We start from the raw sequence: 225,998 nt of genomic DNA, 5'->3' as shown, positions 1-225,998 counted from the left end.
GCGGGACTGCAAAAGCGCCATTCCTCCCACGGCCGGGATGTTCACACGGACCTTGCGCCAACGAACCGTTCTTCCAGCCCGGTCGGCTTCTCGGCAATACCGAGGGCTCTATCGTCCAGACGACACGAGAGGTCCGGCGGAGGATCGCGACAGTAAGAGAAGGCGACTGTTCAAAATTTGCCCGAAAGCGTACAAGACTAAAATCGTCAGCCATGCAATGGGCGCTGATGCTTAGGAGAGACCACCGCACTCCTGCCCAAATGCGAGGCATTCGTGTGATGGCAGAAGTACCCAAGCCCGGCCTGACCGACGACCATGTACGCGCGCTTGCGCAAGAGTCAGGTGCTAGCGAGCAGCAAATACGTGACATCGCATCGCTGATCGGTTTCGATCGTGCTTCGATCCTTAGAGAAGCGCGTCTGTTGAGCCGTGATCTAAGACCGAAGCTTTAGGACTTAGTTCCTGCCTGATCTGCACACCGAGTCAGCCGTATCGATCTCGCGAATGGGCGTTCTGCCTTGGCACGCGGGGCGTTTTCCTCAGTCTTTGGGCCGCTTGGGCACGTCTTGTTTCGACATGGGCTTTTCTTGTCCGGTGTTCTCGCCAATACCGGACTTGGCGGCAAAACTGTAGAGAAGGCCTGCCACGACAAGCACCAATAGCGTGCCGAGCGCCGCCACTTGCCACAGACCGAGCCCGCACGCCACGCCAATTGCCCCAGACAGCCACATGCCAGCACCGGTCGTCAGCCCGTGGATCTCGCCTTTCGAAAACAAAATCGATCCGGCAGCAAGGAACGCGACGCCAGCGGTAACCGCTTCGACAACACGAATCGGATCGACCCTCACGGAATCCTGCAGAAACATCGGCGCGTGAATGATTTCAATCGTCAGAATACCGAAAGTAGCGGCTGCCACGCAGACCAGTATATGGGTGCGAAGCCCGGCAGGACGATTTCGCCATTCGCGTTCGAACCCGATCGCCGCACCGAAGATCGACGCCAGTAGAAGCCTCGCCGCAATAACGGGAAACGGGACGTATGTCGGATGGCCGAACTCTTGGAAAAGCTGTTGCATGCGTGACCCCGGGGCTGACCGGCCACAACGTGCTCGGGCCTGCCAGGTTCCCCAATGCCGCCGTGATCCATCGAGGACTCGATCGAGACTTGATTCAGTTGAGGAGATTACTTCTCTGAAACACCAGCCTCGGCAAAGCTTGCCATGCGGGCATGGCATTCGAGCGCGGAGCGGACGATGTTGACGGCAAGGCAGGCGCCGGAGCCTTCGCCGAGCCGCATGCCGAGGTCGAGCAGCGGCGGCAGGCCGAGCGCCTCGAGCAGGCGGCGATGGCCCGATTCGGCCGAGACATGGGCGGCAAGCGTGTGGGCGAGGCCGGCGGGGTGCAATCTTGCCAGGGGTGCGGCGGCGGCGGTGCAGACGAAGCCGTCGAGCAGCACCGGTACGCCGTGATGTCGTGCGGCTAGGGTCGCACCGAAAATGGCGGCGAGTTCGCGCCCGCCGAGGGCTGCCGCGACCAACAGCGGGTCGGCAGGGGCCTCGGCGTGGCGCTTGAGGCCGGTCTCGATGACGGTGATCTTGCGCACTAGACCGGCATCGTCGACGCCGGTGCCGCGCCCGGTCCATTTTTCCGCGCCGCCGCCGAACAGGGCGGCCGAAATGGCAGCCGCCGGCGTGGTGTTGCCGATGCCCATTTCACCGAAACAGACGAGATCGAGGTCTTTCGTCACCGCGCCGTAGCCGGCCGAGACGGCGGCGAGGAAGGCTTCGTCGTTCATCGCCGGCACTTGCGTGAAATCGCCGGTCGGGTGATCGAGGTCGAGCGGAATGACGTCGAGCTCGGCGCCGGCGATGCGGGCAAGCTGGTTGATGGCGGCACCGCCGCCGGCGAAATTCGCCACCATCTGCACGGTGACGTCCGACGGGTAGGCCGACACGCCCTGTGCGGTGACGCCGTGGTTGCCGGCAAAGACGAAGACTTTGACGCGGTCGAGCTTCGGCATGTCGCGGCCCTGCCAGCGCGCCAGCCACGCCGCGATGCCTTCTAGCCGGCCAAGGCTCCCTTGCGGCTTGGTCAACGTGTCCTGACGGCGGGCAACGGCACTGGCCGCGGCGTCGCTGCCCGCAGGCAGATCGAGGCAGGCCGCGCGCAGTTCATCAAGCGATTTGAATGGCATGGGGGCAAAGTCTCCGAAACAGAGTCAGGAAAGGCAAACGGAAGCGACGAGCAGGACTGCGATTTCGCCAAGCTGCTGCAGAGCGCCGACCGTATCGCCGGTCTGGCCGCCGATCTGGCTGAGGCACAGCACACGGAAGGCGGCAAACACCAGACCGAGCAGGATGAGTGCAGCGACCGCGCCACCGAGCCCGAGCGTCAGCAGTGCCACGGCACCGAGCAGGGCGCCAGCAATGGCGGTTTCGGCCGATACGATGCCTGCATCGGCCGAGAGACCGTCGCTGCGAGCCGGCGGCAACAGATGCATGAAAGCACCGAACAGGCCGCGCGAAGCGGCATGCGCGGCGATGAGAGCGACGAGAACTTGCACCGGGCCGGCGACTTCCGAAAGCGCGCTCCAGCGGATCAGCAGCGAGAGGCCAAGTGCGCAGGCGCCATAGGCGCCGATGCGGCTGTCGCGCATGATCTCCAGCTTTTTCTCGCGCGTCTTGCCGCCGCCAAAGCCGTCGGCGACATCCGAAAGCCCGTCTTCATGCAGGCAGCCGGTGACGAGCAAGGTTGCGGCAAGCGTCAGTGCCGCTGCCGGACCGGCGGCAAGGCCGAGCCTTGTCCCGATGGCGTAGACCACGGCGCCAATCAGCGCGACGGCGAGACCGGCGATGGGCGCTGCCCAGATCGCACTGGCCAGTCTGCGATCGCGAAAGTCGAAAACCGGCAGCGGCAGCCGGGTGAAGAAGACAAGGCAGAGCGCGATGTCGTCGACGGCTTGCCGGGGCGAGGGGACTGCGGTCATTCGCCTCTCGCAATGGCATGGAAGAACGTGCCGCTGACATGGCCGCGCCGGTAGCCGGAAGCGCCAAGCGGATTGCCTTGGCCGTCAGCAAGGTCGGCCAGTGGTTCGTCATTGCCGGTCGCAATCATCTGCGCATAGTGGAATTCGTGGCCGCGGATCAGCGTGGCCGGGGGTCCCAGTGGGCAAGCGGCCCGCAGCCGCGCCTCGCGGTAGCCGAGATTCATCTTGCGTTTGGCGAAGCTGGTCGAGTGGCCGAGCAGACCGAGCATCTTGTGTGTCTCGCCCTCGGCGTCTTCCAGTGCTTCACCCAGAACCATGAAGCCGCCGCACTCGCCATGCACCGGTTTCGTTGCCGAAAAGGCCACGATGCCTGCCCTGAAATTCGCGGCGCCGGCGAGGCGGCCAGCATGAAGCTCGGGATAGCCGCCGGGCAGCCAGCAGACGTCGCAATCGTCGCTGGGCGCTTGGTCAGCGAGCGGCGAGAAGGGAATGATTTCCGCCCCGGCCTTGCGCCAATGTGCGCCGACATGCGGATAGAGGAAAGTGAAGACGGCATCCTCGGCCAATGCGATGCGCTGGCCGGGCGGCGGCAGTGCGTCGCTGAAGCTGCCCGATGCAGGCGTCAATGGCGCCGCCAGCGCCATGATGGCGTCGAGGTCGAGCGACCTTTCGACCATGTCGGCCAGTCGGTCGAGATGCGCCATTAAATTCTCATATTCGCCGGCCTGAACGAGGCCGAGATGGCGCTCGGGGAGAGTGAGCGAGGGGTCACGCAATATGGCGCCGACGACAGGCAGGCCGATCGCCTCGATGGCATCGCTGCAAAGCCGCCGGTGACGCTCGCTGCCCAGCCGGTTGAGCACGACGCCGGCCATGCGCACGTCGGGGTCATAGGTAGCAAAACCCTTGGCAACGGCCGCCGCCGTGGTCGACTGCCCGGAAACGTCCAGCACCAGCAGCACCGGCAGGCCATAGAGCCGGGCAAGATCTGCGGCCGAGCCGGTGCGACCCGGAGCAGCGGGAATGCCGTCGAACAGGCCCATCGCGCTTTCCAGGAAAACGAAATCGGCATCTTCAGTAGCGGCACCGGCCAGCGCGTTGAGCAACGCAGGCGGCATCGCCCAGCTGTCGAGATTGACGCCGGAAAGTCCGGTCGCGGCGGTGTGGAAGCCGGGATCGATATAGTCGGGACCGGATTTGGCGCCGCGCACTTTCAGGCCGCGCCGGGCGAGCGCGCGCAGGATACCGATGGTGACGCTGGTCTTGCCCGAGCCCGAACGCGGCGCGCCGATGATAATCGCGCGGGTCATGGCTCGCCCGCCAATGCTGCACGCATCGCGACGATGCCGCCGACGACGATCAGCGCCGGTGAGGTCAAGCCGGCGGCGGCCGCCTCGTCGGCGATGGTGGCGAGCGTGGCGACGACGATGCGCTCCTGCGGCGTCGAAGCGGCGACGATCACCGCCGCCGGCGTCGACGGCGCCAGTCCACCCTCGAGCAGTGCGCCTGATATCAGCGGCAGATTGGCCATGCCCATATAGACGACGACCGGCTGGCCGGTGCGGGCGATTGCCGCCCAGTCGAGGTCGTCATCGGTGCCGGCGGCGTGGCCGGTTGCCAGGATTACCGCCTTGTTGATGCCGCGCATGGTGGCCGGGATGCCGGCGCCGGCAAGCGCGCTGAGGCCCGAAGTCAGGCCGGACAGAACGCGGAACGGAATGTTTTCACGGGCAAGTGCCAGCGCCTCTTCGCCGCCGCGCCCGAAAATATAGGGGTCGCCGCCTTTCAGCCTGACGACGCGCCGGCCTTCGTGCGCCAGCCTGACCAGCAAGGCGGTGATGTCGTCCTGCTTCATCGACGGCTGACCGCCGCGCTTGCCGGCATAGAACAGCTCGGCACTGGCCGCCACTGCCACAACATCGGGAGACACCAGCGCGTCGTAAACGAGGGCATCGCACTGCCCAAGTGCCGCCAGCACTTCCAGCGTCAAGCAGCCGGGATCACCGGGCCCGGCGCCGGCCAGCCAGACATGACCCGGCTCCAGCTGGCGCGGCTTGAAGTTCAGCCGGGCCAAAGCCTGTTCGACTGAAGCGTTTCCATTTCTGTTTCCGGTACCGTCGTTCACAATCCGTCCCGTCCGCGAAAACGCCGCTGGTAGTGGGCGTCGTAAAGTGAACTCTCGCTAAAGCCTTCCGCTGCCAGCGAACGGCCGACGAAGATGATCGCCGTGCGTTCCATCGGATCGGCGGCCAATTGCGCCTCGATCGTCGCCAGCGTGCCGGTCAGCACGCGCTCGTCCGGCCAGGAGGCGCGGAAGACGACCGCCACCGGGCAGTCGGCGCCATAGAATGGCGTCAGCTCGGCGACGACACGGTCGATGGCGTGGATGGCAAGGTGTATGGCCAGCGTCGCGCCGGTGCGGCCGAAGCCGGCCAGCGTCTCGCCGGGCGGCATTTTCGAGGCGCGGCCAGAGATGCGGGTCAGCACCAGGCTCTGCGCGACTTCGGGAATCGTCAGTTCGCGGCGCAGCGCTGCCGCGGCAGCGGCGAAGGAGGGCACGCCCGGTGTCAGTGTATAACGGATGCCGTGCTTCTCCAGCCGGCGGATCTGCTCGGCGACGGCGCTCCACACTGAGAGATCACCGGAATGCAGGCGGGCGACATCGTGGCCGGCCTGGTGAGCCGCCACATATTCCGCTTCGATCTCGTCGAGCGACATCGGCGCGGTATCGATCAATTTCGTGCCAGGTGCGCAGTGTTGCAATAGCTCGGGCGCGACGATCGAGCCGGCATAGAGGCAGATCGGGCAGCTTGCCAGCAGTCGGCTGCCGCGCAAGGTGATGAGGTCGGCTGCGCCCGGTCCGGCGCCGATGAAGTGGACGGTCATGCCGTGTCTCCGCTGATGGCGATGGCGCAGGTGACCGGGCCGAGCACGGTGCGCGGCCCAAGCAGTTTCGCGCCTTTTCCGGCAGCGGCAAGCGCGGAGGTTTCGGAAACCGACGGTGTGCCGGCACGCTCCTGTGACAGGCTCGAGCGGCTGATTGCGTGCGGCGCCGCGGCCTCGAGTGCATCGTCCTCGACAACGATCACTGGCAGGGCGAGTTCGCGGCCCGCAGAGAAGATTGCCTGCTCGCCCTGCTTCAGAGAAGCGGTGGCGAGCGCCGAAAGCGCCGTCATCGCCAGCCCACGCGCTTCCAGCGCGGTTTCTATCGCGGCAAGCACATCCCTTGCGCTGACGCCTTTGCGGCTGCCGATGCCTGCGACCATCATGGCTTGACCCAGCTCCATTGGGTGACCGGCATAGCTGGCCGCCAGGCTTGCATCGAACCAACCGGTGACACGCGCGATAGGGCGATGCGGGTGAGATCGCCACCGAGCGCAGCGTGACGAGCGAGAAGCAGCGCCTCCATTTCCAGCGTCACCGCATTGGCAACCAGGCGGCCGCCAACGCGCAGCGCCTTGATGGCCGCGGCCAGCACGCCGGTATCGCTACCGCCGCCACCGATGAAGATGGCGTCGGGCGTGCCTAGCTTGGCAAGCGCCTTTGGTGCCGAGCCTTCGATCACGACGAGGCCGGGCACGCCACAGTGTGAAGCGTTGCGGTGGATGCGGGCGGCGCGGGTCGGGTCGGCCTCGACGGCAATGGCGCGCATCGAGGGATGGGCCAGCATCCATTCGATTCCTATCGAACCCGAGCCGGCGCCGATATCCCACAGCAACTCGCCGCGCCTGGGGGCGAGGGCAGACAGGGTAATGGCGCGGATCTCGCGCTTGGTGATCTGGCCGTCATGCTCGAACAAATGGTCGGCAAGGCCTGAAGCCAGCGGCAGGATGCGTCCTTCGGAAGTTGAGTCAACCTCGATTGCCAGCACGTTGAGCGGGTTGATCTTTTCGAGATCGAAGGCGTCCGCTCGCGCCGACCGCAGCCTTTCGTTTGGGCCGCCCATTGCCTCCAGGGTTGTCAGCCGCGAGGCGCCGAAGTCGAGTTCGGTCAGCAGCCCCGCAATCGCCGCCGGTGCATCGCCGTCCGAGGTCAGCGCTAAGACGCGGCTGCCGGGGTGCAGCAGTGGCCGGATCAGGTCGAGCGAGCGGCCGTGCAGCGAAATGGTCTCGATATCCTGCAGCGCCCAGCCGAGGCGGGCGGCGGCCAGCGACAAGGCCGAAGGTGCGGGGATCACCTGCGTCTCTTGGGCAGGAACCTTGCGAGCAAGGGTGACGCCGACACCGTGGAAGAACGGATCGCCCGAGGCCAGTACGCAGACGCGTCTGCCGGAAAGCGCCAGCACGTCGCGCATCTCGGGATCGAAAGGGGCCGGCCACGCACGTGCTTCGCCTTTGGCGAGTGACGCGACAAGGGCAAGGTGACGCGTGCCGCCGAAGACGAATTCAGCCGCGGCTATCAACTGCTTGGCCTCGTCGCCGAGACCCGCTACACCGTCCTCGCCGATGCCGACGATTGTGAGCCATCTTGAGTTGAGCTTGGCGCCGTGCGGACCCTCAGCAGGCATGATGACCCACCGCATTCTGATCCTCGGCGGAACAACCGAAGCCCGGCAATTGGCGGGAAAGCTGGCCGCGCGCACCGATGTGTCGCTCACGCTGTCGCTGGCCGGCCGCACCGAAAACCCTGTCGCGCAGGACGTGCCTACCCGTACGGGTGGTTTCGGCGGCGCCGATGGGCTGGCGGCGTATCTCCGCGAGACCCAAATTGACCTGCTGATCGACGCCACGCACCCCTATGCGGCGCAAATCTCCGCCAACGCGGCGAAAGCGGCGGGCAACACCGGCGTGCCGATCGTTGCGCTGAGGCGCCCCGGCTGGGAGCCTGTCGAAGGCGACCGATGGACGCTGGTCGACAGTGTTGCCGGCGCGGTGACGGCGTTGGGATCGGCTCCACGCCGCGTTTTCCTGGCGCTCGGACGGCAGGAGGTGGCCGCTTTCGAGGCCGCACCCCAGCATCACTATCTCATCCGCAGTGTCGATGCGGTCGAGCCAAGGCTTGCTGTGTCCGATGCGACTTATCTCTTGGCGCGTGGGCCGTTCCGGGAGCCGGACGAACGCGCGCTTCTCGAAAGCAGTGGCATCGATGTCGTCGTGTCCAAAAACAGCGGAGGCGAGGCGACCTACGGCAAGATCGCCGCAGCGCGGGCGCTCGGCATCGAGGTGGTCATGATCCGCAGGCCGGCGCTGCCGGATGTCCCGTCGGCGGAAACGGTCGAAGCCCTTGCTGCGATGGTCAGTCATTTTCTTGGGCCCGCTGCCGAACGCGGCGTGTAGACCAGCGCCGGTTTTTCACCGCGCTTGATGATCCTGGTTTCCGGCGAGCCGATGATGATGCAGGTCGCCATATCGGCCTTTTCCGCATCGGCGTCCGCCAGCAGAAACACCTCGATGCGCTCGTCGGGACGGCCGGCAGCGCGGCCGAAGATAACAGGCGTGGTGCCGGGCAGGATCGCGGTGAGGCATTCGAAGGCGCGGCCAAGCTGCCAGGGGCGCGCCTTGCTGATCGGGTTGTAGAGCGCGATGACGAAACCGGCGCCCGCCGCCGCCAGCAGCCGTAGCTCGATCAGGTCCCATGGCTTTAGATTGTCGGACAGCGAAATGGCGCAGAAATCATGGCCGAGCGGTGCGCCGATGCGGGCAGCGACCGCGAGCATTGCGGTGATGCCGGGCAGCATCGCGACGTCGACGGCGCGCCATTCGGCCGGGCCGGCCTCGATCGCCTCGCAGACGGCCGCCGCCATCGCAAAGACGCCGGGATCACCGCCTGAGACGACGGCGACATCGTGGCCCTGCGCAGCCTTTGCCAGAGCGTCCTTGGCGCGCGATAGCTCTTCTCGATTGTCCGAGGCGACGCGGGTCTGGTCGGAGCGGAGATCGAGCCGGTCGAGATACGGTTTATAGCCGTAGAAGAATTTTGCCTCGGCGACGGCGCGGTTTGCCTCCGGCGTCACCTGGTCGGCATTGCCGGGTCCGAGGCCGATGACGGTCAGGCGGCCGCTCATGCTCCGGCCTCCATCAATGCTTCGGGACGGCCGGACCAGCCGGCGACCAGCACGATGGCGAAGTAGGGCGCCTTGTCGTCCTGCTTGTCGGCCAGCCGCATCGAGACGCCGCCCGGCATAGTGCCGCGCTCGACATAGACAGCACGCGCCAGCTTGCCGGTCGCTTCCAGCGCGCGCCTGATCTTGGTCAGGTTGCGGCCGACCTTCATGATGACGGCGGCATCGGTATCGGCGAGGCGGCGGGTCAGCTCGAATTCGCTCATCGTGCCCGGCAACACGGTCAGCACGTCGTCGCCCTGGACGATCGGCGATCCGGTCGCCGACCAGCAGCCGGACATGGCAGTGACGCCGGGAATGACTTCGGTCGGGAAGCGATGCGCCAGCCTGACATGCAGATGCATGTAGGAGCCGTAGAAAAGCGGGTCGCCTTCCGAAAGCACCGCGACCGTCCTACCGGCGCTGAGGTGCTCGGCAACCTTCTCGGCCGACTCCTCGTAGAAATCGGTTATCTGCGACCGGTAGTCGCTGTGATCCTTGTCGATTTCGGTGGTCACGGGATAGAGCAGCGGCAACTCTATCAAATCGGGACGAAAATGTGCGCCGACGATGGCGCGCGCATTGCTGTTGTTGCCGCGCTTGGCGAAATGCGCAACCACGTCGGCCTCGGCCAGCGCGCGCACCGCCTTGAGCGTCAGCAGTTCGGGGTCGCCGGGACCGGTGCCGACGCCGACAAGCCTGCCTTTTGCAATCGCGTTCACAGGCCCGGCCTCGCCAATGCGTTGAGTGCCGCGGCAGTCATGGCGCTGCCGCCCAGCCTGCCGCGCACGATGGCGTAGGGCACGCCATAGGAATTTTCGGCCAGTGCGTCCTTCGATTCGGCGGCGCCGACGAAACCGACCGGCATGCCGATGATGACAGCCGGCTTCGGCGCGCCGTCGCGCAACCTTTCCAGCAGGTAGAAAAGTGCTGTCGGCGCATTGCCGATGGCGACGACCGAACCGGCCATCCGCTCGCCCCACAGGTCGATGGCCGCGGCCGAGCGGGTGTTGCCGATCTTTTTGGCGATATCAGGGGTTTGCGGATCGCGCAGCGTGCAGATCACCTCGTTGCCGGCCGGCAGCCGGGCGCGGGTCACGCCGCGCGAGACCATCTCGGCGTCGCAGAAGATCGGCGCGCCACCCGCCAAAGCCGTGCGTGCTGCGGTGACAAAACCCTCGGAAAAAACAAAGTGCTGCGCGGCCTCGACCTGGCCGCAGGCATGGATCATGCGGATGGCGACATCGGCCTCGGCATCGGAAAACCGCGACAGGTCGGCCTCGGCGCGGATGATGGCGAAGGAGCGCTCATAGATCGCCGTGCCGTCATGGATATAGTCGTAGGCGGTCATGTTCATTCCTGTCGGTAGAGTTCGGTGACACCGGCCGCGCCAAGCCTTGCCAGGCAGGCGGCGGTGGTCTCGCCGCGAAGTCGTGCGCGGCTGACCGCTGCTGCAATACGGCCGATGCCGCGCGCGGCCTCATAGCCCGGCCTGTATCCGGCAGGAAGGGCCTTTGCCGTCCCGTCCACGACAAGTCCGGCTCCGTTTTCGCCGCCGACCAGTGTCAGCGCCGCCGGCCCGGGATGCGCGCAGCCCTTGGCGCAGCCGGAAATGTGAAGCTTGAAGGAGGAATCGAGGATGTCACCGTCTTCCGCTGCGATAGTCTCGGCGATATCGCGCGTCGCGATCCGGCCGGAGGCGCAGGCGGGAGCCCCGGGGCAAGCGGCGATCCTGGTGCGCGGATCGGTGGGGTTGGTGACGAAGCCGAGGGTGGCGGCGGCTTGCTGGAGTGAGTGGCAGGCGGTCGGGGAGAGGCCCATGAAAAGCAGGGCGCGGCTTGGCGCCAGCCGGATTTCGACGGCGCCAAGGGCCAGGGCGTTCTGCGCAAGATCGATGATCTTGTCTGCCGGCATGCTGCCGAAGGGCAAGCCGATGCCGAGGGCGGTGCCAGCAGAGGCCAGGGCGAAAGTTCCAATAGGTCGGCGTTCCTTCGCGCCCCCCTCTGTCCTGCCGGACATCTCCCCCACAGGGAGGGAGATTGGCAGCTTCACCGGCGGCTCTCCCTCAGCACCTTTGGCGATTGGCGAAAGCGGAGACGAGGGCGCAATCTCCCCCCTAGTGGGGGAGATGTCCGGCAGGACAGAGGGGGGCGCGAAGGAATGCCAACTTGCGAGAGATCTCAGTTGTCTCTCCGTCAAATCCCGTGCATGGGCTTCGCGGCCTTTTTCGGCGACCATCCTGAGCATCGCGACTGCAATATCGCGCGCCGCATCCTCCTCGACTATGACGAGGGATTTCGCATGTTGTCCGTCTCCGGCAACGGACATCTTCCACTGAATTGCCGCGTCCATCCGCACCGCAGCCAGCCTGACGTCCGCCGTCACGGCGTCCATAGCCAACTGCCCACCGCCATCGACAATCACCGAAACCTTCGGGCCAAGGCGTTGCGTAAGCCCGGCATCCTCGATGGCTTTGCGAATCCGCTCCGCCAGCGGGCGCGGGTCAGCAACTTCTTCCGCATCCAGCCCCGCCAGCGGGCCGGTCTCGACTGGTACGCCGGTGCGCACGGCGATGCCGAGTGCGTCGACCTCCCTTGCCAGCAGCCGTGCGCTTGCCGGCGTCAGGCCGCGGATCTGCAGGCTGCCGCGGGCGGTCACTTCCATGATGCCGTTGCCATGGCGCACGGCGGATTCACCTAGCCCGATCAAGGATTTCGGCAAGAGTCCTCCGGCGACCGGGTTGAGTCGCACCAAAAGGCCGTCGCCGGTCTGCATCGGCGCGGACAAAGCAGGGCAGGCGCCACGTCGGGAGAAGGCGTTCATGCCGCCACCCCCAGCGCCTGGGCCTCGGCGATCAGAGCGGCGAGATCGTCATCGATGGAATTGCGCAGCGGATGCCAGAGACCGCGCCGCCGTGCCGATAATAAGCGCTCGGCGATGACCTTCGCGGCGGAAGGGTTCTCGCGCAGGATGAAGGCGCGAACCACGGGGTCGCCTAGATAGGCATCGTGCACGGCCTCGATCAGCGCGCCCGGTATGGCGTGGGTGGTCTCGGCGAAACCGACGAGACGGTCGACCGTCTCGGCGAACTCCGAGGCACCGCGCGGTCCGTGCCGCATCTGGCCTGATATGAAGCGCGGGTTGACCGCGCGGGCGCGGACTACCCGCGACACTGCCTCGCCAACCGAGCGCGGCTTTGGCTTTTGCGGGTCCGTGGTGTCGAGCACGATGACGTCGGCGTTCTTGCCGAGTGCCGCAAGCGCCGCTGAAAAGCCGCCGATGAAGGCGACGTCGGCGGAGCCTTCGAGGATGTCGCGGCCGGGGTCGTCGCCGGTGTGGACGAGAAGGTCGGCCTCAGCGATACGATCCTCGAAGGCGCCGGGCACTGAGACACCTTCGCCCTCGGCGCCGCCATAGGCGTGCGAGGTGGCATCGAGATAGGCGCGGCCGATCTCCTCGCGCGCGCCCCAGTCGCCGCTCGACAATAAATCCTCGACGCCGGCGCCGTAGGTGCCAGGCGAGGTGCCGAAAATGCGCGGGCTGATCTTCCCGTCCGCGCGGGTCCTTGCCGCGAGCGGGTTTTCCGAAGCGTCCTCGTCACGGGCTGCGACGGCGTTGGCGGCGGCATCGATCAGGGCGATCTGGGTCGGGAACATGTCGCGGAACAGGCCTGATATGCGCCAGGTGACGTCGACCCGCGGGCGGCCAAGGGCGGCCGGCGGCAGCACTTCGATGCCGGTGACGCGGCCGGTGGCGGAATCCCATTGCGGCCGGCAACCCATCAGCGCCAGGCCTTGCGCGATCTCCTCGCCGCCGGTGCGCAGCGAGGCCGAGCCCCAGAGGTCGATGACCAGCGAGCGCGGCCAGTCGCCATGCGATTGCATGTAGCTGCGGACCACCTCTTCAGCCGCGGCCTTGCCGAGATCAAAGGCGGTCGGCGTCGGCATGGTGCGCGGATCTGATGTGAATAGATTGCGGCCGGTCGGCAGCACATCGCGCCGGCCCCGCGCCGGCGCACCGGCAGGTCCGGCGGCGACATGGCAGCCGTCGAGGGCCGCAAGGAGCGCTGCCTTCTCGGCTGCGGCACTTTGTTTGCGCAACGGATCGGCCTCGCCTTCCGGCGACCGGCCGTAGATGTGCAGGCCGTCCTTGATGGCGAAGTCCTTGAGGTCGCAGAGCCAGGCGTCGATGCGGCGCAGCGCTTCGTCGGGCGCGTCGGTTTTGGCAACGCCAGCTTCGGAAGCGAGACCGGTCTTCTGCGCGGTTTCGACGATCAGCTTCGCCAGGCGGTCGCGGCGGCGGCGGTCGAGCCCGTCGGCCTGGGCATATTCGTCGACCAGCCGTTCAAGCTGCTGCTGGTTCTCGTCAAGCCCGGCGCCGGTCAGCGGCGGCGGTAAATGGCCGAGGGTGATGGCGGCGATGCGCCGCTTGGCCTGTGCGGCCTCGCCGGGGTTGGAGACGATGAAGGGATAGATGACGGGCAACGGACCGGTGACGATCTCGGGAAAACAGGTTTCGCTGAGTGCAACGGTTTTTCCGGGCAGCCATTCCAGCGTGCCATGAGCGCCGACATGGATGAGGGCATGGACGCCGAGCGACTTTCGCAGCCAGAGACCGAAGGCGATCAGCGCATGCCGCGGCGGTAATGTCGGGTCATGGTAGTCGGCGCGGCGATCGGCCGAGCGCCCGCGGTCAGGGGCGAGGGCTACGGTGATGTTGCCGAAGGTGGCGGCGCGGAAGGGGAAATGCCTGTTGTTTGCTGGACTCGAAGGTTGGCGTTCTGTCGCGCCCCCCTCTGTCCTGCCGGACATCTCCCCCACTTGGGGGGAGATCGGCAGTTTTGCTGTCCCGTCTCTTTCTGCAACGTTCGTCGTGGGCGAGACTGTCGGCGAAGGGGCAATCTCCCCCCAAGTGGGGGAGATGTCCGGCAGGACAGAGGGGGGCAACGTAGAGGGTTGACGTTGAGATTCGGCCGTTACCGGATCGGTTGCCGGTTGACCCCAAGCTGCCTCTACGGTCTTTCGTGCTTCTGCAGGCAATCCCGCCAAGAAGTCGAGATAGTCCTCCAACCTCATCCCCTCGTCACCGCGCTCCAGCCTGCCCAGCAATGCACGCGGCGTTTGCGGAATCCCTTCAACGGCATAGCCCTGTTCGCTCAGATCGTGCAGCATCGCCAGCACGCTCGACGGCACGTCGAGGCCGACGGCATAGCCGGTGCGGCCGGGGGCGCTTGGATAGTCGGGGATCAGGATGGCGAGCTTGCGCTGTCCGCGCGGCGTCCGCTGCAGGCGGATGAAGACTTCGATACGGTTCGCCACTTGCGCGACGCGGTCCGGCTCCCGCCGGTTGGCGAAAGCGCGGAAGGCCAAAGCGGGATCGGTTTCGACCTCGCCCTTGAAGGAGATCGCGCCGGCAAGGATGCGGCCGTCGAGCTCGGGCAGGACGACGTGCATGGCAAGGTCGGCAGGCGCGAGGCCGCGCTGATTATTCTGCCAGATGTCACGACGGGTTGTCGCGACGATGACCTGGAACACCGGCACGCCGGCGCGGTCGAAGAGGGTTTCGACGCCGGGCTCGGCACCGGAGGCGAAGGCCGTGGCGGTGATGATCGCGGCAGGCTTCAGCGTTGACAGCGCGGTTTCGACAAAGGCGAGCGAGGCCGGGTCCTTCAAGCTGGAGACGAAGATGGGGACGGGGACCATGCCGCGCTGTCCGAGCGCCTCGAACAATGCATCGATGGGCGCGGCATCTGCGGCAAGAAGCATCGAACGGTAGAAGAGGATCGGGATGATGGGCGCGGCGTCTCCCTCCCCCTCGAGGGGAGGGTGGCCCGCAGGGCCGGGTGGGGTCGTTGCGGCAGTGCTCGACGTTTTTTTCTGTTGGCGCGCGTCAGAGGCGACCCCGCCCCCGGCCTGCGGCCGGACCCTCCCCTCGAGGGGGAGGGGGACGCCGCGCAGTCCCGGTTGATAGTAGCCGGCTTTTGGCACGCTGACAGGTTCAGCGACCGCTACACCCGATCCGGCAAGACTTGCCAGTCTTCGCATCAGCGCCGTCATATTCTCCGGGCCGCCCTCGCGAAAATAGCCGAGCAGGCCGTCCAACTCCTCGCGGGGCAGCGTCGAGCCTTCGATCAGCCGCAAATCCTCGTCGTGACTTTCGCCCGGTAGGAGCGCCAGCTTGATACCGCGATCTCGTGCGACAACGGCAAGCTGGTCGCAACCATAGCGCCACCAGTCGTAACCGCCGAGGATACGAACCAAAATAACCTTGGCGTGCCGGGCGACACTGTCGATCCAGAGGTCGACGGACATGGGATGGCGCAGGTCGCGTAGAGCCGCCAGCCGCATCGACGGCAGGCGTGCCGCATCCGCCTTCCATGCCGCCGCCAGGCCGGCCAGATCGCTGTCGGTGAAGGACAGCGCCACGACATCCGCAGGCGTCTGCCTGAGATCGACAGGCTCGGCGAGATCATCGAGCGAGGCGGATGTTGTGGTGAGGATGTGCATCGCGGCTCGTGCCTGGGGTCAGCCGGCGAGGATACGCTCGATTGCCGGGCGGTTCAGCCCTTTCAGGCCGATGACGACGAGGCGCGAGCGGCGGTCGTCTTCAGCGGTCCAGGCGCGGTCGTAATAATGATTGACGCGCGGACCGACGGCCTGCAGCAGGAGCCGCATCGGCTTGCCGCCGACCTCGACGAAACCTTTGACGCGCAGCACGTTTTGTTCCTCCGCCGCCGTGGCGACGCGCAAAGCCAGTTCATCGGGATTGGCGATCGACGGAATGTCGATGACGAAGGAATCGAAGTCGTCATGCTCATGGTCGAGCTCGTCGTCGTGGTGGGTCTTGCGGTTCTCGATGTCGTCCTCGACGGCAAGGCCTAGGCCGAGCAGCACAGACGGATCGACCTTCCCTTGCGAGGTCGGCACGATCTTGACGGCGCGCGCGGCGTGCTCGCCGATGATGGCCTTGGCACGGGCCGAGCCAGCGGCGTCCATCAGGTCGCTCTTCGACAATATGATCAGGTCGGCGCAGGCGAGCTGGTCCTCGAACACTTCCTCGACCGGATCGTCGTGGTCGAGCGTCTGGTCCTTCACGCGCTGTGCCTGCAGGGCATCCATGTCGTTGGCGACGCGGCCTTCGGCCAGCGCCGGTCCATCGACCACGGCGATGACGCCATCGACCGTCACCCGGCTCTTCACCGTCGGCCACTGGAAGGCCTGGACCAGCGGCTTGGGCAGAGCGAGCCCGGAGGTTTCGATCAGGATATGGTCGACCTTCGGCGTCAAAGACAGGATCTGGTCCAGCGCCGGGACAAAGTCGTCTGCGACGGTGCAGCAGATGCAGCCGTTTGCCAGCTCGACGATGTTTTCCTCGGGGCAGGTGTCGATGCCGCAGCCTTTCAGGATCTCGCCGTCGATGCCGATGTCGCCGAACTCGTTGACGATGATGGCCAGCCGCTTGCCGCCGGCGTTTTCGAGCAGATGGCGGATCAGCGTCGTCTTGCCGGCGCCGAGGAAGCCGGTGACGACGGTGCAGGGCACGCGGGAGACGGAAGTGGTCATATCGGATCCTTCAGAAGGTCGAGGGGAGGGATGCGGGCGACGAGGCCGCGCTTCAGGCAATCGGGGCGGCCGCGCCACGGAATGAGGCCATCGGTCGATGTGGCGAAGAGCTTTGCGCCGGCGACGAGATCGGCGCCGCTGGTCGCGGTCAGATCGCCGAAGACATAGCTCCAGCAGCCGTCGCGCAGGATCGCGGCGCTCAGCCGACGTTTGCAGTTGCCGAGGCATTCGACGGTGCGGATACGGATATTTTCGCCTGATGCAGCGCGGCGCGTGTCTTCGGCCAACAATTCGCCGGCGCGGGGATGGCCGTCGGAGCCGGTCTCGTCGCGGCAGGAGGCGCAGACGATCACGGTGACGCCGGCCAAGGCATCACTATCGCCGGACAAAACGTCCGCTGTCTCAGCCGGAAAACTGCTGTCGCGTTCCAAATCAGGCTCCTTGCCCGGAAAACCCGCCAGGCGATCGGATTCTTATGTCCTAGACGGCAGGTCTCCTGGCTCGCGGGTCATCGCCTTGGTGCCGCCTTCCCGGGACCGTCCCAGTGGTTTTCGGCCTTGGCTCGTCGCTTACAGTTGCGGGGACAGCCGCGGATTTGAAATCGAGATTTCGCACCGCATTCCCTCTTGGCTCCTCCCTTTGCCGAGAGGAGACCGTCTGAACCGGATTTAGGCTTGTGCAGGCAGTCGTGTCAACGCGTGTCTACGACGCGATGATGTCGGCCAACGCCGGACCCAGATCGCCTGCGGGCGTGACTTCAATCCGTTCCAGGCCGAGCCAGCCCTGCATCTGCTTCAATTCCTCGACCAGCGCGGCCGCTGTTTCGGCCGGCGCGGCAGGCTCGGCATAGGCGGCATGGATACGCAGCACGCCGGCGGGGCGGTCAGCCTTGAGGTCGACGCGCGCCACTATCCTGTCGCCAAGCAGGAACGGCAGGACATAATAGCCGTATTGGCGCTTTTCGGCGGGGGTGTAGATTTCGATGCGATAGCGGAAGTCGAACAGCCTTTCCGTTCGGGTGCGCTCGAAGACAACGGGATCAAACGGAGCGAGCAACGCGCGCGCCTGGATCTTGCGCGGAAAACGGGCGTCCTTGTGAAGATAGGCAGGCTTGTCCCAGCCTTCGACGCGCACCGGCAAAAGGTCGCCCACCTCGACCAGTTCCTCGATCCGGCCCTTGATGTCAGCGGGAGAGAGGCGGAAATAGTCGCGCAGGTCGCCCGCTGTCGCGACGCCGTGGGCGCGGGCGGAAATGCGCAGCAATTCGCGATGTGCATCCTCAGGAGAGGGCACCGGCAGGTCGAGCACGGCCGGCGGCAGCACCCGTTCGGGCAGATCGTAAAGCCGCTCGAAGCCACGACGCGACGCCGTGGTGATGCGACCGGCCCAGAACAGCCATTCGAAAGCGTGCTTGGCATCGCTCCAGCCCCACCAGCCGCCCGAGCCTTTCTGACCCTCGAGGGCGGATGCGGCGATCGGGCCGCGTTCGACGACCTCGCGATAAATGTCTTCAATATAGGCGGCGCGTTCGCGGCCCCACTTGGCCAGCCCATTGTACATTTCCTCGCCACGCTCGGCCCGCTGCATGCGCCAGCGCATCAGCGGATAGGTTTCGACCGGCAGAAAGGAGGCTTCATGCGCCCAATATTCGAAGACCGTGCGCTTGCGCGTCACGGCGGCGTTGTCGAGCAGCGCCAGCGGGTAGGGGCCAAGCCTGGAATAGAGCGGCATGTAGTGAGCGCGCACCACCGCGCTGACGGAATCGATCTGCAACAGGCCGGTGCGGGCAAGCACCCGGGTCAGATGGCGGCGATCCGGCGTGCCGTTCGGCCGGGGGTCGGTGAAACCCTGGGCGGCGAGCGCGATGCGCCGGGCTGCGGCGAGCGATATTTTTTCCTTCATGCAGGCGAGGCCCTGAGGGTGTTTCGAACGAGGAGCGATCAATGATTCCGCGCCATGCTAGCAGGGTTTTGGCGGGATATATGTCAGGAGAGAAAAGTGGAGTAAAAAGTGAAGGAAATCAAACCGGAGCGGATCGGACCAGTTTATCCGGATATGCCGTCCAGCACCGTGTTTTGAACAAGGTTTGACTTGCTTCGCCGAAAGCCCTGCGCTAACCCTCGCCGCGTTGCAGCATAGAGCCCCCTAAAACGGTTCAGTGGTTAAACTGTCACGCTTCCGCAAGTGGGTCCGGTGCTGTAATCAGAGTGGATTGGCCGCCAACGGAAAGCTGCAGCATGAACGCATTGTTGAGTTCGTACCTGCCCATCGTCCTGTTCATCGGCGTGGCGCTGGTTGTCGGCCTGGCGCTGCTTGCCGCACCCTTCCTGGTGGCCTACCGCAACCCAGATCCGGAAAAGCTTTCCGCCTATGAGTGCGGTTTCAACTCGTTCGACGACGCCCGCATGAAGTTCGACATTCGCTTCTACCTGGTGTCGATCCTGTTCATCATCTTCGATCTGGAAGTGGCCTTTCTGTTTCCGTGGGCCGTGTCTTTCAGCCAGATCGGCATGCTCGGTTTCTGGTCGATGATGGTGTTTCTGGCGGTGCTGACCATCGGCTTTGCCTATGAATGGAAGAAAGGAGCGCTGGAATGGGATTGAGCGACAATTCCGGCACGCTCGTCGCGCCGAAGCCAAAGGGCATTCTCGACCCCAGCACCGGAAAGCCGGTGGGGGCGAATGACCCTTTCTTTCTCGAGATCAACAACGAGTTGGCCGACAAGGGCTTTCTCGTCACCTCGACCGAGGCGCTGATCACCTGGGCGCGCAGCGGCTCGCTGATGTTCATGACGTTTGGCCTCGCCTGCTGCGCGGTCGAGATGATCCATACCTCGATGCCGCGCTATGACAGCGAGCGCTTCGGCGTCGCACCGCGCGCGTCGCCGCGCCAGTCCGACATCATGATCGTCGCCGGCACGCTGACCAACAAGATGGCGCCGGCGCTGCGCAAGGTCTACGACCAGATGCCGGAGCCGCGCTACGTCATCTCGATGGGCTCCTGCGCCAATGGCGGCGGCTACTACCACTATTCCTATTCGGTGGTGCGCGGCTGCGATCGCGTCGTGCCGGTCGACATCTATGTGCCCGGCTGTCCGCCGAGCGCCGAAGCGCTGCTTTACGGCATCCTTCTGTTACAAAAGAAGATCCGCCGCACCGGCACGATCGAGCGGTGAGCGGGATGATGAGCCTGTCGTTGAATGAACTCTCGACCTATCTCGGCGAGAAGCTGAGCGGCCGGATAAGCGATGCGGTGTTTGCCTATGGCGAACTCACCATCTCGCTCGAGCCGCACGATCTGATCGAGGTGGTAACCTTCCTGCGCGACGATAAAAACTGCCAGTTCATCTCGATCATCGACGTGTGCGGCGCCGATTACCCGTCGCGGGCCAAGCGCTTCGACGTCGTCTATCATTTGCTGTCGCCGAAGCAGAATATTCGCATCCGCATCAAGGTCCAGGCCGACGAGGAGACCGTGGTGCCGTCGATCACCGGCGTTTATCCCGGCGCCGACTGGTTCGAGCGCGAAACCTACGATCTCTATGGCGTGCTGTTCTCGGGCCATCCCGATCTCAGGCGGATTCTGACCGATTACGGCTTCGAGGGCCATCCGCTGCGCAAGGATTTCCCACTGACCGGCTTTGTCGAGGTGCGTTATGACGACGAAGCCAAGCGGGTCATCTACGAGCCGGTGGAATTGAAGCAGGAATTCCGCAATTTCGATTTTCTCTCGCCATGGGAAGGGACGGATTACGTCCTGCCAGGCGACGAGAAGGCAAAACAATGAGGGCGTGTTGATGGGCAGCTTCTCCGTTTTTCATTGGCTGATTATCATGATCATTTTTGCGTCTTTGATCGTGCCGTACTGGCGGATCTTTCCGAGAGCCGGTTGGCCCTCCGCATTGAGCATCTTGATGGTTGTCCCGCTTCTGAATCTCGTTCTTTTGTGGGTTGTGGCGTTCAAGAAATGGCCTGGAGACGCATAAGCCGTGGCTGAGACTTCCGTCCGCAATTTCAACATCAATTTCGGCCCGCAACATCCTGCGGCGCATGGCGTTTTGCGCCTCGTGCTGGAGCTCGATGGCGAAGTCGTCGATCGCGTCGATCCGCATATCGGACTGTTGCATCGCGGCACTGAGAAGCTGATCGAAGCCAAAACCTATCTGCAGGCGGTGCCTTATCTCGACCGGCTCGACTATTGCGCGCCGATGAACCAGGAGCATGCCTTTGCGCTTGCCGCAGAGCGGCTGCTCGGCATCGAGGTGCCGAAGCGCGGCCAGCTGATCCGCGTGCTCTATTGCGAGATCGGCCGCATCATGTCGCACATCCTCAATGTGACGACGCAGGCGATGGATGTCGGCGCGCTGACGCCGCCGCTGTGGGGCTTCGTTGAGCGCGAAAAACTCATGGTGTTCTATGAGCGGGCCAGCGGCTCGCGCATGCATGCGGCCTATTTCCGGCCCGGCGGCGTCCACCAGGACCTGCCCGAGAGGCTGGTCGAGGATATCGGCAACTGGATCGATCCGTTCCTGAAATCGCTCGACGATCTCGACGCACTGCTGACCGGCAACCGCATCTTCAAGCAGCGCAATGTCGACATCGGCATCGTCTCGCTGGCCGATGCCTGGGCCTGGGGTTTTTCGGGCGTCATGGTGCGCGGATCCGGCGTCGCCTGGGATCTGCGCAAGTCGCAGCCCTATGAATGCTATGCCGAGATGGATTTCGACATTCCGATCGGCAAGAACGGCGATTGCTACGACCGCTATCTCGTGCGCATGGAAGAGATGCGCCAGTCGGCGAAAATCATGCGCCAGTGCGTCGACCTGCTGCTCGGCAAGGAAGGCACGGGGCCAGTGTCGAATCTCGACGGCAAGGTGGTGCCGCCGAAGCGCGCGGCGATGAAGCGCTCGATGGAAGCGCTGATCCACCACTTCAAGCTCTACACCGAGGGCTACCGTGTGCCGGCGGGCGAGGTCTATGCGGCGGTCGAAGCGCCGAAAGGCGAGTTCGGCGTCTATCTCGTGTCCGACGGCACCAACAAGCCCTACCGCTGCAAGCTGCGCGCGCCAGGCTTCGCCCATCTCCAGGCCATGGATTTCCTCTGCCGCGGCCACATGCTGGCCGACGTCACCGCCGTGCTTGGCTCCCTCGACATCGTGTTTGGTGAGGTCGATCGCTAAATGTCAGTCCGCCGTCTCGCAGAAGCCCGCCTCCAGCCAGTCTCCTTCGCCTTCAACCGGGCGAATGCGGCGGCGGCGAAGCAATGGATCAAGAAGTATCCGAAGGGCCGCGAGCAATCCGCGATCATCCCGTTGCTGATGCTGGCGCAGGAGCAGGAGGGCTGGGTGACCAAGGCGGCGATCGAGACGATCTCCGATATGCTCGATATGCCTTATATCAGAGGGCTCGAAGTCGCGACCTTCTACACGCAATACCAGCTCAATCCGGTCGGCACCCGCGCGCATATCCAGGTCTGCGGCACCACGCCCTGCATGCTGCGCGGCTCGGAAGCGCTGATGGACGTGTGCCGGTCCAAGATCCACCACGACCAGTTCCACACCAACGACGAGGGCACGCTGTCCTGGGAAGAGGTCGAATGCCTTGGCGCTTGCGTCAACGCGCCGATGGTGATGATTTTCAAGGACACGTTCGAGGACCTGACGCCGGAGCGGCTTGCCGAGATCATCGACCTCTATGATGCCGGCAAGGGCGCCTCGGTGACGCCGGGGCCCCAGAACGGCCGCATCACCTCCGAGCCGCTTACTGGCCTGACGACGCTGAAGAGCGAAAAGGCAATCCTCAAGACGACCCGCGACAAGGAAGCCAAGGCGGCAGCCAAGGCCGCGCAAGGTGCAGCGTCGACTGTCGCCGCCGCGCCGGCAGCCCCGGTCGCGCCGGCATCGGCTGCCCCCGTTGCGCCGTCGAAAGCCAGCAAGCCGAAGACCGATGCGCCCGAAACCAGCCCGGCGCTGGAGTCGCCTTCGGCCACAAAGGTCGCACCAGAGACCGAAAAGGCGGCAAGCGTCGCCGCACCGCGGCATTCGGCTGCCAACGCCAACAAGGCCGCGCCGGAGGTCGAAAAGGTTTCGAAACAGCGTAGCGGCCCCAAGAGCAAGGCTGAGCCAGCGGCTGCTTTCAAGGCGCCGGAGTTGAAGGAGGCGCCGTTCGGCGCTGCCGGCAAAAAAAACGGCGCCAAGACGACCAATGCCAAACCTTCACTTGAGGACAAGAATCGCCCGGCCGGCATCGCAAGGCCGGCACTGGTCGACGATCTCAAGCTGATCTCAGGCGTCGGCCCGAAGATCGAAGGCATCCTGCATTCGCTTGGCATCTTCACTTATGCGCAAGTCGCGTCCTGGAAGAAGGCCGAGCGCGAGTGGGTCGACGGCTATCTCAGCTTCCACGGCCGCATCGACCGCGAAGACTGGGTCAAGCAGGCCAAGGCGCTCGCCAAGGGCGGGGTCGCCGAATATATCCGCGTCTTCGGCAAGAAGCCGGTCTGAGGAACGAACAATGCTTCAGGACAGAGACCGCATCTTCAACAACATCTACGGCCTTTTCGACAAGTCGCTGGCCGGCGCGATGGCGCGCGGCGCCTGGGACGGCACGCCCGGCATCATCGCCAAGGGGCGCGATTGGATCGTCAACGAGATGAAGGCCTCGGGCCTGCGCGGGCGCGGCGGCGCCGGCTTTCCGACCGGGCTGAAATGGTCGTTCATGCCCAAGCAGAGCGACGGCCGGCCGAGCTATCTCGTCGTCAATGCCGACGAATCCGAACCCGGCACCTGCAAGGACCGCGATATATTGCGCCACGACCCGCACACGCTGGTCGAGGGCTGCCTGATTGCCGGCTTCGCCATGGGCGCGGTTGCCGCCTACATCTACGTGCGCGGCGAGTTCATCCGCGAGCGCGAGGCGCTGCAGCGCGCCATCGACGAGGCCTATGAGGCCAAGCTGATCGGCAAGAACAACATTTCCGGCTACGATTTCGACATCTACATGCATCATGGCGCCGGCGCCTATATCTGCGGCGAGGAGACGGCGCTGCTCGAAAGCCTCGAAGGCAAGAAGGGCCAGCCACGGCTGAAACCGCCATTCCCGGCCAATGTCGGCCTCTACGGCTGCCCGACGACGGTCAACAATGTCGAATCCATCGCAGTGGCGCCGACCATCCTGCGTCGTGGCGCTGCCTGGTTCTCGTCCTTCGGGCGGCCCAACAATGTCGGCACCAAGCTGTTCTGCATCTCCGGCCACGTCAACAACCCGTGCACCGTCGAAGAGGCGATGTCGATTCCGTTCCGCGAGCTGATCGAGACGCATTGCGGCGGCATTCGCGGCGGCTGGGACAATCTGCTGGCGGTCATTCCAGGCGGCGCTTCGGTGCCGCTGGTGCCGGCCGAACAGATCATCGACGCGCCGATGGATTTCGATGCGCTGCGCGACCTGAAATCGGGTCTCGGCACGGCAGCTGTCATCGTCATGGACAAATCGACCGATATCGTGAAGGCGATCGCGCGGCTTTCCTACTTCTACAAGCACGAGAGCTGCGGCCAGTGCACACCGTGCCGCGAAGGCACCGGCTGGATGTGGCGGGTAATGGAACGGCTGGTGCGCGGCGAGGCGCAAAAGCGTGAGATCGACATGCTGCTCGACGTGACCAAGCAGGTCGAGGGCCACACGATCTGCGCGCTGGGCGATGCGGCGGCATGGCCGATCCAGGGCCTGATGCGGCATTTCCGCGGCGAGGTGGAGCGGCGTATCGACGAGTTTTCGCGCAATGCGCACCGGGCAGAGCCGGTGATGGTGGCGGCGGAATAGACAAGAATTCGAAGCGGGCAAACGCCCGATTTGGAATACGGGCAAAAGCCCGATTTGGAATACGGGCAAACGCCCGATTTGAGGAAGCAGGCTCGGGGCAACGGAAGAAACGACTAGGAGACCACCAATGTCGCTGCATTCGAGACCCGATCATTTGATGCCAGATTTGGACCCGTTCGAGAAGATGAACCAGGACCTGACCAGGATGATGCCGAAGGAGATGGCGAACGCCGTCAATCTCCTGGCGCACCCTGTCGCGGGTGCGGCAGCGATGTCGGCGCTCGGCATCGGGCTTGCCAATCATGCCTTCGGCGTTTGGATGGGCGCGCTCTCGGGCGCCGCCGAGGCCTCGCAGCGCCTCTTTCAGCCGATCGTCGACGATTTCGAGGCCAGGGTCGAACGCTTTTCCGAGACAGGAACGAGTTCCTCGACCAAGGCGCGCGCGGCGACGAAAACCTTGATTGCCGAGGCGCAGTCCTTCGCCAGGGACGTGAATGACATAGCGGCAAACAGCATGGATGATGCACGGAGCGTGGTGGATACGGCTGCCGAGCCGACCAGGTTGATGCCGGAGGATTTCAAGCAGCCCAAAGCCATGGAAAGGCCGGCAAATCCGGCCGATCTCAAGGCGATATCCGGCATCGGGCCGAAGCTGGAAAAGGTGCTGAACGGCTTGGGCATCTGGACGTATGGCCAGATCGCGGCATGGACGCCGGAAGAGATCGCCTGGGTCGACGATTATCTGTCGTTCAACGGCCGCATCAACCGCGACGACTGGCTTGGTCAGGCGGCGGCGTTGGCCGAGGCCAAACATTGAATTGAATACGTGGCGCGGCTTCGGCTGTGGCCCGGAAAGAAAGATTGCGGAACGTCCGCAGGGGTTTGAGACGACATGGCAAAGCTCAAGGTCGACGGGAAAGAGATTACTGTACCCGACCACTACACGCTGCTGCAGGCGGCCGAGGACGCCGGCGCGGAAGTGCCGCGCTTCTGCTTCCATGAGCGGCTGTCGATCGCCGGCAATTGCCGCATGTGCCTGATCGAGGTGAAGGGCGGGCCGCCCAAGCCGCAGGCGTCCTGTGCCATGGGCGTGCGCGATCTGCGTCCCGGCCCGAATGGCGAAACGCCGGAAATCTTCACCAACACGCCGATGGTCAAGAAGGCCAGGGAAGGCGTGATGGAATTCCTGCTGATCAACCATCCGCTCGATTGCCCGATCTGCGACCAGGGTGGCGAATGCGACCTGCAGGACCAGGCGATGGCGTTCGGCGTCGATTCCTCGCGCTATCACGAGAACAAGCGGGCGGTCGAAGACAAATATATTGGGCCGCTGGTCAAGACGATCATGAACCGCTGCATCCATTGCACGCGCTGCGTCCGCTTCACCACCGAAATTGCCGGCATTTCCGAGCTCGGCCTGATCGGCCGCGGCGAGGACGCCGAGATCACCACCTATCTCGAAAGCGCGATGACCTCGGAACTGCAAGGCAACGTCATCGACCTTTGCCCGGTCGGTGCGCTGACCTCCAAACCCTACGCCTTCCAGGCGCGGCCGTGGGAGCTGACCAAGACCGAATCCATCGACGTGATGGATGCCGTCGGTTCGGCGATCCGCGTCGATTCGAGAGGCCGCGAGGTGATGCGCATCCTGCCGCGCACCAACGAGGCGGTGAACGAGGAGTGGATTTCCGACAAGACCCGCTTCATCTGGGACGGCTTGCGCACCCAGCGCCTCGACCGGCCATACGTACGCAAGGACGGCAAGCTGGCCCCGGCAAGCTGGGCCGAGGCTTTCTCCGCGATCAAGAACGCGGTGTCGAACGCAGCGCCGGACAAGATCGGCGCCATTGCAGGCGATCTCGCCGCCGTCGAGGAAATCTATGCGCTGAAGCTGCTGATGGCCTCGCTCGGCTCGAAGAACACCGACTGCCGTCAGGATGGTGCCGCGCTCGATCCGTCGCTCGGCCGGGCAAGCTATATCTTCAACCCGACCATCGAGGGCATCGAGCAGGCCGATGCGGTGCTGATCATCGGCGCCAATCCGCGCTTCGAGGCGTCCTTGCTCAACGCCCGCATCCGCAAGCGCTGGCGGGTCGGCAACCTGCCGGTCGGTGTGATCGGCGATGTCGGCGACACGCGCTACGACTATGAGCAGCTCGGCGCCGGACCGGAATCGCTGAAGGATCTGGCCGACGGCAACGGCAAGTTCTTCGAGGTGCTGAAGAAAGCGACGCATCCGCTTATCATCGTCGGCCAGGGCGCACTGGCACGGGCCGATGGCGCGGCCGTGCTTGGCCAGGCGGCGAAGCTTAGCCTGGCCGTCAACGCCGAGAGGGCCGACTGGAACGGCTTTGCCGTGCTGCACACTGCGGCGGGGCGTGTCGGCGGTCTCGATGTCGGCTTCGTGCCGGGCGAGGGCGGCAAGGACGTCGCCGGCATGCTGGGCGATACGGACGTGCTGTTCCTGCTCGGCGCCGACGAGATCGACATGGCCAAGACCGGCGGCGCCTTCGTCGTCTATATCGGCACGCATGGTGATCAGGGCGCGCACCGCGCCAACGTCATCCTGCCGGCTGCCGCTTACACTGAAAAGTCGGGCACCTACGTCAACACCGAGGGCCGCGTGCAGCAGACCAACCGCGCCGGCTTTGCGCCGGGCGATGCGCGCGAGGACTGGGCGATCCTGCGGGCGCTGTCGGATGTGCTTGATAAGAAACTGCCGTTCGATTCGCTGCCGCAGCTTCGCGCAAAGCTCTACTCGGAATACCCGCATCTCGCCCGCATCGACCAGGTCGCGGCCGGCAATGCTGACGATATCGCCAACGTGGCGAAGCTCGGCGGGCGGCTGAACAAGGGCGCCTTCACCTCGCCGGTCAAGGATTTCTACCTGACCAACCCGATCGCGCGGGCTTCCGCCGTGATGGCGGAATGCTCGGCGCTGGCGAAAAACGGCTTCAGGCAGGCGGCGGAATAAGCATGGACACCTTCTTCTCCTTCTACGTGCTGCCGGCGCTGATCATCCTGTTGAAGTCGGTCGTGCTGATCGTCGTGTTGTTGATCTTCGTCGCCTACATCCTGTACGCGGACCGCAAGATCTGGGCGGCGGTGCAGTTGCGCCGTGGCCCGAACGTCGTCGGCCCATGGGGCACGCTGCAGGCTTTCGCCGACCTGCTGAAGTTCGTGTTCAAGGAACCGGTGATCCCGTCCGGCGCCAACAAGGGCGTTTTTCTGCTGGCGCCGCTGGTGTCGGCGGTGCTGGCGATCTCGGCCTGGGCGGTTATTCCGGTCAATGAGGGCTGGGCGATCGCCAACGTCAATGTCGGCATCCTCTATGTCTTCGCCATCTCCTCGCTCGAGGTCTATGGCGTGATCATGGGCGGCTGGGCGTCCAACTCGAAATATCCGTTCCTCGGCGCGCTGCGCTCGGCGGCGCAAATGGTATCCTACGAAGTCTCGATCGGTTTCGTCATCGTCACCGTGCTGCTTTGCGTCGGCTCGCTCAACCTGTCCGACATCGTGCTGTCGCAGCAGGATGGGCTGGGTACGCGGGTTGGCCTGCCCAACACCTTCCTCGACTGGCATTGGCTGTCGCTGTTCCCGATGTTCGTCATCTTCTTCATCTCGGCGCTGGCCGAGACGAACCGGCCGCCTTTCGACCTTGTGGAAGCAGAATCGGAACTCGTCGCCGGCCACATGGTCGAATATTCGTCGACGCCGTTCCTGCTGTTCTTCCTCGGCGAGTATGTCGCCATCGTCTTGATGTGCGCGCTGGCCACCATCCTGTTCCTCGGCGGCTGGCTGCCTCCTTTCGATTTCGCTCCCTTCACCTGGGTGCCGGGCCTGATCTGGTTCGTGCTCAAGGTCTGCCTGGTGTTCTTCATGATCTCCATGGTGAAGGCCTTCGTGCCGCGCTATCGCTACGACCAGCTGATGCGGCTCGGCTGGAAGGTCTTCCTGCCGATCTCGCTGGCGATGGTGGTGATCGTCGCCGCGTTCCTCAAGATCACGGGGTTTGCGTGATGTCCGCTCTATCCCAAGCCGCAAAGTCACTGCTCTTGCAGGACTTCGTCAGCGCCTTCTTCCTGTCGATGCGCCAGTTCTTCGCGCCGAAGGAGACGATCAACTATCCGCACGAGAAGGGGCCGGTGAGCCCGCGCTTCCGCGGCGAGCATGCGCTACGCCGCTATCCGAACGGCGAGGAACGCTGCATCGCCTGCAAATTGTGCGAGGCGATCTGCCCGGCGCAAGCTATCACCATCGAGGCCGGCCCGCGCCGCAACGACGGCACGCGCCGCACCGTGCGCTACGACATCGATATGGTGAAGTGCATCTATTGCGGCTTCTGCCAGGAGGCCTGCCCGGTCGACGCCATCGTCGAGGGGCCGAATTTCGAATTCGCGACCGAGACGCGCGAGGAACTTTATTACGACAAGGACAAGCTGCTGGCCAATGGCGACCGCTGGGAGCGCGAACTGGCGCGCAACCTCTCGCTGGATGCGCCGTACCGCTGACATTTGACGCATGGACGGGGCGAGGGCCTCGTTCAGAGGATGATCCCGAAAAGGTGCAGACTTTTCGGACAAGATCATCCTCCGGAATTGAAAAGTGTCGCATGTTTTTCTTTCGATCGGGTCTTCCAACCCGATCGAAACATGCGATAGGACAACGCAACTTGCCGGCCGGAGGCGGTGGCAAACATCGAACAGGACGAACGTCCTGTTTGGACAGGAACCGGGGGAACCCATGCTGAACGGACTAGAGGCGGCCTTTTTCTACCTCTTCGCCTTTATCGCGGTGGCGTCGGCGTTCATGGTCATTTCGGCGCGCAATCCGGTGCATTCGGTCCTGTTCCTGATCCTGACCTTCTTCAACGCCGCGGGCCTGTTCATGCTGACCGGCGCCGAGTTCCTGGCGATGATCCTGCTCGTCGTCTATGTCGGCGCGGTCATGGTGCTGTTCCTGTTCGTCGTCATGATGCTCGACGTCGACTTCGCCGAAATGAAGGAAGGCGCCCTGCAATACGCCCCGATCGGCGCGCTGGTCGGGCTGATCCTGGCGGCTGAGCTGATCGTCGTGCTCGGCGGCTATACGTTCGCGCCGCAACTGGCCGCGACGGTCTCAAAGCCCATTCCGGACCTTGCCGCGCGCTCGAACACGGCAGCGCTCGGCGACATCCTCTATACCGACTACCTCTACTACTTCCAGGTTGCGGGCCTCATACTGCTGGTCGCCATGATCGGCGCCATCGTGCTGACGCTGCGCCATAAGCCGGGCGTCAAGCGGCAGTCGATCGCTGCCCAGGTCGGCCGCACGCCGGCAACGGGAATGGAAATCCGCAAGGTCAAGACGGGCGAAGGAATCTGAGATGACCGTCGGCATCGCACATTATCTGACCGTATCGGCGATCCTGTTCACGCTCGGCGTGTTCGGCATTTTCCTCAATCGCAGGAACATCATCGTCATCCTGATGTCGATCGAGCTGATCCTGCTCGCGGTCAACATCAATTTCGTCGCCTTCTCGGCAGCACTCGGCGATCTCGTCGGACAGGTATTTGCGCTGTTCGTGCTGACGGTCGCGGCGGCTGAAGCGGCGATCGGCCTCGCCATTCTCGTCGTCTTCTTCCGCAACCGCGGTTCGATCGCGGTCGAAGACGTGAACATGATGAAGGGTTGACGGAAACCACCATGTATCAGGCCATCGTCTTCCTTCCGCTGCTCGGCTTCCTGATCGTCGGCCTGTTCGGCACGTCGCTCGGCGCCAAGGCGTCCGAATACATCACCTCCGGCTTCCTGGTGATATCAGCCGTGCTGTCGTGGGTCGCCTTCTTCTCGGTCGGCTTCGGCGAGGGCGAGGTATTCACCGTGCCGGTGATGCGCTGGATCCAGTCGGGCGGGTTAGAGGCCGCATGGGCGCTCAGGATCGACACCCTGACGGTGGTGATGCTGGTCGTGGTCAACACGGTGTCGGCGCTGGTCCACATCTACTCGATCGGCTACATGCATCACGACCCGAACCGGCCGCGCTTCTTCGCCTATCTGTCGCTGTTCACCTTCGCCATGCTGATGCTGGTGACATCGGACAACCTCGTGCAGATGTTCTTCGGCTGGGAAGGGGTCGGTCTCGCCTCCTATCTGCTGATCGGCTTCTGGTACAAGAAGCCGTCGGCCAATGCCGCCGCGATCAAGGCCTTCGTCGTCAACCGCGTCGGCGATTTCGGCTTTGCGCTCGGCATCTTCGGCGTGTTCGTGCTGTTCGGCTCAGTCAATCTCGGCACCATCTTCGCCAATGCGGCGACGTTCATCCCGGCCGAAGGCGCACCGCAGGGTGCTGCCGTGCTGACTTTCCTCGGCTATGCGCTCGACAAGCAGGCTGCGATGACCGTCGTTTGCCTGCTTTTGTTCATGGGCGCCATGGGCAAGTCGGCACAGGTGCCGCTGCACACCTGGCTGCCTGACGCCATGGAAGGCCCGACGCCGGTCTCGGCGCTTATCCATGCCGCCACCATGGTGACCGCCGGCGTATTCATGCTGGCGCGGCTGTCGCCGCTGTTCGAACTGTCGCATTCGGCGCTGATCGTGGTCACCTTTATTGGCGCCTTCACCGCCTTCTTCGCGGCGACCGTCGGCCTCGTCCAGAACGACATCAAGCGCGTCATCGCCTATTCGACCTGCTCGCAGCTCGGTTATATGTTCGTGGCGCTCGGCGTGGGCGCCTACGGCGCGGCGATCTTCCACCTGTTCACGCATGCCTTCTTCAAGGCGCTGCTGTTCCTCGGCTCAGGCTCGGTGATCCACGCCGTTTCCGACGAGCAGGACATGCGCAATATGGGCGGCCTCAGGACGCTTATCCCGAAGACCTACTGGATGATGGTGATCGGCACGCTGGCGCTGACCGGCGTCGGCATTCCGGTGACGGTCATCGGCACCGCCGGCTTCTTCTCCAAGGACGCGATCATCGAAAGTGCCTTTGCCGCGCACAATCCGGTCGCCGGCCTTGCCTTCGTGCTGCTGGTCGTCGCCGCCTGCTTCACCAGCTTCTATTCCTGGCGGCTGATCTTCATGACCTTCCACGGCCAGCCGCGGGCGAGCCACGAGGTGATGCACCATGTCCATGAATCGCCGCCGGTCATGCTGGTGCCGCTGTTCATCCTGGCGGTGGGCGCTCTGTTCGCCGGCGTGATCTTCCATGGCGCCTTCATCGGCGAGGGCTATGCCGAGTTCTGGAAGGCGTCGCTGTTCACGCTGCCGGAAAACCACATCCTGCACGACATGCATGAAGTGCCGTTGTGGGTGAAGCTGGCGCCGTTCGTCGCCATGCTGATCGGCTTTGCGATTGCCTGGCAATTCTACATCCGCGCGCCGGAGATGCCGAAGAACCTGGCGGCGCAGCATCGCGGGCTCTACGCCTTCCTGCTCAACAAATGGTATTTCGACGAGCTCTACGACTTCCTGTTCGTGCGGCCGGCAAAACGCCTGGGCCACTTCCTGTGGAAGACCGGCGACGGCACCGTCATCGACGGGCTCGGTCCGGACGGCATTTCGGCGCGCGTCGTTGACGTCACCAACCGGGTCGTCAAGCTGCAGACCGGCTATCTCTATCACTATGCCTTCGCCATGCTGATCGGCGTTGCCGCATTCGTCACCTGGATGATGCTCTGATGACCGCCTGGCCGATCCTCTCGCTGGTCACCTTCCTGCCGCTGGTTGGTGTGCTGCTCATCCTGTTCGTGCGTGACGACAGCGAAAATGCCCGCCGCAACATTCGCGCCATCGCTTTGTGGACGACCAGCATCACCTTCATCATCTCGCTGTTCATCTGGACCGGCTTTGATAATTCCGAGCCCGGCTTCCAGTTCGTCGAGAAGGTTGCCTGGCTGGATTCCGGCATCTCCTACCATATGGGCGTCGACGGCATCTCCATGCTGTTCGTCATCCTGACCACCTTCCTGATGCCGCTCTGCATCCTGGCTTCGTGGGAATCGATCGAGAAGCGCGTCAAGGCCTACATGATCGCCTTCCTGTTGCTGGAGACGCTGATGATCGGCGTGTTCTGCGCGCTTGATATCGTTTTGTTCTACGTCTTCTTCGAAGCCGGCCTGATCCCGATGTTCATCATCATCGGCGTGTGGGGCGGCAAGCGGCGCGTCTACGCCTCGTTCAAGTTCTTCCTCTACACGCTGGCCGGCTCGGTGCTGATGCTGCTCGCCATCATGGCGATGTTCTTCCAGTCCGGCACCACCGACATCCCGACGCTGCTGACGCACAACTTCCCGGCCACCATGCAGACCTGGCTATGGCTGGCCTTCTTCGCGTCGTTCGCCGTGAAGATGCCGATGTGGCCGGTGCACACCTGGCTGCCGGATGCCCATGTCGAGGCGCCGACGGCCGGTTCGGTGATCCTGGCCGCCATCCTGCTGAAGATGGGCGGATACGGCTTCCTGCGCTTCTCTCTGCCGATGTTTCCGATCGCCTCGGAGATGTTCGCGCCGCTGGTCTTCGCGCTGTCCGTCGTCGCTATCATCTACACCTCGCTGGTGGCGCTGATGCAGGAGGACATGAAGAAGCTGATTGCCTATTCGTCGGTCGCTCATATGGGCTTCGTCACCATGGGCATCTTCGCGATGAACCAGGAAGGCGTCCAGGGGGCGATCTTCCAGATGCTGTCGCACGGCCTCGTCTCCGGCGCACTGTTCCTCTGTGTCGGCGTCATCTACGACCGCATGCACACACGCGACATCGACGCCTATGGCGGGTTGGTCAACAACATGCCGAAATACGCCACCGTGTTCATGATCTTCACCATGGCCAATGTCGGCCTGCCTGGCACCAGCGGCTTCGTTGGCGAGTTCCTGACCATGCTCGGCGTGTTCCGGGTCAACACCTGGGTAGCGTTCTTCGCCGCCACCGGCGTTGTCCTGTCGGCGGCCTATGCGCTCTGGCTCTATCGCCGGGTGATCTTTGGCGCGCTGACCAAGGACAGCTTGAAAAACCTGCTCGACCTGTCGGCGCGCGAGAAGGTGATCATCTATCCGCTGGTCGTGCTGGTCATCTTTTTCGGCGTCTACCCGGCGCCGGTCTTCGACGCGACTGCCGAATCGGTCAAGGCGCTGGTCACCAATGTCACCGCATCCATCGACGCCGCGCAGACCGCGGCGGCGAACTGACTGGGAAGTTTGCGAACCATGACGCCGGACCTTCTCTCCAGCCTGTCGCTCTCGACACCAGAGCTGATCCTCGCCATCGGCGCCCTGGCGCTCCTGATGCTGGGCGCCTATTCGCGCGCCAATACGACAACCACGGTGAGCGGCCTTGCCGTCGCCGTCCTGATGGTTGCCGGCGTATGGACGATCTTTTCCACCGGGCAGGGCACCGCTTACGGCGAAGCCTTCGTCCAGGATCCCTTCGCCCGTTTCATGAAGGTGCTGGCGCTGATCGGGTCGGCGGTGACGTTGGTCATGTCGATGCGCTTCGCCAAGGCGGAGCATTTCGACAAATTCGAATATCCGGTGCTGATCTTGCTGTGCACGCTCGGCATGATGCTGATGATCTCGGCCAACGGCATGATCGGGCTCTATCTCGGCCTCGAATTGCAGTCGCTGGCGATCTATGTGCTGGCGGCGATCAACCGCGACAATCTGCGCTCGACCGAGGCGGGGCTGAAATATTTCGTCCTCGGCGCGCTGTCGTCGGGCATGCTGCTTTACGGCATCAGTCTGGTCTACGGCTATACCGGCAACACCGGGTTCCAGGAGATTGCCACGGCGCTGGGCGGCGGCGAGCGGCAGCTCGGCCTCGTCTTCGGCCTGGTCTTCGTGCTGGCCGGCCTTGCCTTCAAGATATCGGCGGTGCCGTTCCACATGTGGACGCCCGACGTGTATGAAGGCGCCCCGACACCGGTGACGGCCTTCCTGGCGGCGGCGCCGAAAATGGCGGCGATGGCGCTGATCGTGCGGGTCACCATGGGTGCGTTCAAACCGATCGCCGCCGACTGGCAGCAGATCGTCGTCTTCATCTCGATCGCCTCGATGGCTCTCGGCGCCTTCGCGGCCATCGGCCAGACCAACATCAAGCGACTGATGGCCTATTCCTCGATTGGCCATATGGGCTACGCGCTGGTCGGCCTCGCCGCCAACAGCCAGGCCGGCGTGCGTGGCGTCGCCATCTACATGCTGATCTATCTGGTGATGACGCTCGGCACCTTCGCCTTCATCCTCGCCATGCGGCGCAAGGAGGGCAATGTCGAGCAGATCGGCGATCTGGCCGGCCTGTCGTCGACCAATCCGATCATGGCGACGATCCTCACCATCCTGATGTTCTCGCTGGCCGGCATCCCGCCGCTCGCCGGCTTCTGGGGGAAGTGGTACGTGTTCCTCGCCGCCATCAATGCCAATCTCTACGCGCTGGCGATCATCGGCGTGCTGGCCTCGGTGGTGGGCGCCTATTATTATCTGCGCATCATCAAGATCATGTGGTTCGACGAACCGGTCGGCGGCTTCGTGCCGATGGCGACCGAGCTTCGCGTCGTGCTCGGCGTCTGCGGCGCCTTCGTGCTGTTCTACGTGCTGATCGGCGGGCCGATCGGCACCTATGCCGAAGCCGCCGCCAAGACATTTTTCTGACAGGATGGCATTTCGGCTGGCCCCAACAGCGGCGTCGGAAGGGTTCCGGCTCGAGGCACATGACACGGTCGGTTCCACCAATGCGCTGGCGCTGGAGCATGCGCGAGCGGGAGACCCGGGCAAGCTCTGGGTCGTTTCGAAAAAACAGGAAAGCGGGCGTGGCCGGCGCGGCCGGGTGTGGGCGACGCCCGAGGGCAATCTTGCGGCGACGCTGCTGGTGGTCACCAATGCCGATCTTCGCTTGGCCGCGACGCTCGGCTTCGTTGCCGGCCTGGCGCTTGCCGATGCGCTCGACGCCGTCGTGCCGAAGGGCAGGATAGCAATCGGCCTCGACGGCGGCAGCGATGGGAAGAACCGTTTCGAGCTGAAATGGCCGAACGACGTGCTCGCCTCCGGTGCCAAGCTTGCCGGCATCCTGCTGGAATCGGCAATGCTTGAAGGCGATCGCTTCGCAGTGGCGGTCGGCATCGGCGTCAATGTTGTGGCATACCCAGAGGATTTGCCTTATCCCGCGACATCGCTCAACGCGCTGGGCGCTGCCTGCGATGCCGAGACGTTGTTTCTGGCGCTGTCGGATGCCTGGAGCGAGAATGCGCGGCTATGGAATGAGGGGCGCGGGCTTTCTGCCGTCAGGCGGCGCTGGCTGGCGCGCGCGGCAGGGCTTGGCGGGCAGGTTGCTGTCAGAATTGACGGTAATGTGGTGCGCGGCACGTTCGAGACCATTGACGAGGACTGCCGTTTCGTGATCCGCGACGATGAGGGTTCGGTTCTGACGATCGCCGCCGGCGATGTGCATTTTGGCGCGGTCGCGTCGGCTCAGGTTTGACGGGCCCAGGTTTGACGGGCCCTAGATTTGATGGGCTTGGTTTGACCGGCCAGGAAAGGAAAGATCATGGCGAAAGCTGAAAACGCCGAACTCGTCTTCGTGCCGCTAGGCGGCGTCGGCGAGATCGGCATGAACTTCGCCCTCTATGGCTATGGGCCGGCCAATGCGCGCGAATGGATCGTCGTCGACGTCGGCGTCACCTTTCCCGATGCCAGCCTGCCCGGCGTCGACCTGGTGCTGCCCGACACGCGCTTTATCGAGGAGAACATCGCCAATCTGCGCGGCATCGTCATCACGCACGCGCATGAGGATCATTACGGCGCGCTGCTCGACACATGGCCGAAGCTCAAGGCGCCGGTCTGGATGACGCCGTTCGGCGCCGGACTGCTGGAAGCCAAGCGGCAGGGCGAGCAAGGCGCACCGAAAATCCCGTTGACGATCTACCGCGCCGGCGAAAAATTCACCATCGGCCCGTTCGAGATCGAGGCGATTCCCGTCGCGCATTCCATACCCGAGCCGATGTCGCTGGCGATCACCTCGCCGGCCGGCACCGTCATCCACACCGGCGACTGGAAGATCGATCCGGCGCCGACGATCGGGCCGATGACCGACGAGGCCCGCTTCCGCGCCTATGGCGACAAGGGCGTGCTGGCGCTGATCTGCGATTCCACCAATGCGCTGCGGGAAGGGGAGTCGCCATCGGAAGTGGCGGTGGGCGAAGGCCTCAAGGGCGTCATCCAGAGCGCCAAGGGGCGTGTCGCGGTCACCACTTTTTCCTCCAATGTCGGGCGCATCGTCTCCATTGCCAGGGCGGCAAGGGACGCCGGTCGCCAGTGCCTGGTGCTCGGCCGCTCGCTGAAGCGTGTCATCGATGTTGCCGGTGAGCTCGGCTATATGGACGGGCTGCCCGAATTCATCGCCGAGGAGGATTTTGGCTTCATTCCGCGCGAAAACCTCGTCATCATCTGCACCGGCAGCCAGGGCGAACCGCTTGCGGCACTGGCGAAACTGTCGCGCGAAGAGATGAAGTCGGTGTCGCTGACATCAGGCGATACGGTGGTGTTTTCCTCGCGCACCATTCCCGGCAACGAGAAGGGGATTCTCGAAATCAAGAACCGCCTCATCGATCTCGGCATCAAGATCATCGAGGACGGCGATGCGCTGGTGCATGTCTCCGGACATCCGCGCCGCAGCGAGTTGCGCAAAATGTATGAATGGGTGCGCCCACAGATCGGCGTTCCCGTGCATGGCGAGGCGGCGCATCTGGTGGCGCAGGGCTCGCTGATGTCGACGTCGGGCATCGGCCAGGTGGCGCAGGTGCGCGACGGCGACATGCTGAGGCTCTATCCAGGTGCTGCCACGATCATCGATCAGGTGCCGTTCGGCCGTATCTACAAGGACGGTAGGCTGATCGGCACCGACCAGGCGATGGGCATTCGCGACCGGCGCAAGCTGTCCTTTGCCGGTCATGTCGCGGTCAATGTCGTGCTCGACGACAAATATGAACTCGCCGGCGATCCCGATCTGGTCGCCATCGGCGTCGCCGAGGCCGACGCCCGCGGCGAGAGCCTGGAAGACCTAATGATCGATGCGGCAATCGGCGCCGTGGACTCCATCCCCCGTCAGCGCCGAAAAGACCTCGACCTCGTGCAGGAGGCCGTGCGCCGCGCCGTCCGCGGCGCGGCCAACGAAGCTTGGGGCAAGAAGCCGCTGGTGACAGTGTTCGTCACGCGGTGACGAACAAGGGAGTAGGGGAGTAAGGCAGTAAGGGATAGGCAAGTAGGAGGTAGGAGCGCAAACAGTCTGCACTTCTAGATACTGTTTCTCCCTATTCCCCACTGCCTTACTCCTTACTCCCCTAAACCGGGAGCACCTTATGCTCGGACGCCTGAACCATGTCGCGCTTGCCGTGCCGGATCTGGCCGCGGCGACAGCGGCCTATCGCGATATGCTTGGTGCTCGGGTGACCGCGCCGCAGGCGCTGCCTGAGCATGGCGTAACGGTGGTGTTCGTCGATGTCGGCAACACCAAGATCGAATTGCTGGAGCCGTTCGGGGAGGGTTCGCCGATCGCGGCATTCCTCGAGAAGAACCCCTCGGGCGGCATGCATCACGTCTGCTATGAGGTCGACGACATTCTTGCCGCGCGTGATCACCTCAAGGCCAGCGGTGCCCGCGTCCTCGGCGACGGCAACCCGAAGACCGGCGCGCATGGCAAGCCGGTGCTGTTCCTGCATCCCAAGGATTTCTTCGGCACACTGGTCGAACTGGAGCAAGCATGAGCTGGGTTTCGTTTATCGCCCTGTTCTTCATCACATGGTGGGTGGTGCTGTTCGCCGTCCTGCCGTTCAGCATGAGAACGCAGGACGAGGATCAGGACGTCACGCTGGGCACGGTGCACAGCGCGCCTCGCGGACCGCATATGCTGCGCGCCGCGCTGCGGACGACGATCGTCACGATGGTTCTTCTTGGCATCTTCTACGGCATCACAAGGGGGCTCGGCCTCGGCATCGACGACATCCCCCACATCGTGCCAGACTTTAGCCAGAGCCCCAAGACCTAGCTTAGCCGGCAATGCACAATTCGTTGCCCCTGACGCGAGCGCCGATGGGGTGGCAAAACAAAGCCGGCTTCCGGATTTGTCAGCTGTCGCGAGAGCGCCGCGCACCCCTGCGAATGTATATTTACGCGCGTCAATTTCTTGTTTTATGCATGTCACGCATCTTCGACCGACACGTCTGGATAAACTGATTTGGCAATCTGTCGTGCTAACCAAATGATTGCACAAAAAAAATGCAAGGCACGAGGCCTTGCAATTTAAACGCGTCCGATCTGTTTCCGGTGTCCGGCGGCAGCGAGTAACCGCGCCTAGATCGCATCCTCCCAAGACTTTGACCGCGTAGGAGGGCAGATTTTTTTCCGCCCTCTCGGTTATCGGGGCACATTAGACCAAGGCAGGTTAAAATGTCACGCAGAATTTTGCCTGGAAATAGGCAATCTCGTGCTGCACTGCACAATAGTATGGCAGGCGTTGCTTGCGAAACGACCAGCAAGTCGGATGCGGCACTGCGGCACCTTTGCGGCGCCTCAATGGGTGCCCCCAATGGGCGCCCTAGAGGCGGGTTTCCATTCGGTCATGAAATGGCTATGAAGCCGGGGCAAGCAAGCCAGCGCTGCGCCGATTCCGGTGCGGCAACTCTCTCTCACGGACCAGTCCATGCGTTTGTCGCGCTATTTCCTGCCTATCCTTAAAGAAAATCCGCGCGAGGCCGAAATCGTCTCGCACCGGCTGATGCTACGCGCCGGCATGATCCGCCAGCAGGGGCAAGGCAGTTTTTCCTGGCTGCCGCTCGGCAAACGGGTGCTGGACAAGGTCTGCCGGATCATTCGCGAAGAGCAGAACCGGGCCGGCGCGCTCGAGATCCTGATGCCGACCATCCAGTCGGCCGAGCTGTGGCGCGAAAGCGGCCGTTATGACGATTACGGCAAGGAGATGCTGCGCATCAAGGACCGGCAAGATCGGGACATGCTCTATGGGCCCACCAACGAGGAGATGGTCACCGAGATTTTCCGCGCCTATGTGAAGTCGTACAAGGATCTGCCGCTCAACCTCTATCACATCCAGTGGAAATTCCGCGACGAGGTGCGGCCGCGATTCGGCGTCATGCGTTCGCGCGAATTCCTGATGAAGGACGCCTATTCTTTCGATCTCGACTTCGAAGCCGCCAGGGCGGCTTATAACAGGATGTTCGTGTCCTATCTCAGGACGTTCACGCGCATGGGGCTGCAGGCAATCCCGATGCGTGCCGACACCGGGCCGATTGGCGGCGACCTCAGCCACGAATTCATCATCCTGGCCGACACCGGCGAGAGCCAGGTCTATTGCCATCGCGACTATCTCGCGCTTGACGTGCCGGGGGCGGACACGGACTTCTCCAACGATGCCGCCATCGGCGATATCGTCAAGATATGGACGACGCCCTATGCCGCGACCGACGAGATGCACGACGAGGCGGCGTGGGAGAAGGTTGCGACGAGCGACCGTGTCTCGGCGCGCGGCATAGAGGTCGGCCACATATTCCATTTCGGCGACAAATATTCGAAACCGATGGGCGCCAAGGTGACCGGCCCCGACGGCAAGGATCATTTTGCCTCCGGAGGTTCCTACGGCATCGGCCCGACGCGGCTGGTCGCGGCGATCATCGAGGCCAGCCATGACGACAACGGCATCATCTGGCCGGAGGCGGTGGCGCCTTTCGACATCGGCCTGATCAACATGAAGGCCGGCGACGCCGAGTGCGACCGCGTCTGCGATGAGCTTCATGCGGCGTTTGTCGCCGTCGGCAAGGACGTGCTCTATGACGACACCGACCAGCGGCCGGGCGGCAAGTTCGCCACCGCCGACCTGATCGGCCTGCCGTGGCAGGTGATCGTCGGGCCGCGCGGCGTGGCCGCCGGCGAGGTCGAGATCAAGAACCGCAGGACCGGCATGCGTGAGACGCTGCCGATCGCCGACGTGAAGAAGCGCTTCGGTCCTGCCGCATGAGCGAAGCGGCAGTAGCGAAACCCCTGGCCGCCGGACCTTTTTCCGTCTTCGAGCGCATGGTCGCATGGCGCTATCTGCGCTCGCGCCGCAAGGAGACGGTGATCTCGGTCATCGCCTCGATCTCCTTCCTCGGCATCATGCTGGGCGTCGCCACGCTGATCGTGGTGATGGCTGTCATGAACGGGTTTCGCGCCGAACTCCTGACGCGCATCCTCGGCGTCAACGGCCATCTGATCGTGCAGCCACTCGACATGCCGCTGGAGGATTATGCGCAGGTTGCCGACCGCATCAATGGCGTGCCCGGCGTCAAATACGCTATTCCGCTGATCGACGGGCAGGTGCTGGCGCAAGGCAATGTCGGCGGCGGTTCAGGGGCGCTGGTGCGCGGCATACGCGGCGAAGATCTGGGCAAGATTTCTATCGTCGCCAACAACATCAAGCAGGGCTCGATCGCCGGCTTCGACACAAGCGAGGGCGTCGCCATCGGCAGCCGCATGGCCGAGAATCTCGGTCTTGTGCTCGGCGACACGATCACGCTGATCGCGCCTGACGGCGACGTGACGCCGCTCGGCACGACACCGCGCATGAAGGGTTATCCGGTCACGGCGATCTTCGAGGTCGGCATGTCGGAATATGACAGCTCGATCGTCTACATGCCGTTTTCGGAAGCGCAGCTCTATTTCAACATGGACGGAAGGGCCCAGACCATCGAGCTCTATGTCGACAATCCCGACAATGTCGACGCGCTGAAGCCGAAGATCGAGGAAGCGTCGCAGCGGCCGATCACCATGGTCGACTGGCGAGAACGCAACAGGACATTCTTCGATGCGCTGCAAGTGGAGCGCAACGTCATGTTCATGATCCTGACGCTGATCGTGCTGGTGGCGGCGCTCAACATCATTTCGGGCCTGATCATGCTGGTGAAGGACAAGGGCCACGACATCGCCATCCTGCGCACCATGGGCGCCACGCGCGGCGCGATCCTGCGCATCTTCCTGATGACGGGCGCGGCGATCGGCGTGGTGGGCACCATCGCCGGCGTGCTGCTCGGCGTTGTCATCTGCCTGAACGTCGAGCGAATCCGCCAGTTCTTCTCCTGGCTGGCCGGTGAGAGGCTGTTCAATCCCGAGCTCTATTTCCTGAGCCAGCTGCCTGCCCGCATGGATGCCAGCGAGACGATCTCGGTGGTGCTCATGGCGCTGGTGCTGTCGTTCCTGGCGACGCTGTTTCCGGCATGGCGCGCGGCCAGGCTCGATCCGGTCGAAGCGCTGAGGTACGAATGATGGCCGAGGCCATTATCGAGCTGAAGGGCGTCGAGCGGCACTACGTCCAGGGGCCGCGCAAGCTGACCATCCTCAACGGCGCCGATTTTTCGCTGAAGCGCGGCGAGATCGTGGCGCTCGTGGCGCCTTCGGGCACCGGCAAATCGACGCTGCTGCACACCGCCGGACTGCTGGAACGGCCGGACGCTGGAGACGTGATTCTGGCCGGCCGCGCCTGCGGGCGGCTTTCCGACGACGAGCGCACGGCGATCCGCCGCAACGATGTCGGCTTCGTCTATCAGTTCCATCACCTGCTGCCGGAGTTCACGGCGCTGGAAAACATCATGATGCCGCAACTGATAAAGGGGCTGACGCGCAAGGAGGCTGCCGAGCGGTCGGCGCAACTGCTCGACTATATGCAGATCGGCAAGCGCGCGCAGCACCGCCCCTCCGAACTGTCCGGCGGCGAGCAGCAGCGCGTCGCCATCGCGCGCGCCGTCGCCAATGCGCCGCTGGTGCTGCTTGCCGACGAGCCGACCGGCAACCTCGATCCGGTTACCGCCTCCTATGTGTTCGAGGCACTGGGAGCGCTGGTCAGGCAGTCGGGGCTGGCGGCGCTGATCGCCACGCACAATCACGAGCTTGCCTCGCGCATGGACCGTCGCGTCACGCTGGCCGACGGCAAGGTTGTTCCGCTTTAGCTATATCGATATTCAGCCGGCCCTGCGAGCGGCAGGTTTCCTGCGCTTCCTGTACTCACGGCCCAAACGGTACGCTCCGTTCCGTTTCGGTTCTCGGAACCCACCCAGTCTGATCACTTCGCGCCCGTCTTCGACCCCGGCTGACCTGAATCTCGACACACCTAACGGGCTGATCACCGGCGTGCCGTCTGGCTGCATTTCCCCACACGCGGCCGTGCGAAAACGGCGGAAATCTGTCTCTCAACCTTTCCTTAACCCTGCCGAACTGAGTGCCCGGAATTTCGCAGCACGCTCGGATTGCGGTCGTTGACATTCGAACAAAATTAGAACAAAATACGAACATACTGAAAACAGGAGAGAGTTATGACCGGTCTTGTTCAGGATGTCGTGTCACTGGTGTGCATGAGCACGTTTCTCATTTCCATGGCGATCTGGATCGGAGCGATGTGAGGCAGCGCCTTCACGGGTGAGGGCAGCGTCGGAGCTCGGTGGTTCAGTGCTGCTTTGTCAGCCAGCCTTTCGGGTCGTCTCGACGAGCAGAGCTGTGGCGGGTCCAAAGACATCCTCGAAGGCGGATTTCAGCGCGAAATCGAGGTCGGCCATCCCCAGGGGAAGGCCGAGGTCGACGAGGCTGGTGACGCCGTAATCCTGCACGCCGCACGGCACGATGCCGCTGAAATGGCTGAGATCCGGCTCGACATTGATGGCGATGCCGTGAAAGCTCACCCAGCGCCTCAACCTGATGCCGATGGCGGCGATCTTGTCCTCGGCCGGCGATCCGTCGGCCAGGGCGGGGCGGTCCGGCCGCACCACCCAGACGCCGACGCGGTCCTCGCGCCGTTCGCCGCGCACGTTGAAGGCGGCGAGCGTGCCGATGATCCATTGCTCAAGCGCCGCGACGAAGGCGCGGACATCCTCGCGCCGCCGCTTCAGGTCGAGCATCACATAGGCGACCCGCTGGCCTGGCCCATGATAGGTATATTCGCCGCCGCGCCCGGCGGCGAACACCGGGAAACGGTCGGGCTCGATCAGGTCCTCGATACGGGCGCTGGTGCCGGCAGTGTAGAGCGGCGGATGCTCGACCAGCCAGACCATCTCGCCGGCGGCGCCCCTTCGGATCGCTTCGGCACGCGCCTCCATTACGGCAAGCGCATCCGGATAGGCGGTGAGGCCGGGTTCGATCCGCCATTCGACCGGCGCCGAACCGGGCAGAGGCAGGAACGACGTGGCGATCTGGCTGCGTTGTGGCATGGCGTATCTCGTCTAAAGCGGCCGCGTTTGAAGGAACCGTGGGCGCGCTTTAAATTTTGTTTTATGCATATCGTCGTCCCAAACCGCTGCGCACCTTCGGTTCAAGCCCGAGGGCATGTTTTTGGGCGACATGCATTGGCCTCACATATGGCGGCAATCGGCCGAAACGTCCAGTTCCGAACACGTTCCAACCCTTTGCAGGCTAATGCCGAATCCCGGGGCAATTAATGCACGACGCGCCCTTGTTTCGCCGGAGACGATTTGCTACACGCCGCGAGCCGGTTCGTTTCGGCTCCTACCACGTGCGGTCGTGGCGGAATTGGTAGACGCGCAGCGTTGAGGTCGCTGTGGGGCAACCCGTGGAAGTTCGAGTCTTCTCGACCGCACCAGCTTTACCCAATAAGCTGCTTTTTTTATTGCGTAATTTTCTGTTTCCCTGCAGCTCTTCCCAAGACTGTTTGTGCGAACTGAAACACTGCGCGAAGCTGCAGATGGTTGGGCGCGGAATGCCGCGCCATGACAGCCTGGTCTGACCCGCCATTAAACGCCAGATGCTTCAAAGACCGACCTGTGCCGCGAAGCGGACCATCGGGACTCCTGCCTTGCGCCAAGGAGCCTGAGGCCGTTGCTGGCGGCGATGCGTGCGGCGATTGACGTCGAAGACCGTCGATCCGGGGAATGGCTTTGCGAAAGTGAAAATCCAGTTTTAACGTCCTGCGACACATTTCCAGTTCGATAACCGGGTTTGATACTCTATCTGTCCGGGAACGCCGCACAGAACGGAGCCATCTTCATGAGTGACAGCCAGGTAAGGATTGCGGGAGGGAACACCATTCGAAGCCTGCATGCCGACCTGCCAGTCAACGCCACGTTCCATATCTGGCTTAAAGCGACCAAGCCGGACGTTGCGGGCTCACTGTCTTTTTCCAATGTCCGTGGCAAGTTCGGCGAGGTCAGCGTTACGAACGCCGAAGAGTATGAATTCAGAATTTTTCACGTCTTCGGCGGTGGCAGCGTCGAACTGGATTACGACACGGATCAAACATCCGTATCGGTCGCCTACTGGTTCGCACTGGCCGATGTGCTGGAGACAGGGATTACAGTTCTCCACACCAATCCGGGAAATGCCCCGCCGAACATCCCCGACAGCTATCATTTTCGTCCGCCGTTCGGCTGGATGAACGATCCAAACGGATTTGGCCGGTTCGAAGGCCGTCCACATCTCTTTTATCAGCATTATTCCCATGGGCTTCGGTGGAATACGATGCATTGGGGGCATGCCGTATCTTCGGATTATTTGCGATGGCGCCACATGCCTATCTTCCTGTTCCCATCGGAAGATCTTACCGCAAGGCCCGACAAACGGGGCGGCGCGTATTCCGGCTCGGCTATTCCGCTTGCCGACGGTCCGGGCATTCGCGTCTTTTTTACCGAGCAGGTACAGGACCGTATCCCAGAACAGCAAATCCAACTTACTGCCACTTCCAGCGACCTGATCACGGCGGGAAATGCGGATGTCGTCCTGCCCTACCGCCCGCTGGACCAGGGACTGACAGCGGATTTTCGCGATCCATACGTCTTCAAGGGACCGGATGGCCGCTGGAAAATGCTGCTGGGCAGCCAGAGCGATGAGGGTGGCGTCGTCCTGCTCTACGAAACGCATGATCATACGGCTGCCACCGGCTGGACCTATATCGGCAAGCTTCTGGTCGAGAAACACTATCGGACGACGGCGATTGAATGTCCCTGTCTGCTGCCGCTCGACGGGCTTGCGACCGATCCCGCGACGCGATGGGTTCTAATCCTCGGGCTGATGAACAGCGAGGACCAATCCACTCGGCGCAAGAACCTGACAATGGCCATCGTGGGCTGGTTTGATGGCCAGACCTTTGCCAAGGAATTCGAGCAGGAACTGGACTTCGGGACGGACAACTACGCCTTCCAGGCATTCGTCGACGGCGATGCTATCGTCGGCGTGGGCTGGCTTGCCAACTGGGCCGATACCGGCCCGGCGATCGATTTCCCCACAGCCATGACGCTGCCTCGCAATATCCGTCTGTCTGCCGGCGAGCTGTATACCCCGCCCATCGGGGCTGCCGAGAGCCTGCGGAGCCATATTCTGGACCGAACACGCCTTGCAGCCGGAGAGCAGGTGAGCTTTATCAACGGTGCCGTCGAAATCCTGTTCGAGTTGGAAAAGCCGGGTGCCCATTTCCACCTGAAGCTCGAACATCCAACCGTCCGCCTCGAAGTTGTCGTCGACGACGAGGGACTTGCCATTCGCCATGAAGACGACGGCGCAGCTCAATCTCCTCACTATATCGCCAAGGGCGCCCGCCCAAAACGGCTGCGGATATTCCTCGACTACGGATCGATCGAGGTCTTCGCGGATCGCGGTCGTTGGGCTGGCACGAAACGGATTAACGGTTTTGAGCCGGTACAATCCGCCCGTCTCATCGCCGAACCGGGCGCCGTTCTACACGCTACGGTATGGGCGCTCAAACCGTGACAACGAGATCGATACTTCCAGCTCAGGATTGGGCGTCCTCAAATACCGCCCAATGAACGAGGCCTTCGACCACGCCGAGGGCGAACTGCTCCTTCGCGCTGTAAATCAGCGGGTTGTCCCGAGCCATGTCGAGCAGTTCGGGAAGGGCGTTGGCGACGACAATCCCCCGCGCATCCGGCAGCTCGAACATACTGCGATCGTTGTTGGTATCGCCGGCGACGACCACCTCATCGAGGCCGATGCCGAGTTCATTGCAGAGCCAGGTCAGCGCCTGTCCCTTGTCGGCTGAGCGCGGCAGTATGTCGAGATCGCGTCCGCTCGAATAGACCATCGTCACCGACAGGCCGGCTTCGATCAGCGCACGCTCGATATCGGCTAGGGCGTCCGGACTTGCTTCATGCAGGTACCAGCTCGATTTGAAGGCGTGTTGATAACCGTCGGGTTGCCGGACGGTGTCTTTGAGCGATCCGAGCACCGCATCGACCTTTTCAAGGGACCAGCCTTCCGAAAACCTCTGGGTAAAGTGCGCCAAATCGGTAAGCTTTGCGGGGCGCGAGCTGTGCCGCGGGCCGGAGAGCATCGTGCCGACACCCCCGATCACATAGTCCGGCGTCGGCAGGCCGACTTCGTCGACGAAGTTCAAAATGTCGTCGGCCAGACGACCGCTGTTGTAGACGAGAACCGGCCGATGCGCGGGGTCGAGCGCTTCCCATTTGGAACGAAAGCGCGCCGTCGCCGGCGCATCGCCTGTGAGGGTGCCGTCGAGATCACTCGACAAAAGTGCGATCGGTCTCAATCGCCGTCGTTCCACGGCTCGTCCCAATCATGGTCGTCGACTGCCTTCAACACCGGACGGCCCTCGACGAGGCTGACCAGCTGTTGCGCGATACCTGTCCAGGTGAACAGGCTGCGCGCCTTGTGCGCACCCATGCGGCCCAGTCGGCCGTAGAGGCGCTGGTGCTTCATTGGCTTGACGATCGTGATGCCCAGATCTTCCTTGTCGAACGGATCGCCGAAGAGCGCGTGCCGGCCATAACTGATGCCGCGATAGAGGCCGCCATGGATCGTAACCACGGCGGGCGTCCCGCAGGCCATGGCCTCGATCGCGGTCATGCCGAAAGGCTCGTAGCGGCTCGACAGGACGAACATGTCCGCCGCCCGATAGGTGTCGGCCAGATCCTCGTCGGCAACATAGCCGGAGAACACGACACGATCCTGCAAGCCTAGCTGTTCAACCTGTTCCTTGAGCTGGTTCAGGATTTTTTGTTCCTGCTCGTCCATGTTCTCGCCGCCGACCGCGAGCCTCAGGACCGCATCCGGCACACGCGGCGCCACTACGGAAAACGCGTCGATCAGCAGGTCGTAGCCCTTGTTGGTGGCGAGCCGGCCGAGCGCCAGGATCGTTCGGCCCTCGAAGCCAAGCCGGTGGCGGATCATGCGGCGAGATGCCTCGCTGACGGGGAAGAACCGGTTGTCGTCGTAACCGGGTGGGATCATGTGCACGCGGTCACGGTCGACGCTGTAGTCCTCGACCAGCATATCGACCTGCGGCGGCGTTGTTGCAATCACCATGGCGCAGCTTCGATAGATGATCGTCTCGTGCTTTATGCGCTCGGTGAAATTGAATTCGGCCTCGAATGTATCGGCCTTATCAGGGTAATCCGTCTTCATCTGACGCTGCTTCCATATACCAAGGGAATGCGGCGTATGGATGTGCGGGATGGTGAGCGCTTCCGAGAGTCGCTGCCCCGCGACGCCCGCGTCCCAGTAGTGACTGTTGATGAAGTCGTAGGAGAGGTTTTCTCTGCGAATTAGGCGCAGCGCGCTTTCACACCATTCGAGAAGATGGCGATGGAGATATTCCTTCGGAATGAAATCGGGTCCGCCACAGGCGACACGCAGAACACGAACCCCGTCGGCCACTTCATCGACAGGAGGTTGGTCTTCAAATCGTCGTGTCCAGATATCGACGGCATAGCCCAATTGGGCCAGTTTTTTGGCCAGTTCCAGGACATAGACCACCTGTCCGCCGGTATCGGCCGCACCAAGTGGCGGGTTGGCTGCAACGTAGCCGTGGGTTGAAATCAGTGCAATTCTAGGTATCGCCGCATCCGAGTTGTCGTTCGGCATCTCTATCCTTCTCTACGATTGATCTCCGCACGCCCGCGGTCGAGCAAGCGCAGGTTCAACTATATAGGGAACCCAGCCTTCATCGGCAAATGTTGAGAGACCCGATTTGCCGCCCTGCTCCAACGCACCGTGTCCTCTCGGTGCGGGCCGTCTATGACGGCTGGACACTTGGTCCATTCGGCAGATCGACGGTAACGACGAGCCCGGTTGGCTGGTTGTCCTGCAATTCGATCTTGCCGCCGTGGCCCTGAATGATGTCCGCAACGATCGAGAGGCCCAGACCGAAGCCATGCTTCGAGGTGCCGCCGCGCGATGTGTCCTCTTTGAAGAACGGTTCGAAGACACGGGCGCGCGCGGGTGTTGGAATGCCCGGCCCATCGTCAACGACCTCGATGCGCGCCGCCGTATCGGTCTGCGTCAACGCGACGGTGACGTTGCCGGCGAACCTGACGCCGTTGTCGCACAGATTGGTGATCGCCCGCGCCAACGCATTGGGTTTGCACCAGCCCAGAAGCCGATCCGGCCCGGAATACGAGACCGGAAACCCGACATCCGAAAATTCGGCGCAGACGGTTTGCAACACGCTGGCGATGTCGACACGCTGCAGCTTCTCCGTCGAGACATCGTTGCGCAGATACGTCAAAGTCTCGTCGATCAGATCTTCAATATGCTGGATATCGGACAGCATCGCGGTTCGAATGAGCCCATCGTCCATGCGCTCGGCGCGAAGCCGTAATCGCGTCAAGGGCGTGCGCAGATCGTGGCTGACGCTGCGCAACATGCGCGTGCGGTTTTCGATCATCGTCCGGATGCGTGTTCGCATCCTATTCAGCGCGCGCGCCAGCCCGGCCATCTCGATAGAGCCGCGTTCGACGAAAAGCTCGTCGCCATTCTCGATCTCGGCCGAGCCGACGGCCGCCGAGATGCGTTTCAATGGCTCCGTCACGGCCCATACCGCAAAGAACCAGATCAAGGTCGGCAAGGCGATGAAGGCCATGAATTTGTAGAACAAGGAACGGATGAGGTCTGATGTCAGTAAGGCATCGGGTACTCCGAGGTGAGCCAGGATGGTCTGCTGATCCAGGCCAATGACAAACGCGGATCGACCATCGACAGTCACCCACCGTCCCTCAATCGGCCTCTTCCCGAACCCGAGAAACCGTTCGACGTTTCGCCACTGCGCATAAGAATATGGAATACCGTCGATCTGTTCTTTCGAAAATATCTTGAAATCCAGGCCCGCACGAGCCGCTGCTGCCAGAATCTCTTCACGAGCCTCCGCTGGTGCTTCGCGCAACAGGCCTGCAATCACGGTGGCTCGCAGGAGACTGTCGTCAATAACGGGCAGGTCGATAATCCTGGTAAAGCTTTCGACGACCGATCCGGTAGACAGGATCACAAACACCGCGACGAGAATGATCGCCGCGAGTTGCCCACGCACTGACTGCGGCAGGCTGCGGCGGATGAAATTCCTCATGCTTCCTCCACCGTCGCGGTGAAGATATAGCCGCCCAGCCGAACAGTCTTGAGGAGCACCGGATCGCGTGCATCCTTTTCGATCTTCTGGCGGATCCGGCTGATATGGACATCGACGCTTCGCTCGATCGGGCCGGCAAGCCCGGCATGGGTTACGCCGAGCAGTTCCTCGCGTGAGAGAACCCGGCCGGCATTGCGGCAGAACGCAAGCAACAGGTCGAATTCATGCATCGTGGTTGAAACCCGCGCATTGCTTGGATCATGCAATTGCCGGCGTACCGGATCGAGCCGCCAGCCGTTGAAGCGAAGCACCCTCGAGCGATCCCGCTCTTCGGGAGCGCTGGCGGTGCGGCGCAGCAACGCTCGTATCCTGGCCGTCAGCTCGCGCGCGCTGAATGGTTTCGTCATGTAGTCGTCAGCGCCGATCTCCAGCCCGAAGATACGGTCGATTTCTTCGCCAAGCGCGGTCAGCATCAGGATCGGAACGTTCGTGTGCGCGCGAAGACGGCGGCAGATGCTGAGGCCGTTTTCGCCGGGGAGCATGACATCGAGCACGATGAGATCGAATTTCTGCTTGCGAAGCGCGGCGTCCATCCGGATGCCACTCTCGGCTATTTCCACGATCATGCTGTTTTCAGTGAGCGTCTCGCCCAGCATGCGCGCGATTTCGACATCGTCTTCGACAATGAGGACACGCCAAACTTGGCTTGTCGATTTGGACTCGGCGTTCAAATCGCCTTGGTGTCGTGCGACGTTTGCCATTGCCTGGACTGGTACCTGTGTGGGCGGTCAGAACCGATATCCGACGAGAAGCATGCCTGAAGGCTGGATCTTTTCGGCGACGATCGGACTGTCGGCGGCGTCACCGACTAGAACGCCGACTCCCGCTTCGCCGCGCACCATCCAATTCTGGTTGAGCATATATGTGGCGGACACCGAAAAATCGGCGCGCTTCAATCCGGCGCCGGCATCGTAGCGCGCCAGCCCCGAGCGAGCCGATTGTTCCGGCGTGACGCCGAAATAGGCCTGCATGTGATTTTCGTCGGCAAAGACGGCGGAGGCGCGGGCGCCGACCATCAATGATTGGGACAGCGGGTGGTTGACCTCGATCCCGACCTCGCCCACCAGGCCATCGCTGCCGCCGATGGTCTTGTCCACTTGCGCGAAGATTTCAGCCGGGCCGAAATTCACCGTGGCCTTCGCGCCCACGGTTCCACCCATGCCGATGTCTCCCAGCCCGCGCAGACGGTCGGCATCGTCTTCATCGCGGCCCATTTCATAACCAAGCCGCGCACTGAACTCGAACCGGTCCTGTTCATAGATGGCGATGTCGGCGCCTCTCGGATCGATCGTCACCACGTCGCGGAATGTCGCCGTGACAAAGGGCACCGGCATGACCTTGAACTCGTCGCTGCCCTCGTATTTTGGAACGATGATCGCGCCGCCGCCCAGGACGACATGCCAGTCGGACAGTTTTTGCTCGAAACGGGCGAAACGGGAAGGTTCGGGCGGTGGAAGGGTGAGATCGTCCGAATTCACCGCAATGGCGTCGGCGGCAAGTGCTATTCCCGGATGCGTTGAAAACAGGATGGCCATTGCTGCAAGAGATGCCCGGCCGGCAAATATTCCAGAATCCATTTTGGCGAACATGCGTGCTCCAGTATAGCGAGGCGATATGCCTCCGATGCTCTCACCATTTCAGATGAAAGTGGCCGCATGCGTGGAGTGATGTTAAGTTTTGTTGCGCAATCGTGGTTTCATCTTGGCGCTTCTAAGAGAGAACGATGATGGCAGATGATCGATCCGTTCCCGCCTCGGGCGATCAAGAACGACCTCCCGTCCGCTAACCCGGTCGCATCGGCTTCCGCCTCGTACAGAACAGGGCGCATTTTCGGCTGATATTTCCGTGCGTTGCGCCATGGGAGCAGCGGACTCCCAAGCCGGTATCGTTCCACTCCCCTATCTTTGTGTTTGGGCATCGGATTCTGCCAAAACCGGTTTCCACTTTTAGGTCCGATGCTCTAGACCTGACGGGCACCTTTTCCGGAATTCTGATGGCGGGAGGCGCTGGTGGAAGGCCAGGACGAACAGACGACCGGCGCCAGAGCCGCTGAAGACAGCCACGCCGACATCTATGGCGAGGACGGCGCCATTCTGTCCTCGTTCCTGGCTCAGATCGGCGCTGCGATCGCCGATCGCGACACGCTGACGCTGAAGCGTGAAGTCGACGACCTGCACCAATCGGAACTCGGCGATCTGCTCGAGGCGCTTCATCCTGAACAGCGCCGCGCGCTTGTCGAATTGTTGGGTACCGACTTCGATTTTTCCGCGCTGACCGAGGTCGACGAGGCGATCCGCCGCGATATCGTCGACAGTCTGCCCAACGCGCAGATCGCCCAGGGGGTGCAGGACCTCGATTCCGACGACGCGGTCTACATTCTCGAGGATCTCGAAAAGGAAGACCAGGACGAGATCCTGTCGCAACTGCCGTTCACCGAGCGGATCAGGCTGCGCCGCTCTCTCGACTATCCCGAAGAGACCGCTGGCCGCCGCATGCAGACCGAGTTCGTCGCGGTGCCGGCGTTCTGGACGATCGGCCAGACCATCGACTACATGCGCGAGGACCAGAACCTACCCGACCGCTTCAGCCAGATCTTCGTCATCGATCCGAGCTTCAAGCTGCTTGGCGCCATCGATCTCGACCAGATCCTGCGCACCAAGCGTTCGGTCAAGGTCGAAGAGGTCATGCATGAGACCAGGCACGCCATTCCGGCGACCATGGACCAGGAAGAGGCCGCGCGGGAATTCGAGCAGTATGACCTTTTGTCGGCTGCCGTCGTTGACGAGAACGACCGGCTGGTCGGCGTGCTGACCATCGACGACGTGGTCGACGTCATCCAGCAGGAAGCAGAGGAAGATCTGCTGCGCATGGGCGGTGTCGGCGACGAAGAACTGTCGGACAGCATCCTTTCGACCTCGCGCTCACGCGTTCCGTGGCTGCTGGTCAATCTGCTGACGGCTTTCCTGGCGGCTTCGGTAATCGGTCTGTTCGACCGCACGATCGAGCATATCGTGGCGCTGGCCGTACTGATGCCGATCGTGGCCGGCATGGGCGGCAATGCCGGCTCGCAAACGATGACGGTCACGGTGCGAGCGCTGGCGACCAAGGATCTCGACATCTACAATGCAGGCCGCATCATCCGTCGCGAGATGGGCGTGGGCTCCATCAACGGCATCATCTTCGCCATCCTGATCGGCCTCGTGGCGGCTGCCTGGTTCCGCGATCCCAACCTGGGCGGCATCATCGCGGCGGCGATGATCATCAACATGTTCGTGGCCGCACTTGCCGGCATCCTGATCCCGCTGCTGCTCGACCGGTTCAAGATCGACCCGGCGGTGGCTTCGGCGGTTTTCGTCACGACGGTCACTGACGTCGTCGGCTTCTTTGCCTTTCTCGGCCTTGCCACATGGTGGTTCGGCGTGCGCTGAGCGAACGCGCGGTTACGCCTGCAATTGACTTTTACGTAAATGCCATGCGAGATTCCGACGCAGGCGGGGGCGCCAGCCGATTCCGGCGCGGGATGGGTCTCATTCGAGACGCAAACGCGAAGCGGCGCACTAAGTTCAGGCATTTGGCCGATTAGGCATTTGGCCGATTAAGACATTTTGGAGTGAAGATGCGGGAATATTATTCGATCACCGAACTGACCCGCGAATTCGACGTTTCGACGCGGACGCTGCGCTTCTACGAGGACGAGGGGCTGGTGCAGCCGGTGCGGCGCGGCCGCACGCGGCTGTTTCGCCCGTCGGACCGGCATCTCATCCGTCAGATCATGCGCGGCAAGAGGCTCGGCTTTTCGATCAACGAAATCCGCGAAATCATCCAGATGTACAAGGCGCCGCCCGGGGAGGTCGGTCAACTCAATCTGATGATCAAGCGCATCGAGGAAAAGCGCGAGGATCTGCGCCAGAAGCGCCGCGACCTCGAAGAAACCCTGGCCGAGCTCGACCAGGCCGAGGAATCCTGCGTCGAGCGGTTGGTGGAGCTCGGCGTCAACACCTGAGCGGCCTTTGCCGCACGCATCAAATCCAGCGCCGCACCTTTTTCGCGTAATCCCGGTATTTCTTGCCGAATTTCGTCGCCAGGACTTTCTCCTCGCCTTCGACCGCCAACTTCTGCGTTGCGAAGGCCGCGATGATAGCCAGCGGCAGGAACCATACGATCCCCGAGACAAGCGCCACTCCGATCAGCAGCAGCGTGTTGGCCAGGTATATCGGGTTGCGGCTGACAGCGAAGGGGCCTGACGTCACCAGGTGATCCGGCACGGCATTTGGATGTAGCGTGGTCTTTGCCTGGATCATGGTGCGGATCGCCGTGAACCAGAGTGCGATGACGCCGAACAATGCCACCCAGCCGGCCGCGAACAGGATGTCGCCCAAAAGGCCGCCGATCCACGGCAGCGGATAGAGCAAGCCAAGCGCGATGCTGGCGGCGATGGCAGCGAGATAGATCAGCGGCGGCCACGGTATAAGGCCCGGTTTCGGCTGCGCTGGTTTCGGCTGGCCCGGTTTGGTCTGATGGTCGGTCATTGTGCTCCTCCCTCCATCAAAGTGCTGTCGGCTTTGGCAGTGCAGGCACCGGCGAGCTCGTCGAGATGCGCCTTCCAGTCCGCAGCCTGGTCGTTGCGGTAGAGCCGATCAAGCGTGGCCTCGCCCTCGAGCGTATCGAGCATGCACACACAATAGCTGGAGCAGAACTCCGTGTCGCGCGATTGCTCGCACGACATCTGGCATTCTTTCAGGAAGGTCACCTGCCTGGTTTCGACCGGTGCCGGCATGATCTGCGAAAACAGCCAGACCGAGCCGATCAGCATCGGCTGGTGGATCAGGTAGAAGGCGAGGCTGTGCCGGCCGACAAAGACCAGCGGATTTGTCCAGCGGCCGGGCGTGAGGCTCGCCAGCCGCGTCAGCACACCGGAGGCTGAGGCGAGCTTTGCCGCCGCGATGCCTGCCAGCACGGCGCCGAACCACGGCAACAGCGGGACATAATCGTTGGAGCGTGGATTGGTTGCCGACAGGCCGACCCACCACAGGGCCGGATGGTCGAAGATCCCGGACCTGAGGTAGAGCGGCGCGGTGATGACGAAAGCCGCGACGACAAGCGTCAGCAGCGCCGGCAGCCGCAGAAACGCCAGGCCGAGCAGGCTGGCCAGCGCGATCTCGTGCAGGATACCGAAGAAGATGAAGCTGTCGGGCGTGGCAAACCTTGTGGCGGCCGATATGGCGAGCGCCGCCCCGGCGACCATGGCGAAGCGTTTCCAGAAGCCGCTCCAGCGGATCTGTTTGCCATGGGCGAGGAACAGGCTGACGCCGACCAGGAACAGGAAGGTCGAAGCGATGCAGCGCGCGTAGAATTTCCACCAGCCGACGGCGGTCAGGCCAGGATCGGTGTAGCCGAAGAATTCGAGATCCCAGGTGAAATGGTAGCTCGCCATGGCAAGCAAAGCGATGCCGCGGGCGACGTCGATGGCGATGATGCGCTTCGTCTTCGATTGATCCTGAACGGGCGTGTCGATGCTCATGGTCTCGCAATTCTGATTCAGCAGAGCAAGACGACTATCACGATTGCCCTGGACAAAAGAAGGCGGCCACGCATGGCCTCTACGCCGGTTCGTGCCGGCTTTAGAGCGACATGCGTCCAGTTGGACGCATCGTGCTTTTTCGAAAATCGATTCCGATTTTCGGGCCGGCGCGTTAGGCCAGCGCCGGAAAGCCTTTGACCAGCTTCGCTTTTTGCCGTGAACGGGTCGGTTTCCTGTTACCGGCCCAGGGATGGCCACGGCAGATTTGGCCCCACGTCCTGCATTGGGCGATTCTGCTTCGGGGGGACAGAAATGGCTACCCATGTACGCCATCCAATCGGGCTTCCGGCGTTGCGGCCGGCGGATGCGCGCACCTTCGCCTCGCTCTATGCGGTCGAATCCTTCGCGCGCGCCATCGTGTCGAGCGTCATCCCAATCCAGGCCTACGAAATCCTCCGCAACGAGCAGATCGTCTCGATCCTCTACACCGTCGTGGCGCTGCTCGGCCTGTCGGTGACGCTGTTCATGCCGATGCTCATCCGGCGCTTTGCCCGGCGCTGGGTCTACACTGCAGGCGCCTGCCTGCTTGCCGTCGGCTCGCTGTTCTTTCTCACGCACACGCTTGCCGGGCAGTTGGCGGGCATGCTGTGCCGCGTGATGGGCGCCAGCGCGTTGTCAATCACGCTCAGCCTCTACATATGGACCACATCCGCAAGACCGATTTCATGAAGGCCGAATCGCTGCGCATGGCGTGGTCGATGCTCGCCTGGACCAGCGGACCGACACTCGGCATTTTCCTCTACACGCGTTTTGGCATCTATGCCGCGCATGGGGCGGTCGCCATTTTCGCCATGGCCCTGCTGGCCCTGTTCTGGACCTACCGGCTCGGCGACAATCAGTCGATCCGCCCGGGCAAGACGCGGCCGGCCAATCCGCTCGCCAACATCGGCCGCTTCGTCGCGCAGCCGCGTCTCAGGCTGGCCTGGCTGATCGCCTTCGGTCGCTCCTGCTTCTGGACGACGTTTTTCGTCTACGGGCCTTTGTTCATGGTGATCACGGGCGAGGGCGAGCTTGCCGGCGGCCTGCTGGTTTCGGCGGGCAATGCGCTGCTGTTCACGGCCATCTTCTGGGGCAGAGTGGGACAGCGTTTTGGTGGCCGGCGAACCATGACATCAGCCTATTTCGCCATGTCGGCCACGCTGCTGGCGGCGGGGGCCGTCGGCGAATCCGTGCCGTTTCTTACCGGCGCCTTGCTGCTGTGCGGCGCGTTCTTCGCCATCGCTCTCGACGCGTTGGGCTCGACCGCCTTCATGCGCTCGGTGCGCTTCTACGAGCGGGCGCAGATGGCGGCAGTCTATCGCACCTATCTCGACCTTTCCGAGTTGACGCCGCCGCTGGTCTATTCGGTGGTTCTGGCGTTTTTCGGGCTGGGCTCGGTGTTCGCCACGCTCGGTGTTTTGGCCGCGGCCTGCGGCTATGTCACGTGGCGCTATCTGCCGAAATCGTTCTGACGCTCATGGTTTGGATGTAGGCGCAGAATGGCGTTCGCGTACCCAGTCGTGGAAGCGGTGCAGTTCATATTCCTCGGGCATCAGCACGCCGGCCTTGTGGCGCATCGAGCGCAGGCCCTTCTGGTTGACCTCGCAGATATCAGCATCTTCCTCCAGCACCTGCCTGCCAAAGGCGACGATGTTGTCGATATCGGTCGTCGGATCGGCGAGCGCTTCGGGCGAAAAAAGCCATTCGGCGGTCAGTTCGGTCTGCTCCGGGCCGAGCGGCACCAGCCGCACGGTCCTGACATAGTCGACATGGCCAACGATGAACATCGACGGCAAATGGGTGGCGTAGGTTTGCCCGGCGGCGCGCTCGGCTGAAGTGAGGTCGCAAAAGACCGGGCCGTGGACGCGCCCGTCGCGCGACCAGGTCTCGGCTCCGGCCCGCAGGCCACCGGAAAACTCCGGCGCATCATTGTCGGCGTGACGGGCCCATTCGGGATCGTCATGCCGCCCCATCAGGCCGCGGCCATAGATCGGCACCAGCCGCGACAGGTCCTTGTGAACGCCAGGACAATGCAGGCACTCGTTGAAGTTCTCCCAGAAGATCTTCCAGTTGCAGTTCATCACCTTGCGCAGCACATGGCCAGACACCAGCGTTTCCAGCGGCCAGTTGGCGAGATCGCCGGATGCGGGATCGAAGGATGTTTCAGCCGAACCGGCGGCATCTTCCTCCAGATTGACGAAGACAAAACCGCGCCATACCGACAGTGCGACGCGATAGAGCGGGTGATCGGCCTTGTCGAAACCTTCAGGCAGCGATTTCGACGGCACCCGCACCAGATCGCCGCGCAGCGAATAGGACCAGGCGTGGTAGGGACAGGTGATCAGCCGCGCCTTCAACCGTCCCTCGCTCTCCCGGCAGAGCTGCGAGCCGCGATGCCGGCAGGTGTTATGGAAGGCGCGCAGCTCGCCGGTCTCGTCGCGCAGCACGACGATCTCCTGCGTGCCGACACGGAACGTCCTGAAAGCCAGCGGCTGCGCAAGGTCGACCTCGCGGCAGACCAGCAGCCAGCTTCGATACCAGATGGCGTCGAGATCGCGCTGATGGACGTCGGCGTCCCAGTACGCCGATGACGGCAGCGCCGGTTCAAGCCGGGTCAAACCACTATAGGGATCGTGCTCGCTCTGGCTGGGTTGCATGGCTGGCTCCTGTTATGGGCCAGCCGACACCCCGGCAAATCTTTTGTCAATTGGGGCGACAGCATTGCCGGATTCGGTTGTGATGCCTAATCATGCCGGAAGTAAAAGGATTGGGACATGGCCGCACGACAGATGTCGCTCACAGCCGAACTGGTGGCGCGCTGTTGGCGCGAGATCGAGGATGCCGGTCCCGATCCGGACGCGGCGCATCTGGATGACCGCGACTATGACGCAATGCTCGACGACTTCCAGGCTGAACTCCCAACCTCCGAACCGCTGTGGTTGTTCGGCTATGGCTCATTGATCTGGAAGCCGGAAATCGACCACGTCGAGGAACGTGTCGCCGTAGCGCGCGGCTGGCACAGATCTTTTTGCATGAACATGACGCGCTGGCGCGGCACCAAGCAGAGCCCGGGGCTGATGATGGCGCTGAACCGTGGCGGACAGTGCAAGGGTGTAGCCTTTCGGCTGAGCGATGGCGATCGCCGGGCGCAGCTCGACAAGCTTTTTCGGCGTGAGGTGACGCTGAAGCCGACGAGCTATCGTCCGCGCCTGCTCTCGCTGGCAAGCGACAGCGGGCCGTTCAAGGCGCTGGCCTTTGTCATCAACCGCAAGGGGACGACCTATGCCGGACCGCTCGGGGAAGAAGAGGTGGTCGAAAAGCTCTCGACATCCTGCGGGCACTGGGGATCAGGCGCCGACTACCTCTACAACACGGTGAAAAACCTGGAAGAGCGCGGCATTCACGACCGCCATCTGTGGCGGCTGCAGCAGCTGGTTGCCGAGCGGATCAGTGCCTCGAGGCCTTGAGACCGCATGGCGCATTCACGCTGGTAACGGGCGGAATTTGGTTTGCCGGCCGCGACGATTCTGCCTATAGTCAAAGCTGTCGTCGGTTCCGTTAGGGACCAAGAGGGAATGCGGTGAGGGTAAATTTCTTGCCCAATGCCGTGGCTGCCCCCGCAACTGTGTGCGGTAGTCCTCTCCATATGCCACTGAAGAGTTTCTTCGGGAAGGTGGGGAAGGGCGCTGATCCGCGAGCCAGGAGACCTGCCGGCGACAGGAGAACTGACTTCTATGCCCTCGGGTGGAGGGCGAAAGGACAAGACATGAATACCGCTTCCGTCTCGCTCGGCGCTTCCGTCTCCTCGCAGTCGCGCTTCATGCAGCTGGCGCTTGCTGCATTTCTCGGCATTTTCGTCATGGGCTTTGTCGGCTTCTCGCATATCGATGCGGTCCACAATGCCGCCCACGATTATCGCCATTCGATGGCGTTTCCCTGCCACTGACGAGGGGCTGACATCATGACACTGTTTCGCAACGTCGTGTTCATCGCGGCGATCGCAGGGCTTGTGGCCGGCGTCGTCCTCGCCTGCATGCAGGCCTATGCCACCGTGCCGCTGATCCTGAAGGCGGAGGTCTACGAACAGGCCGGCGGAGGCCACACGCATGACCATGCCGCTGTCCCCGCCGCAGATACCAATGCCATGGCCAGCGCCGCACCGGCGCCGGCCGAAGTTGCCGCTCCAGAAGACGACGGCTGGGCGCCGGCCGATGGTTTTGAGCGCTTTGCCTTCAACGTGGTTGCCAATGTCGTCACTGGCATCGGCTTTGCGCTGATCCTGGTGGCCGCTTCGGAGTTCGCCGGCGGCATTGGCAATTGGCGTCAGGGCCTGTTCTGGGGCCTGGCCGGCTTCGCCGTGTTCACGCTCGCTCCAAACCTTGGCTTGCCGCCCGAACTGCCGGCGATGCCGGCCGCCGATCTCACCCAGCGCCAGATCTGGTGGATGGCGACAGTGGTGGCGACGGCCGCCGGTCTCGGCTTGCTCGCCTTCCGCAAGTCGCTGCCGCTGGCGCTGCTTGCCGTGGCGTTGATCGTGGCGCCGCATATCGTCGGCGCGCCGCAGCCCGACAGTTTCGAGTCGCCGATTCCGGAAGGCTTGCACCACCAGTTCGTGGTGGCGGTGACGCTGACCAATCTGGTGTTCTGGCTGGTGCTCGGCGCCGTCGTCGGCGTGGTGCGTGGCCGCTTGACCGGCACAGCGACCGGCCTGCGCGACAGCTTTGCCTGATCGCGTTGCTTCTGGCGGGATGCTGACCCTGGTCATCGGCGGTGCGCGCTCCGGCAAGAGCGCGCATGCCGAAAGACTGGTGACGGCCTGTCCGGCGCCATGGGCCTATATCGCCACGGCGCAAGCCTATGACGACGAGATGCGCGAGCGCATCGCGCTGCACCGGTCGCGGCGCGGCGAGGGCTGGACGACCATCGACGCGCCGCTCGATCTCATCGGCGCGATCGAGGCGCTGCCTGACGGCCGGCCTGTCCTGATCGACTGCCTGACGCTGTGGCTGGCCAACCATATGCTGGCCGAACACGACATCGAGGCCGAATGCCAGGGGCTGGCGGATGTGCTGTCGCGACCGCGCGGGCCATGGTTCGTGGTTTCCAACGAGGTCGGCCAGGGCATCGTGCCGGATAATGCGCTCGCCCGTCGGTTTCGCGACGCCGCCGGCCGGCTCAACCAGCAGGTCGCGGCCGTGGCCGACACGGTGCTGATGATGGTGGCGGGGCTGCCGCTCAAGGTGAAATGACATGGCCGATACTATCGATCCCAAGGACGAGGAACGCCACCGCGCCAAGATGGCCAAGCGCAAGGCAGTGCAGGACGCCGAGGTCGCGGCAAAGACGGTCGAGAAGGGGCTGCTGATCGTCAACACCGGTCCAGGCAAGGGCAAGACCACCGCCGCCTTCGGGCTGGCGCTGAGGATGCTCGGCTACGGCAAGCGCGTCGGCGTCGTCCAGTTTATCAAGGGCAAATGGCACACCGGCGAGAAGGACGCTTTTGCGGCTTTCGGCGATCGGGTCGTTTGGCACACGATGGGCGAGGGTTTTACCTGGGAGACGCAAGATCTGAAGCGTGACATCGCTGCCGCCGAAGCCGCCTGGGCCAAGGTGCTCGAGCTGATGGCCGACCCGTCGATCAGCCTTCTGGTGCTCGACGAGCTGAACATCGCGCTGCGCTACGACTATCTCGATCTGGACAAGGTGGTGGCGGCGCTGAAAGGCCGCCGCGATGGGCTGCATGTCGTCGTCACCGGCCGCAACGCCAAGCCGGCGCTGGTCGATGCCGCCGATCTCGTCACCGAGATGGGCGTGACCAAGCATCACTTTTCCGCCGGCGTGAAGGCGCAGCAAGGCATAGAGTTCTGAGAGGTTTTGCTCGCGTGCTGAGGTAGGGCTATACGGGGAGAAGTTCCCGGCAGGGCGATGAGGGGCAGCGCAAACGTGAAGCGATTGGCCACGTCGTGGCCCGAAATCGATTGCTTTGTGACGGCAGTTATGCTAGGAATTTATTCATGGTGCAGATTCGCGCCAGCGACCTGCCCTTGAGGCAGTTTTTGTTTAGCCGATCTCGACCGGATTAAGCGTCACGCAGCGATGACGATCACCGACAGCAAGCCGAACAGCGCGATCAGCAGAAGATCGGCCGTCCGGCAGAGTTTCAGCGCTCGCCTGATATCGGCGCTCTCGATATCGCGGCGGCCGCCTTCACCCATGAACGCGTCGTCGACCATGACGCCGTCATAGGAACGCGGGCCGGCGAGTGCCAGGCCGAGCGCGCCGGCCATCGCTGCTTCCGGCCAACCGGCATTGGGCGAGCGGTGCTTTTTCGCGTCGCGCTGCACGGTGCGCCAGGCGTTGCCGGCATCGGCGCCTTTGACGAAGAAAGAGGCACCCACGATGAGCAGTGCGGTCAGCCGCGACGCCGGCAGGTTGATCAGATCGTCGAAGCGCGCCGCCGCCCGGCCGAAGGCCTCGTGGCGCGGGGTGCGGTGGCCGATCATCGAATCGGCGGTGTTGGCGGCCTTGTAGGCGACGCCGCCGGCCAGCCCGCCGACGCCGATCCAGAAGACGGGAGCAACGACGCCGTCGGAAAAGTTCTCGGCCAGGCTTTCGATCGCCGCGCGGCAGACGCCTGATCTGTCCAGCTTTTTAGGATCGCGGCCGACGATCCGTGAGACGGCAACACGGCCGATGTCGAGCCCACCATTGTCTAGGCCGTCGGCCACCGCCTCGACATGCTCGGCCAGGCTCTTCTGCGACAGCAGCGACGTCGCCAGAATTGCCGTGAGGACCAGTCCGGCGGGAATGCCTGAAAGCATGGTTTCCACCGCGAAGGCGATGGCCGCCGGCACCAGCACGATGATCAGCAGCGCATGAACGCCGCGCCGGCGACGCAGGGCGTCGGAATCAGTATCGCGGTTGAGCCTGATATCGAGAAAGGATATCAGCCTGCCAACCCAGGTGACGGGATGGCCGATGGCGCCGAACAGCCAGGCTGGGTAGCCCACGGCGAATTCAATAACCAGTGACAGGAAAGCGATCAGGATCGACATGAAGTCTCTTGATGGATCGGCGACAGTGGTGGATCACGGCGGAAGCCTTGGCCGGGCGAGGGCGCTTTTCCCGCACGCACCACAACCCTTTGTCGACCTCTCGACCGGTATCAATCCGCACTCCTATCCGTTTTTCGAGTTGCCCGCCACCGCCCTTTCAAGATTGCCGGAAGCCGCGCGCGCCCGTGAGTTGGCCGACATCGCGGCAAGCGCCTATGGCGCGCCGTCGGCGGCGACTGTGATGGGAGCGCCGGGCACGCAGATCCTGTTGCCGCGCGTCGCCTCGCTGGTGCGGCCCGGCAAGGCGGTGGTGCTCGGGCCGACCTATGCCGAACATGCGCGGGCAGCGGCGATCGCCGGTCACGCGGTGACGGAGGTCGATGATTTCGAGGCGCTCGCAGGGGCCGACCTTGCCATCGTCGTCAACCCCAACAATCCGGACGGGCGCGTCGTCGAACGCGAGAAGCTGCTTGGGCTTGCCGGAAAATTGCGCGCCAAAGGCGGGTTGCTGGTCGTCGATGAGGCGTTCATGGATGTCGGTCCGCTTGGCGAGAGCCTGGCCGGCGATGTCGAGCAAGGCGGCATCGTCGTGCTGCGTTCCTTCGGCAAGTTCTTTGGGCTGGCCGGCCTGCGGCTTGGCTTTGCGCTGGCCGATGCGCTGACGGTCGAACGGCTGGAGGCGCAATTCGGGCCGTGGGCGGTGGCCGGACCGGCGCTCGAATATGGTATCCGCGCGCTTGCCGACACCGGCTGGCAGGTCGAGATGCGGCGCCGTCTGGCAGAGGAGGCCGCGCGGCTCGATACGCTGTTCGGCCGCTTCGGCGTGCCTGTCGCCGGCGGCACCACGCTATTCCGCTACATCAGGCTGGCGGACGCCGCCGGCTTGTTTTCGACGCTTGGCGAGTGTGGCATCCTGCTTCGTCATTTCTCCGGCCGGCCGCATGTGCTGCGCGCCGGGCTGCCGGGTCCGGAGGAGGAATGGCAGCGGCTCCAATCGGCTCTTGCCGACTGGGCGCAAAAGATAGAGGAAAAGGTACGATGATCCATGTCTGCTCCCTATCGAAGGTCCAGGAAACGGTTGCGAGGACCGGCGCCGAGCGGCTGCTTTCCCTGCTGGCCGCCGGCACCGAAGTGACGCGCCCGGCCTCGATCATCAGGGAAAACCATCTGCATCTGGTCATGCACGATATCGCCGTGGCGCAGGACGGCATGACCATGCCGGGCGAGGAGCATGTCCGGGACCTGCTTGATTTCGCGCGCCGATGGGATCGTGCAAGGCCACTGGTCGTGCATTGCTATGCCGGCATCAGCCGTTCGACCGCCTCGGCCTATATCATCGCGGCGGCACTGGCGCCGACGCGCTGCGAAGTCGAATTGGCTGAGACGCTGCGGGCGCTGTCGCCCTCGGCGACGCCCAATCCGCGGCTGATCGCGGTCGCCGACGCGCTGCTCGATCGCAATGGCCGCATGATCCGTGCGATCGAGGCGATCGGGCGCGGCGCGGACGCCTTCGAAGGCACGCCTTTTGAGTTGAAGATCGACGCCTAGAATTTGACCCTCGGAGAGAGCGAAAGCGACCACTGGATCGCTGCACTCTTCGGCCACAGTTGCCATGCCGTTACCTTCGAGCGTCGCCGCCTCCGCTGAATATCAACAGACCTACGCCAGCCAATCGGCCAGTTTCGCCTTGCGCACATCCCTCAACAGGCTGATGAAACCGTCGGCTTGATGGTTGGCGGTCAGCCGGCCCTTTTCGGCCGTTGCAATGCTGGCGTCGCCGACCACGCCGTTCGGGTTAAGGTCAGTGGCGATCCAGGCGAAGGCGTGCGTTCCGGTGTGGCGCAGCAGCGAAAATTCCTTTTCTGCGCGGGCGATGTTGGACACGAAATTGTCGGCCTTTGCCATGTCGACAAGATCCGGCCGGAAATGCAGCATCAGCGAGGTCTCGACATCGCCGCCGTGGATGCCTTGGCGATCCTCAAGCTCGGTGTACATGCCGGCCGGCCGGCCAAAGCGCTGCCAGCTCGTCTTCACCGCCAGCATCCTTGCACGCACGCGCAATTCGCGGGTGATGATGCCCATGATCTCCTCGTTGCCGCCATGCGAGTTGACGACGATCAGCTTCCTTAACCCGGCCCGTGCGATCGACAGGCCAAGCTCGGTCCAGGCTTCGATCAAGGTCGCTGCTGGCAGCGTTAGGGTTCCCGGGGCGTGCAGGTGCTCGTTCGACTTGCCCACCGCCTGGACGGGCAGGATGCGGATGTCGAGATCGCCAGGCAGGCGCTCGATCACCGTTTCGAGCATGCCGTTCATGATCGAGGTGTCGGTCGAAACCGGCAGATGCGGCCCATGCTGTTCGATCGCCGCCACCGGCAGAACGGCGATCGTCGCCTCCGGGTCGATGGTGGCGTATTCGGTGGTCCGATAGTCGCCCCACCACACGCGTTTGTTTGCAACGGTCATGTCATGCCTTTTTCGATAGACCGGCGCCTTTTTCGATAAACTGGCCTTTTCGACAGGCCGGCCTCTTCGATGCAGACCTAGCGCGGGAAGGATCGCCTGTCGATCACCCTGCCGCGATGACCTCGATCTCGACCTTGAATTCCGGCCGGGCGAAACCGGACACGATCATCAGCGTCGAGGCGGGCGCCGGGCTGGTGAACAGGCGGTCGCGGACGTCCATGTAGGGTCTGAGGAAAGCGCGGTCGGTGACATAGGCGTTGATGCGCACGATGTCGGAGAGTCCAAGTCCGGCCTCGCCGAGAATCGCGGCAATGCTGCGAAAACAGAGTTCAGCCTGCGCGCCGGCATCCTCCGGGATCTGATCGTCCAGAGTGATGGCGAGCTGGCCAGAACACAGCACCAGCCGCTTGCCGGGCGGCACCTCGACGCCATGGCTGTAGCGGGCAAAAGGCGGTTTGATCGACTTCGGCGTCAGGAATTTGAACATGGCGATCTCCGGTTCGGCGCCAGCCTAAGACCAGATTAGCCAAGCCTTCAAGATGCAGTGCATGTTGTCAGGGCGATTGTGGACAGGCGTCCAAAAAATAGGCACGATGCCTCTGGTACGGCATGACCAGTCCGGCCTTCGCGCACGACTGTTGCGCAGGCAGGCGGTCCCGGCGATGGCATGTGTCTTGCTTCTTGAATCGATGGTGTCGAGCTCGGCGTGTGACGCGCCCGAGGCAACAAAGGGTGGTGTGGATGGACGGAAAACTTAAGATTTCGGCTGGCGCGATCGTGCTGCTTGCCGCAGGCACGCTGAGCGCGGCAGCGAACGAGAAAGTCACCTTCGGCACCAACTGGCTCGCCCAGGCCGAGCACGGCGGCTACTATCAGGCCGTGGCGGACGGCACCTATGCCGCTTGCGGGCTTGACGTAACGATCATGCAAGGTGGCCCGCAGGTCAGCGGGCGGCCGCTGTTGCTCGCCGGCAAGATCGACTTCTACATGGGCGGCAACATGCTGCAGGCTTTCGACGCCGTCCAACAGGAGATTCCGCTGCGCGTGGTCGCCGCCTCCTTCCAGAAAGAGCCGCAGGTGATAATGGCCCATCCAGGTCAAGGGCTCGACAAATGGGAGGATCTGAAGAACGCGGATCAGTACATCATCGCTGACGAAGGTGCACAGAGCTTCTTCCAATGGATGGTAACGGAATTCGGCTTCGATCCGGCCAAGCGCGTGCCCTACACGTTCAACCCCGCACCTTTCATCGCCAACAAGAAGTCGATCCAGCAAGGCTACGTGACCTCGGAGCCCCATGCGGTCGCCAAGGAAGGCGGCTTCCAGCCCAATTTGTTCCTGCTCGCCGACTACGGCTTCGACACCTATGCGACGACAATCGAGACCATGCAGGCCACGATCGATAAGCGGCCGGAGGTGGTCCAATGCTTCGTCGATGGCTCGGCCAAGGGCTGGTACAGCTATCTCTACGGCGACAACGCTGCCGCCAATGCGGCGATCAAGAAGGATAACCCCGATATCAGCGACGAGCAGATCGCGTTTTCGATCGAGCAGATGAAGAAATTCGGCATCGTCGATTCCGGCGACACGGAAAAACTCGGCATCGGCGCGATGACCGAGGAGCGCATCCAGAGCTTCTACGATAAGATGGTCAAGGCCAAGGTCGTGCCGGCCGATATCGACATCAAGAAGTCCTACACGCTGGCCTTCGTCAACAAGGGCGTCGGGATCGACCTGAAGAAATAGCACCCGGGCATGATGCAGGAGAAAGTGGCGCAAGCGCCGGCAAGCGCATCGGGCAAGGGTCCGCTGCTGCTGGCGTTGCGCGGCGTCGGCAAGGTCTTTTCCAATGGCGTGACAGCGCTCAGCGACGTCGACCTGACGATCCGGGAAGGCGATTTCCTCAGCCTTCTCGGCCCATCCGGCTGCGGCAAGTCGACGGCTTTGCGCCTCATCGCGGGTCTTGCGACGCCGACCTCCGGCCTGCTCGACTGGCGCGGCAGCAGCTCTGTGGACCGCTCTGACATCGGCTTCGTCTTCCAGGAGCCGACGTTGCTGCCCTGGGCCGATGTTTTCGACAATGTCTGGCTGCCGCTCCGGTTGAAGGGCGTGTCGCGGGCCAAGGCTGCGCCAGCAGTGAGGGAGATGCTGGCGCGGGTTCACCTGACCGGCTTCGAGAATGCCGTGCCGCGCGAGCTGTCCGGCGGCATGAAAATGCGCGTCTCGATCGCCCGCGCCATGGTGACCAAGCCGCGCATTCTTTTGATGGACGAGCCGTTCGCAGCACTGGACGAGATCACCCGCTTCAAGCTCAACAACGATCTTCTGGAATTATGGCAGGACGAGCGTTTCACTGTCGTCTTCGTGACCCACAGCGTCTTCGAAAGCGTTTTCCTCTCCAACCGCGTCGTCGTGATGGCGGCGCGACCGGGCCGCGTATTCAGGGAAATTGCCATAGACGCGCCCTATCCGCGCAACGAAGCCTTCCGAACCTCGCCCGACTATGCCGCGCTCTGCCGCCAGGCGTCCGATGTGCTGATCGGCGCCATCAACTCAACCGCCGGACCGCATCATGACGGCCATTGAAGAACACGCACTGACGCTCGACCCCGAGGAGGCGCGTCGGGTTCGCCAAGAGCGGCTCGAGCGCATCGGCCGCTGGCTGCTGCCGCTGGCGATCATGATCCTGGCCATCTGGCTGTGGGATCGAATCTGCGTCTGGAACGACATCCCGAAATACATCCTGCCGCGCCCCGGCGTGGTGCTGCAAACGCTCTTCGACGATGCCGGGCTGCTGTTCTCCTCGCTGCTGGTGACGCTGCGGATCACCTTTCTCAGCCTGCTTCTCGCCGTCATCGGCGGGGTCGGGCTTGCGGTGCTGTTTGCGCAATCGAAATGGGTGGAGATGTCGTTCTTCCCGTTCGCCATCGTGCTGCAGGTGACGCCGATCGTCGCGATCTTCCCGCTGATCAACATCTATGTCGACAACCAGACGACGAAGCTTCTGCTGTGTGCCTGGATAGTCGCCTTCTTTCCGATCCTGTCCAACACGACGCTCGGGCTCAACTCAGTCGATCGCAATCTGCGCGACATGTTCAAGCTCAACGGCGCGACCCGCTGGCAGCAATTGCGTTATCTCAGGCTGCCGGCGGCGATGCCCTATTTTCTCGGCGGGCTGAAGATCGCCGGCGGCCTGTCTTTGATCGGCGCGGTGGTGGCGGAGTTCGTCGCCGGGGCCACCGGCCAGTCGTCGGGACTGGCCTCGCGCATCATCGAGGCCGGTTATCGGCTCAACGCGCCGCGGCTGTTCGCGGCGCTGATCCTGATCTCGTTCACCGGCATTCTGATCTTCCTGGTGCTGTCGCTGATCTCGCATCTCATTTTGCGGCGCTGGCATGAAAGCGCGCTGAAGCAGGAGCGGTAGTGTGATCCCAGCATCTGCCGCTTATCATCTTACCAATGCCCGTGTTCATCGGTCGCTGACGCCCGGCCTATCCTTGGCCTATGACAGCGACGGTTTCGCGCTCGCCGACATCGCTGTCGCCGACGGCAGGATCTTCGACATTGCCGCGCATGGCAGATCCACAGCGCCGGCAGGCGCCGTCGACCTTGGCGGCCGCATCGTCATGCCGTGCTTCGTCGACTGCCACACCCATATCGACAAAGGCCATATCTGGCCTCGGAAACCCAATCCCGACGGCACCTTCATGGGCGCGCTGAACGCAACCGGCGCCGACCGCGCCGCCCGCTGGAGCGCCGAGGACGTGACCCGCCGCATGGATTTTTCGCTGCGCTGCGCCTACGCGCACGGCACCAAGGCTTTGCGCACCCATCTCGACAGCGTTGCGCCGCAGGAAGAGATCTCCTGGCCGGTGTTCGAGACTATGCGGGAGAAATGGCACGGCCGCATCGAACTGCAGGCGGCCTGCCTGCTCGGCATCGAAGCCGTTCGCGACAAGGCATGGTTCGAAAAATTGGCTAAACGCGTCGCCGCGGCCAAGGGCGTGCTCGGTGTCGTCACCTATATGGTGCCGGACCTGGAGGAGCTTCTCGACCAGGTGTTTGCGCAGGCGATCAAGCATGGCCTCGACCTCGATTTCCATGCCGACGAGACCGACGCCGTCTCGGCGATCTCGCTGAAGAAAATCGCCGAGGCCGCCCTGTGGAACGGTTTTGAGGGAAACATCCTCGTTGGTCACTGCTGCTCGCTGGCGCGCCAGCCCGATCTCGATGTGCTCGACACGCTGGACAAGGTGGCGAAGGCGGGGCTTGCCGTGGTGTCGCTGCCGATGTGCAATCTCTATCTGCAGGACCGGCGGGCTGATAACACCACGCCGCGCTGGCGCGGTGTTACGCTGCTGCACGAGATGAAGGCGCGCGGCATTCCCGTCGCCGTCGCTTCCGACAACACCCGCGATCCGTTCTACGCCTATGGCGATCTCGACATGCTGGAGGTCTATCGCATGGCGACGCGCATCCTGCATTTCGATCACCCGGTCGGCGACTGGCCGCAGGCGGTGACGTCGACACCGGCCAAGGTGATGCGGCTCGATGGTTTCGGCACGCTTGCCGCCGGTGGTGCCGCTGATTTCGTCGTTCTCAGGGGACGAAGCTGGACGGAATTGCTGTCGCGGCCCGAATCGGATCGCATCGTGGTGCGCGAGGGTCGCGCCATAGAGCGCCGATTGCCCGATTATGCCGAACTCGACGATCTGATGGTGGGATGATGGATATTGCGGCGCTCAAACACGACCTCGATGGCCTGAAGCTCGACGACCATCCAGCAATCGTCCAGCAGAAGAGCCGCGACTTCTACTGGTATAGTCCGGTGCTGAAGCAGCAGCTCGACCATGTCACCGGCGACCTGATCGTGACGCCGAAATCGGAGGGCGAGGTTATCCGCGTGCTGGCGGCCTGCCATCGGCATGGCGTGCCGGTGACACCGCGCGGCAGCGGCACAGGCAATTATGGGCAGGCCATGCCGCTGTCCGGTGGCGTGGTGCTCAACCTTGCCGAGATGAACGCAGTCAAGACGATCGTGCCCGGCCGCGTCGTTACCGGGCCAGGCGCCGTTCTCGCCGACATCGACAGGGCGACGCGGGCGCATTCCGGACAGGAGCTTCGGATGTCGCCGTCCACCTACAACACCGCGTCGATCGGCGGCTTTGTCGCCGGCGGTTCGGGCGGTATCGGCTCGATCCGCTGGGGCGGGCTGCGTGACCTCGGCAATGTCATCCGGCTCAGGACCGTGACGATGGAGGCGGAGCCGCGCGTCATGGAGCTTACCGGTGAGGAGGTGCTGAAGGTGATGCACGCCTACGGCACCAACGGCATCATCACCGAAGTCGAGATGCCGCTGACCGCGGCTTACGACTGGGTCGACGTCATTGTCGGCTTCGACGATTTCATGGATGCGGCCGGCTTCGGCGACGATCTCGCCGTCCAGGACGGCATACTGGCAAAACTGATCACGCCGATCACAGCGCCCATCCCGTATGATTATTTCAAGCGCCATCAGAAATTCTTCCGGCGCGAGCAGAGCATCGTCGTCCTGATGATCGCGCCGCATGCGATGGACGCCTTCCTCGCATTCACGGCGCGCAGCAAGGGCGAGATCGTTTTCCGCGCCGACAAGGAGGCCGATCTAAAAGGCCTGCCGCCGGCCTATGAACTGACCTGGAACCACACGACATTGCGCGCCATCAGGGTCGATCCCACCATCACCTACCTGCAGGCCCGCTACCCGTCGCCCGACCATCTTGCTCATGTCAAGGCGATGGTCGACCGCTTCGGCGACGAAGTGCCGTCGCATCTGGAATTCATCCGTTTCGACGGTGCGATCGGCGTTGCCGGCCTGCCGCTGGTCCGCTTCACCACGACGGAGCGGCTCGACGAAATCATCCGCATCCATGAGGACAATGGCTGCTGGATCTTCAACCCGCACCGCTACACGCTGGAAGAGGGCGGCATGAAGCGGACCGACGAGGTGCAGCTCGCCTTCAAGCGCGAGACCGACCCGCAAGGGCTGCTCAACCCCGGCAAGATGATCGCCTGGGAAAACCCGGACTACGACTATCGCTCGAACAAGTCGTTCCTGTTCAAGGGTTTGCAGCAGGCGGGGTGAGTCGATGAAGAGCGTGTGGCGCCTGCGAGGACTTCGATGAACATCCTCGTGCTTTACGCCCATCCGGTCGAGACCAGCTTCAATGCCGGTCTGCACCGGATGATCGTCGAGCGGTTGACAGCGGCCGGCCACGCCGTCGACGACTGCGATCTCTATGCAGAGGATTTCGATCCCAGGCTGACGCGCGCCGAGCGGGTTAGCTATCACGACGAGCGCAGCGCCGACGATCCGGCGGCCGCTTATGTCGAGCGTTTGCAAAAAGCCGAGGCGCTGGTGCTGTCGTTTCCGGTGTGGAATTACGGCTATCCGGCGATCTTGAAAGGTTTTTTTGACCGCGCCTTTCTGCCCGGCGTATCGTTCAAGCTGGTCGATGGCAAGGTGCAGCCGTCGCTGCACAACATCCGCAAGCTGACGGCGGTCACCACCTATGGCGGCAGCCGGTTCCGCGCCATGCTGATGGGCGATCCACCGCGCAAGCTGGTCAAGCGTGTGCTGCGCGCCACCATCAAGCCCGGTGCATCCGTGTCCTATCGCGCGCAATATTCGATGAACCTCTCGACCGACGAAACGCGCAAGAGGTTCCTGGCGAAAGTCGCCGCCGCCATGGACGCCTTCTGATGCGGGTCCTGGTGGTTTACTGCCATCCGATGCCCGAGAGCTTTTGCGCTGCGATCCGCGATAGTGCCATCGAGGTGCTGAAGGCGAGGGGCTGGGAGGTGCGGCTGCTCGACCTCTATGCGGAGAATTTCGATCCGGTCATGAGCTGCGGCGAGCGACGCTCCTATAATGAGCATGCCCCGCAGGACCCGGCGCTCAAGCCGCACATCGACCACCTAAACTGGGCCCAGGCAATCCTCTTCATCTATCCGACATGGTGGTACGGGCTGCCAGCAATGCTGAAGGGGTGGCTAGATCGGGTCTGGGCAACCGACGTCGCCTTCAAGCTACCAGCGGGCAAGGGACGGATCCAGTCGCTGATGAGGCATGTGACGAAGATCGGAGTGATCACGACCTGCGGCGCACCGACCTGGTGGAGCGTGGTCGTCGGCCAGCCGGGACGCAAGACAATCCTGCGCGGGATGCGGGCACTCTGCGCCACCCGCTGCAGGACGTTCTTCCTGGCGCACTACCTGATGGACGCATCGACGCCGAAGACGAGGGCGGCGTTTCTGGAGAAAGTGCGAAAGAGGCTGGAGCGGTTTTGAGAGATGAGCGTTCTTCTCCCCGTAAACGGAGAGAAGGGAAGATGCCCTACATCCGCACCCGTTCCGCTTTCGGATCGTACATCGGCTTCAGCGACACTTCGGCGGCGAAGCGCTCGCCGGCGATCTCGATTTCGTAGGACGACGACAGCACATCCGCCTCGCTCTCGCCCTTGCACTCGATGTAGCCGAGCCCGATGGCGCCGCCGAGATGGTGGCCGTAATTGCCTGAGGTGATCGGGCCGACGATCTTGCCGTCGCGCAGGATCGCCTCATTGTGAAAGAGCAAGGGTTGCGGGTCTTTCAGACGGAACTGAACTAGCCGCCGGTTCAATCCGGCTTCCTTTTTCCTCAGCACGGCATCGCGGCCGATGAAGTCGCCCTTGGCTGTCTTCACCGCAAAGCCAAGGCCGGCCTCCAGCACATTGTCCTCGTCGGTGATGTCATGGCCGAAATGCCGGAAGGCCTTTTCGATACGGCAGGAATCCAGCGTGTGCAGGCCGCAGAGTTTTAAGCCGACGTCGGAGCCGGCCTCTGCGATCGCCTCGAAGACATGGGCGGCCTGGTCGGTCGAGACATAAAGCTCCCAGCCGAGTTCGCCGACATAGGTGACGCGGTGGGCACGGGCTAGTCCCATGCCAATTTCAATCTCCTGAAACGTCCCGAACGGATTGGTTTCGTTGGAGAAATCGTTGGGACTCACCTTCTGAATTAATTTTCGCGAGTCCGGGCCCATCAGGCAGAGAACGGCTTCGGCAGCGGTCACATCTGATATGACGACGAACTCGTTGGCGAGATGCTTGCGCAGCCACGCGAGATCACGCTGCAACGTCGCGCCGGGCACGACGAGGAAATAGGCCGTTTCAGACAGCCGCGAGACGGTGAGGTCGCTCTCGATGCCGCCGCGCCGGTTGAGCATCTGGGTGTAGACGATCTTGCCCGGCGCCACGTCCATGTCGTTGGCGCAAAGCCTCTGCAGGAAACGCTGAGCGTCACGGCCTTCGACGCGGATCTTGCCGAACGAGGTCATGTCGAACAGGCCGACACCGTTTCGGACCGCCAGATGTTCGTCGCGTTGGTTGTCGAACCAGTTCTGCCGCTTCCATGAATAGCGGTACTCGCGCTCCTGGCCAGGCCTAGCGAACCAGTTGGCGCGCTCCCAGCCGGCAACCTCGCCGAACACCGCGCCGCGCGCCTTCAGATGTTCATGGAGAGGGGAGCGCCTGATGTTGCGCGAGGTCGCCATCTGGCGATACGGAAAATGATCGGCGTAGAGCAGGCCGAGCGTCTCGGAGACGCGCTCTCTGAGGTAACGGCGGTTCTTCTGGAATGGCTGGGCGCGGCGAATGTCGACTTCCCAGAGGTCGAAAGGCGCTTCGCCATCGTTGATCCATTGCGCCAGCGCCATGCCGGCGCCACCGGATGAAACGATGCCGATCGAGTTGTAGCCGGTCGCCATCCAGTAGCCGGAAAGCTCCGGCGCCTCGCCGAGATAATAGCGATCGTCGGGGGTAAAACTCTCGGGACCGTTGAAGAAAGTATGGATGCCGGCGCTGGCCAGCATCGGCATACGGTTGACGCCCATTTCAAGGATCGGCTCGAAATGCCCGAAATCCTCGGGCAGCTGGTCGAAACAGAAATCTTCGCTTATGCCGTCCATGCCCCAGGGCTTGGCCACCGGCTCGAAGGCGCCGAGCATCATCTTGCCGGCATCTTCCTTGTAGTAAGCGCATTCGTCGGGCACGCGCAGCACCGGCAGGCGGGAGAGACCGGGGATCGGCTCGGTGACCAGATAGAAATGCTCGCAGGCATGCAGCGGGATGGTGACGCCGTTCTGGCGTCCGAGTTCGCGCGCCCACATGCCGGCGCAGTTGACGACGATGTCGGCTTCGATTGTGCCTTGCTCGTCGCCTTGCGCCCAGGACACGCCGGTGACGCGGCCATCCCTGGTATTGACCTTGGTAACCTTCACATTCTCGACGATTATCGCACCGCGCTGACGTGCGCCCTTGGCCAGCGCCATGGCGATGTTGGCCGGATCACACTGGCCGTCGAGCGGCAGGTGGACTGCGCCGACCACGTCGGAAATGTTGAGATGCGGATACATCTCCTTAACTTCACCAGGCGAAATTTCGCGCACGTCGATATCGAAGGCGCGGGCGAGGGACGCCTGCCTGTAAATCTCGTGCTTGCGCTCCTCGGTCAGCGCCACGGTGATCGAGCCGACCTGGCGCATGCCGGTGCCGACTTCGGTCTCGGCTTCCAGCTTGACGTAGAGGTCGGCCGAATATTTCGCCAGCCGCGTCATGTTCTGCGAGCCGCGCAACTGGCCGATCAGGCCGGCGGCATGCCACGTCGTACCCGATGTCAGCTGCTTGCGTTCGAGCAGCACGATATCGGTCCAGCCGAGCTTGGCCAGATGGTAGGCGACCGAACAGCCGGAGACGCCGCCGCCGATGATGACGGCCCTTGCTTTCGGAGGAATGGCCTTCGTAGGGATTGCTTTCGGGGGCAGGGCGCTCATGCAGCCTCACGGCGATAGGTGGAAGCGAAGCGGCGCAAGCGAAGGGCTGCTTCCAAAAGTATCACCTCGGGCTGGCAGAGGCTGACGCGAATATGGCCGGCGGCGGCCTCGCCGAAGCTCGAGCCCGGCATCACGCCGACCTTTTCCTTATCGAGGAGAGCCCAGGCGAATTTCTCGTCGTCCGGCTCGACAGCCGATATGTCGAGCATGACATACATGCCGCCTTCGGAGCCGCGGACGGTGACGTTGTTCATGCCGCGCATGGCATCGAGGACGACGCTGCGCCTTGCGGCATAGCGTTCGGCGATGTCCTTGACGCCGTAGCCGTTTTCCAGCGCCTCGGCGCAAGCGAGGCTGATGAAGGCCGGCAGACCGTAGGTCGTCACCAGATTGAGATTGATCAGCAGCGAGATCATCTCTTCGGGTCCGGTCAGCCAGCCCATGCGCCAGCCCGTCATGCCGTGGCTCTTCGACATGGAATTGATGACCAGTGTGCGTTCCGCCATGCCGGGCAGCGAGCGCGGCGAGATGTGCTCTCCGCCGCCCAGCGTCCAGTAAACCTCGTCCGACAGCAGCCAGAGGTCATGCTCCCGGCAAATCTGCGCCAGCTCTTCCAGGCGCTCTCGTGAATAAACCGCACCCGTCGGATTGTTCGGCGTGTTGATGAGAATGGCCCGCGTGTTCGGGCGAACGGCAGCGCGAATGTCGGCGGCGCGCGGCTGAAAACCATCCTCGGCGGGTGTCTCGACCACGGTGAAATCGGCGCCGGCGGCACTGAATGTGTTGGGATAGGTCGCGTAATAGGGTGCGACCACGATGGCATGGTCGCCCTGGTCGAGAACGGCCTGCACTGCCGCGTAAAGTGCTGCCTGTCCGCCCGGCGTGGCGATGACCTGGTCGGGGTTGGTGGCAACGCCGGTGCAGAGGGTCGAGGCCGTCGCCATCGCATTGCGCAGACGCGGAAGGCCCGGCAGCGGGGTGTAGTGGTGATTGCTGGCGCGTACCGCCGTCACACAAGCCTCGATCGTCTGCGCCGGCGTATCGAAATCATGGTCGCCGACCGACAGCACGATGATGTCCTCGCCGGCCTCCCTGCGTGTCCAGGCGGCGAAATGGACCTCCCAGCCGTCCTTGCCGGAGGGCACGATGCCGGAAATGCGCGATGATGGTCTGGGCATTATGCTACTCCCGAAATCTGATAGCCGGCCTGTTCGAGCCGGTCGCGCAGGGCGGCGATATGGGCTGGCCCGACTTCGCAGCAGCCCCCGACGATGTCGACGCCAGTCTCGACCCAGCCGACCGCCTGGCCGGCATAGGCATCCGGATCAAGGTCGTGGCGGGCGTGCAGCACTTCCACCGTGCCGCCATGCTTGAGCGCCTCAATCGAGGTGAAGCCGTTGGCATAGGCGCCGACCGGGCCGCCGAGGCCGATCAGTTCGGACAGCGCTGCAGCGATCGCTTCGGGCCGGCAACAATTGATCAGCCGCGCCGCAACAGGCAGACCGTCGAGAGCGCTCGACGCAGCCGCAATGGTTTCGCCGCTGCGCAGCCGTGGTGCGCCGTGATCGGCAAGCGTCCACGACACCCAAACCGGTTTGTCGCTTTCCGACGCCGCGGTGACAGCCGCGCGCGCCTCCTCGGCCGACGCCATGGTCTCGCACAGGAACAGATCGACGCCATCAGCTTGTTCGGCAACGATGCGGCGGTAGATGTCGAGCGTATCCTGGAAGGATATAGTCAGCGCCGGTGCGTAGCTGCCGAACAGGGGAGACAAGCAGCCGGCGATCGCCGCGTCGCCGGCCTGATCGCGAGCCTGTCTTGCCAACTCTATGCCGCGCTTCTGCAGCGGCTTGAACAGTTCTTCCGCGCCCTCCCGCGCCAGCCGCTCGGGCGTTGCGGAATAGGTGTTGATGGTGATGACACGGGCGCCGGCCCGGATGAACTCCGCATGCAGGTCGCGAACCAGGTCCAGTTCGTCGATCAGCACCCTGGCTGACCACAGCGGCGTCGGGTCGGAACTGCTGCGGCGTACTAACTCCTGGCCCATGCCGCCGTCTGTGAGGATGATGGACTTCATGCGCGCAATCTCTCGTTCTTTGGATCCCAAAGCGGTTCGTCGTTCTGCACGACCGCCTGAAAACGCTCGCCGAAGATCTCGACCTCTACCGTGGTTCCCGGTTCGGTCAGATCGGCGCGCAGCATGCCGAGCGCGATCGACTTGTCTATGCGATGACCCCAGCCGCCGGACGTCGTCTCGCCGACGATCTCGCCGTCATGCCACAGTGTTGACATTGTGGGCGCGTCGCAGTCGCCGGGGTTTTCGACGACGAGCGTGACGAAACGCTTCTTCACGCCCTGCTGCTTCTCGTTTTGCAGCGCCGCCTTGCCACGGAAATCCGGCTTGTCCCATTTGACGAAACGCTCCAGCCCGCCCTGCAGGATCGTATAGTCGGTCGACAGGTCACCCTTCCAGGTGCGATAGCCTTTTTCGAGCCGCAGCGAATCCAGCGCATACATGCCGAATGGCTTCAGGCCATGCCTCTGCCCGGCCGCCCAAACGGCGTCGAAGACGGCGGCGGTATCACCGACCTTGGTGTGGATTTCCCAGCCGAGTTCGCCGGCGAAGGACACGCGCACCAGCTTCGCCCAGCGGCCTGCGATTATTGTCTCCTGGTGCGTGAGCCAGGGCAGAGCAAGATCGGCGGTGCAGACATCAGCAAGGATTTTTCGCGAGTTAGGCCCGGCGAGGATCTGCGTGGAGTATTCCTCCGTCCGATCGACCAGCTTGAATGAAGCGCCCTTCGGCATGCGCGATTTCAGCCACTCGAAATCATGCCACTGCGCCACCGCGGCGGTGATCAGCGTCATCAAATTCTCGTCGTGGCGCACCACTGACATCTCAGTGACGATGCGGCCATTGTCGTCGGCAAAATAGGCGAGGCCGATGCGGCCGGGTTTTGGCACGATGCCGGTGACCTGCTGGCTCAGCCATTCGGCAGCACCTGGACCGTCGAAGTTGAAGCGGGAAAAACCAGGCAGGTCCAAAATGCCGGCGGCGTCGCGCACGGCGAGGCATTCTTCGCGGACGCGATGCTGCCAGGGCCCGTCGCGGCGGAAAGTCAGCGTCGCGGCTTCGGAGACATCGTCGCCGGCTTGCGCGTACCAGGTGGCGCGCTCCCAGCCATTATAGGCGTCGAAGCAGGCGCCGAACGTCTTGATGCGATCGTGGATCGGCGACAGTTTGCGGTCGCGCCCAGCCGGCCAGGCATGGCGCGGGAACTGGATGGCGTATTCGTTGCCGTAGATCTCCATGCCCTTGGCGACGCAGTAGTCCGGGGCCGAGGCAAAGCGGGTGAAGCGGCGCGGATCGCAGGACCACATGTCCCATTCGGTCTGGCCTTCAGTCACCCATTCGGCCAGCACCTTGCCGGCGCCGCCGCCCTGGGCGATGCCGAAGGTGAAGACGCAGGCCTCGAAGGCATTCGGCACGCCGGGCATCGGGCCGATCAGCGGGTTGCCGTCCGGTGCATAGGGGATTGGGCCGTTGATGACCTTGGACAGGCCGGCGGTGCCGAGGATAGGCACACGGGCGACGGCATCGGCCAGATAGTCCTCCAGCCGGTCGAGATCATCGGGGAACAGCTGGAACGAAAAATCATCGGGCATCGGATCATTGTGGCCGACCCAATGTGCACGGCAATTGCGCTCGTAGGGGCCGAGATTCATGCCGTTCTTTTCCTGGCGCAAATAGTAGGAGGTGTCGACGTCGCGCAGCAGCGGCAGTTTCTTGCCTTGCTCCTTCGACCATGCGGCCAGTTCGGGAATTTCCTCGAACAGGATATATTGATGGCTCATCACCATCATCGGCACGTCGCGGCCGAACATCCTGCCGACTTCGGCCGCGCGATAGCCAGCGGCGTTGACGACGATTTCGCAGCGGATCTCGCCCTGCGCCGTTTCGACCACCCACTCGTCCTTCTCGCGGCGCACGCCGGTGACCGGACAGAAGCGGATGATCTTGGCACCCATATCGCGGGCGCCCTTGGCCAGCGCCTGGGTCAGCTGCGCCGGATCGATATCGCCGTCGCTCGGATCGTAGAGCGCGCCCTTCAGCTCATGCGTCTCGATGAATGGATAGCGGCGCTTGATCTCGTCGAGCCCGACCACATCGATGTCCATGCCTTGATAGCGGCCCATGCCCTTGGCGCGCTGGAACTCCTGCATGCGCTCGGCCGTATGGGCCAGCCTGAGCGAGCCGGTGACGTGGTAGTTCATGGGATAGCCGACCGCGTCGGCCAGCCCGCGATAGAGCTCGGTCGAATAGCGCTGCATGTTCATCAGCGACCATGAGGAGGAGAAGGTCGGCACGTTGCCGGCCGCATGCCAGGTCGAGCCGGAAGTAAGCTCGTTCTTTTCCAGGAGCACGCAGTCGGTCCAGCCCGCCTTGGCGAGATGGTAGAGCGAGGAGGCGCCGACGACACCGCCTCCGATGATCACCACACGTGCCGTGGTTGGCAAACCGGCCATGTTCTTCTCCAACCTCTAGTAAACAGGTGGTGAAACCACCCAGATGACTACTGCCGGCTCCGCTCCAGGATTGCGCCAGCGGAACGGCTTGCCGTCGAAGCGAAAGGAGTCGCCCTCACCAAGCCGGTGCCAGACGCCTGATATCTCGATGTCGAAGCTGCCGGAAGCGACATATCCGGCTTCCTCCGTCGGCCGGCGCGCTTCGGTCTTCAGTTCAGCACCCGGGGCGAAGACCGAACGCAGCATCTCGAAGCTACCGCCGAGATCGGGCGACAGAAGCTCCTCCACGAGGCCGGAATCGCTTGTGCCAAGCGTGCGGCGGCTGCCGGCGCGCACGATGACGCCGCGCTCGTTCTCGACGGGCACGTCGTGGCTGAAGAACAGGCTGACCGGCACCCCGAACAATTCCGCGAAGGCCCTGAGATCGCTGAGCGACGGGATCGACAGGCCGCGCTCGACCTGACTGACCCAGCCGACGGAGCGGCCGAGCTTCAGGCCGATCTCGGCAAGCGTCAGCCTGCGCGCCTTACGCAGCGCCCTGATATCGCCGGCCAGCAGCCGTTCGCGGTTTTCCTGCTCCGATCTGACGGCTGTTGCGGGCAACGTTATTTCTCTTGAAATTCCCATGGTGAAAAATTGGGTGCAAATTTCATGAGAGGTCAAGTTCGTGAAAAAATCAAGACGATTTTCATGATGCCACAAGATTTGCTTGCGCCATTTTGGCGGTTCAGGCAAAGGCTCGGCCACGAACGGCGATTGAGGGCGCCCGGTCGAGGCTTACGATAGAGCGCCACGCGTCAATTGGACCCGCAATGGTGCTCCCATTTTCTGGACGGCGCATGATCTTTCCGGAATCGATTCCGGTTTAGGGATTACGCGTAAAGGGACGGCCTATGCTGGAAAACAACACCCGGATTGCCAAGGATGCGGCGATCGTCGACGAGGCGATCACGTCACGTCGTTCTGTGCGGGCCTTCCTGCCCGACATGGTCGATGACGAGACGATCCGCGCCATTCTCTCTGTCGCCGCGCGTGCACCTTCGGGCACCAACATGCAGCCCTGGCGGGTCTATGTCACCAAGGGCGAGGTCAAGCAGCGGATCACCGACGCCATCCTCAATTCGGGCATCCGCGCCGAAAAGGCCGACTGGGACGAATATCGCTATTACCCCGACCAGTTCTTCGAACCGTATCTCACCCGGCGGCGCGCGAACGGCTTCGGCCTCTACGGCGCGCTCGGCATCGGCCGGCGCGAGGTGGACAGGATGCGTGCGCAGCACGACCGCAACTTCGTCTTCTTCGACGCACCGGTCGGCATGATTTTCACGGTCGACCGGCGGCTGAACAAGGGCTCGTGGATCGATTACGGCATGTTCCTGCAGAACATCATGGTGGCGGCGCGGGGCAGGGGCCTGCACACCTGTCCGCAGGCGGCCTTTGCACCGTATCACAAGCAGATCAGGCCGGTGCTCAACATTCCCGACGAGGAGATCGTCGTCTGCGGCATGGCGCTCGGCCATGAGGACAGATCCAAGCCCGAAAATGAGTTCCGCACCGACCGCGCGCCGCTGGAAGAGTGGGTGACGTTCGCCAAATGAGGTGAGGCGCCAAATGAGGTGGCGCCAAGTGAGGTGACGACGCGCCGCCTCTGTCTACTGCACTTCGTAGCCGACTTCCTCGCTGGCGTGACAGAGCGCCTTCCAGAACGAGCGCGCAAACGACCGGAATACGTAGATGTCAAACTGGTCGGCGCCGGTGCGCTGGATCTGGGCGAAGACGTCATGATGCGTGGTCGAGCGGCCGGCACCGATCGGGAAAGCCGGCAGCGCGAAGTCGATGGCGAAGAATTTCGCCAGCACCCATTCGGCCTTCGGTCCGGCGATGCGGATCGCCGTGCGGCCATGCGATAGATCGGTCACCGTGCCGATATCAGGGGTGACGACACTGGCAAAGGCCGATGCCAGGCCTTCGGCCTCGTCCACTACGGTGAATTTTCCAGGCGCAAAGCCGAATGCGGACCTCGCGCCGTTGGTGCTGCCGGCGCCGGCGCCGTCGGGCAGGGCAATGCCGGTAACGGCGCGGATACCAGAAATCAAATTCTTCTCCTGGCCCGGCCAGGTAGCGAGCTGCAGGATCGACCCCGGCCTGGTTTCGGAGAGGATGACATCGATGCCGTGTTCGAAGTCGCCATGCGAGCCGGTGCGCAGTTCCGGCTCGAGCGGGGCCAACTCGATGGGTGCCACATCAAGCGGTGATTGGCGCTCAACCATGCATGCGGCTCCCGTCCGGATCAAAGAAGTGGTTGGAGACGATCTCGACCGGGCCGAACCGGTTGCGCAGGGGATCGGAGATATGGGCGCGCGTGCCGCGCCGTGCCTTGCCGTCTTTGACCAAAGCGAGCGCGATGTACTTGCCGAGTGCGGGCGAATAACAGCAAGCGGTGATGTGGCCGATGGAATCGTGCGGATTGGCTTCGTCGAGTTCCTCGACGATATGTGCGCCGCCGTTGAGCGGCTGGTTATCAAGCGAAATCAGCCCGACGAGTTCCAGACGGCCGGGCGCGATCAGGCCCTCGCGATCCATCATCGCGGAGCCGATGAAGGGCTTCTTCTTGGACAGCATCCAGTCGAGATGCAGATCGCGCGCCGTGGTGCGGCCGTCGATCTCGGCGCCGGTGACGTGGCCCTTCTCGATGCGCATCGTGCCCAGCGCCTCAAGCCCGTAAGTCACCAGTCCGAACGGCTTGCCGGCTTCGATCAACGCTTCCCAGACATGGGTGCCGTACCCGGCGCCACAGTACACTTCGAAGGCCATTTCACCGGAGAAGGAAAGCCGGCAAATCATGACAGGCACGCCTGATATCTTGCCACGCACGATGCCCATGAAAGGCAGAGTGGCGTTGTCGACGGCAGTGCCGGTGACGCAAGCAGCAAGAATGTCTCGCGCCCTTGGTCCGCCGATCGCGGCACCGGCCCATTCGTCGGTCACTGACGTGACGTGGACCTTGAGCTCCGGCCAGATGACGTCGAGGAAATACTCCAGATGCTGCATCACCCTACCGGCATTGGCCGTGGTGGTGGTCATCAAGAAGTCCTGTTCGCCGAGCCGCCATGTCGTGCCGTCGTCGAAGGCCAGGCCGTCCTCGCGCAGCATCAGCCCATAGCGGGCCTTGCCGACAGCCAGCGTCGAGAACATGTTGGTATAGACCCGGTCGAGGAATTCCGCCGCGTCCGGACCCTGCACGGCGATCTTACCCAGCGTCGAGACATCGACAATGCCGGCGCTCTCGCGCGTCGCCCTGGCTTCGCGCACATAAGCCTGCTCGATCGTCTCGCCGGGATGGCCGTAAATCATCGGGCGATACCAGAGGCCGGCCGAATACATGGTCGCGCCATTGGCGACGTGCCAGTCATGCATCGGCGTCAGCCGCTCGGGCCTCAGATCGCCGAACCGCTCGGCGGCGAGTGAGCCGATCGACACCGCCGAAAAGGGTGGGCGAAAGCGTGTCGTGCCGACTTCCGGGATCGGCTTGCCCAATGCCTCGGCCATGATGGCGAGACCGGGTATGTTGGAGCTCTTGCCCTGGTCGGTCGCCATGCCGAGCGTGGTGTAGCGTTTCAGATGCTCGACCGAGATGAAGCCTTCCCGATGCGCCAATCGCACATCTTCCGCTGTCACGTCGTGCTGGAAATCGACGAAGCTTTTTCCATTGGCCTTGATTTCGAACACCGGCGCCGGATCAGGATTGCCGGGGGCTGCTTCGACGACCGGCAAGGCCGTCGGTGCCCCTGTTCCACCCGCCGCCGAAAGCCCGGCGGCGCGGCCTTCAGCGATTGCCTCGGCTGTGGAAAAACTGCCGGTGAAGGCGCCGGCGCCAATCCATCGCTGGGTTGGCTTCGGTGGCAGGAAGGCCTGTCGGGCGGCATTCCACTCCGCCTTGGCGCCGGCCTGGCTGGCCAGATGGATGGTCGGCGACCAGCCTCCCGACATCAGCAGGCAGTCGGCGTGAATGCTGCGCGCGTCGCCGGCAAGGGCGCCGTTGGCCATGTCGAAGCGCTGTACCTTAACGCCGGACAGCGCCTTGCCGCCCTCGGTGGTGACCACGGCGTGACCGGCAAGGCTCTTGGCCTCCGCTTCATCGGCGAGCCCGCGCATCTCGCTCGATAGCTCCGGGCGCACGTCGACGATGGCGACGATCGCAGCCCCGGCCTTCTTCAGCGCAAGGGCAGAGCGATAGGCGCTGTCGTTGTTGGTGAAGATTGCGATCCTGTTGCCTGGCAGCACGCCGTATTCGTTGGCATAACGCTCGGCGGCATGCGCCAGCATCACACCCGGCCGGTCGTTGCCCGGAAACACCAGCGGCCGCTCGTAGGAACCGGTGGCCAGCACCACCGACTTGGCGCGGATGATCCAATAGCGGTGGCGCGGTTCGCCCTTGCCGGGAATTTCCTTATGATCGCTGACCCGTTCGAGCGCGGCGAGCGTGTTGCCGTCGTAATAGCCCCAGACCGTAGTGCGCGACAGCAGGCGGACATTGTCATAGCCTCCGAGCTGGCCGGCGGTTCGCGCTGCCCAGTCCGCCGCCGGCATGCCGTCGATCGTCTCGCCCGACCAGTTGGCCGAACCGCCGAAATGCGGTTCGAGCTCGCTGAGAATGACACGCGCACCCTGGTCGGCGGCCGCCCTGGCGGCCATCAGCCCGGCCGGACCGGAGCCGACCACCAGCACATCACAGAAAGCATTCATGCGCTCATAGCGCGCCGTGTCGCGGGCGGCTCCGGCGCGGCCGAGACCGGCGGCGCGGCGGATGAAATGCTCGCAGAACATCCAGAAACGCGTGCCCTTCAGTGGGCCGATCGCGGGTCCCATGAAGGTCTTGTAGTAGAAGCCGGCGGACAGAAGCTTGCCGCCAAGCTGGTTGGCCGCGCTGACATCCCAGGATAGCGACGGAAAGCGGTTCTGGCTGACAGCCGTCAGCCCGTCATAGATCTCGACCATGGTCGCGGCGATGTTGGGCTCGCGGACCTCGCCGCGCAGCACCGTCACCAGCGCATTCGGCTCCTCGACGCCTGATGTCAGCACGCCGCGTGGGCGGTGATATTTGAACGAGCGCCCGAACAGGGTGACGCCATTGGCCAGCAGCGCCGAGGCAAGCGTGTCGCCGGCATGACCTGTGTAAGGCGCGCCGTCGAAGGTGAACCGGATGGTTCGCAGCCGGTCGATCCGACCACCGGCATGGGTACGACGAGGGCTCATGACTTGCCCCCCGCCTTGTGCCGTGCCGCGATCTTGTGGTCGCCGCGCGCGAAGGCGGCGCTGGAGATCTCGTGCGTCAGCGTGTTGCGCACGACCCTGAGATGGGCGCGGCAGCCGCCGGAATGCTGCCAGATCTCATTGTGGTCACCCGCCGGGTTCAACCGGTCATAGACATAGGCGTTCCAGGCATCGAGGTTCTGCGAGGCAGGCTGAGGGCGCTCGCGGTTGCCATCGCCCTGATAAGTGAATTCGATGACGTCGCGCGGGCCGCAATAGGGGCAGGTAATCAGCATGGAGTCCTACCCTAATGCAGCCTAGGCGTCGCGCCCTGGCCCTTGTCGTCGATCACCAGGCCGCGATAGAAACGGTCGAGCGTGAAGGGTGCGTTGAAGTCGTGCGGCTCGTCCTTTGCGATGGTCCAGGCAAAGCACCAGCCGGAGGCTGGCGTCGCCTTGAAGCCGCCGTAGCACCAGCCGCAATTGAGATACATGCCCGGCAGCGGACCGGTGGTAATGATCGGCGAACCGTCCATCGACATGTCGCAGACGCCGCCCCATGAACGTAGCATGCGCACGCGCGCAAGCCCCGGAAACAGCGCCAGCATCTCGCTCATCACCTCATCGACAACAGGCAAACTGCCGCGCTGGGCATAGCTGTTGTAGCCATCGAGGTCGCCGCCATAGACCAGGCCACCCTTGTCCGACTGCGAGATATAGAAGTGGCCCATGCCGAATGTCAGGATCGTGTCGATGATCGGCTTCAGCGATTCCGACACGAAGGCCTGCAGCACATGGCTTTCGATCGGCATGGTCTCGATGCCGGCAAGCTGCATGACGCGTCCGGTGCTGCCGGCAACCGCAAGCGCCACCTTCTTGGCGCGGATCTCGCCGCGCGTCGTCGATACGCCCGTAATGCGGTCGCCGTCGCGCAGGAAGCCGGTGACCTCGCAATTCTCGATGATGTCGACGCCGCGGCGATCGGCGCCGCGTGCATAACCCCAGGCGACGGCGTCGTGACGGGCGCTGCCTGCGCGCCGCTGCATCAGGCCGCCGATAACAGGGAACCGCGCCGAACCGGAAACGTCGAGCGCCGGGACAAGGCGCTTTATCTCTGCCGTCGTCATCAGTTCGGCGTCGACGCCGAGATGGCGCATGGCGTTGCCGCGTCGGGCAAGATCATCGAACTGGCCGGGCGTATGGGCAAGATTGAGGCAGCCGCGCTGCGAGAACATGACGTTGTAGTTGAGATCGTGCGAAAGGTTCTCCCACAGCTTCATCGAATGTTCGTAGAAGCGGGTGTTGGCAGGCAGCAAATAGTTGGAGCGGACGGCCGTCGTGTTGCGGCCGACATTGCCGGAGCCGAGCCAGCCCCTTTCCAGCACCGCGACATTGGTAATGCCGTGCTCCTTGGCCAGGTAATAGGCGGTCGACAGGCCATGACCGCCGCCGCCGATGACGATCACGTCATAGGATGCCTTCGGGTCCGGCTTGCGCCAGGCCGGCTTCCAGTCCTTGTTGCCGGTCAGCGCGTTTTTGAGAAGCGAAAAGGCCGAATATTCCGCCATTCTTTCTGTTATCCGTTCTGGCTTTTTGTCGTCCGTGCTGGGCGATGCGGCACACTATAGAGCAGGCCGTCGCCGCAAAGCCAATATTGCGCCATCGCTTTTCGACTGGCCGACTCCGAAATCGGCGGGCGGAGCGGGACGGCTTGCTCCCAGGTATGAGCGTCTTTATCAAGGGCAAGCTTTTAGAACGCCTGCCGCCCGTGAGTCGCCAAACAATCATGCTTTTCCGACTGCTCCGCTTTGTTCTGGTCTTGGCGATCGTTGCCTCAGCGCCGCTGCCGCATGGCGCGGTGGCGCAGGCGCTTGACCAGGCTCCCTCGGGGGTAGTCGCCGACCAGCAGAAAATCCTGCAGGATCTGACGACAAAGACCGACAATCTCGAAAAGAAAACCCAGGAAGACGGTGTCGACGACGCCGGCCTTGTCGATATTCGCCTACAGCTCGAGGAATTATCGCGAGACGCGCTGAACAGCGCGCTTGCCTTCCGCCCGCGCCTTACGGAGATCAACGCAAGGCTCGATCAGCTCGGTGCGCCGCCGGCCGCGGGCCAGCCGCCCGAGCCCGATATCGTGGCCACCGAACGCCAGGCGCTGGCGTCCGGAAAGGCCGAGATCAATGCTGTCATCGCCGCGGCGCAAAACCTGTCGATCCGCATCAGCGGCCTCATCGACAAGATCGCCAATATGCGCAGCGAGCTGTTTCGCAACCTGCTCACCAAGCGCTACGTGCTGTCCGATGCGTTAAGCCCCAAGGTCATTTCCGATGCCAACGATGAATATGCCGGCTTCTACAAGGCGGTGTCATCGTGGCTGACCTTCGCCTTCAAGTTCAAGTTCCGGGCCGTGCTGGCCGCGACCTTGACCGCGCTTTGCCTGGCGGCGGTGCTTTTTGTCGGGGGGCGGCGTCTGTTCGGGCGTGTCTTCGAAGCCGACCCTTCCGTCGAGGATCCCTCCTATCTCAGCCGGCTGTCGGTGGCGTTCTGGTCGACATTATTGCCAACGCTGGCGGTCGGTGTCTTTCTCGTTTCAACGATTTTCTTTTTCAACTATTACAATGTCTTGCGCGGCGGGGTTGACGTAATTGGCATTTTTCTGAATGCACTGGCCGCCGTCATCGCGGTGGTGTTCTGCGTCAACCGGTTGGCCAATGCAGCGCTGGAGCCACGGCTGCCGAACTGGCGCCTCATACCCGTCGAAACCGGCCCGGCACGCTGGTTGGTGCGGCTGACGACCGCCATGGCGGTGGTGATCGGCGTCAACACCTTGCTGTCGGTCGTCAACGACAAGATGGGTGCGCCGCTGTCGCTGACCATCGCTAGAAGTTTTGTCGCCACGATCATCGTTGGCATCATCCTGATCCTGATGGGGCTGCTTAAGCCCTTCAAGGCCGCCGACGGAAGCTGGCGACCCTGGCCGGCGTGGCTGCGCTACACCGCCATCGCTCTAGGACTTTTCACTATCGCCGCGGCGCTGCTGGGCTATATCCGCCTTGCCACCTTTGTCTCGCTGCAGGTGGTGGTCACGGGCACCATTCTGGTCACCGCCTATATCGGCTTCCTGTCGGCGCGGGCGATCGGCGAGGAAGGCGGCTTCGCCAACACGTCGATCGGGCGCTGGCTTTCGACCAATTCAAGCTACGAGGCGACCGCGCTCGACCAGCTCGGCCTGGTCGTCAGCATCGCCATCAATCTGATGATCGTGCTGCTGTTCCTGCCGCTGATCCTGTTGATGTGGGGATTTCAGCCCGGCGACATCCAGGCTTGGGCCTACAAGCTGGCTACGGGTCTCACCGTCGGTTCGGTGACCATCTCGTTCACCGGCATCCTCACTGGCATCGTTGTCTTCACCGTCGGCTATTTCCTGACGCGCTGGTTCCAAGGCTGGCTCGATGGCTCGGTGATGGCACGTGGCCAAGTCGATACCGGCGTGCGCAACTCGATCCGCTTGGTGGTCGGCTACGCCGGCGTCGCGCTCGCAGCACTCGTCGGCATCTCGGCAGCGGGCATTGATCTCTCCAATCTGGCGCTTGTCGCCGGCGCCCTGTCCCTCGGTATCGGCTTTGGCCTGCAGAACGTCGTCTCCAATTTCGTCTCCGGCCTGATCCTGTTGGCCGAGCGGCCGTTCAAGGTCGGCGACTGGATCGTCGCTGGTGACATCAGCGGCACGGTCAAGAAGATCAGTGTGCGCGCTACCGAGATCGAGACGTTCCAACGGCAGTCTGTGATCCTGCCCAATTCAAACCTGATCAACAATGCCGTCGGCAACTGGACGCATCGCAACAAGCTCGGCCGCATCGACATCAAGGTCGGCGTCGCCTACGGCAGCGACGTCAAGCAGGTCCATGCTGTCCTTCTGGAGATTGCGCGCGGCCATCCGCTGGTGTTGAAAAATCCGGAACCTTTCGTGCTGTTCACCAATTTCGGACCGGCTGCTCTCGAGTTCGAAATCCGCGTGTTCCTGGCCGATGTGATGAACGGCAACACCGTGCAGAACGACATCCGGTTTGCCGTCCTCGACACGTTCAACAGCGAGCATATCGAGATTCCGTCTACACCGCGCGCCGTCGTCGAGACCAAGACGCATGAGGCATGGCCGATTGACGACGACAAGATCGAAGTCGATTTCGCCGAACAGGAGCGTGCGGTGGCTGAAGCCGCAGCCGAGGCGAAACGCCTGGCCAAACCGGGGCGCAGGACCCGCAAGCCGGATCCCGATTAGGATATATCGATATTCAGGTGATGAGCGGCAGTTTCCTGCGCTTCCGGTACTCACGTACCCAAAAGTACGCTCCGTTCCGGTTCTCGGAACCCACCACTCTCAGCTCGGCCTGACCTGAATCTCAACATATCCTCAAGGCAGGCTCCAAAGCAGCGAAAGCAATTGCGGCATGAATGCGGCATTCAGTTGCCGTTCAGCTTCCATGTCATATAAGCTCGTATGCAAAGGGCGAGAATGCCTTGCGAAATGCAACAGAGGCGGTGGAAACACCGATATTGCAAATGTGGAAGTCTCTCGTCGCCGCCATCGCTTTTCTTGCCGTGGGCGGTTCAGCCTTCGCCGCTAGCGCGACCAACAAGGACGCCGAGACCCGCACGCTCGTCGTGACAGAAGGCGGCGGCAAGACGGAGCTGGCGCTGGCCGCCGGCGAAACCGCGGAATTCTGCCCGAGCGGGTGCTTCGTTACCATGCCGAATGGCGACCTCGAGGCGCTGACCGGTTCGGAAACGATCGAAATCTCGGGCGGCGTCGCCCGTATCAAGTAACCCGCGTCAAGTAACGTCGGCTGCTTGTTTTCGAAGGCCGGGCAAATGCCCGGCCTTTTATCGTTTCGGGTCATCGATGCTTAACGATGAAGGGGGAAATACCGTCACGCGGACCAGGCCGTGCCGAGCGTTTTAACGTTCGCTGCGCTGTTCCCCGCTATACCGGGCCGAAGACGCCAAAGCACGGCGCAGGTTTTGGATTCGGCGCATGATCCTGTCCGAAAAATCAGTTTTCGGGGTCATGCGCTTTTAGGCAGGGCGACGGAAAATGGACGCGCGGTCGGACAGGAACGCAATTCCGCTTGCGGTCGATCTCGACGGCACGCTGATCGCGACTGATCTGTTGTGGGAGGGGCTGTTCATCCTTCTCAAGAAGAATCCACTTTATGTTTTCCTGGTGCCGTTCTGGCTCGCCGGCGGGCCGGCGCGGTTGAAACAGGCCATCGCTTACCGCGTCGATATCGATCCTGCGTCGCTGCCTTACCGTGAGGCGCTGCTTCAGCGCCTTCGCACCGAACATGGTGAGGGCCGCCAGATCGTGCTTGCGACCGGCACGCCGCGCAAATTCGCCGAGGCAATCGCCGCACATCTCGGCATATTCGACCGCGTCCTCGCGACCGACGGCCCCTACAACATGACTTCGGGCAGAAAGCGCACTTCGCTTGTCGCCGCTTACGGCGATGGCGGATTCGACTATGCCGGAAACAGCCGGCACGATCTTCGGGTATTCGACGCTGCGCGCACGGCAATCGTCGTTGCGCCCGACCGCCATGCCGCGCGCTGGCAGGCCGCGCACAGTGCCGAAATGATGCCGGCGCCGAAGCCGACAATCAGAACTATCGTCAAGATGCTGCGTGTCCATCAATGGCTGAAAAATTCGCTGATCGCGGTGCCGATGGTGCTGTCGCACGAATACTTCAACGCCGACATGATCTGGGAATGTCTGCTGGCATTCGTCTCGTTCAGCGCGGTGGCTTCCGCCATCTACATCCTCAACGATTTCTTCGATCTCGCACTCGACCGCAAGCACCCGACCAAGCGCAACCGGCCATTCGCCAGCGGCGCGCTGTCGATTCCGTTCGGCCTCGGTTCGATGGCGGTGCTGCTTGCAATAGGTCTTGGTGCAGGACTTCTGCTGCCGATCGAATTCCTCGCCGTGCTCGGCGGCTATATCATTGTCACCACCGCCTATTCATTGTCGTTCAAGCGCATGCTCCTGATCGACGTGCTGACGCTGGCCGGTCTTTACACGATCCGCGTTCTGGCGGGCGCCGCGGCGACCGGTGTGGACGTCTCGTTCTGGCTGCTGGCCTTCTCGATCTTCTTTTTCCTGTCGCTGGCGCTGGTGAAGCGTTTCGTCGAACTGCGCACGACCGCCATTCCGGCCGGCGAGCGCATTGCCGGTCGCGGCTACCGCACCGAAGACCAGGAGATCGTCGCCCAGGCGGGCATGGCCTCGGCCTTTTCCTCGGCACTGGTACTGGCGCTCTATATGGACAGCGTTGCGGTGCGCGAGCTCTATCCGCACCCTTGGCTGGTCTGGCCGCTGGCGCCGATCGTGCTTTACCTGACTATGCGCGTCTGGATACTTGCCCGCCGCGACGAGATGCATGACGATCCGGTCGTCTTCATCATCCGCGACTGGCGCAGCCAGATAGTCGTGCTCATCGGCGCCGTGTTTCTGGTCGCCGGAGGCTGGTAGGCATGGCGAAGGAGCGGTTCCAGAGCTTTGGTCTTGCCAACCCGCCGGCGTCCGGCGCGATCATGGCGGCTGAAGCCATCGCGCTGCTGAAGAGCGGCAAGGCGACAAGAGATGCCTTGCTCGCCTACGGCAACGGCCGCTCCTATGGCGATTCCTGCCAGAACGAGGCCGGCAGGGTCGTCGACATGCGGCCGCTGAACCGCATCCGCGCGTTTGACGCCGAGACCGGCGTGATCGAGGCCGAGGCCGGCGTGCTTCTGCCCGACATCATCGCCCATGCGGCGCCCTACGGCTTCTTTCTGGCGGTCGTTCCGGGCACGCAGTTCGTCACGCTCGGCGGCGCCATCGCCAATGACGTTCACGGCAAGAACCATCACCGGCGCGGCACCTTCGGCTGCCACGTCGAATCCTTCACGCTGCTCAGGTCGGATGGACGGACCCATTACTGCTCGGCCACCGACAATGCACGCCTGTTTGCGGCGACGATCGGCGGCATGGGGCTGACCGGACTGATCCTGTCGGCATCGATACGGCTGATGCGGGTGCCATCGCTCGACATCGTCGAGGTGGCAACGCCGTTCCACGACCTCGGCGAATTCTTCGAGCTTGCCGAAGCGGCCGACCAGGCCAACGAATACGTCGTCGCCTGGATCGACCAGCTTGCCGGCGGCCGCCGCCGTGGGCGCGGTCTGCTGTTCACCGGCAATCACGCCGAGCATGGCTCCCATGTGGCCTTGCGTGCAGGTGGGAATCTTTCGGTGCCGCTCCAGCCGCCGTTCAACGTGCTCAACCGGCCGTTCCTGACGGCCTTCAACGCCGCCTACCGGTGGAAGAAAGGCCGGTCTACGGCGCCGCGCAAGGTCGGCTACCAGGGGTTTTTCTTTCCGCTCGACGGCGTCGGTAACTGGAACCGGCTCTACGGACCGAACGGGCTTTTCCAGCACCAGAGCGTGGTGCCGGAGGACGCCGCGCGGCGGGCGGTGCCGGCGTTGCTTGCGGCGGCAAAGCGGGCCGGGCAGGGATCGTTCCTGACAGTCCTGAAGCGCTTCGGCGGGGTCCGTTCGTCGGCACTGCTGTCGTTCCCGCGCCCGGGTTTTACGCTGACGCTGGATTTTCCCAACCGCGGCCCGGCGACCCTGGCGCTGCTGAAGGAACTCGACCACATCACGATCGAGGCCGGCGGCGCGGTCAATCCTTACAAGGACGCCCGCATGGGCGCAGACGTCTTCGCCGCGTCCTTTCCGGAATGGCAGCACCTCGAAGCCATCCGCGACCCCGCCTTCATGTCGAGCTTCTGGGCGCGAACGGCGAAAAAGCTCGAAGCGCGGCACGCAACCGCCGAGGCCGCGGAATAGCTAAAATCCGAATAGTTCATGGTTAACGGATCGCTAAATACAGAGTTTGATCGAAGTGTTTGCTACTTCACGAAATGTTTGCAGATTTTAGATAGACCGATGAATGGGCTTGTGGAAATAACATGAAATACATCGTCTTCATTCTATTCACGGTCATGACCAATGCTGCTGCGCAGCTCATGCTGAAGCAGGGCATGATGTCGCTCGGTCCGATTTCCTTCGAGGGCGCCAATCCGTTGTTGAAACTGTTGCAGATCGTCTTCAGCCCGTGGGTTTTCCTTGGCCTGTGCACCTTCGTCATCTCGATGGCGTCGCACCTTTATGTGCTGTCCAAGGTCGAGCTCAGCTTCGCCTATCCGTTCCTCAGCCTCGCCTACGTCGCCGTTGCGATCTTTGCCTATTTCATCTTTCGCGAAGACCTCAATGCCTGGCGCATCGCCGGCATCGCTTTCATCTGCGTCGGCACGGTGCTGATCGCTCAAAGTGGCCGGGATTTGGGCGGTCAAGGGCATGAGGACGAGACGGCTGGCCTTTCCCCCGACAAGATAAACACCAGCGGGATCGTTCGATGAGACATGTGATCTTCGGCGGCGACGGTTTCGTCGGCCGCCACCTAGCCCCGAAATTGGTCGCCGACGGCGAGGAGGTGGTCGTCGCCGATATCGCCAAGAGCGACCTGCCGCATTACCGCTCGGTCCGCGCTATCAGGTGCGATGTCACCGATCCGGCCTCGGTCGCTTCGGTCGGGCTGAAGGCCGACGACATGGTCTACAATCTGTCGGCGAAAATGCTGTCGCCGATCCAGGTGCGCGCCAAGCGCCACGAGTTCTTCTTCCCGGTGAATTTCCACGGCACCGAGCACATCATCCAGGCAATGGACAGGGCCGGTGCGGCCAAGCTCGTCCATTACACGACCGACATGATCTACGGCCATACCGTCACGCAGCCGATGACGGAGGAACATCCGGTCGCGCCGCTCGGCGAATATGGCTGGTCGAAGCAGAAGACCGAGGAACTGGCCGCCGAATGGCGCAAGCGCGGCATGTCGATCTCGCTGTTTCGGCCACGCCTGATCATCGGCCCCGGCCGCCTCGGTATCCTCGAAAAACTGTTCAAGCTGATCGACTGGAACCTTCCGGTGCCGATGATCGGCTCGGGCAAGAACCCGTATCAGTTCATCTCGGTATTCGACTGCGCCGAGGCCGCGCGCGCCGCCTGGAAGGCCGGTGTGCCTGATGAAGCCTATAATCTCGGTTCCCTCAATCCGCCGCCGGTGAAGAAGTTGCTCGGCGACCTGATCAGGCATGCCGGTTCGAAGTCGATCCTGATCCCGACACCGGGCTGGGCGGTCAAGCGCACGCTCGACCTGCTCGACCTCTTGAACATGCCGATCATGGATCCGGAGCAGTATCTGATCGCCGACGAGGACTGTGTGCTCGACGTGTCCAAGGCCGAACGTCAGCTCGGCTGGGTGCCGCAATATCGTGACGAGGACATGCTGATCGCCGCCTACAGCGAATACCGCGCCAAGAAAGACGGCCATGCCGTCGCCGCCAAACATGTGCCCGCCGAGTGAAGGGCCAGCAGGAGACTCTTGAGATGACCGTCATGACCAAGCCAGACCACACGACTGCGCGCGCCACGGTCAGCGCACCGGCGCTTTCGCCCGCCACCATCGCCAAGCCCGATCTGATCAGCGTCGAGCAGGCCAAGGCGATGGACGTCGCGCGCATGACCGACCTTTTCAAGGCGCATCTCAACCCTGGCCAGTTGCATTTCATGAAGCTGCTCGGCTTCCACAAGATCAAGATCGAGCGTGCCGAGGGCATGTTCTACATCGATCAGAACGGCCGCAAGATCCTGGATTTCTTCGGCGGCTTCGGCTCGCTGGCCTTCGGGCACAATCATCCGCGCCTTCTCGAAGCGCGCAAGAAATTCCAGGAGGAGAAGCGGCAGGAGATCGCCATCGCCTTCCTGTCGCAATATGCGGCAGCCCTGGCGCACAATCTCGCCAAATGCTCGCCCGGCAATCTCGACATGGTGTTTCTGGGCTCGTCCGGCTCGGAAGCCATGGAAGCGGCGGTGAAGCTCGCCGAGCGCGCCGCCGGCCCGAAGCGGCCGAAGGTCGTCTACGCCGAGAATTCCTTCCACGGCAAGACCAAGGGCGTGCTGGCGATCACCGACGGCTCGCTTTACCGCGCCGACTTCAAGGTCGCCGACAATGTCGTGCGTATCCCGTTCGCAGACATCGAAGCGGTCGAGCGCACCTTCCGCTCCGATCCCGAGGTCGGCGTCATCGTGCTGGAAACCATCCAGGGCGGTGGCGGCATCATCCAGGCGCCTGCCGAATACTGGCAGAAGCTGCGCGCGCTCTGCGACCAGTATGGCGTGCTGTGGGTCGCCGACGAGGTGCAGTGCGGCTATGGACGCACCGGCCGCTTCTATGCCTTCGAGCATTACGGCGTCGTTCCTGATGTGACGGCGCTGGCAAAGTCGCTCGGTGGCGGCAAGGCGGCGGTCGGTGCGATGATTGCGCGGCGCGAGGTCTACATGAAGGCCTATGGCACGCCGAAGACGGCGATGATCCACGCCATGGCCACCTTCGGCGGCATGGGCGAAGCCTGCGTCACCTCGATCGAGGCACTCAACGTGCTTTACGACGAGGGACTGATCGACAACGCCGCAGTGACCGGCGACTACCTCCTGCAACGCCTGCAGGCGCTGAGTGAGAAGTACCCGAAGATCATCAAGGACGTCCGCGGCAAAGGCTTGATGGTCGGGCTGGAATTCCACGACTTTTCGCAGACCTTGCCGATGGTGCTGCGGCCTGTGGTCAGCGTGCTTGACGAGAAGCTGAAGGGATCCTTGTCCGGCTTCGTCGGAGCGCTGCTGCTGCGCGACTACGACGTGCTCGTCGCCTTCACCGAATACAACCGCAACGTCATCCGTCTCGAACCGCCGCTGATCTGCCAGCGCGAACATGTCGACCGCTTTATCGAGGCGCTCGACAGCCTGCTGTCGCGCGGCATCGTGTCGATCGTGAAGGATTTCGTCAAAAGCCAGGTCCGCTAGCCAGGTCCGCTGAGCGAAACCATGCTGACCAAATCTCCCGTTTCGACAAACCTGCTCGACCGGCTCACCGAGGCCGGTCTGACGTGGGGCGAGGGCACCTATGCGCGTCTTGCCGCACCGATCGGGGCGGCGGCCTTCGCGCTCTACATCCTTCTGACCGCTGCGATGGCATGGTTCATGCCCGACGCCAATTGGGACATGCTGCCCTATCTCGCAGTCGCCGAGGAAGGCACCTATCCCGATATGCAGGCGCTGCACGACTATGCCTATGGCACAGTCAGGGACGGTGTATCGGCGGGCGACTACAAGGCGCTGGTCGATGACGGTGGCGGCTTCCGCAGCCATATGGTTGGAAATGCCACCGACTTCCATTCGTTGCTCGGCATGTATCGGGTCAAGTTCCTCTACGCCGAGATCCTTTCGACGATGAGCTCTGTGATGTCGCCGGTCGAGGCGATGCGGCTGCTACAGGTACTGTCGGTGTTGCTGTTCGGTGCGATCGCGCTGCTCTGGCTGCGGTCCGAAGGCGCGCTGGCGCTGGCGCCGGTCGCCGGCGCGGTGCTGATCATGGCCGAATTCGGCGATGTGGCGCGGGCCGCGACCCCGGATCTGCTGTGCTCGGCGCTGTTCCTCGGCGGGCTTTTTGCGTATGTGCGCGGTCGCGAAGTGGCGACGGCGATCCTGCTTTTCCTCGCCTTCATGGCGCGGCCCGACAATATCGTCTTTCTCGCCATCTTCGCCGTGCTGCTGGTCGCCTTCCGGCAGAAAGCGTGGGGCGCGCTGGCCGGTTTTGCCGCCTCCTTGGTCGCCTATTTCGCCATCTCGCATTGGGCGCAGCATCCCGGATGGTGGCCGCATCTGTGGTTCTCCAGCGTCGAGCAGCACTACAATATGGTCGGTTTCGATCCGCCGTTCTCGGCTGTCGCCTATGTCCGGGCTTTTGCCGCCTCCCTGGTCCGTGCCGTCAGCCTGAACAACTGGGTCGGCGTCTCGGTGCTGGCGCTGGCGGGGTGGTATGCAACCAGCCGCGCCGGCTTCAAACTCGACCGCCGCGCCGGCATCCTGTTTGCGGCGCTGGTGCTCGGCGTGCTGGCCAAGTTCACCGTCTTCCCGATCCACGACACCCGCATCTACTTTCCCAACCTGATCCCGCCGTTCCTGCTGCTCGCCGGCCCGTTCATGGCGCTGTGGGCCAGCATCAAAGGGCGTCGCGCCGCAGTGTTGCATGTCGTTCCGGGGGATAGGTCATGAGTTCCGTCTCCAGCTGGCACGCATCATTTCCCCTTGAAACAGCTGATCTCAAAGACCCGTGCCGCGCGTCCTTTTAAGCCCACGAGGACGCTGTAGAGTTTTCTTCGGCGCGTGATCCCGGCGAAACTCGATTTCCGATTTTTCGGGGTTATGCGCAGGGGTCGCGCCGCACCTGCGGCGTGTCGCAAACAGGCGGTAGCGCGATGGCCGTCGCCTGCATATTGTGCGCCGGTCAAGCGGGCGCCGGCGCCCGCAACAGCACTTTTGGAGTCGCGGGCAATGGCAGGGTTTCCGGAAAAGGCGAAGGTCGTCATCGTCGGGCTGGGCGGCATTGTCGGCGCATCGGTCGCCCATCACCTTATCGAGCGCGGATGGGACGATATCGTCGGCATCGACAAATCAGGCGTCCCGACCGATATCGGCTCGACAGCGCACGCCTCCGATTTCTGTTACACGACCAGCCATGATTTCCTGTCCTGCTGGACGACGCTCTACTCCATCGATTTCTACGAGAAGATGGGTCATTACGCCCGCATCGGCGGCCTCGAGGTTGCTCGCGTCGGCGACGACGATCGCATGGCGGAGATCAAGCGCAAGATCGCCTCGGCAAAGGCTTTTGGCACACGCGCGCGCTTGATCGAACCGGCTGAGATTAAGGAAAAATTTCCGCTGATCGAAGAGCAGATGGTGCAGGGCGGCCTGTGGGATCCCGATGCCGGTCTCGTCATCCCGCGCTCGCAAACCGTCGCCGGCAAGCTGGTCGACCAGGCGGAAGCCTCTGGCAAGCTCAAATCCTTTGCCAACACGCCGGCCAAGTCGCTTATCGTCGAGAATGGGCGCATCAAAGGCGTGGTGACCGACCGCGGTACCATCGAAGCCGACTACGTGATCGTTTGCGCGGGTATCTGGGGCCGGTTGATCGCGGAAATGGTGGGCGAGGACCTGCCGGTCATGCCGATCGACCATCCGCTCACCTTCTTCGGCCGGTACACCGAGTTTGCCGGCACCGGCAAGGAGATCGGCTGGCCGCTGCTGCGCGACCAGGGCAACTCGGCTTACATGCGCGACACCGGCGATCCCAAGACCGCCGAAGGCGGGCAGATCGAATGGGGCTATTACGAAGAGACCAATCCGCGCCTCTGCCACCCGCGCGACCTTCTGGAGAAGAACCAGGCCCGTCTTTCGCCCTCGCAGCGCGACCTCGACATGGAACAGATCCTGGCGCCGCTCGAGCGCGCCATGGAACTGACGCCGATCCTGGGCGAACTGGGCTACAATGAGAGCCATTCCTTCAACGGGCTGCTGCAGGTGACGGCGGATGGCGGCCCCTCCATGGGCGAGAGCCAGAAGGTGCGGGGCCTCTGGTATGCCGTCGCGATCTGGGTCAAGGACGGCCCCGGCATGGGCAAACTCATCGCCGACTGGATGACGGACGGCCGGACGTCGATCGACCATCACGCCATCGACTATGCGCGCTTCTATCCGCACCAGACGCAAGAGCAGTTCATCTGGGATCGCTGCACCGAAACGGCGATGAAGGTCTACAATCCGGCGGTCCATCCGCGCGAGCCCTTTTCAAAAGGCCGCAATGTGCGTCGCTCGCCCTTCTGGGAGCGCGAGAAGGAACTCGGCGCCTATTTCATGGAACTGGGCGGCTGGGAACGTGCCCATGGCTATGCCGCCAACGAGCATTTGCTCGATAAATACGGTAACCGCGTGCCGGTGCGCGAAAACGAGTGGGACAACCGCCATTTCTGGCGCGTCTCCAACGCCGAGCATCTCGCCATGAGCGAGGATTGCGGCATCGTCAACCTATCGCATTTCGCGATGTATGACGTCGAAGGCCCGGACCATGTCGCGCTGATGGAATGGCTTTGCGCGGCAAAGATCGGCGGCGATACCAACGTCGGTAAGGGCATTTATACCCACTTCCTCGACGAAGAGGGCATGGTGCGCGCCGATCTGACCGTCATCCGCATGGCCGACCGTTGCCGCGTGATCGACGGCGCCGATGCCGGTCCGCGCGACTTCCAGTACATCAGGCGGACGGCGCAGGACAAAGGCTTCGACGTCACCGTCACCGACGTGACCGAAAAGTACGTCACCATCGGCATCTGGGGTCCGAATGCGCGGTCGACATTGCAGAAGGTCGTCGAGGACCCGGATGGCCTGACGCCGGAGAATTTTGCCTTCGCAGCGATCAAGCCTGTCAGGATTGCCGGAAAGGACGTGACCGCTTTCCGCATCTCCTATGTCGGCGAGCAGGGCTGGGAACTGCATATGCAATACGAAGACGGCCTGGCCGTCTGGGATGCGCTGCGTTCGACCGGCGTGATGGCTTTTGGCGTCGAGACCTATGCCAACAGCCGCCGCATGGAGAAGAGCCTGCGCCTGCAGAACGCGGATCTTCTGACCGAGTACAATCTGCTGGAGGCCGATCTTGCCCGTCCGAAAGTCAAGGAGGCCGACTTCAGCGGCAAGGCAAAGCACTTGGAATATCGCGCCCGCGCCCATCAGCCGGCCATGCTTTGCACGCTCGTCATGACGGACAATGTCGACTCCAAGGGCGTTGCCCGTTATCCGGCCGGCACGATGCCGGTGATGGACCCGCGAACGGGCGAGACGCTGGTCGACGAACTCGGCCGCCGATCCTTCACGACCTCGATCGCCTACGGCCCGACCATCGGCAAGAACATCGCGCTCGCCTACCTGCCCTGGACGTATTGCCAGGAGGGCCGCAAGCTGACAGTCGAATATTTCGGCGAGACGTACCCGGTCGAAGTGGCCGCTGTCGGCTACAGGCCGCTCTACGACCCGGAGAACCTCAATCCACGCAGCTGAGCGTTGATGGCATGCCGACCGCTACGACGGGCTGTCCTCGCAAAAACGTGAACGCAAGAGCCCAGCCCAGCGCTGGGCTTTTCGCTTTGTGACGCGACGATTCTCGCTTACCTTGCGGCATGTCTGCTTTTCCCCGCGCAAGACATCTCCTCTCTGCTGCCGCTGCGCTGACGCTTTGGCTGGCGCCGGACTCCCGCGCCGCCGAACCCGTCGATATCGAACTGGTGCTGGCGGTCGACGTTTCACTTTCGATGTCGCCAGCCGAGCTCGAAATCCAGCGTCGCGGCTATGTAGCGGCACTGACGCACGACACGGTGCTGCAGGCCATCGCCGATGGCGCCTATGGCAAGATTGCCGTCACCTATGTCGAATGGGCCGGCACGACCTGGCAGCACGTCATCGTGCCGTGGACGGTGATCGCCAATCGTGCCGACGCCGAGCGGGTGGTCGAGCAGCTCTCCGCCCATGCACCCAACAGCGCCCGGCGCACCTCGATTTCCGGCGCCTTGCAATTCGGCAGCGATCTCTTCGCCGAAAGCGGCTTTCGGGGCGCCAAGCGCGTCATCGACATTTCAGGCGACGGCCCCAACAATCAAGGTGCTCCCGTCGACGTGGTTCGTGACGGATTGGTCAAGCAAGGCATCACCATCAATGGCCTGCCGCTGATGACCCGGAGCGGCTTCACCAGCGTTTATGACGTCAATTACCTCGACCGCTACTACACCGACTGCGTCATCGGTGGGCCCGGCGCGTTCATGATCCCGGTCAATGAGTGGACGCAGTTTCCCGAAGCGATCCGCCGCAAGCTGGTGCTCGAGCTTGCCGGGCCTGCCTCGCCGCAATGGGCTGCGGATGAAGCGGCGCATCCACCGGTGGTGCTGGCACAAGACAAACCGGGCACCGATTGCCAGGTCGGCGAGAAAATGTGGCGCGACCGAAGCTGGATGTACGAAAGCCGCTAGAGCGGTTGCGTTTCACGGTAACGCCGAACCGCTCTATCTCTTTGTTTTTGCGCAAACACATCCTCTGGCCGACCATCGTGCGGTCAAGCTTTCTCCAAGTTTTTCCTGGAACCGTCTTGCAATTAAGTCGCATTTGCAGAATATGAGCATGTGGCACCCCCGCAGCGTCATGCAAATGATTTCAATTGCACAATCGGCGCCGCTAGGCATTGAAGCGCGAGAGGAAATGCGAATGATTGAGAGGCTACGACGATCGGCTCTTGTAGCGCTGATGGGCGTGACAATTGCTGCCGCGGTTTTCGGTCCCGCGGTCGCGCAGGAGAAATTCAAGGCGGTCACGACCTTCACGGTCATCGCGGATATGGCGAAGAACGTGGCGGGCGATGCCGCCATCGTGGAGTCGATCACCAAGCCTGGCGCGGAGATCCATAATTATGCGCCGACGCCTGGAGATATCCAGCGTGCGCAAGGAGCACGGCTCATTCTCTGGAATGGGCTCAACCTCGAACTTTGGTTCGAACGGTTCTTCCAGAACCTGAAGAACGTGCCGGGCGCCGTTGTTTCCGAAGGTGTGGAGCCGATGGGCATTGCGGAAGGGCCGTATACCGGCAAGCCGAACCCGCATGCCTGGATGTCGCCGCAGAACGCGCTGATCTATGTCGACAACATCCGCGACGCCTTCGTGAAACATGATCCGGCGAACGCCGGAACCTACAAGGCCAACGCCGAGGCGTACAAGGCCAAGATCGAGGCGACCATCACGCCGATCCGCGAGAAGCTCGGTACGATCCCCGAGGACAAGCGCTGGCTGGTGTCGAGCGAGGGCGCCTTCTCCTATCTCGCCCGCGACTTCGGTATGAAGGAACTCTACCTCTGGCCAATCAACGCCGACCAGCAGGGCACGCCGCAACAGGTACGCAAGGTGATCGATGCGGTCCGGGAGCACCAGATCGCCACCGTGTTCAGCGAAAGCACCGTGTCCGACAAGCCAGCCAGGCAGGTCGCGCGCGAGACGGGCGCGCACTATGGCGGCGTGCTTTACGTCGACTCGCTCAGCGAGACCGACGGTCCGGTGCCAACCTACATTGATCTTCTGCGCGTGACCTCCGACACCATCGAAAGAGGCCTCGCAGAAGGGCTATCGCAATGAATGCAGCCGTTGCGAATCCTGCTCCTGCGTCGTCAGATGAGGGGGCAGGCATTTCCGTGACGAGCGCCACCGTCACCTATCGCAATGGTCACACCGCCTTGCGCGACGCCACTTTCAACACTCCTACCGGAACGATCACGGCGCTGGTGGGCGTCAACGGATCGGGCAAGTCGACGCTGTTCAAGGCGATCATGGGTTTCGTGCGGCTCGCCAAGGGCGAGATACGGGTGCTCGGCATGCCGGTCAAGCTGGCGCTGCGCAACAGCCTCGTCGCCTATGTGCCACAGGCCGAGGAGGTCGACTGGAACTTCCCTGTGCTTGTCGAGGATGTCGTCATGATGGGGCGCTATGGCCATATGGGCATGATGCGCATCCCGAAAGCGGCAGACCGCGAAATTGTCTCAGCCGCGCTCGCCCGCGTCGGCATGAGCGAGTTCCGAAAGCGCCAGATCGGCGAGTTGTCCGGCGGCCAGAAGAAGCGTGTCTTTCTTGCCCGCGCGCTGGCGCAGGACGGGCGGGTTATCCTGCTCGACGAGCCCTTCACCGGCGTCGACGTGAAGACCGAAGACGCCATCGTCGACCTGCTGCGCTCGCTGCGCGACGAGGGCCGCGTGATGCTGGTCTCCACTCACAATCTGGGCAGCGTGCCGGAGTTCTGCGATCGTACCGTGCTGTTGAAGAACACGGTACTCGCCTACGGCTCGACCGCCGAAACCTTCACCCAAGCCAATCTGGAAAAGACATTCGGAGGCGTGCTCAGGCATTTCGTACTCGGCGGAGCCGGGCTGCACGAGGACGACGACAAGCGCCGCCTCGCGGTCATCACCGATGACGAGCGGCCGCTGGTCTTCTATGGCGAGAACGCGGCCATGCGGCAGAAGGTGCGGGAGCCGGACGAATGACGGATCTGCTTCTTGAACCTTTCAGCTATCAATACATGCTCAATGCCATGTGGGTTTCGGCACTGGTCGGCGGGGTCTGCGCCTTCCTCTCCTGCTATCTTATGCTCAAGGGCTGGTCGTTGATCGGCGATGCACTCTCGCATTCGATCGTGCCCGGCGTGGCCGGTGCCTATATGCTCGGGCTGCCTTTCTCGATCGGCGCTTTCTTCTCCGGTGGGCTCGCCGCCGCCGCCATGCTGTTCCTCAACCAGCGCACCAAGCTGAAGGAGGACGCGATCATCGGCCTGATCTTCTCGTCCTTCTTCGGGCTCGGCCTGTTCATGGTGTCGCTGTCTCCGACCTCGGTGAACATCCAGACCATCGTGCTCGGCAACATCCTCGCCATCACGCCGGAGGACACGCTGCAGCTTGCCATCATCGGTATCGCCTCGCTCGCCATTCTGCTCGTCAAGTGGAAGGACCTGATGGTTGTCTTCTTCGATGAGAGCCATGCGCGCTCGATCGGTCTCAACCCGACGGCACTGAAGATCATGTTCTTCACATTGCTCTCGGCCTCGACCGTGGCAGCGCTGCAGACGGTGGGGGCCTTCCTCGTCATCTGCATGGTGGTGACGCCCGGTGCGACGGCCTATCTGCTGACGGACCGCTTTCCGCGCCTTCTCGTCATTGCCGTCGTGATTGGTGCTGCGACCAGTTTCGTTGGCGCCTATGTCAGCTATTTTCTCGACGGCGCGACCGGCGGCATCATCGTCGTGCTGCAGACGGCGATCTTCCTCGTCGCCTTCTTCTTCGCACCCAAGCACGGCATGCTCGCTGCCCGCCGCCGCGCCGCGCAAGCGCTGGAGAATGCGTGATGAGCCTCATCGACACGCTTCTGTCGCCTTTTCAGTTCGGCTTCATGATCAATGCATTGGTGATCTCAGTGCTGGTCGCCTTGCCGACAGCGCTGCTGTCTTGTTTTCTCGTGCTCAAGGGTTGGTCGCTGATGGGCGACGCAATCTCCCATGCCGTGTTTCCCGGCGTGGTCATTGCCTACATCGTCGGTTTTCCTTTCGCTGTCGGCGCTTTCGCCGCCGGCATGGTCTGTGCGCTCGCCACCGGCTTCCTCAAGGACAACAGCCGGATCAAGCAGGACACGGTGATGGGGATTGTCTTTTCCGGTATGTTCGGCCTTGGGCTCGTGCTCTACGTCAAGATCCAGTCCGACGTGCATCTCGATCACATTCTGTTCGGTGACATGCTGGGCATAGGCCTGGGCGATATCGTCGAGACGGCCGCCATCGCGGCGATCACGGCCGGCACCATCGCCATCAAATGGCGGGATTTCCTACTACACGCCTTCGATCCGGCGCAGGCGAGGGCCGTCGGCCTGAAGGTCAATCTGCTGCATTACGGCCTGCTCTGCCTGATCTCGCTCACCATCGTGGGGGCGCTGAAGGCGGTCGGCATCATCCTCGCCATAGCCATGCTGATCGCACCAGGAGCCATCGCCTTCCTGCTGACGAGGACGTTCAGCACGATGCTGGTCCTGTCCGTGGTCATTGCGGCCGCCGCGTCGTTTCTCGGTGTCTACCTGTCTTTCTTCATCGACAGCGCGCCGGCTCCGACCATCGTGCTGCTGCTATCGCTCGTCTTTGTCGCCGCCTTAATCGTCACGACGCTCAAGGCAAGTCGGATGGAGACCGAGGAGGGCGCTTGACATCTGGCGGTCACTTGCCGGGTTGAGGCGCGCGCCGCGACTTCTGAATCGGCTTCACGTAGATCTCCAGGCGGTGGCTGACGATCGTGAAACCATGTTTCCTGGCGATCTCCTCCTGAAGCCGCTCGATCTCCGGCGAATGGAATTCGACGAGGTCACCAGTTTCGATGTTGATAAGATGATCGTGATGTTCCCGGGGAGCGGTCTCGTATCTGGCGCGCCCGTCGCCAAAGGTGTGCCGCTCCAAAATACCCTTTTCCCGCAAAAGATTGACAGTGCGGTAGACGGTAGCCAGCGCAATCGTCGGTTCGATGGCGATGACACGGCGGTGGAGTTCCACGACGTCCGGATGGTCGCTGGATTCGGAAATGACGCTCAGGATAACGCGCCGAGGGCGGGTGAGGCGCAGACCGAGTTTCTTACAGAGGGCGGCGATCGTCTGTTCCGAGGGCAATATGTGCAGCTCCGATTGTCTCGACAGGCGTGTCGCAACCCGGTACATGCCGCAGGCTGGTACATGCCGCAAGACACGTCAGTGTCCTATCTCAAATGCGTCGCAATTGCAAAAGGAGCGCGAGACAGGCTACACACCAAGATGCTGGAAGTTGCATCGTCGAACCGCTTCCCGACCGGCGCGCTCCTCCCCGCATCGTCTTACTGTTTCTGGCGCCATTTCGACATATTGTTCGACCTCGGCCTGACGCCGAGCGGGTCAGGCCGCCAGCAACTGCTTGCGATCGACGCGCTCCTGCTGCGGCGAGCGCGCATAGAGCTCGCGGTAGCATTTGGAGAAATGCGAGGCGGAGACGAAGCCGCAAGCGACCGCCACTTCGACCACCGGCATCGACGATTGTATCAGCAAGTGCCGGGCCCGATCGAGCCGGATTTCCAGATAGTAGCGGGCAGGGGATCTGCCCATCTCGGTGCGGAACAGGCGCTCGATCTGCCGGCGCGACAGGTCGACATGGTCGGCGATCTCGATCAGCGACAGCGGCTCGGACAGGTTCGCTTCCATCAATTCGATGATGGTCAGCACCTTGGAGTTCTGCACACCAAGGCGCGCGCGCAGCGGCAGGCGCTGGCGATCGGTAGGGCTGCGCACGCGGTCGGTCAACACCTGCTCGCACACCCGGTTGACGAGATTGTCGTCGAAATCGTCGCCGATCAGCTTCAGCATCATGTCGAGCGCCGCAGTGCCGCCGGCGCAGGTGTAGATGTTCTGGTCGATCTCGAAGAGGTCGGCGAAGACGTTGGCTTTCGGGAACGCCTCGGAAAAGCCCGGCAGGTTCTCCCAATGAATGGCGCAGCGCTTGTTGGACAGCAGGCCGGCGGCGGCCAGTATATGTGCGCCGGTGCACAGGCCGCCGAGGGCGACGCCGCGGTTGTATTCCTCGCGCAGCCAGGCGAAGGCCGATTTGTTCTGGTAGCGCTCGACATTGATGCCGCTGCAGACCACCGCCATGTTCGGCCGCTCCGGTCCGGACATCTTCTTACGTTCGTCCTCCAGCGAGGTGTTGACGGCGCATTCGACGCCGTTCGAGGCGCGCACCGGCTTGCCGTCGATGCTGGCGAGCCGCCAGCGGTACGCCTCGTAGCCGAGCATCCGGTTGGCCGAGCGCAACGGATCGAGCGCCGTCGCAAAGGCGATCATGGTGAAATCCGGGACCAGGAAGAATACAAACGATCGCTTGATCGGATGATTTACGACGTTCACAGGGTAACCCTCACGCTTTAATGGCGCGAACAGGATGTCGCGATCAGCATAGCGACATCAGGAAAAACCTTTCCTGTCAATTGGCTAGGTGACAACGGAGGGACTTTATTTGCGACATGGGTCGCAAATGGGCAATCGCTATGCGGTGACCGACCCAGCATGCTGCCGGATTGAGGAATGCCGGATGTGGTCTGTGAACAACAAAGCACCGCCTCGGCAAAACCGAAGCGGCGCTGTTACCAGTCCCTGCCTAGCGGCAAGCTGCTACAGGGAAGTCATTATGTTAGGCGACGAAACCCAGGATGTTACGCGACGAAACCCAGGCGCGCCGCATTCATGGCACCGGTCTGGCCGGGCATGGTGTTGGCAAGGCGCTGGCGCTCGAGCGCAGTGGTCAAGTTCATTTCGCGACGGGGGAAGAGGCGGGCAAAAAGCTTCATAATCATCTCCATTCGGTTGCTCAGACGGGTCGCCTTCGCTTGATGGAGTGGGGCAGCTCGTTTGCTGACGTTGATATAGGCTTACGTGAGGGGAAACTAAATCGCAAAAGCGAAGCACTTGATATGAAAAGCGACACTGAATGCGACATATTTGGGCATTCCGCCCAAGGTTTACGATTATTTACAAGGCGTTAGTTCAAAATTTCGTGTGCTATGCAGCCCGTTCATATGCGCCATGCAGCCGCGACATGGCTCGGAAAGTCATTTGATTGCAAATAAAAAGGCCTGCCGGGCAACGTCTGCGCGGCAGGCCTTCAGCTTTGAATACACACGATCTATTTTGCTCCACCAGCCCAGGATTCGACGCCGTAGCGCGTGCTGGTCTTGCTGTCGGCGGCTTCAGGCCAGCCGATATCCTTCTGCAGTTCGATCGGCAGAGAGCGGATGGCGCGTTCGGTCTGATAGCGGGTACGGGCCGCGTTGAATTCGGTCGCAATGCGGCCGATGGATGACAGGATGGACATTTCAATCTCCTTTGCGTTGGTTCGGGAGTTGCCGGTCACTGGGCTACCTCAGGTTTGTTTCAGCTTCATTTCGTGTCGACTGCAGATCGATGTCGTGATCGTTTCAAGACCGTTTTCGGTACGTCCGCCTTCGATGGAGTTGACTATCCTCCCAAAGTGATGTTCAATCAAACGAAATGGAATGATGGTTTGCATCAGAAAAATTGAAGGCTGGCTCCCATGAACGCCCCACTCAATCATCCGTTGCCGCTGCTCGATCTCGACGTTTTGCGTACTTTCGTGGCGATCGCCGAGACCGGTAGTTTCACCGCCGCGGCCAATGCCGTCTTCCGCACGCCGTCGGCTGTTTCCATGCAGATCAAGAAGCTGGAGGACATTCTCGGCCGTTCGGTGTTCGCGCGCGACGCGCGTTCGGTGACGCTGACCACGGATGGCGAGATGCTGCTTGGCTATGCGCGCCGGCTGTTGTCGATCAACCGCGAGGTGGTGTCGAAGTTCATCATCCCCGATATTGTCGGGGTGGTGCGGCTCGGCTCGCCGGACGATTATGGCGAGCGCGTGCTGCCGCATGTGCTGAAACGTTTTGCGCAGTCACATCCCTCGATCGCCGTCGACGTGACCATCGACCAGAGCAGCAATCTGCGCCGGCGCATGGACGACCGGGCGCTCGACATCACGCTGCTCACCAATTCCTACAAAACCAGCGCGCTCGGCGCCGAAGTGCTGCTCACCGAACCGATCGTCTGGGCCGGCGCCAAGGGCGGCTGCGCGCATCTTCGCGAGCCGTTGCCGGTGTCATTGTGGGAAGAGGGCTGCGCCTGGCGTGCCGGCGCCCTCGAAGCGCTCGGCCGTGAGGGCCGAAACTATCGCGTCGCCTATATGAGCGCGCATACGGCCGGCCAGCGAGCCGCGATCATGTCCGACCTCGCAGTGGCGCCGCTGCCGAAATCGTTCCTCGGCAGCGACATGGTTGAGCTTTGCCCGAAGGACGGCATGCCTGACATCGGCACCTACAATCTGGCCATGATCGTGGCGCCGGATGCCAGCGCGCCGGTGAAGGCCGTCGCCGACCATATCCGCGCCACCTTCGAAGTGTTCAGGGAAACCGGGAAATTTTGATTCAGGATCGCAACGGCGTAGCCAGGTTGTGAGCGGTGACGCCTCGATCTGTCCTTTGCAGCGCCAATTCGCCGGCCTTGGCGTGATAGCTCTCGGTGTCGCTGGTTAAAAACGCCACGATGCTGTCCCGCGCGCGCCGCGCTTCTGGCATGTCGATCAGTGGCCAGACATGGAACATGCCTTGCTCGTGCACAACCTCTATCTCGACACCGGCGGCACGGGCCTTTTGCGCGAAGATCAGATTGTCGGGGGTTAGCATATCGCGCGAACCGGTCAGAAGCAGTGTTTTCGGCAGCACCGAGAGGTCGCCGTAAAGCGGGCTGATGCGCCAGTCGCTGGGATCAATGCCGGCACTGTAGAGCCGGACCGCCTCCAGCCCCCCCGGAATTCCCAGCCACGGATCGTAGCGTTCCGCCTCGAGCACTTCAGGGTTGGCGAGCGACACGTCAAGGCCGGGTGAAATCAGCACGTGACGCGACGGCAAAGGCTGGTCTGCTTCCGCGGCCATCATGGTCAGCACCACGGCCATGTTGCCACCTGCGGAATCCCCCATGAAGACGATGTCCTGCGCTTCCGTTTCGTCAAGCATCTGACGGTAGACCTTGCCGACCATGCCGAACATGGCGTGGAAATCATGTTCGGGAGCAATGGGATAGATGGGCACGGTGATGCCAAAGCCCAGCCGGTCGGCCATATCGGCAATCAGTGCCCAATGATAGGACGTGATTTGAAAGACATAGGCGCCGCCGTGCAAGTAGAGGATACGCTTTCGCTCGCCGGCCTTGGGCGCGATCTCGTAGACGGGAAAGCCGTCCACGCTGCTCGTCGTGATCTCTAAACGCGATCGCAGTGCTACCGGCGGCTGGTGGTTCTCCGTCTTGCGAGCATAGGCTATCCAGCGCTGCAGGTTTTCCGGGCTGGAGAAGGCTTTCTTGCGGCTATACCTGAGCACCAAGGAAACGACGTGGCTTTTAAGACTGGGCATGCGGACACACGGACTTCGGCTGAGCCGACTAAGAGAACCCCTCAAGTTCCGAAGATCGTGCCTTCGCCAAAATTGTCAAGATTTGCACTGAGAGACAACACGGTTGTGTGATCTGGCTGGTAATCAAGGCCAGCATCCGGTCGTGGCTCGCTGCAATGCTCAGCGCCGGGGCAACAGTGCGGCGCGCAGCCGATTGTCGCTTACCGCCGGAGCCGCATGACGGCTCCGGCGCTTGGCCAGCAGCTTGCATTTGTCGGCGAAGGTCATCAGCGCGCTGAACCCAGAAGCAAGGCCGAGAAGGTGACCTGCGGGTCTTCGCGCGGCGACACGGGCCAGCCGATGTCCTTCTGAATTTCGGGCGGCAGGCTGTTCATGGCCCGGACAGACCTGTTTCTTTTGTGTGCATTCCTGATGGCCATACCATAGCGGCCAAGGCTTTCGAACATCGACATCTTCATCTCCTTTGGAGGTGCTGCGGCGGCTGAAAGTTATTCCTGCCTGCCGTTCGATGCCGGTTAAATGCGCCGCACATGTATCTGGTGGATTTCACGAAAAACAGCGCCTTGTTTCAGTTTGGGCTGATCCGGAAACATTTGCATGCATATGAAATTGAGTGAGGGTGATGCCCTCTCATCCGTCGCCTTCCGGCGTTGGTGATTGGCGAAAGCCGAAGCGATTTCCGATCTTCCGCGCAAGGGGGGAGATCGGAAGCGTCGCCGGCGACGCCTATTGTTTCCTTGCTATCCCCGGCCGCGGCGGGCGGCGTGGCCTTCGCGCGAACGCCGCCGTGGGGCGGCATCGCCGGCAATGCCGTCCTCGCTGACCGTTTTGCGTGGTGGCAGTTTCACCGCCACCGACAGTTTCGGGAACGGGTCGACCTTGTTCGGCAGCGCCATGGCGTAGACGAAGTGCTCCTGGAATTTCGGCTCCAGCGCTGTCTCGATCTTCTCGATCCGGCTCACCGTTTCCTCGATCTCGCGGCGATAGCCGCGATTGAGCAGCGCCATGCGTGCGCCGGCGCCGGCCGCGTTGCCGACGGCCGAGACCTTGTCGAGATCGCAGTCGGGGATCAGTCCCAGCACCATGGCGTATTTCGGATCGATGAAGGAGCCGAAGGCGCCGGCGAAGTGGATGCGGTCGACATGATCGGTGTTCTGCTTTTCCATCAACAGCTTGGTGCCGGCATAAAGGGCGGCCTTGGCGAGCTGGATGGCGCGCACGTCGGTCTGGGTTATGGTGATCCTGGGCTCGCCTTCCTTCAGCACGTAGGAGAATGTACGGCCACTCGCGGTGACGCGCGGCGAACGGGCGGCAAGTCCGCCGTCGACGACGCCGTCCTCGGAGATGATGCCGGCCAGATACATCTCTGCGACCACCTCGATGATGCCGGAGCCGCAGATGCCGGTGACGCCGGTCGCCTGCACGCTGTCGAGGAAGCCCGGCTCGTCGGACCACAGCTCCGAGCCGATGACGCGGTATTTCGGCTCCAGCGTATCGGGATCGATGCGGACACGCTCGATGGCGCCGGGCGCCGCGCGCTGGCCGCCGGAGATTTCCGCACCCTCAAAGGCCGGGCCGGTGGGCGAGGAGGCCGCCACGACCCGTTCCCGATTGCCGAGCACGATCTCGGCATTGGTGCCGACGTCGACGATCAGCATCATCTCGTCCTGGCGGTGCGGGCCTTCCGACAGCGTCACCGCCGCCGCATCGGCGCCGACATGGCCGGCGATGCAAGGCAGCATGTAGAGCCTGGCACCTTGGTTGAGCTTCAGGCCGATGTCCGACGCCTTGATATGCACGGCGCCCGAGACGGCCAGCGCGAACGGCGCGCCACCGAGCTCGGTCGGGTCGATGCCGAGGAAAAGGTGATGCATGATCGGATTGCCGACGAAGACGGAATCCAGGATGTCGTTGCGCTGGACATTGCCTTCCGCGCAGACCTTGTCGACCAGACCCGAGATCGCCTCGCGCACCGCGACCGTCATGCCTTCGCGACCGTCCGGGTTCATCATCACATAGGAAACGCGGCTCATCAGATCCTCGCCGAAGCGAATCTGCGGGTTCGAGGTGCCCGACGAGGCGGCGACGCGGCCCGACAGCAGCGACACAAGATGCATGGCGATGGTGGTCGAGCCGATATCACAGGCAAGCCCATAAGCCTCGTTCTTCAGGCCTGGCCACAAAGAGATGACCCGCGCGGTCTCGCTCTCGGCATCCTTGTGGATGGCCGCGGTCGCAGTCCAATTGCCCTTGCGCAAGATACCTTGCACCTGCGGCAGGAGATGGAAATCGAAATCGAGGCTCTTGAGCCCCCAGTCGTTCATCAGCGCGATCTTCAGGCGGTCGAGATCGCCCAGCGGCTTATGCATGTCGGGTTCTTCGATCTCGACATAGCACAAGTGGATTGCCGAATCGCGGGCGATGACCCTGGTGTCGGCGTCCTTGCGGATGGTCTGGGCGTTGATGACCGTGTCTTGCGGCACATCGACGACGAGGTCGCCGAGGATTTGCGCCGAGCAGGACAGGCGGCGCCGTTCGGGAAGGCCGCGCACGCGTTCGTAGCGCTCTTCCTTGGAGCCCTTGGGCGAGATGTGGTCGTTGGAGGAGACGATCTTGTGCTTGGCGAAATTGCCTTCCTGCACCTCGATCTGGCAGCGCCCGCAAGTGGCGCGTCCACCGCATACGCTCTCGACATAGACGCCGAGCTGGCGCGCGGCATCGAGCACCGGCGTGCCGATCGGAAACCGGCCGCGCTTGCCCGACGGCATGAACAGCACGAGCGGATCGGTGATGTTGGCGGGTGAGTTCACGATTGCGCGCTTATCCTCGGGCCATACGGGCTTCACGTCCACCGCGCCGGCGGCCGCCATTGCCATTGCCTTCACCCGGCGCATTGACTTGCGTGGGCGCCGCGATCGCCTGGCCGCCTTCGGCCGGTTTGTAGTCCTTGTAGGTCCTGATCCAGTTGGTGCAGTTCTCGTCGGTGCCATTCAGCACGTTGGCGCCGCGCACGGCTTCCATCTCCTGCGGTCGCACCGGGTTCATGATCGCCGAGGTCATGCCGGCGCCGATCACCATCGGGATGAAGGCGGCATTGATGCCATGGCGATGCGGCAGGCCGAACGAGATGTTGGACAGGCCACAGGTGGTGTTGACCTTGAGCTCCTCGCGCAGCCGACGCAGCAGTGCGAACACCTGGCGGCCGGCGTCGCCCAGCGCGCCGATCGGCATGACCAACGGGTCGACGACGACGTCATGGGCCGGAATGCCGAAATCGGCGCAGCGCTCGACGATCTTCTTGGCGACGGCGAAGCGCACGTCCGGGTCCATCGAAATGCCGGTCTCGTCGTTCGAGATGGCGACGACCGGAACGTTGTATTTCTTGATCAGCGGCAGGATGGCTTCGAGCTTCTCTTCCTCGCCGGTGACGGAGTTGACCAGCGGCCGGCCCTTGGCGACCTTGAGTGCCGCCTCGATCGCCGCGGTCACCGAACTGTCGATCGACAGCGGCAGGTCGACCAGCCCCTGCACGATCTCCAGTGTCTGCACCAGCAGCGCCGGTTCGGTCGCGTTGGGGTCGACGGCGGTGACGCCGGCATTGACGTCGAGCATGGTCGCGCCGCAGGCGGCCTGCTCCAGCGCGTCCTTGATGACCGTCTCGAAATTGCCCGCGACCATTTCGGCGGCGAGCTTCTTGCGCCCGGTTGGATTGATGCGCTCGCCGATCACGCAGAAGGGCTGGTCGAAGCCGATGATGATTTCTCGTGTCGCCGAGGCGACGATCGTCCGGGTCATGAAATCTCTCCGTCGTGATATAAAGAGTTCTTTATATCGTTTCTGATTTCGATCAAGCGAATGGTGGCCGTCCGCACCTTCAATGCGCGGTCTTGACCATGTCGACCTGCGTTTCGGTTATCTCGTCGTGCAATATGTGATCGAGCCGGTCGGCGACGAGCTGATCGTCGCGGCGGATTTCGCGTTTCCAGGGCTGGCGGCCTTTCAGCACGCCCGATTCATCGACTATCTCGGCGACATATTCTTCCTGGCGATAGGCCATGACGTGGACGCCGGAGACGCCGGGAATTTCCTTCACCTCGTTGATGATGTCGATGCAGAGCTGCTTGCCTTCCTTCTTCTGGTCCTGGGCGCCTTCCAGCCGCTTGACGACCTGATCGGGGATATGGATGCCCGGCACATTGGAGCGGATCCATTTGGCGGTCTTGGCCGAAGCCAGCGGTCCGACGCCACACAGGATGAAGCACTTTTCCGTAAAACCGAGATCGCGGACCTGCTGCATGTAGGTGCGGAACATCGGCACGTCGAAACAGTATTGGCTTTGCACGAATTGCGCGCCGGCGGCGATCTTCTTGCCCAGCCGGTAGGGACGGAAATCGATCGGCGGCGCGAACGGGTTGATCGCCGCACCGAGGAAAAGCTGCGGCGGCGTCGTCAGCTTGCGGCCGGACAGGAACTTGCCGTTGTCGCGCATGATGCGGCAGGTTTCGAGCAGCGACATGCAGTCGAGATCGAATACCGGCTTGGCGCCGGGCTGGTCTCCGGCCTGCACGCCGTCGCCGGTCAGGCACAGCATATTGGCGACGCCCATCGCCGCCCCGCCCAGTACGTCCCCCTGGATGGCGATGCGGTTCCTGTCGCGGCAGGCGATCTGCATGATCGGGGCATAGCCCATGCGGGTCAGCAGCGCACAGATGCCGACCGACGACATGTGGCAGTTGGCACCCGACGCGTCGACGGCGTTGATGGCGTCGACCCAGCCGTCGAAAATCTTTGCGCGGTTGTAGACGTCTTCCGGATCGGCGCTGTCGGGCGGGTTGAGTTCGGTCGTTACCGCGAACTCGCCGCGCCGAAGCACGCGCTCCAGGCGCCCGCGCGAGGTGTGGCCCGGCAGGGGTTCGAGCGGCAAATCGATGCCGGCCGGGTTCTCGTCGCGCTGGCGGCCGATCATGCCGATGCCCCGGTGTTCGAAGTATTCTGGGCCGCATGGCGGGCGATTTCGCGCGCGGTGGCAGCCTGTGCTGTCACCCGCAACCATGCCGAGGTTTCGCGCAGAGACTGGTCGACCGGCTTCTGCACGTCGAGGATCTTGTCGCCCTGCACCATGTTGCGCGAGCCTTCCCAGGCCTTGACCCAGACGCAGGGCATGTCAGGCTCGACCTCGCAATTGCCGTTGGCGCGCACACCGCCGCAGGGGCCATTGCGCAATTGCTTGGGGCAATTCATCGGGCACGACATGCCGGTCGAGGAAAGGATGCATTGGCCGCACATGCGGCAATCGAACATAAAACCCTTGACGCGTTTTTCGACGAATTTGATCGGGCCTTCGACCCTGTTGTAGCCGATGCCTTTCCACAAGGGATGCAGCAGCAGGAACATGTCGGCGAACCTGGAATAGAACCATTCGAGCAATCGCGAATGGCGGATCGACCACAGCCGCACCGCGAAGGAGCGCTGGATGCGCCGCTGCGGCGACACGTCGGCTGGCTTGTAGTCGGATTTCGGCGCTGCCTTCTTGACCAGAGTGGCCTGGGTAACCGCCGGGGTTGTTTCAGACATTTTCTTTTCCGCCCGCCTTGACCAGAGCGACCAGCCGCTCGCGGTCGTATTTCGCGTCGAACTCCTGGAAGGCTTTTTCAACCTCGGCTTCGAGGTCGTCGCTGACCGGTACGGGGTCGGCCTTGCGCCATTCGGCCAGGTAATCGTCGGTGCCGCCGGCGCCGGTGCGCATGGCACACATGTCGATCGCCTCGGTAAAGCGGAGCGGCAGTTCGCGCTTGGCGTTCTGCCGGCCCTTCTTGACGATGACCTGGGCGGGGATGTCGCGCCAGTAGACGACAATCAGATCGGCCATGAATTCTCACTCCTGCAGGGCGCTTTACGTCTGGTTGGAAAGGGCGCCCTACCACCTTAGCGCGGCTGCATCGTGCTTTCCGACGATCGATTTCGATTTTCGGGCCGATGCAGTGGTTTCGAGCATTGCCGCAAGCGCCACCAGCCTGCTTGTTATGGGACGACGCGCGCGCATTCAAAAGCGACGCAATCGCTTGCGGCAAGAGAATCGCAAGCGGCAAGAGAAAGGCGAGGCTTCAGAACAGCTGGATTACCAGACGCCGGTTTTTACGCCGGTCCACAGGTAGAACCAGATCGTTGGATGGTACCATTGTTTCGAGGGCAGGCCGGGATCTGAGGCGGCAAGCTTGCCGGCCAGCGCGTCCCTGACCGCCTCGACGCAGATGTCGCGTGAGAAAGCCGCCTGCCGCAGCGCGTAGCTTGAAATGGTGTCGCCCGGGCCACGCTTGCCGCGCGCCGGCCGAAACCCGCGGCGGGGGCCGAGCCGGGCGTCGACCAGATGCACCGTAGTGCCGAAATTTTCCGCATCGCCCGACGCCAGTGCCCAGTAGCCGCCATTCATGCCGCGATATTTGGGAGTGATGCCGGCATGATAATTGAGGATCGGACAAGGGATATTCGCCAGCGTCTGTCTCGACAGCAGGCGGCAGCCGGCGAGCAGCACGACGCCTGGCCGGATATTCACGATCGCCTGCAGGCACTCCGGCGCATTGGCCGAGGGAACGTGGGTGATCGCCTGTCCGGGCCTGGGTTCGGTCTGCAGCTTTTGTTCGGCGATGATGCGTGCTGCGTGCCCGGCGAAAAACCGCTTGCCGAGCCGCGTCAGCACCATGGTGCCGAACTGCCCAATCGCCTGTGGCCAGCCTTGGCGGCGGGCACGCCCGAGCAGCAATTGCTTTTTGGATTCAGGGGTTTCGAGAATGACGCTGACGGGACCTAGTCGGTCAGTGATGGCGTTGACGATGGCCCAGATATGCGGACCGCCTTCGGTAACGACGACGATCGGCGGCAGGTTTGATTTCTGGCGTTCCATGGTTCGCGACGTGCCGCCCGTAAAGACATGGTCTTAGCGCGGGATGTTAGGCGGCCCGGGTTAATCCTTGGTGATCGGCCAGGGTGTCAGAGCCGCAGGCTCAGCGCTTGAATTCAAGGATGTCGAGCTTCGATTCGTAGTAGGGCGCCGGGAACTCGATGCGCCATTCGTCGGCACTGCTGCGAAGGGCGTAGCCGACCTGGTCGCTTTCCGGGCCGCTGCCATAAGGTTTCGCGGGATCGTTGTTGACGGAGAAGGAGCCGAGATAGATCGCACGCTTTTCGCCATCGTCGAAGAAACGGCCCTTGGTGCGTTGCGAGCCGGTGGTCTTTTCCAGCCTCCAGCCCGAGCCGTCGTCGCTCACCTTGCATTTGAACCAGCCATAGATGACCAGCGCGCCGGGCCCGCCGGCCTTGATGGTACGGCATTGCCAGTTGCCGGTCAGGTCCTTGTCGGAAAACGAGACCAGCGGCTTTGCCATCAAGGCGTCGAGCTCTTTGACCTCGGCGGCGTTACCGGCCTTGGCTTCGTCAAGCGCTGCCTTGCGCGTTTCGTCATATTTGTCGAGCCGCGCCTTGTCGGCGGGCGTGATCAGCTTCTGCACCTCGCCATCGGCGAACGCGGGGAGGGCGAAGCAGACAATTCCTGCGGCAATCAGGAGGCGAGCGATCATCGGTGCGTTTCCCGGTCGATGGCTGGAGCAGCCTGTTTTCTCGTTTGGCACATAACTTACCTGTTCGCGGCTGCCTGTCATCCGTGCTTAACAGCAGTCAGGTCAAAAATCGTGGTTTTGCCGATGCGGATCTTGCTTACGGGATCGTCAGGCTGGCTGGGCAGAGTGCTCGCGCCGCGCCTGCGGGATCTTGGCCATGACGTCATCGGTTTCGATCCCGTTCCGTCGGCGCAAACGCAAATGATCGGCTCGGTTGCCAACCGTGATCTGGTCATGCGGACAGTCAGGGAAAACCGCATCGAGGCTATCGTCCACAGCGGCGCGTTGCACAAGCCTGATATCGAACATAACCGCAATGAGGATTTCGTCGAGACGAATGTGCGCGGCACGCTGAACCTGCTCGATGCGGCGGTGGTATCGGGCGTTCAGCGCTTCGTCTTCACGTCGACGACGTCGCTGATGATCTCGCAAGCCATCCGCGCCGGCTTCACCGGCGGTGCGCGCAAGGCTGCCTGGCTGACCGAAGAGATGTCGCCCGAGCCGCGCAACATCTACGGCGTCACCAAGCTTTCGGCCGAACATCTTTGCCGTCTGTACCACATCGAGCACGGCCTGCCGGTGATCGTGCTGCGCACGGCGCGCTTCTTTCCCGAAGCCGACGACATGGCGCATGCGATCGAACAGTCGGACGCCAACACCAAAGCCAATGAGCTGTTGTTTCGCCGGTTGACGGTGGAAGATGCAGCGGATGCCCATATCGCGGCACTGGAGAAGGCACCGCAACTGGGCTTCGACACCTTCATCGTCTCGGCGCCAACGCCGTTCAGGCCCGACGATTGCGAGGCATTGATCGCGGACGCACCGTCCGTCGTCGCGCGCTATTTCCCGGAGTTTCCGGCGCTCTACGCCCGCAAACGCTGGACAATGTTTTCCTCGATCGACCGCATTTACGATGCTTCGCGAGCGAGAGACAGGCTGGGCTTCGTCTGCAAGACGAGCTTTGCCGACGTGCTCGCCACCCTTGCGGCGGAAGAAGGAGCCGCCTGATCGAAAGATCAGCCGCGTGCCGCGGCGCTGGCCAGCTCCGTCGGCAGGTCGCCATAGCCGGTCGATCGGCGCTCATAGGCTAGGCCGAGCATTTTCGCGGCCCGCTCGGCGACCTTATCGAGTTCCGGATCGTCGGTCTGGGCGATATAGATCAGCTTCTCGTAATTGCCGAAATAGTCCTTGATCAGCTCCGGATGCCTGTCGAGGCCGAGCGGCTTCATGAAGAAGGCGTCGAACTGCCGGCACAGGAAGTCGGTCATGTAGAACGACATCATGTCGTCGTCGGCGACCTTCGCATAGGCGTCCATACCCTGGTAGAAGGCAAAGCAATGCGGCCCGGCCATGCGCTCGACGCCATGCTTCTCGCAGACGCGGTCGAGCAGGCCGCCGGTGCCGCAATCGGCGTAGCCGACGAAGATGTTTCTATAGCCGTCCGCCTTGGCCTTCTCGATTGCCTTGTCCATGGCCGGCGCGATGCGGTCAGGGTAGAAATGGAACTCAGCCGGCAGGCAGGTCAGGTCGAGATGGTCGAGCCCCAGCTGCTCCTTGACGGCCAGAATTTCGCGCGCAATCATCCCGCAGGCGATGACGAGCAGCCTGGCGCTTTGATCGGGTTGTAGTTTTCGTACGGCACTCATAGAACGGTTTTCGTGCTATTGTTTCGAATCTATCGAACGAGGGAGACACTATCCATGAAACTGTTGCGCCTTGCACCCATCGCCATTCTAGCTAGTGCCCTGGCACTTTCGGCCTGCGCCAACACCGTCCGCGGCGTCGGCAAGGATGTCAAATCGACAGCCAACGCGGTTGAGGACACGGTCGAGAATCCCTGATCCGCAATCTTATCAACGCGCATCGCGATCAACATAGTTCAAGCGATGCGCGTTAAGCCCTTCTAACATCTGGGAGCAACAAAGTCGCGCTGCAAGGCGCGGCTCGGTTTATTGTTCGTGCCGGATACTCTGGGCCGAGACGCGGACGTCGTGTCCGCCTGTTGCAACTGCTTTCGTCAGGTCAGGCACGAAAAGTTGACTTTTCGAGCAGGGGATATGCCGTTACCCTTTTCTGGTACCCTCAACAACGAAGCTAGGAGCCTTAGGATGAAGACCGCTCTCTTGGTTGTCGCCGCACTGGGCCTTTCTGTGTCCGGCGCCGCAGCGGAATGTGTTGGCCACACTAAAACGACGGCTTCCGTGGATCAGCAAACCAAAGCTGCAAGCGTTGATCAGCAAACCAAAGTCGCAAGCATCACGAATACGACAACTGCCGACACGCCGGTCCTGAAAAAGGAAGAGGCGAAAGAGTCGGAATAGTCATCGGCATGTTCGTTGCGCGGACCACTGTCGCTTGCTGCCAGGCGCTACGCGCCGCTTCGGCCTGCATAGTATAAGTACGGGCTTCCGTACTTATACTCCTGTCTTCTCCTCGTCAGCTCAGGCCGAAGCGCGGACGTTGTGCTTGCGCTTCATGAAGTCCTTGGCGGTCTCGACCGCCACGGCCGCATCGCGGCAGTAGGCGTCGGCCCCGACCGCCTTGCCGAATTCCTCGTTGAGCGGCGCACCGCCGACCAGCACGACATAATCGTCGCGGATGCCCTTTTCCTTCATCGTGTCGATGACAACCTTCATGTAGGGCATGGTTGTCGTCAGCAGCGCCGACATGCCGATGATGTCAGGCTGGTGTTGTTCGATAGCGTCGAGATATTTTTCCACCGCATTGTTGATGCCGAGGTCGATGACGTCGAAGCCGGCGCCCTCCATCATCATGCCGACGAGGTTCTTGCCGATGTCGTGAATGTCGCCCTTGACGGTGCCGATCACCATCTTGCCCTGCTTCGGCGCGCCGGTGGCGGCAAGCAGCGGACGCAGGATGAACATGCCGGCCTTCATCGCGTTGGCCGATAGCAGCACTTCGGGAACGAACAGGATGCCGTCGCGAAAATCCTCGCCGACAATGCGCATGCCTTCGACCAGCGCCTCGGTCAGCACCTTGTAAGGCGCCCAGCCGCGCTCGAGCAGGATCTGAGTGCCTTCCTCAATCTCTTCCTTCAGACCGTCATAGAGGTCGTCGTGCATCTGCTGCACGAGTTCGTCATCGGAAAGCTCGGAAAGGATGATCTCGTCGTCGGCCATTTTTTCTCAGGCTCCTTGCCGTGTGGAACAATCACGGCAGCTCAAAAAATATTGCGTCAATACCTAACCCGCGAGGGCCGCTTCTCCATAGCTGATTTGCGACTTCCCGCAAAAGGAAAGCGACCGCAAATCTATTGGAATTCTTGTCGATTTTGCGACAGGCGTTGGCGCTGGCGGGCCGTTTCGAATAGGGTGCATGACTACGATCCGGCCAGAAGCCGCGATATGCGGCCGCAACAGTTTTCGGGTTTCAGGGAAGAAAGATCATGAGTGAGAACGCGCCGGTCGATCAGGAAGCGTCAAATGCGCGGCGCGGACGCGCCGCCAGCGGCGGCGCGGCTGCCCGGCGGGCGGCGCGCTCGGGCGGCGGCCCCGGCACCCAGCTCACCTACATCAAGCGCAAGATCAACGTTTATGAGGTGCTTGATGAAGAAGGGCTCGCGCTGATCGAGAAGAACACCGACACGGTGCTCGAGGAGATCGGCATCATCTTTCGCGACGACGCGGAGGCGCTGCAGCTGTGGAAAGAGGCCGGCGCCGACGTCAAGGGCGAGCGTGTGCATTTCCCGAAGGGCCTCTGCCGTTCGCTGCTGAAGACAGCGCCGTCTACCTATACCCAGCACGCCCGCAACACCGAGCGCTCGGTGCAGATCGGTGGCAACGCCACCGTTTTCGCGCCGGTCTACGGACCACCCTTCGTGCGCGACCTCGACGGCGTCAGGCGCTACGCGACGATCGAGGATTTCCGCAATTTCGTGAAGCTCGCCTATATGGCGCCGTCGATCCACCATTCGGGCGGCACGGTATGCGAGCCGGTCGACGTGCCGGTCAACAAGCGCCATCTCGACATGATCTACAGCCATATCAAATATTCGGACAAGCCGTTCATGGGCTCGGTCACCGCGCCGGAGCGCGCTGAAGACACTGTGGCGATGGCCAAGATCGTGTTCGGCGACGATTTCGTCGAGAACAACACGGTGCTGACCAGCCTGATCAACGCCAATTCGCCAATGGTGTTCGACGAGACCATGCTGGGAGCGCTGAAGGTTTATTCGCGGCACAACCAGGCCTGCATCGTCACGCCGTTCATCCTGGCCGGCGCGATGAGCCCGGTGACGGTCGCCGGCACGCTGACGCAGGTTCTGGCCGAAGTGCTGGCGGGCGCGTCGTTCACACAGCTGATCCGGCCGGGCGCGCCGGTGCTGTTCGGCACCTTCGCGTCGTCGATCTCGATGCAATCGGGCGCGCCGACCTTCGGCACGCCGGAGCCGTCGCTGGTTTCCTATGGCGCGGCGCAGCTCGCGCGTCGGCTTGGCCTGCCGTTCCGGACCGGCGGCTCGCTGTGCGCCTCGAAGATACCGGATGCGCAGGCGGCGTACGAGAGCGCCAACACGCTGAACTCGACGATCCTTGCCGGCACCAATTTCGTGCTGCATTCGGCCGGCTGGCTCGAGGGCGGGCTCGCCTCCTGCTACGAAAAGTTCATGATGGACATCGACCAGCTCGGCATGACGCAGAAGTTCTCCGAAGGTGTCGACCTGTCGGAGAACGGCCAGGCGATGGACGCCATCCGCCAGGTGGGTCCAGGCAGCCACTATCTCGGCTGCGACCACACCCAGGCCAACTTCCAGACCGCCTTCTACCGTTCCAACATCGCCGACAACAATTCCTACGAGCAGTGGCTAGCCGAGGGCGAGAAGACCGCGCCGCAGCGCGCCAATGAGCTCGCCCGCCGCTGGCTGGACAGCTATGAGGCGCCGCATCTCGATCAGGGCATCGACGACGGGCTGAAGGAGTTCATCGCCAAAAAGAAGGCGTCGATGGCCGACGCCTTCACCTGAAAGGAGCCCGAGTCAGGCGGGGCTAAAGTCGCCAACATCATCCACAAGGAAGTCTGGCGGAGCGCTTTCTCCGACCCGGACAAGAAGGGATGATTTGCGTCTGGCCGTCCGATGCCTTCGGACATCGCTTGCCCGGAGACCGATATGGCTCGAAGGAAGGTTTTCAAGGGTGTTGCGATCGATATCGCCAGATCGTTCGTGAGCCGTAATAACGACGTTGATGGCTACTGGGGCGTAGGCAAACTCCATTCATTGGCACAAGAAAATTCGACATCCAAAATTCGAATAGACCTGTCAGAAGAGTCTTCTGCGACATTGCCAGCCTTCGCTTCGATGACTGGACGGTATCGTTCCATGATTGAAGCCCAAGCAGCGCTTCGCGGTTTGAAATTTCAAACTTGTTCCATTGAGTTAGAATTTGATCTGCCTCGGACCCCCGTCTGCTCGGATGACGAAAACGGGTTTAGGTGCTCATTGACGATTGTCGATGATCGGGGGAAGGCCTGGAGCCATATGATCTCGGGATGTTCCCGCCCTCACGATCCGAAACGAGAGTCACGCAGCTTACGAGCTTCATAAGGCGACTATGTCCAATGTGACATCCTTTGGGTTGCAATCGCATGGGTCCCGACCTCGTTATGAAGGCGTTAGCAACGCCTTGACCGCTCACGGCCTCATGCTTCGCGGCGGCTTCAATTTTACGGACGGCGAGCAAGCGCCTTCCGGTCTCTCTGGCGCTGCCGCCAGATCCGTACTGCTGGTGGGGCAGGCGGGTGCTGCGCCGTGGCCGCACTTCCTGCGCTGGAAGGAAAGCCAATCACGGACCATCGCGAATCCGCTCGACACGTGGGCGCGTGAAGTGATCGGCGCGGTGGCGGAAATTTTCGGCGCGCGTGCCGTGTCGCCGTCCGACAGACCATATCTGCCGTTCCAGCAATGGGCCATGCGAGCGGAGGGGCTGAAGCCGTCGCCGCTCGGCATCCTCATGCATCCGCAATACGGGCTCTGGCACGCCTATCGTGGCGCGCTGCTGTTCGAGGACGAGATTGCGATCCAAGAACCTCGCGACGTGATTCACCTCTGCGATACATGTCTGGAAAAGCCCTGCCTGAAATCTTGTCCGGTCGATGCGTATTCTGCGGCTGGTTTCGCGCATGAAACTTGTCTGGTGCATGTGCGTGGGCAAAACGGCGCGCCTTGCCGAACCGGCGGCTGTCTCGACCGCAACGCCTGTCCCTATGGTCCGGAATACCGGTATCCCCCAGAGGTTCAGGCTTTTCACATGGCGGCGTTCGCGCGTCTGTAGCGTCGCCGAATGCTGCACGGAATCTTGAATAGGGTTGCCGCATTACGACTTGCCCCGATGGCTTGCGTGAATATGTATCGCACGACAAGTCATAGGAGTGGGTGATGGCGAAGCGGGATATTCAGATCAAAACCGGCGACGGCTTGGCAAAAGCCGGTCTGTTCCGCTCGGCAGCCCCGGTCAAGGGGGCTATCATCCTCTATATGGACGCTTTTGGCCCGCGGCCGGCGCTCGACCAAATGGCGGAACGGCTTGCAGGCAACAATTACGCGGTATTGGTCCCGGACATTTTCTACCGCAACGCGCCCTACGGCCCTTTTGAGGCCAAGACCGCATTCAGTGACGAGAAGCGCAAGGCCGTCATCACAGGTCTCCTCAGCGGCACGACACAGGACATGACCATCCGCGACAGCGGCGCTTTCCTCGATGCGCTCGATGCCGAAGGCGTGGCCGGACCAGTCGGCACCGTCGGCTACTGCATGGGCGGCGCGCGGGCGCTGAATGCTGCCGCGGCCTATCCCGGTCGCATCGTTGCTGCGGCCAGTTTCCATGGCGGCAATCTGGCGAGCGATGCCGCCGACAGCCCGCACCGCAAGGCTGCGTCGATCAAGGCGCGGGTCTATGTCGGCACGGCTGGTGTGGACCGCAGCTTCCCACCCGAACAGTCGGCGCGGCTGGCCGAAGCGCTGCGCACGGCCGAGGTCGACCACGTCATCGAGAACTATGCCGGCATGGCGCATGGCTGGTGCGTGCCGGACCACAGCGCCTTCGATGCGACCGGCGCCGAGCGCCACTGGAAACGATTGGCGACGCTGTTCGCGGAGACGCTTGGATAGGGCGTAGACGGTCTTCATGTGACCGCCTGCCAAAAAATTTCTTCCCTCATCCCAAGGAATCGCCACTAGCCTTCGTCCAACAGGCAAATGATGGAGCTGATGCTGGATGAAAGCGAAGCCTCCGACGCCGAGTTGATCGGTCGGGCGAAGGACGGAGACAGGGGGGCTTTCGGCACATTGCTCGAAAGGCACTATGATTTCGTCTATCGCGCCGCGTATCGCTGGTGCGGAAAAAAGGCCGACGCCGAAGACATCGCCCAGGAAGTCTGCGTCCGGCTTGGCCGGGCGATCCGCGACTATCATGGCAGCGGCGCCTTCACCACCTGGCTTTACGCCATGACACTGAATGCGGCGCGCGACATGATGCGCAAGACTGCACGCGAGACGGTCAAGACCCAAGCCTATGGCGCTTACGAGCTGATCTCGGGAGAAGCCCCGGCCGAACCCGAAGATCCAGCCGAGTCGCTTTGGGCGGCGGTGCGGATGCTGCCGGGCAAGCAGCGCGACGCCGTGCTCCTCGTCTATGGCGAAGGGCTGAGCCACGCTGCCGCTGCCGAGGCGATGGGGATCTCTGAGACGACGGTTTCCTGGCACATCCATGAAGCGAAGAAACGGTTGAAGACGCTCATGCGTTCAGCCGGGGAAGTGTGATCATGGTCGACGACGACGAACTCAACAGGCTGCGCGACATCGCAGCACCGGCACCGGGTGCCGACGCAAAGGCGCGTGCCTTTGCAGCCGCCATGCGTGCCTACGACTTGGACGAAAAAACTTCACCTGCCGCCCAAGGATCTGCCGGCGGGCTTCGTCTCACAGAGCGAGCACAAAGGCTCTGGAGCGAAATCATGCAAAAGAAACTCTTCGCCACGCCGGCCATTGCCGGGCTCGTCGCCCTGCCGATCGCCGGATACGCCACCATCTATATGCTGCAGGAGCAGCCGTTCCGTTCCGGTGGGGACGAGAAGATCACCGAAACGCTCGCCGACAAACCTGTGGCCAATGCGCCGCCAACGGTGACGCCGCTCACCGTAACCGAGGCTGACAAGCGGAAGAAAGCCGATGTCGACGTTGAAAGCCGCGTCGCAGCCGAGGCACTTGCGCCGGCATCGCCACCGAAGCCCGAATCGGCGGCTGTCAGCGGCATGGCAAGGCAGGATGCGCTGACCCGCAATGCGCCCCCGCCGGCGCCGATCGGCGAGCTCGCACAGGACGGCGGCGCAAGCGCCCCAGCGGTCGGCACAACAGCCGAATCCAAACTGATGGCGCAGCCCTCCACCATTCCGGCTGACCAGATCCTGCCGCAGGAGCAAAACCGCGACCGCGTCGAGGGTTTCAAGACCAATCCGGTGCGTGCCGCGCTCGAGGAGCCGGTCTCGACGTTCTCGATCGATGTCGACACGGCCTCCTATTCCTTCGTGCGGCGTTCGCTCAGGGAAGGTTTTGTGCCGCAGCCCGATACGGTTCGCGTCGAGGAAATGGTCAACTACTTCCCCTATGACTGGAAAGCGCCTGAGACCGCCTCGACGCCGTTCAATTCGACCGTCAGCGTCATGCCGACGCCATGGAACGAGCACACCAAGCTGATGCATGTCGCCATCAAGGGGTTCGACGCCAAGCCGACCGAGCAGCCCAAGGCCAATCTGGTGTTCCTGATCGACGTGTCGGGCTCAATGAACGAGCAGGACAAGCTGCCGCTCCTGCAATCGGCCTTCCGGCTGCTGGTCGGCAAATTGAGACCCGACGATACCGTCTCGATCGTCACCTATGCGGGCGACGCCGGCACCGTGCTCGAACCGACCAAGGTCTCCGAGAAGGACAGGATCCTCAATGCCATCGACACTTTGACGCCCGGCGGAAGCACGGCCGGCGAGGCTGGCATCAAGGAAGCCTACCGGCTGGCGCAAAAGTCCTTCGTCAAGAATGGCGTCAACCGGGTGATGCTGGCCACCGATGGCGACTTCAATGTCGGCCAGACCGACGACGATGACCTGAAGCGGCTGATCGAGCAGGAGCGCAAGACCGGCGTATTCCTGTCGGTGTTCGGCTTCGGCCGCGGCAATCTGAACGATCAGATGATGCAGACCATCGCCCAGAACGGCAACGGCACCGCCGCCTATATCGACACGTTGGCCGAGGCCGAGAAGGTGCTGGTCGAGGGTGCGTCTTCGACATTGTTCACCATCGCCAAGGACGTGAAGATCCAGGTCGAGTTCAATCCGCAAAAGGTCTCGGAATACCGGCTGATCGGCTATGAGACCCGCGGCCTGAACCGCGAAGATTTCAACAATGATCGGGTCGATGCCGGCGAGATCGGTTCGGGGCATTCGGTCACCGCGATCTATGAGATCGCGCCGAAGGGCAGCGGCGGCGAGAAGATCGATCCGCTGCGCTACGGGCAGGCTTCGGTGAACAATGGCGGCGTTGCCAACGCCGACGAATATGCCTTTGTCAAAATCCGCTACAAGCTGCCGAACGAGGACGTCTCCAAGCTGATCACCACGCCGGTGACATCGGCCAACGAAGTGTCATCCTTCGACCAGGCCAGCACCGACCAGCGCTTCTCCGTCGCCGTCGCGGCCTTTGGCCAGAAGCTGCGCGACGAGGATGCGACCGCGAAGTTCGGCTACGACAAGATCATGGAAATTGCCACTGCCGCCCGAGGAGCCGACCGGTTTGGGTACCGGTCCGAGTTCCTCTCGCTTGTGCGCCTTGCCTCGGCGCTTGGCGGTAACCGGTAGTGGCGATACGGCCGGTTTTCTTCAGATGGGATCGTTCTGATACGGGATAACCGACCCACGGGCGGGTGAGGCAGGCCGGCAGGGGAAACCTTGCCGGCTTTTCAACATTGTCAGGCGCGGCTGCGCCGACGCTCGCGGCGGGCTTCGCTGGTCTCGGCGGTGTTGGCCGTCGCCTGCTTGTTGCGCATCGGGCCGATGCGCTCGACGATTTTCTCGACGGTCGGACGATCCGACCTGGCGTGCGCATCGAGCGCCTTGCGCATCGCGGCAAGATGGGCGAACGAGGTGCCGCAGCAACCGCCGACGATTTTGGCGCCGGCATCGACGGCGAGCCTGACGTAGTCGGCCATCAGTTCGGGCGTGCCGGAATAGTGGATCTCGGTGCCGCGGAATTCCGGAATGCCGCAATTGCCCTTGACGATCACCGTCGCCTCTGGCTTCGCCTCGGTCATGTCGAGCAGCGAGGCGAGAATATCGGAGGCGCCAACGCCGCAATTGGCGCCGACACCGAGCGGCGCCTGTGACAGTCCATCGGCGACGCCGTGGATATCCCTAGGCAGCAGCCCCATCATGGTGCGGCCAGCGGTGTCGAAGGAGCCGGTATAGGTATAGGGCAGGCCGACGCGGATCGCGGCTTCTGCTGCCGCGCGGATTTCGTCCGGCGCCGACATGGTCTCGATCCAGGCGACTTCGGCGCCGCCGGCCTTCAGGCCCTCGATCTGCTCGGCAAAAGCCTCGACTGCCTCGCCATAGGTCATGGCACCGAGCGGCACCAGCAATTCGCCGGTCGGGCCGACCGAGCCGGCGACGATCACCTTGCGGCCGGCTTTATCGGCGACAGCGCGGGCGATCTCGGCAGCGCGCTTGTTCAGCGCATGTACGCGGTCCTGCGCATGGTGCAGCTTCAGCCGGTGACGGGTGCCGCCGAAGGAGTTGGTCAGAATGATGTCGGCGCCGGCATCGACGAAGTTCTGGTGCAGGCTGGTGATGGTGTCGGGCGCCGTCTCGTTCAACAGCTCGGGAGCTTCGCCTGCCTCCAGCCCCATGGCGAACAGATTGGTGCCGGTGGCGCCATCGGCGAGCAGAACGCCCTTTTCGGCAAGCAGCGCGTCAATCGGGTTGGTCATTGGAAATACGCCTTCCGGGGAATTCTTTGTCGGGATAAGGATATAAAGAACTCTTTATATGGCGTCAATGTCGGCGCAGGAAACAGGCCGTCAAAATCGCATTTCCGCCAGCCTTTGCGTGAAGCTGGCGGCTTCGTGCGCGTTGATATCGGCGGCGCGGATCAGATTGTCGAAATGGCTGGTTAGCGTGCGGACCGGCTGGGTCGCGTTCAGCACCAGATACATGTCGCCGACGTAGATCGCGGCGCGATAGGGTCCGAAGATGGTGTAAGGGATCGAATAGCGCATCCGCCCGTCATAGAGAAACAGGCGGAAGGTCGGATAAAGATCGTCGAGCAGTGTCGCCATGTGGAGAAGCTGCTGGTGGCGGTCGGCCTCCGGGAAACGGTCCCACACGCCTAAGCCCCGCGCAAAGATCTCCAGCGTATGGCGCGGCATGCAGACTTCCATGTCGGTTTCCGGCCGCCGGTTGTAGTCGATGCGGTACTGCGTTTCGCCGGCCTGCGCCTCGCGGCTCTTGTTGGCAATGCCGGCTTCGTAGTCGACAAGCGCCTCGGTGCGCAAAAGATCGGGAATGCCGGCCGGCACGTAACGGATTTTCGTGCCCGCGGCCTCGGCATGCCATCTGGCCAGCAGCGTGCGGTCGAAACCGTCGGGCGCTTCCTCGATCTCGAGGCTTTCGCGGATCTCACCGGTGACGCCTTCGTCCTGGCTGAGGCCGAGCAGCCAGTCGAGCGACACCTTGAATTCAGCGGCGATGTTGAGCAGCGTTTCGGCGCGCGGAAGGCGTGTCGAGGCGCCGGACAGCAGCTGCGAAAGCGCTGAACGGTCAATGCCCACCGCCGTCGCAAAGGCGGACTGGTTCAAGTCGGACCTTGTCAGGAGCATTTTCAAGCGCTCTCGAAAGATCGTCGACAGGTCGCGCTTGTCCATATCGTTATTCCGGGCGTTGGAAGGAAAAATTTTCGCCTAAGCAGCGAAAGCGCAACTTCCGGCGTAAACGAATCCTTGATCGTGTTTACAATACATAACATATGCGGCTGAAAATGCGCAATCGCAACATCTTGTGCGCTTTGTCGCGTTGCAGCAACGCAAGGCTCCTGACACAATGTTGTCAGGAATCAAAATGGTTCCGGCGACTGGAAAGCGGTGGTCGATAGCATGACAAGCATAGGCAGCAGACGACGCAGTGCACCGGCCATCGAATGGCCGACCGTGTTTCTCGCAGTTTTCTGCTACGGCACATGGCTTGCAGCCGGTTTGTTCCTGTGGCCTTCCTATCCGTTGCTGGCGCTAACCGTTTTGGCCTTGATGGCCGCACTGCAATCCTCGCTGGCCCACGAAGTCCTGCACGGCCATCCGACCCGCAATGCACAGCTCAATGAAGCTTTTGTCTTCCTGCCGATCGGCCTCGTCTGGCCGTTCCGCCGGTTCAAGACCATTCACCTGCGTCACCATGCCGACGAACGGCTGACCGACCCGCTGGACGACCCCGAAAGCTACTACAAGGCGCTGTGGCACCATGACGAATTGCCGCCAGCGATGAAATTCCTGCTGAAGATCAACAACACCATGATCGGCCGCTTCGTACTCGGCCCTTGGCTCTCCTGCATCGGCTTCTTCATCGACGATGCCAAGCAGATGCTCGCCGGCGACAGGGCGATCCGCAAGGCGTGGTTACTGCACGCCGTCGGCCTCGCCGTCGTGCTGCCGGTCGTGCAATTCGGCTTCGGCGTCCCGCTGTGGCTTTACATTCTGGTGCCGGTGTGGCTCGGCCAGTCGCTGATTTCGATCCGCACCTTCGCCGAGCACCAGTGGTCGGAGCATCCGGAAGGCCGCACGGTGATTGTCGAACGTTCGCCGCTGTCCTTCCTGTTCCTCAACAACAATCTGCATTTCGTCCACCACAAGAGCCCGACAGTTGCCTGGTACCGGCTGCCGAAGCTGTTTGCCGACCGCCGTGACGAGTGGCTGCGGATGAACAATGGCTATGCGTATCCGAACTATTTCGCGCTGCTCAGGGCTTATGCATTCAAGGCTAAGGAGCCGATCGTCCATCCGGTGCTAAGGCGCACGCCGGAGCCGGGACGGGCGTTCAAGCCGCGCATCAGGGCGCGCAGCTTGAATGGACTTGGCAGTGCGCCAGTGCCCGCCGAGCCGCCGAAGGAATAATTTTGCGACTTTGCCGCGCTAGCGGCTATCCTTGTCGCGGGCGCCTGGCGCCAATGGTACCATCAACCCCTCTGGCATAATGGTCGATTCCCGGCATGAGCGAATTCATTGCGGCTTTGCCGATGTACGACTGGCCCGAAAGGCGCCACGAGGTCGACGCCCAATGGGCGCAGCTGCGTGACGCCTTTCGGCAACAAGACATCGATGTGCCGGAGACCCTCATGCGCCGCAATGGCGACCTGCCGCCGGTGCCGGGTGGTGTTCGCGATGCCGCTGGAAACGTGATCGCGCCCGATCCGGCAACATTACCGCCGAACGAACTGGATTTTCACAAGCTTTGGCTGCATCCCGCGCTGCTGTTCGCGCAGAGCTGCTGGGGGCCGATGGAACTCGGTCTGTCAAAGCATGTCCAACTGGTTGGTCAGCCGAGCTATTCCGCATTCGAGGGCGGGCAGGGTGAACTCTATTCGAGCGCGCTCGTGATGCGGGCAGGTGAGGCGCCATCGGTCGCATCACCTGCCGACGGCAGCCCTCTCATCCCGGTCGATCTGCTGCGCGGCAAGCGCCTTACCTATAACAGCCTTGATTCGATGTCGGGCATCATCGCGCCGACGCGCGATCTGGAAGCGCTTGGCGAAAGCATGGACATCTTCTCGGAGCGCAGCGAGAGCGGTGGCCACCGGGCTTCGATCATCGCCATTGCCGAGGGCAAGGCCGATGTCGCGGCCATCGACTGTCAGAGCTGGGCGCAGGCGCAGCGCTTCGAGCCTGCAGCCCAAGCGGTGGCGGTCGTCGGTTGGACAAAGCGGCGCAAAGGCCTGCCATTTATCACCGCCAGGACGACGCCGGAGAGGATCGTGGTGGCGTTGAGCGAGGCTGTTGCTGCGCTCGCATAAAACAATCAGCCGCCGAGCAGCCGCTCGTCGAGCGGGTAGGCCGAAAGCTTTTCGTTGCCGGTTTCGGTGATCAGGATCTGTTCCTCGATCTTGACGCCCTCGTGGCCGCCAAGCCGGCCGATATAGCTCTCGACGCAAAGCACCATACCTGACACAAGCACGCCGTCCGGCGTGTCGTCGGTCCAGTCGCTTGCATGCGGCAGCGTCGGGTATTCGTCGGCCAGGCCGACGCCGTGATAAAGCACGCCGTAGCGGGTTGGGAAGCAATCTCCGGGCGGCACCGCCGAGCGCTCGACGAGATCGCGGAAGGACATGCCCGGCTGCATCAGGTCGGTGTTGTGGGCGATCTGGTCGGCGGCGACGCGGTAAAGGTCACGTTGTTCGTTCGACGGCTTCTTGCCGCCGCATAGCCAGGTGCGCGACAGGTCGGCGCAGAAGCCGTAGGGGCCGATCAGATCGGTGTCGAAGGCGACGAGATCGCCGGCTTCGATAATTCGCGACGAGCATTCCTGAAACCAGGGGTTGGTGCGCGGGCCCGATGTCAAGAGGCGGGTTTCGATCCATTCGCCGCCACGCGCAATGTTGCCGCGGTGCAGTTCGGCCCACAATTCGTTCTCGGAAATGCCTGGGACGAGTGCGGTTTCCATTTCGCTCATCGCCGCCTCGCAAGCTACGATCGAGCGGCGCATGGCCAGGACTTCGTCTGGCGATTTGATCAGACGTGCATTTTCCATCAACGCTTCGCCATTGCCGATCGAAATGCCGAGGCGGGTGAGCGCTTCCACGCCCTCGGGATTGATATGATCGACGGCGATGCGGTTGATGCCGCCGCCATGCTCCCTCACCAGATCGGCGATGCCGGCCGCCCAGCGGCGGGTCTTTTGCTCGGTCAACTCGCCGCTATAGAGATACATCCACGACACAGCCGGCCGCACCTCATCGACGACGCCGGAATGGTCGGAAAGGTGCTCGCAGGAAAAATAATCGAACAGCACCACCGGGCCTTCGGTGGCGACGAAACAATGCCTGGTCGGATTGTGCGCGACCCAGAGCTGCATGTTGGTCGAATCCGTCGCATAGCGGATGTTGATCGGATCGTAGAGCAGGGCTCCAGCATAGCCGCGACGCTTCAGCTCGGCTCGGATGCGGTCGAGCCGGTACTGGCGCATCGCGGGCAGGTCGGGAGCAGCAAGGCCGGCGGCTTGCCATTCCGCTTCCGCCAATGCGCCGTAGCCAAGCACATGCTGGTTGAGTTCAGCGGCCTTCTGCCGCGACTTCAGGCGCAACGCCTCGATGAAGCCCGCTTCGTCCGGCTCGAATGGCATTATCTTGCGGTGGCGACCGAACCGTCGCTCGACGCCTGGCTCGCTCACTTTCCCATCCTTCCGATCTCAATCGGCCGCAGGAGCATTGGCATTTCGCTTTTTCAACTTGACGACGGTCACTAGCCTGCCTTCGCTGGAACCGAGAAATTCGGGAACCCTGAGGCTGCGGCGTTCACTGTCAAGGACGAAACCCGCCTGGTTGATGCGGTCCAGGATTTCCGGTTCCGGATCTGGTTTGTCAAGCCAGACCAGAACGGCGGGTTCCTGCAGCAACGCGGCGAAATCAGGCACCTCGTCCCCGAGAATGATAAGGTCGGGATCGACGAGCCTGAGATTGCCCACCCAGTGCCAGTCTGAAGTAACGGTCTTGACTGTGCCATCCGCGGTCAGGGCATTATACAGCGCCGGGTAGTCCAGGCGGACGACGCGTCCCTGGCCCGTTCCGCCGTAGACCTGATAAGCCCATGTCGCCGGCAAGATCAGTATGGCCAGTGCGGCTGCAACGGTGATGGTGAGGTTTTGCGCTGTCCTGCCTTTGTCGCCGAGGGCCTCCATGCGAGCAGCGAAAGCGACAGGCAGAAAAAGCAGGACCGGCAACAACCAGCGCGCCTTGAACGTGGTGGCGCCGCTGGCAATCACCAGCACAATAGTGATGCAGAGCCCGAAGCCGAGAATGCGCCACAGTAGTTTTTCCGACTCTGGAAGCCGCTGGCGGAGCGTCGATGGAACGACCCGTCCCGCCAGCATTGCCACCGCAAGAATCACGACCGGCAGGATGGCAAAATTCAGTACGGCATCGCCAAAGGCGATGATGCCTTTCAACGCGACGACGAAAGCACTGTCGCCTCCATTGATGCCGAACTTGTAGCTGCGCGCCAGCAATTCGGTCGGATGCGTGGCGGTCCAATACAATGTCGGCAGGCAGACCAGCAGCGCCACAGCCATGCTGATCATGATTTGCGGGCGCAGGATGACGTGGCGGGTTTCGCGCAACGTCAATGTCGCCGCCAGCATCGCGGCAATCAGGATGAAAAGGTTGTATTTCGCCAGCACAGCCGCACCGATCGCCAGGCCGAACAAGGCATAGGTCAGCAGCGATTTGCGCTGCAGCAGCTCGACGAGCGCAAGCAGCATCAGCCCCGAAAAACAAAACGCGGCAACGGTATGCGACAAGGTGTGCTGCATTTCCCAGATCAGCTGAGGAAACAGCAACAGACCCAAAATGGACGCAACTGCGGTGCGTTGGGCATAGCCGAGTTTTTGCACCACGACGAAGATGGACGCCAAGGCTACGAAAATCAGGGAGTATTTCAGTAATTTCAGCGCGAAGATGTTGGTTCCGAACACCGACGACGTCAGCCAGCCGAGCCAGGAGTAAAGCGGTGGCTGCGAGCCGCCATAGCCCGCCCATAAAAACCTGATATACATAAGCTGTTCGGAGTCATCGACACCGACCCCAGTTCCCGCCCAAAGGCTCGCCAGCGGCATCACGACGATCTGTGCGCAGCAATAGAGCGCGATCAGTACGATCGCCGCGGGGAAGGGGCCGATCCTGCCCTCGGCAAGCCATTCGGCCCATCTCATCGAGTGTTTCAAGGAATTCTCGTCGTCAGTGCCAGTTGCCGGCTCCGCTAGCATGAAGACCGCTTCCTGCACAACGTGACAGCACTGATCGCTGCTAGAGCGGCGGGCTTTCGAGTCGAATCGTACCGCCGCACTATCTCTTTGCCTGAGCATCGGATTTCCCAAACCGGACCCACTTTTGGGTCCGATGCTCTAGGTCCGCATCTTCTCGCCCCTCGGGTCGAACGGCGGCTCCATATTGATGCGGGCCGGCCGACGGCTTCCGAGGATTTCGATCTCGAACAAGCCGGCGCTCTCGTTGTCGGCCAAGGCGGCCGGCACATAGCCTTGCGCCATCGACTTCTGCACGTAATGTGCATAGCCGCCGGAGGTGACCCAGCCGACCACGCGCCAGTCGCCGTCGACGATGCCACGCACGGCCGAGGCGCCTTCCGCAGCCCTGGAGCCGCGCACTTCCTTGCCGTCCGCACCGAAACGTGGCGCGCCATAGCCATGCGGCTTTTCCACCGTGCCGTAGTCCTTGCCGCCGACCTTGGCCCAGATCGGTTCGTCGCCCATGACGTCGGCGTCCGCGGCATCGACGATGAAGGAGACGCGGCGCAGTTTCGGCCCTTCCGCATGCTCCCGGGCCGCAGCTTCGCGTCCGATGAAATCATTCTTCTCGAGCTTGATGAAGCGATCCATCGCACCTTCGAACGGGCCATAGATCGGGCGCAGTTCGCGGAACCAGGTCGGAAAATTCTTTTCCAGGCGCATCGACAGCAAGGCGCGCATGCCGAAATCGACGATGCCAAACTCCTCGCCGGCATCCTTGATCGCCTTGTAGACCAGGCGCTGATAGGCTGGCGCCATCCAGATCTCGTAACCGAGATCGCCGGTATAGGTAACTCGATTGACCATGCAGGGCGCGCCGCCGACCGCCATCTCGCGGAAATCCATGAAGCGGAAAGCCTTGGTCGAGACATCCACGTCAACAAGCTTCTGCAGCAGATCGCGCGATCTCGGCCCGGCGATCGAGAGGCCGACAAGCGTCTGGTCGAAGCGGTGGATGCGGACGCTACCATCCCTCGGCAGGTGCTTCTCGAACCAGCGCATATGATATTTCTGCGCCGCCGACGAGCTCCAGATCATGAAGCGCTCTTCACCAGCCTTGGCGATGGTGAAGTCGCCGATCAGCCTGCCGAACTCGTTCAGCATCGGGGTCAGCACGATGCGGCCGATCTTCGGCATGCGGTTGGTCATCAGCCGGTTGAGGAAATCTTCCGATCCCGGCCCGGACACTTCGTATTTGGCGAAGTTGGCGATCTCGGTGACGCCGACCCTTTCGCGGGTCGCACGCACTTCCTCGCCGATCGGCCCGAAATCGTTGGAACGGTGGAACGAAACGATATCCTTCGGCTCCGTGCCTTTCGGCGCGAACCAGAGTGGCGTTTCGAGGCCCCACGAATCGCCCATGACGGCATTGTTGGCCAGCATCGTGTCGTAGAGCGGCGTCGTCTGAGCCGGGCGAGCAGCCGGCAATTCCTCGTTGGGAAAGCGTATGGAAAAGCGGCGCGAATAGTTTTCGCGCACCTTGGCATTGGTGTAGCGCAGCGTTGCCCATTCGCCGAAGCGGGCGACGTCCATGCCCCAGACGTCGAAGCCGGGGTCGCCATTGACCATCCAGTTCGACAGCGCCAACCCGACGCCGCCACCTTGCGAGAAGCCGGCCATGACGGCGCAGGCGCACCAGAAATTGGTCAGGCCCTGCACCGGGCCGACCAGCGGGTTGCCGTCCAGCGCGAAGGTGAAGGGACCGTTGATGATCTGCTTGATGCCGGCCTTCTCGATGCCGGGGAAATGCTTGAAGCCGATTTCGAGCGACGGCGCGATGCGGTCGATGTCGGGTTGCAGCAGCTCATGGCCGAAATCCCATGGCGTGTTGACCGGCGACCACGGCTTGCAGGCCTTTTCATAAGTGCCGAGCAGGATGCCGTTGCGCTCCTGGCGGGTGTAGATCTCGCCTTTGAAGTCCATCACGCCGATCATCTCGCGGCCGGTCGATTTGTTGAATTCTTCGACCTCCGGCATCGGCTCGGTCAAAAGGTACATATGCTCCATGGCCAGCAGCGGCAACTCGACACCGACCATGCGGCCGATCTCGCGAGCCCACAGGCCGCCGCAGTTGACGACATGTTCGGCCTTGACCGTGCCTTGCTCGGTGACGACGTTCCAGGTGCCGTCGACTTCCTGCGTCAGCTCGACGACGCGGTTGCGCAGCACGATTTCGGCGCCGAGCTTCCTGGCAGCCTTGGCATAGGCGTGGGTGGTGCCGGAAGGATCGAGATGGCCTTCGACCGGATCCCACATGGCGCCGACGAAATTCGTTTCGTCCATCAGCGGGAACATCGCCTTGGCCTCGGACGGCGTTATCAGCTCGGTGTCCATGCCGAGATAGCGGCCCTTGGCGTGGGCGAGGCGTAAAAAGTCCATGCGCTCGGGTGTGTCGGCCATCATCACGCCGCCGGTCAGGTGCAGCGAACAGGACTGGCCGGAAAGCTCCTCGATCTCCCTGTAGAGCTGCACCGTATAGGCCTGCAGCTTGGCGACATTGGGATCGCCGTTGAGCGTATGGAAGCCGCCCGCCGCATGCCAGGACGAGCCGGAGGTGAGCTCCGAACGCTCGATCAGCATGATGTCGGTCCAGCCGGCCTTGGCCAGATGGTAGAGCACCGAGCAGCCGACGACGCCGCCGCCGATGACAACCGCTTTTGCATGAGATTTCATGAAGATAGTTCCGTTTTTGCGTAAACTGAATCAGTTGATTGGTCAGCGATGACTCCGCGCCTCGACGCGAAGTTAAAGCGTTGCCGAGTGTCGGTCAGAAATCGGTCGGCGCGCCGCCTTCGGACCGGCGTTTTTCGACGAATGCGTTGAGCTCTTCGCGAATGGCCGGGTCCATGTAAGGCTCTTCGTAGGACGCCAGCCGTTCCTTCCACACCTTGTTGGCCTTTTCGAGAGCCGTCGGCGATCCGGCTTCGGCCCAGGTCTCGAAATTGCGCCAATCGGAGATAACAGGGGAGTAGAAGGCGGTCTTGTAGCGGTCCTGGGTGTGCTGGGTGCCGAAGAAATGGCCGCCCGGACCGACCGACTGGATAGCGTCGAAGCCGAGTGCTTCCTCTGAAAGGTCGAGCGGGGTCAAAAATTCCGCCACCATCTGCAGCAGGTCGATGTCCAGAATGGTCTTCTCATAGGAGCAGCGCAGGCCGCCCTCGAGCCAGCCGGCCGCATGCATCATCAGATTGCCGCCACCTTGGATGGCGCCCCACAGCGAGAACACGCTTTCATAGGCCGCCTGCGCGTCGACTGTGTTGGCGGCGCAGGTGTTGGAGGTGCGGTAGGGTATGTTGTAGCGGCGGGCGAGCTGGCCGCCGACCAATTGCGCCTTCATGTATTCCGGCGTGCCGAAGGCCGGCGCGCCGGACTTCATGTCGACATTGGAGGTGAAGCCGCCATAGCCGACAGGGGCGCCCTTGCGCACCATCTGTGCGAAGGCGATGCCGGACAGCGCTTCCGCATTCTGCTGCACCAGCGCACCGGCGATGGTCACGGGCGCCATGGCGCCCGACAGGGTGAATGGCGTGACGATGACGACCTGGCCCTTGCTCGACATCTGGATAATGCCTTCCATCATCGGCACATCGAGCTTGAGCGGCGAATTGGTGTTGATGATGGTGAACACCGACGGCTCTTCGAGAAGCTGTTCGTCGCTGATGCCGCGCGCGATCCTGGTGATCTCGATGCCGTCGACATTGCGCTCCTTGCCGAGCGAATAGATGTGGAACACCTTGTCGGTGAGCATGCTCAAATCGCGGATGCATTCGAGGTGCCGGACGGACGGATGGATATCGATCGGCTCGACCGGATAACCGCCCGTGCAGTTCAGGATGTTGTGCATCTGCGCGAGCTTGAGGAAGTTGCGGTAATCCTGCTGGTTGCCCGGCCTGCGACCGCGGTCGATGTCGGAGCAATTGGGCGCCGACGCCATCATCGAGATGATCAGATTATCGCCACCGAAGCGGACATTATGCGCCGGATTGCGGGCGTGGATGGTGAATTCCGACGGGCAGTGCGAAACAAGTTCAAGGATCATGTCGCTGTCGAAGCGCACCCGCTCGCTGCCTTCGCGGACATCCGCGCCATGTGCCTTCATGATGCGCCTTGCTTCATCGTGCAGCACGTCGACGCCGATTTCCCTGAGAACGCGCAGCGAGGCGAGGTGGATCGATTCCAGCTCGTCGTCGGATACCAGCGTCGTCGGCGTCAGCGGAATTTTCAGCTGACGGAAAGGCGGCTGCTCGAACGCCGCCGCTGCGCCGGCGCGCTTCCCCGCGCGGCCGCCACGACGGGCGCGGTCGTTTGCCAGTGCCGGTTCGGCGGGATAAAGGGCGGCGGTCATAATAGGCCTCGTACGCTGCGACAGTGCGGCGGCATAATGGACCGCCAGCCGTCCCGCCATTGCGGAGGCGGCGACCACTAGGACGAGGGAAGCGACATGACGGCTCCGGGGCTGAAGGGGCTCTCTGGCTGGCGCAAGCGGTTCTCGCCGCCGGTGCTTCCCGGCACGCCGCCGAAACGCTAATCGTGCAGGTTCCTTATTGGTGCGATCATGACCCGGGTGGAACAGAGCGACGGCGAGAGAATGCAGTGGGCGGCGATCACCGGCGTGATCGCCACCGTTTCGGTGTTCGCCATCGCGCAAGGGCTGAGTTACCCGCTGTTGAGCTTCATCCTGCAGCGCCAGGGCGTCTCGCCGGCCATTATCGGGCTGTCGGCGGCGATGACGCCGGTCGGCTTTATCGTTTCGTCGCCGCTCATCCCAGCGCTGGCGCGCCGGTTCGGGGCAGGGCGCACCGCGCTCACCTGCGCCGCCCTTTCGGCGATCGTGCTGGCGCTGATCGGCTGGACGCAAAATGTGTACCTATGGTTTCCGCTGCGCTTCCTGATCGGCGTGGTGACCAATCCGCTCTATGTGCTGAGCGAGATCTGGGTGATCGCGCTGGCGCCGCCGAAACGCCGTGGTCGTGTCATGGGGGTCTATTCCACAGTCATTTCGGCAGGTTTCGCCGCCGGTCCGCTGTGCCTGCTTGCCGTCGGCACCGAAGGCTGGCCGCCATTTCTCGTCGGCATCGCCGCGTTCGTCTTTTGCGGCGCCTGCCTAGCGCTGGTGCTGCGACGGCTGCCAAAGGTCGATGAGGCCGGGCACCAGGTTTCCGTCATGGGGTTTATACCGATGGCATGGCTGCTGTTGTCCGCGGTCGTCGTAGCCGCCGGTTTCGAACAGGGAGTACTGGCGCTGCTGCCGGTCTATGGAACGCATTATGGCATCGCGGAATCCCGCATGTCGGCGCTGCTGTCGATGATGATCGCCGGCAACATCGCCATGCAGGTGCCGCTCGGCCTGCTGGCGGAACGGCTGACGGCGCGTCTGGTGCGGTTTATCTGTGTGTCCCTAACGGTGCTCGGATGCGCGTTGTTGCCGGTTCTCATCGAAACGCCGCTGATCTGGCCATGCGTCTTTGTCTGGGGCGCGGCTTCCTACGGCATTTACACGATGTCGATCATCGAGCTCGGCGAGCGGTTCACCGGCTCGGCGCTGGTCGCCGGCAACGCCGCCTTCTCGCTGATGTGGGGCGTCGGCGGCATCGCAGTGCCGCCGCTGGCGGGCGGCGCCATGAATATTCTCGGTGCGGGCGGCCTGCCGATCACACTCGGCGCGATCTGCCTGGCGCTGGCGGTTACAACCGTCATGCGGCGGCGGATCGTGTGAGATTCGTATCGAAGTGCTGTAAGCCCTCAATTGCCTTGCCGTCTGAAAATAGCCCATAGGTCACAATCGGCATGGTGTTCCGGTGGATAGTATTTGCTGCGTAGCGTTCCTTGAATTTCAACAGCACGATCAAAGTCTGGGATCAGTCCGACGCTGGAGAGTTCCGAGTTCGCGAATGCTTCCGGAAAGCCGCCGCAATTGGTTAGCGCGCTTGTTGAGACGTCCTGGTCCAGCAAGTCGTAGCCAAGGAACGTGAATCCATTCCAGTCAAGGTGGCGCACGTCCGTTGAGGGCCGTCGGATCACACCAAGGACGTTGAGGTCGTTCGCGTCGACCAATTCCGAAAGAAGGAAGTCCAGATCCACAAAGAAGTCGAGCATGTATTCTTCGTTCACAATATGAGGCCAGTAGCTGTCCTTCGTATCTGCCAGTGCGACCGGGCAGAGCATCCCGTCGAGCGTGACGACCTCGCTCAACTGTGTGAGGCCCGACCACTGGATGTACTCCTTCCATCCTGTGCCGTTGACCGCATCAAACTTCTCATTCGCAATGTAGAGACGTTGCATGAAGTTCCCTTGCACCCTACGCAGAAGGCTTGCCTATGGAGACTACGGAGTCTGTTCGTTTTACGTGTTTCAATTGAATCTCGATAGCGCCATGCCGATGTTTGCGGCACCGAGCTTGACGATTTCGGAGACCACATGACCAAAGCTATGACACAAAAGCAGCCAGATTCATCCGGCGTGGCCGAGGATCCCTTTCTCTGGCTGGAGGACAGGACAGGCAAGGAAGCGCTCGACTGGGTTCACCGTCAGAACGCGGTTACAACAGGTGAATTGCAGGGCGATCCGTCCTACCAGGCCGCCTTCCAGACCGCGCTCGACCTGATGACGGCCGAAGACAACATTGCGGTCGGGTCTGCACTCAACGGCCACGTCTATAATTTCTGGCAGGACAAGACCAATGTGCTCGGCCTCTGGCGACGCACGACGGTCGCTTCCTACAAGACCGACAAACCGCAGTGGGAGACGATCATCGACTTCGACATGCTGTCGGCGAAAGAGGGCGTGAAATGGGTGTTCAGCGGCGCCAGCCGGCTTTATCCCGACTTCACCCGCTGCCTGCTCTCGATGTCGCCGGATGGCGGCGACGCCAGTGAGATGCGCGAATTCGACATCGACACCAAATCCTTTGTCGAGGGCGGCTTTCGCGCACCCGCCTCGAAGTCCGGCTTCGGCTGGCTGGACAAGGACACGGTCATCGTCTCGGCTGCCTTCGAGGAGGACGAAAAAACCCAGTCCGGTTATCCGCGCGTGGTCAAGCTTTGGCAGCGCGGCACCAGGCTGGAGGATGCGACGCCGATCTTCGAGGCGCAGAAGCAGGATCTCGCCGCCGGCGGTTCCCTCGAATACGACGGCGATAAGCGGCATCTGTTCCTGACCCGGACGCTCGACTTCTTCGCCTCGCATAGTTTTCTGCGTCTGCCTTCCGGCCAAAACAAGCGCATTCCGCTGCCGGATGACGTCACCGACACGGCACTGTTTCGGGATCAGTTCGTCTTTGGGGTGCGCAGTCCGTGGACGGCGCCGGACGGCACGCTGTGCCAGCCTGACGGCCTCTATTCGCTGGATTTCGCACGCTGGATCGAAACCGGTGCGCTAGATCAGGTGGAAACCGTGCTCCAGCCGGCGCAGCGCGTTTCCATCGCCGGCATTGCCCGTACGCAGGACCGGTTGTTCATCAATCTGATGGACAATGTACGCGGCAAGGTCGTCGTCTGCGAGCGCAACCATGACAGCTGGTCGCTGGAACCTGTCGCGCTGCCGGAGAATGGCAATGTCGGCATCGCCCATGCCGAACATTTCGGCTCCAGCGTCTCCTTCTCCTTCACCGATTTTCTGACGCCGAGTTCGATCATCTGGTCGGACGACAATGCTGCGACGCTTATGACGGTGAAATCGCAGCCGGCGCGTTTCGATTCTGCCTCCCTTGTCTCGGAACAGTTCGAGGCACGCTCGAAAGACGGCACCATGATCCCGTACTTCGTCGTCAGGCGGCGCGACCAGGACGGGCCGGTGCCGACGCTGCTTTACGGCTATGGCGGCTTCGAAGTGCCGTTGCTGCCCGGCTATGCCGGCGTGCGCGGCAGGCTGTGGCTGGAAAAGGGCAATGCCTATGTACAGGCCAATATCCGCGGCGGCGGCGAGTTCGGCCCGAACTGGCATCAGGCCGCGCTCAAGGCCAATCGTCAGAAGGCCTTCGACGATTTCGCCGCGGTCGCGCAGGACCTGGTGAAACGTGGCATCGCCACGCCGGCGACGCTCGGTATCCAGGGCGGCTCGAATGGCGGCTTGCTGACTGGCGTTTCGTTGACCCAGCATCCGGAGCTTTTCGGTGCTGTGATCATCGACGTGCCGCTGCTCGACATGCTGCGTTATACCGAGCTGCCGCCCGGCTCATCCTGGATGGCCGAGTATGGCGATCCGGCGAAGCCGGAGGAGGCCGCGTGGCTGGCCGCTTACTCACCTTATCAGCATGTAAAGACCGATGCGGCCTATCCGCCGGTGCTGCTGACAACGTCGACCGCCGACGACCGCGTCCATCCCGGCCATGCGCGCAAGATGGCGGCGCGGCTGCAGGCCGCCGGGCACGCCAATACGCTGTTCTTCGAGGAGACCGAGGGCGGCCATGGCGGGCGCGGCGATCGTCGGCCGCAGGCAGCACAGGCGGCGATGAAGTATGTCTTCCTGCAACGTGCGCTGAACGGAACCGCTTGAACGGAACTGCTTGAACTGATCGTATCGGGCGGCATAAGGTGCTGCATGGCTCGGATGAAGACATGTCGCGCATTTGGGGTGGCGGTGACGCCGTCGCCGCGCACGCTTCGCGCGGAGCTTTTGCGGCTTTGCGCCCGCATCGGCTATTCGCCGCCCGCGCTCCTCTGACGAATCCGCCCCGGCAAAACGCCGGATTGGTTCAAAGAGGAAAGATCAGACATGACTTATCAGAATTATTCGCTGAAGCAGCTTCAGCAGATCGATGCCGCGCATCACCTTCATCCGTTCACCGACCATAAGGAGATGCGCGAGGCCGGCTCACGCATCATCACCCACGCCAATGGTCCGTTCATCTACGATTCCGAAGGTACGGAAATCCTCGACGGCATGGCCGGGCTATGGTGCGTCAATGTCGGTTACGGACGCGACGAGCTGGCCGACGCGGCTTACGCCCAGATGAAGGAACTGCCTTATTACAATTCCTTCTTCAAATGCTCGACACCGACCCCGGTACTGCTGGCCAAAAAGCTGGCGGAACTGGCGCCGAAACACGTCAACCAGGTGATCTACGGGTCGTCCGGTTCGGAGGCCAACGACACGGCGCTGCGCCTTGTCCGCCACTATTGGGCACTGGAAGGCAAGCCGGAGAAGAACCGCATCATCTCGCGCAAGACGGCCTATCACGGCTCGACCATTGCCGGCACGTCGCTGGGCGGCATGGAGCCGATGCACAAGCAGCTCAACGGCGCGGTTCCCAACATCGTCCATGTGATGATGCCCTACGCCTACGAGCTGGCTCTGCCAGGCGAAAGCGACCATGATTTCGGCCTGCGCGCGGCCAAGGCCGTCGAGGACGCCATCCTTGAAGCCGGCGCCGACAAGGTCGCCGCCTTCATCGGCGAGCCGGTGATGGGGGCAGGCGGCGTGAAGATACCGCCGATGAGCTATTGGCCGGAAGTACAGCGCATCTGCCGCAAATACGATGTCCTCCTGATGCTGGACGAGGTCATCACCGGCTATGGCCGCACCGGCGAGTGGTTCGCAGCTCAGACCTTCGGCATCGAGCCCGATACCATCACCACCGCCAAGGCGCTGACCTCCGGCTATCAGCCGCTGTCGGCGCTGCTGGTCGGTGATCGTATCGCCGCGACGCTGGTCGAGAAGGGCGGCGAGTTCAATCACGGCTATACTTATGCCGGCCACCCCGTGGCCTGCGCCGTGGCGCTGAAGAACCTCGAGATCATGGAGCGGGAAGGTCTGGTCGATCGGGTCAAGAACGACACCGGACCCTATTTCGCCAAGGCGCTGCAGGAGCACATTGGCGGTCACGATCTGGTCGGCGAAGTGCGCTCGATCGGGCTGATGGGGGCGATCGAGATCGTCAGGGATAAGGCGACCAAGGAGCGCTTCCTGCCGGCCGGGAGCGCGGCCGTGATTGTCCGCGACCACGCGATCGCGCAAGGCATGATGCTGCGCGCCACCGGCGACACGATGATCTTGTCGCCGCCGCTGATCTGGACGAGCGAGACGATCGACATGGCCTGCGAGCGTATCGCCAAGGCGCTTGATCTGGCGCAAGCCGATTTGCGCAAGCGGTAGGATAAACCATCGCCGGGCGTCTTGAAGCCGGACGCCCGGCGTTTGAATGCCGCATTCTGCCGAAGATCTCGCCAGGCGAGGATCGGCCGTGAGGTCGGCAATCAGGTCTCCTACACCCTGAGCACGAACCCCAAGAAGGTCAGCTTCCAGAAGCATTCGATGAGTCATCGACCGCAACATCAATCTGATGCGCGCCGTGTCGGTCTTGTCCCAGACTGACACCTTGTCCTAGGAGTACCAGCCGGAGGAGCCGCTCACGAAGGATCGCTACGAGGATTCCGGCGGCGACGCGCCGTATTTACCTTAACGTGTGAGAAGTAGAGAGACATCGACACGAGGTGCGAAAAAGCAACGCCAATACAGCTGATTGGTTACGGCGTAGGTATTCTCGCAGATATGGTATTGGCCGTCTGGAGATTCCTGTACACGGTCCCGTGGGATGGTGAAATTATGCGGCAAATAAGTGTAACCACCGTCTACCCTGGACCGCACCGAAGACCGAGGTATGGCGCGGCAATCAGAACCACCGCAACACCTGAATTTCGTCTGTGGATCGATCTTGTCTTCGTACCAATCATGGGCGTTGGCGGCCGTTGCGGCGGCGATACACATTGCCGTGAAGATGAACCTTCGCATGGCATTCCCTCAGGGATTTGGCAGGCGCTGCTCGTTCGAATGTCCATGTATATTAGCGTTCCGTTAAAAACGCCATTGGCCTCCGACTGACTAACGCAGCTCCAGCCGGCAAGCCTCGTCCATGCAGAACGCGGCAAGCGTGGCGAACGGCGGCTGTCTTTCACCCACCGGCAGATCAGTCGCGATGCCCGTAAGCCATCCGTAAGGCCGGTCCTGTCAACTTCGCCCGATCGGCAGCGAGAAGAAATTGCGCACCTTTCGATCAGCTTAGCTGTCAAGGATGTGTACTTCGTCGGGATCTGTCGGAAGCAGAGGGAGTGACAAATGTTTAAACATCTGACTCGGGAAGATCTCACGACTGAACAATCGGAAGTTCTGGAAAAGGCCGCGTTCATGATCATCAGCGCGCGAAAAGAGGCTGCGGCGATGCTGGTGCGGGCTGGACTGGAGCTTGAAGATGGTGGGTTCGGGAACCCGTGCCACGCGCACATAGAGGGGCACGGCAACTGTGGGTGCCGCGATTACACGGGCGATGGTGGGACCTGTTTGACGCGGATCACAGTCGATGTGGCCTTCCCCCCTTCCAGGAGTTGCGGCCATCCACCATCAAAACATCTTTCCACGTAAGGCGTCGACATAGGTCAGGGCGATCGTCTCACTGTCCTTGAAGGATGCCAAACGCAAAAACCGCGCTCCATCGGGAACGCGGCTTTGCCAGATACGCATGGCGCTTCGCTACCAGAACACTTGCGAAACTTACGGGCTCCGGTACGCGAGACCTGATCCGGAGCGCCGGGCGGATGCGATATGCCGCCTCGCATTCCGTTTTACAGACACATCGTTACCGGGGGGTTATCGAGCGGTTAAGCAAATCTAAATTTGCGATGTTTCTTTTGCCGGGAAATAGAAGAAGCCCCGTCGAGTTCGAGGCTTAAAGCGCGTCTGAAGGGACTCATGCGACGCGCTTAAGTCCTGTCTTCCATATCGTTGTCCCAAAACGCTGCGCACCCTCGGGCCAAACCCGAGGGCAAGCTTTTGGGCGACATGCATTACGCCGGGGTACCGCGCAGGAAATTTATGATGCCGGAAAAATCGGCACCGGCGTGTCCCTGGGCGTTGAACAGCGCATAAAGCTGGGCTGCCTCGGCGCCGAGCGGCGTCACAGCACCGGCGCTTTGCGCGGCTTCCTGCGACAGTTTCAGGTCCTTCAGCATCAGTGCTGCGGCAAACCCCGGCATGTAGCCATTGTTGGCCGGAGATGTCGGCACCGGGCCGGGCACCGGGCAGTAGGTGGTCAGCGACCAGCACTGGCCCGACGAGGTCGAGGCGACGTCGAACAGCGCCTGATGCGACAGGCCGAGCTTTTCCGCCAGAACGAAGGCTTCTGCGACGCCGATCATCGAAATGCCTAACATCATGTTGTTGCAGATCTTTGCCGCCTGTCCGGCGCCATCATCGCCGCAATGGACGATGCGGCCGGCCATCGGCTTGAGGATAGGCTCGGCTTTGGCGAAGGCGTCCTTCGAGCCACCGGCCATGAAGGTCAGCGTGCCGGCGGTGGCGCCGCCGGTGCCGCCGGAAACCGGCGCGTCGATCGACAGCAGCTCATGTTTGGCGGCAATGGCGTGAGCTTTTCGTGCCGATTCGACGTCGATGGTCGAGGAATCGATGAACAGCGCGCCTTGTTTCGCCTTGGGCGCGATGTCTTCGTAGACCGACAGGACGTGCTTGCCGGCCGGCAGCATGGTGATGACCACATCGGCCCCCTTCACCGCGGCAAGGGCATTAGCCATGACGACGACGCCATGATCCCTGGCGATGACGAGGTTTTCCGGCATCAGGTCGAAGCCGTGCACGGTATATCCAGCCTTGACGAGGTTGGCGGCCATCGGATTGCCCATGTTGCCGAGGCCGATGAAGGCGATGGTGGTCATAATGGCGCTCCGTGGTTTGGGTAAGGCAGTAGGCAGTAGGCGGTAGGCGGTAGGCGGCCTATTCGGGCGCAAGTTTGCTAATAAGTTGGCGAAGCATTTTTCCGATGCCCTCGGTTGCTAACAGCATCTGATAAGCTTGATCATGTGTAGCAAGGCCAATGCGTTCAGCGATCTGGAGGTGCGTCTCGAACTCCTTCAGCGACCCTTGGGCTATTCTGAGAAATTGTTGATAAGAGCCTCTGTTGTCTCGGCCATAACCTTCCGCGATATTCGCGGGGATAGAGGTAGCTGAGCGGCGGATTTGGCTGGTCAACCCATACAATTCCTCTTTTGGCCATGCCTTGGTCAATGAGTAGGTGGTGACGGCCAGATCCATCGCCTGCTGCCACACGATAAGATCCTTGTACGAATTGATCTTGCCGCTCATCTTTCACCTACTGCCTACTGCCTACTGCCTACTGCCTACTGCCTAGATGCTTTAGCGGCCGATCAGGGCGCGTGCGATGATGACGCGCATGATCTCGTTGGTGCCTTCAAGGATCTGGTGGACGCGCAGGTCCCGCACCAGCTTCTCGATGCCGTAGTCGTGCAAATAGCCGTAGCCGCCATGCAGTTGCAGGGCGTCGTTGGCGACGTTGAAGCCGATGTCGGTGACGAAGCGCTTGGCCATCGCCGACCATTTCGAGGCATCCGGGGCCTTGCGGTCGAGCTTCGAGGCGGCGGCGTAGAGAAAGATCCGTGCTGCCTGCAGCTCGGTCTCCATGTCGGCGAGCTTGAATTGCAGCGCCTGGAACTGGTTGATCTTGGAGCCGAAAGCCTTGCGCTCGGCGGTGTAGGACAGCGCCTTGTCGAGCGCCGATTGTGCGCCGCCTAGTGAACAGGCGGCGATGTTGAGCCGGCCGCCGTCGAGCCCGGCCATAGCGATGGAAAAGCCGGCGCCTTCGGCTGAAAGCAGGTTTTGCGCCGGAACCTCGCAGTCCTCGAACACGACCTGGCGGGTCGACTGCATGTGCCACCCCATCTTGTGCTCGTTTGAACCGAAGGACAGGCCGGGCGCATCCTTCGGCACGACGAAGGTGGAAATGCCCTTCGGCCCATCGGCGCCGGTGCGCGCCATGACGATGTAGATGTCGCTGTCGCCGGCGCCCGAGATGAACTGCTTGACGCCGTTCAGCACATAATCACCGCCGCTTTTCACCGCGCGCGTCTTCAGCGCCGCCGCATCCGATCCCGAGCCCGGCTCGGTCAGGCAATAGCTTGCCAGCCATTCCATCGAGATCAGCTTCGGCAGGAAGCGCTGGCGCTGCTCGTCGCTGCCGAAGCGGTCGATCATCGACGCCGCCATGTTGTGGATCGAGATGAAGGAGGAAAAGGCCGGATCGGCGCGCGAAAGCGCTTCGAAGATCAGCACCGCGTCCAGCCGGCCGAGCGCCGAGCCGCCGACATCGTCACTGACATAGATGCCGCCGAGGCCGAGCGGGCCGGTTTCGCGGATCACATCCGCCGGAAAATGCTTGCTGCGGTCCCAGTCGAGCGCGTTCGGCGCGACGCGGTCGGCGGCGAAGGCCTCGGCCATCTCCTGGATCGCGCGCTGGTCCTCGTTGAGTTCGAACTGGCTGGTGCTCGCATCGACAGCGGCGTCCATGGCGTGCTCCCTGATGTTTCCGGCCTGCTGGCCTGTCGTTTTTGGCTTTGCGCGCGCACCAATCTAGACCAATGATGCCGCCGCGCAAGCTGACCCTCCGCGGAACGGCTGTGCGTGAATCGGAGCCAGATGTGTCGACGAATTCAAATGAACTGCTTGAGCATTTCCGAACCTATCTCGAAACCTTCGATGATGCGTTGGTGGGCGATGCCGTGACCCGGATCGGCTGGGACATGCCGGTCCGTCCGCTCGAGCCGCATCGCCTGCCTTGCCTTCGCTATCTCGATCGCGCAGCGGAACTTGCGCCGCCTGATGCCAGATCGCTGGCGCGGTTCCTCACGGCGCATCGCAATGAGCTGCGCTGGGGCCAGACATACAGCGCCGCCGATTTCGGCGCGGAATTCCTGGCCAGATACGGCTGGCTGGAGATCTTTGGTACGCGCGGCCATTTCGTCAATGACGAGGTTGCGGCCGGTCTCCTCATCCTCGGACCTGATATCGTCTATCCCGACCATCATCACGTCGCCGAGGAGATCTACATTCCGCTGACCGGCGGCACGCAATGGCGCATGGGCGAGGGCGAATTTAGCAGGCGCGAGGCGGGTGAGGTGATCCACCATGCCTCCAATGTCAGCCACGCCATGCGCACCGGCAAGGAGCCGCTGCTGGCGCTCTACATCTGGCGTGATGGGCCGCTGGCGGCAAAATCGACGATCACCGGAACGACGGCACAGGGCAAGGACTGATGGCTAGGGCGATCATGCTGCAAGGCACGGGCTCCGATGTCGGCAAGACGGTGCTGGTCGCGGGTCTGTGCCGCGCGGCCAGGAACCGTGGGCTGAAGGTGCGGCCGTTCAAGCCGCAGAACATGTCGAACAACGCCGCTGTCGCCGACATTCCGGGTGACAAACTCGGTGGCGAGATCGGCCGCGCCCAATGGCTGCAGGCGATCGCCTGTGGCGTGACGCCTTCCGTCCACATGAACCCGGTGCTGCTCAAGCCGCAGACCGATATCGGCGCGCAAGTGGTGGTGCAGGGCAAGGTGTTCGGCGAGGCGAGGGCGCGCGACTACCAGGCGCTGAAGGGCCAACTGATGGATGCGGTGCTGGACTCCTGGGCAAAGGTCGGCGAGGGCGCCGATCTGGTCATCGTCGAGGGCGCCGGCTCGCCGGCCGAGATCAATCTCAGGAGCCGCGACATTGCCAATATGGGCTTTGCCACGCGCGCCAACGTGCCGGTGATCCTCGTCGGCGATATCGATCGCGGCGGCGTTATCGCCTCGGTCGCCGGCACGCATCTGATCCTGCCGGAAGAGGACCGGCGCATGATCGTCGGCTGTCTCATCAACAAGTTCCGTGGCGATGTCTCGCTGTTCGATGATGGGATCAAGGCGATCGAAACGTTCACCGGCTGGCGCTGTTTTGGCGTCGTGCCGTGGCTGAAGGCAGCGGCGCGGTTGCCCTCGGAAGATTCCGTTGTCCTTGAGCGCCTGACTTCCGGCGAGAAGCGCGCGTTGAAGGTCGCGGTGCCGATGCTTTCACGCATCGCCAATTTCGACGATCTCGACCCGCTCAAGGCCGAACGCGAAGTCGAGGTCGTCTTCGTGCCGCCTGGCCAGCATCTCCCGGAGGACGCCGGGCTGGTGGTCATTCCCGGCTCCAAGTCGACGATCGGCGATCTCCTGAGATTTCGCGAGAATGGCTGGGACCGTGATCTTGTCGCCCATCGCAAGCGCGGCGGGCATGTGGTCGGCATCTGCGGCGGCTTCCAGATGCTCGGCCGTGTCGTGCGCGACCCCGACGGCATCGAGGGCAGCGTTACCGAGACCGAAGGGCTTGGCCTGCTCGACGTCGAAACGGTGATGGAGCCGGAAAAGACGGTGCGCAATGTCAGCGCGCGCTCGGTGCAATTCGAGTTGCCGCTGCAAGGCTACGAGATCCATCTCGGCCGCACCACCGGTCCGGACACGCTGCGGCCATCCGCCGTCATCAACGGCGTCGACGACGGCGCCATCTCGACCGACGGCAAGGTATCGGGCACCTATCTGCACGGGCTGTTTTCCGCCGACGCTTTTCGGGCGAAATTCCTGGAAAACCTTGGCGTCAAAGGCGGCGGCATCGATTATCGCGCCGAGGTCGAACGGGCGCTCGACGAGGTCGCAGCCGAGCTGGAGACCCACCTCGACTGCGACGCCATCTTTGGCCTCGCCCGTTAGCTGGCGGGCTCACCGGCCTTCGGCCAGTAGGTGCCGAAGGACCAGACATAGCCTTCCGGATCGCGGCAGATGAACTCGCGGCTGCCATAGTCGCGGTCAGTCAGCTCTTCCAGTATTTCGGCGCCGGCCTTTTTTGCTTTGGCAAAAGCGGCATCGGCATCGTCAACGGCAACATAGATCGATCTGCCACCACCCTGGCTCGGTGCACCGATCATCTGGCCAAACTTGTCGTCGCGTGCAGTGCCCAGCATAATCATTGAGGAGCCGAAAGTCAGTTCGGCGTGATGGACGATGTCGCCTTCGCCGTAGCGGGCATGAACGGCAAAGCCGAAGGCTTCACCCAGCCAGTCGATCATTTTGGCGGCATTGCGGTACCGTAAGGTGGGATAGAGCCTGGGCGCTTCGGTGGTATTCGGCATGACGAACTCCTTCGTTTGGATTGGTGATAACCCAGTCTGGGCGAAGGCTGTTGTGGCGTCTTGAAGAAATGTTACCTGAGCGTCCTGCAAAGGACCCTGCGCGTCTACGCCTGGGCGGCAAGCATCGTCGGCGTTTCGCCGGCAAGGTGGCGGAATTCGCGAACCAGATGCGCCTGGTCGGCATAGCCGCAGTCGGCGGCGATATCAGCCCAGTCGGATCTGTCCCGCTTTGCAAGGCCGAGCGCCCGGTTGAAGCGGACGATGCGCGACAATGTCTTTGGCCCGACGCCGATCGCGTTGGAGAATTTCCCCAAGAGATGCTTGCGGCTCCAGCCCAGCCTGCCGGCGAGCGATGAGACGCGAATGCGGCCTCCCGAGGTGATGATCCGTTCATAGGCCCAAGCGATTTCGGCCTGCGTTTCCCGGGCCTCAGCCAGCCGTTCGGCGACGAACGCCTCGACGATGGCAAAGCGCGCGCTCCAGTCGCGCGCGTTTCCAAGCCTTTCGCGCAGCGCGATGCCTTCAAGGCCGAGCACATCGTCGAGGCCTACCATGCGGTCGGTCAGCTCGCTCATCGGAAGGCCGAAGAAGCGGCGGGCGCCGAGCGGCGTGAAATTGACCTGGACGCAGCAGGCGCCACCGTAGGATTCGATCACCACCGGACCGGCGTAGAGGCCGGCGGCGAAACTGGCAAAGCGGTCATTGTCGCTGGGGTCCTTGCCGAGACCGATAGCGAAGGGTTCGGCAAAACTGATGACCAGCGGCACGGTCAGCGACGCATATTCGACGTTGCGGAAATAGCCCGGTGCCGTTTCGCGATAGAAGCAGATGTCGGTGACCGCGCCGTGAAGCTCAGGGCCGGGCGCGCCCCGCACCATCTCGAACCGGCCGACGCCGGGGCTGTAATAATTGCTGCTGTCTTCGCCTTTGGCGGACATGAATTTTCCTTCCGCTGGGGAACTGTAGCAGACCTGCCCTCAGAATCAAAAGCGCCCCGCATGTGGCCGGGCGCTCCGAGTTGCCTGAGATTTGAGTGCTTAGGCGCCGCGCATCAAGCAGCCACCGGCAAGCACGATATAAGCGATGAGGGCAATCCAAACCGCGGGAATGGGAATAAACGCAAGGACGCCAAAAGCGGCAAGAAGGCCGAGAATGGCGATAACAAGGGATATGATGAAAACAAGCTGTGTAGGCGCACTGAGATTCATGTGTGGCTCCTCCAACATGATTCGTACGGCCACATACTATCAGTCACGCCGCCACACACCAATTAGCGTGCGCAGCGGGTTTGCGCACGACGGTCTGGGTGGCAAGATCGAACATCGGATGGTTGCGGGGAGAGAGACGTCCGGCGCGTTCGACCACCCGTTTGCGCAAGGCCGATTCCGCGCTACCTATTCGCAACGAATCGGAAAGGGACGCTGATGGCATTCGCTTTGCTGGACCAAATACGCTCGATCTTCGACGGCGACCCCGGCGTGCGCAAGGTTGCGGACGATCCTGTGCTGTCGGCGGAGCTACTCATGCTGTTCCGCATGATCCTCGCCGACGGCACGGTCAGCGAGAGCGAAATGGCCGCTTTCAGGCGCATCTGCCGGGAAGCCTTCGGCATTCCGGAAGCCAGCATCGACAGCGTCATCGAATATCTCAACGAGTTCGGCTACGAGACCAACAGCTCGCAAGCCATCGCGCAGTTCCGTGATCTCGACGTCGAGCGGCGCAAGCTGCTTGTCCGCCATATGGCCGAGATCGCCAAGGCCGATTCGCAACTTGCCGGGACCGAGATGCAGCTCTTGCGCCGCACGCTCGACCTGCTCGACATCAGGCCTGCGGATGTGGTGAGGCCGCAAACGTAAGCCCCAACGGCCCGCCGTTCACCCTTGCTCCTGTAGCCGGCGCGCTATCGCCCGGTGCAGGTCCGGAGCAGCAGTGACCAGCGCCTTGGCTGCCTCGGATTGCGGGTGGTCGAGAACCTCGCTCGTCCTGCCGCGCTCGACGATCCTGCCGTCATCCATGACCATCACCTGGTCTGAAATGGCGCGGGCGACGGTCAGATCATGGGTGATGAAGAGGTAGGCAATGCCGAGCTTCTGGTTGAGCTCGGCGAACAGATCGAGCACCTGGGCGCGGATCGAGACGTCGAGCGCCGAGACAGGCTCGTCGGCGACAACCAGTCTGGGGCGGGTGATGATGGCGCGGGCGATCGACAGGCGCTGGCGCTGACCACCTGAAAACTCGTGCGGATATTTGTCCATGTCGCGTGGGCTGAGGCCGACCTCGTGCAAGGCTTTTGCCACCATCTCGCGCCGCTCGGCATTTCCCGGCTTCTTCTCCAGGACATGCAGTGGCTCGGCGACCAGCTTTTCGACCTTCTGGCGCGGATCGAAGGAGCCGTAAGGGTCCTGGAACACCACCTGCATGTCGCGCCGCGCCGGCTTGAGCTCAGTCTCGCTCTTGCCGGTGATGTCTTGCCCACGAAATCGGATCGTTCCCGATGTCGGCTCGTCCAGCGCCAGGACCATGCGGGCAAGCGTGGACTTGCCGCAGCCGGAACGCCCGACCAGCGCCACCGACTGGCCCGGTGCCATCGAAAATGAGACATCGTCGACGGCGCGGATCGGAGGCGCGCGCTTCAACAGCGAAGCGCGACGTCCCGGATAGTCCCGCGTCACGCTGTCTACCTGGAGCAGGGGTTTGGCACCCTGGAGCAGGGGGTTGTCCGGGCCGACCTCGTGTGCCTTGGCCCGCGCGGGCACATGCATCGAGGCCTGCGCCAGTTGTCGCGTATAGGGATGAAGCTGTTCGGACAAGGTGCGCGCCGTGTCGCCGGCCTCCATCACTTCGCCATGGCGCAGGATGGTGATGCGATCCGCCATCTCGGTCACCACCGCGAGGTCATGCGAGATCAGGAGCAGGCCGATGCGGTTTTCCGCGACCAGGTCGCGCAACAGGTCGAGGATCTGCGCCTGCAGCACGACGTCGAGCGCCGTCGTCGGCTCGTCGGCGATCAGCAGCTTTGGCTTCAACGCGCAGGCAATGGCGATGACGACGCGCTGGCGCTGACCGCCGGACAGTTCGTGCGGATAGCGTGACAAGGGAAACTGCGCCGCCGGCAGGCCGACCCGGTCGAGCATTTCTCGCGCCCGGTCCTCGGCGTCGGCGCGGCTTACCCCGGTGTGCCAGCGGATGCCTTCGGCGACCTGTTCGCCAATGGTCTTGACCGGGTTCAGCGCCGTCATCGGCTCCTGGAACACCATGCCGATGTCGTCGCCGCGCAGCGCGCACATCTGGTCTTCGCTGGCCGCAAGAATGTCGATGCCGTCGAAGATGACACGCCCGGTGGCGCGCGCCGCCCAAGGCAGAAGCTGCATTATCGTGAGCGCCGTTATCGACTTGCCTGAGCCGGATTCGCCGACCAGGCCCATCACCTCGCCTGGTGCAACGGAGAGCTCGACATCCCTCAGGATCGGCGTATCGCCGATGCTCAGCGACAATTTTTCGATTTCGAGCAGGCTCATCGCTGCCGCCGCGATTTGGGATCGAGAATATCGGCAATACCGTCGCCGAGCAGGTTCAGGCCTAGCACGGTGACGACGATCGCCATGCCTGGAAAGATCGCCATCCACGGCGCTGCCACCATGCGGGTCTGCGCATCGAACAGCATCCGCCCCCAGCTCGGCATTGGCGGCTGTGTGCCGAGCCCGACATAGGAAAGCCCGGCTTCGGCCAGGATGCCGAGCGCGAACTGGATGGTGCCTTGCACCAGAAGCAAGGTGACGATGTTGGGCAGCACATGTTCCAGCGTGATCAGCGTCTTGCCCTTGCCGGCGGCGCGCGCGGCAAGGATGAATTCGCGCGGCCATATCGCCAGCGCGCCGGCACGGGCGACACGGGCGAAGACCGGGATGTTGAAGATGCCGATGGCGATGATGGCGTTGAGCGCGCCAGGGCCGAAGATGGCGGTGATCATGATCGCCGAGAGCAGGGCAGGGAAGGCGAAGACAAGATCGTTCAGCCGCATCACCGCTTCGTCGAGGATGCCGCCGCGCGCCGCGGCAAAGGCGCCGAGCGGCACGCCGATGCCCATGCCTATGCCGACCGCCACCAATGCGACGGCGATCGAGTTGCGGGCGCCAACCATGATCATCGACAGTATGTCGCGACCGAAATGATCGGTGCCGAACCAGTGTGCCAGCGACGGTGCTTGCGTCTTGTCGGCGATCACCAGCCTGGTGACGTCATAAGGCGTCCACAAGAACGAGACGATCGCGACCACCGCCACCAGCGCCGTGATGACGAAGCCGGCGAGGAATGAGCGATTGCGAAAGGCCTTGACCAGAATGCCGGCGAGATTCTCTTCTGGCATATCGAAGCGCAGCGTCATTGCCGGCTCCTCAGGCGTGGATCGACGACTGCGTAGGAGAGATCGACGAGGAGATTGACCGCAATGACGGCGGCGACCAGCAGCATGACAACGCTTTCGACGACGATCAGGTCGCGCTGGGTGATCGCCTGGAACACCAGCCGACCGAGGCCCGGCAGGTAAAAGACGTTTTCGATGATGATGGTGCCGGAGAGCAAGAAGGCGAATTGCAGGCCGAGAATGGTCAGCACCGGGATCATGGCGTTGCGCAGTGCATGCCGCCACAGCACGGCGCGATAGGGCAGGCCCTTGGCGCGGGCGGTGCGGATATAGTCTTCGTTCAGCACCTCGATCAGCGCCGAGCGGGTGACGCGGGCGAGGATCGCCGCTTGCGGCAGGGCGAGCGCGACTGCCGGCAGGAACAGCGATTTCAGCGCCGGCCAGACGCCCGCGCTCCAACCCGGAAAACCGCCCGCCGGCACCAGCCGCAGCCAGACGGCGAAGAGGTAGATCAGCATCAGCGCGAACCAGAAATTCGGCACAGCGACGCCGAGCTGAGCGGCTCCCATTGCGATCGTGTCTCCGGCCCGCCCGTGGCGGCCGGCGGAGAACAGTCCGACCGGAATGGCAATGATAGTCGACAACGCCAGCGCGATCAGCGCCAGCGGCAGCGAGACGACGACGCGCTCGCGGACCAGATCGATGACCGGCACCGAATAGGTGTAGGAACGGCCGAAATCGAGGCTCAGCAAGCCGCCGGCCCAGTGCAGATAACGCGCGGCAAGGGGCTCGTTGAGGCCCATCTGGTTGCGCAGCAACTCGATCTGCTCAGCGCTGGCGTTCAGGCCAAGCATCAGCCGCGCCGGGTCGCCGGGAATGATCTCCAGCACGGCGAAGACCACCATCGAGGCCAGAACCAGGGTAACGATGGCGATGGCAAGACGTTTGAGGAGATAGGCGGTCATGGGGGGAAGACCGCTGCGTTGCCTGGTGCGAAGACCGGGCAGGGGTCGCGTTCCCGCCCATCCCCCTCTGTCCTGCCGGACATCTCCCCCGCAAGGGGGGGGATCGGCAGTTTCCAAGCTGGCGCTGTTCTTGCAACGCTAGTGGTTAGCGAAAGCAGCGATGAGGGCGCAATCTCCCCCCTTGCGGGGGAGATGCCCGGCAGGGCAGAGGGGGGTGGGAAGGATCGCAAGCTTCGCCCCTTTGGCCAGCAGCCCCTCACTCCGTCCACTTCACCTTGGTCAGGTCGTTGGCCTGGATCGGTGCGTTTTCCCAAAAACCCTCGAGCTTGGCGTCCCAGACGCCGACTTTCGGCAGTTCGTAGAGGAAACCGACCACGGCATCGTCGGCCAGTATCTTCTGCGCCTCGCCGAGCAGCGTCATGCGCTTGACCTCGTCCGAGGTGAGGTTCAGATCGGCAATGATCTTGTCGAAGGTCGGATTGTCGTAGTTGAAGTAGTAGTCCTTGCGCGAATAGATATCGATGTCGTTGGGCTCGGTGTGGGAGACGATGGTCAGGTCGTAGTCCTTCTTGGTGAAGACCTGGTCCAGCCACTGCGCCCATTCCACGGGTACGATCTGCAGATCGATGCCGATATCGCGAAGCTGCGAGGCGATGATCTCGCCGCCAAGCCGCGCATAGGGCGGCGGCGGCAGTTTCAGCGTCGCCTTGAAACCGTTCTCCAGGCCGGCTTCCTTCAGCAGTTCCCTGGCCTTGTCGACATTGTGCGGATAGAGGCCGGTGAAGTCGACATAGACTTTGCTTGCGGGCGACATATGCGAGCCGATTGGCACGCCGAGCCCGGCCGAAGCGCCGTCGATGATCGCCTTGCGGTCGAGCGCAAAGGAGATCGCCTGTCTGACCTCAAGCTTGTCGAAAGGCGGCTTCTTGTTGTTCATCGAAAGGATGGTCTCACCCTCGGTCGCGCCGATCACCACCTTGAAGCGTGGGTCGCCCTGGATCTGCGCGACGCTGTCGAGATCGGGGAAGAAGGGAAAGGCCTGGACGTCGCCGGAAAGCAATGCCGGCACAGCGGCAGCGGCATCGGGAACGATGCGGAACTCAGCCTTGTCGAGGGACACCGGGGTGCCCCAGTAAGTGTCTGATTTGATTAGCGTGATCGAGGAGCCCTTGGCCCAGCTCTGGAATTTTAACGGGCCGGTGCCGACAGGCTTTTCCTTGTTGGTGTCGGCTGTCTCAGGGGCGACGATGACCGCGTCGCCCCAGCCCATATTGTAGAGGAAGGAACTCTGCGGTTTCTTCAGCGTAATCTTGACCGTCGCCGGATCGACCACCTCGACCGTATCGATGGCGGCGAACAGGCCCTTTTGTGCATTGACGGAGTTGTCGGCGCGGGCGCGGTCGAGCGAAAATTTCACGTCGTCGGCATTGAAGTCGGTGCCGTCATGGAATTTGACGCCGGTATGCAGCTTGAAGGTGTAGGCCTTGCCGTCGTCGGAAATGGTCCAGCTTTCGGCCAGATCCGGCAGCACCTCGCCGTTCGGACCGATGCGGGTCAGCCCCTCGAACACGTTGGCGTACAGAACTTCGTCGATCGCCGCCGCAGCACCCGCGGTCGGATCGAGATGTGGAGGTTCGAGCGTGATGCCGATGACCAGGTCGGTCCGCGCGGCAAATACCGACGTTTCGGCAGCCAGCACCAGGCCTGCAGCGGTGAGAATGGTTTTCCACAATTTCATCGTGCAGCTCCCGATATGCTCAAAAATGCTCAGAACCCGGTGGATAGAAGCGTGATTTCGCCGAGGAGTAAATTGCGTTTCGTGCTTTCCGGCAGCGCCGGCAGGAATGTTTTTTCGTTAGCCGCCGACTCGGCCGATTGAAGCTTGCCCGTCGCTGCCGGATTACCGTGCGCCGGTGAGCAGTATGTTCAGCCCGATCGCCATCACCTTTGCCGATTCGACCATGTCTGATATCCCGACCCATTCGTCGGGCCTGTGGGCGAGGTCGAGAATGCCCGGGCCATAGGCGATGCAGTCGTAGATGTGGCCGATGCGGGCAATGTGCTTCTGGTCGTAGGTGCCGGGCGAAATCACATAGGCCGGCTCGCGGTCGAATATCTCCATGATGCCTTGCGCCACCGCCTTCACCACCGGCGCGTCGCGTTCGGTCATCAGCGGCAGCACCTCCATCAGATCGCGGATCTCGTAGTCGAATTTCTTGCGCTCGCGCTTCAGCCGGTCGAGGATATCGGTCACCTCGCTTTTGACGGTGCCCAAATCCTCTTCGAGCAGGAAGCGGCGGTCGATGGTCAGCCGGCAGGAATCGGGCACATTGGGCGAGGGCAGGCCGGGCCGGAAATCCTCCGTCTGGCCGCCATGGATCGAGTTGATGTTCATGGTCGAGCGCTTTGCGCCGTCGGGCACGACCGGCATGCGTGTGATCTTGCGGTCGAGCGCCGGGAACAGTTCGTCCTCGAAAGCCCTCAGCACGGCGCCCATGTGGCGCACCGCATTGTCGCCGAGGAACGGCATCGAGCCGTGGGCGATCTCGCCCTTGGTCTCGATCTCCGCCCACCAGACGCCGCGATGGCCAAGGCAGATGCGGTCCTTGTTCAACGGCTCGGGGATGATGACATGGTCGACCTTAGGCTTGGAGAAATAGCCGAGCTTTGCCAGATGGGCGACGCCGCCAAAGCCGCCGGACTCCTCGTCGACCGTGCCTGATATTTCGATGGCGCCGGGAAAGTCGGGGAAGACCTCCATGAAGGCCTCGACGGCGATGATCGAGGCGGCCAAGCCGCCCTTCATATCGCAGGCGCCGCGGCCGTAGATCTTGCCGTCCCTGACGATGCCGGCGAAGGGATCGAGGCTCCAGCCGTCGCCGGCTTCGACCACGTCGATGTGCGAGTTGAAATGCACGCAGGTGCCGGGCGAGCGGCCATCGAAGCGGGCGACGACATTGACGCGCGGGTAGCGGTCGGTGTCGCCGGGGGTGCCTTCGGCGCGGATGAATTCGACTTCGAAACCGCGCTTCTTCAGCCGCGCTCCGACATATTCGGCGCATGGCCGGTAGGCTTCGCCGGGCGGATTGACGGTCGGAAAGCGGATCAGGTCGGCGGTCAGTGCGACCAGGTCGTCGACTCTATTATCGACCGCTTTCAGGAGACGTTCGTTCATTCGGCGAATTGAGCAGCCAACAGTGCGGTTTGGCAAGCCTGTTGGGGACCCCGCCGCGTGCTGTTGCGGCAACTATCGCGGGAAATCGTTCAAATTCGCTGCTTTGGATTGGTGAATTCGTCAAGGAGTATGTGGTTACCTCACTTGCCATTTAAAAAATCAAGAATAGCGTGAAGGCAGGCAGGCAAGGGCAATCAAAGGGGTTTGATCGCATGAAAAAGACCGTTCTCATGGCAGCGTTACTGGTAACGATGCTGTTCGGTTCTTCGGTCGAGGGCTGGGCAGCCAAGCTGGTTGCAAGGATCGACGTGTCATCGCAGACGATGACTGTAAGATACGGTCAGGCGGTTTACCGATGGCGCGTATCCACGGCGCGCCAAGGTTATATCACGCCGCGCGGCAGCTACCGGCCGCAACGGACGGCACGGATGTGGTACTCGCGCAAATACGACATGTCGCCGATGCCTCATTCGGTGTTCTACCGCGGCGGCTACGCCATCCATGGCACCGGCGCGGTGAAGTCTCTCGGGCGCCCGGCGTCGCATGGCTGCGTGCGGCTGCACCCGGCCAATGCCGCCGCCTTCTATTCGATGGTGCGGCAAGCCGGCTTCCGCAACACGCGGATCGTGGTGACCAACTAACTGTTGCTGGCTGCAAACGAAGGAATCGAGAAGCAGGGGTTCGCGGCTGGCGGCTTATATCTCCTCGACGGCGTCGGCAATGTAGCCGCCGGTCTGCCGCTTCCACAGCCGGGCATAAAGCCCGTCGCGTTCGAGCAGCGCCGATGGCGTTCCCTCCTCGACGATTCGACCTTTGTCGAGAACGACGATGCGGTCCATCCTGGCAATCGTCGACAGGCGATGCGCGATGGCGATCACCGTCTTGCCCTCCATCAGGAGCGCGAGCTTATCCTGGACCGCCGCCTCGGCTTCGCTGTCCAGTGCTGATGTCGCCTCATCAAGAACCAGAATTGGCGCGTCCTTGAGCAACACCCGGGCGATCGCGACGCGCTGGCGCTGGCCGCCGGAAAGCTTCACTCCGCGGTCGCCCACGAAGGCGCCGTAGCCGGTGCGGTCTTCGCTATCTCTGAGATCGGCGATAAAGCCGTCCGCCTCGGCCAGCATCGCAGCGTGCTCCAATTCCCCTTGCGAGGCATCGGGCCGGCCGTAGCGAATGTTGTCGCCGACGGAGCGATGCAGCAGCGAGACATCCTGGGTGACGACGCCGATGCTCTCCCGAAGGCTGGCCTGGGTTACGCCACGAACATCCTGTCCATCGATCAGGATAGCGCCGCCCTTCAGGTCGAAGAACCGCAGGAGCAGGCTGACAAGGGTCGACTTGCCGGCGCCGGAGAGGCCGACGAGCCCGACCTTCTCGCCGGCACCCACGGTGAGCGACAGGTCTTCGATCACCTTTTGACCCTCTCGGTATTCGAACCGGATGTTCTTGAACTCGACTTTGCCTGCCGTAACAGCAAGCGGCTTGGCATCCGGCGCATCTTTTATGGTTGGCGGCGTCGTCACGACCGGCATCGCGTCGCGGATCGTGCCCACCGCCTGGAATATCTGCTGACCCATCTGCAGGAATGCACGGGAGTTGGCATTGAGCCGCTGAACGATGGCGATCGAGGCGGCGAACTGGCCGATGGTGACGAAGCCGGCGACAAACCCCCAGAGCCCTATGGCGACGTTGGTGAGAAAGAGGGCAACGTTGAGCAGGACGACGCCAATATCGGTTGTCAGATAGATGCGCCTTTCGCGCTGCTGGGTCTCGATGGCGTTTTCCATGATGGCGCGCATCGCACCCGCCTCGCTGTCTTCCGCCGCAAACAGCTTGACCATCTGGATGTTGCTGTAGAGGTCGGTCATGGCGCCGACAACAAGGCTGCGCCCCCGCGCCGACCGGCGCGATCGTTCGGAATATTGGGGCACCGCCACCACCGCGATGGCAATGTTGGCGGCGATCCAGACGAAAACGGGAAGCGCCAGTGGCCAGGACAAGGCGCCAAGCAGAACGAGCGAACCGACGAGCTGCACAAAAAACAGCGGTATTCTGTAAAAGGCGACGACGATCTGCTGCTGCACGGCGGATGCGACTTGCGAAATGCGCGACGCAACCTGGCCTGCGAAGAGATCGTGGAAGAAGGCAAGGTCCTGGCGTTCCACCGCCTTGTGGCCCTGCCATTGCATTGCCGCCGGCATACACACGGCCACCGTCTGGGAGTTCAGCGCATTACCCAGGAAGATGAGCAGCGGCAGCACGGGGAAAACCAGAACGCCGAGAACGGCTAGCGTCAGCCAATCCTCCTGCAGGAAAACCGCCGCGCCCTTGGCACTCACCCCGTCGACGATGAACGAGGCCCCCCAGATCGTCGCGAGGTTGATCCCCTCGACCGCCATCATCAAGACGGTAATGGCCGCAAGAGTACCGCGGAACATCCGCGCGAAATGCAGGAGCAGCGCAAATGGCCCGCTCGCAGGCAACGGCGTCGGTGGGATATCCAGCGGACGGATAATCGTCTCGAAAGGGCGATAAACGAGATCAGAAAACCACATGGCGATGCAAAACAGGCGAAGGAGACGGCGACCGCCGGTACTTAAACACGGATTGGGCTCAGCGGGAAAACGCGCGATTTGTTTGTTAACCGCTACCTTGACGTAGACGTGCCCAATTGGTTTGCCAGTTATCCTGTAGCCTTCCACCACGATGCCGACAGAGTGAAGCGGGGAAGAACCGACTCCCCGGGCATTCGGCGATCATGCGCCACATGCGGCGGCGCCTGCGATGGCGATCGGAGTTTCTCCCTGTGAGCGAAACAATTCATGCTTGAACCGCAATCCTTGCGTTGCGCTCTGTACTCGGACGACGGCGCAGCTTCGCCTGTTCGATTTCCGGGGGCTGGTAAGCAGCTTCCAAGCGCCCGACATCGGTGCCAGGAGGAACGATCTCGTCGATCCGGTCGAGAACTTCGTCGCTCAGCACGACGTCCGCTCCCGCAAGCAGATCGTCCAGGTGTTCCATCTTGCGCGGTCCGATGATGGCCGAGGTCACGCCCGGATGCGCAATCACGAAGGCCAGCGCCATATGGGTCAGCGACAGGCCAGCGTCCTCGGCGAGTGGAATAAGCTGCTCCACCACATCCAACCGGCGTTCGTCCGACATCTGTTTGGCAAAGTAATCCACACGCAGGCTCTCGGTGTGCTGCCCTTTGCGGTACCGGCCGGTCAACATGCCCATGGCCAGCGGGCTCCAAACCATTGCACCCATTCCGTACCGCTGGCAGACAGGCAGAACATCGCGCTCGATGGCGCGATTGAGGATCGAATAAGGCGGCTGTTCGGTGCGGAAGCGGGCCAGACCGCGACGCTCGGCAACCCAATGTGCCTCAACGATCTCCGCGGCCGGCAGAGACGATGCCCCAATCGCCCGCACCTTACCAGCCCGCATCAGGTCGGTAAGGGTCGAAAGGGTCTCTTCGATGTCGGTGTCCGGCGCGGGGCGGTGGATCTGGTAGAGATCGATGTAGTCAGTCCCGAGACGGCGCAGTGAGTCCTCGACAGCGCGGGTCAGCCAGCGGCGCGAATTGCCCTGCATGTTCGGATCGTCGCCCATTGGGAGAAACGCCTTGGTGGCGAGCACGACGTTGTCACGGCGCCCCTTCAGAGCTTTGCCGACGATCTCCTCGGATTCTCCGCGGTTATAGGCATCGGCGGTGTCGATGAAGTTGACGCCGGCATCCAACGCCTTGTGGATGATCCGGACGGAGTCGTCATGGTCGGGGTTGCCGATCTTGCCGAACATCATAGCGCCCAGGCAGTAGGGGCTGACTTTGATGCCGGTTTTTCCGAGCGAGCGATATCGCATGGTCTGTTCCTTTGGTCCTTGAATGGCGGTCAGCGCGCGTTGCCGAGTCAAAATTCACGGGAACGGCCGGTCCTGGCTCGGGAACATGCCCATCGGACCGTTCGCGTCGAGGAGCGCGGCCGAACGGGTTCACGCGGCCCGTTCGGCCGTACCCTCGAAGGTGTTGAGGTTCGTCGAAGTGAAGCCGGGGCAAGCGGCGTTGGCCTCTATGCCAGCGTCCTCAAATTCGATGGCGAAGGCGAGCGTCGTCGCATCGAGGGCAGTCTTCGAGGGGCTGTAGACGGGGCCGAACAATGTGCGACGTGGATTGGACGGGTCTACGTTGACGATGCGTGCCGCCGGCGCCTCCTCAAGGAGCCTCAGCATCGCCTGCGTGACGGCGATGACGCCGAACACGTTTGTCTCGAACACCGCAGGTACCTCGTCGAGAGACGCGACGCTCGGGCGACCCGGCTTTCCCGCATGGGAAATGCCCTGCTTTCCCGCTTGGGAAACACCTGCATTGTTCACCAGCACGTCGAGACGGCCGAATTCACTGCGGATGCGCTCTGCCGCGGCGGCGATCGAGGCTTGGTTCGCGACGTCGAGTTGGAGGGCGCGGGCATCCGCTCCGACGCTCTTTGCAGCCGTCTGCGCATGCTCGAAGTTACGCGATCCCACGAGCACGGTGAGGCCGTGCATCGCCAGATCCCTGGCGATTTGGAGACCGATTCCCTTGTTGGCCGCGGTGACCAGGGCGACGGGTTTGTCCTGCATGGTGGTCTCCTCTTTTTTGCATTGACGTGTAGGCAACGAAGCCGTGCTGTGCTAATTTCCCCAAGCGGAACTTAATTCCGTTTTTATACGGAACGTTGTTCCGTTTATCAAGTGGAAAATGATGGACGACAAATCGCAGGAGCGGGGTGGTGGCTTGGAGCCCGTAAACTCGACGGATCGGCGCGTGCGTGCGGACGCGCAACGCAACTCCAATGCGCTGCTCGAAGCGGCAATGGCAGTCTTTGCAACGTCGGGGGTCGATGCTCCGGTGCGAGAGATCGCCGATAAGGCCGGCGTTGGCGTGGGTACGCTCTATCGCCATTTTCCGCAGCGTTCGGACCTGATCGTGGCGGTCTTCCGTAACGAAGTGGATGCCTGCGCAAATGCTGCGTCTGTCATTGCGGCCGAATATGGACCCGGCGAAGCGCTGGCCCGATGGATGCAGCGTTACGTGGATTTTATCGCTGCCAAGCGTGGACTCGCGGCGGCTTTCTCCTCAGGCGATCCGGCATACGAGTCGTTGCCGCTCTATTTTCTCGAGAAACTTCGGCCCGCGCTGCAGACCTTGCTGGATGCCGCTACCGAAGCGGGCGATGTTCGCGCAGACGTCGATGCCAAAGAACTATTGTTCGCGATAGCCAGGCTCTGCTCGCCAGACCACTATGGCGGAGGCCCCGAGCAAGCACGACGCATGGTCGGCTTGCTGGTGGACGGGCTTCGCTATGGCGGCGCCCCTTCGGTTGGCCCTAAAATCTAGAAGAAAGCTGCCAGTCTCGCTCCGACGCCTGCGTGAGTTCTCGAAAGTCGGGATGGTCTTGCCGGGGCAGGTGGCCACCAAACGGTCGGTGACCAAACAAAAACCCGCCTCGGGGTCCGGGCGGGTCGTTGGCGCAAATCAGCACCATGAATAAATTCCTAGCATAGCTGCCGTCACCTGTCAAGTTGAAACCGTCACATTTTGCGGTTTCTGCATGTTGCAGCTTCTGCTCAGGCGGCTTCGCCGCGCTGTCTCGCCGACCGGCGCTTTTTGCGCCGGCCGCTGATCTCCCACCTTTTGTGGAACCACATCCACTGGCCGGGATCCTCGCGCACCCAGCGCTCGACCACGTCGTTGAGAAGCTGGGTGGTGCCGTGGACGTCGACGCTGCCGCCGGCGGTGCGCGGCAAGGTCAGCTTGTCCTCGATCTCCAGCCGGAAGCGGTTACCCGGCAGGCGCATGCAGCGCGCCGGATAGACATCGCAGTCATAGTGGCGCGCCAGAGTGCCCAGGACCCGGTTGCTCTCGCATGGGCGGCCGAAGAAGGTCGTTGCGAGCCCGCCCGAGAATTTTTGGTCGACCAGCACCCCGATATTGCCGCCTTTCTCCAGGATGGCGGCAAGCGCGAATGAAGCGCCGGTCGAAGAGGGCAGCAGCGACCCCATGGTCGAGCGGCGCGTCGAGAGGATGTAATCGGCAAGGTAAGGGTTGTTGGGCGGGCGAAACAGCGCCGTGATGTTCATGCCGAAAGTGGCTGCCGCTACCGGAAGCAGCTCGAAATTGCCGAGATGCCCGGTGAAGATGATATGCGGTTTTTGCTCGCCGGCGATCTCGACGAAATGATCGATGCCGCGGACCTCGACGCGGCCCGGCTTCGTCGCTTTCGGGTCGTAATCGAAGAGCGCATCGAGAAAGATGTATTCCGCGGCGAGGCGAGCCATGTTGCCCCACATGTCGGAAGCGATGGCCTGGATCTCGCTATCGCTCTTTTCCGGATAGGCCTTGCGCAGATTGGCGACGGCGACGTTGTGGCGTCCCACCCAAGGCCCAACGCGGCGGGCGACGCGGTCGGCGAAATTGAGCGCGCTGTCGACCGGCAGCAGTCGCAGCACCCAGATCATCGTCATCGCGGCACGCGCAAGCAGCCAATAGTTGAACTGGCGCAGCCGCCTGCCGTGGCGGAACGCCAGGTCCCTGCGGAGCTTCCTGAAGGCGTCGCCGATCATCCCTAGACCATGATGTTTTCAGACAGCAACATCACGGACTAACCGACGCGCAGTATGATCTTGCCGAACACGTCGCGGCCTTCCATGCGCTTCAGGGCCGCGTCGATGCCGTCGAAGCCGACCTCGGTGTCGATAACCGGAGAAACCAGTCCCGCCGCCATTTTCTGCATGGCGTCGGCCATGTTTCCCATGCGGCAGCCGAAGGAGCCGAGCAGCTTCAGTTGCTGCTGGAACAATTGCATCAGATTGATCTGTGTCGAGACGCCCGAGGTCGAGCCGCAGGTCACCAGGCGACCGCCGCGTTTCAGGCACAGCATCGAGGCGGCAAAGGTATCGGCGCCGACATGCTCGAAGACGACGTCGACGCCCTTCTTTTTGGTCAGCTTGCGCACGACGCCTTCGAAACGGTCCTCGCGATAGTTGATGACGTGGTCGGCGCCAAGCGCCTTCGCCTTGTCGATCTTGTCGTTCGAGCCGACCGTGGTGATCACGGTGCAGCCCATTTTCTTCGCCAGTTGGATCGCGGCGGAGCCGATGCCCGAGCCGCCGGCGTGGATGAGGATGGTTTCGCCGGGCTGCAGCCGGGCATTGTCGAACAGCATGTGCTCGACCGTGCCGAAGGTGACGGGTGCGACGGCCGCCCCGATATCCGTCACGCCGGGCGGGGCAGGGACCAAAAGGCGCGCCGGCAGGTTTATCTTTTCTTGCGCAAAGCCGTCGAGATGAAAGCCGTGAACGCCCGAAACATGTTCGCAAAGATTGTCGCGGCCTTCGCGGCAGGCGCGGCAAAGCCCGCAGGTGCGCGCTCCATAGATCGACACAAGCTGCCCGGGCACAAGGCTGGAGACGCCGGGGCCGACCGCCTCGACCTCGCCGGAGGCTTCGGCGCCGACGACCAGCGGCAGCTTGCGTTTGGCAAAGGCCATGCCGCGCCAGCCCCAGACGTCGATATGGTTGAGCGCCACGGCCTTGATGCGCAGCGTCACTTCACCCAGCGCAGGCTGCGGCGGGGGCGGCAGGTCCACCGTTTCAAGGCGGCGGTCCTCGATAAGTTGCAATGCGCGCATTAGGCCTGTCGGTTCTGTTGAGCTGGAAAAGGCTCGCTTAGACCGGTTCCCGCGCCATGACAAGGCAGGTGTTCTGGCCGCCGAAGCCGAAGGAGTTCGACAGCACCGTGCCGACCTCGGCATTGCGCTTCGTGTTCGGCACCACGTCGAGCACGATCGCCGGATCGGGATTGTCGTAATTGATGGTCGGCGGGATGACGCTTTCGCGCATGGTCATCAGCGAAAACGCGGCCTCGACGGCGCCGGCTGCCGACAGCGTGTGGCCGATCATCGATTTGTTCGACGAGATCGGCATCGAGCCGATCCGCTCGCCGAACACGGTCGACAGCGACAGATGCTCCATCTTGTCGTTTTCCGGGGTCGAGGTGCCGTGGGCGTTGACATAGTCGATCTCGTCTTCGCTCAGGCCTGCATCGGCAAGGGCGGCGCGAACCGCCGCGATCGCCGGCGAACCGTCCGGCTTCGAGCGGGTGCGATGGAAGTCGTCGGCCTTTTCGCCGCAGCCGCGCAGGATGCCGAGGATGGTCGCCCCGCGGGCGAGTGCTGCCTCCAGCGATTCCAGCACAAGCGCGCCGGAGCCTTCAGCAAGGACAAAACCGTCGCGATCCCTCGAGAACGGCTTGGACGCCTTTTCGGGGATGTCGTTGTGGGTGGAGAGCGCCGAAAGCAGCGAGAAACGGATCAGCGCCTCGGCGGTCGCCGAACCGTCGGCGCCGATCGACAGCGCCCTGTCGCATTCGCCGCGGCGGATCGCCTCGACGCCGAGCTGGATCGAAGTGGCGCCCGAGGCGCAGGCGGTCGACAGCGTGATCGGCAGGCCGCGTGTCCCAAACTGGTCGGCGAGCCGGTCGGCGATCGACCCGAACTGGGTGGTTTCGAAAATATCGAGTTCCTTCAAGCCCCGCGCCACGCGAAGCAGCCTCTCGGCGCCGATGTCGTCCTTGTCGGAATTGTAGAGCGAAAAGCGCTCGCTCCAGTCGAGTTCGACCGGCGGCGAGGCGAGGAAAAGCGGCCCGCCGAAATCGCCCGAATTAAGGCCGGCTTCGGCCACGGCTTCCTGCGCGGCTATCTCGGCGAGATCGTAGGTAAGAAGGCTGGCGCCCTTGGAGCTCGACGGCAGGAAATCGACCGTGCCGGAGATGCGGGTGTTCAGATGGTCGACCGGAAAGCGGGTGATCGGATGGATGCCAGACTTGCCCGCGGTGAGCGCTGCCCAATTGTCGGCCTTGCCGACGCCCAGTGACGTCACCACGCCGATGCCGGTGACGGCGACGATCGGCCTGCCCAAGTGGTCGTTCAGATTGGCCATGACTTGTCCTGGACCTTTAATCGGCGGCGTTGACCAACGCCATGCCCTCGAATTGGTGATAGCCGATCGCCGTTGCAAGGACGGTCGCGGGAATGCCGTCGAACGGCTTCTCGTTGGCGGCGTCAAAAGCCGGGTAGGCGGCCTTGCGCTCGACGGCCAGTGCCGCCAGCGCCACGGCGAAGGGAAACTGCGCTTCCTTCATGTGGCCGGTCAGCGTCGAAAAGCCGCGTGCGGCAATCGCCGGATGGGCGTCGAGCGCCGATTTCTCGGCGGCAGTCGCGGCATGGGCGCCTGAAGCGCCTGAAATCGTCAGCAACTCGCCGTTTGGCAATGCTGCCTGCCTGAGCAGTGCGGCAATCTCGGCATCGAGCTCGCCCTGCCGGCGCCTGGCGCGTCCGGATACGACCGGGCCGAGTTCGGCATAGATCTTTCGCCCGCGGCTGATCGCGTGTTCGCGCTGTTCCAGGACGAGAAACGCGCCGCCGGATCCGGTCACTACGCCACCGCCTTCGGCGCCCTGTCTCTGCCAGACCGGTTTCCAGGGGCCACGATGCAGGTAGCCGGCCAGTTCGTAGCCAAGCAACATGTCGGAATGCTCGGTCTGGAAGGCGCCGCCGACCAGTATATGCGTCGACTGGCCGGAGCGGATGCGCGCGGCGGCCGTCTCGACGGCGGCGACGCCGGCACCTTCCTCGCCCATGAAGGTGCGCGACGATCCCGTCACCTTGTGGACGATGGAGATGTTGCCGGCGAGCAGGTTTGAAAGCTGCGCCAGAAACAGCGTCGGCCGCAATTCGGTGGTCAGTTTCTCGTTGAGCAGCACGTCGCGATCGTTGCGGCTTTCCGAAGCGGCGAGAATGTCGGCGTCGACCGCCTCGTCGCGCTCGCCGCCGCCGGCAGCCACCACCATGTCCATGGTCGTGCAGAGTTCGTCATTGCCCTTGATGCCGGCGTCGTCCAGCGCCATGCCGGCAGCGTAGGTGCCGAGCCTCTGCCAGGTCTCCATCTGCCGCTGGTCGCCGCGCTTGGCGATCTGCAGGTTCCAGTCGATCTCCGGCAGCGGGTGGACGGTGTAGGGCGAGAAGCGCGCGGGTTCGAGCACGGGTTCCAGACCCGGCTGGACGAGTTTGCGCCAATGCGCATCCGGACCTTCTCCCAGCGAAGAGACAAGGCCAATGCCAGATATGACGACGTGGTGGGGGCTGCTCATGAGCGGCTTTGTGGGTCAGGCGGCGGAGCGCGTCAAGATCACGCGCTCAACTGGACGTCAGGCGTTCTTGGCCGCAACCAGTGCGTCGATCTTGGCGCACAGGTTTTTCATGACGAAGTAATCGTCGGTCGAGGCCTTGCCGTCATTGACCTCTTGCGTCCACTTTTCCAGCGGCACCTTGATGCCGAATTCCTTGTCGATGGCAAAGACGATGTCGAGGAAGTCGAGGCTGTCGATGCCGAGATCATCAATGGTGTGGCTTTCAGGGGTGATCGTGTCGATATCGATCTCACTGGTGTCGGCGATGATCTTGGCGACTTTGTCGAACGTGGTGGACAAGGGCTTTTCCTTCGGGTTGCGGGCGGAATCTGTCCGCATGTGTTTGCGCGCTGTCTAATCGGTTTTTCCGGGCAGGAAAAGGGCCTGATACGCCGGGCGCAGATGGGGTGACTGTTCTGCCAGGGCAAGAGGGGCGCCGGCAACCCGTCGGCAATGTGCCGAAAACCTTAGCGGCGACCCTGGAAACGATCGGCCATTTGAAGCGCATCTATGGAATGGAGCTTGGCGCAGGGGCAGCCATCGCGCCGAAACCGGCGGGAAGGGAATACCCAACCTACCTTGAGCGCAGCCACAGAACCGTGCTTCGGCAACAGTCGACAGCGTGGTGAGCGCGCAGTTGGCGCGCCCACCGTCTCAATTCAAGCGATCAGGCCAACAGCACCGCCTCGTTAGTCAAGCACGACCACGGCTTCCACCTCGAACAGCATGGGATCAATTGCGAGCTTGGGAACGGGAACCAGTGTCTGTGCCGGCAGCGTGTCGCCGAACATCTCCTTGACGTTCTTGGTCAGCACCTCAAGCTTTGACATATCGTGATCGACCACGAAGACCGTGAGCTTGGCGACCTGATCCGGCCTGGCACCGAGCGCATCGAGGGCGGTGCGCAAATTTGCGTAGGCCTGCTTAACCTGGACAGCGAAGTCGGGCGACAACGCTCCCGTGCTGTCTTGTCCGCCCTGTCCGGAGATGTAAGCCACTCGGGTATTGCTGGGCGTGATCACCGCCGTGCTGTAGCCATTCGGCGACGGGTCGTAGAGGTTTTGCGGATTGACGAGGGTCAGCTTGAGATCATTCTCATTCGCTGTCGTCGCAGTGGGAATGCCCATGGTCATGATGATTAACCCTCCGATAAGCAGATGCTTGATTGCGCGTGACATGATTTTCTCTTGGCTCTGCGGAACTGCGAGCAACGTATCCTCGCGGCCGCATGATTGAATTTTTGCATATCGCTCATACGACTCGTACGAGGTACGATTCAATCCTATGGTACGTCGTACGAGTCAATCGTTCAAGATCGACATTCGTCGCGTTGCCGGTCAAAATCGACATTCTCAACAGCGAGGAAGAAGGATGGCAGCCAAACACACCGGCGCCCGGAGCGAACGCTCTCAACGGACAAGCGAGTGGCTCCAGCCAGCGGGAGAGCCGCGCAGCGAACCACCTCTCTCTCGGGAACGCATCGTGGCGGCCGCGGTAGAACTGCTGGACGCTCATGGGGTCGACGGATTGACGATGCGCCGGCTGGCCGATGCCCTCGGCTCGGGCGTGATGAGCCTATACTGGCACGTCGACAACAAGGAGAATGTCTTCGATCTGGCGCTCGACTCGGTGCTCGAATATCACGGGCAGCAAACAGCTCAGCAGGCTCAAGACTGGCGCGCAGAAGCCGTTCATATGCTCGAAGACTGGCGCGCCAGCATGCTGCGCCATCCTTGGTCGGCATCGCTGTTGCCGCGCCGCGCGCTCGGCCCGAACATCCTCAGCCGCCTAGAGTTGCTGAGCAAGACCTTGTCCAGAGCCGGTGTTGCGGACGCAGATCTGAACGTCGCGATTTGGTCGCTCTGGAACTATGTGATGGGCGCCACCGTCACCCGGGCAAGCTTCGACCTTTCGGACGAGGACAGGGCGGCAGCGCAGCAGCGCCTTACAAGTCTCAGCGAACGCTACCCGACAATCGAACGTTCTCGTCTGCTGCTGGACAACGATTGGGACGGTGCTTTCCGGCAAGGCCTCGGGTTCCTGCTCGATGGCCTTTCTCCAAGATAATGACTTCCTGACATGAACGCCGGTTCGAGCGCGGATTAGAAGGTGACGCGGCCGAGCACGCGCAGGCCGTCGTCTTGCGGCTCGACGATCACGGCTTCGCCTTCGCGCGGCGAGATGCCGGTGAGGGCCATTATGTTTTCCAGATGGGTGACCATGACCACATTGTCGGAGCCGGAATAATTGCGGATCTCGGCCATGATCGCCTCGAGCTGGGCGGCTTTCTCGCTCGCGTTGGTCTTCAACAGGTCAAGCGGCGCGAACGGTTCCGGCTCTGCTCTGAAAGCGATGCTAGCGGTGTCGAGGCAGCGGCAATAGCGGCTCGACAGCATGCGCTCGATGGGCGCGGCGCGGGCGGCGAACAGCGCGCCGATCTTGCGCGCCTGCTGCTTGCCACGCACCGAGAGGTTGACCTGGGTCGCACATTTCTCGATGTCGAAATTCGCCGGATCGGTGGCGCCGGTGACCATGGCATGGCGGAGCAGCACCACATGCCCGCCGTCGCGCAACAGCGCCCAGCCGGCTTCAGTCGCATGGGCCGCGGCGGGAACGACGAGCAGCAATAGAGTCAGCACAAATCGAAGCATCAGACGTCCTTTTCCGGCCACCGCAGGTGGGTTGCGGTGACCTGATATAGGGACGGCAAAGCCGGCTGAAAAACAAGGCATGACCGATCCCGGCTGTTTGCCAGCACAGGCCGCTTCGGAAGGCGGGGCGATTGCGCTGCAATCGCGGCTCGCCTATCAGGAGAAAAATGTCTCCACTCATCGAAACCGTCCTTTTTGTCTTCGGTCTTGTCGCGCTCGGCTATCTGGCCGGGCTCACCGGCTATTTGAAGGCCGAGGCGGGCGCGGCCATCGCCGAATTCGCCGTCGGGGTGGCGATGCCGCTGCTTCTGTTCCGCACCATGGTCAACGCCGATTTCCATGGCGCAGCGCCCTGGTCGTTCTGGGGAGCGTATTTTGCGGCGGCGGCCATCACGTGGGCCGCCGGCCATCTGGTCACCACACGGGTGTTCAGGCGCGATGCGCGCGCCGGCGTCGTCGGCGGCGTGTCGTCGGCGTTTTCCAATCTGGTCCTGCTCGGCATCCCGTTCGTGCTCGGCACATTCGGGCCAGATGGCTTCGAAGTGCTGTCGCTGCTGATTTCCGTGCATCTGCCGACGATGATCATGGCGTCTATCATCCTGTTTGAAATCTTTGGCCGTGGTGACGAGCACGTGCATCCGCTGCGCATCATCCGGCGCTTCCTTCATAAAGTGTTTTCCAATCCGCTGATCATCGGCATCCTGGCCGGATGGGTGTGGCGTTTCACCGACCTGCCATTGCCGGCGCTGGCTGTCCGGCTGGTCGACGCATTGGCCAACATCGCCGGACCGGTCGCGTTGTTTGCCATGGGGCTTGGCCTATGCCGTTTCGGCATTTCCGGCAACGTGCGGCCGGCGCTGGCGCTGTCGGCGCTGAAGCTGTTGCTGATGCCGGCGGTCGCACTCGGCCTGGTCTGGCTGCTTGGCTTGCCGCCGCTGTCGGCGAAGGTGGCGGTGGTGGCGGCCGCGCTGCCGTCCGGGGTCAATTCCTACCTGATTGCCACGCAGTTCAACACCGGTCAGGCATTGGCATCGAACCAGATGACCATCGCCACCGCATTTGCTGTCGTCACCACGGCCTTCTGGCTGACGGTGGTCGTCCATGTGTTTGGATAGCGACGTGTTTGGATAGCGACGTGTTTGGATAGCGGCGTGCTTGGATAGCAACTTGGGCGCAAAACCGGGTCTCGCTTTGGCTGGCCCAAACCCTATATGCCATCTTGCGATTGATTGCGGGGCTTGCCCTAGGTAAAGAGCAGTGGCTCCAGGCGTGCCGGCATCGATGCCGTTGCGCACGCCCACCAAAGAAATCCAGATACCGGCCCGTCAGTGCGCCGAACGGAGGCTAGACCATGCTTCAGAAAACCAGCCATTTCATGCGCCAGGCCAATCTCATCAATGGCGAGTGGGTGCAGGCCGACAGCGGCCAGACGGTCGACGTCAACAATCCGGCCACCGGCCTCAAGATCGGCACCGTGCCGAAGTCCGGCAAGGTCGAGACGCGCCGCGCCATCGAGGCCGCCGAAGAAGCTTTCAAGACCTGGCGCAAGACCACCGCGCTTGAGCGTTCGAAGCTGTTGCGCAAGCTGCATGACGCGATGATGGACAATCAGGATGTGCTGGCTGAGCTGCTGACCATCGAGCAGGGCAAGTCGCTGGCCGAATCGAAGGGTGAGATCGGTTCTGCCGCGTCCTACATCCTGTGGTTCGCCGAAGAAGGCCGCCGTACCTACGGTGACGTCGTGCCGTCACCCTGGGCGGACCGCCGCATCCTGGTGACCAAGGAGCCGGTCGGCGTCATCGCCGCCATCACGCCATGGAATTTCCCGTCCTCTATGCTGGCCCGCAAGCTCGGCCCGGCGCTTGCCGCCGGCTGCACCGCGGTCGTCAAGCCGGCGTCGCAGACGCCTTATTCAGGCCTAGCCTGGGGCGCGCTCGCCGAAGAAGTCGGCTTCCCCAAGGGCGTCATCAACATCCTGACCGGCGCCGCCGGCGAGATCGGCGACGAGATCTGCGCCAACCCTCTGGTCAAGAAGATTACCTTCACCGGCTCGACCGAGGTTGGCAAGATCCTGATCCAGAAGTCGTCGACGACCGTGAAGAAGGTGTCGATGGAGCTCGGCGGCAACGCGCCGTTCATCGTTTTCGATGACGCCGACATCGAGCGTGCCGTCACCGGGGCGATCACCGCGAAATATCGCAATTCCGGCCAGACCTGCGTCTGCACCAACCGCTTCCTGGTTCAGGCCGGCGTCTATGACAAGTTCGTTGAAAAGCTCGCCGCCGCCAGCAACGGCCTGAAGGTCGGTTCCGGCCTCGAGGACGGCGTGCAGCAGGGGCCACTGATCGACGAGAAGGCAGTCGAGAAGGTCGAGGAACTGATCGCCGACGCCACCGCCAAGGGCGGCAAGGTCGTGGCCGGCGGCAAGCGCCATGCGCTGGGCGGCTCGTTCTTCCAGCCGACGGTGATCGCGGATGCGACGCCGAAGATGCGCTTCATGAAGGAGGAGATCTTTGGCCCGGTAGCACCCGTGTTCAAGTTCGAAACCGAAGAGGAAGCGATCGCACTCGCCAACGACACCGAATTCGGCCTCGCCTGCTATTTCTACACTGGCGATCTCGGCCGCGCCTTCCGGGTCATGGAAGGGCTGAAATACGGCATGGTCGGCGTCAATGAAGGCCTGATCACCACGCCTGAGGCGCCGTTCGGCGGCGTCAAGGAATCGGGCCTCGGCAAGGAAGGCGGACATCAGGGCATCGAGGACTATCTCGACACCAAATATGTCTGCATCGGCGGCCTCGGCCTTTGATTGGGGCCGGTCTCTGATTGACTGGGGTCTGTTGACTATCGACAGACCCAAGCCGGCCCGAGAGGCCAGGCGGGAATCGATCAACCAACTGGCGTTTCGGGCATGGCGATGAAGGACGGCGAGGTCTTCGGCACGACGCAAGCGGGTGAGGCCGTCCGCCGCTTCACCATCCGCGGCGGCGGCCTCACCGCCAACATCATCGGGCTGGGTGCGATCATCCAGGATCTGCGCCTGGCCGGACACGATGCGCCGCTGGTGCTCGGCTATGACAGTTTCGAGCCCTACGAGACGGACACGGCTTTCTTCGGAACCGTCGTCGGACGCTATGCCAACCGCATCCGCGATGGCCGCTTCACCATCGCCGGCCAGCGCTACCAGACCGAGCGCAATTTCCTCGACAAGCACACGCTGCATGGCGGCTCGCAAGGTTTTTCCCACCGGCCATGGGAGGTTTCGCTGCACGGCAGGGATTTTGTCACCCTGACCCTGCATGATCCCGACGGCACGATGGGCTTTCCCGGCGCGCTCGACGTGACCTGCACCTACAGGCTGAAAATCCCCGGCACGCTCAGCGTCGAGATGAGCGCCACCTGCGAGGAGCCGACGCTGTGCAACCTCACCCAGCATTCCTATTTCAACCTGGATGATGGCGGCGCCGGCGACATCCTCGACCATCGGCTGATGCTGAACGCCGGCGCCTATCTTCCGGTCGACGGCGACCTGATCCCGACCGGCGTCGTGAAGCCGGTCGACGACACGCCGTTCGATTTCCGCCAGGCACGGCCGCTGCGCATGGAGAGCGAGGGCAAGCAGCTCCCCTACGACCAGAATTTCTGCCTTGCCTCGACGCGCGGACCGCTCCGGCAGGCGTCATGGGCACAAGGGGCAAATTCCGGCGTCGAGATGGAGCTCTGGACCACGGAACCGGGCGTCCAGCTCTATACCGGCCAGTATTTGGCGCCGCCTTTGCCGGGGCTTGGGGGACGTCATTACAAGGCCTTTTCGGGCTTCTGCCTGGAACCGCAGGTCTGGCCGGATGCGCCGAACCGGCCGTATTTCCCACAGGCCACGCTATGGCCGGGCCAGATCTACCACCATGTGACGGAATATAGGTTCAGGCTGCCTTACGCATGACCTGGAAGCCGGTACCGGATTTCACGGTGCTACCCTCGGTTCGGAAAGCGATCATGTCCGCCGTACAGGCATGTCCTGGCCGAGACAGCAGGTCCGCTCTAAGGAGCAGACGCTCCCAAGCGGACCTGAAGCCAATCAACGGTGTGGTACCTGCTTCGTCAAATGGCTTGGCCGCCGGACACTTCGATCCGCTGGGCATTCACCCAGCGATTATCCTCGGATAACAAGCTCGCGATCATCGGCCCGATATCGTCCGGCATGCCGACGCGGCCGAGCGCAGTCATTTCCGCGAACACTTTGTTGAGATCAGGCATGTCGCGGACGGCGCCGCCAAGGAAATCGGTTTCGATTGCGCCCGGCGCCACCGTGTTGACCGCAATGCCGCGGGCGCCCAACTCCTTCGCCATATAAACGCTAAGCACCTCGACCGCGCCCTTTACCGCGGAATAGGCGGCGAAGCCCGGGTACGACATCCTGGTGAGGCCCGAGGAGAGGTTTACGATACGGCCGCCGTCCGCGATCAGCGGCAGCAGCTTCTGGGTGAGGAAGAACACGCCCTTGAAGTGGACATTGACCAGCCGATCGAACTGCGCCTCGGTCGTCTCTGCAATCATTGCCATGTCGCCATGGCCGGCATTGTTCACCAGATGATCGAACGTCTCGCGCTGCCAGGTTTCGCGCAATGCCGCCTGCAGGCGCTCAGTGAAAGAAGCGAAGGTGGCAACGTCGCCGGTGTCGAGTTGCAGGGCGGCCGCTCGGCGACCCGTTGCCTGAATCTCTGCGACGACGGCCCGAGCGTCCTCGCTCCGGCTATGGTAGGTGAGCACAACGTCACCGCCGCGGCGTGCGATGCTGAGTGCGGTGTTGCGCCCGAGTCCGCGGCTGGCGCCAGTAACGAGGGTGATCTTGGTCATAGCCTGCTCCTTTGTTTGCACCACTGCTGTGGCCGCGCTGATATCGGCCCGGTGGGCAGGCTTTTGTTGCCGGAAGCGCGGTCGTTTTTGCCTAATCCTCCAAAACTCTTTGCGTGTCGGGCAGCAAAGGAATAGTTTCGGTCCATGACCGCGCTCCTCAATGCCGTCCGCCGCTATGCAGACGCCAATGCCGACCCAGACGGCATGGCGCACACCCCGGTACCGGGTCTCAACACGGTGCGGGCGACGGCACCCAGCGATCTGGTCTACGACATCTCCCGACCGCTTGCCTGTCTGGTGGTCCAGGGGAGCAAGCACGTTACGATGGGCACTCAGGGCTTCGCCTTCTCCGCCGGAGATTCGCTGCTGATCACGGCGGACGTGCCAACGGTGAGCCAGATCACCCGCGCCAGCACCGCAGCCCCTTACTATTCGCTGGTTCTGGAACTCGACCCGGCGGTCATCGCAGAGCTGAGTGTGCAAATAGGCGCCCAGCATATGGCCGACCACGCGCCCGTGCGGGTTGACCCGACTGACGCTGAGGTCGCCGACGCGGCCCTGCGTTTGATGCGGCTGCTCGATCGCCCGGCATCGGTCCCGGTGCTGCAAGCCCAGCTTGTGCGCGAGATGCACTATTGGCTGCTGGCCGGACGGCACGGGTCGGCGATCCGACGTCTGGGGTGGCCAGACGGTCACGTGCAGCGCGTGGCGCGCGCGGTCGCAGTGCTTCGGGCAGAGTTCGCGCGGCCTTTGCCGGTCGAGCGCCTGGCGGCTTTGGCCGGGATGAGTACGTCCTCATTCCACCAGCACTTTCGCGCGATAACCTCGCTCTCTCCCCTGCAATTCCAGAAGCAGTTGCGCCTGATTGAGGCGAGGCGGCTGATGCTATCGCAGGGAAAGACTGCGAGTAGCGCGGCATTCGCGGTCGGCTACGAAAGCGTGTCGCAGTTCACCCGGGAATATGGTCGTCTGTTCGGCCGGACGCCTGTGCGGGATGCCAAAGAAGCGAGAGGCAGAACCTTGGCCGCCGCTTGAGGCTCGATAGCCCGGAGGCGCAAAGCAGCCACGAAGCGCGAGCGGAGCAGCACCGTCGAGCGTTCGAGCGCAGAAGGGGATCACGGGCGAACGTGCGGCGCCTGTAATCGGCGAATTACATCGGAATGCCGCCACACTTGTTACTCCCACCCTCCGCTTTCCGGTGCCAAACTATCTCCACACCACAACGCGCGATGGGCAGCGAATGAAACGGCGCTTCAGTCACGGGCGCCGGAATTCGCCAAATCAGGAGGTATCGAAGTCATGACTGCATCAGCCAAGAACGGACGGACAAGCGGACAGCCCGCCATGCATACACCACCGGTCGTGTCGCCGCAGGCGTGGGAGGCGGCCCGCGAGCAACTGCTCGTGAAGGAAAAGGCCCAGACCCGCGCCCGTGACGCGCTGGCCGCCGAGCGCCGGCGGATGCCATGGATGGCGGTGGAGAAAACATATGCGTTCGAGGGGCCTGACGGAAAGGCCAGCCTGCTCGACCTGTTCGACGGTCGGCGTCAGCTGATCGTCTACCGCGCCTTCTTCGAGCCGGGCGTGTTCGGCTGGCCCGACCATGCCTGCCGCGGCTGCTCCATGGTGGCCGACCAGGTCGCCCATGTCGCTCATCTGAACGCCCGCGACACGACTCTCGTCTTGGTCTCGCGTGCGCCTCAGGCCGATATCGCGCGGCTGAAGGCGCGGATGGGGTGGGAGATGCCGTGGTTCACCCTGACAGACAGCTTCGACGCCGACTTCGGCGTGGACGAGTGGCACGGCACCAATGTGTTCATCCGTGATGGCGACCGCGTGTTCCGCACCTATCTTATCAACAACCGCGGCGACGAGCAGATGGGCGGCACTTGGAACTACCTCGACATCACGCCGCTGGGCCGGCAGGAGGCCTGGGAGGACTCGCCCGAAGGCTATCCTCAGACCCCGGCCTACAAGTGGTGGAACTGGCACGACAGCTACGCCGCCGACGCAACTCCCGACAAAAAATGGGTCGAGATATCGGATGCCGGAGAGGCGGCGTTCCGGAAGGCCAGCACGAAGGCGTGAGTAAGGCCTGTCCGGTGAATCGGGCGGACGGCGACGGTTTGGTCTGAGGGCCATCGATCCGCCGCCCGCTCCTGATCGCGTTCGGTAGTGAGTTTTACGGTCCCCGGTCTTGCGAACACCGGACGGATCTTCCGCGCGCTTTCATCACGCTTCTGCGGCGACGGCTTGCAGTTGCTCAGGGCGCTCCGCCGCTACTCATGCGGATTTGACGACCAAAAATGGGCGCTTGTGGGTAACCGGTCTCGCCCGGAATCTCGCGGCGGGAGCCGGACGGCCGACATAAAAGCCCTGGATTTCATCTATGTCGAATTCGCGGACAAGGCCCATCTGCTTGTCTGTTTCCACCCCTTCGACCAAGATTTTATGGCCGCGGTTTCGGACCAGCGCGATGATGTCTTGCAGCATCGCCTTGCCCCTTGGGGTGCCGCAGTCATGAAGAAACGAGCGGTCAATCTTCACGGTATCGAAGTCGATAAGACGAAGCCATGAGAGCCCCGCGAAGCCGGTGCCGAAATCGTCAAGCCATATCCTGATCCCAAGCAGCTTCAGGTCGCTGATGCAGCGAAGAATGTCGGAGTGCATCTCCATCTCCAGCCCTTCGGTGATTTCGAAGGCAAGCCTGCTGCCGGCTACGCCAGTCTCGCTCAAAATGCCTGCAACAGACGTTGCGAAGCCAGGCGTCTTGAGCTGAATTGGAGAGACGTTGACACTCACGACACGGATGTGATCGTCCACCAGGAGTTCAGCGCACACTGTCTTTATGGCCCAGCGCCCGAGTTCCAGGACCGCGCCAGTTCGTTCCGCGACAGGAATGAACAGGCCGGGAGGAACCGATGTCCCGTCCAGCATTTTGAGGCGCATCAGTGCCTCGACAGCTTCAACTCGGCCCGACGCAACATTCTGGATTGGTTGATAGACGAGTGAAACGAGATCCTGGCCAATCGCGATCTTCAGCAAAGCCGCAACGTTCTCGCTCTCATCGCTGCTCTGCGGATCGTTGGGATCGAACAGCCAAGTACAATTGCGACCGCCCGCTTTTGCCAGATAGAGCGCGCGATCGGCCTCGTAGATGATCTTCTCCAGTTTGGCGCCAGTCTGCGCCCTGGTGAACGCAGCCCCAACGCTCACCGTCACCACCGAGGTTCCATCTCTCCGGTGCTCGTGGGGAAGCGCCAGGTTCTGCACCGTGCTTCGAATGGCCTCCGTAATATCTGCGACCTGTTCTCTTTTTTCCATGCGGGCCAGGACAATGAATTCCTCACCGCCGTATCGGCCGATCGAGCCATTGTGCTGCTTGACCATATCGGCAAGGGCATTGGCGACAAGCACCAGGCAGCGGTCGCCCTCTTGATGCCCATAAAAGTCGTTGAACCTTTTGAAAAAGTCCACATCGATGAGGATCGCAACAAAACTGCTGCCAAATTTTTGCCAGTCGCTCCAATAGTCCCGCAGCTTCTCGTCGATCGCCCGCCGATTCTCCAGGCCCGTAAGCGGATCGGTTCTCGACAGACTCAACAGCGCCTGTCCGCGTTCGGTGGCTTCCTTGTGCTGGATTTTGGCTTCGAGGGCATTCAGGAAGACGTTGTAGCGCTCCTCGTTTAGCTTCCAGTTTACGTAAGATGTAAAGGTGAAGCATGATATGTAGAAGGTTCCAAATACCATTTTGTACGTCAGTGTGGACGGCACAAGATAATTTACGATATATAAAATTACCAGTATTATCGCTGAAGTTAGAATAGAAACACTGAATTTAAATGTGAAAAATAGATTAGCACTCATCATGAAGATGGTGCCGAATACCATGTAGTATGAGACACTTTCCTTGTCCGCGCCCATAACCGCTGGGCAAAGCCAGCCAACATAGCCAAAGATGATGGCTCCGGCGCAAGTCACGTCGATCCATTCCGTTGCGACTCCCCGGCGAAGTTGCGCCTCCAAGATCAGGAGCGCAGTCATTCCGACCGCGAAGCGTGCCGTGATCGTATAGATCGCCACATCCGGAATCAGCAGCAGATCCGTTGCCGAAAACATCAGATAGATGGCAACGGCGATCCAAAGCCCCGGCCTGGCGTCCATTCTTCGCTTCGCCTGGCCTTCCTTTCGGTAGAGGTTGCGAAGCTCGTCGGACCGCGGTTCGTAGTGCAGCTCGAACGGTTCCGCATCGGCAATATCCGCCAATGCAGGTGACGCGCGTTCGTTCGTCACGACAAATCCCGTTTGAACGGGGCTTGGTATTCCAAACTCATTTCTGGCTTCTGCCCCCACGCCGGCCGACTCCTCAGGCGCGACAGCGATTGCGGCGCCTCGCACACAATATGCAGTCGCGCAAATAGGCTTTCGTTAACTCGTATCGGGAATTCGACCCGCAAGGCGTCCAAAGAACTGGGATGGTTGGCGAAGAATTAACGACACCGTTAAAATGCCGAGGGTGTGTGTCTTGGCAAAGGTAAAATTTTACGCAATATCTAGCTAATATCTAGCTAATTGTAATTATGGAGTCTGCGGTGGCAACCATCCTCGATGGCAAAAGTCTGATCACTGCCGAGATGATCGCCGCCAGTCTCCCTCGAGGAAAGCTCGAGCCCCATCGCGAAGCGTTCGAAACCGTCCGAGCGGAGCTTGCGCTCGTACTCCACTCGACACACCAGCAAGTCGAACAACGAAAAGATCCCGCGGAGGTCATTCGTCGTCTGATGTCGTACCTCGACGCAACGCGTTCCAAGGTTCATCCGGACGTTTGGCAAGCATTGATACCGGTCGTGCAGAACCACCCGATCTTGGAGTACTTTCTCGAGGATCCGCTCACGCGGTGGTCCCATGACAAGCCCAGAGGTTATTCTGGCGACGCGCAGTTGCTCGACTACATCTATTGTGATCCGCACGTGGCCGAGAGCGTGGCCAGCGCCTCGGAGATCGGCAAGGCACTCTACAGCCACACCAAGGATGTACCGTCGTGCATCGCGGCACGGGAACGGCGCGATCTTTTGACCTGGTATGTCGATGAGATTGCGGCCAAGAATGGACCGCAGACCGAGGTCCTTGCGATTGCGGCGGGCCATTTAAGGGAGGCCAATCGCTCAGTCGCATTACGAGAGGGCCGTCTCAAGCGCTGGGTTGCGCTCGATCAGGATCCTCAGAGCGTTGGATTGATCACGCGAGACTTCCGGGGCACCGCGGTCGAGGCCATCGACGGCTCGGTACGGACCGTGCTTACGAGAGGCCACAAGCTTGGCAAATTCGACTTCATCTACGCCTCGGGCCTCTACGACTACCTTGCGCACAACGTCGCCGTGAAGCTCACGAAAACCTGCCTGCAGATGTTGAAGCCGAACGGGACATTCCTGTTCGCAAATTATGCAGAGGGCAATCCCGACGCCGGCTACCGGGAGACGTTTATGAACTGGGTACTGCTGCTGCGGTCGGAAGCCGATATGTGGAACATCATCAATGCCAGCGTCGACCGCAACACCGTCGAGGCGCAGGTGTTCTTTGGCGAGAATCGCAACGTGCTTTATGGCGTCATCGAAAAGCGCGGATAACCGCTGCCTTGGGCTGCAAGGTGCCGTCCATTGGCGGCAGCCATCCTGATTGTATTTTGTCTTAATCTTCGAACGCTGCCATTAACGTCTCGAACGGCGCCAGCGCGCCGCGCACCTGCACGACGCTTGCTGCGACGCGATGCGCGCGCAGCACGGCCTCGGTCGGGACATGGCCGGCAAGCCGGGCTGCGAGATAGGCGCCATTGAAGGAATCGCCGGCACCGGTCGTATCGACGGGCGCGGCGACATCCACTGCCGGAACGGGCCGTAGCGTTTCGTTGGCGGCGATCAGCGCCGGCTCCTCGCCGTTCTTGACGACGACTTCGCCGACCAACTTTCCCAGCCGTTGCGCGGTTGCCTGCGGCGCTGCGTCGCCGAACAGCATCTGCTCGTCGGGGAAGGTCGGCAGCGCGATGTCGGTGACCGCGAGTGCATCGAGGATCGCGGCCTGCGCTTCCTCGCGGTTGGGCCACAGCCGCGGGCGATAGTTGGGATCGAAGGCGACAAGCGAGCCGGCGGCGCGCGCCTTGGCCACGGCCGCCAGCAGCGTCTTGCGCGCGGCGGCATCCAGAATTGCCAAAGTGATTCCGGAAAAGTAAACAAGCGCTTGATTTTCAAGGCTTTTCGCCAAGGCGGCTGCGTCGGAGGCAAGCCGCCTTGCGGCGGCATCGCCGCGCCAGTAGGTGAAGGAGCGTTCGGCGCCGGTCAGCGTGATCGCATAAAGGCCGGGCCGGGCGCCCGATATGACCGGGCTGGCACCGATGCCGATGCCGTTTTGCGCGAAGAAACCGATCTGGTCGCGCGAGAACGGGTCGTCGCCGAAGGCCGACACATACGTCGCCGGCCGATCGCCGCTCAGCGCATGCAACGCCCACAGCGTGTTGAACGTGTCGCCGGCAAAGCCCATGCGCCAGTTCGGCCCCGTCTGGCCTGAAAGTTCGAGCATGCATTCACCGATCGAGGCGACGCCGTTTCCTGTCATGAATCTTCCTCCTAGTGCATGTCGCCCAAAAGTACGCGGCGGTTTTGGGATAACGACATGCACAAAACCAAAGACGCGGTGCTGTAGCTTTTTGCGGCCGGCAGCGCCATGCTTGGCGGCAGCAGATTTTGCGCCAGGTTCGTTTTCTCAACGGCGCGGCGGGACGCGATCTGCCCAGCGAGACGTTATCTCTGGAAGAGGAACCGGTTTGGCATCGTTATGGCGTTATGTTCTGGCAGGTCTTGGTCTGGCTGCCTTGCTGGCTGGCATTCTTGCCGCCGTCTACTTGACCGCGCCGCAAGCGCCGCAACGTGCGGTCTCCGAGATTGCCCGTTCGAAGAAGACGGCACACGGGTTATTCGTGGCCAGTTTCGAACCAGAGCGCGGTGTTATCAGGCAAGGCGAGCTGCAATCCTGGCTGCTGACCCTCAAGACAGGTGCGGGAACCCCGGTGGAGGGCGCCGCGATCACGATTTCCGGTGGCATGCCGCAGCACAGGCATGGTCTGCCGACCAGCCCGCAGGCGACCGACTATCTGGGCGACGGGAGCTATCGTATCGACGGGGTGAAATTCACGATGAGCGGATTGTGGCAATTGCATTTCGCCATTTCCGCGGCGGCCGGATCCGACACGGTCGTCTTCAATGTGCTGCTGTGAACTGGAGCCGCCCCTTGCGCCTTTTCGCGTTGCTGGCGACGGCCGTGATTGCCGGCTGCGGCAAGCCAGAGTTTTCCGATGCCGAAAAGAAGACCATCGCCTCGCTGGCGCTGTCGGCGCTGCCGCCGCTGAAAACCGACACCACCAACCGCTTCGCCGATGTGCCGGCTGCCGCCGCGCTTGGTTCGACGCTGTTTTTCGACGTCGGAATGAGCGGCGACGGTAAGGTTTCCTGCTCGACTTGCCATAAGATCGACCGGCAGTTCCAGGACGACCTGCCGCAAGCGGTCGGCGTCGGCCGCACCAACCGGCGCACAATGCCGCTGGCCGGCGTGGCGCATGATCCATGGTTCTTCTGGGACGGGCGGCGCGACAGCCTTTGGGCGCAGGCGCTGGCGCCGCTGGAGAATCCGCTGGAGCAGGCGGGCAATCGCGCCGCCTACGCGCATTACATCAAGGCGCGTTTCGGCGAGCGCTATGAGCGCATCTTCGGGCCGCTGCCCGACCTTTCGACTGTGCCGGCCAATGCCAGCCCGCTTGGCAACAATGCCGAAAAAGCGGCGTGGGGCACGATGACCGAAGCGCAGGCCGAGGGTGTCAACCGCGTCTTCGCCAACATCGGCAAGGCGATCGCCGCCTTCGAGCGGTCGATCGCGCCGCCGCAGACGCGCTTCGACCGGTTCGCCGCTGTCTTGGCTACCGGTATACAGCCGCAAGGCGCCGATGCCTTTTCGCCCGAGGAAATCCTCGGGCTGAAACTGTTCATCGGCAAGGCCAATTGCGTGACGTGCCACACCGGTCCGCGCTTCACCGACGGCAGTTTTCACAACACCGGCGTGCCGCCGGTTGCGAATTTGCCGCCGGATCGCGGCCGCACAGACGCAGTGGCGCAGGTCGAGGCCGACCCGTTCAACTGTTTCGGCGCCTTTCGCGATGGCGATGCCAGCGCCTGCGGCGAGTTGCGCTTCATGGTCAAGGCCGGGCCGGAACTCATCCGCGCCTATAAGACGCCGTCGCTGCGCGGCGCCGCCACCCGCCCGCCTTACATGCATGCCGGCCAGTTTTCCTCGCTTGACGAGGTGGTGGCGCATTATTCGAAGGCGCCGGCGAGTGTCGAGGGTGTGTCCGAGGTCCACCCGCTGCAGCTTTCGGACCGCGAGCGCGCGGCGCTGGTGGCGTTTTTGAAGACGCTCGTACCCACCTGACACAAGAAGTCCGGCTCGGGATTCCCCTTGGCTGGACGCGAAGGAGCGGCATTTGTTTGGGCCAACTCAGTCAGTCACCGTCGTGAGAAGTTCGAGTACCAGTTCCATTCCCACGTTCTGCCTGCATCAGCGGAGAACGCCCGGCTGTAAATCGGGGTTTTCGGGCTGCGCTTATTCCAGTGGAATTTCACGATAACGTCCTTGCCGGCCACAACCTCACGGCCGAAGAATTCGCCTTCGTCGCCATTGAACGAGCCCACCTTTCCGTCGTCGAGTTTGCCCGCGTTGCTGTCGGCCCAGTAGATCGTCCAGAGACGCGTCTTTGGATCGAACAATCGCACGGTGAGGCCCTCGAACGGTTTTCCTCCCAACTCCGTATGAAAAATATCGAAGTTGCCCAAACCCACTAGGATTTGGCGGAACTCCTGGGTCGCGTCGAATTCCTCCCACTCGTCGCTGCCGGCCAGCGGTTCCTTCAACGTACGATTTCTGATGTTCCAGTTGCCCACCAAATAGTCGAAATCATTTTTGGGCGACGTCTCGCTCGCCTTTATCGCAAGTTTCCCGTCCGATGAAAGAGAGAACGCACTCATCTACTTTTCCTTTGGATCGACGTCGTGCCAGCACTCCCATCGCCGCGGACATGACGAATGTATGGGCGTTTCTTCGATGACTGCGGCGCGCTTCGCATGTCCGATCGTGGCAACAATTGGATGGGACCCAACAGCGCGTCATGATGCACGCCGCCGTCACCTCCATGTTGCAACGCGTAAGCCGAAGACCCGTTCCGGGCAGGATCCGCTTCGGTTAGCTCCGCCACTCCGTCGCGAAGTCGCGTTGCTCTACTACCGATCCTTCACCGTCTCCATAGCCACGAAGGTCGAGGTCTGGGCGACGTGGGGCAGGGCGGAGATGCGCTCGCCGAGCACGCGGCGATAGGCGGCGATGTCGGTGGTGCGGACCTTCAGCAGATAGTCGAAACTCGACGCCATCATGTGGCACTGCTCTATCTCCGGCACCGCCTGCACGGCGCGGTTGAAGGCGTCGAGCGCGGATGAGCGGGTGTCCGACAGTTTCACCTGGACGAAGGCGACATGGCCTTCGCCCATCCGTTCGCGATCGATGATCGCCTGGTAGCCCCTGATAAAGCCGTCCTTCTCCAGCCGCTTGACCCGCGCCTGCACCGGCGTCTTCGACAGGCCGACCTTTGCAGCGAGTTCCGACATGGAAAGCCGGCCATCGCGGGCCAATGCCGAGAGGATGTTCCTGTCGATGCGGTCCAATTGGTCTTCGGTCATCGATTTCATGGTTCAATTGAGGGAAATCAGGCCATATGATAGGTCAATTGACCTGTCCTGTCGATTTCTTTGGAACGACTGAAATTTGGCTTTGTGCTAGCTTGCGCCATTCGGTCCGGTGATCGCCGGCCCGCTCCCTGATGCTCGCTTCATAGGACCGCCATGCCAGCGCTCGAGCCCATCCGCCAGCAGATCCGTGCCAATTATCTGCCCGACGAAGACGAGGCGGTGAAACGGCTGGCCGAGGCGACGGGGCTGTCGACAAAGGACCGCAACGCGATCTCGGCCCGCGCCGCCGATCTGGTGCGAGCGGTACGCGGCTCGACCGATCCAAGGCTGATGGAAGTTTTTCTCTCCGCCTACGGCCTTTCGACCAAGGAGGGCGTGGCGCTGATGTGCCTCGCCGAGGCGCTGCTGCGGGTGCCCGACACCGAGACGATGGACGATCTCATCGCCGACAAGATCGCGCCGCATGACTGGTCGGCGCATTCGGGCGACTCGAGCTCGATCTTCATCAATGCGTCGACATGGGCGCTGATGCTGACCGGCCGGGTGCTTGACGAAGGCGAGGGCGGTATCGAAGGCACATTGCGCGCCATGGTGCGCCGGCTGGGCGAGCCGGTCATCCGCAAGGCGGTCGCTGCCGCCATGCGCGAAATGGGCGAGCAGTTCGTGCTCGGCCGCACGATTGCCGAGGCCGTCAAGCGCGGCCGGCCGATGACCCAGAAAGGCTATCTCTATTCCTTCGATATGCTGGGCGAGGCGGCCCGCACCGAGGCCGACGCCTTGCGCTATCACAAGGCCTATGCCGACGCCATCTCGTCGCTCGATGCCGGCGCCAACGGCCCTGATATCCGCCAGAACCACGGCATCTCGGTCAAACTTTCGGCGCTGCATCCGCGCTATGAAGTGACGCAAAAGGAAAAGATGCTGCCCGTCATGGCCGAGCGGCTGTTGTCACTGGCGCTGGCGGCGCGCCATTCGCGCATGGGCCTCAACATCGATGCCGAGGAGGCCGACCGCCTCGACCTGTCGCTCGACGTCATCGAACGGGTTCTGGCCGAGCCGGAGCTTGCCGGCTGGAACGGTTTTGGCGTCGTCGTCCAGGCCTATGGGCCGCGCGCCGCCTTCACCATCGACTGGCTCTATGCGCTGGCGAAGAAATACGACCGCACCATCATGGTGCGCCTGGTCAAGGGCGCCTATTGGGACACCGAGATCAAACGGGCGCAGATGCTCGGGCTCGACGGCTATCCGGTCTTCACCCGCAAGGCCAACACCGACGTCTCCTACCTGGCCTGCGCGAAGAAGCTTTTGTCGATGACCGACCGCATCTATCCGCAATTCGCCACCCACAACGCCCACACCGTCGCCGCCATCCTGTCGATGGCGACGAACCGTGATTCCTTCGAGTTCCAGCGCCTGCATGGCATGGGCGAGGCGCTGCATGAGACGGTGCGCCGGGCCGAGGGCACGCGCTGCCGCATCTATGCGCCGGTCGGCGCCCATTCCGACCTGCTTGCCTATCTGGTCCGCCGGCTGCTCGAAAACGGCGCCAACTCCTCCTTCGTCCACCAGCTTACCGATGAGGAGGTCGAGCCGGAGGATATTGCTCGCGACCCGCTTGAGACCGTCGAGAAACAGGGTCCCGCCGCCAATCCGGCGATCACCCGACCGTCGGCGATCTTCGGTGCTGCCCGCCGCAATTCTAAGGGGTTCGACATCACCGATCCGGTGACGCTCGCCGCCATCGACAAGGCGAAGACCGAGTTTGCCGGCCCGGACCGCTGGCACGCCAAGCCGATCACGCGGGCCGCCGGCTATGGCAAGCAGCGTCCGGTGGTCAATCCGGCAAAGCCCGACGAGGTGGTCGGCACGGTCAGCGAGGCCACCGCCAAGCAGGTCGCGACCGCCGTGCGCATCGCGGTGGAGGCGCAACCGGCATGGGCAAGACGTGCCGTCGCAGAGCGCGCCGCCATCCTCAACCGCGCCGCCGATCTCTATGAGGCCAACGCCGTCGAATTCTTTGCGCTCGCCAGCCGCGAGGCCGGCAAATCGCTGGCCGACGGCGTCGCCGAAGTGCGCGAAGCGGTCGATTTCCTGCGCTATTACGCCGCCGAAGCGGCCAATGCCGAACCAGGCACGGAAGCGCGCGGCGCGATCGCCTGCATCTCGCCGTGGAATTTTCCGCTCGCCATCTTCACCGGCCAGATCGCGGCAGCACTCGTCACCGGCAATTCGGTGATCGCCAAGCCGGCAGAACAGACGCCGCTGATCGCCTTCCGCGCCGTCGAATTGCTGCGCGAGGCCGGCGTGCCGGAAGATGTCATCCAACTTCTGCCCGGCGACGGCCCCTCGGTCGGCGGCCCGCTGACATCGGATCCGCGCATTGCCGGCGTCTGCTTCACCGGCTCGACCGAGGTCGCCAAGCTGATCGAAAAGCAACTGGCCGAGACCGCCGCGCCCGACGCGATGCTGATCGCCGAGACCGGCGGGTTGAACGCGATGATCGTCGATTCCACCGCACTTCCCGAACAAGCGGTGCGCGACATCCTTGCCTCGGCCTTCCAGAGTGCCGGCCAGCGCTGCTCGGCGCTGCGCGTGCTCTATGTGCAGAAGGACGTCGAGAAGAAGATGCTGGAGATGCTGAAGGGCGCGATGGAGGCGCTCAGCGTCGGCGATCCTTGGCAGATCTCCAACGATGTCGGCCCGGTCATCGACGACGAGGCGCAAAAATCGATCCGCGACTATTGCACCAAAATGGGTTTGCAGGGCCGGCTGATCGCCAAGCTCGAAGCGCCGAATGATGGCCGCTTCGTGGCGCCGCATGTCTTCCGGGTCAAGGGCATCGAGGAGATGGAGAGCGAGGTGTTCGGGCCGGTGCTGCATGTCGCCAGCTTCGACGCCGACGAGATCGATGCGGTGATCGCCGCGATCAACCGCAAAGGTTTTGGGCTGACCTTCGGGCTGCACACCCGCATCGAAGGCCGCGCCCAGCACTTCGTCGACGGCATCCATGCCGGCAATATCTATGTCAACCGCAACCAGATCGGCGCCGTGGTCGGTTCGCAGCCGTTCGGCGGGGAAGGGCTTTCCGGCACCGGCCCGAAGGCCGGCGGGCCGCATTATCTCAGGCGCTTCCGCAAGGGGCCGCAGGCGGGCACGCCTGTTCTTGACGGCCGCAAGGTGACGGCGACAGAGCTTGCCGACAATCTGCCAGACCCAGCGCTTGGCGGTTGGTCGTCGCGGGCGGACCGCGTTGCCGTGCTCAGGAAGCATCTGCGCGGCAAGGGTGCTGCGGCCATCGGCGCCGCCGCCAGCATCGATTTCGGCCAGGTCGATCTGCCCGGACCGACCGGCGAGGCCAACACGCTGTCGCTGTCGCCGCGCGGCTGTGTGCTGTGCCTGGGACCGGACGCCGACACGCTGCTTGCCCAGACGATCCAGGCGCTGGCGGCCGGCAATGCGGTGCTGGCCGTCGCGCCGGGTGCGCCGGCTGCACTGTCGTCACTGACCGGCAAGGGCCTGCCGCTGGCGGCCATCGACGGGCGTCCCGACCCGGTCGAGGCACGCGCGCTGCGTGTCGACGCCGTCGCTTTCTCCGGCACGCCCGAGGCCGCACGCATCGTGCGCAAAGTCATCGCCGATCGTGCCGGCCCGATCGTGCCGCTGGTCAGCGAAGTGCTCAATCCGGCGGCTTATGCTCATGAAAGGGCTGTCTGCGTCGACACCACGGCCGCGGGCGGCAATGCCAGCCTGCTGGCGGCGGCGTAAGGCGGCCGGGCTCGTTCATCGCGGGCAGGAGATTGGCGAAGGCTGCGGTGACAGCCGATCTCCCCACTTGTGGGGGAGATGTCCGGCAGGACAGAGGGGGGCGTGAAGGATCGCCGGCTTTGCTTTTTCTGCCCACCATGCGCCGAACGTTGCGGCTGCAAATTGATCGAGTCGTGAGCGTCAGGTTCTGCAAAAGAGTCATGGCGGGAGCGGGCATGCCTTTGATCGGCAGGCCGGCGGGACAGCGCCCCCCTCTGCCCTGCCGGGCATCTCCCCCACAAGGGGGGAGATCGGCAGCTTCGCCGATGGCACCCGTCAGGGCGCTGCGGCGATCGTTCGGCAAAGGCCCGAAAAACCATAGGTCGCCTGAGAGTGCTTACGCGCCCTCGACGACCGAAAAGCCCTCGAATTGCGGATGGCCGAGATAGTGCACCTTGCTGGTGCCGGTATTGCGGTGCGCGGCGCGGAAATTCTCGGATTTGGTCCAGGCGACAAAATCCTCATGGCTCGCCCACACGGTGTGCGAGGCGAACAGCGTGTAGCCTTCGGCCTCGTTGACCGGACCGCGCAGCAGATGAAATTCCTTGAAACCTTTCATTTCGGACAGGCTGGAATCACGGTTCTTCCAGACGTCCTCGAAGGCGTCCTCAGACCCGTTCTGGACCCTGAAGCGGTTCATGGCGATGTACATTGGCTGTCCTTTCAGGATTGGTGAATTGTGACGGTAGATGGAAACGACGAGGCGACGACTCTCAAAACGGACCGATCGCGCCTGTAAACACCAGATTGTTGCCGACCTTTGTCGGGATGGGAGGGAAGGGAGCTGCCTTCCGCACGATGCCGAGCACGGCCTGATCGAAATCTTCCGAACCAGAGCTCTCTAGGATGCGCAGCTCATTGATGCCGCCACGACTGCCAATGACGAATGTGACAATTGCATTGTTGCGGACAGTTGCTTGCACCGACGGCGGGACGCCGCGATTGACGCGGCTGAGCTTTCTTATGACGTCGCTGCGGTAGCTGGATTCCACTGCGATGCCTGCTTCATTTTGTTTCTTGCCCTTACTCGCCGCCTGAGCAGTGCGGTCCTGGCCATCTGCCGTGCCGCGCTTCTCATCAGCTTCGCTTGTTCTTGAAGGGCGCGCGGCGGGACTTGGTCTGGCGCTGGGGATCGGCGGCTGCCCGGCAAACGCAGGCGCCTCGGTGCTTTCTGTCTGAACAGTCGGCTGTACTGGGGTCTTCGGGGCCGCGCTCTGGTCATCGGAGACCCCCGACGCCAATATGTCCGGCATGGCCGCCAACTGTTTGACAGCTTCCGGGGAAGGCTCAAGGGGCGGCTTCGTCGCTTCCTTGGTGGGCTGAGGAGGCTTTGTTGGCGGCACCGGCTTCTCGGCCTTTGCCGCCGCTGGTTTGGTCGGCTGCGGATTCGGCACCAAGGTGACCTTCATTGCCGGCGGTTCCCGATCTAGCGCGCTGCCGACCACGTTGGCGCCCGACTGATCGCTGCCTTCCGGCTGAGTGTCATCCTGGAAGTCAAATGTCCCGGCCGGCGAGAACAGGAAAACCGCCGCCACCGCGGCGTGGAGAAGGCAGGAAGTTACAATCGCCAGCGCCCATTTGCCGTTCCGGGCAAATGGCGTCGCCTGTGCCAGCGGTTCGGTCGGTGCTATGGCCGGCTCGCCAACGTTAGGGAAGGGACTGATTTCCTGCATATCGCGGAACGGAAACTGCCGCGGCCCGCTTGTCAAATCAAGATCATTTGCCCCCAGCGGCAACAGACCGGCCAAAGGCCATGCCACGGTGTTCCGTCCGACGGCAGGCTCCAGTCCCACTGTCTTTTCAGACCCCGAAAGCGATGCCGGTCTTGGTCTCGGTCTTCAATTTGCGCATGCAAGCGTCCGGCTCGATGCCGGTGCCGGCGCATTCGGTCGCGCCGTTGATTAGCACGCGGCTGACCTTGGCGCAGTCCGCGCCGGCAAGATCGAAACGCGTCACCTTGGTCTTGCCCGCCGGCAGGTCCTTGAAGTCGAGCACGGTCAGCCGGTCGACGACGCCGGCCTCGTTGAACAGCGCGATCTCGAATGCAGCTTTCGAGAGATCGGCGCCGAGAGTGTTGTTGACCACGAACGTCAAACGGCAGCCCTTGTCGGAGGGTTGTGCACCGTTGAGTTCAAGCGTGAGACCAGGGGCCGGCGCGGACTCTTGCGCCCACGCCGGACCCATCACAAGCGGCATTGCCAGCACCGAGGTCAGCAGGCGAAGCGATGCCGTCAAGCTTGCCATTGTCGTCAGCCTCCAAATCGCATGGTCGCCGCCAGCTTCAGCGTGACGCCGGGCTCGTAAATTACACTCGTGGCCGATGCATTCAACGGGTTGGTGTATTTCTCGTCGAACAGATTGTCGGCGCGGAAATCGACCTTGAAGTTGTCGGTCGCCTGGTAGCTGGCGAAGGCATTGACCAGCGTGTAGTCCCTGGCCACTTCGTTGCCCTTCGGCTTGCCATTGTACTGGACCTCGCCGCCGACGATCAGCTTATCCTCCAGAAAGCGCAAGCCGAGTTGCGCGGTGACTTGGGAAGAAGGGACGGTGACGAGGTCTGCCCGCTCGCCATCGTAGGAAATCGTGTGGCCATCGATAATCGAGGCCGACAGCCCGGCGAAGCCCCAGCTGGCGTCATAGACAGCTTCCATTTCAAAGCCGCGGATCTTGGCTTCTGCGAAGTTCTGGTACTGGAAGCAGATCGGGATGCCGGGGCCGAACGGGCAGCCGCTGGTCGGATCGAAAGCCGATAGGGTGACGCCGTCGATGTAGTCTTCGACGTCGTTGCTGAAATAGGCCGCCTTGAAACGAAACGCGTCGCCGGCTTCGAGGATGTCGTCCTGCTTGTAGTTGACACCGAATTCGACGGTTTTGCCGATTTCAGGCTTCAGGTTGGGATTGGGGAGAAACGGAAAGCTGACGCCAGCCGGATGATTGCCGCTGATGAGGGTTTCCGACAGCGACGGGGAGCGATATCCCTCCGCATAGGTGCCGTAGAGTTGCAGTCCCGAAAGGCCGGCGGTTTCAAACGGCGAGACGCCGACCGTGATGCGCGGCGACAGCCGGTCGCCGGAGGTTTCGCCGACATCGCTTTCGAGCTTGTAGCTGTCGTAACGCAGGCCGGCGATGACCTCGAGCCAATCCCAGGTGAGTTTGTCCTGGATGTATGCGCCGGAAACGTTTCGCTTGCCCGAAGGGGTATAGAAACTGTCGCCGCCTGCGGCGCCCCCCGTCTCGACGTCATCGCCAACCCAGTCGCCACCGTAGGTCAGCTCGTGCGCAATCCCAGCGGTCTCGAACCGCGAGGTGTTCCAGATGTCGATGCCCGAAGTGCCGATATCGAAGGTCGACATCGAACCCGCCGGCAGGACGGTGGGAAGACCGGTGACCGGATCAAACCGGTTTTGCGGAACAAGGCTCGTCATGTCCAGGTTGGTCTTGTTGTAGGAGGCGTTGATGTGGAGATCGAGCCAGCTCTTGTCTTCGTCGGTGATGTTGTAGCGACCGGTGAAGGTGTTCGCTTTCAGGTCGACGTCATTCACCGGCGTGCCGCCGCTGACCTCGTTCCACCCGTCGCTCGTGCCATTCCAGCCCAGTTTCAGCTCACTGTTTTCAGTGGGGCGGATGGTCGTCTTGAGAAGGCCGCTCAACACGTCGAAGCCGGTGCCGTTCACGGTATCGCCGCCGCCATCCTTGTAGTCGTCGTAGTCGCGATAGACGATGTTGCCGAGGACATCCCAGTTTTCATTGAAACGGTAGGCGCCGGCGGCGCTGGTGGTCCAGCCTTCGCCGTTGGTCTCGTAGCGCCCGGTCGTGGTCGCGGCCCATGTCTCGCCGTCGCGAAGAAAGTCCTCCGCGTCCTTGGTCTCGAACAAGACGACGCCGCCAATGGCGCCCGAGCCGTAAGTGTTGGCAACCGGGCCGCGGGTGACGTCGACGGATTTGATGAGCTCCGGGTCGATATAGAAGGTCGATTGCGTGCCGTGATCTGAGCGCTGGAAGTTCTGCCGCGCACCGTCGACGATCACAGCGACGCGGCCGAAGTCCTGCAGGCCACGGATATTGATGGAAGAACTGACGCGCCTTGCGTCCGCCTGGACCGTTACACCCGGCACACCGAACAGCATTTCGTTAGGCGTCGTTGCCATGCGCCGATCCAGCTGCTCCTGGTCGACATGACTGGTCGAAGACAGGGATTCGATCGCCGTCTCGCCGGTGCGGCTGATGACCAGGATCTGGTCGAGCAGCGTTGCGCCTGCGGGAGCCGGCCCGGCCTCTTCAGGCGCCTGCGCTTGTTCGGCCTGCTGCTGGTCTGTGGCCGGCTGGGCGGCCTGTTGAGCACTGGCCGGCGGCGTCAGCAGCGCAATCGCTGCAGCACCCGCCAGCAATGCCGCTATTCCCTTTGTCACCGGCCGATACACCGGACCTCGATACACCGGACCTGGGCTGCTATTCGCCAGACCCAGCCGTCCCCAATTCGCCAACCCCATGCCCCAACTCCAAAAGTCCTGGTTCGATGCTGGCTGGCTTGGAGCTTGCTGGCATTTTTCATCGTGTCCGGCGTCTTAAATCTTGACTCACCTAGTCCGGTATTGCACTGACTAATAAACATGATTATTCAAGTCAAGAAATGAATCGGCATTTCACGCAAGCCTCGAGCCAGCTGACCAAGCCCCGGCCCAGGAAAGGGATCGAACCAGATGAACACGCACAATCCCAGTGACTTTCGCTATCGCGTCCGCCGTTCCGACGACAATTCGGCTCGTTTCGAACGGGTTCCGTTGACCGTGAGAACCTTGTCCAGCAACACGCTGTTCCAGGGCGAGCACGAGATCGGCATAGAGCATCACGGAGCGCTCTACCGGCTCAAGATCACCCGCCAGGGCAAGCTCATCCTCAACAAGTAGGCAAGAGTAGGTATTTTAGAGATGGACCAGCGCGTAAAACCCGCTCCGCACGAGATTCGGCGGGCGCGGGAAGACAATCCGAAGACGCGCGAGCGCGATCTCGCCGCCCAGCTTGGGATTTCGGAGGCCGAGCTGGTCGCCGCGCATTGCGGCGACGGCGTCGTCCGCGTCGAGCCGCGCGTCAACGACCTTTTGACCGGCCTCGAAGCCGTCGGTGAAGTCATGGCGCTGACCCGTAACGAAAGCGCTGTGCACGAGAAGATCGGCGTCTACGACAAGGTCGTCACCGGCAACCACAATGCCATGGTGCTTGGCGAGAACATCGACCTGCGCATCTTCCCGAAAGTCTGGACGCACGGCTTTGCCGTCGAAAAGCGCGACGGCGATGATATCAGGCGCAGCCTGCAGTTCTTCGATGCAGCAGGCGAGGCGGTGCACAAGGTGCATCTGCGGCCGGCGTCCAGCCTCTATGCCTATCAGAAGCTGGTGGGCGAACTCGAATCGCCGAACCAGGAGCCGACGGTTGCGGTTTCGGAGGGCGGATTTGCCGACGAAGCCGAGACTTCCGATGTTTCCACCGATGTCGACGATCTACGCGACCGCTGGAGCCGGCTGACCGACGTGCATCAATTCTTCGGCATGCTGAAGACGCTGAAGCTCGAGCGCCGCCAGGCGATGCGCATGGTCGGCCAGGATTACGCCTGGCTGCTCGACAACGATGCCGTCAGCGCCATGTTCCATCATGCCGCCGAGGGCGAGATGCCGATCATGTGCTTTGTCGGCAATCGCGGCTGCATCCAAATCCATTCGGGCCCGATCAAGTCGATCAAGCCGATGGGGCCATGGATCAACGTGCTGGACGAGACCTTCCATCTGCATCTGCGGACCGACCACATCCAAGAGGTCTGGGCCGTTCGCAAGCCGACCAAGGACGGCCATGTCACGTCTCTCGAAGCCTACGGCGCCGACGGCAAGATGATCATCCAGTTCTTCGGCAAGCGCCATGAAGGTGAAAGCGAGCGCGAGGACTGGCGGTTTCTGGCAGAGAACCTGCCTCGCATTCCAAGCCCGACCGCAGCCTGAGGACGACGACAATGGTTCCTTTGCTTAAGCGGGCGGCTCCTTTGCTTAAACGGGCGCGTGTTTTCAAAATGGCGCCCCTTTTCAAACGGGTGCTTGGGGCCACGATCGGCCTTTCCCTGGCCTTCGCCGCGTTGCTGCCGGCCCGTGCCGCCGAAGGCACAGAGGTGTTCGCCGACCCGTCGAAGATAGCCGCCATCGGCGGTTCGATCACCGAAATCGTCTTTGCGCTCGGCGAGCAGGGTCGGCTGGTGGCCCGCGATTCGACCAGCCGCTATCCCGAGGCGGCGCTCAAGCTGCCTGACGTCGGCTACATGCGCCAGCTGTCGCCGGAAGGTGTCCTGTCGGTCAATCCGTCGGGCATCCTGGCGCTGCATGGCAGCGGGCCAAAGGAAGCCGTCGACGTGCTGAAGAAAACGAGCATCCCGTTCATCGAGGTGCCCGAGCGCTACGACCATGAAGGCATTCTCGAAAAGGTCCACATCGTCGGCAAGGCGCTCGGCGTGGACGCCAAGGCCGACGCGCTGGCAGCCGAGATCGATGCCAAGCTGAAGGCCGCAGAAAAGCAGACCGCCTCGATCAAGGAGCGCAAGCGCGTCCTGTTCGTGCTGTCGATGCAGGGCGGCAAGATCCTCGCTTCCGGCAGCGAGACCGCCGCCGACGGCATCATCAAGCTTTCGGGCGGGATCAACGCGGTCGATGGCTTCTCCGGCTACAAGCAATTGTCCGATGAGGCGCTCATCACCGCCAAGCCGGACGTGATCCTGATGATGAGGAATGCCGGTCCTGCCGCATCGGATGACGAATTGTTTGCGCACCCTTCCATTTTGTCGACGCCGGCGGGTGCGGCGCGTAAGGTGATCCGCATGGATGGCGGCTATCTGCTCGGCTTCGGCCCGCGCACGGCCGACGTCATCCACGAGCTTGCCGCCTCGCTTTATGGCGAGCAGGCCGGGAACTGAGCGGGCTTCCAATGGTGGATCAATCGATCGCTGGTGCGGGCACTATGGCGACAGCATCCGACGGCGACCGTTCGGGGCGGGCGCGCATCGTCATCCTGCTTTTATGCCTGGGACTTGCCGTTGCCGTCCTGCTGTCGCTGACATCGGGCGCATCCGATGCCTCGGCCGTCAGCGTCGTCGGCGACTGGCTGTTGGGTGCAGCACCCGGCAACGAGGTGCTGAGCGCGCGCGACCGCCTGATCGTCTACGATATCCGCCTGCCGCGGGTCATCCTCGGTGTGCTGATCGGGGCAGCACTTGCCGTTTCCGGTGCGGTCATGCAAGGGCTGTTCCGCAACCCGCTGGCGGATCCCGGCCTCATCGGCGTTTCGGCCGGATCGAGCCTCGGCGCGGTGGCCGTCATCGTGCTTGGCGCCACGGTACTGGCGCCGATAACCTCGGTGCTGGGCACGCTCGCTCTGCCGCTTGCGGCGTTCTGCGGGGGACTAGCGACGACATTGGTGCTCTACCAGGTCGCCACAAGGCAAGGCCAAACCTCGGTCGCCACCATGCTGCTTGCCGGCATCGCGCTGGCGGCCCTCGCCATGGCGCTCACCGGCATCCTGATCTTCATGGCCGACGACCGGCAGTTGCGCGACCTGACCTTCTGGCAACTCGGCTCGCTTGCCGGCGCGACCTGGCAGAAGATCGGCTCCGTCGGGCCGATCATCGTGGTGGCGCTGGCGGCAATGCCGTTCCTGGCGCGCGGCCTCAACGCTCTGGCGCTGGGCGAAGCCACCGCCGGCCATCTCGGCATCCCGGTGCAGCGGCTGAAATACACTGCAATCATCGGCGTTTCGGCGGCGGTCGGGGCATCTGTCGCCGTCAGCGGCGGCATCGGCTTCGTCGGCATCGTCGTGCCGCATCTGCTGCGTCTGGCTATCGGGCCGGACAATCGTTACCTGCTGCCGGCCTCGGCCCTGCTCGGCGCTTGCCTGCTGCTGCTGGCCGATGCCGTCGCCCGCACCATCGTAGCGCCGGCCGAGCTGCCGATCGGCATCGTCACCGCGATCGCCGGCGCGCCGTTCTTCCTCTGGATCCTGCTGCGTAAGCGTGGCGTCATTGACCTGTGAGAGGGAACCTATGCGAGGGTTTTTCATGATCGAAGTGTGGGCATGATCGAAGCGCGGGATGTCTCGGTGGCAATCGGCGGCACGCGTATCGTCGCCAATGTCGATTTCGACATGCGGCCCGGCGAAATCGCGGCCATCGTCGGCCCCAATGGTTCAGGCAAGACGACCTTCCTCAAGGCGTTGTCCGGCGATCTTGCCTATTCGGGAGACGTCACCATCAACGGCCGCGACCTGTCGGCGATGAAGCCGGTCGAGGCCGCCACGATGCGCGCCGTGCTGCCGCAGGCGACGACATTGTCCTTTCCGTTCACGGTGCGCGAAATCGTCAGGCTCGGCCTGCTCGGCGGGCGTTCGGGCGCGCTGCCCGGCGAGGACGAGCGCCTGCCCGAACGGGCGCTGGCGCGGGTCGATCTCGACGGCTTTGCCGGCCGTTTCTATCAGGAGCTTTCGGGCGGCGAACAGCAGCGTGTGCAGTTGGCCCGCGTGCTCTGCCAGGTCTGGGCGCCAGTGCTCGACGGCAAACCGCGCTATCTGTTTCTCGACGAGCCGGTTTCCAGCCTCGACATCAAGCACCAATTGATCATCATGAACATCGCCCGCGATTTCGCCAGACGGGGCGGCGGCGTGGTCGCCATCCTGCACGACCTCAATTTGACGGCCATGTATGCCGACCGGATTTTCGTCATGCACCGCGGCAAGCTTGCCGCCACCGGCTCACCACAGGACGTGCTGAGCGACGATCTGATCGAAAAAGTGTTCGATTGCCGGCTGAGGGTCGGCGTGCTGCCGGCAGGAAACGTGCCGTTCGTGCTGCCGCAATCCGCGGCTTAAGGTGATGCCGGCCTGACCTGAATCTCAACGGACCTGGTCAAACCGCGCTGCGACCCGAAATCAGGCTGCCGGCGCCCTCTGCACCAGCATGTCGATGCCAAGCAGATGGCGGACGTTCGGGCGTGCCGCCACCATGTCGGCGATCGTATAACGCTCAAGCACGGCGAAGAAGGCGTTGAGTGCCTCGCGCAGCGCCGAATTCAGCGCGCAACTATCGACCAGCGGACATTCGGCGGCGTCGTTCTCGAAGCACTCGGCCATGGCGAAGCTCTCTTCGGTCACGCGTACGACGTCGAACAGGGTGATGGTTTCGGCCGCGCGGCCGAGCCTGACGCCGCCGTTCCTGCCGCGTACTGTCTCGACCAGACCATGCTCGACCAAAGGCTGCAGGATCTTGAAGAGAAAAAGCTCGGACACCGAGTAGGCGGCCGCGATCTCCGGGATGCGGCTCAGCCGATCGGTATTCGCGGCGCAATACATCAGGATGCGCATGGCGTAGTTGGTCTGGCGTGTCAGCCGCATTTTGTCCTCGCGAAGCAGTAGCTCAAGCCCAATATGGCCTATACCTTGGAATAATTCCAGACAAGCACTGCATAATAGATGAATTTTTTTGTCAAGTTTGTGCGCACCGGTGTGCAAACCATAGCCTTGATTTGGCAGGCATTCGGCTGGGCGGATACCTAAATTAGGGTCCGCGAGATCGACCAGGAGCAGCTCATCCATGTCACAATCAGCACCGGCTTTGGCATCCGCCCGGATCGATGCCGACGCGGACGCCAAGCTTTCGGCGCTTCGGCGCACCAAGTTCGTCGCCGCCGCAGCGCTCGCTCTCTGCGTCCTCATCTTTGCCGTGGCCAAGTCGTTCGAGGGCCGCTATCCGTGGCTGGGATTCGTCGCCGCTTTCGCCGAGGCAGCGACGATCGGCGGGCTGGCCGACTGGTATGCGGTGGTGGCGCTGTTCAGACGGCCGCTCGGCCTGCCGATCCCGCACACCGCCATCATTCCGGAGAACCAGAACCGCATCGCCGACAATCTCGGCCGGTTCATCGAGGTTAATTTCCTGGCGCCGGAGCCGGTTCGCGAAAAGCTCGCCGAGGTCGACTTTTCCGCGCTCGTTGCGGATTGGCTAGCCGACCCCAACCGCGCCGCCGATCTGTCGCATTTCGTCGGCCGGCTGGTGCCGCAGACGCTGGCGGCGGTCGAGCAATCCGGCCTGCGCGGCTTCGTCACCAGCCGCATGCTGGAGCAGATCGAAAAGGTGCCGCTGGCGCCGCTCGCTGCCGAACTGCTGTCGGCCCTGACCGACGACCGCCGCCACCAAAGGCTGTTCGACGAATTCACCAAGGTCGTCGGCCGCTTCCTGAGCGACGAGCAGGCGTTGACGACGATGCGCGAGAAGATCCGCGAGGAACTGCCGTCGCTGTTCAATCTGTTTCGCGCCGACGCCTATCTGCTGAAGAAGATCGTCGCTTCCGCCGGTTCCCTGCTCGACGAGGTGAGGGCCGATCCCGATCACCCGATGCGTGCCGAATTCGACAGTTTCGTTCAGTCCTTCGTCGAGCGGCTGAGGACGTCCAAGCAATACGCCAAGCGCGCCGAGAAACTGAAGCGCGACTTCCTCGCCAGGCCGGAGCTCAAGGCGTTGGCCGGCGATATGTGGGAAAGCCTCAGCCTGTTCATCGAGCAGGACGCCAAGGCGCCGAACTCGATGATCCGCACGCATCTCGCCAACATGTTCGTCGAGGTCGGCCGTCATCTTGCCGGCGACGCGCAGATCAGGGCCGACATGAACCAAGGTTTCGTCGTGGCGCTGTCTTCCTTCGTCGAAAGCCAGAAGAGCGGCGTCTCGAAATTCATCGCCGATCAGGTCAAGCGCTGGGACCTTGCCCAGCTCACCAGGCTGATCGAAATGAACATCGGCAGGGACCTGCAATATATCCGCTTCAACGGCATGGTCATCGGCGGCCTTGCCGGCCTCGTGCTCCATACGGTGGAATTGCTGTTCCTCGTTGACTGAGGGCGATCTATTGCGCCTCCGAATGGACCGCGAAGCGCCAGTGCCCTATTCTTCTCCTCGGGTGCCGCACTCGCAGCAACAGGGGAGAGAACCACAATGGCAAAGCAACCGGATTCCGGCTCTTTCATCGACATGTTCGGCCGGTTCGGGCGCGACCTGAAGCTGCCGAACGTCGATGTCGAGGCGATCCTCAACCATCATCGCAAGAACCTCGATGCACTGGAAAAATCAGCCAGGGCAAGTGCCGCCGGAGCGTCGTCGCTGTTTTCCACACAACGCGAGATGCTGCAGGACACGCTGCACGAAATCGCCGACATGGCGCAGAGCTACAGGGCGCCGGGCGATCCCAGGGAATTGATGGCCAAGCAAGCGGCGTTCGCCAGGAAATCCTTCGAGACCGCGTTGAAGAATGCCGGCGAAGTGGCCGAACTGGCTAGGAAATCCGGCACCGAATCGGTCGAGATCCTGCGCGATCGCATCAAGGAGGCGATGGAGGAAGTCCGCACCGGCTACGATAAAAAGTAGGCTGCTCCCAAGCCAAGACGGACTTTTCTCCCGTTGTCCGGCAACCTGTTCGGCGCTGGACACAGACATTGACGCGATACGGCCGAGGTGCCGCAGCGGAACGCACGGAGCGAATTGACAGAGGCGGCCGGTTCGTGGTCCGGAGGCAGGGCAAGTGATCGGGAAAGCAGGCGATCGGGAAAGCAGGAATGACGCAAACACGGCTGAGAACGCCGCCGACCTACGAGCAGCTCAGGACGATGACAGGGCAGGAGCTTGGCGTGTCGGACTGGACGACGGTCGACCAGAGCCGCATCGACCAGTTCGCCGAATGCACGGGCGACCGGCAATGGATCCATGTCGATCCGGAGCGGGCGAGGCGGCAAAGCCCGTTCCGCACCACCATCGCGCATGGTTATCTGACACTGTCGATCATCGGCGCGCTGGCGCTCGACATGGGCATCGTGCCCGAAAACACGCAAGCCGCCTTCAACTATGGCTTCGACAGAGTGCGGTTCCTGGCGCCGGTCAGGGTCGGCGCGCGCATCAGGCTGCGCGTCACGCTTTTATCGATGGAGGACAAAGGCCCCGGCCAGTATCTGATGAAGGCCGCCAACATCGTCGAGATCGAAGGTGAGCAGAAGCCGGCGCTGACAGCCGAAACGCTCGTCATGCTCTATGAGCGCCGGAGGCGGGCAGGGGCCTGAAACAATGCAGATCAACGCAACATCGCCTCTTCGAGCACCTTGAAAATTCTCTCGTCCGCCGACTGCGCGACGTTGAAGCGCAGGAAACGGCTGGCTGTCCGGGACAGGCTGAACGCATTGCCGGGCGCCAGCACGATATTGGCCGCCAAGGCGCGGCGGGCTATTTCAGCCGCATCCACGCCGTCCGGCAGGCTGCACCACAAGAACATGCCGGCCGGCTGGTCGATCCAAGGCGTGATGCCGATTGCGTTCAGCCGCGTGCTTGTCTCGGCCATGGCGCGCGAAAGCCGCGTGCGCAGCAAATCGACGTGCTTGCGATAGAGGCCGTCCCTCAGCAGCGTCAGCACCAGTTCGGAGGCAAGCCGTCCACTGCCGAACGATGTGGCGATCTTGAGGTCGGTCAGTCCTTCCATCCAATCGCGCGGCGCCGCGATGAAGCCGCAACGCACCGATGCCGAGAGCGTCTTGGAGAAGCTGCCGATATGGACGACGCGACCAAGACCGTCGAACGCCGCCAGCCTGGGCGCGGGCGTGTGTTCGAAATCGGCAAAGATATCGTCTTCGATGACCGTCAGGTCCGATTGGTCGGCAAGCTTGAGCAATCGATGGGCGACAACCGGCGACAGAATTGCACCCGTCGGATTGTGAAGTGCGGAATTGGTGATGTAGAGGCGCGGCCGGTGCTCGATCAGCGCCTGCGCAAACAGCTCGATATCCGGCCCCGACGGCGTATAGGGAACGCCGACCACCTTGGCCCGGTGGGCGCGCAACAGGGCATGGAAGTTGAAATAGCAGGGATCGTCGACCAGCACCGCGTCGCCCGGCTCGAGCAGGAACCGGCACAGGAGGTCGATGGCCTGGGTGCCGGATTCCGTCAGCATGATCTGGTCGGGAGATGCCTCGATGCCATGTTCTGCCATGCGCCGTGCGAGCAGATGACGCAGCGGCGGCAGCCCGAGCGGGGTGCCGTAATCCGTCAGCGTGACATCATCGCCGCGTGCCATAGTCCGCAGTGCCCTGCGCAATCCAGCCTGCGGCATCCACGAGGCCGGCAACCAGCCGCAACCGGGTTTGAGCACATCGTCGCCGGCTTCCAATGACTGGCGCGAAACCCAGAGCGGATCGACAGCTCGATCAAGCCTGGGGCCGATCTCGGCCAGGGACAAGGGAGCCAGCGGCCCGGCGGCATAAAAACCCGAACCTGGCCGCGAGCGAATGGTGCCCTCCGCCGCAAGACGCTCATAGGCTTCGACCACGGTGGATTTGGAAACCTGCATGGTTTTCGCGAAAGCACGGATCGACGGCAATCGTGTACCCGGTGTCAGGCTGCGCGCAGCGATCCTGTGCCTGATCGTCGCCATGACGCTCTCGACAAGCGTCCCGCTTTGACTTGCCGTCGCCTGCTCGTCCATCCGTACTGCTCAATCTGCCATTACAGTTTCGGTAAATTGTACCTCATTGTCTCTGGTGGCGCTATATGTCCGGCCCGATAGAGGGCGGGAATATCAGGAGCATGCGATGGACAAGGCGGCGGGTGGCTGGATAAACGGATTCGTGGGGGTGCTGATTTTCAGCGGATCGCTTCCGGCAACGCGTGTTGCGGTGATGGATTTCGATCCGACCTTTTTAACCGTCGCCCGTGCTGCCACGGCGGGCATACTCGGCCTCGCGCTTCTGCTCATTTTTCGCCAGAAGCGTCCGGAGCGACAGGATTTGTTGTCGCTGGCCATCGTGGCGCTCGGCGTCGTGGTCGGCTTTCCCTTGCTGACCGCGTTGGCGCTCAAGCACATCACCTCGGCTCATTCCATCATTTTCGTCGGCCTGTTGCCGCTGGCGACCGCGATCTTCGGCGTCATCCGCGGCGGCGATCGCCCCAAACCGGCTTTCTGGCTGTTTTCGTGCCTTGGCAGCGCCCTTGTTGCCGGTTTTGCGGCGACGCAAGGCGTCTCGGCCTCGCCGGTTGGCGACATGCTGATGCTGGGCGCAATCATCCTGTGCGGACTGGGTTATGCGGAAGGAGCCACGCTGTCGCGTAAACTTGGCGGCTGGCAGGTGATCTCATGGGCGCTGGTGTTGTCGCTGCCGGTCATGCTGGCTCTGACGCTCATCACCATGCCGCCGTCGCTCGAAAGCGTCGGCAACGCCGCCTGGATCGGACTGGCCTATGTCTCGCTGTTCAGCATGCTGATCGGCTTTGTGTTCTGGTATCGCGGACTGGCGCAAGGCGGCATCGCTGCGGTCGGGCAGTTGCAGCTTCTCCAGCCTTTCTTCGGCCTCGGGCTGGCGGCAGTGCTGCTGCACGAGCAGGTCAGTCCCGCCATGATAGCCGTTACTGCCGCCGTCGTGCTTTGCGTGGTCGGCGCGAAGAGATATGCGAGATAAGCGCCGGCCCTTCTCTCTTCTCCCCTTGTTGTGGGAGAAGGGAGAGCCGTGCGGCTAAAATTTCGTCACCACGCCGATGCCGATGCCTTCGAAGCCGCCCATCGCCATCAAGGCCGCGGGCGCTTCGTCGAGGCTGATCCGCTTGCCGACCAGCAGTTCAGGCTTGAGCTTACCGGTGCGGATCATCTCCATCATCGCCTGGTAACGGTAGGCCTGCATGCCGTGGCTGCCGCGGATTTCGAGCTCGAAGGCGATCACCTTGTCCATCGGGATCTGCGGCCTGGCGTGATCGCCGAGCATCAGGCCGACCTGCACGTGGCGGCCGCGCCGGCGCAGGTTCGCGATCGAGTTGAACGAGGTACTGGAGTGGCCGAGCGCGTCCATCGACATATGTGCGCCGCCATTGGTGATCTGCTTGACCGCCTTGACCACATTCGGCGTCTTTGAGGCGTTGATCGTCGCCACGGCGCCGATCTTGCTGGCAAAATCCAGCTTCTCGTCGGTCAGGTCGATGGCGATCACATTGGCGCCCATGGCGCTGGCGATCATGATCGCCGACAGGCCGACGCCGCCGCAGCCATGCACGGCCACCCATTCGCCTGGCGTCACCCGACCCTGGTCGACAATGGCGCGGAACGAAGTGACGAAGCGGCAGCCGAGGCTGGCGGCGGTGGCGAATTCCATCTCGTCCGGCAAGCGGACCAGATTGGTGTCGGCATGGTCGATGGCGACATATTCGGCGAATGAGCCCCAGGCGGTGAAGCCGGGCTGGGACTGGTGCTCGCAGACCTGATGGTTGCCCGAACTGCATTCGAAGCAGTGGCCGCAGCCGACGGCGAACGGCACGGTGACACGCTCGCCGGCTTTCCAGCGGGTCACCTGGCTACCGGCCGCCACCACGACGCCGGCAAGCTCGTGGCCCGGCACATGCGGCAGGCTGATGCCGTCGTCATGGCCCATCCAGCCATGCCAGTCGCTGCGGCAGAGCCCGGTCGCCTCGACCTTGATGACGACGCCGTCCAGTGCCGGCTCCGGATCGGGAACGGTCTGGATCGTCGGCGTTTCACCGAATTTTTCGAAGACGACGGCTTTCATCGGCAATTCCTCATGCTTCAATCCAACTCGCTCTATTCGGCATCGATCTGGTTCTCGGGCGCCGCCCTTTGGAAGGCCGGCAGCGCCATGCAGGCGGCGTGGATGCGTGTGATCGTCGGGTAGGGCGTCATGTCGACGCCGAAACGGGCATTGCTGGTGACCTGAGCGACCAGGCAGATGTCGGCCAGCCCCGGCGTGTCGCCGTGACAGAATGTCCCGGTTTCGGGCGAGGAAGCCAGAATCTTTTCAAGTGGCTGGAAGCCTTCGTTCACCCAGTGCCGGAACCAGTTGACGACGTCCTCGTCGCCGGCGCCGAACAGCGTGCGCAATGAGGTCAGCACGCGCAGATTGTTCACCGGATGGATGTCGCAGGCGATCATCTGCGCCAGTATCCTGACGCGAGCCCGGCCAAGTGCGTCCTGCGGCAAAAGCGGCGGTTCGGGCCTTGTCTCGTCGAGATATTCGATGATCGCCAGCGACTGCGTCAGCAGAGTGCCGTCGTCCAGGATCAGCGCCGGCACCAGCCCTTGCGGATTGACCGAGAGATACGCGGGCTCAAGATGCTCGCCGTGGCGCAGATGATGCGGCACATATTGGTAGGTCAAGCCCTTCATTTCCAGCGCGATCCGCACCCGGTAGGAGGTGGAGGAGCGATAGTAGTTGTGAAGGACGAGGTCGCTCATTCCTGCACATTCGGCCGATTTGGCCGACCGGGCAAGGCTTGGTGGTCCGAAAATTGCCATCTCAGAGTCCGTTTGGAAATTCTACTCTGGCGGCCATCTGATGGCGTTTTCTGCGCTTCCGGTGCTCACGGACCAGATGTCCGCTGCGCTCCGGTTCTCGAAACCACCATCATATGACTCGCCAGAGCGAATTTCGAAACGGTCTCTCCGCCCTCCGCCAAGAATGGCGATGTACTATTTGTCAATAATCTGGCCATGGTCACTAGGCTATTCTATCCTGCCTGAACCGAAACGAATGCCATGACCGCAGTCAACGATCGCGCCCGGTTTCTGATCATCGACGACCACCCGCTGTTTCGCGAGGCGCTGCACAGCGCCGTGCAAATGGCCTATCCGGACGTCGACACCGTCGAGGCGCGTTCGATCACCGAGGCTTTTGAGCTTCTGGCGGACGCGAAACCATTCGATCTCGCGCTGCTCGACCTCAGCATGCCTGATGTGCATGGCTTCGACGGGCTGCTGCAGCTTCGGACCCGCTATCCGCGCCTGCCGGTGGTCATCGTTTCGGGGCATGAGGAGCCCAAGATCATTTCCGAGGCGCTGTCCTATGGCGCGGCCGGCTTCATCCCGAAATCGGCGCGCAAGAGCGATCTGGCCGCCGCCATCCGCTCGGTGATGGAAGGCGCGATCTACGTGCCCGAAACCTATGAAGGCCAGCCGCCGGACGCCGACAGCACCGACCGCGCCGAGATGGTGCAGCGCCTCGCCAAACTGACGCCGCAGCAATTGCGTGTGCTGCAGATGCTGCGCCAGGGCTTGCTCAACAAGCAGATCGCCTACGAGCTGCAGGTCGGCGAAACCACTGTCAAGGCGCATGTCTCCGAGATCCTGCGCAAGCTCAACGTCTACAGCCGCACGCAAGCCGTCATCGAGGTTTCGAAGCTCGACAGTGCCGAGCTGTTTCGCGGCCAGGCGGGGTTTTAGGCGCATCCGTTAGGGCGAATAAACCTTCGCTGAGAATTCACCTTTTTCCGTCCAGAGGCGCAACGGGCCTAATAGATCGCGCATGTCTGGAGAAGATAGAGTAAACAAAATACGGATTCGAATATATTTTGATCTAGATAAAATTGTACAATCACAGCTAAAACTATCTTCGGTTCCAAATTTTTCAGGACACCAGGAAAACTGACTGCGCCTTCCAGGATGTTTCCAGAGCCGTCATCTAGTTGAACGTCTATTGTTTTCATTAGAAGGTACCCTGAATTTCGGCGCCACGAAGTTGGTCATACGTATCGAATCGAGCTGGCCCTACGCCCATTCAATCGAAATACGGTGACAGCGTACCATTTTTTGGTCGCGCGGCCTTCTGCCCGCGTCTTGGGAGATCAAGCCAACAAATGCGCCAGCAGCGCGCGCAGTTGTGCCGGTTTCAGCGGCTTGCGCATCAGCTCGATGCCGGCGGCGCGGGCTGCTTTGGCAACGGTTTCCGAACCGTCGGCGGTGACGATCAGCGCCGGCACGGCGCGGCTGAGATAATCGCGGACCTCGGCAATCGTCGTGGTGCCGAGATCACCGCCGTCGAGATGCTGATCGGCAATGACGATGTCCGGCACCCAGTCCGTATCGCCAAGCATGTCGAGCGCAGCATCGGTCGAGGTGGCGGGGCGCACCAGGCATTGCCAGCGCTCGAGCAGGGATGTCATCGCCTGCAGCACCTCGACGTCGTTCTCGACCAGTAGCACCTTTGTGCCGAACAGCCCGTAGCCGCGCGGCCGCTCCATCTCGGCGGTGCTGGCAATTGCATCGGCTGTGGCGCCGATCCCGACCGGAACGTCGATATGGAAGATCGTACCGTGACCGACCTTTGACGAAAACGTCACGGGATGGCCGAGTGCGGCGGCGATACGGCGCACGATGGCCAGGCCCAATCCCAGCCCACCGCCGGCAAGCCCGGCATCGTTCGGGATCGTGCCGCGGTGGAATTCCTCGAACACCGCCTCGCGCTGGTCGTCGGGAATGCCGCAGCCGGTATCGGCGACATCGATACGGATCGTGTCGCCGCGATGCCTGGTGCCGACCAGCACGCCGCCGGAGCGGGTATAGCGCAGCGCGTTGGAAAGGATGTTCTGCAGGATGCGGCGCAGCAAGGTGCGGTCCGAGCGCACGACGGCGTGGACAGGCCGGAATTTCAGCGTCAGGCCCTTCATCTTCGCGATCGGCTGAAAATCCGAGCGCAGCGACGAAAACAGCGTCTCCAGGCTGACGTCGCCGATATCGGGCTGCACGACGCCGGCGTCGAGCTTGGAGATGTCGAGCAGGGTGCGGAGCAGGTCCTCCATCGTCTCCAGCGACCGCTCGACCTGCCGGACCAGTTTTTTGCCCTCGTCGCTGGTCTGCACTTCGGCCAGCGCCGAGACGGAGAGATGCGCCGCGTTGAGCGGCTGCAGCACGTCATGGCTGGCGGCTGCCAGGAACCTGGTCTTGGACAGGTTCGCCAGCTCGGCGTTTTCCTTGGCCGCGCTCAAATCGATATTGGATTGTTCCAATCTACGCAGTGTCGAGTGCAGTTCCTCGGTGCGCGTGCGCACTCGATTTTCGAGCGAAATCGCGGTCTGGAACAGCGAGAACGCGTTGCCCTGTTGTTCCATCGACCGCTCGACGCGGCTGACAAGGGCTGCGTTGATCTTCTTCAGCTTCTCCAGGTCGTTGATGTCCCTGAGCGGCATAAACGCTCCTACTCCGCCGCCTGCCGCTCTCCGAAGGCGATGCCGGTGAAAGTCTGGTTCAGATGCATCGACCGGTACTGTTCGCCATAGGTGCCGAAGCCGATGACGTTGTTGACCTTGTAGAGTTCCGAAATCTCGCGAAAGACCTGCCGGTTGCGCGCGTCGAGCCTGCGCAGCACGCAGTCGAAACCGAGGATCATGTCGATGCCGCCAAGCCTTTCCTCGACATCCCTAAGGGCGGCACGTGTCGATTCAACCATGTTCTTGGGCTGGGCGATGGAAAGGACGACCCCATCGTCGATGGCGCAGAAGAACGACAGCGAGCCGTCCGCGTGCATCTTCTGGATCGAGCGGCAATAAAATTCGCCGCCGACTTTCACCACCACCGGGTGCGAAGCGAAACTCAGCGGCGTCAGCATCTGCGGGATGACGCCGACCGAGGCGGCATATTCCTCGGCGGCATTGGTGGCGTTGAATTCGCGCACGGTGCGGTGGTCCGGATCGGATGCCGTCACCACCAGCTTCTCGTCGGTGGGGACGAAATTGTCGGTCTTGAACACGTGGAAAGGAATTTCAGTGGTGATCAGCACGATAATGGCGCTGTCGGAGGCAACCTTGCCGTTCGAGATCAGCCGCGTCGTCTCGAATTTCAGATCGTCGCCCGCCGAACCGCCGATCAGCGGAATATCGTCGAGGCCCCAATGAATGGCGGAGGTCACCGCTTCCTCGGCATAGGACAGTCCGTCGATGAAGCAGAGCGCGAAGGTGGTGTTGGTCCGTTCGTACCCGACGCGGCTCTGCAGCGAGCGCCGCAGCGCCCCGACCTCATCGGTGATCCTGTCCATGCTCGACGAAGCGAGACTATCGACCATGGTGCTTGCGACCGAAAACGATGCAGACGGAAGCAGCAGGGCGAGAACCTGGCCTTCCTCCAGACCGCGCGGCGTGATTTCGCCGGCGGTGGAGCAGCCGGCATAGGCTAATCCCGGCGCGTTGACCTTCAGCGCGTCCGACAGGGTCGTCGCATCGACCAGGCTCTGGGAGAAAAAGAGCAGGGCGAAACCGGCATCGATGGCTGCGGCTTCGGCCGCGATCGCCTGGGTGAACGCATTGGCGTCGGGCTCATCCGTGGTGAGCGCCGACAGGCCGCATGCATAGCGCGTCCGTGAACTGGCCAGCGGCTTCCTCCTAACCTTCCTCCGACGCTCTTTTTGTGCGCGTCTAGCGCGCCGGCGTCGAAGTCATTGTTGTCTTCAAGTGCCGCTTTGGCAATGAGCCAACATGACGGATTTGAAGTTTCTGCTATTTTTGGCGGCATTAGCGCTTAGAAACTTCAATCCAAAACCACACTGGGAGGGAGCTGATCGATGGAAGCAGAGGTCAGGAAGCTGTTTGAAAGGTACGAGCAGCTTTTCCGGAAATCCCTCGCCGGCGATGCCGACATGGATGAGGTCGTATCGGTCTATGCCTCCGCCTTCATTGCGGCGTCGCCTGCCGGCGTCATGGTCGGGAAGAACGACGACCAGCTCAAGCAGGTTATGGAACAAGGCTATGCTCATTACAGAGCGATCGGCACGAAGGAGATGCGGATACGGGACGTTCGTATCTCGCCGATAGACGAGCATCACTGCATTGCCCATGTCGCCTGGACCTCGGTCTATGCACTCAAAGACCGACCGGACGTCACGATCGATTTCGACGTCCACTACCTCGTGCAGCAGCTGGGTGGTGAGCCTAAAGTATTTGGGTGGATATCGGGCGACGAGCGGGAAGTTCTCAGAAAACACGGCATCGGCTGAAAACCGCTTGGCCAGAACCAGCCGCTCATGGATCGGAGGCGGCAGCGCACAGCGATCGAAGTTTTCGCTTGGTTGCGCCGTTTGCCTGCCTTTGCGTGACCGAAAGTACAATATGCGGATTCTGGGACGAACTGCATTCTCGCAATCTCGGCATTCCGCGGCACTTTTTCCATGCTTTATGCGGTATAAGACGGGCTTTATGCGGTATAAGAATAGCGGACAGATGGAGGGCTCGGGCACCACCGACGCCAGAACGACCAAGGTAGCACCCAGGGAGGTTTCATGTCGGATATATCGTTGACGGTGAACGGAAAGCGGGTCAGCGGCGCTGCCGAAGACCGTACGCTTCTGGTTCATTTCTTGAGGGAGAATCTCGGCCTGACCGGGACGCATGTCGGCTGCGACACTTCGCAATGCGGCGCCTGTGTGATCCATGTCGACGGCAAGGCGGTCAAATCCTGCACGATGCTTGCGGTGCAGGCCTCCGGATCGACCGTGATGACGATCGAAGGCCTGGCTGATGGCGCCGACCTGCATCCGATGCAGGCAGCGTTCAGGGAGCATCATGGACTGCAATGTGGTTTCTGCACGCCGGGCATGATCATGGCGGCGACCGACATGGTCAACCGCCACCCCGAAGGCCTCGACGAGGCCACCGTGCGGGCCGAGCTCGAAGGCAATATCTGCCGCTGCACCGGCTACCACAACATCGTGAAAGCGATCCTCGCCGCATCGGAGACGATGTCCAAGGGCGGGGCCAGGCAAGCGGCATAAGGCAGTAGGCAGTAGGGCAATAAGGCAGTAGGGATTTAGGAGCCAATTTTCCTACTCCCTTACTGCCCTACTCACCTACTCCCTTACATTTTGGGAGGAATTTCTGCGATGGGCATTGAAGGTATTGGCGCTCGCGTGGCGCGCAAGGAAGACAGGCGGTTCATTACCGGCGCTGGACGCTATGTCGACGACATGGTGGTTCCCGGCATGAAGCATGCGGCCTTCGTGCGCAGCCCGCATGCGCATGCGCAGATCAAGACCATCGACGTTAGCAAGGCGCAGGCCATGCCGGGCGTCATCGGCGTGCTGACCGGCAAGGAACTCAAGGCAGACGGCATCGGCAATCTCATCTGCGGCTGGATGATCCATTCCAAGGACGGCTCGCCGATGAAGATGGGGGCGTGGTCGCCGCTGGCCTTCGACAGGGTTCGCTATGTAGGCGACGCGGTGGTCGTCGTGATTGCCGAAACCAAGGGCCAGGCGCGCGACGCTGCCGAAGCGGTCGACATCGCCTACGAGGAACTGAAGGCAGTCGTCGATGCTCCGAAGGCGCTCGAAAGGAGTGCGCCACAGATCCATCCGGAAGCCGACGGCAATCTGATTTTCGACTGGGAGCTCGGCGACAGCACGGCGACCAACGCGGCAATCAAGGCCGCTGCCCACATCACCCGCATGAAGATCGTCAACAACCGGCTGGTGCCCAACGCCATGGAGCCGCGCGCGGCACTTGGCTATTACGACAAGGCCGAGGACCATTATACCTGCTGGACGACCTCGCAGAACCCGCATCTCGCGCGCCTGGTGATGAGCGCTTTCTACAATGTCGCGCCCGAAAACAAGCTGCGCGTCATCGCGCCGGATGTCGGCGGCGGCTTCGGCTCGAAAATCTACATCTATCCGGAAGAAATCATCTGTCTGTGGGCCTCGAAGAAGACCGGCGTGCCGGTCAAATGGGTCGCCGACCGCACCGAGAGCTTTCTCACCGACGCCCATGGCCGCGACCATGTCTCGACGGTGGAGATGGCCTTCGACAAAAACAACAGGATCACCGGGCTAAAGGTCGACACCATCGCCAATCTCGGCGCCTACATGTCGTTGTTCTCGTCCTGCGTGCCGACCTATCTCTACGCGACGCTGTTGTCGGGCCAGTACGATATTCCAGCGATCCACGCCAATGTGCGCGCCGTCTATACCAACACCGCACCGGTCGACGCCTATCGCGGGGCAGGGCGGCCGGAGGCCACCTATCTGCTCGAACGCACGATCGAGACCGCCGCACGCGAGTTGGGCGTGTCGCCGGCGGAGCTTCGCCGAAAGAACTTCATCACATCGTTCCCGCACCAGACGCCGGTCATCATGAACTATGACGCCGGCGATTATGCCGCTTCGCTCGACGCGGCGATGGCGGCTGCCGATTATGCCGGCTTTCCCCAGCGCAAGGCCGACGCCGCCAAGAGAGGCAAGCTGCGCGGCATCGGCTTGAGCAATTACATCGAGGCCTGCGGCCTGGCGCCGTCGGCGGCGGTGGGCAGTCTTGGAGCGGGTGTCGGCCTTTGGGAAAGTGCCGAGGTGCGCGTCAATGCCGCCGGCACCATCGAGGTGCTGACCGGCTCGCACAGCCACGGCCAGGGCCATGAGACCACTTTCGCGCAGCTGGTCAACCAGCGCTTCGGCGTGCCGATAGACAGTGTCTCGATCGTCCATGGCGATACCGACAAGGTGCAGATGGGCATGGGCACCTATGGTTCGCGCTCGGGCGCCGTCGGCATGTCGGCCGTCGCCAAGGCGCTCGACAAGGTCGAGGCCAAGGCCAAGAAGATCGCCGCGCATCTGCTCGAAGCCGACGAGGGCGACATCGTCATCGAAGACGGTGCCTTGAAGGTCACCGGCACCGACAAAAGCGTGCCATGGTTCCAGATGGCGCTTGCCGCCTACACCGCGCATAACCTGCCCGGCGGTATGGAGCCGGGGCTGAAGGAGACCTCATTCTACGATCCGTCGAACTTCACCTTCCCGGCTGGCTGCTACGTCTGCGAGGTCGAGATCGATCCAGAGACCGGCGTGACCGAGATCGTCCAGTTCGTCGCCGCCGACGATTTCGGCAACATCATCAACCCGATGATCGTCGAAGGCCAGGTGCATGGCGGCATCGCGCAAGGCATCGGCCAGGCCTTGCTGGAAGGCGCCAACTACGACGCCAGCGGCCAGCTGCTGACGGCCAGCTATATGGATTACAGCATGCCGCGCGCCGACGATCTCCCGTCGTTCGTGGTCTCGACCTCGAACACGCCGTGCCCGGGCAATCCGCTCGGCATCAAGGGTTGCGGTGAGGCCGGCGCCATCGGCTCACCGCCGGCAGTGATCAACGCCATCACCGACGCCATCGGTATAACTGATATCGCCATGCCGGCATCGCCGTCCACGGTCTGGGCAGCGATCCGGGCGACGAAACACTGATAAGCAAATAACGAATAGGGAGTAGCGAATAGGGAACAAAGAGCGTGCGAGGGGGTAGGCCCTATTCGCTATTCGCTACTTCCCTATTCGCTCTTTCCCGAAGGGAGAAAGACAAATGTACGCAGTCAACTATCACCGCGCCGCCTCGGTCGCCGATGCCGTCAAGCTGCTCGAGAGCGGCGATGCGAAGCTGCTGTCAGGCGGCATGACGCTGATCCCGGCGATGAAGACGCGGCTTGCCGCACCGTCCGATCTCGTCGACCTTTCGCATATCGGGGAATTGAAAGGCATCGAGGTGTCGGGCAGTACCATCACCATCGGCGCCGGCACCACGCATTACGACGTCGCCCGCGACGAGAAACTGAAGAGTGCCTGTCCGGCTTTGGCCCACATGGCTTCTCTGATCGGCGATCCGGCGGTGCGCTATAGAGGCACGATCGGCGGCTCGATCGCCAACAACGACCCGGCGGCCGACTATCCGGCGGCACTTCTGGCGCTCGACGCCAAAATCATCACCAACAAGCGCGAGATCGCCGCCGCCACATTCTTCAAGGGCCTGTTCGAGACGGCGCTGGAGGACGGCGAGATCGTCACCGCGGTGACCTTCACCGCGCCATCCAAGGCGGCCTATGAAAAATTCCGCAATCCGGCATCGCGCTACGCGATCGTCGGTGTGTTCGTGGCCAAGGGAGCGGACGGGGTCCGTGTCGCCGTCACCGGGGCCGGCGACGACGGCGTGTTCCGTTCGAAGGAAATCGAGGCGGCACTTGCCTCGAACTTCGACGCCGCTGCCGTCAGCGGGATGAAAGTGCCGGCGAACAATCTGATGACGGACATCCACGCCTCGGCCGATTATCGCGCCAATCTGATCGTGGTGATGGCCAAGCGCGCCGTGGCTGCCGCCAACGCCTGAAGATACCGATTGCCCGGTCTTGGGATTGCCAGCTATTGGGAAGGGGCCCTCGCGGCCCCTTTTTCGTTGCCCTCGGGCTTGACGGCAGGACATGCCGGAGTGTTGCCATCTCGCACTTGCACAACGCTCTATTGCACTGCAATATGCTTGGAGGAAATGCGAGCCGGGGCTCGGAGCGCACAGTCATAGCCTGCAGCCCTTTCGCATCGTTCAATGCGAAGGGACCGGCATGACGGATATCTCCGCGACGCAGCTTGTCGTGTCCCGACCCGCCGCCGACACATCGTCGAGAACAAGGCTGGCCTATCTCGACGGATGGCGCGGCCTGTCGATCGCACTGGTGCTGATCGGCCATTTCTTTCCCATTCCCGGGATCAACCTCGGTGTCATGGGCGTCGAGTTCTTCTTCGTGCTCAGCGGCCGGCTGATGGCCGAGATACTCTTTGTCGAACGCTATCCGCTCAAGGCGTTCTTCAAGCGCCGGTTCTCCCGCATCTATCCGGCGCTGCTGGTTTTCGTCATCGCTTCGATGGTTGCCCTGTCCGGTACATTTGTCGCCTTCAAATGGAAGGCGGCGCTGACGGCGCTGACATTCACCTACAATTATGCCGGGATTCTCGTCAGCCGCGCCGGCGCGCTCGACCATATCTGGTCGCTGTGCGTCGAAGAACACGCCTATGTCATCCTGGCGCTGATCAGCTTTGTCGTTTCGGGGCGTGCCCGCGTCGTCATGCTGCTCAGCGCGCTGTCGGTGCTGGCTATGGCGAACGGCGCGATTTCGTACTGGGTCTTCGGAATGGACTACGAAACCACCTATTGGCGGACCGATGTGCACATCGCCTCGATCCTGCTGTCGGCGGTCATATGCCTGCTCAGGGCCGACGACAGGCTGCCGGCCTTGTTCAAAGGGCAGCATGTCGCCGTTGCAGCGTCCGTCGGGGCGGTCCTTCTGTTCATGGATACGGTGCCGACGCCAATCCACTATCTGGTTGCGGTGCCGCTGTTGGCGCTCGCCGTCAATTCGCTCGATTTCAGCACTCGGTACCTGACCGGATTCCTGTCCTCCTGGCCGATGGCGACGCTGGGGCTGTGGTCGTATTCGCTCTATCTGTGGCAGCAGCCGTTCTACAAATTCGTCTATTCGCAGGGCAGCGCGCCGCTGCTGATGCTGGCCGGGGCGTTCGCTTGCGCCTTGTGCAGCTACTACATCGTCGAAAAGCCGGCCCGCGCCTGGCTAAACCGCAACTGGTAGAACTGTCGGCTCAGCCGGTGATCTGCCTGGTATAGTAGCGCACCGCCTTTTTGCCGCCGTGGATAACTGCGTCGCCGACCTCGACGAAGCCGAGCGCAGCGTGAAACGCATCCGAGGCCGGATTGGGCGGTTCGGCATTCACCTCGCAAGTGACGATGGTCTGGCCGGCACGCAGTGCATGGTCGAATAGATCCTCATAGAGCAGTCGGGCATGGCCGCGGCCACGCGCGTGGCCTGCGACGACGACACGGTCGACATAGACGAAGCGCGGATAGCGCTCGCGGAACCACAGGAAGTTCGGGCTGTCGTAGCTTGCGCCCTGGTCGAAGGTCATGATGAAGGCTTCGAGTGCGCCGATGCGGCGCGCATAAAACGCTTCGCCGAGCAGGAAGGACAGGCGTTCTGGCTCAAGCCACGACAACTCGGCCGCGTGCTCGTTGTTGAGGGCGAGGACGGCCGGCTCGTCCTGAGGCGAGACCCGGTCGATCTGCGAGGGTGTGTCGATGATCATGCTCTCACTGCCGCAATCGTCGCCGCCACCAGCCCTTCGTCGGTCACCGTGTTGCGGTACTCGCGGTCGAGGTTGGTGCCGCCCATGCCCACATGCGGGTTGCGGTAGCGCATGGTGCTCGGCATGTCCTTGAGTGCGGCGAAATGCATTTCGCTCAGCCCGGCTCTTGCCCGCACCTCAGCGATATTCCCGGGGTCGAGCCCACCGCAGCCGAGAATGATGATGCGCTTCCCGGCCTGCCGGACAAGGTCCGCCAACAGGGTTACGCCTTCCAACGCGGTGTCGCGCTGGCCGCTGGTCAGCACGCGGCCGACCTTGCTGCGGATCAGCGCTTCCAAAGCCTCGGCCGGATCGCGCGTCATGTCGAAGGCACGGTGGCAGGTGACGTTCAAGGGTCCTGCCGCCTGCACCAATTCGCTCATGCGCTTTTCGTCGATAGTGCCGTCGGCGTTCAGGCAGCCGACGACGACACCGGCCACGCCAAGCTCGCGCAGCGCGCTGACATCGGCGAGCATCGAGCTGTATTCGGCCTCGCTGTAGAGAAAATCGCCGCCGCGCGGCCGCACGATGACATGGAACGGGATCGTCGCCAGTTCGAGGGCGGCGCGCACGGTGCCGAAGCTTGGCGTGATGCCGCCTTCGATCAGGCTGGCGCAGAGCTCGACCCGGTCGGCGCCGGCGGCCTGGGAGGCGAGCAGGCCGTCTATGCCTTCGACGCAGATTTCGATCAGCGGCAGGCGAGGGTGGTCGATGTCGGTCACGAGGGATCCATTGGTCAATTCGGCTGATCCTGCCCTAGCATTGGGTCTACTGCCGCGAAAGCTGGAATTGCTGGCTCAGCCGCCGCTTGGCCGCGGCAGCGCATCAGATCCGCAAATTGTGAGCGTTCGCGCGCACGAAGTCGATAAAGGCCCGCAGCTTCGGGGGGACGAGGCGGCGACTGGGATAATAGAGGTGGAGCGGTTCGTAGGTCGGACAGAAAGGCTCCAGCACCTTGACCAGCGCGCCTGAGGCGAGAAGCGGCGCAGCGAGGCCTTCGACGGCGAAGGCAAGGCCAAGCCCTTGCGCGGCGGCTGTGATGCAGAGCGGAAGCGTGTTCACGATCAGACGTGCGTCGGGCGTGAACTCGACCTGGCGTCCATCGACGACGAACTCCCAGGGCGAGATTGCGCGGGTGCGGGTGAAGGCAAAGGCGATGCAGTGGTGGGCGGCGAGGTCGGTGGGTCGCGTGGGCGTGCCGTTGCGCGCCAGATAATCCGGGCTGCCCAACACGACCGTCTGCAGCGGCCCGCCCAGACGCGCACCGATCATATCCTTCTCGAGAAGCTCGCCGATCCGCAAGCCGGCATCGAAACCCTGAGCGGCGATATCGACGAAATTGTCGTCGAAGATCAGGCTAAGCCGCACGTCCGGGTAAGCGTCCATGAACGGTCCCATCAGCGGCTCGATCAGCAGCGGCGCTGCGATCCACGGTAGACTCAGGCGCAGCGTGCCGGCGGGGCGATCACGGGTCTCGCGCAGCGCCGCGCCTGCCGCCCAGATCTCTTCGGCCGCCGGGCGTACATGGTCGAGGTAGTGGGCACCGGCTTCGGTCAAGCCGACGCTGCGGGTCGTGCGGTTGAGGAGCCGCACCCCCAGACGCTCCTCGAGCCCCTTGACGGCCTCGCTCAACGAGGCCGGAGCGACGCCGAGTTCGGCGGCGGCGCGGGTGAAGCTCTTGACCTGCGCGACCTTCACGAAGGCGACGATGCCGCTGAACTGGTCGAGGCGCATTGTGAGGATATTCCAAATAGCCTTGTCGAACTATACGGGTTTTTCCGGTGAACAAAAAGCCTCATGTTGGGTTCGACGACTGGGCTTCGCTTTTGCGACGGCTCGAACAGGCAAGGAGACAGAACCAATGACCAGGCTCGCTTCGCTCGCCGCCGGTGCTCTCCTGGCGGTGTCCGCCGCCCCCGCCAACAGCGGTCCGCAGGAAGATCGCAACATCCAGGTCATCAAGGACTATTACGCGGCTTATGCGACCGGGAACCCGGAGGCGGTTCGGCCGTTCCTCGCGCCCGACATCGTCTGGCGCATTCCCGGCCATCATCCGCTCGCCGGCGACAAGCGGGGGCCGGAGGAGGTGGTCGCCTTTTTCCGCGGCCTGGCCGACGGCAAGTTCAAGGCTGAGCCGATCTTCTTCCAGGCGCAGGGCGATCTCGTCGTCGACATTCATCGCGGCTGGTCGAACGTCGGCTCAGGTCCCGAGGTCGATCAGCTCTACGCCCTGATGTTTCGCATCAAGGATGGCAAGATCACTGAAGCACAGAATTTTTTGACCGACATGTACCAGTCGGACGCCTTCTACTGGGCGCACTACCTGCTGAAGCCACTGCCCGGTCGACTGGCGGATGACCGCTGAGATGGCGGCCTTCCGTCGCGCCGCGCTTCTCGCTCCAAGCCAAAGGAGACTTGCAATGCTGAAAACCCTGGCGCTAGCCGTGGCAATCGCCGTCGCGCTCGCCTCCACTGCCGTCGCCGCCCCGCGCGTCGAGCGCGTCACTTTCGCCTCGCATGGCGAGCAGATCGTCGGCGATCTCTATCTGCCTGAGGATCTGGACCCCACGAAACCTCGGCCCGCGCTGGTGGTGACCGGCGCCTGGATGACGGTGAAGGAACAGATGCCAGCCCGCTACGCCCGCGAGATGGCCGACCGCGGCTTCGTCGCCTTGACCTTCGATTTTCGCGGTTGGGGCGAAAGCGGCGGCGCACGTCGCCAATACGAGGATCCCGGCGCCAAGATCGCCGATATCGAAGCGGCGGTCGCCTATCTCGCGACCCGGCCCGAGACCGACAAGGACCGCATCGGCGGGCTCGGCATTTGCGCCAGCTCCGGCTATATGGTCACTGCCGCCGCTAAAAATGCGGCGATCAAGTCGGCCGCTCTTGTCGCACCCTGGCTGCACGACGCCGAGGTGGTCGAGCAGACCTATGGTGGCAAGATCGGCGTCGCCAAGCTTGAAGCCGCGGGCGATGCGGCCGAGGCCGCGTATCGCAGCACCGGCAAGCAAGCATTCCTGCCCGCCGCGAGCCTGACCGATGATCGCGCGATCATGTTCAAGGTGCCTTACTACACCGAACCCGGTCGCGGCATGATCGCGGCCTGGCGCAACGAGGCCGATCCGGGCTTTTGGCGCGGCTGGCTGGCGTTCGACGCGGTCCAGGCTGCTCCGCGCCTGCGCCAGCCCTTTCTGATGGTCCATAGCGAGGCGGCTGCCATCCCGCAGGGTGCGCACAAATTCTACGCACGGCTGACCAGCTCCAAGCAAGAGCTGTGGCTCGACAACGTCAGCCAGTTCGATTTCTACGACCACGCCGCGCCGGTGAGGGCCGCGAGCGACGCCGTCGCTGCGCATTTCCGCGCCACGCTGGGCAATGCGGGGCTGGGCAATGCGGGGGAGGAGGGACAATGAACTGGGTCACGCGCCGGCACGTCGTCCTGGTCTCGGCAGTCTTCACCGCGACGCTTGCCGCTTCACCCGCTTTGCGTGCGTCGCAGTCCACGGCTGCGCTGACGGTCGAAGACAGGACCGCCATCGCCGAGGCCGTGGCGGGGGTCGGGCTCTATGCCGATTTACGCGAATGGAACCGGGTCCGATCCTATTTCGCGGCTCGCGTGACGACCGACTATACCAGCCTTTTCGGCGGCGAGGCAGCGACCAGCGACCGCGACGCGCTGATCGCTCAGTGGCAAGGTCTGCTGCCGGGCTTCGACGCCACCCAACACCTCATCACCAATATCGTTGTCGAAGGCGCGGGCGACGATGCGGTTGCGCGCAGCCATGTCCGCGCGACCCACTGGATCGACACCCGGTTCTGGACAGTCGGCGCCAGCTATCTCCACCGGTTGGTGCGGACACCAGAAGGCTGGCGCGTCAGCGCCATTTCCATTCGCCGCTTGTACGAAGAAGGGGACCGCGCCGTTCTTGCCGCCGCCGCGGACCGGGTGAATGCGGAGGCGAATTGAGCAGTGGGGTTGGTAACCGCTGAAGTGGCAGCTATTGGCGCAACACCGTGTTCTTGGTGCCTTCCTCGACCTGATCTATGACCAGCAGCTTCACCGGATCGGCGCCGACATTGGTGGCCTGATGCCACTGCCCGATCATTTCGATGATGAAATCGCCTGACTTGTACGTAGTGCTCTTGCCGGTCTCGACATTGGTGACCTGAAGCGTTCCACCCTCGACATAGGCATAGCGGGGGAACGGGTGCTTGTGGACCGGTAACGTCGCGCCCGGCGCTATCTCATAGGACGAAACCAGCACCTGAACGTTCTTCTGCGGCAGCGTGATCGGCTGGCCGGACGCCGTCTCGGTTCGCGAGGCAAGCGGGGTCACGACAACCGGGGTGCCGCTGGCGTCCAGCGCGTGCGCGGCGGTTGCGGACAGGGCTGCCGTTAGCAGCAGCGCAGATGCCAAGATTTTGTGCATGATTCCCCCCGAGTTGCGTCAGCATTGCGCGGCGAGCATTCGCACGCAAGCTTGGCTGTTCAGGAGCGCCTAGCCTGCTCTCCTGAACATGCCTGGCGTCATGCCATGCGCAGCGCGGAACGTGCGGGAAAGATGGCTCTGGTCGGCGAAACCCGCCGCAATGGCGGCATCGGCGAGGCCAAGCCCCTGTTCGATCAAGCAGCTGGCGCGACGCAATCTGCGGTCGCGGATATAGGTCGCCGGCGTCAGGCCAATCGCCTTCTTGAAATCCCGGATGACCTGGAACCGGGTGACACACGTGGCGCCAGCAAGCCGCTGCAGGTCGAGCTGCGACCCAAGTTCGCTTTCGACAAGGTCCTGGTAGAGCGAGAACCTTTGTCGCGATCCCGAGTTTTCGACCTCGTCGGTTCGCCCGCTCCAATCGCCATGCCGAACGATAAGGCGCCTCAAGGCGACAAGCAGGGACGCCTCGGCTTGCGTCGCGTCTTGGGACGTCGAGCCTGCATGCGCTGCCGCCAAGGCCGCGGCGAGATGGCTGTCTTCGATGATCGCGCGTGAGAAGACCGGAGCGCCATTCCCGCCCAACTCGCGGGCGACCGCCGTCATGAGCGGCACCGAGGGATAAAAGGTCCGGTAGGCCCAGCCTTCCTCCGCACCCTGCTCGCCGTCATGCCACTCCTCGGGGTTGACGACGGCAATGGTGCCTGCCGGAGCGACAACGCTTTGGCGGCCGATGCGGATGCGTTCGCAGCCAGACGTAATCAACGCGATCACATAGGTAGGGTGCGTGTGCAGTTCGTAGCGGTGCTGGGTGAAGCGCGCCTTGAACAGGGCAAGATCAGGGAAGCAGGGATGGCGCCAGTACTTCCTGGTCTCTGTGGCGTGCATGGCTTTTGTCCCTGCTGCGGTCAATCTGGTTCAAGACGCCCTTGCGTGGCCCTGTAATCATGATCCCGGATCAAACCGCCCTTTGCCGGCGCGGAAGGAGAGTATCATGCTGCACAATGACCCCATCGCCGCCCTGACGCCAGAGGTGATTGCCTGGCGCCATCATATCCATTCCAATCCCGAACTCGGATTCGATGAAAACGAAACGGCGCGTTTCGTTGCCGAGAAACTGCGCGCCTTCGGCTTCGACGAGGTTCATGAGGGGATCGGCGGCACCGGGGTTGTTGGCGTCCTGCGCGGCGGCACAGGGACACGCGCCATCGGTCTTCGCGCCGAACTGGACGCGCTTCCGGTCGTGGAGAAGACCGGCTTGCCCTATGCCTCCAGGAATGAGGGCATAATGCACGCCTGCGGCCATGACGGCCACACCGCCATGCTGCTCGGCGCCGCCAGGCTGCTCAGCCAATCCCGCGCCTACGACGGCATTGTGTACTTCATCTTTCAGCCGGCCGAAGAAAACGAAGGCGGCAGCATGCGGATGATCGAGGACGGCCTGTTCGAGCGTTTCCCAGTCGAAGCGATGTTTGCCGTCCATAATTGGCCGGGCCTCAAGTCCGGCACGATCGCCGCTCGCGCCGGAGCGCAGATGGCGGCCGTCGACAATTTCGAGCTGACCTTCGAGGGTCTTGGCGCGCATGCCGCCATGCCGCAGCGCGGTGACGACCCGATCCTGGCCGCGGGCGCCTTCGTCCAGGCCGTCCAGCGCATCGTCAGCCGTTCGGTCGACCCTCAAAGCGCGCTGGTCGTCAGCCTCACACAGATCCATGGCGGCAATGTCGGCAACATCGTGCCTGGCAAGGTCTGGCTGCAAGGCACCTGCCGCTTTTTCGAGCCCGGTCATTCCGATCATTGCGAGAAGCTGATCGGCGAGATCGCCCGGGGCATTGCTGCGGCCCATTCGCTCAACGCCACGCTCGACTACAGGAAGGGCTATCCGCCGCTCGTCAACACGGCTGACGCGACAGCCCGCGCCTTCGAGGCCGCCGCCGCCACCGTCGGGACGGAGAACGTCCTGACCGAGTTCAGCCCGAGCCTCGGCTGCGAGGATTTCGCCTTCATGATCCGCGAGGCCGGCGGCTGCTACGTATGGATCGGCGCCGGCGATGTCGGCCCCGGCGAGGGCCTGCACGGCGATCGCTACGTCTTCAACGACCAAATCGTCCCGACCGTGATGCGGTACTACGTCAATCTGGTCGAGCAGACGCTTGCCCCGCGCTGAACCGTCGGCGGGAAACTGAAGGTTCAGCGAGAAATGCCGATCTGAACGCGCTTCGTCGTCTGCGCGTCAACCCAGCGCCTCTCAACCGGCTGTGGCCACGAGTTGCTCTACGGGAACGAGATTTCCGAGCGCCGCCTGCGCCTTATTGGCCTGCTCTTCATCGACATGCGCCATCACGAAAATGACGCCTTGTATAACGTGCGGCTCACCCGGCTTTTTGGCAGGATCGGCGAATGCCTTGAGAAGCCCGCCGGCAAAGCCGCCGCAGGCCCCACCGACCAGGACCATGCCAGCCACCGCTCCGACAGGGTCGATGCCCGTGGCTCCAAAAGCACCCAGGCCAACTAACAGACCAACTGCCGCGCCCAGGGCGGCACCGCCCGGACCGCGCATAACGGCGCCGATTTCGTCGTCGTAAGGTCCTATGACGCTGATCTGTTCGTGAGAAATTCCTGCCGCCTGAAGCGCGGCAACGGCACGCGCTGCTTCATCGTGGGAATCGAAAAGTCTGCTGATTGTTCGCATTTGACACTGCCCATAGCACATCGCCCGCCGCTCGTTTCGAAGCGGCGGGCGTCTCCTCCCTCTCGTTCAGATCACTGAATGATTTTGACGATCTTGCGTGTGCCTGGATCAACGACAACGGTCCGATTGTCCACGACAACGTACCGGTATTCGACGTCGGGAACTTCATGAAGCTCGACCGTCTCGGGTACCGTTGAGCCGATATTGAGCTCTACCCCAGGGAGTTCCACCGATGCGAGTGGCTGCTTTTCCACATATTCCCTGATGACGGTCTCCTGCTCAGGCGCGATGATCACGTCCTGAGCGGCAGCAGCGCCGATACCTGCCAAGAGCAGAAATCCCGCGGCTGCGGTTGAAAGACGCATTTTCATAGTTTTGCCTCCTGTATGTGAGCTCTGTTGCATGTGAGCTCGCTTGGCACAATCTTCGCGCTAGGCCCACTCAACCATGAGACCGCTGCAAAGGTTCCTTGGCTGGGCTTCGGTCCGATCCGAGAGGTCTTGCCGTTGGACTTAAGTCTGACCTGCCGCGCGCAATGGGGCCGGAGGTCGAACGGTCCGGAACTGCGACGGCTCGCACCCGTTCGCCCGCAAGTTTACGGGAGGATCTCATGGAGAGGATGGCCGACGAAAAAAGCAATCGAGACTTCCTCGACCGCAAGCGACTGTCGGTCGACGAGTATTATGAGGTGGAGCATTTCGCGCGAGAAAATGGCGTCTCACCCAGCCAGGTCAGCAGACTGATCAAAAAGAATGGCAGTGATCGGATGACCCTTACTCAAGCGATAAGAGCCTTGCGCGACCGGAAGTGAAAAACCGCCGCGAGGGCGATCAGGCGTTGCGCCGTCTGTACCGGCGAGATTGCAAGCATCGGAGTTGGCACATAACACCGGGCAGTGGAGCTTACGCAAAAAATCGTCGGGTGCGGTTTCCGTCCCGCCCGTAAAGCCCTAAGTTCCCTAGCAATTGATCGGTTGCAGATCAAAGATGGCGTCGCTTAGCGCTGGCGCGACGCGCCGCCGACCGGGCCGGTGGGGACATGGCGCCATACAGAGCGACAAGGCTGATCGATCGATGGAACGCACTGTCGCTGGCCACTCAGTTCCTGCTCGCGGGCGGGCTGTTCTCATTGTCGGCGATGATCGTGGTGGGAATTTCCGTGACAAGCCAGATAGAAGCCGCGGTCACCCGGAACTCGGCTTCCGCCACCGCCCTTTACGTCGACAGCGTCATCGCGCCGCTGCTCCCCGACATGCGCAGGAGCGAAGTGCTGGACGAGAGCGTTGCCCATGCGCTGGATGAGACGCTGGGGCAGGGCGCGCTCGGCACGAGGCTCCAATCCTTCAAGCTCTGGCGCCGGGACGGAACCATTCTCTATTCAACCAACAAGGCGTTGACCGGGAAGCGCTTTCCACCCAGCGACAGTCTTCGGACTGCATTTGCAGGCCAGATGGTCGCTGAATTCGACAAGCTCGATGACGCCGATGGGCAGGCTGAGAGGGACAGCGGCCTGCATCTTCTTGAAATCTATAATCCGCTGCTTCAGCCGTGGTCGGGAGAAGTCGTGGCTGTTTTGGAATTCTACGAGATCGCCACCGATTTTGAAAATGACCTTCGGCAGGCGCTCGTTCGGACCTGGTTGGACGTCGCT

208 protein-coding genes, 1 tRNA gene, 1 pseudogene and 2 riboswitches (1 of these 212 only partly in view) are annotated in these 225,998 nt (G+C 62.6%); of the genes and pseudogenes, 109 read left to right on the top strand and 101 right to left on the bottom strand.

Features of this window, described 5'->3' with window-relative positions; all coding sequences use genetic code 11:
* Positions 1-539: 539 nt before the first annotated feature.
* The 8 genes from NKH73_RS13515 to cbiE form a co-directional block, all read right to left on the bottom strand.
* Positions 540-1,076, bottom strand: a complete 537-nt coding sequence (locus tag NKH73_RS13515) for an MgtC/SapB family protein (protein ID WP_352932101.1) — start codon at positions 1,074-1,076, stop codon at positions 540-542.
* 107 nt (positions 1,077-1,183) lie between these two features.
* Entirely contained in the window at positions 1,184-2,194 is a 1,011-nt protein-coding gene (cobT, locus tag NKH73_RS13510; protein ID WP_352932099.1) for a nicotinate-nucleotide--dimethylbenzimidazole phosphoribosyltransferase, read from the bottom strand.
* A gap of 24 nt (positions 2,195-2,218) precedes the next feature.
* On the bottom strand, positions 2,219-2,986 hold the full coding sequence (locus tag NKH73_RS13505) for an adenosylcobinamide-GDP ribazoletransferase (RefSeq protein ID WP_352932096.1): 768 nt from the start codon (positions 2,984-2,986) through the stop codon (positions 2,219-2,221).
* On the bottom strand, positions 2,983-4,296 hold the full coding sequence (locus NKH73_RS13500; RefSeq protein ID WP_352932093.1) for a cobyrinic acid a,c-diamide synthase CobB: 1,314 nt from the start codon (positions 4,294-4,296) through the stop codon (positions 2,983-2,985). The genes NKH73_RS13505 and NKH73_RS13500 overlap by 4 nt, the downstream gene beginning before the upstream one ends.
* A complete protein-coding gene (cobA, locus tag NKH73_RS13495) occupies positions 4,293-5,111 on the bottom strand; it encodes a uroporphyrinogen-III C-methyltransferase (protein ID WP_352932092.1) in 819 nt (272 codons plus the stop codon). Before cobA ends, NKH73_RS13500 begins: the two co-directional genes overlap by 4 nt.
* A complete protein-coding gene (cobM, locus tag NKH73_RS13490; RefSeq protein WP_352932090.1) occupies positions 5,108-5,872 on the bottom strand; it encodes a precorrin-4 C(11)-methyltransferase in 765 nt (254 codons plus the stop codon). The genes cobA and cobM overlap by 4 nt, the downstream gene beginning before the upstream one ends.
* The gene (locus tag NKH73_RS13485) at positions 5,869-6,255 is read right to left on the bottom strand and encodes a cobalamin biosynthesis protein (protein WP_352932088.1); all 387 of its coding nucleotides are present in this window, start codon (positions 6,253-6,255) and stop codon (positions 5,869-5,871) included. The genes cobM and NKH73_RS13485 overlap by 4 nt, the downstream gene beginning before the upstream one ends.
* Positions 6,252-7,493 carry a precorrin-6y C5,15-methyltransferase (decarboxylating) subunit CbiE gene (gene cbiE, locus NKH73_RS13480; protein WP_352932087.1) on the bottom strand — a complete coding sequence of 414 codons (1,242 nt, stop codon included), beginning with the start codon at positions 7,491-7,493 and terminating at the stop codon, positions 6,252-6,254. The genes NKH73_RS13485 and cbiE overlap by 4 nt, the downstream gene beginning before the upstream one ends.
* A 1-nt stretch (position 7,494) precedes the next feature.
* Here cbiE and NKH73_RS13475 point away from each other — a divergent pair, with 1 nt between their 5' ends.
* Positions 7,495-8,262 carry a cobalt-precorrin-6A reductase gene (locus tag NKH73_RS13475; RefSeq protein ID WP_352932085.1) on the top strand — a complete coding sequence of 256 codons (768 nt, stop codon included), beginning with the start codon at positions 7,495-7,497 and terminating at the stop codon, positions 8,260-8,262.
* Here NKH73_RS13475 and NKH73_RS13470 read toward each other — a convergent pair.
* The 8 genes from NKH73_RS13470 to NKH73_RS13435 all read right to left on the bottom strand — a co-directional run bounded on the left by NKH73_RS13470 (position 8,226) and on the right by NKH73_RS13435 (position 18,490).
* Positions 8,226-8,990, bottom strand: coding sequence for a precorrin-3B C(17)-methyltransferase (locus NKH73_RS13470; RefSeq protein WP_352932082.1), 765 nt, complete (start codon positions 8,988-8,990; stop codon positions 8,226-8,228). The two genes, NKH73_RS13475 and NKH73_RS13470, sit on opposite strands and share 37 nt — an antisense overlap.
* Entirely contained in the window at positions 8,987-9,748 is a 762-nt protein-coding gene (locus NKH73_RS13465; protein WP_352932080.1) for a precorrin-2 C(20)-methyltransferase, read from the bottom strand. Before NKH73_RS13465 ends, NKH73_RS13470 begins: the two co-directional genes overlap by 4 nt.
* Positions 9,745-10,377 carry a precorrin-8X methylmutase gene (locus NKH73_RS13460; RefSeq protein WP_352932077.1) on the bottom strand — a complete coding sequence of 211 codons (633 nt, stop codon included), beginning with the start codon at positions 10,375-10,377 and terminating at the stop codon, positions 9,745-9,747. The genes NKH73_RS13465 and NKH73_RS13460 overlap by 4 nt, the downstream gene beginning before the upstream one ends.
* A 2-nt stretch (positions 10,378-10,379) precedes the next feature.
* Positions 10,380-11,849, bottom strand: a complete 1,470-nt coding sequence (gene cobG / locus NKH73_RS13455; protein ID WP_502893910.1) for a precorrin-3B synthase — start codon at positions 11,847-11,849, stop codon at positions 10,380-10,382.
* On the bottom strand, positions 11,846-15,532 hold the full coding sequence (locus tag NKH73_RS13450; RefSeq protein WP_352932075.1) for a cobaltochelatase subunit CobN: 3,687 nt from the start codon (positions 15,530-15,532) through the stop codon (positions 11,846-11,848). The genes cobG and NKH73_RS13450 overlap by 4 nt, the downstream gene beginning before the upstream one ends.
* Positions 15,533-15,550: 18 nt before the next feature.
* Positions 15,551-16,588, bottom strand: a complete 1,038-nt coding sequence (gene cobW, locus NKH73_RS13445; protein ID WP_352932073.1) for a cobalamin biosynthesis protein CobW — start codon at positions 16,586-16,588, stop codon at positions 15,551-15,553.
* Positions 16,585-17,019: a DUF1636 family protein gene (locus NKH73_RS13440; RefSeq protein ID WP_352932071.1), complete on the bottom strand. Its 435-nt coding sequence runs from the start codon at positions 17,017-17,019 to the stop codon at positions 16,585-16,587. Before NKH73_RS13440 ends, cobW begins: the two co-directional genes overlap by 4 nt.
* 38 nt (positions 17,020-17,057) lie before the next feature.
* Positions 17,058-17,261: riboswitch (cobalamin riboswitch) on the bottom strand.
* A 29-nt stretch (positions 17,262-17,290) separates the two neighbouring features.
* Positions 17,291-18,490 (bottom strand): winged helix-turn-helix domain-containing protein, encoded by a 1,200-nt coding sequence (locus tag NKH73_RS13435; RefSeq protein ID WP_352932069.1) that lies wholly within the window; start codon positions 18,488-18,490, stop codon positions 17,291-17,293.
* Positions 18,491-18,825: 335 nt separating this feature from the next.
* Here NKH73_RS13435 and NKH73_RS13430 point away from each other — a divergent pair, with 335 nt between their 5' ends.
* From NKH73_RS13430 to NKH73_RS13325, 22 genes are all read left to right on the top strand, one after another.
* Positions 18,826-19,191: an NADH-quinone oxidoreductase subunit A gene (locus NKH73_RS13430; protein ID WP_023798850.1), complete on the top strand. Its 366-nt coding sequence runs from the start codon at positions 18,826-18,828 to the stop codon at positions 19,189-19,191.
* Complete coding sequence (locus NKH73_RS13425; RefSeq protein WP_027156092.1) at positions 19,182-19,763, top strand: NuoB/complex I 20 kDa subunit family protein; 582 nt, start codon at positions 19,182-19,184, stop codon at positions 19,761-19,763. Before NKH73_RS13430 ends, NKH73_RS13425 begins: the two co-directional genes overlap by 10 nt.
* An 8-nt stretch (positions 19,764-19,771) precedes the next feature.
* Positions 19,772-20,374 (top strand): NADH-quinone oxidoreductase subunit C, encoded by a 603-nt coding sequence (locus tag NKH73_RS13420; RefSeq protein WP_352932065.1) that lies wholly within the window; start codon positions 19,772-19,774, stop codon positions 20,372-20,374.
* A gap of 202 nt (positions 20,375-20,576) precedes the next feature.
* The gene (locus NKH73_RS13415) at positions 20,577-21,767 is read left to right on the top strand and encodes an NADH-quinone oxidoreductase subunit D (RefSeq protein ID WP_352932064.1); all 1,191 of its coding nucleotides are present in this window, start codon (positions 20,577-20,579) and stop codon (positions 21,765-21,767) included.
* Positions 21,768-23,090 carry an NADH-quinone oxidoreductase subunit E gene (locus NKH73_RS13410; protein ID WP_352932062.1) on the top strand — a complete coding sequence of 441 codons (1,323 nt, stop codon included), beginning with the start codon at positions 21,768-21,770 and terminating at the stop codon, positions 23,088-23,090.
* 10 nt (positions 23,091-23,100) lie between these two features.
* Positions 23,101-24,405 (top strand): NADH-quinone oxidoreductase subunit NuoF, encoded by a 1,305-nt coding sequence (gene nuoF / locus NKH73_RS13405; RefSeq protein WP_352932060.1) that lies wholly within the window; start codon positions 23,101-23,103, stop codon positions 24,403-24,405.
* 127 nt (positions 24,406-24,532) lie between these two features.
* Positions 24,533-25,222 carry a helix-hairpin-helix domain-containing protein gene (locus NKH73_RS13400; protein ID WP_352932058.1) on the top strand — a complete coding sequence of 230 codons (690 nt, stop codon included), beginning with the start codon at positions 24,533-24,535 and terminating at the stop codon, positions 25,220-25,222.
* Between the two features lie 75 nt (positions 25,223-25,297).
* Entirely contained in the window at positions 25,298-27,379 is a 2,082-nt protein-coding gene (gene nuoG, locus NKH73_RS13395) for an NADH-quinone oxidoreductase subunit NuoG (protein WP_352932057.1), read from the top strand.
* A gap of 2 nt (positions 27,380-27,381) precedes the next feature.
* On the top strand, positions 27,382-28,425 hold the full coding sequence (gene nuoH / locus NKH73_RS13390) for an NADH-quinone oxidoreductase subunit NuoH (RefSeq protein WP_095483491.1): 1,044 nt from the start codon (positions 27,382-27,384) through the stop codon (positions 28,423-28,425).
* Positions 28,425-28,916, top strand: coding sequence for an NADH-quinone oxidoreductase subunit NuoI (nuoI, locus tag NKH73_RS13385; protein ID WP_352932055.1), 492 nt, complete (start codon positions 28,425-28,427; stop codon positions 28,914-28,916). The genes nuoH and nuoI overlap by 1 nt, the downstream gene beginning before the upstream one ends.
* A 232-nt stretch (positions 28,917-29,148) precedes the next feature.
* Positions 29,149-29,769, top strand: coding sequence for an NADH-quinone oxidoreductase subunit J (locus NKH73_RS13380; protein WP_352932053.1), 621 nt, complete (start codon positions 29,149-29,151; stop codon positions 29,767-29,769).
* Position 29,770: 1 nt separating this feature from the next.
* Complete coding sequence (nuoK, locus tag NKH73_RS13375) at positions 29,771-30,079, top strand: NADH-quinone oxidoreductase subunit NuoK (RefSeq protein WP_006335669.1); 309 nt, start codon at positions 29,771-29,773, stop codon at positions 30,077-30,079.
* 11 nt (positions 30,080-30,090) lie between these two features.
* The gene (nuoL, locus tag NKH73_RS13370; protein WP_352932050.1) at positions 30,091-32,064 is read left to right on the top strand and encodes an NADH-quinone oxidoreductase subunit L; all 1,974 of its coding nucleotides are present in this window, start codon (positions 30,091-30,093) and stop codon (positions 32,062-32,064) included.
* Positions 32,064-33,569: an NADH-quinone oxidoreductase subunit M gene (locus NKH73_RS13365; protein WP_352932048.1), complete on the top strand. Its 1,506-nt coding sequence runs from the start codon at positions 32,064-32,066 to the stop codon at positions 33,567-33,569. Before nuoL ends, NKH73_RS13365 begins: the two co-directional genes overlap by 1 nt.
* 18 nt (positions 33,570-33,587) lie before the next feature.
* Positions 33,588-35,024, top strand: coding sequence for an NADH-quinone oxidoreductase subunit NuoN (gene nuoN / locus NKH73_RS13360; protein ID WP_352932046.1), 1,437 nt, complete (start codon positions 33,588-33,590; stop codon positions 35,022-35,024).
* Between the two features lie 4 nt (positions 35,025-35,028).
* Positions 35,029-35,850, top strand: coding sequence for a biotin--[acetyl-CoA-carboxylase] ligase (locus tag NKH73_RS13355; protein ID WP_352932044.1), 822 nt, complete (start codon positions 35,029-35,031; stop codon positions 35,848-35,850).
* A gap of 66 nt (positions 35,851-35,916) precedes the next feature.
* Positions 35,917-37,587 carry a ribonuclease J gene (locus NKH73_RS13350; protein WP_352932042.1) on the top strand — a complete coding sequence of 557 codons (1,671 nt, stop codon included), beginning with the start codon at positions 35,917-35,919 and terminating at the stop codon, positions 37,585-37,587.
* A 139-nt stretch (positions 37,588-37,726) separates the two neighbouring features.
* Complete coding sequence (gene mce, locus NKH73_RS13345) at positions 37,727-38,131, top strand: methylmalonyl-CoA epimerase (RefSeq protein WP_352932039.1); 405 nt, start codon at positions 37,727-37,729, stop codon at positions 38,129-38,131.
* Positions 38,128-38,412, top strand: a complete 285-nt coding sequence (locus tag NKH73_RS13340) for a DUF1467 family protein (RefSeq protein WP_352932037.1) — start codon at positions 38,128-38,130, stop codon at positions 38,410-38,412. The genes mce and NKH73_RS13340 overlap by 4 nt, the downstream gene beginning before the upstream one ends.
* Before the next feature lie 654 nt (positions 38,413-39,066).
* On the top strand, positions 39,067-40,395 hold the full coding sequence (gene proS / locus NKH73_RS13335; protein ID WP_352932034.1) for a proline--tRNA ligase: 1,329 nt from the start codon (positions 39,067-39,069) through the stop codon (positions 40,393-40,395).
* A complete protein-coding gene (locus NKH73_RS13330; RefSeq protein ID WP_352932032.1) occupies positions 40,392-41,678 on the top strand; it encodes a lipoprotein-releasing ABC transporter permease subunit in 1,287 nt (428 codons plus the stop codon). Before proS ends, NKH73_RS13330 begins: the two co-directional genes overlap by 4 nt.
* Positions 41,675-42,358, top strand: a complete 684-nt coding sequence (locus NKH73_RS13325; RefSeq protein WP_352932030.1) for an ABC transporter ATP-binding protein — start codon at positions 41,675-41,677, stop codon at positions 42,356-42,358. Before NKH73_RS13330 ends, NKH73_RS13325 begins: the two co-directional genes overlap by 4 nt.
* Before the next feature lie 507 nt (positions 42,359-42,865).
* Here the strand turns inward: NKH73_RS13325 and lipB are convergent.
* Complete coding sequence (gene lipB, locus NKH73_RS13320) at positions 42,866-43,609, bottom strand: lipoyl(octanoyl) transferase LipB (protein WP_352932028.1); 744 nt, start codon at positions 43,607-43,609, stop codon at positions 42,866-42,868.
* 304 nt (positions 43,610-43,913) lie between these two features.
* Here lipB and NKH73_RS13315 point away from each other — a divergent pair.
* Together NKH73_RS13315 and NKH73_RS13310 are read left to right on the top strand one after the other, a co-directional pair.
* A tRNA-Leu gene (locus tag NKH73_RS13315) sits at positions 43,914-43,998 on the top strand.
* 404 nt (positions 43,999-44,402) lie between these two features.
* On the top strand, positions 44,403-46,118 hold the full coding sequence (locus NKH73_RS13310) for a GH32 C-terminal domain-containing protein (protein WP_352932025.1): 1,716 nt from the start codon (positions 44,403-44,405) through the stop codon (positions 46,116-46,118).
* Between the two features lie 22 nt (positions 46,119-46,140).
* On the opposite strand, the gene NKH73_RS13305 is transcribed toward NKH73_RS13310, so the two are convergent.
* From NKH73_RS13305 to NKH73_RS13285, 5 genes are all read right to left on the bottom strand, one after another.
* A complete protein-coding gene (locus tag NKH73_RS13305; RefSeq protein ID WP_352932023.1) occupies positions 46,141-46,914 on the bottom strand; it encodes an HAD-IIB family hydrolase in 774 nt (257 codons plus the stop codon).
* Positions 46,911-48,248 (bottom strand): glycosyltransferase, encoded by a 1,338-nt coding sequence (locus NKH73_RS13300; RefSeq protein ID WP_352932021.1) that lies wholly within the window; start codon positions 48,246-48,248, stop codon positions 46,911-46,913. Before NKH73_RS13300 ends, NKH73_RS13305 begins: the two co-directional genes overlap by 4 nt.
* Positions 48,249-48,399: 151 nt before the next feature.
* Complete coding sequence (locus NKH73_RS13295) at positions 48,400-49,725, bottom strand: HAMP domain-containing sensor histidine kinase (protein ID WP_352932018.1); 1,326 nt, start codon at positions 49,723-49,725, stop codon at positions 48,400-48,402.
* On the bottom strand, positions 49,722-50,486 hold the full coding sequence (locus NKH73_RS13290) for a response regulator transcription factor (protein ID WP_352932016.1): 765 nt from the start codon (positions 50,484-50,486) through the stop codon (positions 49,722-49,724). The genes NKH73_RS13295 and NKH73_RS13290 overlap by 4 nt, the downstream gene beginning before the upstream one ends.
* A gap of 27 nt (positions 50,487-50,513) precedes the next feature.
* Positions 50,514-51,374 (bottom strand): MipA/OmpV family protein, encoded by an 861-nt coding sequence (locus NKH73_RS13285; RefSeq protein ID WP_352932013.1) that lies wholly within the window; start codon positions 51,372-51,374, stop codon positions 50,514-50,516.
* A gap of 420 nt (positions 51,375-51,794) precedes the next feature.
* On the opposite strand from NKH73_RS13285, the gene mgtE reads away from it, so the two are divergent.
* Both mgtE and NKH73_RS13275 read left to right on the top strand, forming a co-directional pair.
* Positions 51,795-53,213, top strand: coding sequence for a magnesium transporter (gene mgtE, locus NKH73_RS13280; protein WP_352932011.1), 1,419 nt, complete (start codon positions 51,795-51,797; stop codon positions 53,211-53,213).
* A gap of 188 nt (positions 53,214-53,401) precedes the next feature.
* A complete protein-coding gene (locus NKH73_RS13275) occupies positions 53,402-53,788 on the top strand; it encodes a MerR family transcriptional regulator (protein ID WP_195174108.1) in 387 nt (128 codons plus the stop codon).
* A gap of 19 nt (positions 53,789-53,807) precedes the next feature.
* Here the strand turns inward: NKH73_RS13275 and NKH73_RS13270 are convergent, their stop codons facing one another.
* Positions 53,808-54,314: a methyltransferase family protein gene (locus NKH73_RS13270; protein WP_352932008.1), complete on the bottom strand. Its 507-nt coding sequence runs from the start codon at positions 54,312-54,314 to the stop codon at positions 53,808-53,810.
* The gene (locus NKH73_RS13265; RefSeq protein ID WP_352932007.1) at positions 54,311-55,306 is read right to left on the bottom strand and encodes an acetyltransferase domain-containing protein; all 996 of its coding nucleotides are present in this window, start codon (positions 55,304-55,306) and stop codon (positions 54,311-54,313) included. The genes NKH73_RS13270 and NKH73_RS13265 overlap by 4 nt, the downstream gene beginning before the upstream one ends.
* A gap of 312 nt (positions 55,307-55,618) precedes the next feature.
* Here NKH73_RS13265 and NKH73_RS13255 point away from each other — a divergent pair.
* A pseudogene (locus NKH73_RS13255) lies at positions 55,619-56,817 on the top strand (MFS transporter).
* A gap of 3 nt (positions 56,818-56,820) precedes the next feature.
* Here NKH73_RS13255 and NKH73_RS13250 read toward each other — a convergent pair.
* Positions 56,821-58,002, bottom strand: a complete 1,182-nt coding sequence (locus NKH73_RS13250; RefSeq protein ID WP_352932000.1) for an aromatic ring-hydroxylating oxygenase subunit alpha — start codon at positions 58,000-58,002, stop codon at positions 56,821-56,823.
* Between the two features lie 117 nt (positions 58,003-58,119).
* On the opposite strand from NKH73_RS13250, the gene NKH73_RS13245 reads away from it, so the two are divergent.
* The 5 genes from NKH73_RS13245 to cobO all read left to right on the top strand — a co-directional run bounded on the left by NKH73_RS13245 (position 58,120) and on the right by cobO (position 61,213).
* A complete protein-coding gene (locus tag NKH73_RS13245) occupies positions 58,120-58,812 on the top strand; it encodes a gamma-glutamylcyclotransferase (RefSeq protein ID WP_352931998.1) in 693 nt (230 codons plus the stop codon).
* 66 nt (positions 58,813-58,878) lie between these two features.
* A riboswitch (cobalamin riboswitch) is annotated at positions 58,879-59,074 on the top strand.
* A gap of 37 nt (positions 59,075-59,111) precedes the next feature.
* Positions 59,112-59,291, top strand: coding sequence for a CbtB domain-containing protein (locus tag NKH73_RS13240; RefSeq protein ID WP_091575531.1), 180 nt, complete (start codon positions 59,112-59,114; stop codon positions 59,289-59,291).
* A 15-nt stretch (positions 59,292-59,306) separates the two neighbouring features.
* Positions 59,307-60,074, top strand: coding sequence for a CbtA family protein (locus NKH73_RS13235; protein ID WP_352931994.1), 768 nt, complete (start codon positions 59,307-59,309; stop codon positions 60,072-60,074).
* A gap of 19 nt (positions 60,075-60,093) precedes the next feature.
* Positions 60,094-60,594, top strand: coding sequence for a bifunctional adenosylcobinamide kinase/adenosylcobinamide-phosphate guanylyltransferase (gene cobU, locus NKH73_RS13230; RefSeq protein WP_352931991.1), 501 nt, complete (start codon positions 60,094-60,096; stop codon positions 60,592-60,594).
* Position 60,595: 1 nt separating this feature from the next.
* Positions 60,596-61,213 carry a cob(I)yrinic acid a,c-diamide adenosyltransferase gene (gene cobO, locus NKH73_RS13225; RefSeq protein ID WP_352931989.1) on the top strand — a complete coding sequence of 206 codons (618 nt, stop codon included), beginning with the start codon at positions 60,596-60,598 and terminating at the stop codon, positions 61,211-61,213.
* Positions 61,214-61,431: 218 nt separating this feature from the next.
* On the opposite strand, the gene cbiB is transcribed toward cobO, so the two are convergent.
* Complete coding sequence (gene cbiB / locus NKH73_RS13220; protein ID WP_352931986.1) at positions 61,432-62,400, bottom strand: adenosylcobinamide-phosphate synthase CbiB; 969 nt, start codon at positions 62,398-62,400, stop codon at positions 61,432-61,434.
* Between cbiB and cobD the strand changes: the two genes are divergently transcribed.
* Together cobD and NKH73_RS13210 are read left to right on the top strand one after the other, a co-directional pair.
* Positions 62,399-63,442, top strand: a complete 1,044-nt coding sequence (gene cobD / locus NKH73_RS13215; RefSeq protein ID WP_352931984.1) for a threonine-phosphate decarboxylase CobD — start codon at positions 62,399-62,401, stop codon at positions 63,440-63,442. The two genes, cbiB and cobD, sit on opposite strands and share 2 nt — an antisense overlap.
* A complete protein-coding gene (locus tag NKH73_RS13210; RefSeq protein WP_352931982.1) occupies positions 63,439-63,948 on the top strand; it encodes a tyrosine phosphatase family protein in 510 nt (169 codons plus the stop codon). The genes cobD and NKH73_RS13210 overlap by 4 nt, the downstream gene beginning before the upstream one ends.
* Before the next feature lie 111 nt (positions 63,949-64,059).
* Here the strand turns inward: NKH73_RS13210 and NKH73_RS13205 are convergent, their stop codons facing one another.
* Together NKH73_RS13205 and NKH73_RS13200 are read right to left on the bottom strand one after the other, a co-directional pair.
* A complete protein-coding gene (locus NKH73_RS13205; RefSeq protein ID WP_352931980.1) occupies positions 64,060-64,863 on the bottom strand; it encodes a creatininase family protein in 804 nt (267 codons plus the stop codon).
* Positions 64,864-64,966: 103 nt separating this feature from the next.
* Positions 64,967-65,350, bottom strand: coding sequence for a RidA family protein (locus NKH73_RS13200; RefSeq protein WP_352931978.1), 384 nt, complete (start codon positions 65,348-65,350; stop codon positions 64,967-64,969).
* A 254-nt stretch (positions 65,351-65,604) separates the two neighbouring features.
* Here NKH73_RS13200 and NKH73_RS13195 point away from each other — a divergent pair, with 254 nt between their 5' ends.
* From NKH73_RS13195 to NKH73_RS13165, 7 genes are read left to right on the top strand one after another with little or no spacing between them, the layout of a single operon-like run.
* Positions 65,605-66,609 carry an ABC transporter substrate-binding protein gene (locus NKH73_RS13195; protein ID WP_352931976.1) on the top strand — a complete coding sequence of 335 codons (1,005 nt, stop codon included), beginning with the start codon at positions 65,605-65,607 and terminating at the stop codon, positions 66,607-66,609.
* A gap of 9 nt (positions 66,610-66,618) precedes the next feature.
* Positions 66,619-67,449: an ABC transporter ATP-binding protein gene (locus NKH73_RS13190; RefSeq protein WP_352931974.1), complete on the top strand. Its 831-nt coding sequence runs from the start codon at positions 66,619-66,621 to the stop codon at positions 67,447-67,449.
* On the top strand, positions 67,436-68,287 hold the full coding sequence (locus tag NKH73_RS13185) for an ABC transporter permease (protein ID WP_352931972.1): 852 nt from the start codon (positions 67,436-67,438) through the stop codon (positions 68,285-68,287). The genes NKH73_RS13190 and NKH73_RS13185 overlap by 14 nt, the downstream gene beginning before the upstream one ends.
* 1 nt (position 68,288) lies before the next feature.
* Positions 68,289-69,590, top strand: a complete 1,302-nt coding sequence (locus tag NKH73_RS13180; RefSeq protein ID WP_352931971.1) for a cytosine deaminase — start codon at positions 68,289-68,291, stop codon at positions 69,588-69,590.
* The gene (locus NKH73_RS13175; RefSeq protein WP_502893909.1) at positions 69,587-70,987 is read left to right on the top strand and encodes an FAD-binding oxidoreductase; all 1,401 of its coding nucleotides are present in this window, start codon (positions 69,587-69,589) and stop codon (positions 70,985-70,987) included. Before NKH73_RS13180 ends, NKH73_RS13175 begins: the two co-directional genes overlap by 4 nt.
* Positions 70,988-71,023: 36 nt before the next feature.
* On the top strand, positions 71,024-71,605 hold the full coding sequence (locus NKH73_RS13170; protein WP_352931969.1) for an NAD(P)H-dependent oxidoreductase: 582 nt from the start codon (positions 71,024-71,026) through the stop codon (positions 71,603-71,605).
* Positions 71,605-72,192, top strand: coding sequence for an NAD(P)H-dependent oxidoreductase (locus NKH73_RS13165; RefSeq protein WP_352931967.1), 588 nt, complete (start codon positions 71,605-71,607; stop codon positions 72,190-72,192). Before NKH73_RS13170 ends, NKH73_RS13165 begins: the two co-directional genes overlap by 1 nt.
* Positions 72,193-72,238: 46 nt before the next feature.
* Here NKH73_RS13165 and NKH73_RS13160 read toward each other — a convergent pair whose 3' ends face one another.
* From NKH73_RS13160 to NKH73_RS13140, 5 genes are read right to left on the bottom strand one after another with little or no spacing between them, the layout of a single operon-like run.
* Positions 72,239-74,713, bottom strand: a complete 2,475-nt coding sequence (locus NKH73_RS13160; protein WP_352931965.1) for a GcvT family protein — start codon at positions 74,711-74,713, stop codon at positions 72,239-72,241.
* Complete coding sequence (locus NKH73_RS13155; protein WP_352931963.1) at positions 74,710-75,891, bottom strand: pyridoxal phosphate-dependent aminotransferase; 1,182 nt, start codon at positions 75,889-75,891, stop codon at positions 74,710-74,712. The genes NKH73_RS13160 and NKH73_RS13155 overlap by 4 nt, the downstream gene beginning before the upstream one ends.
* Positions 75,891-76,790 (bottom strand): homocysteine S-methyltransferase family protein, encoded by a 900-nt coding sequence (locus tag NKH73_RS13150; RefSeq protein ID WP_352931961.1) that lies wholly within the window; start codon positions 76,788-76,790, stop codon positions 75,891-75,893. Before NKH73_RS13150 ends, NKH73_RS13155 begins: the two co-directional genes overlap by 1 nt.
* Positions 76,787-79,240 carry a GcvT family protein gene (locus NKH73_RS13145; protein ID WP_352931959.1) on the bottom strand — a complete coding sequence of 818 codons (2,454 nt, stop codon included), beginning with the start codon at positions 79,238-79,240 and terminating at the stop codon, positions 76,787-76,789. The genes NKH73_RS13150 and NKH73_RS13145 overlap by 4 nt, the downstream gene beginning before the upstream one ends.
* Positions 79,241-79,255: 15 nt before the next feature.
* Positions 79,256-79,843: a helix-turn-helix domain-containing protein gene (locus tag NKH73_RS13140; protein ID WP_352931957.1), complete on the bottom strand. Its 588-nt coding sequence runs from the start codon at positions 79,841-79,843 to the stop codon at positions 79,256-79,258.
* A 290-nt stretch (positions 79,844-80,133) separates the two neighbouring features.
* Here NKH73_RS13140 and NKH73_RS13135 point away from each other — a divergent pair, with 290 nt between their 5' ends.
* Positions 80,134-80,838 carry a nitroreductase gene (locus NKH73_RS13135; protein ID WP_352931955.1) on the top strand — a complete coding sequence of 235 codons (705 nt, stop codon included), beginning with the start codon at positions 80,134-80,136 and terminating at the stop codon, positions 80,836-80,838.
* 54 nt (positions 80,839-80,892) lie between these two features.
* Here the strand turns inward: NKH73_RS13135 and NKH73_RS13130 are convergent, their stop codons facing one another.
* From NKH73_RS13130 to NKH73_RS13115, 4 genes are read right to left on the bottom strand one after another with little or no spacing between them, the layout of a single operon-like run.
* Entirely contained in the window at positions 80,893-81,510 is a 618-nt protein-coding gene (locus NKH73_RS13130) for a sarcosine oxidase subunit gamma (protein ID WP_352931953.1), read from the bottom strand.
* Complete coding sequence (locus tag NKH73_RS13125) at positions 81,503-84,496, bottom strand: sarcosine oxidase subunit alpha (protein WP_352931951.1); 2,994 nt, start codon at positions 84,494-84,496, stop codon at positions 81,503-81,505. The genes NKH73_RS13130 and NKH73_RS13125 overlap by 8 nt, the downstream gene beginning before the upstream one ends.
* A complete protein-coding gene (locus tag NKH73_RS13120) occupies positions 84,493-84,789 on the bottom strand; it encodes a sarcosine oxidase subunit delta (RefSeq protein WP_352931949.1) in 297 nt (98 codons plus the stop codon). Before NKH73_RS13120 ends, NKH73_RS13125 begins: the two co-directional genes overlap by 4 nt.
* Positions 84,790-84,800: 11 nt before the next feature.
* The gene (locus NKH73_RS13115; RefSeq protein WP_352931948.1) at positions 84,801-86,060 is read right to left on the bottom strand and encodes a sarcosine oxidase subunit beta; all 1,260 of its coding nucleotides are present in this window, start codon (positions 86,058-86,060) and stop codon (positions 84,801-84,803) included.
* A 218-nt stretch (positions 86,061-86,278) separates the two neighbouring features.
* On the opposite strand from NKH73_RS13115, the gene NKH73_RS13110 reads away from it, so the two are divergent.
* The 14 genes from NKH73_RS13110 to NKH73_RS13045 all read left to right on the top strand — a co-directional run bounded on the left by NKH73_RS13110 (position 86,279) and on the right by NKH73_RS13045 (position 104,256).
* Entirely contained in the window at positions 86,279-88,777 is a 2,499-nt protein-coding gene (locus NKH73_RS13110; RefSeq protein WP_352931946.1) for a mechanosensitive ion channel domain-containing protein, read from the top strand.
* 281 nt (positions 88,778-89,058) lie between these two features.
* Complete coding sequence (locus NKH73_RS13105; RefSeq protein WP_095486721.1) at positions 89,059-89,322, top strand: hypothetical protein; 264 nt, start codon at positions 89,059-89,061, stop codon at positions 89,320-89,322.
* Positions 89,323-89,590: 268 nt separating this feature from the next.
* The gene (locus NKH73_RS13100) at positions 89,591-91,024 is read left to right on the top strand and encodes a UbiA family prenyltransferase (RefSeq protein ID WP_352931942.1); all 1,434 of its coding nucleotides are present in this window, start codon (positions 89,591-89,593) and stop codon (positions 91,022-91,024) included.
* 2 nt (positions 91,025-91,026) lie between these two features.
* Complete coding sequence (locus tag NKH73_RS13095) at positions 91,027-92,379, top strand: FAD-binding oxidoreductase (protein WP_352931940.1); 1,353 nt, start codon at positions 91,027-91,029, stop codon at positions 92,377-92,379.
* Between the two features lie 122 nt (positions 92,380-92,501).
* The gene (locus tag NKH73_RS13090) at positions 92,502-92,951 is read left to right on the top strand and encodes an EamA family transporter (RefSeq protein ID WP_352931938.1); all 450 of its coding nucleotides are present in this window, start codon (positions 92,502-92,504) and stop codon (positions 92,949-92,951) included.
* Positions 92,948-93,955: an NAD-dependent epimerase/dehydratase family protein gene (locus NKH73_RS13085; protein ID WP_352931936.1), complete on the top strand. Its 1,008-nt coding sequence runs from the start codon at positions 92,948-92,950 to the stop codon at positions 93,953-93,955. The genes NKH73_RS13090 and NKH73_RS13085 overlap by 4 nt, the downstream gene beginning before the upstream one ends.
* 23 nt (positions 93,956-93,978) lie before the next feature.
* The gene (locus NKH73_RS13080; RefSeq protein ID WP_352931934.1) at positions 93,979-95,451 is read left to right on the top strand and encodes an aspartate aminotransferase family protein; all 1,473 of its coding nucleotides are present in this window, start codon (positions 93,979-93,981) and stop codon (positions 95,449-95,451) included.
* A gap of 21 nt (positions 95,452-95,472) precedes the next feature.
* Positions 95,473-96,702: a hypothetical protein gene (locus tag NKH73_RS13075; RefSeq protein ID WP_352931932.1), complete on the top strand. Its 1,230-nt coding sequence runs from the start codon at positions 95,473-95,475 to the stop codon at positions 96,700-96,702.
* A 279-nt stretch (positions 96,703-96,981) separates the two neighbouring features.
* Positions 96,982-99,543, top strand: coding sequence for a GcvT family protein (locus NKH73_RS13070; protein ID WP_352931929.1), 2,562 nt, complete (start codon positions 96,982-96,984; stop codon positions 99,541-99,543).
* Positions 99,544-99,662: 119 nt separating this feature from the next.
* Entirely contained in the window at positions 99,663-100,505 is an 843-nt protein-coding gene (locus tag NKH73_RS13065) for a DUF1194 domain-containing protein (protein ID WP_352931927.1), read from the top strand.
* A 232-nt stretch (positions 100,506-100,737) separates the two neighbouring features.
* The gene (locus tag NKH73_RS13060; RefSeq protein ID WP_352931925.1) at positions 100,738-101,655 is read left to right on the top strand and encodes a metal ABC transporter substrate-binding protein; all 918 of its coding nucleotides are present in this window, start codon (positions 100,738-100,740) and stop codon (positions 101,653-101,655) included.
* On the top strand, positions 101,652-102,557 hold the full coding sequence (locus NKH73_RS13055) for a manganese/iron ABC transporter ATP-binding protein (RefSeq protein ID WP_352931924.1): 906 nt from the start codon (positions 101,652-101,654) through the stop codon (positions 102,555-102,557). Before NKH73_RS13060 ends, NKH73_RS13055 begins: the two co-directional genes overlap by 4 nt.
* Positions 102,554-103,411 (top strand): iron/manganese ABC transporter permease subunit SitC, encoded by an 858-nt coding sequence (gene sitC / locus NKH73_RS13050; RefSeq protein ID WP_352931921.1) that lies wholly within the window; start codon positions 102,554-102,556, stop codon positions 103,409-103,411. The genes NKH73_RS13055 and sitC overlap by 4 nt, the downstream gene beginning before the upstream one ends.
* A complete protein-coding gene (locus NKH73_RS13045) occupies positions 103,411-104,256 on the top strand; it encodes a metal ABC transporter permease (RefSeq protein WP_352931919.1) in 846 nt (281 codons plus the stop codon). The genes sitC and NKH73_RS13045 overlap by 1 nt, the downstream gene beginning before the upstream one ends.
* 10 nt (positions 104,257-104,266) lie before the next feature.
* On the opposite strand, the gene NKH73_RS13040 is transcribed toward NKH73_RS13045, so the two are convergent.
* The gene (locus NKH73_RS13040; protein WP_352932255.1) at positions 104,267-104,710 is read right to left on the bottom strand and encodes a Fur family transcriptional regulator; all 444 of its coding nucleotides are present in this window, start codon (positions 104,708-104,710) and stop codon (positions 104,267-104,269) included.
* Positions 104,711-104,968: 258 nt separating this feature from the next.
* A complete protein-coding gene (locus NKH73_RS13035; protein ID WP_348627380.1) occupies positions 104,969-105,907 on the bottom strand; it encodes a GlxA family transcriptional regulator in 939 nt (312 codons plus the stop codon).
* Between the two features lie 365 nt (positions 105,908-106,272).
* Here NKH73_RS13035 and NKH73_RS13030 point away from each other — a divergent pair, with 365 nt between their 5' ends.
* A complete protein-coding gene (locus NKH73_RS13030) occupies positions 106,273-106,605 on the top strand; it encodes a hypothetical protein (protein WP_352932271.1) in 333 nt (110 codons plus the stop codon).
* A 140-nt stretch (positions 106,606-106,745) separates the two neighbouring features.
* Here NKH73_RS13030 and NKH73_RS13025 read toward each other — a convergent pair whose 3' ends face one another.
* Entirely contained in the window at positions 106,746-106,934 is a 189-nt protein-coding gene (locus tag NKH73_RS13025; RefSeq protein WP_352931917.1) for a hypothetical protein, read from the bottom strand.
* A gap of 219 nt (positions 106,935-107,153) precedes the next feature.
* On the opposite strand from NKH73_RS13025, the gene NKH73_RS13020 reads away from it, so the two are divergent.
* On the top strand, positions 107,154-108,053 hold the full coding sequence (locus NKH73_RS13020; protein ID WP_352931916.1) for a LysR substrate-binding domain-containing protein: 900 nt from the start codon (positions 107,154-107,156) through the stop codon (positions 108,051-108,053).
* Position 108,054: 1 nt separating this feature from the next.
* Here the strand turns inward: NKH73_RS13020 and NKH73_RS13015 are convergent, their stop codons facing one another.
* From NKH73_RS13015 to NKH73_RS12975, 9 genes are all read right to left on the bottom strand, one after another.
* Positions 108,055-109,038, bottom strand: coding sequence for an alpha/beta hydrolase (locus NKH73_RS13015; protein ID WP_352931914.1), 984 nt, complete (start codon positions 109,036-109,038; stop codon positions 108,055-108,057).
* A 266-nt stretch (positions 109,039-109,304) separates the two neighbouring features.
* Positions 109,305-109,490 carry a hypothetical protein gene (locus NKH73_RS13010; protein WP_352931912.1) on the bottom strand — a complete coding sequence of 62 codons (186 nt, stop codon included), beginning with the start codon at positions 109,488-109,490 and terminating at the stop codon, positions 109,305-109,307.
* A gap of 288 nt (positions 109,491-109,778) precedes the next feature.
* Positions 109,779-111,908 (bottom strand): ASKHA domain-containing protein, encoded by a 2,130-nt coding sequence (locus NKH73_RS13005; protein WP_352932253.1) that lies wholly within the window; start codon positions 111,906-111,908, stop codon positions 109,779-109,781.
* Complete coding sequence (locus NKH73_RS13000; protein WP_352931910.1) at positions 111,859-112,833, bottom strand: methyltetrahydrofolate cobalamin methyltransferase; 975 nt, start codon at positions 112,831-112,833, stop codon at positions 111,859-111,861. Before NKH73_RS13000 ends, NKH73_RS13005 begins: the two co-directional genes overlap by 50 nt.
* 79 nt (positions 112,834-112,912) lie before the next feature.
* Positions 112,913-114,004 carry a methylenetetrahydrofolate reductase gene (locus NKH73_RS12995; RefSeq protein WP_352931908.1) on the bottom strand — a complete coding sequence of 364 codons (1,092 nt, stop codon included), beginning with the start codon at positions 114,002-114,004 and terminating at the stop codon, positions 112,913-112,915.
* A complete protein-coding gene (locus NKH73_RS12990) occupies positions 114,001-114,612 on the bottom strand; it encodes a methylenetetrahydrofolate reductase C-terminal domain-containing protein (protein ID WP_352931906.1) in 612 nt (203 codons plus the stop codon). Before NKH73_RS12990 ends, NKH73_RS12995 begins: the two co-directional genes overlap by 4 nt.
* Positions 114,605-114,907, bottom strand: a complete 303-nt coding sequence (locus tag NKH73_RS12985; RefSeq protein WP_352931904.1) for a virulence factor — start codon at positions 114,905-114,907, stop codon at positions 114,605-114,607. Before NKH73_RS12985 ends, NKH73_RS12990 begins: the two co-directional genes overlap by 8 nt.
* A 249-nt stretch (positions 114,908-115,156) precedes the next feature.
* A complete protein-coding gene (locus NKH73_RS12980) occupies positions 115,157-115,939 on the bottom strand; it encodes a formyl transferase (protein ID WP_352931901.1) in 783 nt (260 codons plus the stop codon).
* A gap of 100 nt (positions 115,940-116,039) precedes the next feature.
* The gene (locus NKH73_RS12975; protein ID WP_352931899.1) at positions 116,040-116,612 is read right to left on the bottom strand and encodes a DUF4893 domain-containing protein; all 573 of its coding nucleotides are present in this window, start codon (positions 116,610-116,612) and stop codon (positions 116,040-116,042) included.
* Positions 116,613-116,735: 123 nt separating this feature from the next.
* Between NKH73_RS12975 and NKH73_RS12970 the strand changes: the two genes are divergently transcribed.
* On the top strand, positions 116,736-117,659 hold the full coding sequence (locus NKH73_RS12970) for an NAD-dependent epimerase/dehydratase family protein (protein ID WP_352931897.1): 924 nt from the start codon (positions 116,736-116,738) through the stop codon (positions 117,657-117,659).
* 8 nt (positions 117,660-117,667) lie between these two features.
* Here NKH73_RS12970 and NKH73_RS12965 read toward each other — a convergent pair whose 3' ends face one another.
* Complete coding sequence (locus NKH73_RS12965; RefSeq protein ID WP_352931895.1) at positions 117,668-118,297, bottom strand: DUF1638 domain-containing protein; 630 nt, start codon at positions 118,295-118,297, stop codon at positions 117,668-117,670.
* Positions 118,298-118,351: 54 nt separating this feature from the next.
* Between NKH73_RS12965 and NKH73_RS12960 the strand changes: the two genes are divergently transcribed.
* Both NKH73_RS12960 and NKH73_RS12955 read left to right on the top strand, forming a co-directional pair.
* Entirely contained in the window at positions 118,352-118,492 is a 141-nt protein-coding gene (locus tag NKH73_RS12960; protein WP_352931893.1) for an EncA/B family entericidin, read from the top strand.
* Between the two features lie 267 nt (positions 118,493-118,759).
* Positions 118,760-118,972 (top strand): hypothetical protein, encoded by a 213-nt coding sequence (locus tag NKH73_RS12955; RefSeq protein WP_352931891.1) that lies wholly within the window; start codon positions 118,760-118,762, stop codon positions 118,970-118,972.
* A 120-nt stretch (positions 118,973-119,092) separates the two neighbouring features.
* Here NKH73_RS12955 and NKH73_RS12950 read toward each other — a convergent pair whose 3' ends face one another.
* Positions 119,093-119,791, bottom strand: a complete 699-nt coding sequence (locus tag NKH73_RS12950) for a cobalamin B12-binding domain-containing protein (protein ID WP_008876431.1) — start codon at positions 119,789-119,791, stop codon at positions 119,093-119,095.
* A 266-nt stretch (positions 119,792-120,057) separates the two neighbouring features.
* Here NKH73_RS12950 and NKH73_RS12945 point away from each other — a divergent pair, with 266 nt between their 5' ends.
* From NKH73_RS12945 to NKH73_RS12925, 5 genes are all read left to right on the top strand, one after another.
* On the top strand, positions 120,058-121,632 hold the full coding sequence (locus NKH73_RS12945; RefSeq protein WP_352931888.1) for a trimethylamine methyltransferase family protein: 1,575 nt from the start codon (positions 120,058-120,060) through the stop codon (positions 121,630-121,632).
* 676 nt (positions 121,633-122,308) lie between these two features.
* Positions 122,309-122,938 (top strand): 4Fe-4S dicluster domain-containing protein, encoded by a 630-nt coding sequence (locus NKH73_RS12940; protein WP_352931886.1) that lies wholly within the window; start codon positions 122,309-122,311, stop codon positions 122,936-122,938.
* A 104-nt stretch (positions 122,939-123,042) separates the two neighbouring features.
* Positions 123,043-123,774: a dienelactone hydrolase family protein gene (locus tag NKH73_RS12935; protein WP_352931884.1), complete on the top strand. Its 732-nt coding sequence runs from the start codon at positions 123,043-123,045 to the stop codon at positions 123,772-123,774.
* A gap of 90 nt (positions 123,775-123,864) precedes the next feature.
* Complete coding sequence (locus NKH73_RS12930; protein ID WP_352932251.1) at positions 123,865-124,425, top strand: RNA polymerase sigma factor; 561 nt, start codon at positions 123,865-123,867, stop codon at positions 124,423-124,425.
* 2 nt (positions 124,426-124,427) lie between these two features.
* Positions 124,428-126,512 carry a YfbK domain-containing protein gene (locus tag NKH73_RS12925; RefSeq protein WP_352931882.1) on the top strand — a complete coding sequence of 695 codons (2,085 nt, stop codon included), beginning with the start codon at positions 124,428-124,430 and terminating at the stop codon, positions 126,510-126,512.
* 110 nt (positions 126,513-126,622) lie between these two features.
* Here the strand turns inward: NKH73_RS12925 and bmt are convergent, their stop codons facing one another.
* The gene (gene bmt, locus NKH73_RS12920) at positions 126,623-127,639 is read right to left on the bottom strand and encodes a betaine--homocysteine S-methyltransferase (RefSeq protein ID WP_352931880.1); all 1,017 of its coding nucleotides are present in this window, start codon (positions 127,637-127,639) and stop codon (positions 126,623-126,625) included.
* A 90-nt stretch (positions 127,640-127,729) separates the two neighbouring features.
* Positions 127,730-128,572, bottom strand: a complete 843-nt coding sequence (locus tag NKH73_RS12915; protein ID WP_029351899.1) for a helix-turn-helix domain-containing protein — start codon at positions 128,570-128,572, stop codon at positions 127,730-127,732.
* Positions 128,573-128,800: 228 nt separating this feature from the next.
* Between NKH73_RS12915 and NKH73_RS12910 the strand changes: the two genes are divergently transcribed.
* Both NKH73_RS12910 and NKH73_RS12905 read left to right on the top strand, forming a co-directional pair.
* Positions 128,801-129,811 (top strand): fatty acid desaturase, encoded by a 1,011-nt coding sequence (locus NKH73_RS12910; protein ID WP_352931877.1) that lies wholly within the window; start codon positions 128,801-128,803, stop codon positions 129,809-129,811.
* A gap of 95 nt (positions 129,812-129,906) precedes the next feature.
* Positions 129,907-130,707 carry a phosphate/phosphite/phosphonate ABC transporter substrate-binding protein gene (locus NKH73_RS12905; RefSeq protein ID WP_352931875.1) on the top strand — a complete coding sequence of 267 codons (801 nt, stop codon included), beginning with the start codon at positions 129,907-129,909 and terminating at the stop codon, positions 130,705-130,707.
* A gap of 5 nt (positions 130,708-130,712) precedes the next feature.
* On the opposite strand, the gene NKH73_RS12900 is transcribed toward NKH73_RS12905, so the two are convergent.
* The 4 genes from NKH73_RS12900 to NKH73_RS12885 all read right to left on the bottom strand — a co-directional run bounded on the left by NKH73_RS12900 (position 130,713) and on the right by NKH73_RS12885 (position 138,054).
* Complete coding sequence (locus NKH73_RS12900) at positions 130,713-132,032, bottom strand: M24 family metallopeptidase (protein ID WP_352932249.1); 1,320 nt, start codon at positions 132,030-132,032, stop codon at positions 130,713-130,715.
* Positions 132,033-132,098: 66 nt separating this feature from the next.
* Entirely contained in the window at positions 132,099-133,616 is a 1,518-nt protein-coding gene (locus tag NKH73_RS12895; protein ID WP_352931873.1) for a glycosyltransferase family 39 protein, read from the bottom strand.
* A 192-nt stretch (positions 133,617-133,808) separates the two neighbouring features.
* Positions 133,809-136,382: a GcvT family protein gene (locus NKH73_RS12890; protein ID WP_352931871.1), complete on the bottom strand. Its 2,574-nt coding sequence runs from the start codon at positions 136,380-136,382 to the stop codon at positions 133,809-133,811.
* A gap of 94 nt (positions 136,383-136,476) precedes the next feature.
* On the bottom strand, positions 136,477-138,054 hold the full coding sequence (locus NKH73_RS12885; protein WP_352931869.1) for a trimethylamine methyltransferase family protein: 1,578 nt from the start codon (positions 138,052-138,054) through the stop codon (positions 136,477-136,479).
* 210 nt (positions 138,055-138,264) lie between these two features.
* Here NKH73_RS12885 and NKH73_RS12880 point away from each other — a divergent pair, with 210 nt between their 5' ends.
* A complete protein-coding gene (locus tag NKH73_RS12880; RefSeq protein WP_352931867.1) occupies positions 138,265-139,425 on the top strand; it encodes an MFS transporter in 1,161 nt (386 codons plus the stop codon).
* Positions 139,426-139,451: 26 nt separating this feature from the next.
* Here NKH73_RS12880 and NKH73_RS12875 read toward each other — a convergent pair whose 3' ends face one another.
* Positions 139,452-139,991, bottom strand: coding sequence for a hypothetical protein (locus NKH73_RS12875; protein WP_352931865.1), 540 nt, complete (start codon positions 139,989-139,991; stop codon positions 139,452-139,454).
* Between the two features lie 135 nt (positions 139,992-140,126).
* Between NKH73_RS12875 and NKH73_RS12870 the strand changes: the two genes are divergently transcribed.
* The 3 genes from NKH73_RS12870 to NKH73_RS12860 all read left to right on the top strand — a co-directional run bounded on the left by NKH73_RS12870 (position 140,127) and on the right by NKH73_RS12860 (position 145,064).
* Positions 140,127-142,202, top strand: coding sequence for a prolyl oligopeptidase family serine peptidase (locus tag NKH73_RS12870; RefSeq protein WP_352931863.1), 2,076 nt, complete (start codon positions 140,127-140,129; stop codon positions 142,200-142,202).
* Between the two features lie 219 nt (positions 142,203-142,421).
* Positions 142,422-143,801: an aspartate aminotransferase family protein gene (locus NKH73_RS12865; protein WP_352931861.1), complete on the top strand. Its 1,380-nt coding sequence runs from the start codon at positions 142,422-142,424 to the stop codon at positions 143,799-143,801.
* A 960-nt stretch (positions 143,802-144,761) separates the two neighbouring features.
* Positions 144,762-145,064, top strand: a complete 303-nt coding sequence (locus NKH73_RS12860; RefSeq protein ID WP_352931859.1) for a DUF6422 family protein — start codon at positions 144,762-144,764, stop codon at positions 145,062-145,064.
* A gap of 422 nt (positions 145,065-145,486) precedes the next feature.
* Here NKH73_RS12860 and mmsB read toward each other — a convergent pair whose 3' ends face one another.
* Genes mmsB through NKH73_RS12845 form a run of 3 tightly spaced genes read right to left on the bottom strand, consistent with a single transcriptional unit; the run spans position 145,487 to position 148,016 of the window.
* On the bottom strand, positions 145,487-146,371 hold the full coding sequence (gene mmsB, locus NKH73_RS12855) for a 3-hydroxyisobutyrate dehydrogenase (protein WP_352931857.1): 885 nt from the start codon (positions 146,369-146,371) through the stop codon (positions 145,487-145,489).
* Positions 146,372-146,429: 58 nt separating this feature from the next.
* The gene (locus tag NKH73_RS12850; protein ID WP_352931855.1) at positions 146,430-146,798 is read right to left on the bottom strand and encodes a four helix bundle protein; all 369 of its coding nucleotides are present in this window, start codon (positions 146,796-146,798) and stop codon (positions 146,430-146,432) included.
* 51 nt (positions 146,799-146,849) lie between these two features.
* Positions 146,850-148,016, bottom strand: coding sequence for an isobutyryl-CoA dehydrogenase (locus tag NKH73_RS12845; RefSeq protein WP_352931853.1), 1,167 nt, complete (start codon positions 148,014-148,016; stop codon positions 146,850-146,852).
* 131 nt (positions 148,017-148,147) lie between these two features.
* On the opposite strand from NKH73_RS12845, the gene NKH73_RS12840 reads away from it, so the two are divergent.
* A complete protein-coding gene (locus NKH73_RS12840) occupies positions 148,148-148,762 on the top strand; it encodes a dimethylsulfonioproprionate lyase family protein (protein WP_352931851.1) in 615 nt (204 codons plus the stop codon).
* On the top strand, positions 148,762-150,231 hold the full coding sequence (locus tag NKH73_RS12835) for a cobyric acid synthase (protein WP_352931849.1): 1,470 nt from the start codon (positions 148,762-148,764) through the stop codon (positions 150,229-150,231). Before NKH73_RS12840 ends, NKH73_RS12835 begins: the two co-directional genes overlap by 1 nt.
* On the opposite strand, the gene NKH73_RS12830 is transcribed toward NKH73_RS12835, so the two are convergent.
* From NKH73_RS12830 to NKH73_RS12820, 3 genes are all read right to left on the bottom strand, one after another.
* Positions 150,228-150,650 (bottom strand): VOC family protein, encoded by a 423-nt coding sequence (locus NKH73_RS12830; RefSeq protein ID WP_352931847.1) that lies wholly within the window; start codon positions 150,648-150,650, stop codon positions 150,228-150,230. The two genes, NKH73_RS12835 and NKH73_RS12830, sit on opposite strands and share 4 nt — an antisense overlap.
* Before the next feature lie 104 nt (positions 150,651-150,754).
* A complete protein-coding gene (locus NKH73_RS12825) occupies positions 150,755-151,588 on the bottom strand; it encodes a helix-turn-helix domain-containing protein (protein WP_352931845.1) in 834 nt (277 codons plus the stop codon).
* Between the two features lie 99 nt (positions 151,589-151,687).
* On the bottom strand, positions 151,688-151,858 hold the full coding sequence (locus NKH73_RS12820; protein WP_352931843.1) for a hypothetical protein: 171 nt from the start codon (positions 151,856-151,858) through the stop codon (positions 151,688-151,690).
* A gap of 216 nt (positions 151,859-152,074) precedes the next feature.
* Between NKH73_RS12820 and NKH73_RS12815 the strand changes: the two genes are divergently transcribed.
* Positions 152,075-152,506, top strand: a complete 432-nt coding sequence (locus tag NKH73_RS12815; protein WP_352931841.1) for a TerB family tellurite resistance protein — start codon at positions 152,075-152,077, stop codon at positions 152,504-152,506.
* Positions 152,507-152,524: 18 nt separating this feature from the next.
* Here NKH73_RS12815 and NKH73_RS12810 read toward each other — a convergent pair whose 3' ends face one another.
* From NKH73_RS12810 to NKH73_RS12790, 5 genes are all read right to left on the bottom strand, one after another.
* Positions 152,525-154,168, bottom strand: a complete 1,644-nt coding sequence (locus tag NKH73_RS12810) for an ABC transporter ATP-binding protein (RefSeq protein WP_352931839.1) — start codon at positions 154,166-154,168, stop codon at positions 152,525-152,527.
* Complete coding sequence (locus NKH73_RS12805; protein WP_352931837.1) at positions 154,165-155,034, bottom strand: ABC transporter permease; 870 nt, start codon at positions 155,032-155,034, stop codon at positions 154,165-154,167. Before NKH73_RS12805 ends, NKH73_RS12810 begins: the two co-directional genes overlap by 4 nt.
* Positions 155,031-155,978, bottom strand: coding sequence for an ABC transporter permease (locus tag NKH73_RS12800; protein WP_352931835.1), 948 nt, complete (start codon positions 155,976-155,978; stop codon positions 155,031-155,033). The genes NKH73_RS12805 and NKH73_RS12800 overlap by 4 nt, the downstream gene beginning before the upstream one ends.
* A gap of 256 nt (positions 155,979-156,234) precedes the next feature.
* The gene (locus NKH73_RS12795; RefSeq protein ID WP_352931834.1) at positions 156,235-157,716 is read right to left on the bottom strand and encodes an ABC transporter substrate-binding protein; all 1,482 of its coding nucleotides are present in this window, start codon (positions 157,714-157,716) and stop codon (positions 156,235-156,237) included.
* A gap of 162 nt (positions 157,717-157,878) precedes the next feature.
* Positions 157,879-159,153 (bottom strand): acetylornithine deacetylase/succinyl-diaminopimelate desuccinylase family protein, encoded by a 1,275-nt coding sequence (locus NKH73_RS12790; RefSeq protein ID WP_352931832.1) that lies wholly within the window; start codon positions 159,151-159,153, stop codon positions 157,879-157,881.
* Between the two features lie 212 nt (positions 159,154-159,365).
* Between NKH73_RS12790 and NKH73_RS12785 the strand changes: the two genes are divergently transcribed.
* Entirely contained in the window at positions 159,366-159,794 is a 429-nt protein-coding gene (locus NKH73_RS12785) for a L,D-transpeptidase (RefSeq protein ID WP_352931830.1), read from the top strand.
* 54 nt (positions 159,795-159,848) lie between these two features.
* Here NKH73_RS12785 and NKH73_RS12780 read toward each other — a convergent pair whose 3' ends face one another.
* The 3 genes from NKH73_RS12780 to NKH73_RS12770 form a co-directional block, all read right to left on the bottom strand.
* The gene (locus tag NKH73_RS12780) at positions 159,849-161,708 is read right to left on the bottom strand and encodes an ABC transporter ATP-binding protein (RefSeq protein WP_352931828.1); all 1,860 of its coding nucleotides are present in this window, start codon (positions 161,706-161,708) and stop codon (positions 159,849-159,851) included.
* 265 nt (positions 161,709-161,973) lie between these two features.
* Positions 161,974-163,017, bottom strand: a complete 1,044-nt coding sequence (locus tag NKH73_RS12775) for an aldo/keto reductase (protein WP_352931826.1) — start codon at positions 163,015-163,017, stop codon at positions 161,974-161,976.
* A gap of 129 nt (positions 163,018-163,146) precedes the next feature.
* Entirely contained in the window at positions 163,147-163,773 is a 627-nt protein-coding gene (locus tag NKH73_RS12770; RefSeq protein WP_352931824.1) for an SDR family NAD(P)-dependent oxidoreductase, read from the bottom strand.
* A gap of 118 nt (positions 163,774-163,891) precedes the next feature.
* Here NKH73_RS12770 and NKH73_RS12765 point away from each other — a divergent pair, with 118 nt between their 5' ends.
* Entirely contained in the window at positions 163,892-164,530 is a 639-nt protein-coding gene (locus NKH73_RS12765; RefSeq protein WP_352931822.1) for a TetR/AcrR family transcriptional regulator, read from the top strand.
* 230 nt (positions 164,531-164,760) lie between these two features.
* Here NKH73_RS12765 and NKH73_RS12760 read toward each other — a convergent pair whose 3' ends face one another.
* The 6 genes from NKH73_RS12760 to NKH73_RS12735 all read right to left on the bottom strand — a co-directional run bounded on the left by NKH73_RS12760 (position 164,761) and on the right by NKH73_RS12735 (position 170,559).
* The gene (locus tag NKH73_RS12760) at positions 164,761-165,756 is read right to left on the bottom strand and encodes a lipid A biosynthesis lauroyl acyltransferase (protein ID WP_352931820.1); all 996 of its coding nucleotides are present in this window, start codon (positions 165,754-165,756) and stop codon (positions 164,761-164,763) included.
* A 38-nt stretch (positions 165,757-165,794) separates the two neighbouring features.
* The gene (locus tag NKH73_RS12755; RefSeq protein WP_352931818.1) at positions 165,795-166,823 is read right to left on the bottom strand and encodes a zinc-binding dehydrogenase; all 1,029 of its coding nucleotides are present in this window, start codon (positions 166,821-166,823) and stop codon (positions 165,795-165,797) included.
* A gap of 37 nt (positions 166,824-166,860) precedes the next feature.
* Entirely contained in the window at positions 166,861-168,132 is a 1,272-nt protein-coding gene (locus tag NKH73_RS12750) for a beta-ketoacyl-ACP synthase (protein ID WP_352931816.1), read from the bottom strand.
* Between the two features lie 16 nt (positions 168,133-168,148).
* Entirely contained in the window at positions 168,149-169,342 is a 1,194-nt protein-coding gene (locus NKH73_RS12745) for a beta-ketoacyl-ACP synthase (protein WP_352931814.1), read from the bottom strand.
* A 57-nt stretch (positions 169,343-169,399) separates the two neighbouring features.
* The gene (locus tag NKH73_RS12740) at positions 169,400-169,681 is read right to left on the bottom strand and encodes an acyl carrier protein (RefSeq protein ID WP_006335407.1); all 282 of its coding nucleotides are present in this window, start codon (positions 169,679-169,681) and stop codon (positions 169,400-169,402) included.
* A 389-nt stretch (positions 169,682-170,070) separates the two neighbouring features.
* Positions 170,071-170,559, bottom strand: coding sequence for a RidA family protein (locus tag NKH73_RS12735; RefSeq protein WP_352931811.1), 489 nt, complete (start codon positions 170,557-170,559; stop codon positions 170,071-170,073).
* A 193-nt stretch (positions 170,560-170,752) separates the two neighbouring features.
* On the opposite strand from NKH73_RS12735, the gene NKH73_RS12730 reads away from it, so the two are divergent.
* Positions 170,753-171,448 carry a TetR/AcrR family transcriptional regulator gene (locus tag NKH73_RS12730; RefSeq protein ID WP_352931809.1) on the top strand — a complete coding sequence of 232 codons (696 nt, stop codon included), beginning with the start codon at positions 170,753-170,755 and terminating at the stop codon, positions 171,446-171,448.
* 35 nt (positions 171,449-171,483) lie between these two features.
* On the opposite strand, the gene NKH73_RS12725 is transcribed toward NKH73_RS12730, so the two are convergent.
* Positions 171,484-172,032, bottom strand: a complete 549-nt coding sequence (locus tag NKH73_RS12725; RefSeq protein ID WP_352931807.1) for a histidine phosphatase family protein — start codon at positions 172,030-172,032, stop codon at positions 171,484-171,486.
* 167 nt (positions 172,033-172,199) lie between these two features.
* On the opposite strand from NKH73_RS12725, the gene NKH73_RS12720 reads away from it, so the two are divergent.
* The 3 genes from NKH73_RS12720 to NKH73_RS12710 all read left to right on the top strand — a co-directional run bounded on the left by NKH73_RS12720 (position 172,200) and on the right by NKH73_RS12710 (position 175,975).
* Positions 172,200-173,147: an AEC family transporter gene (locus NKH73_RS12720; RefSeq protein ID WP_352931805.1), complete on the top strand. Its 948-nt coding sequence runs from the start codon at positions 172,200-172,202 to the stop codon at positions 173,145-173,147.
* A gap of 236 nt (positions 173,148-173,383) precedes the next feature.
* On the top strand, positions 173,384-174,841 hold the full coding sequence (locus NKH73_RS12715) for an NAD-dependent succinate-semialdehyde dehydrogenase (protein WP_352931804.1): 1,458 nt from the start codon (positions 173,384-173,386) through the stop codon (positions 174,839-174,841).
* A 102-nt stretch (positions 174,842-174,943) separates the two neighbouring features.
* The gene (locus tag NKH73_RS12710; RefSeq protein ID WP_352931803.1) at positions 174,944-175,975 is read left to right on the top strand and encodes an aldose epimerase family protein; all 1,032 of its coding nucleotides are present in this window, start codon (positions 174,944-174,946) and stop codon (positions 175,973-175,975) included.
* Positions 175,976-176,133: 158 nt separating this feature from the next.
* Here NKH73_RS12710 and NKH73_RS12705 read toward each other — a convergent pair whose 3' ends face one another.
* The gene (locus tag NKH73_RS12705) at positions 176,134-176,889 is read right to left on the bottom strand and encodes an SDR family oxidoreductase (protein WP_352931802.1); all 756 of its coding nucleotides are present in this window, start codon (positions 176,887-176,889) and stop codon (positions 176,134-176,136) included.
* A gap of 144 nt (positions 176,890-177,033) precedes the next feature.
* Between NKH73_RS12705 and NKH73_RS12700 the strand changes: the two genes are divergently transcribed.
* Both NKH73_RS12700 and NKH73_RS12695 read left to right on the top strand, forming a co-directional pair.
* Positions 177,034-177,924: an AraC family transcriptional regulator gene (locus tag NKH73_RS12700; protein WP_352931801.1), complete on the top strand. Its 891-nt coding sequence runs from the start codon at positions 177,034-177,036 to the stop codon at positions 177,922-177,924.
* 264 nt (positions 177,925-178,188) lie between these two features.
* On the top strand, positions 178,189-178,977 hold the full coding sequence (locus NKH73_RS12695; protein WP_352931800.1) for a DUF899 domain-containing protein: 789 nt from the start codon (positions 178,189-178,191) through the stop codon (positions 178,975-178,977).
* Positions 178,978-179,172: 195 nt separating this feature from the next.
* Here the strand turns inward: NKH73_RS12695 and NKH73_RS12690 are convergent, their stop codons facing one another.
* Positions 179,173-181,182, bottom strand: a complete 2,010-nt coding sequence (locus NKH73_RS12690; RefSeq protein WP_502893908.1) for a putative bifunctional diguanylate cyclase/phosphodiesterase — start codon at positions 181,180-181,182, stop codon at positions 179,173-179,175.
* Between the two features lie 299 nt (positions 181,183-181,481).
* Between NKH73_RS12690 and NKH73_RS12685 the strand changes: the two genes are divergently transcribed.
* Entirely contained in the window at positions 181,482-182,516 is a 1,035-nt protein-coding gene (locus NKH73_RS12685) for a class I SAM-dependent methyltransferase (RefSeq protein ID WP_352931799.1), read from the top strand.
* Positions 182,517-182,577: 61 nt separating this feature from the next.
* Here NKH73_RS12685 and NKH73_RS12680 read toward each other — a convergent pair whose 3' ends face one another.
* Positions 182,578-183,498 carry a sugar kinase gene (locus tag NKH73_RS12680; protein ID WP_352931798.1) on the bottom strand — a complete coding sequence of 307 codons (921 nt, stop codon included), beginning with the start codon at positions 183,496-183,498 and terminating at the stop codon, positions 182,578-182,580.
* A 208-nt stretch (positions 183,499-183,706) separates the two neighbouring features.
* Here NKH73_RS12680 and NKH73_RS12675 point away from each other — a divergent pair, with 208 nt between their 5' ends.
* Together NKH73_RS12675 and NKH73_RS12670 are read left to right on the top strand one after the other, a co-directional pair.
* Complete coding sequence (locus NKH73_RS12675) at positions 183,707-184,156, top strand: FixH family protein (RefSeq protein WP_352932244.1); 450 nt, start codon at positions 183,707-183,709, stop codon at positions 184,154-184,156.
* Between the two features lie 14 nt (positions 184,157-184,170).
* Entirely contained in the window at positions 184,171-185,361 is a 1,191-nt protein-coding gene (locus NKH73_RS12670; RefSeq protein WP_352931797.1) for a cytochrome-c peroxidase, read from the top strand.
* A gap of 74 nt (positions 185,362-185,435) precedes the next feature.
* Here NKH73_RS12670 and NKH73_RS12665 read toward each other — a convergent pair whose 3' ends face one another.
* Both NKH73_RS12665 and NKH73_RS12660 read right to left on the bottom strand, forming a co-directional pair.
* Positions 185,436-185,954 (bottom strand): hypothetical protein, encoded by a 519-nt coding sequence (locus NKH73_RS12665; protein WP_352931796.1) that lies wholly within the window; start codon positions 185,952-185,954, stop codon positions 185,436-185,438.
* 252 nt (positions 185,955-186,206) lie between these two features.
* Positions 186,207-186,659: an Lrp/AsnC family transcriptional regulator gene (locus NKH73_RS12660; protein ID WP_352931795.1), complete on the bottom strand. Its 453-nt coding sequence runs from the start codon at positions 186,657-186,659 to the stop codon at positions 186,207-186,209.
* A gap of 162 nt (positions 186,660-186,821) precedes the next feature.
* Between NKH73_RS12660 and putA the strand changes: the two genes are divergently transcribed.
* Positions 186,822-190,433 (top strand): bifunctional proline dehydrogenase/L-glutamate gamma-semialdehyde dehydrogenase PutA, encoded by a 3,612-nt coding sequence (gene putA / locus NKH73_RS12655; protein ID WP_352931794.1) that lies wholly within the window; start codon positions 186,822-186,824, stop codon positions 190,431-190,433.
* A 376-nt stretch (positions 190,434-190,809) separates the two neighbouring features.
* Here the strand turns inward: putA and hmuQ are convergent, their stop codons facing one another.
* The 4 genes from hmuQ to NKH73_RS12635 all read right to left on the bottom strand — a co-directional run bounded on the left by hmuQ (position 190,810) and on the right by NKH73_RS12635 (position 194,962).
* Positions 190,810-191,124, bottom strand: coding sequence for a heme-degrading protein HmuQ (hmuQ, locus tag NKH73_RS12650; RefSeq protein WP_352931793.1), 315 nt, complete (start codon positions 191,122-191,124; stop codon positions 190,810-190,812).
* Between the two features lie 61 nt (positions 191,125-191,185).
* Complete coding sequence (locus NKH73_RS12645) at positions 191,186-192,220, bottom strand: TonB family protein (RefSeq protein ID WP_352931792.1); 1,035 nt, start codon at positions 192,218-192,220, stop codon at positions 191,186-191,188.
* A 52-nt stretch (positions 192,221-192,272) separates the two neighbouring features.
* Positions 192,273-192,716 carry a hypothetical protein gene (locus NKH73_RS12640; RefSeq protein ID WP_352931790.1) on the bottom strand — a complete coding sequence of 148 codons (444 nt, stop codon included), beginning with the start codon at positions 192,714-192,716 and terminating at the stop codon, positions 192,273-192,275.
* Between the two features lie 5 nt (positions 192,717-192,721).
* Complete coding sequence (locus NKH73_RS12635) at positions 192,722-194,962, bottom strand: TonB-dependent hemoglobin/transferrin/lactoferrin family receptor (protein ID WP_352931788.1); 2,241 nt, start codon at positions 194,960-194,962, stop codon at positions 192,722-192,724.
* Between the two features lie 210 nt (positions 194,963-195,172).
* Between NKH73_RS12635 and hemP the strand changes: the two genes are divergently transcribed.
* The 5 genes from hemP to NKH73_RS12610 all read left to right on the top strand — a co-directional run bounded on the left by hemP (position 195,173) and on the right by NKH73_RS12610 (position 199,364).
* A complete protein-coding gene (hemP, locus tag NKH73_RS12630) occupies positions 195,173-195,379 on the top strand; it encodes a hemin uptake protein HemP (RefSeq protein ID WP_352931786.1) in 207 nt (68 codons plus the stop codon).
* Between the two features lie 21 nt (positions 195,380-195,400).
* Positions 195,401-196,462 carry a hemin-degrading factor gene (locus NKH73_RS12625; RefSeq protein ID WP_352931784.1) on the top strand — a complete coding sequence of 354 codons (1,062 nt, stop codon included), beginning with the start codon at positions 195,401-195,403 and terminating at the stop codon, positions 196,460-196,462.
* A gap of 68 nt (positions 196,463-196,530) precedes the next feature.
* Positions 196,531-197,421: a heme/hemin ABC transporter substrate-binding protein gene (locus NKH73_RS12620; RefSeq protein WP_352931783.1), complete on the top strand. Its 891-nt coding sequence runs from the start codon at positions 196,531-196,533 to the stop codon at positions 197,419-197,421.
* An 11-nt stretch (positions 197,422-197,432) separates the two neighbouring features.
* Positions 197,433-198,533 (top strand): FecCD family ABC transporter permease, encoded by a 1,101-nt coding sequence (locus NKH73_RS12615; RefSeq protein WP_352931781.1) that lies wholly within the window; start codon positions 197,433-197,435, stop codon positions 198,531-198,533.
* Positions 198,534-198,575: 42 nt separating this feature from the next.
* Positions 198,576-199,364, top strand: coding sequence for a heme ABC transporter ATP-binding protein (locus NKH73_RS12610; RefSeq protein WP_352931779.1), 789 nt, complete (start codon positions 198,576-198,578; stop codon positions 199,362-199,364).
* Positions 199,365-199,424: 60 nt separating this feature from the next.
* Here the strand turns inward: NKH73_RS12610 and rirA are convergent, their stop codons facing one another.
* On the bottom strand, positions 199,425-199,886 hold the full coding sequence (rirA, locus tag NKH73_RS12605) for an iron-responsive transcriptional regulator RirA (RefSeq protein ID WP_352931777.1): 462 nt from the start codon (positions 199,884-199,886) through the stop codon (positions 199,425-199,427).
* A 199-nt stretch (positions 199,887-200,085) separates the two neighbouring features.
* Between rirA and NKH73_RS12600 the strand changes: the two genes are divergently transcribed.
* The 3 genes from NKH73_RS12600 to NKH73_RS12590 all read left to right on the top strand — a co-directional run bounded on the left by NKH73_RS12600 (position 200,086) and on the right by NKH73_RS12590 (position 202,592).
* Complete coding sequence (locus NKH73_RS12600; RefSeq protein WP_352931775.1) at positions 200,086-201,381, top strand: DUF445 domain-containing protein; 1,296 nt, start codon at positions 200,086-200,088, stop codon at positions 201,379-201,381.
* 96 nt (positions 201,382-201,477) lie between these two features.
* On the top strand, positions 201,478-201,906 hold the full coding sequence (locus NKH73_RS12595; protein WP_352931773.1) for a phasin family protein: 429 nt from the start codon (positions 201,478-201,480) through the stop codon (positions 201,904-201,906).
* A 188-nt stretch (positions 201,907-202,094) separates the two neighbouring features.
* Complete coding sequence (locus NKH73_RS12590; RefSeq protein WP_352931771.1) at positions 202,095-202,592, top strand: MaoC family dehydratase; 498 nt, start codon at positions 202,095-202,097, stop codon at positions 202,590-202,592.
* Positions 202,593-202,603: 11 nt separating this feature from the next.
* Here the strand turns inward: NKH73_RS12590 and NKH73_RS12585 are convergent, their stop codons facing one another.
* Positions 202,604-204,004 carry an aminotransferase-like domain-containing protein gene (locus tag NKH73_RS12585; RefSeq protein WP_352931770.1) on the bottom strand — a complete coding sequence of 467 codons (1,401 nt, stop codon included), beginning with the start codon at positions 204,002-204,004 and terminating at the stop codon, positions 202,604-202,606.
* A 106-nt stretch (positions 204,005-204,110) separates the two neighbouring features.
* On the opposite strand from NKH73_RS12585, the gene NKH73_RS12580 reads away from it, so the two are divergent.
* The gene (locus NKH73_RS12580; RefSeq protein WP_352931769.1) at positions 204,111-204,974 is read left to right on the top strand and encodes a DMT family transporter; all 864 of its coding nucleotides are present in this window, start codon (positions 204,111-204,113) and stop codon (positions 204,972-204,974) included.
* 54 nt (positions 204,975-205,028) lie between these two features.
* On the opposite strand, the gene NKH73_RS12575 is transcribed toward NKH73_RS12580, so the two are convergent.
* Both NKH73_RS12575 and maiA read right to left on the bottom strand, forming a co-directional pair.
* A complete protein-coding gene (locus NKH73_RS12575) occupies positions 205,029-206,069 on the bottom strand; it encodes a zinc-dependent alcohol dehydrogenase family protein (protein WP_352931767.1) in 1,041 nt (346 codons plus the stop codon).
* Positions 206,070-206,101: 32 nt separating this feature from the next.
* On the bottom strand, positions 206,102-206,752 hold the full coding sequence (gene maiA / locus NKH73_RS12570) for a maleylacetoacetate isomerase (RefSeq protein ID WP_352931765.1): 651 nt from the start codon (positions 206,750-206,752) through the stop codon (positions 206,102-206,104).
* Positions 206,753-207,052: 300 nt separating this feature from the next.
* On the opposite strand from maiA, the gene NKH73_RS12565 reads away from it, so the two are divergent.
* On the top strand, positions 207,053-207,736 hold the full coding sequence (locus NKH73_RS12565) for a response regulator (RefSeq protein WP_023803603.1): 684 nt from the start codon (positions 207,053-207,055) through the stop codon (positions 207,734-207,736).
* A 401-nt stretch (positions 207,737-208,137) separates the two neighbouring features.
* Here NKH73_RS12565 and NKH73_RS12560 read toward each other — a convergent pair whose 3' ends face one another.
* Positions 208,138-209,478 carry an ATP-binding response regulator gene (locus tag NKH73_RS12560; RefSeq protein ID WP_352931762.1) on the bottom strand — a complete coding sequence of 447 codons (1,341 nt, stop codon included), beginning with the start codon at positions 209,476-209,478 and terminating at the stop codon, positions 208,138-208,140.
* Positions 209,479-209,486: 8 nt separating this feature from the next.
* A complete protein-coding gene (locus NKH73_RS12555; protein ID WP_352932241.1) occupies positions 209,487-210,656 on the bottom strand; it encodes an FIST N-terminal domain-containing protein in 1,170 nt (389 codons plus the stop codon).
* 189 nt (positions 210,657-210,845) lie between these two features.
* On the opposite strand from NKH73_RS12555, the gene NKH73_RS12550 reads away from it, so the two are divergent.
* The 5 genes from NKH73_RS12550 to NKH73_RS12530 all read left to right on the top strand — a co-directional run bounded on the left by NKH73_RS12550 (position 210,846) and on the right by NKH73_RS12530 (position 216,673).
* Positions 210,846-211,277 (top strand): DUF6841 family protein, encoded by a 432-nt coding sequence (locus tag NKH73_RS12550; protein ID WP_352931760.1) that lies wholly within the window; start codon positions 210,846-210,848, stop codon positions 211,275-211,277.
* Positions 211,278-211,559: 282 nt separating this feature from the next.
* The gene (locus NKH73_RS12545; RefSeq protein WP_352931758.1) at positions 211,560-212,051 is read left to right on the top strand and encodes a (2Fe-2S)-binding protein; all 492 of its coding nucleotides are present in this window, start codon (positions 211,560-211,562) and stop codon (positions 212,049-212,051) included.
* A 108-nt stretch (positions 212,052-212,159) separates the two neighbouring features.
* Complete coding sequence (locus tag NKH73_RS12540) at positions 212,160-214,508, top strand: xanthine dehydrogenase family protein molybdopterin-binding subunit (RefSeq protein WP_352931756.1); 2,349 nt, start codon at positions 212,160-212,162, stop codon at positions 214,506-214,508.
* Between the two features lie 115 nt (positions 214,509-214,623).
* Complete coding sequence (locus NKH73_RS12535; RefSeq protein WP_352931755.1) at positions 214,624-215,421, top strand: FAD binding domain-containing protein; 798 nt, start codon at positions 214,624-214,626, stop codon at positions 215,419-215,421.
* Between the two features lie 229 nt (positions 215,422-215,650).
* Positions 215,651-216,673, top strand: coding sequence for an acyltransferase family protein (locus NKH73_RS12530; RefSeq protein WP_352931753.1), 1,023 nt, complete (start codon positions 215,651-215,653; stop codon positions 216,671-216,673).
* A gap of 10 nt (positions 216,674-216,683) precedes the next feature.
* Here the strand turns inward: NKH73_RS12530 and NKH73_RS12525 are convergent, their stop codons facing one another.
* From NKH73_RS12525 to NKH73_RS12515, 3 genes are all read right to left on the bottom strand, one after another.
* A complete protein-coding gene (locus NKH73_RS12525) occupies positions 216,684-217,184 on the bottom strand; it encodes a GNAT family N-acetyltransferase (protein WP_352931751.1) in 501 nt (166 codons plus the stop codon).
* Positions 217,181-217,963 (bottom strand): copper homeostasis protein CutC, encoded by a 783-nt coding sequence (locus NKH73_RS12520; RefSeq protein WP_352931750.1) that lies wholly within the window; start codon positions 217,961-217,963, stop codon positions 217,181-217,183. The genes NKH73_RS12525 and NKH73_RS12520 overlap by 4 nt, the downstream gene beginning before the upstream one ends.
* 85 nt (positions 217,964-218,048) lie before the next feature.
* Complete coding sequence (locus NKH73_RS12515; RefSeq protein WP_352931748.1) at positions 218,049-218,957, bottom strand: LysR family transcriptional regulator; 909 nt, start codon at positions 218,955-218,957, stop codon at positions 218,049-218,051.
* Positions 218,958-219,084: 127 nt separating this feature from the next.
* Between NKH73_RS12515 and NKH73_RS12510 the strand changes: the two genes are divergently transcribed.
* The 3 genes from NKH73_RS12510 to NKH73_RS12500 are packed head-to-tail and all read left to right on the top strand — an operon-like array spanning position 219,085 to position 221,193.
* The gene (locus tag NKH73_RS12510; protein WP_352931746.1) at positions 219,085-219,588 is read left to right on the top strand and encodes a nuclear transport factor 2 family protein; all 504 of its coding nucleotides are present in this window, start codon (positions 219,085-219,087) and stop codon (positions 219,586-219,588) included.
* A gap of 55 nt (positions 219,589-219,643) precedes the next feature.
* Positions 219,644-220,639: an alpha/beta hydrolase gene (locus NKH73_RS12505; RefSeq protein ID WP_352931744.1), complete on the top strand. Its 996-nt coding sequence runs from the start codon at positions 219,644-219,646 to the stop codon at positions 220,637-220,639.
* Positions 220,636-221,193, top strand: coding sequence for a nuclear transport factor 2 family protein (locus NKH73_RS12500; RefSeq protein ID WP_352931743.1), 558 nt, complete (start codon positions 220,636-220,638; stop codon positions 221,191-221,193). The genes NKH73_RS12505 and NKH73_RS12500 overlap by 4 nt, the downstream gene beginning before the upstream one ends.
* Before the next feature lie 31 nt (positions 221,194-221,224).
* Here the strand turns inward: NKH73_RS12500 and NKH73_RS12495 are convergent, their stop codons facing one another.
* Positions 221,225-221,656, bottom strand: a complete 432-nt coding sequence (locus NKH73_RS12495; RefSeq protein ID WP_352931741.1) for a cupin domain-containing protein — start codon at positions 221,654-221,656, stop codon at positions 221,225-221,227.
* 69 nt (positions 221,657-221,725) lie between these two features.
* Positions 221,726-222,544 carry an AraC family transcriptional regulator gene (locus tag NKH73_RS12490; RefSeq protein ID WP_352931739.1) on the bottom strand — a complete coding sequence of 273 codons (819 nt, stop codon included), beginning with the start codon at positions 222,542-222,544 and terminating at the stop codon, positions 221,726-221,728.
* A 106-nt stretch (positions 222,545-222,650) separates the two neighbouring features.
* Here NKH73_RS12490 and NKH73_RS12485 point away from each other — a divergent pair, with 106 nt between their 5' ends.
* Entirely contained in the window at positions 222,651-223,823 is a 1,173-nt protein-coding gene (locus NKH73_RS12485; RefSeq protein WP_352931738.1) for an amidohydrolase, read from the top strand.
* 81 nt (positions 223,824-223,904) lie between these two features.
* On the opposite strand, the gene NKH73_RS12480 is transcribed toward NKH73_RS12485, so the two are convergent.
* Both NKH73_RS12480 and NKH73_RS12475 read right to left on the bottom strand, forming a co-directional pair.
* On the bottom strand, positions 223,905-224,369 hold the full coding sequence (locus tag NKH73_RS12480) for a hypothetical protein (RefSeq protein ID WP_352931736.1): 465 nt from the start codon (positions 224,367-224,369) through the stop codon (positions 223,905-223,907).
* A 50-nt stretch (positions 224,370-224,419) separates the two neighbouring features.
* The gene (locus tag NKH73_RS12475) at positions 224,420-224,719 is read right to left on the bottom strand and encodes a DUF1236 domain-containing protein (protein ID WP_352931734.1); all 300 of its coding nucleotides are present in this window, start codon (positions 224,717-224,719) and stop codon (positions 224,420-224,422) included.
* A 248-nt stretch (positions 224,720-224,967) separates the two neighbouring features.
* On the opposite strand from NKH73_RS12475, the gene NKH73_RS12470 reads away from it, so the two are divergent.
* Together NKH73_RS12470 and NKH73_RS12465 are read left to right on the top strand one after the other, a co-directional pair.
* Positions 224,968-225,159: a DUF3606 domain-containing protein gene (locus NKH73_RS12470; RefSeq protein WP_352931732.1), complete on the top strand. Its 192-nt coding sequence runs from the start codon at positions 224,968-224,970 to the stop codon at positions 225,157-225,159.
* Between the two features lie 227 nt (positions 225,160-225,386).
* Positions 225,387-225,998, top strand: partial view of a sensor histidine kinase gene (locus tag NKH73_RS12465; protein WP_352931730.1) — the start only. The gene runs 798 nt beyond the window's last position; the window shows 612 of its 1,410 coding nt (coding positions 1-612); the start codon lies at positions 225,387-225,389; its stop codon lies beyond the right edge, outside the window.

The organism is Mesorhizobium sp. M0938 (genome assembly GCF_040319125.1).
GTDB lineage: Bacteria > Pseudomonadota > Alphaproteobacteria > Rhizobiales > Rhizobiaceae > Mesorhizobium > Mesorhizobium robiniae.
Note: the sequence above shows the minus strand (reverse complement) of the source record. Positions and strands in the feature narration are given on the sequence as shown.

What these genes read in the sequence shown, in the direction of transcription:
- NKH73_RS13515 (WP_352932101.1), bottom strand. Translation starts at nt 1,076, where the DNA reads ATGCAACAGCTTTTCCAAGAGTTCGGCCATCCGACATACGTCCCGTTT.
- cobT (WP_352932099.1), bottom strand. Translation starts at nt 2,194, where the DNA reads ATGCCATTCAAATCGCTTGATGAACTGCGCGCGGCCTGCCTCGATCTG.
- NKH73_RS13505 (WP_352932096.1), bottom strand. Translation starts at nt 2,986, where the DNA reads ATGACCGCAGTCCCCTCGCCCCGGCAAGCCGTCGACGACATCGCGCTC.
- NKH73_RS13500 (WP_352932093.1), bottom strand. Translation starts at nt 4,296, where the DNA reads ATGACCCGCGCGATTATCATCGGCGCGCCGCGTTCGGGCTCGGGCAAG.
- cobM (WP_352932090.1), bottom strand. Translation starts at nt 5,872, where the DNA reads ATGACCGTCCACTTCATCGGCGCCGGACCGGGCGCAGCCGACCTCATC.
- NKH73_RS13485 (WP_352932088.1), bottom strand. Translation starts at nt 6,255, where the DNA reads ATGATGGTCGCAGGCATCGGCAGCCGCAAAGGCGTCAGCGCAAGGGAT.
- cbiE (WP_352932087.1), bottom strand. Translation starts at nt 7,493, where the DNA reads ATGCCTGCTGAGGGTCCGCACGGCGCCAAGCTCAACTCAAGATGGCTC.
- NKH73_RS13475 (WP_352932085.1), top strand. Translation starts at nt 7,495, where the DNA reads ATGACCCACCGCATTCTGATCCTCGGCGGAACAACCGAAGCCCGGCAA.
- NKH73_RS13470 (WP_352932082.1), bottom strand. Translation starts at nt 8,990, where the DNA reads ATGAGCGGCCGCCTGACCGTCATCGGCCTCGGACCCGGCAATGCCGAC.
- NKH73_RS13460 (WP_352932077.1), bottom strand. Translation starts at nt 10,377, where the DNA reads ATGACCGCCTACGACTATATCCATGACGGCACGGCGATCTATGAGCGC.
- cobG (WP_502893910.1), bottom strand. Translation starts at nt 11,849, where the DNA reads ATGAACGCCTTCTCCCGACGTGGCGCCTGCCCTGCTTTGTCCGCGCCG.
- NKH73_RS13450 (WP_352932075.1), bottom strand. Translation starts at nt 15,532, where the DNA reads ATGCACATCCTCACCACAACATCCGCCTCGCTCGATGATCTCGCCGAG.
- cobW (WP_352932073.1), bottom strand. Translation starts at nt 16,588, where the DNA reads ATGACCACTTCCGTCTCCCGCGTGCCCTGCACCGTCGTCACCGGCTTC.
- NKH73_RS13435 (WP_352932069.1), bottom strand. Translation starts at nt 18,490, where the DNA reads ATGAAGGAAAAAATATCGCTCGCCGCAGCCCGGCGCATCGCGCTCGCC.
- NKH73_RS13430 (WP_023798850.1), top strand. Translation starts at nt 18,826, where the DNA reads ATGAACGCATTGTTGAGTTCGTACCTGCCCATCGTCCTGTTCATCGGC.
- NKH73_RS13425 (WP_027156092.1), top strand. Translation starts at nt 19,182, where the DNA reads ATGGGATTGAGCGACAATTCCGGCACGCTCGTCGCGCCGAAGCCAAAG.
- NKH73_RS13420 (WP_352932065.1), top strand. Translation starts at nt 19,772, where the DNA reads ATGAGCCTGTCGTTGAATGAACTCTCGACCTATCTCGGCGAGAAGCTG.
- NKH73_RS13410 (WP_352932062.1), top strand. Translation starts at nt 21,768, where the DNA reads ATGTCAGTCCGCCGTCTCGCAGAAGCCCGCCTCCAGCCAGTCTCCTTC.
- nuoF (WP_352932060.1), top strand. Translation starts at nt 23,101, where the DNA reads ATGCTTCAGGACAGAGACCGCATCTTCAACAACATCTACGGCCTTTTC.
- NKH73_RS13400 (WP_352932058.1), top strand. Translation starts at nt 24,533, where the DNA reads ATGTCGCTGCATTCGAGACCCGATCATTTGATGCCAGATTTGGACCCG.
- nuoG (WP_352932057.1), top strand. Translation starts at nt 25,298, where the DNA reads ATGGCAAAGCTCAAGGTCGACGGGAAAGAGATTACTGTACCCGACCAC.
- nuoH (WP_095483491.1), top strand. Translation starts at nt 27,382, where the DNA reads ATGGACACCTTCTTCTCCTTCTACGTGCTGCCGGCGCTGATCATCCTG.
- nuoI (WP_352932055.1), top strand. Translation starts at nt 28,425, where the DNA reads ATGTCCGCTCTATCCCAAGCCGCAAAGTCACTGCTCTTGCAGGACTTC.
- NKH73_RS13380 (WP_352932053.1), top strand. Translation starts at nt 29,149, where the DNA reads ATGCTGAACGGACTAGAGGCGGCCTTTTTCTACCTCTTCGCCTTTATC.
- nuoK (WP_006335669.1), top strand. Translation starts at nt 29,771, where the DNA reads ATGACCGTCGGCATCGCACATTATCTGACCGTATCGGCGATCCTGTTC.
- nuoL (WP_352932050.1), top strand. Translation starts at nt 30,091, where the DNA reads ATGTATCAGGCCATCGTCTTCCTTCCGCTGCTCGGCTTCCTGATCGTC.
- NKH73_RS13365 (WP_352932048.1), top strand. Translation starts at nt 32,064, where the DNA reads ATGACCGCCTGGCCGATCCTCTCGCTGGTCACCTTCCTGCCGCTGGTT.
- nuoN (WP_352932046.1), top strand. Translation starts at nt 33,588, where the DNA reads ATGACGCCGGACCTTCTCTCCAGCCTGTCGCTCTCGACACCAGAGCTG.
- NKH73_RS13355 (WP_352932044.1), top strand. Translation starts at nt 35,029, where the DNA reads ATGGCATTTCGGCTGGCCCCAACAGCGGCGTCGGAAGGGTTCCGGCTC.
- NKH73_RS13350 (WP_352932042.1), top strand. Translation starts at nt 35,917, where the DNA reads ATGGCGAAAGCTGAAAACGCCGAACTCGTCTTCGTGCCGCTAGGCGGC.
- mce (WP_352932039.1), top strand. Translation starts at nt 37,727, where the DNA reads ATGCTCGGACGCCTGAACCATGTCGCGCTTGCCGTGCCGGATCTGGCC.
- NKH73_RS13340 (WP_352932037.1), top strand. Translation starts at nt 38,128, where the DNA reads ATGAGCTGGGTTTCGTTTATCGCCCTGTTCTTCATCACATGGTGGGTG.
- proS (WP_352932034.1), top strand. Translation starts at nt 39,067, where the DNA reads ATGCGTTTGTCGCGCTATTTCCTGCCTATCCTTAAAGAAAATCCGCGC.
- NKH73_RS13330 (WP_352932032.1), top strand. Translation starts at nt 40,392, where the DNA reads ATGAGCGAAGCGGCAGTAGCGAAACCCCTGGCCGCCGGACCTTTTTCC.
- NKH73_RS13325 (WP_352932030.1), top strand. Translation starts at nt 41,675, where the DNA reads ATGATGGCCGAGGCCATTATCGAGCTGAAGGGCGTCGAGCGGCACTAC.
- lipB (WP_352932028.1), bottom strand. Translation starts at nt 43,609, where the DNA reads ATGCCACAACGCAGCCAGATCGCCACGTCGTTCCTGCCTCTGCCCGGT.
- NKH73_RS13310 (WP_352932025.1), top strand. Translation starts at nt 44,403, where the DNA reads ATGAGTGACAGCCAGGTAAGGATTGCGGGAGGGAACACCATTCGAAGC.
- NKH73_RS13300 (WP_352932021.1), bottom strand. Translation starts at nt 48,248, where the DNA reads ATGCCGAACGACAACTCGGATGCGGCGATACCTAGAATTGCACTGATT.
- NKH73_RS13295 (WP_352932018.1), bottom strand. Translation starts at nt 49,725, where the DNA reads ATGAGGAATTTCATCCGCCGCAGCCTGCCGCAGTCAGTGCGTGGGCAA.
- NKH73_RS13290 (WP_352932016.1), bottom strand. Translation starts at nt 50,486, where the DNA reads ATGGCAAACGTCGCACGACACCAAGGCGATTTGAACGCCGAGTCCAAA.
- NKH73_RS13285 (WP_352932013.1), bottom strand. Translation starts at nt 51,374, where the DNA reads ATGTTCGCCAAAATGGATTCTGGAATATTTGCCGGCCGGGCATCTCTT.
- NKH73_RS13275 (WP_195174108.1), top strand. Translation starts at nt 53,402, where the DNA reads ATGCGGGAATATTATTCGATCACCGAACTGACCCGCGAATTCGACGTT.
- NKH73_RS13270 (WP_352932008.1), bottom strand. Translation starts at nt 54,314, where the DNA reads ATGACCGACCATCAGACCAAACCGGGCCAGCCGAAACCAGCGCAGCCG.
- NKH73_RS13265 (WP_352932007.1), bottom strand. Translation starts at nt 55,306, where the DNA reads ATGAGCATCGACACGCCCGTTCAGGATCAATCGAAGACGAAGCGCATC.
- NKH73_RS13250 (WP_352932000.1), bottom strand. Translation starts at nt 58,002, where the DNA reads ATGCAACCCAGCCAGAGCGAGCACGATCCCTATAGTGGTTTGACCCGG.
- NKH73_RS13245 (WP_352931998.1), top strand. Translation starts at nt 58,120, where the DNA reads ATGGCCGCACGACAGATGTCGCTCACAGCCGAACTGGTGGCGCGCTGT.
- NKH73_RS13240 (WP_091575531.1), top strand. Translation starts at nt 59,112, where the DNA reads ATGAATACCGCTTCCGTCTCGCTCGGCGCTTCCGTCTCCTCGCAGTCG.
- NKH73_RS13235 (WP_352931994.1), top strand. Translation starts at nt 59,307, where the DNA reads ATGACACTGTTTCGCAACGTCGTGTTCATCGCGGCGATCGCAGGGCTT.
- cobU (WP_352931991.1), top strand. Translation starts at nt 60,094, where the DNA reads ATGCTGACCCTGGTCATCGGCGGTGCGCGCTCCGGCAAGAGCGCGCAT.
- cobO (WP_352931989.1), top strand. Translation starts at nt 60,596, where the DNA reads ATGGCCGATACTATCGATCCCAAGGACGAGGAACGCCACCGCGCCAAG.
- cobD (WP_352931984.1), top strand. Translation starts at nt 62,399, where the DNA reads ATGAAGTCTCTTGATGGATCGGCGACAGTGGTGGATCACGGCGGAAGC.
- cbiB (WP_352931986.1), bottom strand. Translation starts at nt 62,400, where the DNA reads ATGTCGATCCTGATCGCTTTCCTGTCACTGGTTATTGAATTCGCCGTG.
- NKH73_RS13210 (WP_352931982.1), top strand. Translation starts at nt 63,439, where the DNA reads ATGATCCATGTCTGCTCCCTATCGAAGGTCCAGGAAACGGTTGCGAGG.
- NKH73_RS13205 (WP_352931980.1), bottom strand. Translation starts at nt 64,863, where the DNA reads ATGACCGTTGCAAACAAACGCGTGTGGTGGGGCGACTATCGGACCACC.
- NKH73_RS13200 (WP_352931978.1), bottom strand. Translation starts at nt 65,350, where the DNA reads ATGTTCAAATTCCTGACGCCGAAGTCGATCAAACCGCCTTTTGCCCGC.
- NKH73_RS13195 (WP_352931976.1), top strand. Translation starts at nt 65,605, where the DNA reads ATGGACGGAAAACTTAAGATTTCGGCTGGCGCGATCGTGCTGCTTGCC.
- NKH73_RS13190 (WP_352931974.1), top strand. Translation starts at nt 66,619, where the DNA reads ATGATGCAGGAGAAAGTGGCGCAAGCGCCGGCAAGCGCATCGGGCAAG.
- NKH73_RS13185 (WP_352931972.1), top strand. Translation starts at nt 67,436, where the DNA reads ATGACGGCCATTGAAGAACACGCACTGACGCTCGACCCCGAGGAGGCG.
- NKH73_RS13175 (WP_502893909.1), top strand. Translation starts at nt 69,587, where the DNA reads ATGATGGATATTGCGGCGCTCAAACACGACCTCGATGGCCTGAAGCTC.
- NKH73_RS13170 (WP_352931969.1), top strand. Translation starts at nt 71,024, where the DNA reads ATGAACATCCTCGTGCTTTACGCCCATCCGGTCGAGACCAGCTTCAAT.
- NKH73_RS13165 (WP_352931967.1), top strand. Translation starts at nt 71,605, where the DNA reads ATGCGGGTCCTGGTGGTTTACTGCCATCCGATGCCCGAGAGCTTTTGC.
- NKH73_RS13160 (WP_352931965.1), bottom strand. Translation starts at nt 74,713, where the DNA reads ATGAGCGCCCTGCCCCCGAAAGCAATCCCTACGAAGGCCATTCCTCCG.
- NKH73_RS13155 (WP_352931963.1), bottom strand. Translation starts at nt 75,891, where the DNA reads ATGCCCAGACCATCATCGCGCATTTCCGGCATCGTGCCCTCCGGCAAG.
- NKH73_RS13150 (WP_352931961.1), bottom strand. Translation starts at nt 76,790, where the DNA reads ATGAAGTCCATCATCCTCACAGACGGCGGCATGGGCCAGGAGTTAGTA.
- NKH73_RS13145 (WP_352931959.1), bottom strand. Translation starts at nt 79,240, where the DNA reads ATGGCCGGTTTGCCAACCACGGCACGTGTGGTGATCATCGGAGGCGGT.
- NKH73_RS13135 (WP_352931955.1), top strand. Translation starts at nt 80,134, where the DNA reads ATGCTGGAAAACAACACCCGGATTGCCAAGGATGCGGCGATCGTCGAC.
- NKH73_RS13130 (WP_352931953.1), bottom strand. Translation starts at nt 81,510, where the DNA reads ATGGTTGAGCGCCAATCACCGCTTGATGTGGCACCCATCGAGTTGGCC.
- NKH73_RS13125 (WP_352931951.1), bottom strand. Translation starts at nt 84,496, where the DNA reads ATGAGCCCTCGTCGTACCCATGCCGGTGGTCGGATCGACCGGCTGCGA.
- NKH73_RS13120 (WP_352931949.1), bottom strand. Translation starts at nt 84,789, where the DNA reads ATGCTGATTACCTGCCCCTATTGCGGCCCGCGCGACGTCATCGAATTC.
- NKH73_RS13115 (WP_352931948.1), bottom strand. Translation starts at nt 86,060, where the DNA reads ATGGCGGAATATTCGGCCTTTTCGCTTCTCAAAAACGCGCTGACCGGC.
- NKH73_RS13110 (WP_352931946.1), top strand. Translation starts at nt 86,279, where the DNA reads ATGCTTTTCCGACTGCTCCGCTTTGTTCTGGTCTTGGCGATCGTTGCC.
- NKH73_RS13105 (WP_095486721.1), top strand. Translation starts at nt 89,059, where the DNA reads ATGTGGAAGTCTCTCGTCGCCGCCATCGCTTTTCTTGCCGTGGGCGGT.
- NKH73_RS13100 (WP_352931942.1), top strand. Translation starts at nt 89,591, where the DNA reads ATGGACGCGCGGTCGGACAGGAACGCAATTCCGCTTGCGGTCGATCTC.
- NKH73_RS13095 (WP_352931940.1), top strand. Translation starts at nt 91,027, where the DNA reads ATGGCGAAGGAGCGGTTCCAGAGCTTTGGTCTTGCCAACCCGCCGGCG.
- NKH73_RS13090 (WP_352931938.1), top strand. Translation starts at nt 92,502, where the DNA reads ATGAAATACATCGTCTTCATTCTATTCACGGTCATGACCAATGCTGCT.
- NKH73_RS13085 (WP_352931936.1), top strand. Translation starts at nt 92,948, where the DNA reads ATGAGACATGTGATCTTCGGCGGCGACGGTTTCGTCGGCCGCCACCTA.
- NKH73_RS13080 (WP_352931934.1), top strand. Translation starts at nt 93,979, where the DNA reads ATGACCGTCATGACCAAGCCAGACCACACGACTGCGCGCGCCACGGTC.
- NKH73_RS13075 (WP_352931932.1), top strand. Translation starts at nt 95,473, where the DNA reads ATGCTGACCAAATCTCCCGTTTCGACAAACCTGCTCGACCGGCTCACC.
- NKH73_RS13070 (WP_352931929.1), top strand. Translation starts at nt 96,982, where the DNA reads ATGGCAGGGTTTCCGGAAAAGGCGAAGGTCGTCATCGTCGGGCTGGGC.
- NKH73_RS13065 (WP_352931927.1), top strand. Translation starts at nt 99,663, where the DNA reads ATGTCTGCTTTTCCCCGCGCAAGACATCTCCTCTCTGCTGCCGCTGCG.
- NKH73_RS13060 (WP_352931925.1), top strand. Translation starts at nt 100,738, where the DNA reads ATGATTGAGAGGCTACGACGATCGGCTCTTGTAGCGCTGATGGGCGTG.
- NKH73_RS13055 (WP_352931924.1), top strand. Translation starts at nt 101,652, where the DNA reads ATGAATGCAGCCGTTGCGAATCCTGCTCCTGCGTCGTCAGATGAGGGG.
- sitC (WP_352931921.1), top strand. Translation starts at nt 102,554, where the DNA reads ATGACGGATCTGCTTCTTGAACCTTTCAGCTATCAATACATGCTCAAT.
- NKH73_RS13045 (WP_352931919.1), top strand. Translation starts at nt 103,411, where the DNA reads ATGAGCCTCATCGACACGCTTCTGTCGCCTTTTCAGTTCGGCTTCATG.
- NKH73_RS13035 (WP_348627380.1), bottom strand. Translation starts at nt 105,907, where the DNA reads ATGATCGCCTTTGCGACGGCGCTCGATCCGTTGCGCTCGGCCAACCGG.
- NKH73_RS13030 (WP_352932271.1), top strand. Translation starts at nt 106,273, where the DNA reads ATGTTACGCGACGAAACCCAGGCGCGCCGCATTCATGGCACCGGTCTG.
- NKH73_RS13025 (WP_352931917.1), bottom strand. Translation starts at nt 106,934, where the DNA reads ATGTCCATCCTGTCATCCATCGGCCGCATTGCGACCGAATTCAACGCG.
- NKH73_RS13020 (WP_352931916.1), top strand. Translation starts at nt 107,154, where the DNA reads ATGAACGCCCCACTCAATCATCCGTTGCCGCTGCTCGATCTCGACGTT.
- NKH73_RS13015 (WP_352931914.1), bottom strand. Translation starts at nt 109,038, where the DNA reads ATGCCCAGTCTTAAAAGCCACGTCGTTTCCTTGGTGCTCAGGTATAGC.
- NKH73_RS13010 (WP_352931912.1), bottom strand. Translation starts at nt 109,490, where the DNA reads ATGTCGATGTTCGAAAGCCTTGGCCGCTATGGTATGGCCATCAGGAAT.
- NKH73_RS13005 (WP_352932253.1), bottom strand. Translation starts at nt 111,908, where the DNA reads ATGGCGGCCGCCGGCGCGGTGGACGTGAAGCCCGTATGGCCCGAGGAT.
- NKH73_RS13000 (WP_352931910.1), bottom strand. Translation starts at nt 112,833, where the DNA reads ATGACCCGGACGATCGTCGCCTCGGCGACACGAGAAATCATCATCGGC.
- NKH73_RS12995 (WP_352931908.1), bottom strand. Translation starts at nt 114,004, where the DNA reads ATGATCGGCCGCCAGCGCGACGAGAACCCGGCCGGCATCGATTTGCCG.
- NKH73_RS12990 (WP_352931906.1), bottom strand. Translation starts at nt 114,612, where the DNA reads ATGTCTGAAACAACCCCGGCGGTTACCCAGGCCACTCTGGTCAAGAAG.
- NKH73_RS12985 (WP_352931904.1), bottom strand. Translation starts at nt 114,907, where the DNA reads ATGGCCGATCTGATTGTCGTCTACTGGCGCGACATCCCCGCCCAGGTC.
- NKH73_RS12980 (WP_352931901.1), bottom strand. Translation starts at nt 115,939, where the DNA reads ATGGAACGCCAGAAATCAAACCTGCCGCCGATCGTCGTCGTTACCGAA.
- NKH73_RS12975 (WP_352931899.1), bottom strand. Translation starts at nt 116,612, where the DNA reads ATGATCGCTCGCCTCCTGATTGCCGCAGGAATTGTCTGCTTCGCCCTC.
- NKH73_RS12970 (WP_352931897.1), top strand. Translation starts at nt 116,736, where the DNA reads ATGCGGATCTTGCTTACGGGATCGTCAGGCTGGCTGGGCAGAGTGCTC.
- NKH73_RS12965 (WP_352931895.1), bottom strand. Translation starts at nt 118,297, where the DNA reads ATGAGTGCCGTACGAAAACTACAACCCGATCAAAGCGCCAGGCTGCTC.
- NKH73_RS12960 (WP_352931893.1), top strand. Translation starts at nt 118,352, where the DNA reads ATGAAACTGTTGCGCCTTGCACCCATCGCCATTCTAGCTAGTGCCCTG.
- NKH73_RS12955 (WP_352931891.1), top strand. Translation starts at nt 118,760, where the DNA reads ATGAAGACCGCTCTCTTGGTTGTCGCCGCACTGGGCCTTTCTGTGTCC.
- NKH73_RS12950 (WP_008876431.1), bottom strand. Translation starts at nt 119,791, where the DNA reads ATGGCCGACGACGAGATCATCCTTTCCGAGCTTTCCGATGACGAACTC.
- NKH73_RS12945 (WP_352931888.1), top strand. Translation starts at nt 120,058, where the DNA reads ATGAGTGAGAACGCGCCGGTCGATCAGGAAGCGTCAAATGCGCGGCGC.
- NKH73_RS12940 (WP_352931886.1), top strand. Translation starts at nt 122,309, where the DNA reads ATGCTTCGCGGCGGCTTCAATTTTACGGACGGCGAGCAAGCGCCTTCC.
- NKH73_RS12935 (WP_352931884.1), top strand. Translation starts at nt 123,043, where the DNA reads ATGGCGAAGCGGGATATTCAGATCAAAACCGGCGACGGCTTGGCAAAA.
- NKH73_RS12930 (WP_352932251.1), top strand. Translation starts at nt 123,865, where the DNA reads ATGGAGCTGATGCTGGATGAAAGCGAAGCCTCCGACGCCGAGTTGATC.
- NKH73_RS12925 (WP_352931882.1), top strand. Translation starts at nt 124,428, where the DNA reads ATGGTCGACGACGACGAACTCAACAGGCTGCGCGACATCGCAGCACCG.
- bmt (WP_352931880.1), bottom strand. Translation starts at nt 127,639, where the DNA reads ATGACCAACCCGATTGACGCGCTGCTTGCCGAAAAGGGCGTTCTGCTC.
- NKH73_RS12915 (WP_029351899.1), bottom strand. Translation starts at nt 128,572, where the DNA reads ATGGACAAGCGCGACCTGTCGACGATCTTTCGAGAGCGCTTGAAAATG.
- NKH73_RS12910 (WP_352931877.1), top strand. Translation starts at nt 128,801, where the DNA reads ATGACAAGCATAGGCAGCAGACGACGCAGTGCACCGGCCATCGAATGG.
- NKH73_RS12905 (WP_352931875.1), top strand. Translation starts at nt 129,907, where the DNA reads ATGAGCGAATTCATTGCGGCTTTGCCGATGTACGACTGGCCCGAAAGG.
- NKH73_RS12900 (WP_352932249.1), bottom strand. Translation starts at nt 132,032, where the DNA reads ATGCCATTCGAGCCGGACGAAGCGGGCTTCATCGAGGCGTTGCGCCTG.
- NKH73_RS12895 (WP_352931873.1), bottom strand. Translation starts at nt 133,616, where the DNA reads ATGAGATGGGCCGAATGGCTTGCCGAGGGCAGGATCGGCCCCTTCCCC.
- NKH73_RS12890 (WP_352931871.1), bottom strand. Translation starts at nt 136,382, where the DNA reads ATGAAATCTCATGCAAAAGCGGTTGTCATCGGCGGCGGCGTCGTCGGC.
- NKH73_RS12885 (WP_352931869.1), bottom strand. Translation starts at nt 138,054, where the DNA reads ATGACCGCCGCCCTTTATCCCGCCGAACCGGCACTGGCAAACGACCGC.
- NKH73_RS12880 (WP_352931867.1), top strand. Translation starts at nt 138,265, where the DNA reads ATGACCCGGGTGGAACAGAGCGACGGCGAGAGAATGCAGTGGGCGGCG.
- NKH73_RS12875 (WP_352931865.1), bottom strand. Translation starts at nt 139,991, where the DNA reads ATGCAACGTCTCTACATTGCGAATGAGAAGTTTGATGCGGTCAACGGC.
- NKH73_RS12870 (WP_352931863.1), top strand. Translation starts at nt 140,127, where the DNA reads ATGACCAAAGCTATGACACAAAAGCAGCCAGATTCATCCGGCGTGGCC.
- NKH73_RS12865 (WP_352931861.1), top strand. Translation starts at nt 142,422, where the DNA reads ATGACTTATCAGAATTATTCGCTGAAGCAGCTTCAGCAGATCGATGCC.
- NKH73_RS12860 (WP_352931859.1), top strand. Translation starts at nt 144,762, where the DNA reads ATGTTTAAACATCTGACTCGGGAAGATCTCACGACTGAACAATCGGAA.
- mmsB (WP_352931857.1), bottom strand. Translation starts at nt 146,371, where the DNA reads ATGACCACCATCGCCTTCATCGGCCTCGGCAACATGGGCAATCCGATG.
- NKH73_RS12850 (WP_352931855.1), bottom strand. Translation starts at nt 146,798, where the DNA reads ATGAGCGGCAAGATCAATTCGTACAAGGATCTTATCGTGTGGCAGCAG.
- NKH73_RS12845 (WP_352931853.1), bottom strand. Translation starts at nt 148,016, where the DNA reads ATGGACGCCGCTGTCGATGCGAGCACCAGCCAGTTCGAACTCAACGAG.
- NKH73_RS12835 (WP_352931849.1), top strand. Translation starts at nt 148,762, where the DNA reads ATGGCTAGGGCGATCATGCTGCAAGGCACGGGCTCCGATGTCGGCAAG.
- NKH73_RS12830 (WP_352931847.1), bottom strand. Translation starts at nt 150,650, where the DNA reads ATGCCGAATACCACCGAAGCGCCCAGGCTCTATCCCACCTTACGGTAC.
- NKH73_RS12825 (WP_352931845.1), bottom strand. Translation starts at nt 151,588, where the DNA reads ATGTCCGCCAAAGGCGAAGACAGCAGCAATTATTACAGCCCCGGCGTC.
- NKH73_RS12820 (WP_352931843.1), bottom strand. Translation starts at nt 151,858, where the DNA reads ATGAATCTCAGTGCGCCTACACAGCTTGTTTTCATCATATCCCTTGTT.
- NKH73_RS12815 (WP_352931841.1), top strand. Translation starts at nt 152,075, where the DNA reads ATGGCATTCGCTTTGCTGGACCAAATACGCTCGATCTTCGACGGCGAC.
- NKH73_RS12810 (WP_352931839.1), bottom strand. Translation starts at nt 154,168, where the DNA reads ATGAGCCTGCTCGAAATCGAAAAATTGTCGCTGAGCATCGGCGATACG.
- NKH73_RS12805 (WP_352931837.1), bottom strand. Translation starts at nt 155,034, where the DNA reads ATGACGCTGCGCTTCGATATGCCAGAAGAGAATCTCGCCGGCATTCTG.
- NKH73_RS12800 (WP_352931835.1), bottom strand. Translation starts at nt 155,978, where the DNA reads ATGACCGCCTATCTCCTCAAACGTCTTGCCATCGCCATCGTTACCCTG.
- NKH73_RS12795 (WP_352931834.1), bottom strand. Translation starts at nt 157,716, where the DNA reads ATGAAATTGTGGAAAACCATTCTCACCGCTGCAGGCCTGGTGCTGGCT.
- NKH73_RS12790 (WP_352931832.1), bottom strand. Translation starts at nt 159,153, where the DNA reads ATGAACGAACGTCTCCTGAAAGCGGTCGATAATAGAGTCGACGACCTG.
- NKH73_RS12785 (WP_352931830.1), top strand. Translation starts at nt 159,366, where the DNA reads ATGAAAAAGACCGTTCTCATGGCAGCGTTACTGGTAACGATGCTGTTC.
- NKH73_RS12780 (WP_352931828.1), bottom strand. Translation starts at nt 161,708, where the DNA reads ATGTGGTTTTCTGATCTCGTTTATCGCCCTTTCGAGACGATTATCCGT.
- NKH73_RS12775 (WP_352931826.1), bottom strand. Translation starts at nt 163,017, where the DNA reads ATGCGATATCGCTCGCTCGGAAAAACCGGCATCAAAGTCAGCCCCTAC.
- NKH73_RS12770 (WP_352931824.1), bottom strand. Translation starts at nt 163,773, where the DNA reads ATGCAGGACAAACCCGTCGCCCTGGTCACCGCGGCCAACAAGGGAATC.
- NKH73_RS12765 (WP_352931822.1), top strand. Translation starts at nt 163,892, where the DNA reads ATGATGGACGACAAATCGCAGGAGCGGGGTGGTGGCTTGGAGCCCGTA.
- NKH73_RS12760 (WP_352931820.1), bottom strand. Translation starts at nt 165,756, where the DNA reads ATGATCGGCGACGCCTTCAGGAAGCTCCGCAGGGACCTGGCGTTCCGC.
- NKH73_RS12755 (WP_352931818.1), bottom strand. Translation starts at nt 166,823, where the DNA reads ATGCGCGCATTGCAACTTATCGAGGACCGCCGCCTTGAAACGGTGGAC.
- NKH73_RS12750 (WP_352931816.1), bottom strand. Translation starts at nt 168,132, where the DNA reads ATGGCCAATCTGAACGACCACTTGGGCAGGCCGATCGTCGCCGTCACC.
- NKH73_RS12745 (WP_352931814.1), bottom strand. Translation starts at nt 169,342, where the DNA reads ATGAGCAGCCCCCACCACGTCGTCATATCTGGCATTGGCCTTGTCTCT.
- NKH73_RS12735 (WP_352931811.1), bottom strand. Translation starts at nt 170,559, where the DNA reads ATGTCACGCGCAATCAAGCATCTGCTTATCGGAGGGTTAATCATCATG.
- NKH73_RS12730 (WP_352931809.1), top strand. Translation starts at nt 170,753, where the DNA reads ATGGCAGCCAAACACACCGGCGCCCGGAGCGAACGCTCTCAACGGACA.
- NKH73_RS12725 (WP_352931807.1), bottom strand. Translation starts at nt 172,032, where the DNA reads ATGCTTCGATTTGTGCTGACTCTATTGCTGCTCGTCGTTCCCGCCGCG.
- NKH73_RS12720 (WP_352931805.1), top strand. Translation starts at nt 172,200, where the DNA reads ATGTCTCCACTCATCGAAACCGTCCTTTTTGTCTTCGGTCTTGTCGCG.
- NKH73_RS12715 (WP_352931804.1), top strand. Translation starts at nt 173,384, where the DNA reads ATGCTTCAGAAAACCAGCCATTTCATGCGCCAGGCCAATCTCATCAAT.
- NKH73_RS12710 (WP_352931803.1), top strand. Translation starts at nt 174,944, where the DNA reads ATGGCGATGAAGGACGGCGAGGTCTTCGGCACGACGCAAGCGGGTGAG.
- NKH73_RS12705 (WP_352931802.1), bottom strand. Translation starts at nt 176,889, where the DNA reads ATGACCAAGATCACCCTCGTTACTGGCGCCAGCCGCGGACTCGGGCGC.
- NKH73_RS12700 (WP_352931801.1), top strand. Translation starts at nt 177,034, where the DNA reads ATGACCGCGCTCCTCAATGCCGTCCGCCGCTATGCAGACGCCAATGCC.
- NKH73_RS12695 (WP_352931800.1), top strand. Translation starts at nt 178,189, where the DNA reads ATGACTGCATCAGCCAAGAACGGACGGACAAGCGGACAGCCCGCCATG.
- NKH73_RS12680 (WP_352931798.1), bottom strand. Translation starts at nt 183,498, where the DNA reads ATGACAGGAAACGGCGTCGCCTCGATCGGTGAATGCATGCTCGAACTT.
- NKH73_RS12665 (WP_352931796.1), bottom strand. Translation starts at nt 185,954, where the DNA reads ATGAGTGCGTTCTCTCTTTCATCGGACGGGAAACTTGCGATAAAGGCG.
- NKH73_RS12660 (WP_352931795.1), bottom strand. Translation starts at nt 186,659, where the DNA reads ATGACCGAAGACCAATTGGACCGCATCGACAGGAACATCCTCTCGGCA.
- putA (WP_352931794.1), top strand. Translation starts at nt 186,822, where the DNA reads ATGCCAGCGCTCGAGCCCATCCGCCAGCAGATCCGTGCCAATTATCTG.
- hmuQ (WP_352931793.1), bottom strand. Translation starts at nt 191,124, where the DNA reads ATGTACATCGCCATGAACCGCTTCAGGGTCCAGAACGGGTCTGAGGAC.
- NKH73_RS12640 (WP_352931790.1), bottom strand. Translation starts at nt 192,716, where the DNA reads ATGGCAAGCTTGACGGCATCGCTTCGCCTGCTGACCTCGGTGCTGGCA.
- NKH73_RS12635 (WP_352931788.1), bottom strand. Translation starts at nt 194,962, where the DNA reads ATGGGGTTGGCGAATTGGGGACGGCTGGGTCTGGCGAATAGCAGCCCA.
- hemP (WP_352931786.1), top strand. Translation starts at nt 195,173, where the DNA reads ATGAACACGCACAATCCCAGTGACTTTCGCTATCGCGTCCGCCGTTCC.
- NKH73_RS12625 (WP_352931784.1), top strand. Translation starts at nt 195,401, where the DNA reads ATGGACCAGCGCGTAAAACCCGCTCCGCACGAGATTCGGCGGGCGCGG.
- NKH73_RS12620 (WP_352931783.1), top strand. Translation starts at nt 196,531, where the DNA reads ATGGCGCCCCTTTTCAAACGGGTGCTTGGGGCCACGATCGGCCTTTCC.
- NKH73_RS12615 (WP_352931781.1), top strand. Translation starts at nt 197,433, where the DNA reads ATGGTGGATCAATCGATCGCTGGTGCGGGCACTATGGCGACAGCATCC.
- NKH73_RS12610 (WP_352931779.1), top strand. Translation starts at nt 198,576, where the DNA reads ATGATCGAAGCGCGGGATGTCTCGGTGGCAATCGGCGGCACGCGTATC.
- rirA (WP_352931777.1), bottom strand. Translation starts at nt 199,886, where the DNA reads ATGCGGCTGACACGCCAGACCAACTACGCCATGCGCATCCTGATGTAT.
- NKH73_RS12600 (WP_352931775.1), top strand. Translation starts at nt 200,086, where the DNA reads ATGTCACAATCAGCACCGGCTTTGGCATCCGCCCGGATCGATGCCGAC.
- NKH73_RS12595 (WP_352931773.1), top strand. Translation starts at nt 201,478, where the DNA reads ATGGCAAAGCAACCGGATTCCGGCTCTTTCATCGACATGTTCGGCCGG.
- NKH73_RS12590 (WP_352931771.1), top strand. Translation starts at nt 202,095, where the DNA reads ATGACGCAAACACGGCTGAGAACGCCGCCGACCTACGAGCAGCTCAGG.
- NKH73_RS12585 (WP_352931770.1), bottom strand. Translation starts at nt 204,004, where the DNA reads ATGGACGAGCAGGCGACGGCAAGTCAAAGCGGGACGCTTGTCGAGAGC.
- NKH73_RS12580 (WP_352931769.1), top strand. Translation starts at nt 204,111, where the DNA reads ATGGACAAGGCGGCGGGTGGCTGGATAAACGGATTCGTGGGGGTGCTG.
- NKH73_RS12575 (WP_352931767.1), bottom strand. Translation starts at nt 206,069, where the DNA reads ATGAAAGCCGTCGTCTTCGAAAAATTCGGTGAAACGCCGACGATCCAG.
- maiA (WP_352931765.1), bottom strand. Translation starts at nt 206,752, where the DNA reads ATGAGCGACCTCGTCCTTCACAACTACTATCGCTCCTCCACCTCCTAC.
- NKH73_RS12565 (WP_023803603.1), top strand. Translation starts at nt 207,053, where the DNA reads ATGACCGCAGTCAACGATCGCGCCCGGTTTCTGATCATCGACGACCAC.
- NKH73_RS12560 (WP_352931762.1), bottom strand. Translation starts at nt 209,478, where the DNA reads ATGCCGCTCAGGGACATCAACGACCTGGAGAAGCTGAAGAAGATCAAC.
- NKH73_RS12550 (WP_352931760.1), top strand. Translation starts at nt 210,846, where the DNA reads ATGGAAGCAGAGGTCAGGAAGCTGTTTGAAAGGTACGAGCAGCTTTTC.
- NKH73_RS12545 (WP_352931758.1), top strand. Translation starts at nt 211,560, where the DNA reads ATGTCGGATATATCGTTGACGGTGAACGGAAAGCGGGTCAGCGGCGCT.
- NKH73_RS12540 (WP_352931756.1), top strand. Translation starts at nt 212,160, where the DNA reads ATGGGCATTGAAGGTATTGGCGCTCGCGTGGCGCGCAAGGAAGACAGG.
- NKH73_RS12535 (WP_352931755.1), top strand. Translation starts at nt 214,624, where the DNA reads ATGTACGCAGTCAACTATCACCGCGCCGCCTCGGTCGCCGATGCCGTC.
- NKH73_RS12530 (WP_352931753.1), top strand. Translation starts at nt 215,651, where the DNA reads ATGACGGATATCTCCGCGACGCAGCTTGTCGTGTCCCGACCCGCCGCC.
- NKH73_RS12525 (WP_352931751.1), bottom strand. Translation starts at nt 217,184, where the DNA reads ATGATCATCGACACACCCTCGCAGATCGACCGGGTCTCGCCTCAGGAC.
- NKH73_RS12515 (WP_352931748.1), bottom strand. Translation starts at nt 218,957, where the DNA reads ATGCGCCTCGACCAGTTCAGCGGCATCGTCGCCTTCGTGAAGGTCGCG.
- NKH73_RS12510 (WP_352931746.1), top strand. Translation starts at nt 219,085, where the DNA reads ATGACCAGGCTCGCTTCGCTCGCCGCCGGTGCTCTCCTGGCGGTGTCC.
- NKH73_RS12505 (WP_352931744.1), top strand. Translation starts at nt 219,644, where the DNA reads ATGCTGAAAACCCTGGCGCTAGCCGTGGCAATCGCCGTCGCGCTCGCC.
- NKH73_RS12500 (WP_352931743.1), top strand. Translation starts at nt 220,636, where the DNA reads ATGAACTGGGTCACGCGCCGGCACGTCGTCCTGGTCTCGGCAGTCTTC.
- NKH73_RS12495 (WP_352931741.1), bottom strand. Translation starts at nt 221,656, where the DNA reads ATGCACAAAATCTTGGCATCTGCGCTGCTGCTAACGGCAGCCCTGTCC.
- NKH73_RS12490 (WP_352931739.1), bottom strand. Translation starts at nt 222,544, where the DNA reads ATGCACGCCACAGAGACCAGGAAGTACTGGCGCCATCCCTGCTTCCCT.
- NKH73_RS12485 (WP_352931738.1), top strand. Translation starts at nt 222,651, where the DNA reads ATGCTGCACAATGACCCCATCGCCGCCCTGACGCCAGAGGTGATTGCC.
- NKH73_RS12480 (WP_352931736.1), bottom strand. Translation starts at nt 224,369, where the DNA reads ATGTGCTATGGGCAGTGTCAAATGCGAACAATCAGCAGACTTTTCGAT.
- NKH73_RS12475 (WP_352931734.1), bottom strand. Translation starts at nt 224,719, where the DNA reads ATGAAAATGCGTCTTTCAACCGCAGCCGCGGGATTTCTGCTCTTGGCA.
- NKH73_RS12470 (WP_352931732.1), top strand. Translation starts at nt 224,968, where the DNA reads ATGGCCGACGAAAAAAGCAATCGAGACTTCCTCGACCGCAAGCGACTG.